This window comes from Bradyrhizobium sp. BR13661 (assembly GCF_029892425.1).
GTDB lineage: Bacteria > Pseudomonadota > Alphaproteobacteria > Rhizobiales > Xanthobacteraceae > Bradyrhizobium.
The window spans coordinates 1-226,923 of sequence record NZ_JARXWB010000004.1 but is presented as its reverse complement, the minus strand read 5'-3'; the positions used below and the strand labels follow the sequence as shown (position 1 = coordinate 226,923).

210 protein-coding genes and 2 pseudogenes (1 of these 212 only partly in view) are annotated in these 226,923 nt (G+C 63.9%); 145 read left to right on the top strand and 67 right to left on the bottom strand.

The features are described from left to right. Positions 1–896: the 5' portion of an aromatic ring-hydroxylating dioxygenase subunit alpha gene (locus M2427_RS08715; protein ID WP_280705836.1), read on the bottom strand. It extends 295 nt beyond the left edge of the window; the window shows 896 of its 1,191 coding nt (coding positions 1–896); its start codon is at positions 894–896; its stop codon lies off the left edge, out of view. 193 nt (positions 897–1,089) lie between these two features. Between M2427_RS08715 and M2427_RS08710 the strand changes: the two genes are divergently transcribed. The 25 genes from M2427_RS08710 to mtnK all read left to right on the top strand — a co-directional run bounded on the left by M2427_RS08710 (position 1,090) and on the right by mtnK (position 26,214). Then, entirely contained in the window at positions 1,090–1,605 is a 516-nt protein-coding gene (locus M2427_RS08710) for a MarR family transcriptional regulator (RefSeq protein ID WP_280705835.1), read from the top strand. A 184-nt stretch (positions 1,606–1,789) separates the two neighbouring features. After that, positions 1,790–4,039 carry a TonB-dependent siderophore receptor gene (locus M2427_RS08705; protein ID WP_280705834.1) on the top strand — a complete coding sequence of 750 codons (2,250 nt, stop codon included), beginning with the start codon at positions 1,790–1,792 and terminating at the stop codon, positions 4,037–4,039. Between the two features lie 22 nt (positions 4,040–4,061). Continuing rightward, positions 4,062–5,198 (top strand): PepSY-associated TM helix domain-containing protein, encoded by a 1,137-nt coding sequence (locus M2427_RS08700; RefSeq protein ID WP_280705833.1) that lies wholly within the window; start codon positions 4,062–4,064, stop codon positions 5,196–5,198. Positions 5,199–5,677: 479 nt separating this feature from the next. Next, on the top strand, positions 5,678–6,043 hold the full coding sequence (locus tag M2427_RS08695; RefSeq protein ID WP_092290902.1) for an NADH-quinone oxidoreductase subunit A: 366 nt from the start codon (positions 5,678–5,680) through the stop codon (positions 6,041–6,043). Next, positions 6,040–6,621: an NADH-quinone oxidoreductase subunit B family protein gene (locus M2427_RS08690; protein WP_280706036.1), complete on the top strand. Its 582-nt coding sequence runs from the start codon at positions 6,040–6,042 to the stop codon at positions 6,619–6,621. Before M2427_RS08695 ends, M2427_RS08690 begins: the two co-directional genes overlap by 4 nt. An 11-nt stretch (positions 6,622–6,632) precedes the next feature. Next, on the top strand, positions 6,633–7,247 hold the full coding sequence (locus tag M2427_RS08685) for an NADH-quinone oxidoreductase subunit C (protein ID WP_280705832.1): 615 nt from the start codon (positions 6,633–6,635) through the stop codon (positions 7,245–7,247). Between the two features lie 2 nt (positions 7,248–7,249). Continuing rightward, positions 7,250–8,446, top strand: coding sequence for an NADH-quinone oxidoreductase subunit D (locus M2427_RS08680; protein WP_280705831.1), 1,197 nt, complete (start codon positions 7,250–7,252; stop codon positions 8,444–8,446). After that, positions 8,446–9,408 carry an FkbM family methyltransferase gene (locus M2427_RS08675; protein ID WP_280705830.1) on the top strand — a complete coding sequence of 321 codons (963 nt, stop codon included), beginning with the start codon at positions 8,446–8,448 and terminating at the stop codon, positions 9,406–9,408. The genes M2427_RS08680 and M2427_RS08675 overlap by 1 nt, the downstream gene beginning before the upstream one ends. Before the next feature lie 10 nt (positions 9,409–9,418). Further along, on the top strand, positions 9,419–10,030 hold the full coding sequence (nuoE, locus tag M2427_RS08670; RefSeq protein ID WP_280705829.1) for an NADH-quinone oxidoreductase subunit NuoE: 612 nt from the start codon (positions 9,419–9,421) through the stop codon (positions 10,028–10,030). Then, a complete protein-coding gene (locus M2427_RS08665; protein ID WP_280706035.1) occupies positions 10,030–10,230 on the top strand; it encodes a hypothetical protein in 201 nt (66 codons plus the stop codon). The genes nuoE and M2427_RS08665 overlap by 1 nt, the downstream gene beginning before the upstream one ends. A 15-nt stretch (positions 10,231–10,245) precedes the next feature. Then, a complete protein-coding gene (gene nuoF / locus M2427_RS08660; protein ID WP_280705828.1) occupies positions 10,246–11,571 on the top strand; it encodes an NADH-quinone oxidoreductase subunit NuoF in 1,326 nt (441 codons plus the stop codon). 5 nt (positions 11,572–11,576) lie between these two features. Then, positions 11,577–13,652: an NADH-quinone oxidoreductase subunit NuoG gene (gene nuoG / locus M2427_RS08655; protein WP_280705827.1), complete on the top strand. Its 2,076-nt coding sequence runs from the start codon at positions 11,577–11,579 to the stop codon at positions 13,650–13,652. Between the two features lie 5 nt (positions 13,653–13,657). Then, positions 13,658–14,725, top strand: a complete 1,068-nt coding sequence (gene nuoH, locus M2427_RS08650) for an NADH-quinone oxidoreductase subunit NuoH (protein WP_128961317.1) — start codon at positions 13,658–13,660, stop codon at positions 14,723–14,725. A gap of 14 nt (positions 14,726–14,739) precedes the next feature. Next, the gene (gene nuoI / locus M2427_RS08645) at positions 14,740–15,228 is read left to right on the top strand and encodes an NADH-quinone oxidoreductase subunit NuoI (protein ID WP_026232873.1); all 489 of its coding nucleotides are present in this window, start codon (positions 14,740–14,742) and stop codon (positions 15,226–15,228) included. Positions 15,229–15,237: 9 nt separating this feature from the next. Further along, positions 15,238–15,876 (top strand): NADH-quinone oxidoreductase subunit J, encoded by a 639-nt coding sequence (locus M2427_RS08640; RefSeq protein ID WP_280705826.1) that lies wholly within the window; start codon positions 15,238–15,240, stop codon positions 15,874–15,876. Next, the gene (gene nuoK, locus M2427_RS08635) at positions 15,873–16,181 is read left to right on the top strand and encodes an NADH-quinone oxidoreductase subunit NuoK (protein ID WP_008547737.1); all 309 of its coding nucleotides are present in this window, start codon (positions 15,873–15,875) and stop codon (positions 16,179–16,181) included. The genes M2427_RS08640 and nuoK overlap by 4 nt, the downstream gene beginning before the upstream one ends. 7 nt (positions 16,182–16,188) lie before the next feature. Then, positions 16,189–18,264, top strand: a complete 2,076-nt coding sequence (gene nuoL / locus M2427_RS08630; protein ID WP_280705824.1) for an NADH-quinone oxidoreductase subunit L — start codon at positions 16,189–16,191, stop codon at positions 18,262–18,264. Then, on the top strand, positions 18,265–19,773 hold the full coding sequence (locus M2427_RS08625) for an NADH-quinone oxidoreductase subunit M (protein WP_280705823.1): 1,509 nt from the start codon (positions 18,265–18,267) through the stop codon (positions 19,771–19,773). A 22-nt stretch (positions 19,774–19,795) separates the two neighbouring features. Beyond that, on the top strand, positions 19,796–21,232 hold the full coding sequence (nuoN, locus tag M2427_RS08620) for an NADH-quinone oxidoreductase subunit NuoN (protein WP_280705821.1): 1,437 nt from the start codon (positions 19,796–19,798) through the stop codon (positions 21,230–21,232). A gap of 1 nt (position 21,233) precedes the next feature. Continuing rightward, on the top strand, positions 21,234–22,040 hold the full coding sequence (locus tag M2427_RS08615; RefSeq protein ID WP_280705820.1) for a biotin--[acetyl-CoA-carboxylase] ligase: 807 nt from the start codon (positions 21,234–21,236) through the stop codon (positions 22,038–22,040). Next, entirely contained in the window at positions 22,040–23,710 is a 1,671-nt protein-coding gene (locus M2427_RS08610) for a ribonuclease J (protein WP_280705819.1), read from the top strand. Before M2427_RS08615 ends, M2427_RS08610 begins: the two co-directional genes overlap by 1 nt. Positions 23,711–23,779: 69 nt before the next feature. Beyond that, on the top strand, positions 23,780–24,184 hold the full coding sequence (gene mce, locus M2427_RS08605; protein WP_280705818.1) for a methylmalonyl-CoA epimerase: 405 nt from the start codon (positions 23,780–23,782) through the stop codon (positions 24,182–24,184). Positions 24,185–24,192: 8 nt separating this feature from the next. Beyond that, positions 24,193–24,468: a DUF1467 family protein gene (locus M2427_RS08600; RefSeq protein ID WP_280705816.1), complete on the top strand. Its 276-nt coding sequence runs from the start codon at positions 24,193–24,195 to the stop codon at positions 24,466–24,468. Positions 24,469–24,500: 32 nt separating this feature from the next. Next, the gene (locus tag M2427_RS08595) at positions 24,501–24,848 is read left to right on the top strand and encodes a hypothetical protein (protein ID WP_280705815.1); all 348 of its coding nucleotides are present in this window, start codon (positions 24,501–24,503) and stop codon (positions 24,846–24,848) included. 85 nt (positions 24,849–24,933) lie between these two features. Further along, positions 24,934–26,214 (top strand): S-methyl-5-thioribose kinase, encoded by a 1,281-nt coding sequence (gene mtnK / locus M2427_RS08590; protein WP_280705814.1) that lies wholly within the window; start codon positions 24,934–24,936, stop codon positions 26,212–26,214. A 36-nt stretch (positions 26,215–26,250) separates the two neighbouring features. On the opposite strand, the gene M2427_RS08585 is transcribed toward mtnK, so the two are convergent. Continuing rightward, positions 26,251–27,135, bottom strand: a complete 885-nt coding sequence (locus M2427_RS08585) for a hypothetical protein (protein ID WP_280705813.1) — start codon at positions 27,133–27,135, stop codon at positions 26,251–26,253. A 281-nt stretch (positions 27,136–27,416) separates the two neighbouring features. Between M2427_RS08585 and M2427_RS08580 the strand changes: the two genes are divergently transcribed. The 6 genes from M2427_RS08580 to M2427_RS08555 all read left to right on the top strand — a co-directional run bounded on the left by M2427_RS08580 (position 27,417) and on the right by M2427_RS08555 (position 33,790). Next, a complete protein-coding gene (locus M2427_RS08580; protein WP_280705812.1) occupies positions 27,417–29,006 on the top strand; it encodes an ABC transporter substrate-binding protein in 1,590 nt (529 codons plus the stop codon). Between the two features lie 73 nt (positions 29,007–29,079). Beyond that, positions 29,080–30,003, top strand: coding sequence for an ABC transporter permease (locus M2427_RS08575; RefSeq protein ID WP_280706033.1), 924 nt, complete (start codon positions 29,080–29,082; stop codon positions 30,001–30,003). Beyond that, positions 30,000–30,821 (top strand): ABC transporter permease, encoded by an 822-nt coding sequence (locus M2427_RS08570; RefSeq protein WP_280705811.1) that lies wholly within the window; start codon positions 30,000–30,002, stop codon positions 30,819–30,821. Before M2427_RS08575 ends, M2427_RS08570 begins: the two co-directional genes overlap by 4 nt. Further along, positions 30,818–31,798, top strand: coding sequence for an ABC transporter ATP-binding protein (locus M2427_RS08565; protein WP_280705810.1), 981 nt, complete (start codon positions 30,818–30,820; stop codon positions 31,796–31,798). Before M2427_RS08570 ends, M2427_RS08565 begins: the two co-directional genes overlap by 4 nt. Continuing rightward, positions 31,791–32,822 (top strand): oligopeptide/dipeptide ABC transporter ATP-binding protein, encoded by a 1,032-nt coding sequence (locus tag M2427_RS08560; RefSeq protein WP_280705809.1) that lies wholly within the window; start codon positions 31,791–31,793, stop codon positions 32,820–32,822. The genes M2427_RS08565 and M2427_RS08560 overlap by 8 nt, the downstream gene beginning before the upstream one ends. Beyond that, positions 32,819–33,790 (top strand): ABC transporter substrate-binding protein, encoded by a 972-nt coding sequence (locus tag M2427_RS08555; RefSeq protein WP_280705808.1) that lies wholly within the window; start codon positions 32,819–32,821, stop codon positions 33,788–33,790. Before M2427_RS08560 ends, M2427_RS08555 begins: the two co-directional genes overlap by 4 nt. A 75-nt stretch (positions 33,791–33,865) precedes the next feature. On the opposite strand, the gene chrA is transcribed toward M2427_RS08555, so the two are convergent. From chrA to M2427_RS08540, 3 genes are all read right to left on the bottom strand, one after another. After that, positions 33,866–35,086: a chromate efflux transporter gene (gene chrA, locus M2427_RS08550; protein ID WP_280705807.1), complete on the bottom strand. Its 1,221-nt coding sequence runs from the start codon at positions 35,084–35,086 to the stop codon at positions 33,866–33,868. Next, positions 35,086–36,540, bottom strand: a complete 1,455-nt coding sequence (locus M2427_RS08545) for a multicopper oxidase domain-containing protein (RefSeq protein WP_280705806.1) — start codon at positions 36,538–36,540, stop codon at positions 35,086–35,088. The genes chrA and M2427_RS08545 overlap by 1 nt, the downstream gene beginning before the upstream one ends. A 113-nt stretch (positions 36,541–36,653) precedes the next feature. After that, on the bottom strand, positions 36,654–36,956 hold the full coding sequence (locus M2427_RS08540) for a PadR family transcriptional regulator (RefSeq protein ID WP_280705805.1): 303 nt from the start codon (positions 36,954–36,956) through the stop codon (positions 36,654–36,656). A gap of 328 nt (positions 36,957–37,284) precedes the next feature. Here M2427_RS08540 and M2427_RS08535 point away from each other — a divergent pair, with 328 nt between their 5' ends. Then, a complete protein-coding gene (locus M2427_RS08535) occupies positions 37,285–38,751 on the top strand; it encodes a multicopper oxidase domain-containing protein (protein ID WP_280705804.1) in 1,467 nt (488 codons plus the stop codon). A 185-nt stretch (positions 38,752–38,936) separates the two neighbouring features. Here the strand turns inward: M2427_RS08535 and M2427_RS08530 are convergent, their stop codons facing one another. The 6 genes from M2427_RS08530 to M2427_RS08505 form a co-directional block, all read right to left on the bottom strand. After that, entirely contained in the window at positions 38,937–39,944 is a 1,008-nt protein-coding gene (locus M2427_RS08530; protein WP_280705803.1) for a serine hydrolase, read from the bottom strand. Between the two features lie 114 nt (positions 39,945–40,058). Next, positions 40,059–40,412 carry a cupin domain-containing protein gene (locus M2427_RS08525; protein WP_280705802.1) on the bottom strand — a complete coding sequence of 118 codons (354 nt, stop codon included), beginning with the start codon at positions 40,410–40,412 and terminating at the stop codon, positions 40,059–40,061. Positions 40,413–40,689: 277 nt separating this feature from the next. Continuing rightward, positions 40,690–41,718, bottom strand: a complete 1,029-nt coding sequence (locus M2427_RS08520) for an ABC transporter permease (RefSeq protein ID WP_280705801.1) — start codon at positions 41,716–41,718, stop codon at positions 40,690–40,692. 12 nt (positions 41,719–41,730) lie between these two features. Beyond that, positions 41,731–43,233 (bottom strand): sugar ABC transporter ATP-binding protein, encoded by a 1,503-nt coding sequence (locus tag M2427_RS08515; protein WP_280705800.1) that lies wholly within the window; start codon positions 43,231–43,233, stop codon positions 41,731–41,733. A 23-nt stretch (positions 43,234–43,256) separates the two neighbouring features. Continuing rightward, positions 43,257–44,279, bottom strand: coding sequence for a sugar ABC transporter substrate-binding protein (locus tag M2427_RS08510; protein WP_280705799.1), 1,023 nt, complete (start codon positions 44,277–44,279; stop codon positions 43,257–43,259). A 128-nt stretch (positions 44,280–44,407) separates the two neighbouring features. Next, on the bottom strand, positions 44,408–44,812 hold the full coding sequence (locus M2427_RS08505) for a globin (RefSeq protein ID WP_280705797.1): 405 nt from the start codon (positions 44,810–44,812) through the stop codon (positions 44,408–44,410). 480 nt (positions 44,813–45,292) lie between these two features. Between M2427_RS08505 and M2427_RS08500 the strand changes: the two genes are divergently transcribed. The 8 genes from M2427_RS08500 to M2427_RS08465 all read left to right on the top strand — a co-directional run bounded on the left by M2427_RS08500 (position 45,293) and on the right by M2427_RS08465 (position 54,417). Beyond that, positions 45,293–45,667, top strand: coding sequence for a DUF2946 domain-containing protein (locus M2427_RS08500; RefSeq protein ID WP_280705796.1), 375 nt, complete (start codon positions 45,293–45,295; stop codon positions 45,665–45,667). Positions 45,668–45,752: 85 nt separating this feature from the next. Further along, the gene (locus M2427_RS08495) at positions 45,753–48,209 is read left to right on the top strand and encodes a TonB-dependent receptor (RefSeq protein WP_280705795.1); all 2,457 of its coding nucleotides are present in this window, start codon (positions 45,753–45,755) and stop codon (positions 48,207–48,209) included. 42 nt (positions 48,210–48,251) lie between these two features. Continuing rightward, positions 48,252–48,776 carry a copper chaperone PCu(A)C gene (locus M2427_RS08490; RefSeq protein ID WP_280705794.1) on the top strand — a complete coding sequence of 175 codons (525 nt, stop codon included), beginning with the start codon at positions 48,252–48,254 and terminating at the stop codon, positions 48,774–48,776. 31 nt (positions 48,777–48,807) lie between these two features. Beyond that, positions 48,808–49,326, top strand: coding sequence for a YcnI family protein (locus tag M2427_RS08485; RefSeq protein WP_280705793.1), 519 nt, complete (start codon positions 48,808–48,810; stop codon positions 49,324–49,326). Then, positions 49,326–50,888, top strand: coding sequence for a CopD family protein (locus tag M2427_RS08480; protein ID WP_280705792.1), 1,563 nt, complete (start codon positions 49,326–49,328; stop codon positions 50,886–50,888). Before M2427_RS08485 ends, M2427_RS08480 begins: the two co-directional genes overlap by 1 nt. A 147-nt stretch (positions 50,889–51,035) precedes the next feature. Continuing rightward, positions 51,036–52,355 carry a proline--tRNA ligase gene (gene proS, locus M2427_RS08475; protein ID WP_280705791.1) on the top strand — a complete coding sequence of 440 codons (1,320 nt, stop codon included), beginning with the start codon at positions 51,036–51,038 and terminating at the stop codon, positions 52,353–52,355. 72 nt (positions 52,356–52,427) lie between these two features. Continuing rightward, positions 52,428–53,708, top strand: coding sequence for a lipoprotein-releasing ABC transporter permease subunit (locus M2427_RS08470; RefSeq protein WP_212232535.1), 1,281 nt, complete (start codon positions 52,428–52,430; stop codon positions 53,706–53,708). A 7-nt stretch (positions 53,709–53,715) separates the two neighbouring features. Next, on the top strand, positions 53,716–54,417 hold the full coding sequence (locus M2427_RS08465) for an ABC transporter ATP-binding protein (RefSeq protein WP_280705790.1): 702 nt from the start codon (positions 53,716–53,718) through the stop codon (positions 54,415–54,417). 130 nt (positions 54,418–54,547) lie between these two features. On the opposite strand, the gene M2427_RS08460 is transcribed toward M2427_RS08465, so the two are convergent. Next, positions 54,548–55,627, bottom strand: a complete 1,080-nt coding sequence (locus M2427_RS08460) for a zinc-binding alcohol dehydrogenase family protein (RefSeq protein ID WP_280705789.1) — start codon at positions 55,625–55,627, stop codon at positions 54,548–54,550. Positions 55,628–55,868: 241 nt separating this feature from the next. Here M2427_RS08460 and M2427_RS08455 point away from each other — a divergent pair, with 241 nt between their 5' ends. From M2427_RS08455 to M2427_RS08440, 4 genes are all read left to right on the top strand, one after another. Beyond that, positions 55,869–56,963 carry an acyltransferase gene (locus M2427_RS08455; protein WP_280705788.1) on the top strand — a complete coding sequence of 365 codons (1,095 nt, stop codon included), beginning with the start codon at positions 55,869–55,871 and terminating at the stop codon, positions 56,961–56,963. 177 nt (positions 56,964–57,140) lie between these two features. Next, positions 57,141–57,914 carry a helix-turn-helix transcriptional regulator gene (locus tag M2427_RS08450; RefSeq protein ID WP_280705787.1) on the top strand — a complete coding sequence of 258 codons (774 nt, stop codon included), beginning with the start codon at positions 57,141–57,143 and terminating at the stop codon, positions 57,912–57,914. 59 nt (positions 57,915–57,973) lie between these two features. Then, positions 57,974–58,690, top strand: a complete 717-nt coding sequence (locus M2427_RS08445; protein WP_280705786.1) for a hypothetical protein — start codon at positions 57,974–57,976, stop codon at positions 58,688–58,690. A gap of 71 nt (positions 58,691–58,761) precedes the next feature. Further along, positions 58,762–60,099 carry a hypothetical protein gene (locus M2427_RS08440; protein WP_280705785.1) on the top strand — a complete coding sequence of 446 codons (1,338 nt, stop codon included), beginning with the start codon at positions 58,762–58,764 and terminating at the stop codon, positions 60,097–60,099. Between the two features lie 123 nt (positions 60,100–60,222). Here the strand turns inward: M2427_RS08440 and M2427_RS08435 are convergent, their stop codons facing one another. Both M2427_RS08435 and M2427_RS08430 read right to left on the bottom strand, forming a co-directional pair. After that, positions 60,223–60,966, bottom strand: a complete 744-nt coding sequence (locus tag M2427_RS08435; RefSeq protein WP_280705784.1) for a 3-oxoacyl-ACP reductase family protein — start codon at positions 60,964–60,966, stop codon at positions 60,223–60,225. A 47-nt stretch (positions 60,967–61,013) separates the two neighbouring features. Then, entirely contained in the window at positions 61,014–61,763 is a 750-nt protein-coding gene (locus M2427_RS08430; protein ID WP_280705783.1) for a glucose 1-dehydrogenase, read from the bottom strand. Positions 61,764–61,966: 203 nt separating this feature from the next. Here M2427_RS08430 and M2427_RS08425 point away from each other — a divergent pair, with 203 nt between their 5' ends. The 24 genes and pseudogenes from M2427_RS08425 to lpxB all read left to right on the top strand — a co-directional run bounded on the left by M2427_RS08425 (position 61,967) and on the right by lpxB (position 91,941). Beyond that, the gene (locus M2427_RS08425) at positions 61,967–63,631 is read left to right on the top strand and encodes a winged helix-turn-helix domain-containing protein (RefSeq protein ID WP_280705782.1); all 1,665 of its coding nucleotides are present in this window, start codon (positions 61,967–61,969) and stop codon (positions 63,629–63,631) included. A gap of 90 nt (positions 63,632–63,721) precedes the next feature. Beyond that, positions 63,722–64,888, top strand: coding sequence for a serine hydrolase domain-containing protein (locus tag M2427_RS08420; protein ID WP_280705781.1), 1,167 nt, complete (start codon positions 63,722–63,724; stop codon positions 64,886–64,888). Positions 64,889–65,091: 203 nt separating this feature from the next. After that, the gene (locus M2427_RS08415; RefSeq protein WP_280705780.1) at positions 65,092–65,628 is read left to right on the top strand and encodes a TetR/AcrR family transcriptional regulator; all 537 of its coding nucleotides are present in this window, start codon (positions 65,092–65,094) and stop codon (positions 65,626–65,628) included. Positions 65,629–65,700: 72 nt separating this feature from the next. Continuing rightward, positions 65,701–66,556 (top strand): annotated as a pseudogene (locus M2427_RS08410) (EamA family transporter). Positions 66,557–66,659: 103 nt separating this feature from the next. Beyond that, on the top strand, positions 66,660–67,592 hold the full coding sequence (locus tag M2427_RS08405; RefSeq protein WP_280705779.1) for a dihydrodipicolinate synthase family protein: 933 nt from the start codon (positions 66,660–66,662) through the stop codon (positions 67,590–67,592). A 398-nt stretch (positions 67,593–67,990) separates the two neighbouring features. After that, on the top strand, positions 67,991–68,716 hold the full coding sequence (locus tag M2427_RS08400; protein ID WP_280705778.1) for an outer membrane beta-barrel protein: 726 nt from the start codon (positions 67,991–67,993) through the stop codon (positions 68,714–68,716). Between the two features lie 471 nt (positions 68,717–69,187). Continuing rightward, complete coding sequence (gene dnaE / locus M2427_RS08395; protein WP_280705777.1) at positions 69,188–72,685, top strand: DNA polymerase III subunit alpha; 3,498 nt, start codon at positions 69,188–69,190, stop codon at positions 72,683–72,685. A 206-nt stretch (positions 72,686–72,891) separates the two neighbouring features. Continuing rightward, on the top strand, positions 72,892–73,332 hold the full coding sequence (locus tag M2427_RS08390) for a DUF2846 domain-containing protein (RefSeq protein WP_280705776.1): 441 nt from the start codon (positions 72,892–72,894) through the stop codon (positions 73,330–73,332). A gap of 59 nt (positions 73,333–73,391) precedes the next feature. Beyond that, on the top strand, positions 73,392–74,147 hold the full coding sequence (locus M2427_RS08385; RefSeq protein ID WP_280705775.1) for a carbonic anhydrase: 756 nt from the start codon (positions 73,392–73,394) through the stop codon (positions 74,145–74,147). 160 nt (positions 74,148–74,307) lie between these two features. Then, positions 74,308–76,716: a caspase domain-containing protein gene (locus M2427_RS08380; RefSeq protein WP_280705774.1), complete on the top strand. Its 2,409-nt coding sequence runs from the start codon at positions 74,308–74,310 to the stop codon at positions 76,714–76,716. 209 nt (positions 76,717–76,925) lie between these two features. Continuing rightward, a complete protein-coding gene (locus M2427_RS08375) occupies positions 76,926–77,915 on the top strand; it encodes a 30S ribosomal protein S2 (RefSeq protein ID WP_280705773.1) in 990 nt (329 codons plus the stop codon). A 135-nt stretch (positions 77,916–78,050) separates the two neighbouring features. Next, a complete protein-coding gene (gene tsf, locus M2427_RS08370) occupies positions 78,051–78,974 on the top strand; it encodes a translation elongation factor Ts (protein WP_280705772.1) in 924 nt (307 codons plus the stop codon). 61 nt (positions 78,975–79,035) lie between these two features. Then, positions 79,036–79,752, top strand: coding sequence for a UMP kinase (gene pyrH, locus M2427_RS08365; RefSeq protein ID WP_280705770.1), 717 nt, complete (start codon positions 79,036–79,038; stop codon positions 79,750–79,752). 76 nt (positions 79,753–79,828) lie between these two features. Continuing rightward, a complete protein-coding gene (gene frr / locus M2427_RS08360) occupies positions 79,829–80,392 on the top strand; it encodes a ribosome recycling factor (protein WP_092229539.1) in 564 nt (187 codons plus the stop codon). Positions 80,393–80,490: 98 nt separating this feature from the next. Further along, positions 80,491–81,249: an isoprenyl transferase gene (locus tag M2427_RS08355; RefSeq protein WP_280705768.1), complete on the top strand. Its 759-nt coding sequence runs from the start codon at positions 80,491–80,493 to the stop codon at positions 81,247–81,249. Beyond that, a complete protein-coding gene (locus tag M2427_RS08350) occupies positions 81,246–82,082 on the top strand; it encodes a phosphatidate cytidylyltransferase (protein WP_280705767.1) in 837 nt (278 codons plus the stop codon). Before M2427_RS08355 ends, M2427_RS08350 begins: the two co-directional genes overlap by 4 nt. 4 nt (positions 82,083–82,086) lie before the next feature. Further along, positions 82,087–83,310, top strand: coding sequence for a 1-deoxy-D-xylulose-5-phosphate reductoisomerase (dxr, locus tag M2427_RS08345; RefSeq protein ID WP_280705766.1), 1,224 nt, complete (start codon positions 82,087–82,089; stop codon positions 83,308–83,310). A 44-nt stretch (positions 83,311–83,354) separates the two neighbouring features. Further along, positions 83,355–84,506 (top strand): RIP metalloprotease RseP, encoded by a 1,152-nt coding sequence (rseP, locus tag M2427_RS08340; protein ID WP_280705764.1) that lies wholly within the window; start codon positions 83,355–83,357, stop codon positions 84,504–84,506. A 175-nt stretch (positions 84,507–84,681) separates the two neighbouring features. Then, a complete protein-coding gene (bamA, locus tag M2427_RS08335; RefSeq protein WP_280705763.1) occupies positions 84,682–87,237 on the top strand; it encodes an outer membrane protein assembly factor BamA in 2,556 nt (851 codons plus the stop codon). A 148-nt stretch (positions 87,238–87,385) separates the two neighbouring features. Further along, positions 87,386–88,453, top strand: a complete 1,068-nt coding sequence (lpxD, locus tag M2427_RS08330) for a UDP-3-O-(3-hydroxymyristoyl)glucosamine N-acyltransferase (RefSeq protein ID WP_280705762.1) — start codon at positions 87,386–87,388, stop codon at positions 88,451–88,453. After that, complete coding sequence (fabZ, locus tag M2427_RS08325) at positions 88,450–88,911, top strand: 3-hydroxyacyl-ACP dehydratase FabZ (RefSeq protein WP_280705761.1); 462 nt, start codon at positions 88,450–88,452, stop codon at positions 88,909–88,911. Before lpxD ends, fabZ begins: the two co-directional genes overlap by 4 nt. A 186-nt stretch (positions 88,912–89,097) precedes the next feature. Then, positions 89,098–89,889, top strand: a complete 792-nt coding sequence (gene lpxA, locus M2427_RS08320) for an acyl-ACP--UDP-N-acetylglucosamine O-acyltransferase (protein WP_280705760.1) — start codon at positions 89,098–89,100, stop codon at positions 89,887–89,889. Between the two features lie 19 nt (positions 89,890–89,908). Beyond that, positions 89,909–90,766 carry a UDP-2,3-diacylglucosamine diphosphatase LpxI gene (gene lpxI, locus M2427_RS08315; protein ID WP_280706032.1) on the top strand — a complete coding sequence of 286 codons (858 nt, stop codon included), beginning with the start codon at positions 89,909–89,911 and terminating at the stop codon, positions 90,764–90,766. Next, positions 90,763–91,941 carry a lipid-A-disaccharide synthase gene (gene lpxB / locus M2427_RS08310; RefSeq protein WP_280705759.1) on the top strand — a complete coding sequence of 393 codons (1,179 nt, stop codon included), beginning with the start codon at positions 90,763–90,765 and terminating at the stop codon, positions 91,939–91,941. Before lpxI ends, lpxB begins: the two co-directional genes overlap by 4 nt. Before the next feature lie 20 nt (positions 91,942–91,961). Here lpxB and M2427_RS08305 read toward each other — a convergent pair whose 3' ends face one another. The 5 genes from M2427_RS08305 to M2427_RS08285 form a co-directional block, all read right to left on the bottom strand. Beyond that, positions 91,962–92,735, bottom strand: coding sequence for a GntR family transcriptional regulator (locus M2427_RS08305; protein ID WP_280705758.1), 774 nt, complete (start codon positions 92,733–92,735; stop codon positions 91,962–91,964). A 169-nt stretch (positions 92,736–92,904) separates the two neighbouring features. Then, entirely contained in the window at positions 92,905–93,288 is a 384-nt protein-coding gene (locus M2427_RS08300) for a 2Fe-2S iron-sulfur cluster binding domain-containing protein (RefSeq protein WP_280705757.1), read from the bottom strand. Beyond that, positions 93,288–93,584, bottom strand: a complete 297-nt coding sequence (locus M2427_RS08295; RefSeq protein ID WP_280705756.1) for a ferredoxin — start codon at positions 93,582–93,584, stop codon at positions 93,288–93,290. The genes M2427_RS08300 and M2427_RS08295 overlap by 1 nt, the downstream gene beginning before the upstream one ends. Before the next feature lie 66 nt (positions 93,585–93,650). Further along, positions 93,651–93,983, bottom strand: a complete 333-nt coding sequence (locus tag M2427_RS08290; protein WP_234683957.1) for a 2Fe-2S iron-sulfur cluster-binding protein — start codon at positions 93,981–93,983, stop codon at positions 93,651–93,653. 10 nt (positions 93,984–93,993) lie between these two features. Continuing rightward, positions 93,994–94,764 carry an iron-containing redox enzyme family protein gene (locus M2427_RS08285; protein WP_280705755.1) on the bottom strand — a complete coding sequence of 257 codons (771 nt, stop codon included), beginning with the start codon at positions 94,762–94,764 and terminating at the stop codon, positions 93,994–93,996. 284 nt (positions 94,765–95,048) lie between these two features. On the opposite strand from M2427_RS08285, the gene M2427_RS08280 reads away from it, so the two are divergent. The 3 genes from M2427_RS08280 to M2427_RS08270 are packed head-to-tail and all read left to right on the top strand — an operon-like array spanning position 95,049 to position 98,633. Beyond that, positions 95,049–96,596 (top strand): hypothetical protein, encoded by a 1,548-nt coding sequence (locus tag M2427_RS08280; RefSeq protein WP_280705754.1) that lies wholly within the window; start codon positions 95,049–95,051, stop codon positions 96,594–96,596. Between the two features lie 13 nt (positions 96,597–96,609). Then, on the top strand, positions 96,610–98,106 hold the full coding sequence (locus M2427_RS08275) for an aldehyde dehydrogenase family protein (RefSeq protein ID WP_280705753.1): 1,497 nt from the start codon (positions 96,610–96,612) through the stop codon (positions 98,104–98,106). A gap of 53 nt (positions 98,107–98,159) precedes the next feature. Further along, positions 98,160–98,633, top strand: coding sequence for a heme-binding protein (locus M2427_RS08270; RefSeq protein WP_280705752.1), 474 nt, complete (start codon positions 98,160–98,162; stop codon positions 98,631–98,633). Positions 98,634–98,678: 45 nt separating this feature from the next. Here the strand turns inward: M2427_RS08270 and M2427_RS08265 are convergent, their stop codons facing one another. The 8 genes from M2427_RS08265 to gltX form a co-directional block, all read right to left on the bottom strand. Next, on the bottom strand, positions 98,679–99,446 hold the full coding sequence (locus M2427_RS08265; RefSeq protein ID WP_280705751.1) for an SDR family oxidoreductase: 768 nt from the start codon (positions 99,444–99,446) through the stop codon (positions 98,679–98,681). Then, complete coding sequence (gene ugpC, locus M2427_RS08260) at positions 99,443–100,558, bottom strand: sn-glycerol-3-phosphate ABC transporter ATP-binding protein UgpC (protein ID WP_280705750.1); 1,116 nt, start codon at positions 100,556–100,558, stop codon at positions 99,443–99,445. Before ugpC ends, M2427_RS08265 begins: the two co-directional genes overlap by 4 nt. A gap of 10 nt (positions 100,559–100,568) precedes the next feature. Further along, entirely contained in the window at positions 100,569–101,426 is an 858-nt protein-coding gene (locus tag M2427_RS08255; RefSeq protein ID WP_280705749.1) for a carbohydrate ABC transporter permease, read from the bottom strand. Continuing rightward, positions 101,419–102,348 (bottom strand): sugar ABC transporter permease, encoded by a 930-nt coding sequence (locus M2427_RS08250; RefSeq protein WP_280705748.1) that lies wholly within the window; start codon positions 102,346–102,348, stop codon positions 101,419–101,421. Before M2427_RS08250 ends, M2427_RS08255 begins: the two co-directional genes overlap by 8 nt. Next, positions 102,345–103,631 (bottom strand): ABC transporter substrate-binding protein, encoded by a 1,287-nt coding sequence (locus M2427_RS08245; protein ID WP_280705747.1) that lies wholly within the window; start codon positions 103,629–103,631, stop codon positions 102,345–102,347. The genes M2427_RS08250 and M2427_RS08245 overlap by 4 nt, the downstream gene beginning before the upstream one ends. An 85-nt stretch (positions 103,632–103,716) precedes the next feature. Further along, positions 103,717–104,895 carry an ROK family transcriptional regulator gene (locus M2427_RS08240; RefSeq protein WP_280705746.1) on the bottom strand — a complete coding sequence of 393 codons (1,179 nt, stop codon included), beginning with the start codon at positions 104,893–104,895 and terminating at the stop codon, positions 103,717–103,719. A gap of 196 nt (positions 104,896–105,091) precedes the next feature. After that, entirely contained in the window at positions 105,092–106,396 is a 1,305-nt protein-coding gene (gene gltA, locus M2427_RS08235) for a citrate synthase (protein WP_280705745.1), read from the bottom strand. Positions 106,397–106,574: 178 nt separating this feature from the next. Then, positions 106,575–108,002 (bottom strand): glutamate--tRNA ligase, encoded by a 1,428-nt coding sequence (gene gltX / locus M2427_RS08230; RefSeq protein ID WP_280705744.1) that lies wholly within the window; start codon positions 108,000–108,002, stop codon positions 106,575–106,577. A gap of 143 nt (positions 108,003–108,145) precedes the next feature. Between gltX and M2427_RS08225 the strand changes: the two genes are divergently transcribed. The 4 genes from M2427_RS08225 to M2427_RS08210 all read left to right on the top strand — a co-directional run bounded on the left by M2427_RS08225 (position 108,146) and on the right by M2427_RS08210 (position 116,087). Further along, on the top strand, positions 108,146–109,822 hold the full coding sequence (locus M2427_RS08225; protein WP_280705743.1) for a glutamine--tRNA ligase/YqeY domain fusion protein: 1,677 nt from the start codon (positions 108,146–108,148) through the stop codon (positions 109,820–109,822). A gap of 14 nt (positions 109,823–109,836) precedes the next feature. Continuing rightward, the gene (locus tag M2427_RS08220) at positions 109,837–110,223 is read left to right on the top strand and encodes a nuclear transport factor 2 family protein (RefSeq protein ID WP_280705742.1); all 387 of its coding nucleotides are present in this window, start codon (positions 109,837–109,839) and stop codon (positions 110,221–110,223) included. Between the two features lie 219 nt (positions 110,224–110,442). Next, positions 110,443–113,652 carry an autotransporter outer membrane beta-barrel domain-containing protein gene (locus M2427_RS08215; RefSeq protein ID WP_280705741.1) on the top strand — a complete coding sequence of 1,070 codons (3,210 nt, stop codon included), beginning with the start codon at positions 110,443–110,445 and terminating at the stop codon, positions 113,650–113,652. Between the two features lie 161 nt (positions 113,653–113,813). Beyond that, complete coding sequence (locus M2427_RS08210) at positions 113,814–116,087, top strand: ComEC/Rec2 family competence protein (RefSeq protein ID WP_280705740.1); 2,274 nt, start codon at positions 113,814–113,816, stop codon at positions 116,085–116,087. Between the two features lie 8 nt (positions 116,088–116,095). On the opposite strand, the gene M2427_RS08205 is transcribed toward M2427_RS08210, so the two are convergent. The 6 genes from M2427_RS08205 to M2427_RS08180 all read right to left on the bottom strand — a co-directional run bounded on the left by M2427_RS08205 (position 116,096) and on the right by M2427_RS08180 (position 121,536). Further along, complete coding sequence (locus M2427_RS08205) at positions 116,096–116,530, bottom strand: hypothetical protein (protein WP_280705739.1); 435 nt, start codon at positions 116,528–116,530, stop codon at positions 116,096–116,098. Between the two features lie 190 nt (positions 116,531–116,720). Beyond that, positions 116,721–116,924, bottom strand: a complete 204-nt coding sequence (locus M2427_RS08200) for a hypothetical protein (RefSeq protein WP_280705738.1) — start codon at positions 116,922–116,924, stop codon at positions 116,721–116,723. A gap of 181 nt (positions 116,925–117,105) precedes the next feature. After that, on the bottom strand, positions 117,106–117,807 hold the full coding sequence (gene lexA, locus M2427_RS08195) for a transcriptional repressor LexA (protein ID WP_280706030.1): 702 nt from the start codon (positions 117,805–117,807) through the stop codon (positions 117,106–117,108). Between the two features lie 176 nt (positions 117,808–117,983). After that, entirely contained in the window at positions 117,984–119,195 is a 1,212-nt protein-coding gene (gene glp / locus M2427_RS08190) for a gephyrin-like molybdotransferase Glp (protein WP_280705737.1), read from the bottom strand. Between the two features lie 576 nt (positions 119,196–119,771). Further along, complete coding sequence (locus tag M2427_RS08185) at positions 119,772–120,395, bottom strand: HAD family phosphatase (protein ID WP_280705736.1); 624 nt, start codon at positions 120,393–120,395, stop codon at positions 119,772–119,774. A 13-nt stretch (positions 120,396–120,408) separates the two neighbouring features. After that, complete coding sequence (locus tag M2427_RS08180; RefSeq protein ID WP_280705735.1) at positions 120,409–121,536, bottom strand: alpha-hydroxy acid oxidase; 1,128 nt, start codon at positions 121,534–121,536, stop codon at positions 120,409–120,411. Positions 121,537–121,826: 290 nt separating this feature from the next. Between M2427_RS08180 and M2427_RS08175 the strand changes: the two genes are divergently transcribed. Continuing rightward, entirely contained in the window at positions 121,827–123,164 is a 1,338-nt protein-coding gene (locus tag M2427_RS08175; protein ID WP_280705734.1) for a S41 family peptidase, read from the top strand. 117 nt (positions 123,165–123,281) lie between these two features. On the opposite strand, the gene M2427_RS08170 is transcribed toward M2427_RS08175, so the two are convergent. After that, on the bottom strand, positions 123,282–126,002 hold the full coding sequence (locus M2427_RS08170) for an EAL domain-containing protein (protein ID WP_280705733.1): 2,721 nt from the start codon (positions 126,000–126,002) through the stop codon (positions 123,282–123,284). A 312-nt stretch (positions 126,003–126,314) separates the two neighbouring features. Here M2427_RS08170 and M2427_RS08165 point away from each other — a divergent pair, with 312 nt between their 5' ends. Beyond that, complete coding sequence (locus M2427_RS08165) at positions 126,315–126,479, top strand: Flp family type IVb pilin (protein ID WP_280705732.1); 165 nt, start codon at positions 126,315–126,317, stop codon at positions 126,477–126,479. An 8-nt stretch (positions 126,480–126,487) separates the two neighbouring features. Here the strand turns inward: M2427_RS08165 and moaC are convergent, their stop codons facing one another. Genes moaC through M2427_RS08145 form a run of 4 tightly spaced genes read right to left on the bottom strand, consistent with a single transcriptional unit; the run spans position 126,488 to position 130,760 of the window. Next, positions 126,488–127,003, bottom strand: coding sequence for a cyclic pyranopterin monophosphate synthase MoaC (gene moaC, locus M2427_RS08160; protein ID WP_280705731.1), 516 nt, complete (start codon positions 127,001–127,003; stop codon positions 126,488–126,490). Between the two features lies 1 nt (position 127,004). Further along, entirely contained in the window at positions 127,005–127,826 is an 822-nt protein-coding gene (trpC, locus tag M2427_RS08155) for an indole-3-glycerol phosphate synthase TrpC (RefSeq protein ID WP_280705730.1), read from the bottom strand. 7 nt (positions 127,827–127,833) lie between these two features. Next, the gene (trpD, locus tag M2427_RS08150) at positions 127,834–128,847 is read right to left on the bottom strand and encodes an anthranilate phosphoribosyltransferase (RefSeq protein ID WP_280705729.1); all 1,014 of its coding nucleotides are present in this window, start codon (positions 128,845–128,847) and stop codon (positions 127,834–127,836) included. 14 nt (positions 128,848–128,861) lie between these two features. Then, positions 128,862–130,760, bottom strand: coding sequence for a SurA N-terminal domain-containing protein (locus M2427_RS08145; RefSeq protein WP_280705728.1), 1,899 nt, complete (start codon positions 130,758–130,760; stop codon positions 128,862–128,864). 221 nt (positions 130,761–130,981) lie between these two features. On the opposite strand from M2427_RS08145, the gene tpiA reads away from it, so the two are divergent. The 3 genes from tpiA to M2427_RS08130 all read left to right on the top strand — a co-directional run bounded on the left by tpiA (position 130,982) and on the right by M2427_RS08130 (position 134,064). Next, positions 130,982–131,731 (top strand): triose-phosphate isomerase, encoded by a 750-nt coding sequence (gene tpiA, locus M2427_RS08140; RefSeq protein WP_280705727.1) that lies wholly within the window; start codon positions 130,982–130,984, stop codon positions 131,729–131,731. 139 nt (positions 131,732–131,870) lie between these two features. After that, positions 131,871–132,266, top strand: a complete 396-nt coding sequence (gene secG, locus M2427_RS08135) for a preprotein translocase subunit SecG (protein ID WP_280705726.1) — start codon at positions 131,871–131,873, stop codon at positions 132,264–132,266. A 166-nt stretch (positions 132,267–132,432) separates the two neighbouring features. Next, positions 132,433–134,064, top strand: a complete 1,632-nt coding sequence (locus M2427_RS08130) for a CTP synthase (protein WP_280705724.1) — start codon at positions 132,433–132,435, stop codon at positions 134,062–134,064. Here M2427_RS08130 and M2427_RS08125 read toward each other — a convergent pair. From M2427_RS08125 to M2427_RS08110, 4 genes are all read right to left on the bottom strand, one after another. Beyond that, entirely contained in the window at positions 134,027–134,239 is a 213-nt protein-coding gene (locus tag M2427_RS08125) for a hypothetical protein (protein WP_280705723.1), read from the bottom strand. The genes M2427_RS08130 and M2427_RS08125 overlap by 38 nt on opposite strands. 105 nt (positions 134,240–134,344) lie before the next feature. Continuing rightward, complete coding sequence (locus M2427_RS08120; RefSeq protein ID WP_280705722.1) at positions 134,345–135,007, bottom strand: rRNA adenine N-6-methyltransferase family protein; 663 nt, start codon at positions 135,005–135,007, stop codon at positions 134,345–134,347. Between the two features lie 111 nt (positions 135,008–135,118). Next, the gene (locus M2427_RS08115) at positions 135,119–136,495 is read right to left on the bottom strand and encodes a HAMP domain-containing sensor histidine kinase (protein ID WP_280705720.1); all 1,377 of its coding nucleotides are present in this window, start codon (positions 136,493–136,495) and stop codon (positions 135,119–135,121) included. After that, on the bottom strand, positions 136,492–137,166 hold the full coding sequence (locus M2427_RS08110; RefSeq protein ID WP_280705719.1) for a response regulator transcription factor: 675 nt from the start codon (positions 137,164–137,166) through the stop codon (positions 136,492–136,494). Before M2427_RS08110 ends, M2427_RS08115 begins: the two co-directional genes overlap by 4 nt. Before the next feature lie 196 nt (positions 137,167–137,362). Between M2427_RS08110 and M2427_RS08105 the strand changes: the two genes are divergently transcribed. From M2427_RS08105 to M2427_RS08085, 5 genes are all read left to right on the top strand, one after another. Continuing rightward, positions 137,363–137,689 carry an NIPSNAP family protein gene (locus M2427_RS08105; protein WP_280705717.1) on the top strand — a complete coding sequence of 109 codons (327 nt, stop codon included), beginning with the start codon at positions 137,363–137,365 and terminating at the stop codon, positions 137,687–137,689. A gap of 133 nt (positions 137,690–137,822) precedes the next feature. Continuing rightward, positions 137,823–138,674 (top strand): 3-deoxy-8-phosphooctulonate synthase, encoded by an 852-nt coding sequence (gene kdsA, locus M2427_RS08100; RefSeq protein WP_280705716.1) that lies wholly within the window; start codon positions 137,823–137,825, stop codon positions 138,672–138,674. Then, positions 138,674–139,885 carry an MFS transporter gene (locus M2427_RS08095; protein ID WP_280705715.1) on the top strand — a complete coding sequence of 404 codons (1,212 nt, stop codon included), beginning with the start codon at positions 138,674–138,676 and terminating at the stop codon, positions 139,883–139,885. Before kdsA ends, M2427_RS08095 begins: the two co-directional genes overlap by 1 nt. A 144-nt stretch (positions 139,886–140,029) precedes the next feature. Continuing rightward, positions 140,030–142,123: a HAMP domain-containing methyl-accepting chemotaxis protein gene (locus tag M2427_RS08090; RefSeq protein ID WP_280705714.1), complete on the top strand. Its 2,094-nt coding sequence runs from the start codon at positions 140,030–140,032 to the stop codon at positions 142,121–142,123. A gap of 264 nt (positions 142,124–142,387) precedes the next feature. Next, the gene (locus tag M2427_RS08085) at positions 142,388–142,780 is read left to right on the top strand and encodes an H-NS histone family protein (RefSeq protein WP_280705713.1); all 393 of its coding nucleotides are present in this window, start codon (positions 142,388–142,390) and stop codon (positions 142,778–142,780) included. A 432-nt stretch (positions 142,781–143,212) separates the two neighbouring features. On the opposite strand, the gene queF is transcribed toward M2427_RS08085, so the two are convergent. After that, the gene (gene queF / locus M2427_RS08080; protein WP_258766772.1) at positions 143,213–143,689 is read right to left on the bottom strand and encodes a preQ(1) synthase; all 477 of its coding nucleotides are present in this window, start codon (positions 143,687–143,689) and stop codon (positions 143,213–143,215) included. Positions 143,690–143,801: 112 nt separating this feature from the next. Between queF and eno the strand changes: the two genes are divergently transcribed. The 17 genes from eno (at position 143,802) to M2427_RS07995 (ending at position 162,002) form a co-directional block, all read left to right on the top strand. Next, entirely contained in the window at positions 143,802–145,085 is a 1,284-nt protein-coding gene (eno, locus tag M2427_RS08075) for a phosphopyruvate hydratase (RefSeq protein WP_212232588.1), read from the top strand. A gap of 33 nt (positions 145,086–145,118) precedes the next feature. Continuing rightward, positions 145,119–146,252 carry a zinc-binding dehydrogenase gene (locus M2427_RS08070; protein ID WP_280705711.1) on the top strand — a complete coding sequence of 378 codons (1,134 nt, stop codon included), beginning with the start codon at positions 145,119–145,121 and terminating at the stop codon, positions 146,250–146,252. 119 nt (positions 146,253–146,371) lie between these two features. Then, on the top strand, positions 146,372–147,367 hold the full coding sequence (locus tag M2427_RS08065; RefSeq protein ID WP_280705710.1) for an MBL fold metallo-hydrolase: 996 nt from the start codon (positions 146,372–146,374) through the stop codon (positions 147,365–147,367). 193 nt (positions 147,368–147,560) lie between these two features. Continuing rightward, positions 147,561–148,112, top strand: coding sequence for an NAD(P)H-dependent oxidoreductase (locus M2427_RS08060; RefSeq protein ID WP_280705709.1), 552 nt, complete (start codon positions 147,561–147,563; stop codon positions 148,110–148,112). Positions 148,113–148,286: 174 nt separating this feature from the next. Next, entirely contained in the window at positions 148,287–148,604 is a 318-nt protein-coding gene (locus M2427_RS08055; RefSeq protein ID WP_027529774.1) for a septum formation initiator family protein, read from the top strand. 198 nt (positions 148,605–148,802) lie between these two features. Next, on the top strand, positions 148,803–149,762 hold the full coding sequence (locus M2427_RS08050; RefSeq protein WP_280705708.1) for a GAF domain-containing protein: 960 nt from the start codon (positions 148,803–148,805) through the stop codon (positions 149,760–149,762). Between the two features lie 133 nt (positions 149,763–149,895). After that, positions 149,896–151,413: an aldehyde dehydrogenase gene (gene adh / locus M2427_RS08045; protein WP_280705707.1), complete on the top strand. Its 1,518-nt coding sequence runs from the start codon at positions 149,896–149,898 to the stop codon at positions 151,411–151,413. Between the two features lie 162 nt (positions 151,414–151,575). Beyond that, on the top strand, positions 151,576–152,958 hold the full coding sequence (locus M2427_RS08040) for a glycerophosphodiester phosphodiesterase family protein (protein ID WP_280705705.1): 1,383 nt from the start codon (positions 151,576–151,578) through the stop codon (positions 152,956–152,958). A gap of 254 nt (positions 152,959–153,212) precedes the next feature. Then, positions 153,213–154,235, top strand: a complete 1,023-nt coding sequence (gene pdhA, locus M2427_RS08035) for a pyruvate dehydrogenase (acetyl-transferring) E1 component subunit alpha (protein ID WP_280705703.1) — start codon at positions 153,213–153,215, stop codon at positions 154,233–154,235. Positions 154,236–154,263: 28 nt separating this feature from the next. Further along, positions 154,264–155,652 carry a pyruvate dehydrogenase complex E1 component subunit beta gene (locus tag M2427_RS08030; protein ID WP_280705702.1) on the top strand — a complete coding sequence of 463 codons (1,389 nt, stop codon included), beginning with the start codon at positions 154,264–154,266 and terminating at the stop codon, positions 155,650–155,652. Positions 155,653–155,655: 3 nt separating this feature from the next. Then, positions 155,656–155,958 carry a DUF5076 domain-containing protein gene (locus tag M2427_RS08025; RefSeq protein ID WP_018320291.1) on the top strand — a complete coding sequence of 101 codons (303 nt, stop codon included), beginning with the start codon at positions 155,656–155,658 and terminating at the stop codon, positions 155,956–155,958. 2 nt (positions 155,959–155,960) lie between these two features. Continuing rightward, positions 155,961–156,413, top strand: coding sequence for a nucleoside deaminase (locus tag M2427_RS08020; protein WP_194393784.1), 453 nt, complete (start codon positions 155,961–155,963; stop codon positions 156,411–156,413). 63 nt (positions 156,414–156,476) lie between these two features. Then, entirely contained in the window at positions 156,477–157,817 is a 1,341-nt protein-coding gene (locus M2427_RS08015; RefSeq protein WP_280705701.1) for a pyruvate dehydrogenase complex dihydrolipoamide acetyltransferase, read from the top strand. A 128-nt stretch (positions 157,818–157,945) separates the two neighbouring features. Continuing rightward, positions 157,946–159,367 (top strand): dihydrolipoyl dehydrogenase, encoded by a 1,422-nt coding sequence (gene lpdA, locus M2427_RS08010; protein ID WP_280705700.1) that lies wholly within the window; start codon positions 157,946–157,948, stop codon positions 159,365–159,367. 12 nt (positions 159,368–159,379) lie between these two features. Continuing rightward, entirely contained in the window at positions 159,380–159,691 is a 312-nt protein-coding gene (locus M2427_RS08005) for a hypothetical protein (protein ID WP_280705699.1), read from the top strand. Between the two features lie 34 nt (positions 159,692–159,725). Beyond that, positions 159,726–160,967, top strand: a complete 1,242-nt coding sequence (locus M2427_RS08000) for a threonine synthase (protein WP_280705698.1) — start codon at positions 159,726–159,728, stop codon at positions 160,965–160,967. Between the two features lie 63 nt (positions 160,968–161,030). Next, a complete protein-coding gene (locus M2427_RS07995; RefSeq protein WP_280705697.1) occupies positions 161,031–162,002 on the top strand; it encodes a tripartite tricarboxylate transporter substrate binding protein BugD in 972 nt (323 codons plus the stop codon). 13 nt (positions 162,003–162,015) lie between these two features. Here the strand turns inward: M2427_RS07995 and M2427_RS07990 are convergent, their stop codons facing one another. Further along, on the bottom strand, positions 162,016–164,211 hold the full coding sequence (locus M2427_RS07990; protein WP_280705696.1) for a lytic transglycosylase domain-containing protein: 2,196 nt from the start codon (positions 164,209–164,211) through the stop codon (positions 162,016–162,018). Positions 164,212–164,545: 334 nt separating this feature from the next. On the opposite strand from M2427_RS07990, the gene M2427_RS07985 reads away from it, so the two are divergent. The 3 genes from M2427_RS07985 to M2427_RS07975 all read left to right on the top strand — a co-directional run bounded on the left by M2427_RS07985 (position 164,546) and on the right by M2427_RS07975 (position 167,008). Beyond that, a complete protein-coding gene (locus M2427_RS07985) occupies positions 164,546–166,282 on the top strand; it encodes an adenylate/guanylate cyclase domain-containing protein (protein ID WP_280705695.1) in 1,737 nt (578 codons plus the stop codon). Between the two features lie 105 nt (positions 166,283–166,387). Further along, positions 166,388–166,564, top strand: a complete 177-nt coding sequence (locus M2427_RS07980; RefSeq protein ID WP_280705694.1) for a hypothetical protein — start codon at positions 166,388–166,390, stop codon at positions 166,562–166,564. A 231-nt stretch (positions 166,565–166,795) separates the two neighbouring features. Then, on the top strand, positions 166,796–167,008 hold the full coding sequence (locus M2427_RS07975) for a hypothetical protein (protein WP_348521920.1): 213 nt from the start codon (positions 166,796–166,798) through the stop codon (positions 167,006–167,008). Between the two features lie 44 nt (positions 167,009–167,052). Here the strand turns inward: M2427_RS07975 and M2427_RS07970 are convergent, their stop codons facing one another. Further along, a complete protein-coding gene (locus M2427_RS07970) occupies positions 167,053–167,772 on the bottom strand; it encodes a GntR family transcriptional regulator (RefSeq protein WP_280705692.1) in 720 nt (239 codons plus the stop codon). A gap of 196 nt (positions 167,773–167,968) precedes the next feature. Between M2427_RS07970 and M2427_RS07965 the strand changes: the two genes are divergently transcribed. From M2427_RS07965 to M2427_RS07930, 8 genes are read left to right on the top strand one after another with little or no spacing between them, the layout of a single operon-like run. Next, positions 167,969–168,865, top strand: coding sequence for a VOC family protein (locus M2427_RS07965; RefSeq protein WP_280705690.1), 897 nt, complete (start codon positions 167,969–167,971; stop codon positions 168,863–168,865). Positions 168,866–168,907: 42 nt separating this feature from the next. After that, entirely contained in the window at positions 168,908–170,479 is a 1,572-nt protein-coding gene (locus M2427_RS07960) for a bifunctional 3-(3-hydroxy-phenyl)propionate/3-hydroxycinnamic acid hydroxylase (RefSeq protein ID WP_280705689.1), read from the top strand. Positions 170,480–170,528: 49 nt separating this feature from the next. Continuing rightward, positions 170,529–171,857 (top strand): MFS transporter, encoded by a 1,329-nt coding sequence (locus M2427_RS07955; RefSeq protein WP_280705688.1) that lies wholly within the window; start codon positions 170,529–170,531, stop codon positions 171,855–171,857. Between the two features lie 23 nt (positions 171,858–171,880). Beyond that, positions 171,881–172,717 carry a fumarylacetoacetate hydrolase family protein gene (locus tag M2427_RS07950; protein WP_280705686.1) on the top strand — a complete coding sequence of 279 codons (837 nt, stop codon included), beginning with the start codon at positions 171,881–171,883 and terminating at the stop codon, positions 172,715–172,717. Continuing rightward, positions 172,717–173,277 carry a cytochrome b gene (locus tag M2427_RS07945; protein ID WP_280705685.1) on the top strand — a complete coding sequence of 187 codons (561 nt, stop codon included), beginning with the start codon at positions 172,717–172,719 and terminating at the stop codon, positions 173,275–173,277. The genes M2427_RS07950 and M2427_RS07945 overlap by 1 nt, the downstream gene beginning before the upstream one ends. Further along, positions 173,247–173,564 (top strand): hypothetical protein, encoded by a 318-nt coding sequence (locus M2427_RS07940; protein ID WP_280705684.1) that lies wholly within the window; start codon positions 173,247–173,249, stop codon positions 173,562–173,564. The genes M2427_RS07945 and M2427_RS07940 overlap by 31 nt, the downstream gene beginning before the upstream one ends. 3 nt (positions 173,565–173,567) lie before the next feature. After that, positions 173,568–173,768 (top strand): CbtB-domain containing protein, encoded by a 201-nt coding sequence (locus tag M2427_RS07935; protein WP_280705683.1) that lies wholly within the window; start codon positions 173,568–173,570, stop codon positions 173,766–173,768. Positions 173,769–173,778: 10 nt separating this feature from the next. After that, positions 173,779–174,567 carry a CbtA family protein gene (locus M2427_RS07930; protein ID WP_280705681.1) on the top strand — a complete coding sequence of 263 codons (789 nt, stop codon included), beginning with the start codon at positions 173,779–173,781 and terminating at the stop codon, positions 174,565–174,567. Here M2427_RS07930 and M2427_RS07925 read toward each other — a convergent pair. The 3 genes from M2427_RS07925 to M2427_RS07915 all read right to left on the bottom strand — a co-directional run bounded on the left by M2427_RS07925 (position 174,564) and on the right by M2427_RS07915 (position 177,085). After that, complete coding sequence (locus tag M2427_RS07925) at positions 174,564–175,622, bottom strand: Cj0069 family protein (RefSeq protein ID WP_280705680.1); 1,059 nt, start codon at positions 175,620–175,622, stop codon at positions 174,564–174,566. The two genes, M2427_RS07930 and M2427_RS07925, sit on opposite strands and share 4 nt — an antisense overlap. Positions 175,623–175,736: 114 nt before the next feature. Further along, positions 175,737–176,801: a sulfite exporter TauE/SafE family protein gene (locus tag M2427_RS07920; protein ID WP_280705679.1), complete on the bottom strand. Its 1,065-nt coding sequence runs from the start codon at positions 176,799–176,801 to the stop codon at positions 175,737–175,739. 5 nt (positions 176,802–176,806) lie between these two features. Then, positions 176,807–177,085 carry a metal/formaldehyde-sensitive transcriptional repressor gene (locus M2427_RS07915; RefSeq protein ID WP_063706516.1) on the bottom strand — a complete coding sequence of 93 codons (279 nt, stop codon included), beginning with the start codon at positions 177,083–177,085 and terminating at the stop codon, positions 176,807–176,809. A gap of 438 nt (positions 177,086–177,523) precedes the next feature. On the opposite strand from M2427_RS07915, the gene ilvD reads away from it, so the two are divergent. Next, positions 177,524–179,248 (top strand): dihydroxy-acid dehydratase, encoded by a 1,725-nt coding sequence (gene ilvD, locus M2427_RS07910; RefSeq protein ID WP_280705678.1) that lies wholly within the window; start codon positions 177,524–177,526, stop codon positions 179,246–179,248. Beyond that, a complete protein-coding gene (locus tag M2427_RS07905; RefSeq protein ID WP_280705677.1) occupies positions 179,235–180,062 on the top strand; it encodes a tetratricopeptide repeat protein in 828 nt (275 codons plus the stop codon). The genes ilvD and M2427_RS07905 overlap by 14 nt, the downstream gene beginning before the upstream one ends. A gap of 52 nt (positions 180,063–180,114) precedes the next feature. On the opposite strand, the gene xth is transcribed toward M2427_RS07905, so the two are convergent. Next, the gene (gene xth / locus M2427_RS07900; RefSeq protein ID WP_280705676.1) at positions 180,115–180,912 is read right to left on the bottom strand and encodes an exodeoxyribonuclease III; all 798 of its coding nucleotides are present in this window, start codon (positions 180,910–180,912) and stop codon (positions 180,115–180,117) included. Positions 180,913–181,047: 135 nt separating this feature from the next. Here xth and M2427_RS07895 point away from each other — a divergent pair, with 135 nt between their 5' ends. Next, positions 181,048–183,378 (top strand): ATP-binding protein, encoded by a 2,331-nt coding sequence (locus M2427_RS07895; protein ID WP_280705675.1) that lies wholly within the window; start codon positions 181,048–181,050, stop codon positions 183,376–183,378. Positions 183,379–183,543: 165 nt separating this feature from the next. Further along, positions 183,544–184,212 (top strand): tetratricopeptide repeat protein, encoded by a 669-nt coding sequence (locus M2427_RS07890; RefSeq protein ID WP_280705674.1) that lies wholly within the window; start codon positions 183,544–183,546, stop codon positions 184,210–184,212. A 55-nt stretch (positions 184,213–184,267) separates the two neighbouring features. Here M2427_RS07890 and M2427_RS07885 read toward each other — a convergent pair whose 3' ends face one another. The 3 genes from M2427_RS07885 to erpA all read right to left on the bottom strand — a co-directional run bounded on the left by M2427_RS07885 (position 184,268) and on the right by erpA (position 186,559). Continuing rightward, complete coding sequence (locus M2427_RS07885) at positions 184,268–185,170, bottom strand: hypothetical protein (protein ID WP_348521916.1); 903 nt, start codon at positions 185,168–185,170, stop codon at positions 184,268–184,270. Between the two features lie 153 nt (positions 185,171–185,323). Then, positions 185,324–185,572 carry a type II toxin-antitoxin system Phd/YefM family antitoxin gene (locus M2427_RS07880; RefSeq protein ID WP_280705672.1) on the bottom strand — a complete coding sequence of 83 codons (249 nt, stop codon included), beginning with the start codon at positions 185,570–185,572 and terminating at the stop codon, positions 185,324–185,326. A gap of 657 nt (positions 185,573–186,229) precedes the next feature. Next, on the bottom strand, positions 186,230–186,559 hold the full coding sequence (gene erpA, locus M2427_RS07875; RefSeq protein ID WP_188108126.1) for an iron-sulfur cluster insertion protein ErpA: 330 nt from the start codon (positions 186,557–186,559) through the stop codon (positions 186,230–186,232). Positions 186,560–186,667: 108 nt separating this feature from the next. On the opposite strand from erpA, the gene M2427_RS07870 reads away from it, so the two are divergent. From M2427_RS07870 to M2427_RS07820, 11 genes are all read left to right on the top strand, one after another. Next, positions 186,668–187,876, top strand: coding sequence for a deoxyguanosinetriphosphate triphosphohydrolase (locus M2427_RS07870; protein WP_280705671.1), 1,209 nt, complete (start codon positions 186,668–186,670; stop codon positions 187,874–187,876). A gap of 9 nt (positions 187,877–187,885) precedes the next feature. Further along, positions 187,886–189,676 carry an arginine--tRNA ligase gene (gene argS / locus M2427_RS07865; RefSeq protein WP_280705670.1) on the top strand — a complete coding sequence of 597 codons (1,791 nt, stop codon included), beginning with the start codon at positions 187,886–187,888 and terminating at the stop codon, positions 189,674–189,676. Between the two features lie 140 nt (positions 189,677–189,816). Beyond that, positions 189,817–191,358, top strand: a complete 1,542-nt coding sequence (locus tag M2427_RS07860) for an SPOR domain-containing protein (RefSeq protein WP_280706029.1) — start codon at positions 189,817–189,819, stop codon at positions 191,356–191,358. 45 nt (positions 191,359–191,403) lie between these two features. Next, positions 191,404–191,856 (top strand): hypothetical protein, encoded by a 453-nt coding sequence (locus M2427_RS07855; protein WP_280705669.1) that lies wholly within the window; start codon positions 191,404–191,406, stop codon positions 191,854–191,856. Continuing rightward, on the top strand, positions 191,853–192,692 hold the full coding sequence (locus M2427_RS07850; RefSeq protein ID WP_280705668.1) for a ScpA family protein: 840 nt from the start codon (positions 191,853–191,855) through the stop codon (positions 192,690–192,692). The genes M2427_RS07855 and M2427_RS07850 overlap by 4 nt, the downstream gene beginning before the upstream one ends. A 21-nt stretch (positions 192,693–192,713) precedes the next feature. Then, positions 192,714–193,469 (top strand): SMC-Scp complex subunit ScpB, encoded by a 756-nt coding sequence (scpB, locus tag M2427_RS07845; protein WP_280705667.1) that lies wholly within the window; start codon positions 192,714–192,716, stop codon positions 193,467–193,469. A 166-nt stretch (positions 193,470–193,635) separates the two neighbouring features. Next, positions 193,636–193,869 (top strand): twin-arginine translocase TatA/TatE family subunit, encoded by a 234-nt coding sequence (locus M2427_RS07840; protein ID WP_027529733.1) that lies wholly within the window; start codon positions 193,636–193,638, stop codon positions 193,867–193,869. Positions 193,870–193,957: 88 nt separating this feature from the next. Next, on the top strand, positions 193,958–194,476 hold the full coding sequence (tatB, locus tag M2427_RS07835; RefSeq protein ID WP_280705666.1) for a Sec-independent protein translocase protein TatB: 519 nt from the start codon (positions 193,958–193,960) through the stop codon (positions 194,474–194,476). Continuing rightward, positions 194,473–195,285, top strand: coding sequence for a twin-arginine translocase subunit TatC (gene tatC, locus M2427_RS07830; RefSeq protein ID WP_280705665.1), 813 nt, complete (start codon positions 194,473–194,475; stop codon positions 195,283–195,285). Before tatB ends, tatC begins: the two co-directional genes overlap by 4 nt. A 137-nt stretch (positions 195,286–195,422) precedes the next feature. Beyond that, positions 195,423–196,754: a serine--tRNA ligase gene (gene serS / locus M2427_RS07825; RefSeq protein ID WP_280705664.1), complete on the top strand. Its 1,332-nt coding sequence runs from the start codon at positions 195,423–195,425 to the stop codon at positions 196,752–196,754. Between the two features lie 108 nt (positions 196,755–196,862). Further along, positions 196,863–197,228, top strand: a complete 366-nt coding sequence (locus M2427_RS07820; protein WP_280705663.1) for a hypothetical protein — start codon at positions 196,863–196,865, stop codon at positions 197,226–197,228. Between the two features lie 15 nt (positions 197,229–197,243). Here M2427_RS07820 and M2427_RS07815 read toward each other — a convergent pair whose 3' ends face one another. Beyond that, positions 197,244–197,783 (bottom strand): hypothetical protein, encoded by a 540-nt coding sequence (locus M2427_RS07815; RefSeq protein WP_280705662.1) that lies wholly within the window; start codon positions 197,781–197,783, stop codon positions 197,244–197,246. A gap of 352 nt (positions 197,784–198,135) precedes the next feature. Between M2427_RS07815 and surE the strand changes: the two genes are divergently transcribed. Continuing rightward, complete coding sequence (gene surE / locus M2427_RS07810) at positions 198,136–198,903, top strand: 5'/3'-nucleotidase SurE (protein ID WP_280705661.1); 768 nt, start codon at positions 198,136–198,138, stop codon at positions 198,901–198,903. Positions 198,904–198,923: 20 nt separating this feature from the next. Here the strand turns inward: surE and M2427_RS07805 are convergent, their stop codons facing one another. Further along, positions 198,924–199,295 (bottom strand): response regulator, encoded by a 372-nt coding sequence (locus M2427_RS07805; RefSeq protein WP_008547195.1) that lies wholly within the window; start codon positions 199,293–199,295, stop codon positions 198,924–198,926. A 239-nt stretch (positions 199,296–199,534) separates the two neighbouring features. Between M2427_RS07805 and M2427_RS07800 the strand changes: the two genes are divergently transcribed. After that, a complete protein-coding gene (locus M2427_RS07800; protein WP_280705660.1) occupies positions 199,535–200,185 on the top strand; it encodes a protein-L-isoaspartate(D-aspartate) O-methyltransferase in 651 nt (216 codons plus the stop codon). A gap of 109 nt (positions 200,186–200,294) precedes the next feature. After that, a complete protein-coding gene (locus tag M2427_RS07795) occupies positions 200,295–201,689 on the top strand; it encodes a LysM peptidoglycan-binding domain-containing M23 family metallopeptidase (protein WP_280705659.1) in 1,395 nt (464 codons plus the stop codon). Positions 201,690–201,770: 81 nt separating this feature from the next. Here M2427_RS07795 and M2427_RS07790 read toward each other — a convergent pair whose 3' ends face one another. Further along, on the bottom strand, positions 201,771–202,775 hold the full coding sequence (locus M2427_RS07790; protein ID WP_280705658.1) for an ATP-binding protein: 1,005 nt from the start codon (positions 202,773–202,775) through the stop codon (positions 201,771–201,773). 179 nt (positions 202,776–202,954) lie between these two features. Between M2427_RS07790 and yajC the strand changes: the two genes are divergently transcribed. From yajC to M2427_RS07760, 6 genes are read left to right on the top strand one after another with little or no spacing between them, the layout of a single operon-like run. After that, on the top strand, positions 202,955–203,323 hold the full coding sequence (gene yajC / locus M2427_RS07785) for a preprotein translocase subunit YajC (protein WP_092229337.1): 369 nt from the start codon (positions 202,955–202,957) through the stop codon (positions 203,321–203,323). A gap of 49 nt (positions 203,324–203,372) precedes the next feature. Further along, positions 203,373–204,971 carry a protein translocase subunit SecD gene (secD, locus tag M2427_RS07780; RefSeq protein WP_280705653.1) on the top strand — a complete coding sequence of 533 codons (1,599 nt, stop codon included), beginning with the start codon at positions 203,373–203,375 and terminating at the stop codon, positions 204,969–204,971. Positions 204,972–204,987: 16 nt separating this feature from the next. After that, on the top strand, positions 204,988–206,013 hold the full coding sequence (gene secF / locus M2427_RS07775) for a protein translocase subunit SecF (protein ID WP_280705652.1): 1,026 nt from the start codon (positions 204,988–204,990) through the stop codon (positions 206,011–206,013). Positions 206,014–206,073: 60 nt separating this feature from the next. Then, positions 206,074–206,457 carry an MTH938/NDUFAF3 family protein gene (locus M2427_RS07770; protein ID WP_280705651.1) on the top strand — a complete coding sequence of 128 codons (384 nt, stop codon included), beginning with the start codon at positions 206,074–206,076 and terminating at the stop codon, positions 206,455–206,457. Further along, positions 206,454–207,317 (top strand): phytoene/squalene synthase family protein, encoded by an 864-nt coding sequence (locus M2427_RS07765; protein WP_280705650.1) that lies wholly within the window; start codon positions 206,454–206,456, stop codon positions 207,315–207,317. The genes M2427_RS07770 and M2427_RS07765 overlap by 4 nt, the downstream gene beginning before the upstream one ends. A 46-nt stretch (positions 207,318–207,363) precedes the next feature. Continuing rightward, the gene (locus M2427_RS07760) at positions 207,364–208,608 is read left to right on the top strand and encodes a threonine ammonia-lyase (RefSeq protein ID WP_280705649.1); all 1,245 of its coding nucleotides are present in this window, start codon (positions 207,364–207,366) and stop codon (positions 208,606–208,608) included. Between the two features lie 7 nt (positions 208,609–208,615). Here M2427_RS07760 and M2427_RS07755 read toward each other — a convergent pair whose 3' ends face one another. From M2427_RS07755 to M2427_RS07735, 5 genes are all read right to left on the bottom strand, one after another. Next, on the bottom strand, positions 208,616–209,794 hold the full coding sequence (locus tag M2427_RS07755) for an aminotransferase class V-fold PLP-dependent enzyme (RefSeq protein ID WP_280705648.1): 1,179 nt from the start codon (positions 209,792–209,794) through the stop codon (positions 208,616–208,618). A 70-nt stretch (positions 209,795–209,864) separates the two neighbouring features. Next, entirely contained in the window at positions 209,865–210,431 is a 567-nt protein-coding gene (locus tag M2427_RS07750; protein WP_280705646.1) for a CAP domain-containing protein, read from the bottom strand. Positions 210,432–210,529: 98 nt separating this feature from the next. Beyond that, complete coding sequence (locus M2427_RS07745) at positions 210,530–211,624, bottom strand: serine/threonine protein kinase (protein WP_280705645.1); 1,095 nt, start codon at positions 211,622–211,624, stop codon at positions 210,530–210,532. 7 nt (positions 211,625–211,631) lie between these two features. Beyond that, positions 211,632–213,059 carry a methylenetetrahydrofolate--tRNA-(uracil(54)-C(5))-methyltransferase (FADH(2)-oxidizing) TrmFO gene (trmFO, locus tag M2427_RS07740; protein ID WP_280705644.1) on the bottom strand — a complete coding sequence of 476 codons (1,428 nt, stop codon included), beginning with the start codon at positions 213,057–213,059 and terminating at the stop codon, positions 211,632–211,634. Between the two features lie 126 nt (positions 213,060–213,185). Beyond that, positions 213,186–213,338 (bottom strand): DUF1127 domain-containing protein, encoded by a 153-nt coding sequence (locus M2427_RS07735; RefSeq protein ID WP_007590701.1) that lies wholly within the window; start codon positions 213,336–213,338, stop codon positions 213,186–213,188. A 648-nt stretch (positions 213,339–213,986) separates the two neighbouring features. Between M2427_RS07735 and M2427_RS07730 the strand changes: the two genes are divergently transcribed. Beyond that, positions 213,987–214,313: a hypothetical protein gene (locus M2427_RS07730; RefSeq protein ID WP_280705643.1), complete on the top strand. Its 327-nt coding sequence runs from the start codon at positions 213,987–213,989 to the stop codon at positions 214,311–214,313. A gap of 77 nt (positions 214,314–214,390) precedes the next feature. On the opposite strand, the gene M2427_RS07725 is transcribed toward M2427_RS07730, so the two are convergent. Continuing rightward, the gene (locus M2427_RS07725) at positions 214,391–215,215 is read right to left on the bottom strand and encodes a lytic murein transglycosylase (protein WP_280705642.1); all 825 of its coding nucleotides are present in this window, start codon (positions 215,213–215,215) and stop codon (positions 214,391–214,393) included. 154 nt (positions 215,216–215,369) lie between these two features. Then, entirely contained in the window at positions 215,370–216,272 is a 903-nt protein-coding gene (locus M2427_RS07720) for a DUF2189 domain-containing protein (RefSeq protein ID WP_280705641.1), read from the bottom strand. Between the two features lie 335 nt (positions 216,273–216,607). On the opposite strand from M2427_RS07720, the gene M2427_RS07715 reads away from it, so the two are divergent. After that, complete coding sequence (locus tag M2427_RS07715) at positions 216,608–217,021, top strand: DUF3597 domain-containing protein (protein WP_280705639.1); 414 nt, start codon at positions 216,608–216,610, stop codon at positions 217,019–217,021. 66 nt (positions 217,022–217,087) lie between these two features. Here the strand turns inward: M2427_RS07715 and M2427_RS07710 are convergent, their stop codons facing one another. The 3 genes from M2427_RS07710 to M2427_RS07700 all read right to left on the bottom strand — a co-directional run bounded on the left by M2427_RS07710 (position 217,088) and on the right by M2427_RS07700 (position 218,160). Then, positions 217,088–217,375 carry a GNAT family N-acetyltransferase gene (locus M2427_RS07710; protein WP_280705637.1) on the bottom strand — a complete coding sequence of 96 codons (288 nt, stop codon included), beginning with the start codon at positions 217,373–217,375 and terminating at the stop codon, positions 217,088–217,090. Positions 217,376–217,477: 102 nt separating this feature from the next. Then, positions 217,478–217,753 (bottom strand): GNAT family N-acetyltransferase, encoded by a 276-nt coding sequence (locus tag M2427_RS07705; protein ID WP_280705636.1) that lies wholly within the window; start codon positions 217,751–217,753, stop codon positions 217,478–217,480. A gap of 101 nt (positions 217,754–217,854) precedes the next feature. Next, on the bottom strand, positions 217,855–218,160 hold the full coding sequence (locus M2427_RS07700; protein WP_280705635.1) for a hypothetical protein: 306 nt from the start codon (positions 218,158–218,160) through the stop codon (positions 217,855–217,857). A 178-nt stretch (positions 218,161–218,338) separates the two neighbouring features. On the opposite strand from M2427_RS07700, the gene M2427_RS07695 reads away from it, so the two are divergent. The 5 genes from M2427_RS07695 (at position 218,339) to M2427_RS07675 (ending at position 222,301) form a co-directional block, all read left to right on the top strand. Further along, positions 218,339–219,946, top strand: a complete 1,608-nt coding sequence (locus M2427_RS07695) for an acyl-CoA synthetase (RefSeq protein WP_280705634.1) — start codon at positions 218,339–218,341, stop codon at positions 219,944–219,946. Positions 219,947–219,955: 9 nt separating this feature from the next. Further along, on the top strand, positions 219,956–220,816 hold the full coding sequence (locus M2427_RS07690) for a DUF296 domain-containing protein (protein WP_280705633.1): 861 nt from the start codon (positions 219,956–219,958) through the stop codon (positions 220,814–220,816). A 90-nt stretch (positions 220,817–220,906) separates the two neighbouring features. Continuing rightward, complete coding sequence (locus M2427_RS07685; protein WP_280705632.1) at positions 220,907–221,674, top strand: AAA family ATPase; 768 nt, start codon at positions 220,907–220,909, stop codon at positions 221,672–221,674. Between the two features lie 46 nt (positions 221,675–221,720). Then, positions 221,721–222,008, top strand: coding sequence for a type II toxin-antitoxin system RelE/ParE family toxin (locus M2427_RS07680; protein ID WP_280705631.1), 288 nt, complete (start codon positions 221,721–221,723; stop codon positions 222,006–222,008). Between the two features lie 5 nt (positions 222,009–222,013). Further along, on the top strand, positions 222,014–222,301 hold the full coding sequence (locus tag M2427_RS07675) for a HigA family addiction module antitoxin (protein WP_280705630.1): 288 nt from the start codon (positions 222,014–222,016) through the stop codon (positions 222,299–222,301). A gap of 55 nt (positions 222,302–222,356) precedes the next feature. Here M2427_RS07675 and M2427_RS07670 read toward each other — a convergent pair whose 3' ends face one another. Together M2427_RS07670 and M2427_RS07665 are read right to left on the bottom strand one after the other, a co-directional pair. After that, positions 222,357–224,426, bottom strand: a complete 2,070-nt coding sequence (locus tag M2427_RS07670; RefSeq protein WP_280705629.1) for a DUF1217 domain-containing protein — start codon at positions 224,424–224,426, stop codon at positions 222,357–222,359. A 944-nt stretch (positions 224,427–225,370) separates the two neighbouring features. Beyond that, positions 225,371–226,027: pseudogene (locus M2427_RS07665) on the bottom strand (HAD-IA family hydrolase). A gap of 72 nt (positions 226,028–226,099) precedes the next feature. Here M2427_RS07665 and M2427_RS07660 point away from each other — a divergent pair. Then, on the top strand, positions 226,100–226,612 hold the full coding sequence (locus M2427_RS07660) for a HEAT repeat domain-containing protein (protein ID WP_280705627.1): 513 nt from the start codon (positions 226,100–226,102) through the stop codon (positions 226,610–226,612). Positions 226,613–226,923 lie beyond the last annotated feature (311 nt).

Sequence of the window (226,923 nt, the reverse complement as noted above, 5' to 3'; positions counted from 1 at the left end):
GTATTCTTCACGCGGCCGGCGACATAGATGCGGAACGACGTGTCGTCGATCGGCAGCGTCCAGCCGATCGACTCGACGCGGGCGAACTGCGCGACGCGCGGGTTCGGCACGACGCGCAGCGTGGGGAGGGCAGCTTCGGTGACGCGGTAAAACACACGGCCATCGTCCTGCTTGCGGATCGAGCGCACGGCGATGCCGCGCGGCGTCTGGTCGAATTTCACCTCCGGCATCGAGGCCATCATGTCAGTGAATTGCGGCCCTGAGAACGAGCCGTGCAGAACCGGCACGTGATAGGGGTCGACCACGTTCTCGAAATGCTGGAGCCAGTTGCAGGGGATGACCGCGGGCCCGCCGCCGCCGATCGAGGAATCATCCGCCTCGACGAACTCGCCGTCGTCCATGTTTTCCAGGCACTCGTAGCGCGGCAGCACCGGGCGTTTCTCGGCCGGGCCCATATAGGCGAAGATCAGCCCGTAGCGCTCCTCGACCGGATACCAGGGCTGGCGCACCTTGTCCTTGAACTGGCCGCCGTCTGGCTCGCAGGGCTGTTCCAGGCAATGGCCTTCGGTGTCGAATTTCCAGCCGTGATAGCAGCAGCGGATGCCGTCTTCCTCGACCTTGCCATAGTAGAGCGTGGTGCCGCGATGGCAGCAGCGGGCGTGGAGGAGGCCGACGCGACCGTTCCTGTCGCGGAACAGGATCAAATCCTCAGCCAGCGCGCGCACTTTCTTCGGCGTGTCGGTGGCGTCGCTCGCAAGCCCGACCGGGTGCCAGTAGCGGCGCAGCAGTTCGCCCATCGGTGTGCCGCGCATGACCGAGGTGAGCTCGGTGCGCGTATGCGCCGGCTTCATCGCATAGGCCGTGCCGAGATCGCGATCCCGCTGGGTCCTCGTCATGCTTGTTCCTCCCGCCGCAGGCCTTCGTGGCCGGGTCGATCTTGATCCGTCGACCCAGTGAAAAATAATTCGATGACAATGTCAACGATCTTCCTGGATGCCTTTGGTCCCATTCGGAACAGGTTGGGGAGGTTACGCTACCAAGACGCGAGTGAGACTTGGCACGTGTTGGCTTTCTTGGCAGAGGTGGGCCATGAGCCAGACATCGAGCAGGGACGGGCGCGAGTCGTCCGATACGGACGGCAATCACTCACCGGCGCCGATCACCGTGATGCTGTCATCGCGGCTGATGGTGCTGGCCAATCTGCTCAAGCGTGGCGCCATCCTGCGCTACAAGCGTCTCGCGGGATTGTCCTCGGTCGAATTCGGCCTCGTCGCATCGCTCGGCCGCCGGCCGCCGATGAGCGTCGCGCGGCTGGCCGAGGCCGTCGGCCAGGACAAGGGCCAGATCAGCCGTGCGCTGGCGGAGCTGGTCTCGCGCAAACTGATCGCGAAGTCGGCAAATCCGAAGGACAGCCGCGAGGTGCTGGTGGCGCTGACGCCGGCCGGGCTCGCCGCTCATGACGTGATCGTCGAAGGCGCGCAGGAGCGCAATCGGATGCTGCTCGAGCAATTGAGCAAGGACGAGCTCGAGACGTTGCTCGCGCAGGTCGATCGTCTCACCGCGACTGCGGAGGCGTTGCTCGAGGCCGAGAAGGTCTCGCGCTGACCGCGCAGAAATCTTCGGAAATATTCGAGCGCTTCTAAGAGACTTTCCAAGACTCTTTCTAAGAGCCTTTCAATTAGGGATATCGCGCGCGCTCCCCTAAGCGTCACCCAATCGCAGGCCGTCCTGGGACAGGCGGCATGACGCATCGTGTGCAGATTAGGGTGGCGCGTTGAACAGTCTTGGAATGCTGCGGTCGGCCGTGTTGGCGACCGCATCCGCTTGGGTTTTGATGCCGCAGGCATCGCTCGCACAATCGTCGGCACAGAACGGCGCGCAGAGCTTGCCGCCCGTGAACGTGGCCGCGCCGGAACAGCGCCGCCGCGCAACCGCATCCACGCCGCGCCGAGTGCAACGCCAGGTCCAGACGGCCAGCACTCGGAACCCGCAGTCGCAGCGCAATGTCGGCGTCGTCGAGAATCCGCGCGGCCCGGTGCAGGGCTACGTCGCCCGCCGCAGCTCGTCCGGCACCAAGACCAACACGCCGATCATGGAGACGCCGCAGGCGGTGTCGGTGATTGGCGCCGATCAGATCCGCGACCAGAAGCCGAACAAGCTCGACGAAGCCTTGCGTTACACCGCCGGCGTGCGCGCCGGTACGTTCGGCGCCGACACCCGCAACGATTGGTGGCTGATCCGCGGCTTCAAGTCCGACGATATCGGCCTGTTTCTCGACGGCATGCAGCTGTTCTACACGTCCTATGCCAGCTGGAAGCTGCAGCCCTCCAACATGGAGCGCGTAGAAGTGCTGCGCGGTCCGTCGGCCGTGCTGTACGGTGGATCGAGCCCGAGCGGCATCGTCAACGTCATCAGCAAGATGCCGCCGACCGAGCCGGTCCGCACCATCGAGACCGGGGTCAACAATTTCGGCAACGCCTATGTCGGCTTCGATGTCGGCGGTCCCGTCGCAACGCAGCCCGGCAACGGCCAGTTGCTCTACCGTGTGGTCGGCCAGGTCCAGAACGGGGGCACGCAGGTCAACTTCACGCCCGACAACAATTACTTCATCGCGCCGTCCGTCACCTGGAAGCCGGATGCCGACACGACGCTTACGGTTCTCGCCTCGGCCTCGAAGCAGGACACCCGCGGCATCAATTTCCTGCCCTATCAGGGCACGGTGAGCAGCGCGCCGTTCGGCAAGATCCCGACCAGCTTCTTCGCCGGCGATCCCGGCGTCGACAAGTTCACGCGCGAACAGGAGATGCTCGGCTATCAGTTCGAGCGCAATCTCACCGACGACCTGACGTTCCGGCAGAATGCCCGCTTCGCGCATGTCGATCTGACTTACCGCGGTTACGTCGGCAGCGGCTGGAGCAATGTCGATACGGCCACGCTCGGTCGCTACAATTGGTATGCGAAGAACACCGCCAACCAGGCCGATCTCGACAACCAACTGGAGTATCGCTTCGACACCGGTCCGGTGAAGCACACCGTGCTGTTCGGCGTCGATCTAAAGGGTTACCAGATCGACGACTATCAGGCCTTCGGGTTCGGCGTGTCCTCGATCAACGTGCTCAATCCTTCCTATGGGGCCGCCGAGGTTCCGGTGCCGACCGCGCCGTTCCGCAACTTCCTGATTACGCAGAAGCAGGCCGGCACCTACGTCCAGGACCAGATGAAGCTCGCTAATTTCACGCTGGTGCTGAGCGGCCGCAACGACTGGGTCGAGACGACGCAGGCCGCGCGCGACACCGGTGTGACGGTCGGCCAGCGCGACGACAGCAAGTTCAGCGGCCGCGCAGGCGTGATCTACAATTTCGACAACGGCATCGCGCCCTATGTCTCCTATGCCACGAGCTACAATCCGATCATCGGCCTCAACGCGCAGAACCAGCTGTTCCTGCCGGAGACCGGCAAGCAGGCTGAAATCGGCGTAAAGGTCGCGCCCAAGGGATTTGACGGCTATTTCACCGCTTCGGTGTTCGACCTGAAGCGCCAGAACGTGGCGACCACCGATCCGTCGAACGTCCTGTTGCAGAACCAGACCGGCGAGGTGACATCGCGCGGCATCGAGCTCGAAGCGGTGGCCAACGCCACCAGGGAGCTGAAGCTGATCGGCGCCTTCACCGCCTACCATCTTTTCACCAGCAAGGACCTCGATCCGTCCCTCGTCGGCAAGACGCCGACCAACACGCCCGAGATGCTGATCTCGGGCTGGGCGGACTACACTTTCAAGGACGGACCATTGGAGGGATTTGGGTTCGGCGGCGGCGTGCGTTACGTCGGCTCGTCCTGGGCCGACACCGCCAACACACTCGAAGTTCCCGCGGTCGTGCTTGGCGATCTCGCGCTCCATTACGAACGGCAGAACTGGCGCACGGCCCTCAACGTCATCAACCTGACCGACAAGATCTATGTCGCGAGCTGCGCGTCGACCTCGTCCTGCTTCTACGGCGACCGCCGGCGCGTCACCGCCAGCGTCTCCTACAAATGGTAGGGACGGACGAGGGGAGGGTCTTGTGAAGGCGCGCACGGTCAGGCTCTGGTCAATGGTCCACACCTGGACCAGCCTGATCTCGACCCTGTTCCTGCTCTTGCTCTGCCTGACCGGCCTGCCGCTGATCTTCCATCACGAGATCGATGAGCTCCTGGGCTACGCCCCCCAGCCCGAAGCTCATGCGAGCGCGGCGCGCGCGATGCCCCAAGTCGTCGCCGACGCCGCGCTCGCCGCCGATCCGGGACGCGTCCTGCAATATGTGTCCTGGGACAAGGACGAGCCCGGACTGGTGATGGCCTTCACCAACAGCGCTCCTGATGGCGCGCCTGATAACGCGACCGTGCGCGCCTTCGACGCGGTCTCGGCAAAACTGCTCGGGCCGGTCGGCGTCGGGCCGATGCTGATCGTGCTGAAGCTGCACACCGACATGTTTGCGGGACAAGTTGGAAAGTTGTTCCTCGGCGCGATGGGGGTGTTGTTTGCGGTCGCGATCGTCTCCGGCGTGGTGCTGTACTGGCCGTTCACCCGACGCCTGCGCTTTGCCACCATCCGCGATCATGCCTCGCGCCGAGTCCGCTGGCTCGACTGGCACAATCTGATCGGTGTGGTGACGGTGGCCTGGGCGCTGGTGGTGGGTCTCACCGGCGTCGTCAACACCTGGGCCGAGCTGATGCTGAGCCAGTGGAAGGCGACCGAGCTTGCCAGCATGGTCGCACGGTATTCCGGCAAGCCGGCGCCGGGGCATCTCGCCTCACTCGACGAAGTCGTGGCACGCGCGAAGCAGGCCGCACCCGGCATGGAGGTCGCTTTCATCGCGTTTCCAGGCACGCCGTTCGCGTCCTCACACCATTTTGCAGCGTTTATGCGCGGGGATACGGCCTTGACCGCGCGGCTGCTCAAGCCGGTGCTGCTCGACGGCGAAACCGGGGAGGTCGCCGATACCAGGGGGCTGCCGCTCTATCTCCAGGCGCTGCTGGTCTCGCAGCCGCTGCATTTCGGTGATTATGGCGGCATGCCGCTGAAAACGATCTGGGCCGGGCTCGATGGGCTCACCATCGTTGTCATCGGCAGTGGCCTCTATCTTTGGCTGGCACGGCGACGGAGGCGGTCGTCTGGCCGCACCGACGCATTCGCCAGGCGAGCCCCGGTCCCGTCGTGACGCATGGCTCCTCTGAACGCGCGCGGCTGTGGATACGTGTCTTTGCTGCACCTGTCCTGCTCGCGGCCGCGACCATCACGGGTCTGCTGGCTGCGCTGCTCTTGGGAAAGGTCGGCCGGTATGTCGCCTGGGTGACAGTCGGGGCCCCGGTGATGGTCGTTGTCTGGGTTTGGGTGCGCCGCCGCACCAAAAAAAGCGGGCAATTCGGGTAGACGTCGCGCGAGAACGAGCTGCCGGCCCCGGCGCGCCGCAATCCCGGAAACCGCTGCCCTGCAAAACGGTGGCCGCCCTTGTCGCGTCAGGCGATCTGCTCCATACCAGCCGCGGGGTGATTCCGGGATTTCCACCGGTCTGGGAGCAGCAAAGGGCCTAAAAAGAGCGTGTCTTGCGCCCATTGGTGCACTGCGCTAAGGCTCAGAATAATTCCAAATCGGACGAATCCGTGGCTGTCCCGAGGCTGCGGGAAAAAGGGCTCGTCAATGAGCGGCATTCTACAGAACTATCTTCCACTCGTCGTCTTCATAGGGGTAGCTGCCATCATCGGCCTGGTGCTGCTGATCGCACCCTTCATCGTCGCGTTCCAGCAGCCTGACCCGGAAAAGCTCTCGGCGTATGAGTGCGGTTTCAACGCCTTCGACGACGCCCGCATGAAGTTCGACGTCCGCTTCTATCTGGTCGCCATCCTCTTCATCATCTTCGACCTCGAGGTGGCGTTTCTGTTTCCCTGGGCGGTGGCATTCGGAAAGCTCGGCGCGACCGGCTTCTGGTCCATGCTGGTGTTCCTCGCCGTGCTGACGGTGGGCTTCGCCTATGAATGGAAGAAAGGCGCACTCGAATGGGATTGAACCCTGCACCGTCCTCCGGTCCGGCGATCGCGCCGGCCCCCAAGGGCATCCTGGATCCGTCGACCGGCCGTCCGGTCGGGGCTAATGATCCGTTCTTCCTCGAGGTCAATCACGAGCTGTCCGACAAGGGCTTCTTCGTGGCGGCGACCGACGACCTCATCACCTGGGCCCGTACCGGCTCGCTGATGTGGATGACCTTTGGTCTGGCCTGCTGCGCGGTCGAGATGATGCAGGTGTCGATGCCGCGCTACGACGTCGAGCGCTTCGGCTTCGCCCCGCGTGCCTCGCCGCGCCAGTCCGACGTGATGATCGTCGCCGGCACGCTCACCAACAAGATGGCGCCGGCGTTGCGCAAGGTCTACGACCAGATGCCCGAGCCGCGCTACGTTATCTCGATGGGCTCCTGCGCCAATGGCGGCGGCTACTATCACTATTCCTACTCGGTCGTGCGCGGCTGCGACCGCATCGTGCCGATCGACATCTACGTGCCGGGCTGCCCGCCCACGGCGGAAGCGCTGCTCTATGGCGTGCTGCTGCTGCAGAAGAAGATCCGCCGCACCGGCACCATCGAACGCTAAGGTTTTACGTCATGGACGACGCCAAGCTCGACGCCCTGGGGCAGACGATCGTGAGCGCGCTTCCGGGCGCGGCGACAGGTTATCAGGTGGCCTTCAACCAGCTCACGGTTGATGTCGAGGCCAGCAAGATCGTCGAGGTGGTCAAGTACCTCCGCGACGATCCGAATTGCCGTTTCGTCAACTTCACCGATATCACCGCCGCAGACTATCCGTCGCGCGAAAAACGCTTCGACGTGATCTATCACTTCCTGTCACCGACGCTGAACACGCGCATCCGCCTCAAGGCCCAGGCCGACGAGACCACGCAGGTGCCGTCGCTGATCGAGGTGTTCCCCGGTGCCGACTGGTTCGAGCGCGAGGCCTACGACCTCTACGGCGTGTTCTTCGTCGGTCATCCCGACATGCGCCGCATCCTCACCGATTACGGTTTCGAGGGGCACCCGCTGCGCAAGGATTTTCCGCTGACCGGCTTCCTGGAGGTCCGTTACGACGACCAGGAGAAGCGGGTGGTGTACGAGCCTGTCAGGCTCAACCAGGAATTCCGCAAGTTCGACTTTTTGTCTCCGTGGGAAGGCGCCGACTATCCGGTCCTTCCGGGCGATGAAAAAGCAGGGCCGAAGGCTTGATCATGAACGAGCAACCCGAACAGCTTCGCAACTTTACGATCAACTTCGGACCGCAGCATCCGGCGGCACATGGCGTTCTTCGTCTCGTGCTTGAATTGGATGGTGAGGTCGTTGCGCGCGTCGACCCGCACATTGGTCTCTTGCACCGCGGCACCGAGAAGCTGATCGAGCAGAAGACCTATCTGCAGGCGATCCCTTATTTCGATCGGCTCGACTACGTCGCGCCGATGAACCAGGAGCACGCCTTCTGCCTCGCCGCCGAAAGGCTGCTGGGCATCGAGGTGCCGCGCCGCGGCCAGCTGATCCGCGTGCTCTATTGCGAGATCGGCCGCATCCTCTCACACCTTCTCAACGTCACCACGCAGGCGATGGACGTCGGCGCCCTGACCCCGCCGCTGTGGGGATTTGAAGAGCGCGAGAAGCTGATGGTGTTCTACGAGCGCGCCTCGGGGAGCCGTATGCACGCGGCCTTCTTCCGCGTCGGCGGCGTGCATCAGGACCTGCCGCAGAAGCTGGTCGACGACATCGAGGCCTGGTGCGATCCGTTCCTGAAGGTCGTGGACGACCTCGACCGGTTGCTCACCGCCAATCGCATCTTCAAGCAGCGCAACGTCGACATCGGCGTGGTGCCGCTGAAGGAAGCCTGGGAGTGGGGTTTTTCGGGCGTGATGGTGCGCGGTTCGGGCGCGGCTTGGGACCTGCGCAAGTCGCAGCCTTATGAATGCTACGCCGAGATGGATTTCGACATTCCGATCGGCAAGAACGGCGACTGCTACGACCGCTATCTGATCCGCATGGAAGAGATGCGCCAGTCCGTGCGCATCATGAAGCAGTGCATTCAGAAGCTGAACGCAGCCGATGGCAAGGGCCCCGTCGTCGTCGCCGACAACAAGGTCGCGCCGCCGCGCCGCGGCGAGATGAAGCGGTCGATGGAAGCGCTGATCCACCACTTCAAGCTTTACACCGAAGGCGTTCACGTGCCGGAAGGCGAGATCTACGCCGCGGTCGAGGCGCCCAAGGGTGAGTTCGGCGTCTATCTGATCTCCGACGGCACCAACAAGCCCTACAAGTGCAAGATCCGCGCGCCGGGTTTTGCGCATCTGCAGGCGATGGACCACATCTGCCGCGGCCATCTGCTCGCCGACGTCTCGGCGATTCTCGGCTCGCTCGACATCGTGTTCGGAGAGGTCGATCGGTGATGGCGCAGGCGCCAATCCAGTTTGACCGTGCCTCGGGGGCCCTTGAAGGGGCCAACCTGTGGGAGCGGACGGCTGCCTTGGCGCTGGTGACGGGATCGAAGATCTCGTCGCATTTCTCGCATATGGGCTACATCGCCTGCGCGAATTTGCTGCGGAAGACGCTGCCCGAGCGCAACATCGCGATCAAGCTCAACCCGGACGCCGTGTTCGAATTCCCCTACGGCGACGGCTATTGGAGCAAGCTGCTCAACCGCTCTTATTGCTACGAGGACGAGCTGGAGCTGCTGTTCTCGGACTCCATCGACGTTGACTACACCTTGCTCGATTGCGGCGCCAATTACGGCTATTGGTCGGTGCTGGTGTCGAGCAAGCCGTTCGGTTCCCACAAATCGATCGCGATCGAGCCGTCAGGCCAGAACTATCCGAAGCTTGCCAACAACGCCCGCGTCAACGGCAACCGCTTCGAGACCATGAAATGCGCGATCGGCGCCGCCCGAGGCACCGCGCGCCTGTCAGGCACCAAGCACGAGGCCTTCAGCATCGCCGGCGCTCCGGCGGATGGTGGCGAGGAAGTGCCCGTTCTCGCGCTGGATAACCTCATCGACGACGGCAAGGTCCCCGCATCAGGCAAGTACCTGATCAAGCTCGACGTCGAGGGCGTCGAGATCGAGGCGATCAAGGGCGGCGCCCGGCTGCTCGAGACCGACAGCGTGATCATATGCGAGGAGCACGGCAGCGACCGCTCTCATGCGGTGTCGCGCTACATCCTCGAACAGACCCCGATGAAGCTGATCGTGCTCGACCCGCGCACCAACCGGCTGGAGACCGTGACCGAGCTGTCGATCCTCGACCGCATCAAGGTCTCGACCCACGTCGGCTACAACGTTTTCGGCACCGCAAGCGCGTTCTGGCAGGACAGGATCAATGCCCTGAACGCCAAAACCGCGCGCCGTATGCAGTGAGAGATAAGACATGTCCGTTCGCCGATTAGCACCGAAGGAAGTCCAGCCCGCGAGCTTTACGTTCACGGAGGAGAACCTCGCATTCGCCAAGCAGCAGATCGCGAAATATCCGGCCGGGCGCCAGGCCTCGGCGGTCATCGCCATTCTCTGGCGGGTCCAGGAACAGCACGAGGGCTGGGTGTCGGAAGCCGCGATCCGCGCGGTCGCCGACCTGCTCGAGATGCCCTATATCCGCGTGCTCGAGGTCGCGACCTTCTACACGATGTTCCAGCTCGCACCGGTCGGCAAGAAGGCCCACGTCCAGGTCTGCGGCACCACGCCGTGCCGCCTGCGCGGTGCCGAAGAGCTGATCCATGTCTGCGAGAGCCGGATCCATCACGATCCGTTCCATCTCTCCAAGGACGGCAATTTCAGCTGGGAAGAGGTGGAGTGCCTGGGCGCCTGCGTGAACGCACCGATGGTGCTGATCGGCAAGGACACTTATGAGGACCTGACCACGGAAAGCTTCGGCAAGGTGCTCGACGGTTTTGCCTCGGGCAATCCGCCCAAGCCCGGTCCGCAGAACGGTCGCCAGTTCTCCGCGCCGATGGGCGGGCCGACCACGCTGAAGGAGACCTCATGATGGGCGATCTCCCCACAATTGGAGGGAACGAGGCCGTGAACAAATGGGGCTTCGTCGCCATGCATGCCGCGCTCGCGGCCGGCTTCATGTTCCTGCTGCAGCGCTTCGTGATGAACGCGACGCAGGAAACCAGTCTGCTCTGGGCGCTGACCTTCGCCGTCTGCGCCGCCGGGCTTGCTTACAAGCAAGCCAACCGTTGATCGGAAAGCACTGACATGCTCGAGGACAAGGACCGCATCTTCAAGAACCTCTACGGCCTCCATGATTGGGGTCTGGAGGGCGCGCGGCGCCGCGGCGCCTGGGATGGTACCAAGACTATCATCGACAAGGGCCGCGACTGGATCATCAACGAGATGAAGGCGTCAGGCCTGCGCGGCCGTGGCGGCGCCGGCTTCCCGACCGGTCTGAAGTGGTCCTTCATGCCCAAGGAGTCCACCGACGGTCGTCCCAGCTATCTCGTCGTCAACGCCGACGAGTCCGAGCCCGGCACCTGCAAGGATCGCGAGATCATGCGGCACGATCCGCACCTCCTGATCGAGGGCTGCCTGATCGCGAGCTGCGCGATGGGCGCGCACACCTGCTACATCTATGTCCGCGGCGAGTTCATCAGGGAGCGCGAGCACCTTCAGGCTGCGATCGACCAGGCCTATGACGCCAAGCTCGTCGGCAAGGACAACGTCAACGGCTGGCCGTTCGACATCTACGTCGCGCACGGCGCCGGCGCCTATATCTGCGGCGAAGAGACCGCGCTGCTCGAAAGCCTCGAAGGGAAGAAAGGCCAGCCGCGCCTGAAGCCGCCGTTCCCGGCCAATGTCGGCCTGTTCGGCTGCCCGACCACCGTGAACAACGTCGAGTCCATCGCGGTTGCTCCGGACATTCTGCGCCGTGGCGCCGCCTGGTTCGCCGGCATCGGCCGTCCGAACAATGTCGGCACGAAACTCTTCTGCATTTCTGGCCATGTCGAACGTCCCTGCAACGTCGAAGAGGCCATGGGCATTCCGTTCCGTGAGCTGATCGAGAAGCATTGCGGCGGCATCCGCGGCGGCTGGGACAACCTCAAGGCCGTGATCCCCGGCGGCTCGTCGGTGCGCATGGTGCCGGCCGAGCAGATCATCGACACGCCAATGGATTTCGACTCTTTGAGCAAGCTGCGCTCGGGCCTCGGCACGGCGGCCGTCATCGTGATGGACAAGTCGACCGATTTGATCCGCTCGATCGCCCGCATCTCCTATTTCTACAAGCATGAGAGCTGCGGCCAGTGCACGCCGTGCCGCGAGGGCACCGGCTGGATGTGGCGCGTCTTGACCCGTATGGCGGAAGGTCGAGCGCATAAGCGCGAAATCGACATGCTGCTCGAGGTGACAAAACAGGTCGAAGGCCACACCATCTGCGCGCTCGGCGACGCAGCTGCCTGGCCGATCCAGGGCCTGATCGCACACTTCCGTCATGAGATCGAAGCGCGCATCGACCAGTATTCGCACAAGGCCGACATTGACGACATCGGCGTCCGCGATCCCGTGAACATGGTCGCGGCGGAGTAAGAGACATGACCAAGCTCATCATCGACGGCAAAGAGATCGATGTTCCGGCCGAGTACACGCTGCTGCAGGCGTGCGAGGCGGCCGGCGCCGAGATTCCGCGCTTCTGCTATCACGAGCGCCTGTCGATCGCCGGCAATTGCCGCATGTGCCTCGTTGAGGTTAAGGGCGGCCCGAAGCCGGTCGCGAGCTGCGCCTGGGGCGTGCGCGACTGCCGTCCGGGCCCGAAGGGCGAGCCGCCGGAGATTTCCACACGTTCGCCGATGGTGAAGAAGGCACGCGAAGGCGTGATGGAATTCCTTCTGATCAACCATCCGCTGGACTGCCCGATCTGCGACCAGGGCGGCGAGTGCGATCTTCAGGATCAGGCGATGGGCTATGGTGTCGACACCAGCCGCTTCGCCGAGAACAAGCGCGCGGTCGAGGACAAGTACCTCGGCGCGCTGGTCAAGACCTCGATGAACCGCTGCATCCAGTGCACACGCTGCGTCCGCTTCTCTGCGGAAGTCGCTGGCGCCCCTGAAATGGGTGCGACCGGTCGCGGCGAGGACATGGAGATCACGACCTATCTCGAGCACGCGCTGACCTCGGAACTGCAGGGCAACCTCGTCGACATCTGCCCCGTCGGCGCGCTGACCTCGAAGCCCTATGCGTTCGCGGCGCGTCCGTGGGAGCTCGGCAAGACCCAGTCGATCGACGTCATGGACGGCGTCGGATCTGCGATCCGCGTCGACACCCGCGGCCGCGAGGTCATGCGCGTGCTGCCGCGCATCAACGAGGCCGTGAACGAGGAGTGGATCTCCGACAAGACCCGCCACATCGTCGACGGCCTGCGCACCCAGCGTCTCGACCGGCCCTATATCCGCGAAGCCGGCAAGCTGCGCGCGGCGAGCTGGCCGGAAGCCTTTGCGGCGATCGCCTCCAAGGCGGCGCGCACCGACGGCAAGCGCATCGGCGCGATCGCGGGCGATCTTTCCGGCGTGGAAGAGATGTTCGCCGTGAAGGATCTGCTGGCAAAATTCGGCTCGGCCAATCTGGCGGTGCAGGGCGGCGACGCCTTCGATCCCGCGCTCGGCCGTGGCTCCTACATCTTCAATCCGACGCTGGCAGGCGTGGAGCAGGCGGATGCGCTGCTCATCGTCGGTGCCAATCCGCGGAAAGAGGCGGCCGTGTTCAACGCCCGTATCCGCAAGCGCTGGCGCGCCGGCGGCTTCAAGGTCGGCGTGATCGGTGCCAACGTTGATCTGACCTACGATTATGACCATCTCGGCGCTGGCACCGAGACGCTCAGTGAGCTCGCGTCCGGCAAGCATTCCTTCATGGACGTGCTGAAGGGCGCCAAGAATCCGATCATCCTGGTTGGCGCGGGCGCGACGTCGCGTCACGATGGCGCTGCCATTCTGGCCGCTAGCGCCAAGCTCGCGCTCGACGTCGGTGCGGTGAAGGACGGTTGGAACGGCTTTGGCGTGCTGCACGAGACCGCCTCGCGCGTCGGTGCGCTCGACATCGGGTTTGTGGCCGGCGCGGGTGGCCTGAACGCCGCCCAGATGACGACGTTTGGCACGCTCGACCTCTTGTTCCTGCTCGGCGCCGACGAGATCAAGGCGCCGGACGGCACCTTCGTCGTCTATATCGGCACCCATGGTGATCGCGGCGCGCACCGCGCCGACGTCATCCTGCCGGCGGCCGCCTATACCGAGAAGTCCGCGATCTTCGTCAACACAGAAGGCCGCGTGCAAATGACCGGTCGTGCCGCGTTCCCGCCGGGCGAGGCCCGCGAGGACTGGGCGATCATCCGCGCGCTCTCGGAAGCGCTCGGCAAGAAGCTCGGTTACGACTCGCTTGCCGCGCTGCGCCAGGCGCTCTTCAAGGCCGTGCCGCACCTGATCCGTCTCGACCAGGTCGAGGCCGGCTCCGCCGACCAGATCAAGAAGCTGGCGGGGAAGGGCGGTTCGCCCGAGAAGGCGCCGTTCAAGGCTGCCGTCGAGGACTTCTATTTGACCAACCCAATCGCGCGGGCGTCCGCCGTGATGGCGGAATGCTCGCGGCTTGCCTCCGGGCAGATGCTGACCGCAGCGGAGTGAGCTAGATGGAATTCTTCGAAAGCGCATTCTGGACCGGCTTCCTCTGGCCGCTGATCATCATGATCGCGGAAAGTGTGCTGGTGCTCGTCGTCCTCTTGGTCGCGATCGCCTACATCCTGCTCGCCGACCGCAAGATCTGGGCGGCGGTGCAGATCCGCCGTGGCCCGAACGTGGTTGGGCCCTGGGGCTTGTTCCAGTCCTTCGCCGACCTGCTCAAGTTCGTGCTGAAGGAGCCGATCATTCCGGCCGGCGCCAACAAGGGCGTTTTCCTTCTTGCTCCCTTGGTATCTTGCGTGCTCGCGCTCGCGGCCTGGGCGGTGATCCCGACCAATCTCGGCTGGGTGATCTCCGACATCAATGTCGGCATCCTCTTCATCTTCGCGATCTCGTCGCTGTCGATCTACGGCATCATCATGGCCGGCTGGTCGTCGAACTCAAAATATCCGTTTCTGGCCGCGCTGCGCTCGGCGGCGCAGATGGTGTCCTATGAAGTCTCGATCGGCTTCGTCATCATCACGGTGCTGCTCTGCGCCGGCACGCTGAACCTCTCGGCCGTGGTCGAGGCCCAGCATGTCCGCGGTCTCGCCAGCCTGATCGGCCTGCCGCAGCTCACGATCCTGAACTGGTACGTCTGGCCGCTGTTCCCGATGTTCGTGGTGTTCTACGTCTCGGCGCTGGCGGAGACCAACCGTCCGCCCTTCGACCTCGTCGAAGCGGAATCAGAGCTCGTCGCCGGCTTCATGGTCGAGTACGGCTCGACGCCGTATCTGCTTTTCATGCTCGGCGAATATGTCGCGATCGTCACGATGTGCGCGATGGCGACCATCCTGTTCCTTGGAGGCTGGCTGCCGCCGGTAGACCTGCCGCCCTTCAACTGGGTGCCGGGGATCATCTGGTTCTCGCTGAAACTGTTCTTCATGTTCTTCCTGTTCGCGATGGCAAAGGCGATCGTGCCGCGCTACCGCTACGACCAACTGATGCGCCTCGGCTGGAAGGTGTTCCTGCCGCTGTCGCTGGCGATGGTGGTCGTGGTGGCCGGCGTGCTCCAGTTCGCCGGCATCGCGCCGAAGTGAGGGCCGTCATGGGTATCAACATCAACGCCACTGCACGCTCGCTCCTGCTGTCGGAATTCGTCTCGGCGTTCTTCCTCGCCATGCGCTATTTCTTCCAGCCGAAGCCGACGCTGAACTACCCGTTCGAGAAGGGCCCGATCTCGCCGCGCTTTCGCGGTGAGCATGCGCTGCGCCGCTATCCCAACGGCGAAGAGCGCTGCATCGCCTGCAAGCTGTGCGAAGCGGTGTGCCCGGCCCAGGCCATCACCATCGAGGCCGGCCCGCGCCGCAACGACGGCACCCGCCGCACCGTGCGCTACGACATCGACATGGTGAAGTGCATCTATTGCGGCCTATGCCAGGAAGCCTGTCCGGTCGATGCCATCGTCGAAGGTCCGAACTTCGAGTTCGCGACCGAGACCCGCGAGGAACTGTTCTATGACAAGGCCAAGCTGCTCGCCAACGGCGACCGCTGGGAACGCGAGATCGCCAAAGCGATCGAGCTCGACGCGCCTTACCGGTGAGATGAGAACATGATCCTTCCCGCGCTGTTCTTCTATCTCTTCGCCGGCGTCTGCGTCGCCTCGGCGGTGATGGTGATTGTCTCGCGCAATCCCGTTCACTCCGTGCTGTACCTGATCCTGGCCTTCGTCAACGCCTCCGGCCTGTTCGTGCTGATGGGCGCCGAATTCCTCGGCATGATGCTGATCGTCGTCTATGTCGGCGCGGTCGCGGTGCTGTTCCTGTTCGTCATCATGATGCTCGATGTCGACTTCGTCGAGCTGCGGGAAGGCTTTATCCAGTACCTGCCGGTGGGTGTCGTGATCGGCGGCATCTTCCTGTTCGAGCTGCTTTTGACGGTCGGCGCCTGGGTCATCAACCCCGGCGTCAGCAAGACCATCACGGCGCCGATCCCGGCCAACGTGTCGAACACCGAGGCGTTGGGTCTGGTGCTCTATACGAAGTACATCCACTACTTCCAGCTCTCGGGCATGGTGCTGCTGGTTGCCATGATCGGCGCCATCGTGCTGACGCTGCGCCACAAGGCGAGCGTGAAGCGGCAGGACATCAACGTTCAGAACGCGCGTACGCCCGACATGGCGATGGCGATGCGCAAGGTGGCGCCGGGGCAGGGGCTTTCGGATGCGGATGCTGCGGAGTGGGTGAAATGACGATCGGGCTCGGACATTACCTGGCGGTCGGCGCGATCCTGTTCACGCTCGGGATCCTCGGCATCTTCCTGAACCGCAAGAACATCATCGTCATCCTGATGTCGATCGAGCTGATCCTGCTCTCGGTCAACATCAACCTGGTGGCATTCTCGACCTTCCTCGGCGACATCGTCGGTCAGGTCTTCGCGCTGCTGGTGTTGACCGTTGCGGCCGCTGAAGCCGCGATCGGTCTCGCTATCCTGGTGGTCTATTTCCGCAACCGCGGCTCGATCGCGGTTGAGGACGTCAATCTGATGAAGGGTTAACCCGGCTATGGTCCAGGCAATTGTCTTTCTGCCGCTGCTGGGCGCCATTCTGGCCGGCCTGATCGCGCTCGTCGGCGCGCATGGCCGCAACCCCTCGGGCGACGAGGTCGAGCATCACGGCGATCACGGTCACGGCGATGCGCATGCCTCGGACGCCCATGGTCACGACGATCACGCCCATGACGATCACGGCCACGGCCCGGTCGAGCCGGCGGCCGCGGGCTCGCGCGGCGCCGAGCTGATCACCACCGCGCTGCTGTTCGTGGCGGCGGCGCTGTCCTGGATGACGCTTGTCGATGTCGGCTTCATGCATCATGAAGCAGCCCAAATTCAGCTGCTGCCCTGGATCTTCTCCGGCGACCTCCAGGTCTGGTGGGCCCTGCGCGTTGATACGCTCACCGCCGTGATGCTTGTTGTGGTGACCACCGTGTCCTCGCTCGTGCACCTCTATTCCATCGGCTACATGGACGAGGATCCGTACCGGCCGCGCTTCTTCGGCTATCTCTCGCTGTTCACCTTCGCCATGCTGATGCTGGTGACGGCGGATAACCTCGTGCAGATGTTCTTCGGCTGGGAAGGCGTCGGTCTGGCGAGCTACCTCTTGATCGGCTTCTGGTACCAGAAACCCACGGCGAACGCGGCCGCCATCAAGGCCTTCGTGGTCAACCGCGTCGGCGATTTCGGCTTTGCGCTCGGCATTTTCTCGATCTTCATGCTGACGAACTCGACCGATTTCGAGACCATCTTCCACGCAGCGCCGGGCCTGACCGGCAAGACCATCGACTTCCTTGGCTGGCATGCCGACGCGCTGACCTTGACCTGTCTGCTGCTGTTCATGGGCGCGATGGGCAAGTCGGCGCAGTTCCTGCTGCACACCTGGTTGCCGGACGCGATGGAAGGTCCGACCCCTGTGTCGGCGCTGATCCACGCCGCGACCATGGTCACCGCCGGCGTGTTCATGGTGGCGCGTCTGTCGCCGCTGTTCGAACTCGCCCCGAACGCGCAGGCCGTCGTGATGTTCTTCGGCGCCACCACCGCGTTCTTTGCGGCGACCATCGGCCTCGTCCAGAACGACATCAAGCGCATCGTCGCCTACTCGACCTGTTCGCAGCTCGGCTACATGTTCGTGGCGATGGGAGCGGGGGCCTATTCGGTCGGCATGTTCCACCTGTTCACGCACGCCTTCTTCAAGGCGTTGCTGTTCCTAGGCTCCGGCTCGGTGATCTACGCGATGCACCACGAGCAGGACATCCGCAACATGGGCGGCCTGTGGCGCAAGATCCCGTACACGTTCGCGGTGATGACCGTCGGTACGCTGGCGCTGACCGGCTTCCCGCTGTTTGCCGGATACTTCTCCAAGGACGCGATCATCGAAGCCGCCTATGCCTCGCATAATCCGTTCTCGACCTATGCCTATCTGCTCACGATCGTGGCGGCCGGCCTGACCTCGTTCTATTCTTGGCGTCTGGTGTTCAAGACCTTCTTCGGCGAGCCGCATGACCAGGAGCACTATGAGGCCGCGCACGAGAGCCCGATCTGGATGCTGATCCCGATCGGTGTTCTGGCAATTGGCTCGTTGGCGGCTGGCCTGCCGTTCAAGGAGTACTTCGCCAGTCCTCATGGCGTGGAAGAATTCTTCCGCGAGTCCGTGAAGATGAATCCGCATATCCTCGAGGATATGGAGCACATGCCGCCTTTGTTGGGCTGGCTGCCCTTCGTGATGATGGTTGGCGGCTTCCTGGTGTCCTACACCTTCTACATCCGCAAGCCGTACCTTCCGGTCGAGCTCGCGGACACGCAGCCGATGCTCTACAAGTTCCTGCTCAACAAATGGTACTTCGACGAGCTCTACGACCTCATCTTCGTCCGTCCGGCGAAGTGGATCGGCTACCAGCTCTGGAAGAAGGGCGACGGCTTCATCATCGACGGCTTCGGCCCCGACGGCGTCTCGGCGCGCGTGCTAGATGTCACTCGCAACGTCGTGAAGATCCAGACCGGCTATCTCTATCACTACGCATTCGCCATGCTGATCGGCGCCGCCGGCCTGATCACCTGGTTCATGTTCGGCTTTGGAGGCCAGTAAATGACAACCTGGCCCATCCTTTCGGTCACGACGTTCCTGCCGCTGGTCGGCGCCCTGATCGTTTACCTGAGCCGTGGCGATGACGAGGCGGCCAGGCGCAATTCGCGCTGGATCGCGCTGTGGACCACGCTGATCACCTTCGCGGTGTCGGTGCTGCTGGTCATGCGCTTCGACCCTGCGAACGCCGACTTCCAGTTCGTCGAGAAGTCGGCCTGGCTCGCCACCGGCATCACCTATCACATGGGCGTCGACGGCATCTCGCTGCCGCTGGTGATCCTGACCACCGCGATCATGCCGTTCTGCATTATCGCGAGCTGGAAGGCGATTACGAACCGCGTCCGCGAATACATGATGGCGTTCCTGATCCTGGAAACGCTGATGATCGGCACCTTCTCGGCGCTCGATCTCGTGCTGTTCTATCTGTTCTTCGAGGGCGGCCTGATCCCGATGTTCCTGATCATCGGCGTCTGGGGCGGCCCGCGCCGGGTCTACGCGTCGTTCAAGTTCTTCCTCTACACGCTGCTCGGTTCGGTCCTGATGCTGCTCGCCATCATGGCGCTGTACTGGAACGGCGGCACCACCGACATCCCGGCCCTGATGCACACCGCCGTGCCGCGGTCGTTGCAGACCTGGGCGTGGCTGGCCTTCTTCGCCTCCTTCGCGGTGAAGATGCCGATGTGGCCGGTGCACACCTGGTTGCCCGACGCGCACGTCGAGGCGCCGACCGCGGGCTCCGTGGTCCTTGCCGCGATTCTGCTGAAGATGGGCGGCTACGGCTTCCTGCGCTTCTCGCTGCCGATGTTCCCGCTGGCCTCGCATGACTTCGCGCCGCTGATCTTCACCCTGTCCGCGATTGCCATCATCTACACCTCGCTGGTGGCCTTGATGCAGGAGGACATGAAGAAGCTGATCGCGTACTCGTCGGTCGCGCATATGGGCTTCGTCACCATGGGCATCTTCGCCGGCACCATGCAGGGCGTCGCAGGCGGCGTGTTCCAGATGATCTCGCACGGCATCGTCTCCGGCGCGCTGTTCCTTTGCGTCGGCGTCGTCTACGACCGCCTGCACACCCGCGAGATCGCGGCCTATGGCGGCCTCGTCAACCGGATGCCGCTTTACGCGCTCACCTTCATGGTCTTCACCATGGCCAATGTCGGTCTGCCCGGCACATCAGGCTTCGTCGGCGAGTTCATGACGCTGCTCGGCACCTTCAAGGTCTCGATCCCGACCGCGTTCTTCGCCACGACGGGCGTGATCCTCTCGGCGGCTTACGCTCTGTGGCTCTACCGCAAGGTCGTGTTCGGGGCGCTGGTCAAGCCGACGCTGATGAGCATGAAGGATCTCACCTTGCGCGAATGCGTGACGCTGTTCCCGCTGATCGCGCTGACGATCCTGTTCGGCGTCTATCCGAAGCCGGTGCTCGACATGTCGGCCGCCTCGGTCCAGCAACTCGTCAATAACTACAACACCGCTGTGACGGCCGTGAAGGCCGCCGCACTGCTCCAGTGATCGGGCAGGTCAGGATATCGCCATGAGCATTACGACTGCAGGTTATCAACTGGCGCCGGTGCTGCCCGAGCTCGTGCTCGCGATCGGCGCCATGGCGCTTCTGATGCTCGGCGCATATCGCGGGCAGGGCACCACGAGCACGGTCACGACGCTCGCGGTGCTGCTGCTGATCGCTGTCGGCGTGCTCGAATACGCGCTGCCGGCAGGCAAGCAGGTGACCTTCGGCGGCAGCTTCATCGTCGACGATTTCGCCCGCTTCATGAAGATCCTGGCGCTGGTCGGCTCGGCCGTGACGCTCGTCCTGTCGACCGAGTTCCTGTCCGATCCGTCGCGCCGCATCTTCGAATACCCGATCCTGGTGCTGCTCTCGACGCTCGGCATGATGGTGCTGATCTCGGCCGGCGATCTGATCTCGCTCTATCTCGGGCTCGAATTGATGTCGCTCGCGCTCTATGTCGTGGCGGCCTCGAACCGCGACAACGCCAAGTCGACCGAAGCCGGCCTGAAGTACTTTGTGCTCGGTGCGCTGTCCTCGGGCATGCTGCTGTACGGCTCCTCGCTGGTCTATGGCTTCACCGGCACCGTGAGCTTCACCGGCATCGCCGCGGCTGCGACGGTTTCCAATGTCGGCCTGGTGTTCGGCCTGGTGTTCCTGCTCGCGGGCCTCTGCTTCAAGGTCTCGGCCGTGCCGTTCCACATGTGGACGCCTGACGTCTATGAAGGCGCGCCGACCCCGGTCACCGCTTTCTTCGCCTCCGCGCCGAAGGTCGCCGCGCTCGCCGTCTTCACCCGCGTCACGCTCACCGCGTTCCCGGGCATCGTCTCGCAGTGGCAGCAGATCCTGGTGTTCGTGGCGATCGCCTCGATGGTGCTGGGTTCATTCGCCGCGATCGGCCAGAGCAACATCAAGCGCCTGATGGCGTATTCCTCGATCGGCCATATGGGCTTTGCCCTGGTCGGCCTTGCCTCCGGCACCGTCGAGGGCGCGCAGGGCGTGCTGATGTACATCGTGATCTATGTCGCGATGACGCTGGGCTCGTTCTCGATCATCCTCGCCATGAAGCGCAACGGCCAGGCCGTCGAGCAGATCAGCGATTTCGCCGGCCTCTCGCGCACCAACCCGCTGCTCGCCTTCATGTTCGCGATGCTGCTGTTCTCGCTCGCCGGCATTCCGCCGCTCGCCGGCTTCTTCGCCAAATGGTACGTCTTCGTCGCCGCCATCAAGGCGAATTTGTTCACGCTCGCCGTGATCGGCGTGCTCTCCAGCGTCGTGGGCGCCTACTACTATCTCACCATCGTCAAGACGATGTATTTCGATGAACCGGCCGGCCAGGTCGATCCTGTCAGGGTCGAGGTCAAGACCGTGATGGCGGTCTTTGGCCTGTTCAACCTGCTGTTCGCGCTGTTCGCGGGGCCGGTGGTGAGCGTCGCCTCCGCCGCCGCCAAGTCGTTGTTCTAGGATGGGCTTCGCGCTCGGTCCTCGCGCGATCGCGGCCGGCTACAAGCTCGCTGCCCTTGAGCGGACCGGCTCGACCAATGCCGATGCGATCGAAGCGGCGCGCGCGGGGGAGCGCGGGCCGATCTGGTTCGTCACGTCAGATCAGACCGCCGGCCGCGGCCGCCGCCAGCGCCCCTGGATCGCACCAAAGGGCAATCTCGCGGCCAGCGTCCTCGAAGTCCTCGATGTCGCGCCTGTCGTCGCCGCCACCATCGGTTTCGCCGCAGGCCTCGCCGAGGAGGCTGCGCTGGAGAAGGTCAGCCTCGAGGCCGCACTGCGGCTCGGTGAGGGCAGGCCGCGCTACACCCTGAAATGGCCGAACGACGTCCTCGCCAACGGCAAGAAGCTGGTCGGCATCGGCCTCGAGGCTGAAGCCGTCGGCGATCGTCTCGCCATCGTCGTCGGCATCGGCACCAACATCGTGGCCGCGCCCGAGGGCACGCCGACGCCGGCCATCTCGCTTGCAGCCCTCGGCGTCCAGATCAGCGCGGAAGAGCTGTTCTCCGCTCTGTCAGATGCCTGGGTCGAATTCCGCGGCATCTGGGACAATGGCCGCGGCTTTGCCGAAATCCGCAAGCTGTGGCTGGAGCGCGCCGCCCGCCTGGGTGAGCCGATCGCGATCCACACGGGAGCCACGGTGCTGGAAGGCATTTTTGACACGATCGACGACACCGGCTGCCTGATCGTCCGCACCGCGGAGGGGCGGCTTGTGCCGATCGCGGCAGGCGAGGTGTTCTTCGGCCCGGTCCGTTCGGTGGGAGCTGCGTGATGGCGAGGCCCGACGAGCTGGTGTTTGCGCCGCTGGGCGGTGTCGGCGAGATCGGCATGAACCTGTCGATCTACGGCCTCGGCGGCCGCCAGCAGCGTGCCTGGCTCGCGGTCGATCTCGGCGTCTCCTTCGGCGACGAGGAGCATCTGCCTGGCATCGATTTGATCATGCCTGATATCTCCTTCCTGGAGAAAGAGCGCAAGAACCTGATGGGCCTGGTGCTGACCCACGCCCATGAGGATCATTTCGGCGCCATCATCGACCTCTGGCCGAAGCTGAAATGCCCGATCTACGCGACGCCGTTCAGCGCGGCGCTGTTCGAGGCCAAATGCGCCGCCGAGCGCAACGCGCCGAAGATCCCGGTCACGGTTGTCCCGTCCGGCGGGCGGATCGATGTCGGCCCGTTCAATGTCGAGTTCATCCCGGTCGCGCATTCGATTCCTGAAGCGCATGCGCTCGCGATCCATACCGACGCCGGTATCGTGCTGCACACTGGCGACTGGAAGATCGATCCGACCCCGACGCTCGGGCGCCCCACCGACGAGAAGCGGTTGCGCGAGCTCGGCGAGGAAGGCGTGCTCGCTTTGATCGGCGATTCCACCAACGCCGTGCGCGATGGCCGCTCACCGTCGGAAGCCGAGGTCGCGCGAACCATCATTGATCTGGTGAAGGCGGCAAAAGGCCGCGTCGCGGTCACGACCTTTGCCTCCAACGTCGCGCGCATCAAGGCCGTGGCCGATGCGGCCAAAGCCGCCGATCGCGAGGTCGTCGTGGTCGGCCGCGCCATGGAGCGCGTGGTGCAGGTCGCGCGCGAGACCGGTTATCTCGACGGCGTGCAGAATTTCCGCTCGCCCGAGGTCTATGGCCATCTGCCGCAGGACAAGGTGCTGGCGCTCTGCACCGGCAGCCAGGGCGAGTCCCGCGCCGCACTGGCCCGCATTGCCAATGACGACCACCCTGAGATCACGCTCAATCGCGGCGACAGCGTGATCTTCTCCTCGCGCACCATTCCGGGCAACGAGAAGGCCGTCGGCTCGATCATCAACAATCTGGTGCTGCAGGGCGTCGAGGTTCTGACTGATCGCGACCATCTGGTCCACGTGTCAGGCCATCCCCGCCGCGACGAGCTGCGCGACATGATCTCGTGGGTGAAGCCGCAGCTGCTGATCCCCGTGCATGGCGAGGCCCTGCACCTGAACGAGCACGCCAAGCTCGCGCGCGCCGCCGGCGTGCCGCGGGTGCTGGTCATTCGCAACGGCGACCTCGTCAAGCTCGGCCCCGGCGATCCCGGCATCATCGGCGAAGTGCCGTCGGGCCGGCTCTACAAGGACGGCAACATCCTGGAGGATTCGAAATCCCGTGCAGTGGTCGAGCGCCGCCGCATGGCGTTCTCCGGCTGCGCCTTCGTCGCAATCGCCATGACGGCGCAAGGCGAGCTTGTCGACGAGCCCGAGGTCGATCTGGTCGGCATTCCCGAGAAGAACCGGGCGGGCGAGCCGCTCGACGACATCGTCTTCGATGCCGTGATGTCCACGATCGAGAGCCTGCCGAAGGCGAGGCGCCGCGATCCGGATGCGCTGGCGGAATCGGTGCGGCGCGCCGTCCGGGCCGTCATCAACGAACATTGGGGCAAAAAGCCCCCCTGTCTGGTCCACGTCCTGACAGTATAATCGTGTCGGCATGGTCCCGCGGGCGTGTCGCTCCGCGGTTTTGCAGATCATGCGCTGAGGGAGAAGAACATGCTGGGTCGCCTCAACCATGTCGCGATCGCGACCAAGGATGCCGTCAAGTCCGCGCGGATCTACGGCGCGGCGTTCGGCGCGCAGATCTCGGAAGCCGTGCCGCTGCCCGAGCACGGCGTCATCACCGTGTTTGCCACGCTGCCCAACACCAAGATCGAGTTCATCGAGCCGCTCGGGGAAGCCTCGCCGATCGCCAAATTCGTCGAGCGCAATCCCGACGGCGGCATCCACCATGTCTGCTACGAGGTCGTCGATATCATCGCCTCGCGCGACACGCTGGTGAAGGAGGGCGCGCGCGTGCTCGGCGACGGCGTGCCGAAGATCGGCGCCCACGGCAAGCCGGTGCTGTTTCTGCATCCGAAGGACTTTTCCGGCGCGCTGGTCGAAATCGAGCAGGCGTAGTCGGGATTATGGCCGTCCAGCTCTCAACCGCGCTCGCGATCTACTTCGTCATCTGGTGGATCGCGCTGTTTTTGACGCTGCCGTTCGGCGTACGCAGCCAGCACGAGGATGGCGTCGGCGCGCCCGGCACCGACCCCGGCGCACCCGTTCTGACCGGCATGAAGCGCAAGCTGATCTGGACCACGATCATCTCGGCGATCATCTATGGCCTTGGTGTTGCAGCCTATCACGCCGGCTATCTCTCGCTTGAGCGGCTGTCGCGATTGATGGGAATGCCGTTTTAGTTCTTTGCGTTGCGTTGTTGTCGGGGGAGCAAATGACTTTTCAGAGGATCGTTGTCGCGCTGCTGGTGTTGATCGTCGCCGGCCTTGGGGCGATCGGCTATGTCGAATGGAAGATGGCCGTGCAGGTGCGAACGCTGAAAGCGTTCGTCGAGGGCTATGTCTTCAACGAAGCCGTGCTGGCCTGCGAGCAGGCCAAGAGCTCGACCCCGTTCAAATGGAACGGCGGCAAGAGCACCTCGGTGATCGGCCTGAACTCGGTCAAGCTTGACAAATACACCGTCAGCGCCAGCTACACGCTGGTGGCGGACAGCGTTTATTGTGATTACGATCCCATCAAAAGAAAGGCCGAGATCGGCTCGAGCTTCCTGGAGCGGGAGTAACGATCCGGCCCGAACAGCATGATCCGGAAAAGTGTGAAGCGGTTTTCCGGCAAGATCATGCTCAAATACATGGGAGGGGATCGTCATGGGGCAGGGGGATTACCGGATTCTGCAGGAAGCGGCCTTGCGGGATTATCTCGCAGGCCTGACGGACCTCAAGGCGCTGCTCGGCGGTGAACCCGCCACGTGGGCCATCACCGAGGTCGGTGACGGCAATCTCAATCTCGTCTTCATCGTCAAGGGTGCAAGCGGCGGCATCGCCGTAAAACAGGCGCTGCCTTACGTCCGCCTCGTCGGCGAGAGCTGGCCGCTGCCGCTGTCGCGGGCGCATTACGAATATCTCGCGCTGTCCCGGCAGGCCAAGCTCGCGCCCGGCCTTGTGCCGGCGCTGCTGCATCACAACGAGACGCTAGCGCTCACGGTGATGGAACTGCTCGAGCCCCACATCATCATGCGCAAGGGCCTGGTCGCGGGCGCGCAATATCCTGATTTCGTCGACGACATCACGACGTTCATGGCGCGGACGCTGTTCTTCACTTCCGACCTTGCGCTCGCGGCCGCCGAGAAGAAGGAGGACATTGCCGCCTTTGCCGGCAACCATGCGCTCTGCAAGATCACCGAGGACCTGATCTTCACCGATCCCTACCGCATCGCCGAGCAGAACCGCTGGACCGCGCCTTATCTCGATGGTCTCGCCTCGTCCTTGCGCGAGGACATGGAGCTGCATGTCGCAATCTCCCGCCTGAAGCTGAAGTTCATGGCGAGTCCCGAGGCGCTGCTCCACGGCGACCTCCACACCGGCTCGATCATGGTGACGGCGTCGGAGACGCGGGTGATCGATCCGGAATTCGCCTTCTACGGCCCGATGGGGTTTGATGTCGGCGCAGTGCTGGCCAATCTGTTGATGGCCTATTTCGCCTCCGCCGGCCACGAGCGCGCGCCGGGCGAACGGCAGGTTTTCGAGAGCTGGGTGCTGCAGACAGTCGAGCAAGTCTGGAACGAGTTTTCGCGAAAATTCCTCGACCTCTGGCGGTCGGAGGCCAGCGGCGATGCCTATCCGGTCTCGCTCTTTACGGGCGAGAAGGGCGCCATGCGCCTCGAGGCCGAACGGCAGACCTACATGCAGCGCCTGTTCACCGACGCGGTCGGCTTCGCCGCAGCGAAGACAATTCGCCGCATCTTCGGTCTCGCCCACAACATCGATTTCGAGCTGATCGAGGACCCGCGCAGGCGTGCGATCAGCGAAGCGCGTGCGGTGCGGTTGGCGCGCGGGATGATGGTGGAAGCCGTGGCATTTCGGACGATCGCCGACGTCACGGGTGCGGCGCGGAAGCTGCGGGAGTGGACGCCGGAATTGTCAGGTTGAAGACGCCGCAATGACGGGCGAGACGGTCGCAGAATCCTAATAGAGATGCACCGGCAGCAAGACGCCATGCGTCTCAACCAGCAGACCCCAGGTCTCGTTGGCCGCGACCTCGAACTCCCGGCTGCGCGCGGTGCTGCCGTCCACTGTCAGCGTGACCTTATACTTGCCCGGCGACAGATCGAGCGTTTGGCTCTCCGGCAATTCGCCGGCCGCGTCGTCTGAATTCGCCAGGTTCGCTCCGGCATGCGCCGCCAGCTTGATGGTCCGCTCGTTGACGGTGACGACTGCCGCGTCGTCCGTCTTGTTGCCGAGCATCAGCCGCGCTTGCTCCGGTTTTGGCAGGAACCCTGCCGTCGCGACAGGGCGCTTGCGCAGCGACAGGTCGGCGATTGTCTTGCCGTCCTGACGGGCGAGCCGAAGCAACGCCGGTCCGTCGGCCGTGGTGTAGCCGATCACGGCGCGATCGGGCGCGACTACTGCGCCATTGTTCTCGGTCCAGCCACGGTCGTCGAGTGCGGCGCGAAAGAAGTCGAGGACCGCCTCGAGATCGCGCGGCGTCTCGACGTGAGCCGACCGGATGAAGGGCGAGTTGTTCGCGGTCATTAGGCCCCAGCCGCCGGGGAGTGGCAGGCCTACGTCTGCGGACATTTTGCTCTCAAAGGTCTGGCTGCCGGCTCGCACCAGCACCCTGAGGGCGTCGCAGAGCAGGCGCTCACCGAGAGTGTCGGGGGCGCAAGGGCCCGTGACCGTCCACCAGATATCGGCAACTTCCCCGTTTGACCGCGAGGTGTGGGACCAGCCGGCCTGGATGGCGCCGGTCAAACTGCCCCGGGTCGGGTCCGGCTTGACGGGGATCGCCATCGCAGCCGTTGCGACGACCAGACTGCCGGCGAGCACAATACCTAGCGTTCGGCGATTCATTTTTTCCGCGATCCCATTTTTTCGCGATTCTCGGGGTTCAGATAACGATCCTGAGCTTGGTCGCGTCGATCACGGAAAATGTTCACTGCTCGGGGCGCCTGATGACGCACCGCGTCATCAGGCGCCTTGCATCACCGGGAGACGCAACCTGCCCCCCAAGGTCTCCGTCGAGGGGCAGCTTCAGGAACCGGCATCGATTGCCATCAAAACGAAGCTTGCTTTCGACTAGCGACGAATGATCAAATCTCTGACCGGAAGATACCTGCGTTGTTGGGGGACAGATGATGTTAAGGAAGATTGCGATCGTCGCGGCATTGGGTCTGGCGCTCGCCGCCCCGGCAGAGGCCCAGACGCCGCGCAAGGGCGGAACCATCCGTATGACGGCGCCCTACGGCTCGAGCTTCACCAGCCTCGACATCCACACCACCCAGCGTGCCCAGGACGAGATCTACGCCAAGGGCCTGCATCGCTCGCTCTACATCTGGGACTCTGCGGAAGGAAAGCCGGTTCCGGAGCTCGCGAAGGAAGTCGTCGTCTCGGGCGGCGGCCTGGTTCAGACCTTCAAGCTCCGCGACGACGCCTATTTCCACAACGGCCGCAAGATGACGGCCGACGATGTCATCTGGTCCTTCAACCGCATCATGGACGGCACCAAGGCCTATCCGGGCGCGCGCTTTGTCCGCATCATCGAGGGCGCGGCGGCGGTCGAGAAGGGGCAGGCCAAGGAGATCTCCGGCCTGAAGAAGATCGACGATTTCACCCTCGAGATGAAGCTGACCGAGAAGGTCGATCCCGGCTTCTATTTTTTCACCGCGCTGACCTCGATCTATCCGGCGGATGAGGCTGCCAAGGACAGCTTCATCCAGCATCCGATCGGCCTCGGGCCGTTCAAGTTCGTCGAGCACGTGCCGGGCTCACGCATCGTTCTGGAACGATGGGAAAAGTTCTACAAGCCCGGCAAGCCCTATGCCGACAAGATGATCGTGTCGGTCATGGGCGAGGCCGCTGCGCGCGATGTCGCCTTCCGCAACAAGGAGATCGACACCTCCGTGCTCGGACCCGCACAATATGTCGCCTATCTGGCTGATCCCAACCTCAAGGACACCATCGTCGACGTCGCCGAGGTCTTCACGCGCTATATGGGGATGAACCCCAATTTCAAGCCGTTCGCCGACAAGCGCGTGCGGCAGGCCATCAACTACGCGATCGATACCGATTTGATCATCAGCAAGCTGGTCAAGGGCAAGGCCTATCGCGCCACCAGCTGGCTGCCGTTGACCTCGCCGGCCTACGACAAGACCTTGAAGCCGTATCCGTATGATCTCGCCAAGGCCAAGCAGCTGCTTGTCGATGCCGGCTATCCCTCAGGCTTCGAATTCGAATGGACCACCAGCCAGAACGAGAGTTGGGGCCTGCCGATCGTCTCGGCCGTGATCCCGATGCTGGACAAGGTCGGCATCAAGGTGAAAGTCAAGCAGGTCGAGGCCGCCGTGCTGTCGGAGGTGGTTCGCACCGGCGACTATCAGGCCTTCATCTACTCGCAGCAGACCGGCCCGGATCCTCAGGCTGCGCTGAAGTGCTTCCACTCCTCGACGCCGCAATCGGCCTGCAACTACATGATCTACAAGAACGCCGAGTTCGACAAGATCCTGGATGAGGCCGGGCAGGCCGATGACGCTGCCAAGCGCACCCAGCTGCTGCAGAAGGCCAATGCGCTGCTCTATGAGGAGGCGCCGGTCTGGTTCTTCAACTACAACAAGGCCGTCATGGCCGTGCAGCCCTGGCTCCACGGGATTCAGAAGAACCCGACGGAGCTGACCCATCAGAACGCCGAGGAGCTCTGGGTCGACGAGACCTCGCCCGCAAAGTGACACGCGTTCTCGTGCTCCTTCCATCGCCATCCTTTCATCGCTATGAGCGATGGAAGGAGGGAAGAAAGTGCCGATGCTCTCCTTCCTGATCCGCCGTCTCCTGCAAACCATTCCGACCGTGCTCGCCGTCGTGCTGCTGGTCTTCGTGCTGTTCAGCGTCGTTCCCGGCAGCATCGCCTCGAGCATCAGCGACGACGTCGATCCCCAGGTCGAGCTGCGCCTGAAGCAGCAGCTCGGCCTCAACGATCCCGTCCCTGTGCGCTTTGGCAAGTACATCGCCAAGCTCGCGACCGGCGATTTCGGGACGTCGTTTCGGACCCGCGAGCCCGTCACCAGCATGATCGCCAAGCGGGCCTGGCCGACGCTGCAATTGATCTTTACGGCCATGGCGTTTTCCGTCGTGGTCGGCGTGCCGCTCGGCTTCATCGCCGCGTTGCGGCCGGGCGGTCTCGTCGACACAGCGGCGATGGTGGTTGCGGTGACGGGCCTCTCCATCGCCAAATTCTGGCTCGGATTGGTGATCATGTACGTCTTTGCCCTGAAGCTCGGCTGGCTGCCGAGTTTCGGCTATGGCGACGGCAGCCTGAAATATCTGCTGCTGCCGGCCTTGACGCTCGGGGTCTCGCCGATGGCGCTGTTTGCCCGGACGACACGCGCCGCCGTCCTCGAGATCATGACCGCCGATTTCGTCCGCACTGCGCGCTCCAAGGGCATGAGCGAGACGCGTGTGGTAAAATGGCACGTGATGCGCAACGCGCTCGTCATCATCCTCACCACCGTCGGCCTGCAGTTCGGTGGGCTGATGGGGCAGGCGGTTGTCGTCGAAAAACTTTTCTCCTGGCCGGGCATCGGCTCGCTGCTGGTGGACAGCGTCCTGCAGCGTGACATTCCGGCCGTGCAGGGCTCCATTCTCGTGGTGGTGCTGGCCTTTCTCGCGATCAATTTGCTGATCGATGTGCTCTACGGCGTGATCGATCCCAGGATCCGATACGCATGAAGCTTCGCGCCAATCTCATCATCGGCGGCGCGCTGTTCGCGCTCGCGATCCTGGTCGGCGTGCTCGCACCCTGGCTCGCGCACACCGATCCCGTCATGGACGCCAATTTGATGAATGCGGAAGAGCCGCCTGGCTGGACCTGGTGGTTCGGCACCGACGATCAGGGCCGCGACATCTATTCCCGCGTCCTCTATGGCGCGCGTGTCTCGTTGACCGTCGGCATCATCTCGCAGCTCATCAACAGCGTCATCGGCGTGGCATTGGGCCTCAGCGCCGGCTACTGGGGCGGCTGGTGGGACGATGTCGTCAACGCCCTGACCAACGTCATGCTCGCGATCCCCTCGCTGATCTTCGCGCTCGCCATCATGGCGGTGCTTGGGCCGGGCCTGACCAGCCTCCTGATCGCGCTCGGGCTGACGAACTGGTCCTATACCTGCCGGATTGCGCGGGCCTCGGCGCTGTCGCTGCGGAGCCAGGGCTATGTGCAGGCGGCCACCGTGCTCGGCTATGGCGATCTGCGCATCATGATCACGCAACTGCTGCCGAACATGTTGGGGCCGATCGTGGTCATCGCCACGCTCGGCATGGGAAGTGCGGTGCTGTCCGAGGCTGCTCTGTCGTTCCTCGGCCTCGGCGTTCGTCCGCCATTCCCGAGCTGGGGCAGCATGCTGTCGGACGCCCGCGATCAGATCACGACGGCGCCATGGCTCTCGGTCTTTCCCGGCCTCGCCATCTTCCTGACGGTGCTCGGGCTCAATTTGCTCGGCGATGGCCTGCGCGACATTCTCGATCCCCAATCGCGGAGCCGGCGGGCATGACGGGCGCGCCGCTGGTTGAAGTCGAGGATTTGCGCATCGATCTGGACGACGGCTCGCGGCGCGTGGCCGCGGCCGAGAGCATTTCGTTCCGGATCGATCGTGGCGAGACGTTTGGTCTCGTCGGCGAATCCGGCTGCGGCAAAAGCATCACGGCGCTCGCCTTGATCGGCCTTTTGCGGCCGCCGCTGTCGATCGGCGCCGGCATCATCAGGTTCGACGGGCGCGAGATCCAGCATTTGTCCGCGGCCGCCCAGCGCGACCTGCGCGGCAACAGGATCGCCATGATCTTCCAGGAGCCGATGACGGCGCTCAATCCGGTCTCGCCCGTGGGCCGGCAGATCGCCGAGATGTTCGTGCTGCACAAGGGCAAGAGCTGGCGGGAAGCCAACCAGCTCGCGGTCGAGGCGCTGGCTAATGTCCGCGTGCCCGCGCCGGAGCGGCGCGTCCACGACTATCCGCACCAGCTCTCCGGCGGCATGCGCCAGCGGGTGATGATCGCGATTGCGCTGGCCTGCGGTCCGGATCTGCTGATTGCGGACGAGCCGACCACCGCGCTCGACGTCACCGTGCAGGCCGAGATCATCGAGTTGATGCGCAATCTCTGTGCCGAGCGCGGAACGGCGATCCTGATGATCAGCCACGATCTTGGCCTCGTCGCCAATGTCTGCCGCCGTGTCGCCGTGATGTATGCCGGCCGTATCGTCGAGGAGCGAGGCTCGGCCGATATTTTCCGCGCGCCCGCGCATCCCTACACCCAAGGCCTGGTCGACTCGCTGCCGCGGCTGGGCAGCCGCGCAGCGCTTGGCAGGACGCGGCTGAAGGAGATCGCGGGCGTCGTCCCGGCGATTTCGAATTTCCCTGATGGCTGCAGGTTCAATCCGCGCTGTGCAAATGCGACCGACATTTGCAGAAGCGTGGTGCCGACGGCGGATTTTCTGGAGGACGGCGGCCTGGTGAGGTGTCATCACCATGCTTAATCCGCAGGGGAGCGCGAACGACGATCTCATTCTCAGCGTCGAGGACCTCGCGGTGCATTTTCCGCTCGGCGGCGGCCTGTTCGGACGCGGCCAACGGCTGCTCCGTGCCGTCGACGGCGTCGATCTCGAGCTGAAGCGCGGGGAGTGCCTTGGCCTCGTCGGCGAGTCCGGCTCCGGAAAATCGACGGTGGCCTTGTCGATCCTCGGCCTGTTGGCGCCGACGCGCGGCCGCATCGTGCTGGACGGGCAGGTGATCACGGGCAGGCCTTCCGGCGATCGCAAGGCGCTGGCCCGCATCGTGCAGATGGTGTTTCAGGATCCCTACGCCTCGCTCAATCCGCGCCAGACGGTGCGCCGTACGCTCGAAGATCCCTTGCGCGTCCACGGCGTGACCGCAAGAAGCGAGATCGAGGACCGCGTCGCCACCATGCTGCGTCACGTGGGCCTGCGCCCCGAACAGGCCGATCGCTACCCCCACGAATTCTCCGGCGGCCAGCGCCAGCGCATCGGCATTGCCCGTGCGCTGATCCTCAATCCAAAAATCGTCATCTGCGACGAACCGGTGTCGGCGCTCGACGTTTCGATCCGCGCCCAGATCATCAACCTGCTGCTGGAACTGAAGGACACGCTCGGTCTGTCCTACATTATGATCAGCCACGACCTCGGCGTCGTTGAGCACATGAGCGACCGGGTCGCCGTGATGTATCTCGGCCGCATCGTCGAGAACGGCGACTGGCGCGAAATTTTCGAGCGGCCGGCGCATCCCTATACGCAGGCGCTGATTGCGGCGATTCCCGATCCCTTGCATCATGCCCCCCTGGCAACGACAGGCGGCGATCTGCCCAACCCGCTCAATCCGCCGAACGGCTGCGCATTCAGCCCGCGATGCCGGTATGCGGACGATTTGTGCCGGCGAGAGCCGGGGCCGGTGCTGGAGACGCGTCCCGACGGGCATGCGGTGAGGTGCTGGCGAAGCGAGGAGATTGCAGCCTTGCTCGCCCGCACCGACGAGGAGATTCAATGAAACGGCGCGACTTCATCGCGACCATTGGCATTGTACCGGTGTTCGTGGCGTTCAACGCGCACGCGCGGCCGCGGAGCGTCGGTTTTATCAAGTTCGGGTCGGCCGATGCCTATGTGCCATTTGTCGCTGCGTTCAAGAATGGCCTCCGCGAAACGGGCTATGTCGAAGGCCCCGATGTGATCATCGATTACAAGTGGGTCAAGAATGACGGCGACGCCGGCCGGGCCGCCCTGTCTGAATTCGTGCGCGGCGGGGTGCAGGTTATTTTCGCGGCAGGTAGCGGCGAAGCCTTGGCTGCACGGGCCGCAACGCCGACCATTCCGATCGTGTTCTATAGCGCCGGTGATCCGGTCGCCATGGGCCTTGTCCAGAGTCTTAATCGGCCCGGAGCAAATGTAACGGGCATCAGTCGCTTGAGCCACGCATTGGGGGCCAAGCGGCTCGAGCTCGTGCAACAACTGGTGCCCGGGGCAAAAGCCATCGCGCTCCTGGTCCGACCGGATAATCCCAGCGCAGCGATCGAAATCGAAGATCACGTCGCCGCGGCAAAGGCACGCGGCCTGCACGCACCGATTTTTGAGGCCCGCGATGCCGCCGAAATCGGCCGAGCGTTCGACGCTGCAACCGAGGGGCGCGTCGATGCGCTCGTGGTTGCCGGCAGTCCGCTCTTTACCGCGCAGCGCGGAGACATCACAAAGCTCGCGGCGCAACACGCGATCCCGACCATCTATCCCGAGCGGGACTATGTGGAAGCCGGCGGCTTGATGAGCTATGGAGCCAGCTTCGCAGACTCCTGGCGTCAAGCCGGTACTTATGTCGGCCGCATTCTCAAGGGCGAAAAACCTGGAAACCTGCCGGTGCTGCAGCCGACCGCGTTCGAACTCGTGATCAGGAGCAGAACCGCGACGATCCTGGGGCTTCAAATTCCACAGAACCTTCTCGCCACCGCCGATCTGGTGATCGAATGAGGCAACGATGACGCCTGTTCCTGATGTTCGCTGATATCGTCGGTTCGACGGGACTGTCAGCGAAGCTTGCCGACCTCAAAGCAGCGCCATGGCCGTTCCAGCGGCCGCGCTGAAGGCGACGACGACCAGCGGCGGGGCGCGCCAGGCCACCAGCAGGACGAAGCCGGTAAGCGCGATGCCGAAATCCCGCGGCGAATGCACGGTGGTGGTCCAGACCGGATTGTAGAGCGCTGCGCCCAGCACGCCGACCACCGCCGCGTTGACGCCGCGCATCATGGCCTGGGCGCCGGCGCGCTTCCGGAACGAGTCCCAGAACGGGAGCGCGCCAAGCAGGACCAGGATCCCCGGCAGGAAGATGCCGACGAGGCCAAGCGCCGCACCGGCCACTCCATGCGGCTCCGGAGAGACCACCGTGCCGAGGTAGGCCGCGAAGGTGAAGAGCGGGCCCGGCACGGCCTGGGCAGCGCCATAGCCGGCGAGGAAGGCGTCGTCGGTCAACCAGCCCGGGGTGACGAAAGCCTCACGCAGGAGCGGGAGCACGACATGGCCGCCGCCGAACACGAGCGCGCCGGAGCGGTAGAAGGCGTCGAACAGGGCGACACCAGCGGACCCGGTCAGGCTGCGCAGCGCGGGGAGGCCAGCCAGCAGGATGACGAACATCCCGAGCGTGATCAGCCCGACAGTGCGTGACACGGGGATCTCGACATGCCCGGACGGCGCCGCCGCATCGCTGCGGCAAAGCCACAGGCCGGCAAGCCCGCCGAGAACGATCGCGCCGATCTGGGCGATCGACGCCGTGCTGAAGAGGATGATCAACGCCGCCACGACCGCGATCGAGGCGCGCGCGCGATCGGGGCAGAGGCTGCGCGCCATGCCCCAGACCGCTTGCGCCACGATGGCAACCGCCGTGAGCTTCAATCCGTGCAGCAGGCCGGCGCCGAGAGGGCCACCCAGTGCGCCGGCGCCATAGGCGAACAGCACGAGGATCACGGCCGACGGCAAGGTAAATCCGGCCCAGGCGGCGAGCGCGCCGAGATAGCCGGCGCGCATCAGCCCGATCGAGAAGCCGACCTGGCTGCTGGCGGGACCGGGCAGGAACTGGCACAGCCCAACCAGATCGGCGTAGGCGTGCTCGTCGATCCATTTCCGGCGCACGACGAACTCGTCGCGAAAATAGCCGATATGGGCGATCGGACCGCCGAAGCAGGTCAGACCGAGCTTGAGGAAGATGCGCAGGACCTCCAGCGGCGTGCCGCGGTGGGCAGGGAGGGGCGTCGTTTCGGGGGGAGTGTCCATTATGCGTACTCGAACAGGGCCATGAATCCGAAATCCATGTGCAGTTGCTGATGACAGTGGAAGAGCGTCATGCCTGGATTGTCGGCGACGAAGTCGAACTCAATCTCCTGGAAGCCACCCAGCATGACAACGTCCTTGACCACGCCGGCGGTCGGCTTGCCGCCGACCCGCACCAGTTCGAAGCTGTGACGATGGAGGTGCAGCGGATGGATGTCGTCGCTGGCATTGCGGAATTTCAAGCGGTAACGGCTACCCTGCTGAACTTTGTACATCGGCTTCATCGTGTCCATCGAGAACGCTTCGCCATTGAGGGTCCACTGATTGAAGCCGTTCAGCGCCCCGTTGCGCTTGAGGATCATGATTTCCATGGTCTCGTCCGGTTTTGCCGGCGAGGCGCCTGGCTTGCCGAACAGCGTGTAGTCCCACTTGTAGGGCTTCGGCTTCGCCCACTGCGGCTTGCCCTTGGCACCGGCGTACTCGACGACAATCCCCATTCCCCGCTTGCGATCGTCGTCGGCGAGGTCGCCCATGACCCAGACGCCGGGGTGGTTCATCTCGACGATGGCCGAGATGCGCTCGGCCGTCCCGAGCCAGAGCACCGGCACATCCTTCGGCGCAGGCACGGGGTTGCCGTCCAGCGCGACGACCCTGAACGAGTGCCCAGGCAGCGCGAGACTTCGGATCTCGCCGGCGCTGCCGTTCAGGACGTGGAAGAGCACGCGTTCGCCCTGCTTGACGCGGACGGGCTCGCCGTGGCCCAGCATCTTGCCGTTGATCGAGAAGAGGTCGTAGCCGACCTCGAAGCCCTTCGCCTTCTCCTGGGCCTCGTCGTCGGACTTCTTGCCGAGGTCTTTCAGCTCCTTGATTTCCTCGCCGGCAAGAAAGTCCATCGCCATATCGCCGCCACGGCTGAAGGACGGTTCGCACTCTTTCAGAACCAAAAACACCTCGCGATCGTAGGCGCCAGGCTCGTTCTTCGGCTCGATGTAGACCGGCCCGACCTGGCCCGTGTAGGTGCCGCGGTTGAGGTCGCCGCCGGCAATGGTGTGCGTATGGTAGAAGCGGAATCCGGCGGGTTTCGGCACGAAAGAGATGCGCCGCATCCCATGCGGCGGGACGAAAGGCGTGCCTTCCTCGGCCGCCCCGTCGACGTCGCTCGGGATCGTCTGGCCGTGCCAGTGAACGAGCTCCGGCACGTCGGTGTCGTTGTGGACGTCGACGATGGCGCGCTGCCCTTCCTTGAAGCGCAGCAGCGGGCCCGGAAACTGGCCGTTGTAGAGCGTCGTTGACACGATGTGGTCCGGAGCGAGTTCGGCGAGGCCGGTCGCGATCCGCAGGATGTAATCGGCCTTCTCCTGGTCGCCTTGCGCGAAGGCGGGCGTTGTGCGGGTCTGCAGCCCGACCAGCGGGATGAGAGCCCCGCCCGCGAGCAGGGAGCGGCGACCAATCGGCATGTCGGGAATCCTCCACCAGGCTGCGCCCCAGCCCGCGGCGGCTTTATCGGGTTCCGATATCGATAACCGATATTCCAACGAAGGCAAGTAACTTCCCGGGTGGATGGCCGTTCCTATCCCTTCATGGCTTCGCCGGTGAATTCCTTGACGCGGACCTTGGCCAGCGCGAGCCCTTTTTTGCCCAAAGGCGTGGCCCGATACAGCTTTCGGGCGGTGCGGCCCTCGCGCTGCTTGCGGGACTTGAGGTAGCCCCGCTGTTCCATCGCGCTCAACAGCGGATAGAGCGTACCAGGACTGAGCTTGTAGCCGTGCCGCGCAAGCTCTTCGATGATCCACTGGCCGTAGATTTCGTGCTCGGCGGCATGATGCAGGATGTGCAGGCGGATGAAACCGTTCAGCAGATCCTTGAATTTCATTTCGGTGCACCTTCAGCGGATTGGCAGAACGCAAGAACCCGGTGCCCCCTGCGGGGCTGCCTGACAATACATCAAAATCGGTCATCAGCCACGGGCGTGACCGCTGCCCACCGTAATCTGACGATACCGTGAGCCAAGCATGGCTTCCCCAAGCATTCGCGATAGAGCGGATTGCCGTCGATGCCGATCCTGAAGGTGGAGGCCGTTGGATGAAGGTCATGTTGTTGTTGCGTCGCTCGCGGTGCCGCAGCATGGTCACCATCACTAGCAACGCGAGACTTTCCTCACGTCGCGGGCACATTGACGCTGGTTTTTGTCGGAGGTCGTCATGATCACACGTCGATCGCTCATCGTCGGCACGGGCGCCGTCGCGTCGGCGACCATATTAGACGCGCGGTTCGGCCGAGGCGAAATAACGCGCGGCGGCGGCCATCTTCCGATTCCGCAACTCATCGACGCCGCCAATCACCACAACGCGATCAGGCTTACGGTGTCAGCCGGTCACCACGAGTTCTACAAGGGAAAGCCTGCCCGGACTTACGGCTATTCCGGGCCGATCCTCGGTCCCGTGCTTCGGTTCCGGCGGGGAGACCATGTCGAGATGAGCGTCCGCAACGAGCTCGGCGTTGCGACCACGGTCCACTGGCATGGCCTGCTGGTCCCGGGTGATGCCGATGGAGGGCCTCAGCGAAAGATCGCACCAGGGGCAACCTGGCGGCCCACGCTTTCGATCGACCAGCCCGCCGCGACGCTCTGGTATCACCCTCATCCGCATCACGACACGGGCCGGCAAGTCTACCTCGGTCTTGCCGGGCTGATCATTGTCGAGGACGGAATTGACCTGGGCCTGCCCGATCGCTTCGGCGTGGATGACCTGCCCCTCATCATCCAGGATCGGGTCATCGACGAGACTGACGGGTCGATCGGTTACGATCTCGGTCAACTTGACGTCGTGTATGGCGTCCGCGGCGATACGGTCATCGTCAATGGCGCGATTACGCCGACGGCCAACGTGCCGGCAGGGTGGGTTCGGTTACGGCTTTTGAACGGATCCAACGCCCGGAACTTCGAACTGCGCTTTCAGGACGGCCGCACCTTCCATGTCATCGCTTCCGACGGCGGCTTTCTCTCACGGCCGGTGCCGATGTCGGTGCTGCGCATTTCGCCGGCCGAGCGTTTCGAAATTCTGGTCGATTTCGCGGATGGGCAGCCCGTGGTTCTCCAGACGGGACCGGATCGGGCGATGGGTCTGTTTGGCGCGATCTCCGACGCGGGCACCGACGAATATGCTCCGGTCATGCGTTTCGAGGTGGATCCGGCACCCGCAGCAGCAAGGCAGCTGCCATTTCAACTCGTCGAGCCGGAGGCGGTTGACCCCAGCGCGGCGGTGCAGAGGCGTCAATTCGTTCTCAACAACGGTCTATGCGGTCAGCGGACGCGCATGAGCAATCACGGGAATTTACCGGCGATCATCGGAATCAATGGCCAAGTCCACGATCCCAGGAGGATCGACGTCGAGACCAGGCTTGGAACGAGCGAGGTATGGGAGATCGTTTCAGTCGGAATGCCACACCCCTTCCACGTCCATGGCGCCATGTTCCGCGTCCTTACCCTCGACGGCAAACCTCCACCCGAACATCTCACAGGCTGGAAGGATGTCGTTCTCGTCGAGGACAAGGCCGAGCTACTGGTCAAGTTCACCAAGCGAGCCACGCGAGAGTATCCGTTCATGTATCACTGCCACATCCTCGAACACGAAGACGCCGGCATGATGGGGCAGTATGCCTGCACGTGAGCGCAGCACCTGCGAAGTCTTGCACAGCGCTCGTCGTGGGGAGCAGCAGCGATCCTCCCACATGCGGTCTCCGCTCCTGTACGATGAAACCCGCGACGGATTTCTCCGCGCGGGTTGAGGAATTTTCGATGCTGCCATTCTGCCAGTGTTTTGCCCGACGTGTGTCAAACGCCATTCTGCGCGCATCAATCAGCGGGAGCCATCATTTGTCGAACCAGGTCGAGAAAAATCGTCGAGTGAATTCCCTTCTGGCTTTGATCCAGTTCAACGACCTGAACGGCGACCAGATGTTTCTCCGGCACGATCACGATCAACTGTCCTCCGTAGCCGGAGGCAAAGATTGCGTTTCGTCCCCATACATCGGCATTGAGAGTCCACCATAAATAGCCGTACCCCCGGTCTTTTCGACCGGTCTCCGAATAGGCCTTCGTCGAGTCTGCTGTCCATTGGGAAGGAATGACTGAAACGTCGTTCCATCGCCCCATATTGAGAAACAGCAATCCGAACCGTGCAAGATCGCGCGCACTCATGTTGAACACGTAGGCGCGGTAAAGAGAGGAGCCGTCGCCAACAAAAGTCCCGTCATGGGCCGTGAAATCCTGCATCCCGATGCGACGCGCAATCGCCTTGTCGAAGCTGTCGAAGATGTTCGAGCCCGTTGCGTTTTCGTAGATTGCACCCAGCGCGTTGAAGTCCCAGTTATTGTAGTACCAGAACGTGCCGGGCGGATGAGAGCCGCGCGGCGGGCGCGTCGATTTCTGGTCGCTCGTTTCATATGCGGCGGGGTGATAGATGCCGGAACGCGCCATGAGCAGTTGGCGAACCGTCGCCTGCTTCTCTTCGGGCGTCAGCGATGGCGCGGTATCGTCGATCCCCAGTCCAGCGAGTGTGCTTTCAAGTTTGATCTGGCCGCGTTCGATGGCGACGCCGTAGAGGGCGCTCAAGAAGCTCTTTCGAACAGAGCGAACATTGACCTTGCGACTGACATCTCCTGAGGTCGCGACCACGAGGCCGTCCTGCACGACCATGATCGCGGTTGGCTTGTATTTTCGGGCGTAGCTCTGCACGGCGCCTTGGACTGGCGAGGGCTGCGCCGATCCCTTGGACTCCACGGCCTTCCATTCCGTACCGGGCTCTGCACCTGCCGACCCCGACCAGAACAGCAAGGTCGCGAGCAGCACAAGATACCGCATGACAGGGCCTCGTTCTGAGGTTCGGCAGACAGTCGAGGAGTGGGAGACGAACCGCGGGCTGCATCGCGAACCCGGGCCGCCGGCAGGATCCGGCTGCGGATCAGGAGTTTCCGGTCAGGCGAGGATACGAGGCGCAGCGGTCGCTTTGTCACCCGAGTTCGGCGTGCCCGTGGGTTCGATCAGCAGGATGTGCACTTCGCCATGCGCCACGGGCCGGTGCTCTATTCCCTTGGGTACGACAAAAACCTCGCCGGGGTTGAGCCTGACCGTCCGATCCCGCAGCTCGATGTCGAGCGTACCCCTGAGCACGAGAAAAAAGTCGTCCGTATCGTCATGCTTGTGCCAGTGATATGGCCCCTCGAGCTTGGCCACCATGATGTCGTTGTCGTTGTAGACAGCGACGGTACGAGGCGAGAAACGCTCGGTGAAAGTGGCTAGCTTCTCGGCGAGATTTGCAGGTACGTTCATTGCATGACCTTGGACTGAAAGACCTGGCCCGCCCTCGCCATAGGCTGGCTGCGGCCGGTTGCGTGGCTTGCGATGCTGGTGTTGCGCGCCGAACGGATGATCGGGGAATCCCGCGGACGGCACTTCGCGATGATGACATCCTACGCCTGTTTTGCCCGACGAGTCAAATGCACTTCGTAAAATCCGCAATTTCGCAACCTTGTCGGCAAGTCATTGATTTCGTTGGCCCCAGCTACTGTGCATGGGGTTGTTTTCGCGGTCTTGTTTCGAGCTTCGGCTACTCCGCAGTTTTTTCCCTCAGCCGCTGCGCATAGACGTTGATGACCAGCGCCGCCAGCAGGATCAGGCCGCGGATCAGGATCTTCAGGAAGCTGTCGATGTTGACGTGGTCGAGACCGTTGTTGAGGACGCCGAGCACGAAAAGCCCGACGATGGTGTTGCCGATGCCGCCGCGGCCCCCAAACAGGCTGGTGCCGCCGACCACGACGGCGGCGATGGAGTCGAGCAAATAGGTGTCGAACTCGTTCTGCTGCGCGCTGCCGAAATGGGCGACTCCCAGCATGCCGCCGATGCCGGAGCACACCGCGGAGATCACCATGACAGCGCCGAGGATCAGCTTGACGTTGAGGCCGGCATATTCGGCCGCCTCGCGGTTGCCGCCGACCATGTAGACGTAGCGGCCGAAGCGCGTGTAGGTCAGCACCAGATGCCCGGCGAGCAGCATGATGGCGGCGACGATCACGATCCACGGAATGCCGCCGACCGAGCCCGAGCCGAGCGTCGTGATCAGGCCCGGCACCTTGTAGGCGATTTGCCCGCGCACCAGCATCGCAGAGATGCCGGCCGCGATCTGCATCATCGCCAACGTCATGATGAAGGAGGGGATGCCGATCACGGTCAGCCCGAGTGTATTGACGACGCCGAGCAGCGCGCAGAGCGCGATGGCGAGCAGGATCGCGGCTGCGCCGGGCAGTGGCAGATTGGCGATGTTGACGTAGGATTCCTGGACCGTGAAGAAGGCGACCGCGATGCCGGTGACGTTGGCGATGCTGGCGATCGAGAGGTCGATCTCGGCGCAGAGGATCACGAAGGTGAGGCCGACCGCGATGATACCCGTCACCGACACCTGCGTCAGGATGTTGCCGAGATTGTCGATGGTCGCAAAGGAGGGGCTCGCAAAGGCGAAGAAGCCGGACAGGAAGATCAGCGTCAGGAACGGCGCGATATTGCGCATCTGCGAGCGCAGGAAAGGCGCAAGGCCCCGTGGCCGCTGGCCCGCCGCTGATGCCGTCTCACTGCTCGCCATGGTGCTTCTCCGTCACGCCGCTTCCAGCAGGCGGTCCTTGCTGACCGGCTCGTTCTTGAATTCCCGCACCACAGCGCCGCGCTTGAGCACGAGGATACGGTCGGCCAGCGACAGCACCGTTTCCGGCTCGGTCGACAGCACGATGATCGCGAGCCCCTTGGCGCGGAGGTCGCGGACGATGTTGATGACGTCGTTCTTGGCGCCGACATCCATGCCGCGCGTGGGCTCGCACAGCACCAGCAGCTTGGGCGGGTAGGTCAGCCATTTCGCCAGCGCCACCTTCTGCTGGTTGCCGCCGGAGAGCATGCCGAGGTCGAGGCCGACGACCGGCGGCCTGATCTGCAACTGCGCGACCTGGCGCTGGGCGATGTCGCGCTCCTGCGCCGGCTTGAGCAGCAGCGAGGAGATGCGGTCCAGAATGCTGATCGAGATGTTCTTGTAGACCGGCTCCTGGTGAAACAGCATGGCGCGCCGGCTCTCCGGCACCAGCGCCACGCCCGCACGCCGCGCCGCCGCCGTGCTGGCGAAGGTCTTTGGCGTACCCTCGACCATCAGCGTGCCGGCGTCCGGCTTCAGCTTGCCGAACAGGATACGCGACAGCTCCTGCTGGCCGCAGCCCATGAAACCGTAGATGCCCAGCACCTCGCCGGCGCGGGCCTCGAAGGAGACATCCTTGAGGCTGCGTGCCAGCGATAGCTGGTCGACCTTCAGCACCACCGAGCTGTCGCTCGGCCGCGGCAGCATCAGGTCGTCGCTATAGCTGTGCTCCAGCGCCTCGCCGCCGCGGCCGATCATGGCCTCGATCAGCGCGCCCTTGGTGGTGGCGGTGCTCGCGGTCTCGGCGACCTTCCGCCCGTTGCGGAAGACGGTGACGGTGTCGGACACGCGAAGAATGTCCTCGATGAAATGCGAGATGAAGACGATCGCGGTGCCTTGCTCGCGCAGTCGCCGCAGCGTCGTGAACAGCCGCTCCACCTCGGGCGGGGAGAGGGCGGAGGTCGGCTCGTCCAGGATGACGATCCGCGCGCCCGAGAACAGCACGCGGGCGATCTCGATCAGCTGCTGCAGCCCGATCGGCAGATCGCCGAGCCTCGACATCGGATCGACGTCGATGCCGAAGCGCGCAAGCTGCTCGCCCGCCTCGCGCGCCATGCGCCGCCATTGCACGAGGCCGAGGGCGTTGGTCGGCTGGTTGCCGAGGAAGACGTTCTCCGCAACCGTCAAGTCCGGCGCGACGCTGAGCTCCTGATGCACCATGGCGATCCCGGCGGCATGCGCATCGCGCGCCGAGCGGAAGTGAGTCTCCTGACCGTCGATCAGGAAGCGGCCGGAGAACTCGGTGTGCACGCCGGCGATGATCTTCATCAGCGTGCTTTTTCCGGCGCCGTTCTCGCCGACGAGACCGTGGATCTCGCCGGGGAGGAGCGCGAAGTCGACACCACGAAGCGCTTCGACGCCGCCGAAGCTCTTCGTGATGCCCTGGAGTTCCAGGATGGGCAGACGACCCTCAGGCATGCAAGTTCAGGTCTTGGAGGATTTCAGATCAGGAAGTGATCCTGCATCCACTGCATGCCCGCCGCATTGGCCTTGGTCACAACCGGACCGTCGGTGACGACGTTCTTGGGAATGCCCTGGCCGCTCTTCTCGCCACCGGCGACAGCCGCAACGCCCGCGATGATCGCGCCGCCATGGATGCGGCAGGACGGATTGCGGACGGTCGCGTACATGCGGCCCTCGCTCACCGCCTGGATCGCCGGCGGCATCGCATCCACACCGCCGATCAGGATGTTGGTGCGGTTATGCGCCTTCATGATGTTAGCGGCCGCAAGCGCCATATCGTCATTGTGGAAGAACGCCGCGTCGATCTGCGGATATTTGGTCAGATAGGTTTCCCAGAGCCGCGCGGTCTTGGAGACGTCCCAGTCAGCCGGCTGGGTATCGAGCACCTCGATGCCAGGGAATTGCTTCACGACGTTGTTGAAGCCTTTGGCGCGGCCCTGTGCGCCGGTGTGGCCGAGCGCGCCTTGCGTCATGATGATCTTGCCCTTGCCGCCCATCGCGTTGCACAGCGCCTGCGTCACCGATGCGCCCATGAACTCGTTGTCGGGGGCGAGGAAGGAGTGGACGTTAATTTGATCAAGAGGAGCAATAAGCGTGTCCATATCGATGACGGGCGTGCCGGCGTCGATCATCTTCTGCACGGGCTGGGTGAGGGTGCCGATGCCGAAGGCCTGGATGGCAACGAAGTCCCATTTCTGCGAGGCCATGTTGTCGATCGCCGCGCGCTGCTTCACGGCATCGAGCTGGCCGTCGAACCAGGTCACTTCGACATTGAACAGCTTGCCCCAGAACTCAGCGGCCTGCTTGCCCTGCGCGCACCAGGTGGCCTGAAGGCCCGCGTTGGAGAATGCCGCCTTCAGCGGCTTCTCGCTGCGTCCCATTTCGGCCGCCAGCACTGGGTTTATGCCCATGCTGCCGAGGATGGCAGTCGCGGCGCCGGCGGTCGCAGCCGCCTGAAGAAGATCGCGCCTCGTCGTCGAGAAATCTTTCGTCCCGGACATCGCTCGCTCCCATATATTTTGTCGTCGGCGCGTCATTGGTTGCGCTACCGATCTCGCAAAGTGTCTCACAATCGAAGACTTCACGCTACCCAATCTGCAACGCGAGCGTTGGTGCAGCGCAAAGCGCGCTACGCTGCGATGCCAGCGAAGGCGTCGATCTCGACGAGCAGCGCGTCCCACGCCTGCATCATCTCGTCCGACCATTCATCGCCGAGCTGATCGCGCAGCGTATCCCTGATCACGGCGAAGAAGCCGATGAACAGCTCGCGTGGCGTCCCGTAGGCGTCGTGTGAGACCACTTCGCAGGCGATCAGCCGGAAATGTCCGCTACGCTCGCCGGCGAAGTCGAGAATCGCCTCGATCGTCAGCGCGAGCATCGATCCCATCACGAACTCGCTGCCTTGTGTGCGGAACATCGCTCGCGCTTCAGGATGCTCATCGAACAGCCGTTGATAGACGAGGGGCGTCAAATCTGCGCAGCGCGAGGCCGCGAGCTCAAAACTTTGTTCGATCGGATTGGGAGGAAAATTCATCGGCGTATCAGCCGTGCAGACAAAAAAAGAGCGGGGCCGTAGCCCCGCTCAAAAATTGTGTCGACCCTATTATCCCCGATTCTAAGATTTGATCTTGATTGGCGGGGCGACGCTGCGTTTTGCGCGCCAGGGGCTCCTCCCGAGACTTGGACCACCAGACTTCGACCTCGCGGCCAGCCTGAGCAAGAGGGATGCTAGATCAACTTTTCTCACTTGTCATCATTTTCGGCAACGATTGTTCAAAATTCGAGCAGTTAACGAAATGATCGGGCTCATAACCCTATAAGCATATGACAAATATAAGAAATCTGTGGATGGGTGAGGGGCCGGACTGCCTCAAATGCTGGAGGTCAGCCTTCGACGAGGGGCCGCCGATCACATTATTCGAGAAATTTGCGCGCCCCCAACAAGGCGGCCGATGTGATCTCGACTCGCGGCGGGCGTGGTGTTTAGTTAGCAGGCGAACGAATGGTTCGGCGGATGCGCGCACGGCTGCAAAAATTCTTACCCGTAGTCCTGCTCGCGCTGGTGATGCAGGTGCTGGCGCCGATTGCCGCCTGTTGGGCGGCTGGCCAGGCCGTTTCCTATCCGCTTGGTGCCGGCGTCATCTGCCATGGTGTCAGTGAGCAGGGTACTCCGAGCGACCAAACTGGCTCGCCGACCGCGCATTCCGGGGCCTGCGCGCTGTGTTGTCTCGCGCAGGCGAGCGCCTCCCCCGAATCGCCGCCGCACGCGGCGCTCGCCGTGCCCTTCCGTCATGCCGCGCGCGTGGTGTGGCATGAGACAGAAGCATTCCTTCTCGCCGCCCATGGGGGCTCAAGCGCTCAAGCGCGGGGACCTCCCCACTTTTCCTGACAACCCTTCGTGACCACTGCGGTTCATCCGTTGGCGGTCGATGTTGTCGATTGGCCGGAGCGAAAGCCGGCGTCAGGAATTCCCAATGTTACCTCGTCATGCCCGCTGCGGCGTGAGCATCGTTGCCGTTCAGGCCGCGCTGCTTGCCTCGTCGAGCGGTGTGTTCGCCCAGAGCACCTCAAGAGAGCTGCCAGCGGTGACCGTCGATGCGCCTGCGACGGTGAAACCCAAGCCGCGCAAGCCGGCGGTTCAAACCGCGGGTGCCAGTAGAAATTCGGCTAAACCGATCCAAAGGTCGGTCTCGGTCGCCGCAACCAATGAGCAGGGACAGGGCGGCGCTCGCGCGTCGCTGGATCAGCCGGCCGCTGTGGCGCGCTATCAGCTTCCGCAGCGATCCTTCAGCATCACGGCCAAGGAGGTCGACGAGACCATCAACCTCAAGGACCCCGAAGACGCCGTCAAATACATGCCGAGCCTGTTCGTGCGGAAGCGCAATGACGGCGACAACCAGGCGGTACTCGCGACGCGAAGCTGGGGCCTGAACTCGAGTGCGCGCACGCTGATCTATTACGACGACTTGCTGATCTCGGCCTTGATCGGCAACAACAATTCCGGCGCCTCGCCAAAATGGAACCTGATCTCTCCCGAGGCGATCGGGCGGATCGATTTCCTCAACGGTCCGTTTGCGGCCGCCTATCCCGGCAATTCCATTGGCGGCGTTCTGCTGATCACGTCCAAGATGCCGGACAAGCCGTTTGCGGTGGCCAAGGAAACCGTCTCGGTGATGCCATGGAATCAATACGGCACCAAGGACACTTATGTGACCAGTCAGACCAGCGCTGCCGCGGGCAATCGCGATGGTCAGCTGTCCTGGCTCGTCAGCGCCAACTATCTCGACAGCTATCAGCAGCCGCTGGCCTACACGACTAATGCGACGTTCCCGACTGGCACGACAGGAGGTTTTGCCGCGCTCAACAAGACGGGCGGCGTTGCCAACGTCGTTGGTACCGGCGCGCTGGCGCACTCACAGCAGACATCGGGCAATCTGCGGCTCGCCTACGACGTCACGCCGCTGGTGCAGGCAACGTACTCGCTCGGCATCTGGAATAATCACCAGACCTCCGATCCGCAAACCTATCTCAGATCGGCAGCAACGGGCTTGCCGACCTTCGGTGGTATCAGCAGCTTTGCCAGCAGCAAGTACACCTGGGACCAGCTCCACATGAGCAACGCGGTTTCGCTGAAGAGCGATACCAAGGGCGTGTTCGACTTCGACCTCGCGGCCTCAACCTACAACTATCTCCAGGACACCCTGGTTAATCCCTTTACGGTCGTGCCATCGCCGGGCCTTGGCTATTCGCTGAACGGCAAGGTGACGCGAATGGACGGCACCAATTGGCAGAACGCTGACGCCAAAGGCATCTGGCGTCCGTTCGGCATCGATGGTCCGCACGAGATTAGTTTTGGCGTGCACGGCGACCGCTACCGGCTCGAGAACCCCGTTTATGCCTCGACGGTCTGGTTCAACGCTCCTTCAACCGGCAATGGCCAGCTCTATTCGACTGGCGTCGGTGAGACGCGCACCGAAGCTCTTTGGGTACAGGACGCCTGGAAGATTACGCCCATCGTGAAGCTGACGCTCGGCGGGCGGCTGGAAAGCTGGCAGGCGGTCGAAGGCTTCAACCTCAACACTACGACGACCAGCGCCGGTGTCATCACGTCGGCGGTGCCGACGTGGCAGCCGGGGCTGTCCTCGACCAATTTCTCGCCGAAAGCGTCGCTATCTTTCGATCCGAATAAGGACTGGAACGTCACCGCGAATTTCGGGGAGGCCTACCGCTATCCGACGGTGACCGAGCTCTACCAGAACATCAGCGTTGGCGGCATCACGTATCTCGCCAATCCGCTGCTGTCACCGGAACAGGATTTCACCGGCGAGCTCAACCTCGAACGGCGCTGGGCCGATGGGCGTTTGCGGCTCACAGTGTTCGGCGAGCGCACCAACAATGCGCTGATCTCACAATCGACCACCGTGACGAACGCAAGCGGGGCGCAATCGGTGCAGACTGCCGTCAGCAACGTCGCGGCGATCCGCATGCAGGGCGTCGAATTGTCGGCCGACAAGGACAATGTGGTCATCAGCGGACTGCAGGTCTTCGGCAGCGTGACCTACGTCGACTCCAGGATCATTTCCGATCCGAACTGGAAGGGTCCGACCAGCGTCGTCGGCAAACGCGTGCCTTTCGTCCCCGACTGGCGCGCCAAGGTCGGCGTTACCTATCGGCCGAACGACAGCTGGGCCTATACCGTTGCGGCTCGCTACAGCGGCAAACAGTATTCGACGCTGGACAACTCGGATATCATCCCGCACGTCTACGGCGCGTTCGATAACTTTTTCGTTGTGGACTTGAAGATCCATTACAACGCGACGAAGAATTTCGCGTTCGACTTCGGCATCGATAATCTCTTCAACGAACAGTATTTCCTGTTCCATCCGTTCCCGGGACGAACTTTCGTTCTCGCCGGCAAGTACACGTTCTGACTGATGGGACAGATATCAAGGGCGACAAGAAAGGCAATCGACATGAACAAGCTCTCATCTCTCTTCGCGCTCGCGGCACTCTCAGCCGTCGTCGTCGCGGCTCCCGTCCGCGCTGACGACGTCAAGGCGGGCGATCTCGTCATCTCGCAGGCCTGGAGCCGGGCAACGCCTGGTGGGGCCAAAGTCGCCGGCGCCTTCCTGACCATCGAGAACAAGGGCACTGCGCCCGACAAGCTCGTCGCCGTGTCCGCCGAGATCGCGGGCAAGGCTGAGCTCCACGAAATGACGATGGACAATGGCGTGATGAAGATGCGTCCGCTGGAGAAGGGGCTCGTCATCGAGCCGGGCAAGACCGTGAAGCTCGCTCCCGGGGGCTATCATCTGATGCTTCAGGATCTGAAGGGCGCGTTCAAGGAAGGCGAGAAGGTGCCTGTGACCCTCGAGTTCGAGAAGGCCGGCAAGGTCGCCGTCTCGCTCGACGTCCAGGGCGTTGGCGCGCAGGCGCCCGGCGGTGGCGGAGGCATGATGATGAAGAAGATGCCCGACCATTCGGGAATGAAAATGTGACTGACGTAATCTAACCCCCGGGAGATCGAGCATGTTGAAGGCACCCTGGCTGATCCTGATGGCTGCGCTGGCCGCGTCGCCTGCGGCGGCGCATGTTTATCTGGAAGGCAAGCAGGCCACGGTTGGTGCGTCCTACAAGGCCGTCTTTGCCGTACCGCATGGCTGTTCCGGTTCGCCTACGGTGAAGATTCGCGTGCAGATCCCCGAAGGCGTCATCGCAGTGAAACCGATGCCGAAGGCGGGCTGGAACGTCGATGTCGTCGAGGGGCAATATGCCAACCCGTACGACTATCACGGCAACAAACTGACTTCGGGTGTGAAGGAAGTGGTCTGGTCCGGCGGCAAGCTGTCGGACCACAATTACGACGAGTTCGTCGTCAGCAGCTTCCTCACTGACAGCCTGAAGCCGAACACCACGCTGTACTTTCCGGTGGTGCAGGAATGCGAAAAGGGTGTTAGCCGCTGGATCGAAATCCCGGCGGAGGGCGCAGGGCATTCGCATGAGGACAAGTCGCCGGCGCCTGGCGTGAAACTGCTGCCCAAGCCCTAATGCGTCTTCCGGCTGCGCTCGCATCGCTGCTGATCGTCGTCGGCTATTCGACCGGCGCGTCGGCGCATGCGGCGCTGATTTCGGTCGAGCCGGCGAGCGGCAGCATCTTGGCGACTGCGCCGAAGGCGGTGGAGCTGCGCTTCAATGAAGCGGTGACCCCTGGCGCGATCCGCTTGATCGACGGCGCGGGCAGGGCGCGCGATGATGCGCGCGTTACGGCATCGGACGAGAGCATTTCGGTTGCGATGCCGCAGGACCTGCCGCAAGGCACGGCGGTCGTGAGCTATCGCGTGATGTCGCAGGATGGCCATCCCGTCGCGGGATCGGTGATCTTTTCCGTCGGCGCGCCGACGGCCACGCAACCTCCGGCCAACGCCGATGGCTGGTTGAACGCGCTGATCTGGCTGTCGCGGATCGGTCTCTATCTCGGATTGTTTGTCGGTGTCGGCGGCGTGTTTTTTGGCCGCTGGATTGCGTGGTCGATGACCGGCATGGCTGTGCCTCGTGTAGCGCTCTTCATCGGCATCCCGAGCGCGGTCGTATCTGTTGGCGTGCTGGGTCTCGATCTCCTCGGTCTGCCGCCGGCAGCGCTGATGACGACAGCGCCCTGGACCGTCGCGTTCGCGACCAACGCCGGCCCTGCCTTGCTCGTCGCCATGGCGGCGATGCTGCTCGCGCTGATGGCGCTGGGCCGAGCGCGGTATGCGCGCGTGTTTGCCGCCATCGCGTTCGCCGGTGTCGGGCTGTCGCTGGCCATGACCGGGCACGCCGCAACGGCATCGCCCGAGATGCTGACGCGCCCGGCGATCTTCCTCCATGGCCTTGCCGTGGCGTTCTGGATCGGTGCGCTGGCGCCGCTGGTTGCACTGCTGTCCAAGCCGACGCCGGTGGTGCTGCCGCTCCTGAACCGCTTCTCACGAATTGCCATGCCGGTGGTCGCTGCGCTGGCGCTGACGGGCCTTGCGCTTGCGATTATCCAGCTCGAAAGGCCGTCAGCGCTGGTTGAGACCAGCTATGGTCTCATTCTCTCGGTCAAGCTGGTGCTGGTCCTGTTGCTGCTGGCGCTCGCTGCGCTCAATCGATACAGGCTGACGCCGCCATTGGCGAAAGATCGCGGAGCCGCGCCGGCGCTCAAACGTTCGATCCTGCTGGAGTGCGGGGCTGTGCTCGGCATCTTCGCCGTCGTCGCCGGCTGGCGTTTCACGCCACCGCCGCGGACCATCGTGCCGGAGACGCCGCTGGCGATCCATATCCACACCGATAAGGCGATGTTCCAGGTGCTGGTGTCGCCGGGCAAGCCTGGCATGGACGATTTCGTGCTTCAGCTCATGACTGGCGAGGCGACGCCATTGAAGGCCAAGGAGGCGACGCTGACGCTGAGCCTGCCGGAGCGCGGCATTGAGCCAATCGAGCGCGACGCTGAGCTTGGGTCCGACGGCTATTGGCATGTGCGCAAGGTCGAACTGCCCTTCGCCGGCCGCTGGCATGTGCGGATCGACGCGCTGGTGACAGATTTCGAGAAAATCACCCTTGAGGACGAGCTCGACGTCTTGCCGCCCTAGTTCCGGCACGGTTCAAGTCGAACCTGAAGTCGACGGAAAAATGACAGGAATTCCGTCGCGTTAGCGGCTTTTCCTCATTCCCGGTCTTGTGTTTTCGCTCCCAATCCGGTTTCACTGCAGCCCCTCACTGATTCCCAGAGTATTGCCATGCGGTTGTCGCGGTTCTTTCTGCCCATTCTGAAGGAAAATCCGAAAGAGGCGGAGATTGTCTCGCATCGGCTGATGCTGCGGGCTGGCATGATCCGACAGGAGGCGGCCGGTATCTACGCGTGGCTGCCGCTGGGCTTCCGGGTCCTGAAGAAGATCGAGCAGATCGTGCGCGAGGAGCAGGACCGCTCCGGTGCCCTGGAACTGTTGATGCCGACACTGCAACTCGCCGACCTCTGGCGCGAGAGCGGCCGCTATGACGCGTACGGGCCGGAGATGCTGCGCATCGCCGACCGTCACAAGCGCGAGCTGCTGTACGGACCGACCAACGAGGAAATGATCACCGAGATCTTCCGCGCCTATGTGAAGTCCTACAAGAACCTGCCGCTCAATCTCTATCATATCCAATGGAAATTCCGCGACGAGCAGCGTCCGCGCTTCGGCGTGATGCGCGGCCGCGAGTTCCTGATGAAGGATGCCTATTCCTTCGATCTCAACGAAGCCGCCGCGCGCGTCGCCTACAACAAGATGTTCGTCGCCTATTTGCGCACCTTCGCGCGGATGGGGCTGAAGGCGATCCCGATGCGCGCCGAGACCGGCCCGATCGGCGGCGATCTCAGCCACGAGTTCATCGTGCTGGCTGAGACCGGCGAATCCGGTGTTTTCATCAATCGCGACGTGCTTGACCTGCCGGTGCCGGGCGAGGACGTCGACTACAACAGCGATCTGACGCCGATCATCAAGCAGTGGACTTCGGTCTATGCGGCGACGGAGGACGTTCACGATGCCGCCCGGTTCGAGCAGGAGGTGCCTGAAGACAAGCGGGTGAACACCCGCGGTATCGAGGTCGGCCAGATCTTCTATTTCGGCACCAAGTACTCCGAGCCGATGAAGGCGACGGTGGCGGGGCCCGACGGCGTCGATGTGCCGATCCATGGCGGCTCCTACGGCGTCGGCGTCTCGCGCCTGCTCGGCGCCATCATCGAGGCCTGCCATGACGATGCCGGCATCAAATGGCCGGAGGCGGTGGCGCCGTTCCGCGTCGCGATTCTGAACCTCAAGCAGGGCGACGCTGCAGTCGATGGCGCTTGCGAGAAGCTCTATGCCGAGCTGACCGCCAAGGGTGTCGACGTGCTCTACGACGACACCGACCAGCGCGCCGGCGCCAAATTCGCGGCTGCCGACCTGATCGGCATCCCCTGGCAGATCATGATCGGGCCGAAGGGGCTGGCCGACGGCAAGATCGAGCTCAAGCGACGCGCCGATGGCTCACGGGAGAGCCTGTCGCCGGCGGACGCGGTTGCGCGCCTGGTCGGCTGAATAGTGTTCATCGCGCGATAATGGGCCGGCAATCCGGCCACAATTGACCCCGAATCATGGGATTATCAAGCGATGGATGAAACCATGACCGAAACCGTGCAGACCGCGCCTTTTGCGCCCTTCGAGTGGATGCTGTCGGCGCGCTATTTGCGGGCGCGGCGCAAGGAGGGATTCATCTCGGTCATCGCCGGGTTCTCCTTTCTCGGCATCATGCTCGGCGTGGCCACGCTGATCATCGTGATGGCCGTGATGAACGGCTTTCGGAAAGAGCTGCTCGACAAGATCCTGGGGCTGAACGGCCACATTCTGGTGCAGCCGCTGGAATCGCCGCTCACCGACTGGAAGGACGTCGCCGAGCGCATCAGCCAGGTCCAGGGCATCCGGCTGGCGGCCCCCGTCGTCGACGGCCAGGCGCTGGCGTCCTCGCCCTGGAACGCCTCGGGCGTGCTGGTGCGCGGCATCCGCTCCGACGACCTCAACAACCTCACCTCCATCGCCAAGAACATCAAGCAGGGCTCGCTCGAGGGTTTTGACGACGGGCAGGGCGTCGCGATCGGCCGCAGGCTCGCCGACCAACTGTCGCTGCACGCTGGCGACAGCGTGACGCTGGTGGCACCGAAGGGGGCGGTGACGCCGATGGGCACGACACCGCGGATCAAGCCTTACAAGATCGTCGCCGTGTTCGAGATCGGCATGTCCGAATACGATCTCGGCTTCGTCTTCATGCCGCTCGCCGAAGCGCAGGCCTATTTCAACCGCAGCAGCGACGTCACCTCGATCGAGGTGTTCACGACCAACCCCGACAGGATCGACGCCTTCCGCAAATCGGTGACGGAAGCCGCGGGCCGGCCGGTGTTCCTGGTCGACTGGCGCCAGCGCAACTCGACCTTCTTCAACGCGCTCCAGGTCGAGCGCAACGTGATGTTCCTGATCCTGACCATGATCGTGCTGGTCGCCGCGCTCAACATCGTCTCCGGCCTGATCATGCTGGTGAAGGACAAGGGCAGTGACATCGCGATCCTCCGGACGATGGGCGCCTCGCAGGGCTCGATCATGCGGATCTTCCTGATCACGGGTGCGTCGATCGGCGTGGTCGGTACGCTGGTCGGCTTCTTCGTCGGCCTCGTGATCTGCCTCAACATCGAATCCATCCGGCAATTCCTGTCCTGGCTGACCAGCACCGAGCTGTTCTCGCCGGAGCTCTACTTCCTGTCGAAACTGCCCGCCGAGATCGACGTCGGCGAGACCACGGCCGTCGTCATCATGGCGCTGACGCTGTCGTTCCTTGCGACGCTGTACCCGTCGTGGCGCGCCGCGCGCCTCGATCCTGTCGAAGCGCTGCGGTACGAGTGAGGGGCTGATGGAGCAGCAGGGGGCTGAGGATGTACCGGTCATTTATCTCCACGAGATAAAGCGGCAGTACCTCCAGGGTGAAGCGGCGCTGACGATCCTCGACAACGCCAAGCTGGCGCTGTGGGCGGGTCAGTCGGTCGCACTGGTCGCGCCGTCGGGCTCGGGCAAGTCGACGCTGCTGCACATTGCGGGGCTGTTAGAGGCGCCTGACTCGGGCGAGGTCTATGTCAACGGCGCGCCGACCTCGCAACTGCCCGACATCGAGCGCACCCAGCTGCGCCGCAGCGACATCGGCTTCGTCTACCAGTCGCATCGGCTGCTGCCGGAATTCTCGGCGCTGGAGAACGTCATGATGCCGCAGATGATCCGCGGCCTGAAGAAGTCCGAGAGCGTCAAGCGCGCAAAAGAGATTCTGGGCTATCTCGGCCTCGGCGACCGCATCACGCACCGCCCGGCGGAGCTGTCGGGCGGCGAGCAGCAGCGCGTCGCGATCGCGCGCGCGGTCGCCAACGCGCCCCGCGTGCTGCTGGCGGACGAGCCGACCGGCAATCTCGATCCGCACACTGCCGACCATGTGTTCCAGGCGCTGATGCAGCTGGTCAAGGCGACCCGGGTCTCGATGCTGATCGCGACCCACAACATGGAGCTCGCCGGCCGCATGGACCGGCGCGTGTCGCTGTCGAACGGCCAGGTCGTCGAGCTCGAATAACAAAACCGCGAAAACAACCCCATGCACAGTAGACGGAAGCAGCCGTCTCCCGTCGGGGCCACATCGTCCAGCCCTCTGATCAATCAGACGTATCCGCTGCGACGGCGCATCGCCGCAGCGGGCTGGTCAATTACGGCCTGATCACCGTCAATTTGAACGGCCCGCTGACGGCGGCGGCGTGCGCGACGGCCTCGTTGACGTGGTCGAGGTCGAAGTCGGTCGTCTGGTATTCGTCGAGCCGCAACAATCCGGCGCGCACCATCGAGATCAGGCGCGTTGCCGCATCCGGCGGATACATCCAGACACCTTGGATGGAGATGCAGTTGCGCATCAGCCAGGGGTAGGGGAGCTCAAGGCCGGCGCCGCCGGCCATGCCGACACCGCCCATCAGCGCGACGCGGCCGTAAGCGCGCACCGTCATGACCGCCGCGCGCACCACACTCGTGCTCACCAAGGGCGGCATGATGTCGAGCACGCAGTCGATCGGGCCTCCTGCGGCGCGCTTCATCGCCTCGCGGTCGTCGTCCTCATTGCCTGATAGCCTGACCGGCTTCACCCGCGCGCCGAAGCGTCGGACGAGGTCGGCCTGAACCGCCTCGTTGCGGCCCGGCGTCACCACGCAGGCCGCGCCCATCGCCAGCGCCACCGCCACCGCGGCGCTGCCGAAATTGCCGGTGGCCCCGCTCACCAGCACGGTCTCGCCCGGCTGAAGCTTTGCGGCGAGAAAGCCGCCATAGGGCACCAGCGCGGTTCCGAGCGCGCACCATTGCGAGGCTTCCCCGGACGTGATCTGGCCGAGCTTCTTCACGTTCTCGCTCGGCACGCGCATCTGCTCAGCGTAGGAGCCGTGGCGAAAATGCCGTTGCAGCTTCATGCCGCCGGGGCCGGCGGCCGTGAGCCCCTGCAGGGCGATATCGGGCGCCACGACATCGTCGCGCGAGCGCACGGTCGGGTCGCAGAACACCCAGTCGCCGACGTTGAGCTTGGTCGCATCAGGGCCGATCGCGCGCACCCGGCCGATGCCGCCGGGGCCCGGAATGATCGGCAGCTCGAGCGCGTAGTTGCGCTCGCCGCTGAAGACCTCGTTCATGTAGGACAACACGCGTGTGGCGACGACGTCCACGATGACCTCGCCGGTGCCGAGCACCGGGTCGGGCACGGTTTCGATCGCGAGCGGGGATCCGAAGGATTTGAGCACGGCAGCTTTCATGATGTTCACCTCAGAGACGGGTGATACGAATATGCGGCGCCCTTGAAGGGACAGGAAGGCCTGGTATTATCCTAGTATTCGGTCGACCCAGTGTGACGGGTGCGCAGGCCATGCAGCCGAGGGAGAACGTTGCCACAGCCGGAGTGGACGCTCGGTTACGTTAATGCCAACGCCATGTTGCGGCGCGCCCCACCGCCTTGTATCACCGTTCAATCATATACGGAGGGGCGTTTTTCGGGTTATGCGAATTGAATCGCTTGATGCCGTCCGGGGCATCGCAGCCTTGACAGTTCTATTCCACCACATGCGGTTGTTGGCGATCGAAACGCCTCCCGTGTGGATCAAGTACACGCCCCTCAGAGTACTGTTTTCAGGTCAATCAGCGGTCCTGCTGTTCTTTGTGCTGAGCGGCTTCGTCCTCCACCTCGCCTTCGTTTCAAGGCGGGAAGGCTATTGGCCGTTCATGATCAAGCGCTTTTGGCGAATTTACCCACCGTTCTGCGTCGCGATTCTGGCCTCCGCGGCTCTCTACCATCTTATAGGGGCGGCCCCTATGGACGGCCTCACCGATTGGGCCAATCATTCCAGCTGGCAACTTCGCCCGACTTTCTCGGTGGTGGCCGCTCACCTGGCGATGACCGATATCGAGGACCTGCACTCGTTGGACAATCCGATGTGGAGTCTCGTCGTCGAGATGCGTATTTCCATTCTCTTCCCTCTCATCGCACTTGCGACTCAATGGAATTGGCGAGCGACGTGCTTTGGCGCCTTGGTGATCTCGTTGGCCTGCAGCTACTTGGAGCAGCGCTATGTGCCGGACTGGCTCTTCGATCCGCTATCGACCGGACGCTTCCTCTATTTGTTCGCAGTGGGAGCAGCCGTTGCCGAAAATTCAAAGTCGATTAGGATGGTAGTTCAGATTCAGCACTGGCCGGTGCGCCTTGCGCTCTGGGGCACCGCGCTCGCACTGCTCTCAATATCTCCGATCCTCGCTGGCATACCGACGGCTATCGGCTCGACGCTGATCGTGGTATTGAGTTTTGCCGACACCAAAACGGATGCGGCGCTCGCCACTCCAGCCCCTATGTGGCTTGGCAAAATTTCCTACAGCCTCTATCTGATACACGTTCCAGTCTTGATCGCCGCGGCGCATTTGATGACTGGCCGCATGCCCATAATTTGGATCTTCGCGGCAACCGTTCTCTTGTCGCTGCTCATCGCCGAATTGATGTATCGAGTAGTGGAGAGGCCAGCGATCGTTATCGGACGGCGCATGGCGGATTGGTCCAAATCTCTGAATCTCAACCATGAGCAACAGCGAACGAAGCGGGCTTAGGCTCGAAGCCAGCCCACTGCACCGTAGACTTGTACGGATGGCCGCCAGGCAGATTTACGTCGTTAAGGTCACCTGCGCGACGCCGTACCAATGGGAGCGACCGCCTATCTTGCGGGCAGGCGAGGGCCTGGTATTATCCTAGTATTATCAAAGCCCCTCCATCCACAAGAACACGCCATGGCCGACCCCCGCCGCATCGAATTCGGCGACTTCCTCCGCTCCCGCCGCGAAAAGCTCACGCCGAAAGCCGTCGGCCTGCCGCCGGGGGCGAGGCGCCGCACGGCGGGGCTGCGCCGCGAGGAGGTTGCTCAGCTCGCCGGCATTGGGGTCGACTGGTACATCCGGCTCGAGCAGGGCCGCACCGTCAGCCCGTCGGTGACGACAGTCGATGCGCTAGCGCGGGCGCTGCGGCTCAGCAAGACCGAGCATGCGCATCTTAGGGGTCTCGCGCGCGACGGCGCGAGGGGCCCCTTCATCCGCGAGGTGGTGCCGCCGCCGATCCTGCGGCTGGTCGAGAGCCTCCCGCATCCGGCCTACATCACCGGGCGGCGCTGGGACGTGCTGGGCTGGAACGCGGCGGCCGAGGAGATCTTCGCGTTCGGACGGCTGCCGGAGGAGGATCGCAACACGCTGCTTCTGATGATGACCAACAAGAAGACCCGGAAATCGTATGGCGCAGGCTGGGCTGACGTCGCCAAGCGCATGGTCGCGATGTTTCGCGCCACCCACGACGTCTGGGCCGGCGATCCCGCCTTTGCGGAATTGCTGTCGCGCTTGCGCGAAGGCAGCCCCGAATTCGTCAAATGGTGGGGCGCGCACGAGGTGCACGGCACCTTGTCGGGCCGCAAGACCATGACCCATCCGACCAAGGGCGTGCTGCATCTCGAGCACACCAGCTTTCAGGCCAATGACGATCCTGCGCTGAAGCTCGTGATCTATACGCCGGTGTGAGGGCGGTACTCCGTTCGTGGCCCAGGGCGCACACATGACTAGTGGAAATCTCTGGTCGGATGGCGCAACAAGGCGTATTAAAAAGTTTTGCTACCTCAAATTGGCGTTCTGACGATCCAATCGGCGGGTTTTCGGCAATGAACGCGCAATCCTTTCACCGTTCGCGTCGTTATCGGCTGTTGTTGTTGCTCCTGATGATCATTCCGCTTCTGCCGGAATTGGTCATCATCGCAACAGGAACCAGCGCCGTAATCATGGGCTGGGATCAGAAGGGCTTGTGCACTTTTGCGTCAGAGCGTTTGTCGAACATCGTCGATCTTACACTAGGGGGCGCCGTAAGCTGGATTGTGGTCGCCGTTGGCAAGCGGTTCACATGGTTGGTTTTGTTCTACGTCGTTGTGTCCGCGTGGCTTTCTCTGTGTTTGATCCTGATTTGCCTCGGCTGGACGGCCAGATTGACGCGTCTCGTTCTAGGCTTCGCTGTCACCTGTGTCCTGGCAATCCTACCTTACTTCGGGCCCTGGCTGGCCTTGACGAGTTTTGCGGACAAGAATTGCCGGACAAATGAAGCGGGCGTCGGGACTTGCGTGATCTTTGGCGGCTATGTCGAGAACGCGCATGATACCGTCCGCATAGGGTGGCTTGCCTGGTACGGTATCCCGCTCGTATTCGGAATTTTCGGCATCTACGCGATTGTCGTCGGACTTTCGATGATCCCTCAGAAGCGAATGGCTTCCTCCGGTGCGCGATACTTCGATGGCAAAAATACCACCTAAGGTCGCAAAATAACTTGCCAACCGAGACGGGTTATGGCGCAATGCCGCAATATCTAACCTGGAGGCCGGCGATGTTTCCAGATTTTGCAAATTTCTTTTTTCGTATTTTTCTCGTTGCGGGCATATGCACACTGACTTTGCCAGAGCTTGCGGCTGCGCAATCGGTGCGTGATGCGCCTTGCGGTTTTGGGATCTCGGAAGACCAGGGCCGCCTAATCAGCGCAGAATACTCGGCGCCTTGCGCCCGCTATTACGCGCCTTACGCGATCATGGCTGCCGGCGCCTATGCTCCGGTTAGTGATTTTGAAAAAGAGCGTGCCCAGCGTCGATCCGGCGTTGAACTGGCGGTGAGTGGCCTGGGAACGCATGATGAGATTACGGACTATGCCAAGACGCTTATGCGCGGGTGGAGCTATCGATTTGGCAGCGAGGGCTACATCCAGTGCCTCCACGACAAGGACGCAAACTATCCGGTGGACGAGTCCTGCAAGGCTGCGCTACCAGGCAGATTGAGGCGCTTCATCGGCTCATATACGGGGCCTGCGTTCAACGTCTGGGCGCGCGAGAGGCGATCCACCAGATGCAGTGAAGTGAGCATTGTGTTTCGCGGCACCGAGAAGGCGGGTGATTTCCTCTCCAATTTTCGTCGTGCTACCGATTGGGCGGCTGATGAAGGTTATCATCAGCTACAGCGAAACGTCGACGCCATTATCGGTAGAATAACGAGCCTGCCCTGCTACAGGGGCGCAACAACACAAATCGTTTCCGTAGGGCATTCGCTAGGGGCCGGTTTGGCCGAATTTTCTGCGTTCGCCTCGCGGCGCGGTCCGCGCATTTCGAAGGTATTTGCCTTCAATCCGTCGCCGGAGTCGGGCTCCGCGCTCGTCGACAAAGCCACCTTGGACAGGAACCTTGGAAGGGGTGAAGGCGGCGCGCTGGAAGTCGATATTGTCTATCACCCCGGCGAGATTCTTGAACCGGTGCGCGAGTACGTCCAGCAGTTTCCGCTTCAGGAACGCTGCTTCCCGCTCGTGCGAACCGTCAGGTTCGACGTCAACAAAGGGCGCCAGCCTGGTGCTGAGCACCGCATCTGGGGGACAGGTTCCTTTGCCTATGGAATTGTCCGAACATCGAAGGAATGGGGGCAGCCGTTGTCGCTGCCGCCGGAAGTCGCCGACTGTCCAACGCGATATCGTCGCGGGCTAAATCCCCTGGTCGCCGCGGTTCCTGGGCAGATGATTGCCAGCGCCTCTTCCGCAAGGGTTGCCAGAAATGGGTCGTATGGGCTTCGGACTGTGAGTGCAGCGAATATTGATACGAACAACAGAGCAAGGATGCGCCAGGGGCGCGAAATCGGTGTCACGGCAATGTTGGATCGCAACTTCACAGCGCATGAGCCTGCGCGATGAATAGTGTATCCCTCTAGTTATCTTTCGCCGCTTCAGGCCAGGGACGGTCCCGCGCTGAATGGTGGTGCGCGCGGCTACTGGGTGGCCAGGACCTGAGTTGTCCCAGCCACCTCGAGCAATCAGTCAGGCGTTCGTGCCGCCATCCACCGTGAGGTTCGCGCCGGTGATGTAGGACGCCTCGGGGCTGGCGACGAAGACAGCCAGCGCCGCCACTTCCTCCACCTTGCCGTAACGGTTGAGCGCTGTGGCCGCCTTCTGCGGGGTCGCCCAGTCACCGGCAGCCGGATTGAGATCGGTATCGATCGGTCCGGGCTGGATGTTGTTGACGGTGATGCCGCGATCGCCGACCTCGCGCGAGAGCCCTTGCGTGAACATCCGGATCGCGGCTTTCGTCGCCGAGTACGGCACCAGTCCCGGCGTCATCATGCGCTCGCCAACACACGAGCCGATCGAGATGATGCGACCGCCATCGTTCATCTGCTTGAGCGCGGCCTGCGTGGCGATGAAGACGCCGCGGACGTTGAGGTTGATCACCTGGTCCAGCTCTTCCAGCGTAGTGTCCTCGAACTTCTTGGGGATCGCAGTGCCCGCATTGTTCACGAGAATGTCGAGCTTGCCGAGCGCGCTCACCGTTTTATCGACCGCCGCCTGAACGGCCTTGGGGTCGGTGGCATCCGCCTGGATTGCGATCGCCTTGCCGCCGGCGCCCTCGATCGCTTTGACGACAGAAGCCGCGGCATCCGAACCCTTGGCGTAGGTGATCGCTACCTTGGCGCCGCCAGCAGCGAGCCGCTTGGCGATCGCAGCGCCTATACCGCGGGATCCACCGGTGACGAGTGCGATCTTGCCTTCGAGTTTTGTCGACATGTTGATTTTTCCTTCGTGGGTTTGAGAAACGATAGCCGTCGCGTCGATCAGCTGGCGGTTTTGCCGCCGTTGGCGCTGATGATCTGGCCGGTGATGAACGAGGCCTTGTCGGACGCAAGGAAGACGATCGAGTCCGCGATCTCTTCGGGGCGGCCTGCTCGCCGAAGCGGAACGCCTGCGATCAATCCCGCTTTGCGGTCATCGGAGCCGGTGAAGCGATCGAGCATCGCCGTATCGACGGGGCCGGGCGCAACGGCGTTGACGCGCACGCCGAAAGCAGCAGCCTCGAGCGTGGCGGACTTGGTCAGCCCCTCGACCGCATGCTTGCTCGCCACGTAAAGTGACGCGTTCGGCGCGCCCCGGCTGCCCATGGTCGACGAGATGTTGACGATGCTGCCAAACGCCTGCGATCGCATCACGCGCAACTCATGTTTCATGCAAAGGAGCACGCCAAGCACGTTCGTGTCGAAGGTCGCTGCGTAGCTCTCCGGGGTCTGCTCGGTGATCGGACCAGGAGTACCCTCCGTGCCTGCATTGTTGACCGCGACGTCAAGACGACCGAACCGCGCGACCGTCTTGTCGACCATCGCCTGGACGTCATCTTCGTTGCGAATGTCTGCCTTGATGAACTCGGCTTCCGGACCGAACGTGCGAAGCTGCCGGACCAATTCCGAACCGGCTTCCTCGCGTCGCCCAGCCACGACCACGATCGCGCCTTCCTTTGCGAAGGCGACTGCGGCGGCGCGTCCGATGCCCGTCAGTCCCCCTGTGATCAACACGACCCAGCCAACCATCATCATGAACTCCTTGACGCGTTCGTGATCTGCCCGTCCTCGCTTCGAGGATTTTTTCGGGCGTTTCCGCAATCAGCGAGGATGAATTCATAGACGGTCGATAGCCAGACGTCCTGAAATCACGGCGAATTACTCCGAAACTGTTCTGAAATTCGAGCGATGCCCGCGGAGGCTGTCGTGCTTGCAAGCGTAACCGGCCGGGTGCAATGTCGTTGCAAGCCAAGCAATTCGTCCGTTTACCGGAGCAAGACGTGAATATTCGTCCTCAAGACGTCAAATCAGGCGGCCTGAGCGCTCCAGATCTGGTTCAGATTGCCGACTTTACCCTCGATCTTCGGCAGGAGGAGTTGCGCGACAGGACCGGCGCCCGTGTCGATTTGCGGCAGCGATCATTCGATGTGCTCCGGCATCTCGTGAAAAGCGCGGGAAGGGTCGTTTCCAAGGACGAGTTGCTGGCCGCCAATTGGCCGGGCCTCACCGTCACAGACGATTCTCTGACACAGTGCGTCTCCGATATTCGCCGCGTGCTCGGCGAGTCCGGCCGCGACCTCGTTCGTACCGTCGCCCGGCGCGGCTACATGATCGTGTTGCCGGAGCAGACCGTCCGGATTGCGCGGGACCTCTCGGCGGGGCCGACTGTCGCCGTCTGGCCCGTCGAGGCGAACGCCAGCGACGACACCAGTCATACGCTTGCCGATGGCTTGACGCAGCAGATCGTCGCGGCGCTCAGCCGCTTCGGCGAGTTGCGGGTCCTCACCCGAAACGTGGCCAAATCCTATAAGGACCGTTTTGAAAGCTCGGCTGACATCGGCCCGGCACTCGGCGTGGACTATCTGGTCGAGGGCAATCTGCGAAAAGACGGCGAGTTGACGCGCGTCGATATTCATCTGTCCGACACGCGGACCGGCGCGCAGGTTTGGAGCAAAACCTTCAGGGTCGACGTGAACCCGTCCAACCTGCTGGCCATTCAAGATGAGCTGTCAGGCCAGGCGAGCGCCATGATCGGCAGCTATTGGGGGGCCATTGGCGCTGCGGAATACAAACGCATCCAGAGCAAACCGAGCTCGGAACTGACACCATACGAGTGCATCGTCCAGGGCGTGATCGGGATTCCGACGGACGCAACGGTCCTCGAGCCCGTAGCAAAAGCGCGCGAGTGCCTGGAACGGCTCACCCGCGATCAGCCGCGAAACGCTGCTGCGTGGGCTGCTCTCGTTCTCGTATTCAACAGCCAGAGGACCTGGGGATTCCCCTCGTCGACGGGAGAGATCGGCAGCGTCGAGCAACGGCTTTATCTGGCCGACCTTGCGGTTGAAGCCGCAAACCGCGCCGTCGAAATTGCACCGCATGATGCGTTCGTGCGCGGACTCGTTGCCCGAGCCGCCTGGATGGCTTGCCAACCCGATTTGCTTCGCATCGAGACGGCGCGAGCGATCGAGCTCAACCCCAATGATCCGCAGAATCTCGGGCCGCTCGGCAATCTCATGGCTTATGCGGGTTTCTGGGACGAGGGTGTGGCGCTCGCTGAAAGGGGCATCGCTCTGACGGGGCCTAGCACCCCCCGGTGGTGGTGGTGGGCGCTCGCGAAACGGGCGTTTGCGTATGGAGACTATGCAAAGGCGTTCGACGCGTTCCGTCAATCCTATGTCGAGCAACTCTGGATCAGCCATCTGCACATGGCCTACACCTTGCCGTTTCTCGACCGGACGGACGAGGCTGCGGCTCACGTCGCGACGTTGCTGAGACTGAAGCCTGGCTTCACGTTACGCGAGGCGGACGCTTACTATAAAATGTGGTGCTTCGCACCATCGTATCGCGAGAAGATGTGCGACGCACTGCGCCGCGCCGGGCTGTCAAACGGGGAGGCGTGACCCCGGAGGTCAACTTCCGCTGCTGGCCCAACGAGCACACAGGCCAAGCACGAAGGCACGGCAATAGAAAACCAGTCAAGAGAGAGCCGGATGAGACGTCGGCAATTCATGTCGCTGCTTGGCGGGGCGGCTCTGACGCCGATCGCGGCGACGCCGGTCTCTGCTGGCCCTCAGGCCAATTGTGCTGGCCCAGTGAAGCGTGAGGACGGCTGGTCCGTTGCGTCTGCCAGCGGAGACAACGATATCAACCACGCCGCGCTGTGCGGGATGGCAGATCGGCTCGAAAGCTCGGGCGCCAACATTCATGCCGTACTGGTCGCCCGTCACGGTCGACTGGCGTTTGAGCGGTACTTCAAAGGATCTGATGAGGTCCCCAGTCGCTTCTTCGGCGTCCGGGTCAGGGACGTCAGCTTCGACGCCGATACACTGCACAATCTGAAATCGTGCTCGAAGAGCGTCGCGTCGCTGGTCATCGGGATCGCGATCGACCAGGGCCTCATCCGAAGCATCGACGAGCCGGTCTTCAACTTCTTTCCCGAATTGTCCGACCTGCGGTCCCCGGACAGGGATCGCATCCTGCTCTCACATGTGCTCACGATGTCGATGGGCCTGAAGTGGGTGGAGGCGACGCCAGCGACAGGCGATGACAACGACGAGGTACGCATGCACATGGCGCAGGATGCCTGTCGCTATGTCCTCGGCCTTCCCGTGACTGCACCGGCCGGGCAGGAGTTCTTCTACAACACCGGCGCCCTTGCGCTGCTCTCGGCGATCGTGCGCAAGGCCACCGGCCGCCCGCTCGATGAATTCGCGCGAAAGGTGCTGTTCGATCCGTTAGGCATCACCGACTTCGAGTGGAGCAGGTTCAAAGGCGACAGCGATGCCGGCGGTGGATTGCGGCTGCGGCCGCGCGACATGACGAAAATCGGCCAGCTCGTCCTCGCAGGTGGTCGCGGGAACGATCGGCAAATCGTATCCAAGGCATGGATCGAGGCGTCGACCACCATGAAGCTCAAGGCGACCGACGGTCAGTCCTATGGATATTTGTGGTGGCTGCGGAGCACCCGGCTCAATGGGCGTGTCGTCCAATCGATCGCCGCGCAGGGTCGAGGCGGCCAGTCGATCCGGATCGTCCCGGAGCTCGATCTCGTCGTCGCGGTGACCGCGGGATATTATCAGGACTATAGCCCTGAGGCTTTCAAATTGCAGTTCGGCGTGTTCAGGGACGTGTTGCAGGCGATCGCGCCTCCGGTCTGAATGCGAAGCATGTAGCACACAGCTGCCTGATCCGCTCGCGACGGCAGAGTTTGCTCGAGTCCTGAATTCCTGCGAGGCGAGGGGGCTCTTGCCATTTTAAGACCGTTTGGTCTATATATCTGCCTATGCGCCACCCAACCCCCGTGCCATCGTCCCGTGGCCGCCCCCGGACGTTCGACACCGAAGCTGTTGTCGAACGCGCGATGAATGTGTTCTGGACGCGCGGCTATCACGCTACGGCGCTCCCGGACCTTCTCCGTGCCACCAAGCTCTCGCGCGGCAGCCTTTATGCCGCCTTTGGCGACAAGCACTCGCTCTTCCTGCGTGCGCTTGATCGCTACATTGCCGATGCCCTCGCCCGGATGGACGTCGAATTCGCTCCCGATAGAGAGCCCATCGACGGCTTGCGGGCCTACTTCGCCGGCTATGTCGAGCGCAACAGCGGCGCCAATGGTCGGCGCGGATGCCTGCTGGTCGCCACGGCCATGGAGCTGGCTGGCCGCGATGCCGACGTCGATCGTCGCATCGGGAGCTTTTTCAAAGCCATGGAGGGGAGGGTGACCGGTGCCCTGTCCCGTGCGAAGGCGGCGGGCAAGTTGGCCGATGGCGTCGAGCCTTCGAGTGCCGCCCGGATTATCATCTGTTTCGTCGAGGGCATGCGTGTGGTCGGGAAGACGGCGCCGACACGGATCATCTCGCAAGCCACCGTCGACGCTCTGCTCGACCGCTTCATCAGGTAGACAAAAACCATGGACGTTCCCACTATTCGCGCGCCTATATCTGGACCGAATGGTCTTGAAAAGAACGACGTCATGTCTGCGGTCCAGATCGTCTGCGCCGTGACCGTTCCCTTGCTTTGGGGTTATCAGTTCGTGGTCATCAAGGTCGGCGTGACCGAGTTTCCGCCGCTCTTCTTCCTCGCGCTGCGCTTCCTCGTCATCGCGCTGCTGCTCGTTCCGTTCGTCAAAAGGCCGACACGGCAACAGATCGGTCCTGTCGCAGCCATTTCGCTGTTCCTCGGCGGGCTGAATTTCGGGCTGTTCTACGTTGGCCTTGGTCTCGGCTCGGGAAGCCTGTCGGCCGTCGCATATCAGCTCGCCCCGCCGTTCACCGTCCTGTTGGCGTGGCCGCTGCTCGCAGAGCGGCCCTCTCTCGTCACGTCTGCCGGAGTGGTGCTGGCATTCGCCGGCGTGATCGTGCTGGCCGCGGGGCCCGGTCTGTCGGCAAACGCGCTACCGCTGCTGCTCGTGGTCGGAGCCGCGTTCGCATTCGCGGTGTCCAACGTCCTGACCAAGCGCCATGGCCCTTTTGATCCCCTGATGCTGATGGGGTGGTCGTCGCTGCTCACGGTGCCGCAGGTTCTCCTGATGTCGCTGCTCATTGAACATGGGCAGCTCGCGAGCCTGGTCGCCGCGGATGAACGTGGTTGGCTGGCGCTCGCCTACACGATCTTCATCGGAGGGATTGTCGGGTTCGGCCTCTGGTTCTGGCTGATCGGGCGTTGCTCGATGGGCCGCGTCGCGCCATACGGCCTGCTGCTGCCGGTGTTCGCGTTGATGTCGAGCGTGCTGTTCCTCGGCGAACATATGACGCCGAAGCTGCTCGTCGGCGGGCTGCTCGCGATATCAGGTGTTGCTAACGCAGCTGCGACCGGCGGCTCGTTCGTGAGCATGGACAGGGGGCCGGACGGTGTCCGCCGAACCGCTTTGCGAAACGACGAAGTTTCGGGGTAGGTTCGGTGGCCACATCAGCCATTGTCTGGAGCCTGCCTGTGACCATCGCTCTCAAGGGCATCATTCCGGTGATGCTGACGCCGTTCACCGAAGCGAACACGATCGACTATGCCGGCCTCGAAAGGCTGATTGAATGGTACATTGCTAACGGTGCCGACGCGTTGTTCGCGGTCGCTCAGTCGAGCGAGATGCAGTTCCTGACGCTGGACGAGCGTGTCGCGTTGGCACGGTTCGTTGCCAGAACCGCGGCCGGCCGGCTTCCTGTCATTGCATCCGGCCATATCAGCGCCTCCAGGGAGGACCAGCTGATCGAGCTGTCCACGATTGCGAGGACAGGCGTCGACGGATTGGTGCTGGTGACCAATCGGCTTGCGCCGGTCGATCAGACCGGGACTGATTTCACCGACAATCTGACCTGGCTGCTCGACAGATTGCCGAAGGAGATGACGCTCGGTCTGTACGAGTGTCCGGCGCCGTTCCGCCGGCTTCTCACTGACGATGAATTGAAGTTCTGTGCCGACAGCGGCCGCTTTGCTGTCCTCAAGGACGTGTCATGCGACCTCGCGACGGTGCAGCGCCGGGTCAAGCTGACCAGCGGCTCGCCGCTGACCATCGTCAATGCCAATGCCGCGATCGCTTTCGACGCGATGAAGTCGGGCGCGCCCGGCTTCACCGGCGTGTTCACGAACTTTCACCCCGATCTCTACAAATGGCTGCTGACGCAGCACGCGAAGCACCCGGCGCTGGCCAACGAGCTTTCGGTCTATCTGGCGCTCGCCGCGATGGCCGAGCCCATGGGCTATCCGAAGCTGGCCAAGCTCTATCACCAGCGGCTCGGCACCTTTTCCTTCATCGGGAGCCGGGCGGTCGATTTCGATATCAGAGAGCGGTTCTGGGCGCTCGATGCGCTGATCGACAAGATCGTCGAGGGACAGCAATCATTCCGCGCGAAGATCGCGGCGGCGCGCTGAGCGGAACATCGACCGTTCTGTTTTTGCGGCAAATACGGGTTCACGACGGAGCTCGCGCTGCGTGCGCGGCGAACGTCAAAGCAAATGTGGCGAACGCGAGCGACAATGTGGCGACAATGCGGAAGCGAAACGTTTTGCGCGTTCTTCGATTCTTTGATCACACAATTGTGCATGTGACGACTTTGCGCACGTTTGCAATGCAATTGGTACCAACGACGTTGGAACTGCGGAAAAGTCTTGTTTCAAAGGGTTTCGGCGCACGCGCTGCTAAACTTTCATTAATGCAGTGCGGGCCTTTGGAGCGAACTGTTGCGTCGAGGTTACAGCAATTCCGTCGATCGCTGTTATGACGTCGCCACGGCCCGGGGGCCTAATGACGAAACTGGAACGGGATTCAAATGAACAAGAATTTGTTGCTCGCTGCTGTGAGCCTCGTCGCGATCAGCGCGACTGCGCCGGCGCTGGCTGCTGACCTCGCTGCGCGTCCTTACACCAAGGCGCCTGCGATGATCGCCACGGTCTATGACTGGAGCGGCTTCTACATCGGTATCAACGGCGGCGGCGCTTCGGCTCATACGAGCTGGGATCAGACCGCTCCGCTGGTTGGCGGCGAAGGTTCCCACAACGCCACGGGCGGCACGGTCGGTGGCCAGGTCGGCTATCGCGTGCAGTCCGGCCAGTGGGTGTTCGGCCTCGAAGGCCAGGGCAACTGGGCTGACTTCACCGGCGACAACACCAGCGCGCTGCTCGCTCAGCGCAACCGCACCAAGATCGACTCGTTCGGTCTGATCACCGGTCAGGTTGGTTACGCCTGGAACAACGTGCTCGTCTACGCCAAGGGCGGTGCGGCCGTCGTCGGCGTCAAGAACGAAGTGTTCAGCACGGCGACCGGCGCTTCGCTCGGCTCGAACAGCGACACCCGCTGGGGCGGCACGGTTGGCGCCGGCCTCGAGTACGGTTTTGCGCCGAACTGGTCGGTGGGTGTGGAGTACAACCACATCTTCCTGGCCGACAAGGACGTCACCTTCACTGGCCTGAAGACCGATCGCATCAAGCAGGACGTCGACATGGGTCTCGTCCGCCTGAACTACAAGTTCGGCGGCCCGATCATCGCCAAGTACTGAGAATAGTCGCTCTGCAAAGGGCTGATGTCGAAAGCCCCGGCCTTGCGCCGGGGCTTTTTTCTTGCGTGAATTCAGCGAGTTAACCATTTCATTTTGAAGCGGCTGAGTTCGCTTGACTCTCGGGAACGAAATGAGAACAATGTTCTGCATACGTTCTGGTAATGGAGCAAGCCATGTTCAGGATTTTCGTGGAAGAAGCCGCTGCACTGACGTCGATCGCGCTGTTCGTCGGGATGATCGCGATCTGGGCCCAGGTCATACCGCAGCTCTGATTGGCCCCGCGCCCTTGCTAGCCCACTTCTTGCGAGCCCAGTTGGGGAAAAGCGGGATGAGGCGGCGGATCGGCAGCTCCAGCGTGGACTCTGGCGCTCCGAGCCCCCACCATTGTCAGGCGAGTCGCCCAAGCGAGTGCATGACGCTCCCTGTGCCGGCGACCGCGCCAACTCACCTGCAAGAGGCCGTCACGCGACCATGCCGAGCGCCGGATTTGTCCACCTTCACGTTCACTCGGCCTATTCGCTGCTCAAGGGCTCGATCAAGATCGCCAAGCTCGGCGAGCTTGCGAAGAAGGACCACCAGCCCGCGCTGGCGCTGACCGACACCGACAATCTGTTCGGTGCGCTGGAATTTTCCGACAAGATGGCGGGGTACGGCATCCAGCCGATCGTCGGCCTGGAACTCGCGATCGATTTCGGTGACCAGGATCCCAACGCGCGCAACGCGCTGCCGCCCTCGCGCGTGGTGCTGCTGGCCGCGCAGGAGCGCGGCTATCGCAGCCTGATGCGGTTGAATTCGCGCGCGTTCCTCGAATCGCCCGATAGCCACGCGCCATTCATCAAGTTCGACTGGTTCGACGGTGAGACCGAAGGCCTGATCGCACTGACGGGCGGTCCTGACGGCCCGATCGCGCTCGCGCTTGCGAGCGGCCAGACCGAGATTGCGGCCGCGCGCTGCGAGCGTCTCGCCGGCCTGTTCGGCGACCGCCTCTATGTCGAGATACAGCGCCACAACATCGACAAGGAACGGCGCATCGAGAGCTCCCTGATCGACATCGCCTACGCAAAAGGCCTGCCGCTGGTTGCGACCAACGAGCCGTATTTCGCGTCGACGGATGACTACGAGGCACATGATGCGCTGCTCTGCATCGCCGGCGGCCGGCTGATCGCCGAGACCGAGCGCGAGCAGCTCACGCCCGATCACCGCTTCAAGACCCGCGCCGAGATGGCGGTGCTGTTCGCCGACATTCCGGAAGCGCTGGCCTCGACGGTGGAGATCGCCGAGCGCTGTTCGTTCCGCCCGATGACGCGCAAGCCGATCCTGCCGTTCTTCACGGTCGGCGCTGCCGGTAGCTCCGATGCGGCCGCCGTCGAGGCGGCCGAATTGAAGCGTCAGGCGGAGGAGGGGCTCGCCAATCGCCTGCGCGTCCACGGTCTGTCGCAAGGCACGACGGAGGAAGACTACAACAAGCGCCTGGCGTTCGAGCTCGACGTCATCATGCGCATGAAATACGCCGGCTACTTTCTGATCGTGTCCGACTTCATCAAATGGGCGAAGGGCCAGGGCATTCCGGTCGGGCCGGGCCGTGGCTCCGGCGCAGGCTCGCTGGTGGCGTGGGCGCTGACCATCACCGACCTCGATCCGATCAAGTTTGGCCTGCTGTTCGAGCGCTTCCTCAATCCCGAGCGCGTCTCGATGCCGGACTTCGACATCGACTTCTGCCAGGACCGCCGCGGCGAGGTGATCCAGTACGTCCAGCAGCGCTATGGCCGCGACCAGGTCGCGCAGATCATCACCTTCGGTACGCTGCAGGCACGCGGCGTGCTGCGCGACGTCGGCCGCGTCTTGCAGATGCCTTACGGCCAGGTCGACAAGCTGACGAAACTCGTGCCGCAGAATCCGGCCGCGCCGGTGACGCTGGCGGCCGCGATCGAGAGCGAGCCGAAGCTGCAGGCGTTCCGCGATGAAGACCCTGTCGTGGCGCGCGCCTTCGACATCGCCCAGCGCCTCGAAGGCCTGACGCGGCACGCCTCGACCCACGCGGCCGGCATCGTGATCGGCGATCGCCCGCTGAGCGAGCTCGTGCCGCTCTACCGCGATCCGAAATCCGACATGCCGGTGACCCAGTTCAACATGAAATGGGTCGAGCCGGCCGGCCTCGTGAAGTTCGACTTCCTCGGCCTGAAGACGCTGACCGTGCTCGATGTCGCGTGCAAGCTGCTCAAGCCGCGCGATATCCATGTCGATCTCGCGACGCTGCCGATCGACGATGCCGATAGCTACCAGATGCTGGCGCGCGGCGAGGTGGTCGGCGTGTTCCAGGTTGAAAGCCAGGGCATGCGGCGCGCGCTGGTCGACATGCGGCCGGACCGTTTCGAGGACATCATCGCGCTGGTCGCGCTGTATCGCCCGGGTCCGATGGCGAACATCCCGACCTATTGCGCGCGCAAGCATGGCGACGAGGAGCCGGAATATCTGCATCCCGTGCTCGAGCCGATCCTGAAGGAGACGTTCGGCGTCATTATCTACCAGGAACAGGTGATGCAGATCGCGCAGGTGATGTCGGGCTATTCGCTCGGCGACGCCGACCTGTTGCGCCGCGCCATGGGCAAGAAGATCCGCGCCGAGATGGACAAGCAGCGCGACATCTTTGTCGCGGGCGCGGTGAGGAACGGCGTGCCGAAGGGGCAGGCCGAGACCATCTTCGAGCTCTTGGCGAAATTCGCCGACTACGGCTTCAACAAGAGCCACGCGGCCGCTTATGCGCTGGTGTCCTACCACACCGCCTACATGAAGGCGCATTATCCGGTGGAGTTCATCGCGGCGTCGATGACGCTCGATCTCAACAACACGGACAAGCTTTCGGAATTCCGCTCCGAGGCGCAGCGCCTCGGCATCAAGGTCGAGCCGCCGAACATCAATCGCTCCGGCGCGACCTTCGAGGTCGGCGACAAGGTCATCTACTACGCACTCGCCGCGCTGAAGGGCGTCGGCATCCAGGCGATCGACCAGATCATCGAGGAACGGACCAAGCGGGGATTGTTCACCTCGCTCGCCGACTTCGCCGCGCGCGTCAATCCGCGTGCGATCAACAAGCGCATCATCGAAAGTCTCGCCGCTGCCGGCGCCTTCGACACGCTGGAGCCCAATCGCGCGCGCGTCTTCGCGGGTGCAGATTCGATTCTGGCCGCCTGCCAGCGCGCCCATCAGGCCGAGACCATCGGCCAGAACGACATGTTCGGCATGTCGGCGGACGCGCCGACGATCATGCTGCCGCAGATCGAGCCGTGGCTGCCGGCCGAAAAGCTCCGCCGCGAATACGACGCTGTCGGATTCTTCCTCTCGGGCCATCCGCTCGACGACTACGCGACCGTCTTGAAGCGACTGCGGGTGCAGTCATGGGCCGAGTTCTCGCGCGCGGTGAAGACGGGTGCGACTGCCGGCAAGGTCGCGGCGACGGTGGTGTCGCGCATGGAGCGGCGCACCAAGACAGGCAACAAGATGGGCATCATGGGCCTGTCCGATCCCACCGGTCATTTTGAAGCCGTGCTGTTCTCCGAAGGCCTTGCGCAATATCGCGACGTGCTGGAGCCGGGCGCGGCGGTGCTGCTTCAACTCGGTGCGGAACTGCAGGGCGAAGACGTCCGTGCTCGCGTGCTGCACGCCGAGCCGCTCGATGATGCCGCCGCCAAGACGCAGAAGGGCCTGCGCATCTTCGTGCGCGATACCAAGCCGCTCGACTCGATCGCCAGACGTCTGGCCGGGCCGGAAGCCGCCGGCAGCACCGCGCCGAAGATCGGCAGCCCCGGTATCGCGCCGCGCTCCAACGGCGACGGCGAGGTCTCGCTGGTGATGATGCTCGACCTCGAGACCGAGGTCGAGATGAAGCTGCCCGGCCGCTTCAAGGTCTCTCCGCAGATCGCCGGCGCGATCAAGGCGGTGGCCGGGGTGGTGGACGTACAGCAGATCTAGCTGCGTTTACCTGATGTCACGGCCGGCCGCGTGATTTGCAAAGTTGTCAAATAGGCCCGGTTGCAACCTTTCGCTGTTTCTGGCTAGCATGCCCTCGGGGAATTGGCTGGGGTTGGGCGATGCTGCGATCGGGCGTGTTGTTGTTGGCCGTTGGTGCCATGTTGACGGGTTGTGTCAGTGATCAGGTCGGAACCGACTTTGCGTCCGTGTCGCGGAAGGTCGGGCCTCCACGCGCCGGGCAGGCGCGCGTCGTTTTCTTGCAGGACAAGCGCGAGGGCCTCAGCATGGCAGTCTGCGGCTGCGAGGTGAAGCTCGATGGCGCATCGCTCGGGACGGTCGTCGCCGGAAAATACGCCTATGCCGATCGTCCCGCCGGTCGCCATGACGTGCTGGTGACCGAAGCGCTTTTCCCAGGTGACACCAAACGCGAGATCGTGATGGAGGCGGGCCGGACATATTTCTACCTCATCAAGAGCAGCGCCAGGCATGACGCTGCGACGGGCGGAGCGATCCTCGGCGGGCTGGCCGGGCTGGCAGTCGTTTCCGTCGCGACGGCGGGAGAGGCGAATCCCGGGCCGGGCGAGCTGGTCGCACTGGACGAAGCGACGGCGCGAACGAAGCTCGCCGAGCTGCAAGCCGTCAACTAGGGTGGATGCTGCGGCACGGTTGCCGTGGACCCGCGGCAACGGTTGGCGGGAGGGAAAGCATGTGCGAAAAATGCACTCGCGACACCAAGACCGGGAGCGGCCCTTCGCGGAGATCGTTCATCCACTTCACCGGCGTCGCCCTTGGTCTTGCTGCGAGTGGGGCGGCCTTCGCGAAGGAGCACAAGGCCCCACCAAAACCACAAAACGTGCTCTCGCCTGATGCTTCGCTGAAGCGTCTGATGGCTGGCAATGAGCGCTACGTCGAAGGCGTTACGCGGCGCCACGATTTCAGGCACGAGCGCGAGGCACTGGCGGGCGGGCAGAACCCGTTCGCAGCGGTGCTGAGCTGCGCCGACTCGCGCATCGCCCCGGAATACGCCTTCGACACCGGGCGCGGTGATCTGTTCGTCTGCCGCGTTGCCGGCAATTTTGCCGGCACCGAGGCCGTCGCCAGCATGGAATATGCGGTCGCCGTGCTCAACACGCCGCTGATCCTCGTGCTCGGCCATGATGCCTGCGGCGCGGTCGATGCAACGCTGAAGGCGCTCAAGGACGACAAGCCGCCGCCGGGACACATCCCCTCGCTGGTCGATGCGATCGCGCCGGCCGCCAAGGCTGCGATGAAAGGGGCTGCGATGCAGCAGGGCGGGGAGGTGCTCGACAAGGCGATCCGGCAGAACGTGATCGACAATGTCGCCAAGCTGAGATCGGCCGCGCCGATCCTCAATGCAGCGGTGGAGCAGGGCAAGCTCAGGGTGGTCGGCGGCATCTATCGGCTCACCACAGGAACCGTGGAACTGATCGCCCAAGGCTAGGGCTTTCGGACCAAAGCTTACGTCAAGCTGACGCTTGGAGCGGGGCGGGGCCGGGCGCCTTGCCTCCGCCTCAATCCGCGCCTTTCGTTCAACTGCCATTCAGCCAGCGGCGCGCCTTATGTGCGGCGGCACCTCAACAACAATAACGGGCAAGCAAGCCATGCGCGGGACACACAAGGCCTTCATCTGCTTCCTTCTACCGATCCTTTTCGTTGCAGGCGTGCTTGCTCCCGCGCGCGCCCAGCAGCAGGAGAAACGCATCGCGCTTGTGGTCGGCAACGGCGCCTATGCGAGGACGCCGCTGGCAACCACGGCCAATGATGCCGGCCTGATCGCGCAGACGCTGCAGGCGGCGGGCTTCGACGTGGTCGGCGCTCGCGATCTCGATGGCGACACGCTACGCAAGAGCTTCCGCGACTTCATCCAGAAGGCGCAGGCCTCGGGACCCGGCACCGTCGCGATGATCTATCTGTCCGGCTATGGCGTGCAGCTTGCCGGCGAGAACTATTTCATCCCCGTCGATTCCAATATCTCGCGCGACACCGACATTCCGACCGAGGCGTTGCGCATCAGCGACTATGCCCGCCAGCTCGCCTCCATCCCGCTCAAGGCCAACATCATTGTGCTCGACGCCGCGCGCGCGCAGCCCTTCATCGAGGGCGGCCAGCAGCCGATCGCGAGCGGGCTGGCGCTGGTCGAGCCGGATCCGAACATGCTGATCGCCTTCAACGCAGCACCCGGCACGGTGGCGCCCGAAGAGCCGGGGCCTTACGGCATCTATGCGCAATCGCTCGCCGAAATGATCCGCACCGGCGGGCTGACGTTGCCGGAGGTGTTCGACCGCGTCCGCTTGCGCGTCAACGAGGCCTCCAAGGGTGCGCAGGTGCCGTGGGACGAGCAGAAGGTCAGCGCGCCGTTCTCCTTCTTCGACCGCGCGCCCGACGCACCGCCGCCGGCGGCCGCACCCGACCAGGTCGCGGCGATCCGCAGCAAGCCGATCCGCGATCTCGGCGTGCAGGACGCCTATGCCGCCGCGCTCGAGCGCGACACGCTGCCGGCCTATGAGGAGTTTCTCGCGGCTTACCCCGGCGATCCCCTGGCCAAGCGCGTGATGGCGATCGTGGCCGCGCGCCGCGAGGCGATCACCTGGCGGCGCAGCTATCGCGCCGACACGCCGGATGCCTATTGGTCGTATCTGCGCCGCTATCCGCGCGGACCGCATGCGGGCGATGCTAGGCGAAGGCTTGCGATCCTGACCGCGCCGCTCGAGCCGCCGCCGACCTTCGCAATGATGGACTATGACGTGCCGCCGCCGCCACCGGCCGAGGTGGTCTATGTCGATCGTCCCGTCCTGTATTTCAGCGACCCGGATTTCGGCTTCGTGCCGCCACCGCCGCCGCCGGTCTATTTCTGCCCACCGCCGCCGCCGGATTTCATCGTGCTGGCGCCGCCGCTGCCGGTGGTTGGTCTGTTCGTGCTGCCTCAGCCGATGTTCGTGCCGATCCCGGTGTTCGTCCGGCCGCCGATCTATGTCGCGCCGCCGCCGAACAACATCATCTATCAGAACATCCACAACACCACGATCATCAACACCGTGATCAACCAGGCGCCGGCTCCGCCGCCCGCCGGGAATACCGCGGCCGCGGCGCTCGTCGCAGCGAATGGAGCCGGCCGCGCCGGCGCGCTGACACCGGTGCCCGGCGCCGTCAGGCAACAGGCGATGGCGATCCAGACCAATCCTGGCCAACAGCTGAAGCCGAGCCAGGCAGCGTTCGTCAGCAACCCGACCGCAAAGCCGGCCGCGATGATGGTGAAGCCGGTCAACGCCACGCCGAACGCCATCACGCCCACCACAGCGCCCGCGGCGGGCCACGCGCTTCCGGTTCCGGGCACGCAGAACACGCCGCCCGCACCGGCTGGTGCGGCAGGACCGCAGACCGCACCGAACCGGCTGGCGCCGACTGCAAATGCACCCGTCAACGGCCAGCCGCAGGTTCATCCCAATACAGCGGTTGCGCCTGCCAATACGACGACGGCTCCAGCCAACGCCGCACCGGCGGGCAAACCGCCCGTGGCGCAAACGCCGCCGGTGGGAGGTGCGGATCCGCGGGCGAAATCGCTGGCGCATGAGCCAGCAGTAACCCCGCCGACGACGACCCCGGCGGGCAAGCCGGCCGTGACCTCGACGAAGCCGACGACGACGCCTTCGACGCCGCCGGTCGCTGCGCGAGAGCCGATCAAGCCGCAGAATCTGCGGGCCACGCCACCGCCGGCGCAGGCTGCGAAGCCAGCGCCAACGCCGCCGCGTCCGCAGGCCGTCGCAAGGCCGGCACCTCCGCCCCCACCACGGGCGGCTGCCCCGCCACCACCGCGGGCGGCTGCACCGCCGCCACCGCGCCCGCCAGTTGCAGCCGCGCGGCCCGCACCGCCGCCACCGGTGGCCCGTCCAGCACCGCCACCGCCGCCCAGAGTGGCTGCAGCCCCACCGCCGCGTCCGCCCGCGCCGCCGCCACCGCGCCCGGCCCCTCCGGCCCCGAAGAAATGCCCGCCTAACCAGCCCAAGTGCTAGCGAGCAGGGCGGAAATCCCGGAAAGGGCCTTATCGAGGCGGTAAAAGCCCCGAAAGGCCCTTATTTCCTTGCTTCTGGCCGAAATGGCGCTATATAGCGCGCCATCTCACACGGAAGCATGGCTCACAAGGCCGTCCGGTGGCACCCGGGGCGACATCGCTCCGTTTTGCTCACACGCTTCCGGAGGAACCAACCGGAGAATTCAAACGATGGCACTACCCGATTTCACTATGCGTCAGTTGCTCGAAGCTGGCGTGCACTTTGGTCACCAGTCGCACCGCTGGAATCCGAAAATGGCTCCGTTCATTTTCGGCGCGCGCAACAACATCCACATCGTCGACCTCGCCCAGACCGTGCCGTTGCTGCACAACGCATTGCAGGCGGTCAGCGACACCGTCGCCAAGGGCGGCCGCATCCTGTTCGTCGGCACCAAGCGCCAGGCGCAGGACGGCGTCGCGGACGCAGCCAAGCGCTGCGCGCAGTATTTCGTCAATTCGCGCTGGCTCGGCGGCACGCTGACCAACTGGAAGACGATCTCGGCCTCGATCAAGCGCCTGCGTCACCTCGACGAAGTGCTGGCCGGCGGCGAAGCCAATTCCTACACCAAGAAGGAGCGCCTGACGCTCCAGCGCGAGCGCGACAAGCTCGACCGCTCGCTCGGTGGCATCAAGGACATGGGCGGTCTGCCCGACCTGATCTTCGTGATCGACACCAACAAGGAAGACATCGCGATCCAGGAAGCCCAGCGGCTCAACATCCCGGTCGCCGCGATCGTCGACACCAATTCCGACCCGAAGGGCATCACCTATGTGGTGCCGGGCAATGACGACGCCGGTCGCGCGATCTCGCTGTATTGCGACCTGATCGCGCGCGCTGCGATCGACGGCATCTCGCGTGCCCAGGGCGATTCGGGCATCGACATCGGCGCCTCGACCCGTCCGGTCGCCGAAGAGCTGCCCTCGACCGCCAGCTTCCAGGGCCTTGCCGGTCCGCGCGGCACCGCCGACGACCTCAAGAAGCTCCCGGGCGTGTCGGGCGCGATCGAGAAGAAATTCAACGACCTCGGCATCTTCCACTATTGGCAGCTCGCCGAGCTCGATCACGACACCGCGCACAAGATCGGCGAAGAAGTCGGTCTGCCGAGCCGCGCGGATGCCTGGGTGGCCAAGGCCAAGGCGCTGACCGCGGAAGCGGAATAGTCAAAACGGCGATGGGTTGGCCGGATAGACTCCGGCCACCATTTCATTCAGTTGACGCGAATTCCTGAGATGGACCGCGGCGGGGCAATTGGAGCCGCGCCGCGGCGAACCGGCAGGCAAGAAGGATTTTCCAAGATGGCAACGATCACAGCTGCGATGGTCAAGGATCTGCGCGAGTCCACCGGCGCAGGCATGATGGACTGCAAGGCCGCGCTGACCGAAAACGACGGCAACATGGAAGCGGCCCAGGACTGGCTGCGCAAGAAGGGCCTGTCGAAGGCCGCCAAGAAGTCGGGCCGCGTCGCGGCTGAGGGTCTGATCGGCGCGCTCACCAAGGGCAACAAGGGCGTCGTGGTCGAGGTCAACTCCGAGACCGACTTCGTCGCACGCAACGGTCAGTTCCAGGGGCTGGTCAAGATGATCGCCCAGGTCGCCTTCAACGCCGGCGCCGATGTCGAGAAGATCAAGGCCGCCAAGGTCGGCGACGTCACGATCGAGACTGCGATCAATGACGCGATCGCCACCATCGGCGAGAACATGACGCTGCGCCGCGCGGCCGCGCTGGAGGTGACGCAGGGCGTCGTGTCGCATTATGTCCACGGTGCAGTCGTCGACGGTGCCGGCAAGATGGGCGTTCTCGTCGCGCTCGAATCGCCCGGCAAGGCCGACGAGCTCGCGGCTCTCGGCCGCCAGATCGCGATGCATGTCGCTGCCACCAACCCGCTCGCGCTCGACCCGACCGGCCTCGATCCGGCCGTCGTGAAGCGCGAGAAGGACGTACTCGCCGACAAATATCGCCAGCAGGGCAAGCCGGAGAACGTGATCGAGAAGATCGTCGAGTCCGGCCTGAAGACCTACTACAAGGAAGTCTGCCTGCTCGAGCAGGCCTTCATCCACGACACCGGCAAGTCGGTGGCGCAGGCGGTGAAGGAAGCCGAAGGCAAGGTCGGCGGGGCCGTGAAGATCGCCGGCTTCGTGCGCTATGCTCTCGGTGAGGGCATCGAGAAGCAGGAATCGGACTTCGCGGCCGAAGTCGCTGCGGCCAGCGGCAAGAAGTAAGCGCCGGGACACCTCCTTCCGGCGTGCCGCCGGAAGCGGCGCCCGGACAAGGAAAGTGCGCATGACTGATCCGGTCTATCGTCGCGTCGTGATCAAGCTGTCCGGCGAATATCTCGCGGGACAGCAGGGCTTTGGCATCGATCAGCCGACCATCGACCGGGTTGCCGACGATCTGATCGCCGCCCGCAAGCTTGGGTGCGAGGTGGCGGTGGTGATCGGCGGCGGCAACATCTTCCGCGGCGTCGAAGTGTCCTCCCGCGGCGTGTCGCGCACAACAGGCGACACCATGGGAATGCTCGCCACCATGATGAACTGCCTCGCGCTCGAAGCCACGATCGAGCGCAAGGGCACGCCGGCGCGCACGCTGTCGGCGTTCGTCATGCCGGAGATTTCCGAGCTCTTCACCCGCACTGCGGCGCACAAATACCTCGCCGAGGGGCGAATCATCGTGCTCGGTGGTGGAACCGGCAATCCGTACTTCACTACGGACACGACGGCGGTGCTGCGCGCTGCCGAGATCGGCGCCGAGGCGGTCTTGAAGGCGACGAATGTCGACGGCGTCTACTCGGCCGATCCGAAGAAGGATCCGTCCGCGACCCGGTTCGACCGGTTGACGCATTCGCAGGCCATCGAGGGCGGCTACAAGGTGATGGATGCGACCGCCTTCGCACTTGCCCGCGAGACGTCGCTGCCTATCATCGTATTTTCGATCGCGGAGCCCGGTTCGATCGGCGCGATTCTACGCGGTGTCGGCCACGGGACTGTTGTCGCCGGCTGACGGCTCACCCGGCACGCCCCAAAGGAGGGGTGCGAGGGGGGCGGCGAAGTCGCCGGGATATTGAAGGAGAAACGTGATGGCCACGGGTAATTTCGACCTCAACGAAGTGAAGCGCCGCATGCAGGGCGCGGTCGCATCGCTCAAGCACGAGCTCGGCGGCTTGCGCACGGGCCGCGCGTCGGCCTCGATGCTCGATCCTGTCCAGGTCGAAGCTTACGGCAGCCACATGCCGCTGAACCAGCTCGCGACCGTCAGCGTGCCAGAACCGCGCCTGATCTCGGTGCAGGTTTGGGACAAGACCATGGTCAAGCCGGTCGAGAAGGCGATCGTCGATTCCAACCTCGGCCTGTCGCCGGCGACCGAAGGCCAGGTGCTGCGCCTGCGCATTCCCGAGCTCAACGAGGAGCGCCGCAAGGAACTGGTCAAGGTCGCGCATAAATACGCCGAAGCGGCCAAGGTCGCCGCGCGCCACGTCCGCCGCGACGGTCTCGACGTCTTGAAGAAGCTCGAGAAGAATCACGAGATGTCGGAGGACGATCAGAAGCGTCACGCCGACGAGGTGCAGAAGGCGACCGACGGCACCATCACCGAGATCGACCAGCTGCTGGCCGCCAAGGAAAAAGAAATCCTCACCGTCTAAAGCGCTGTTATCGTCGCGCTTTAGGTTATTGTTCGCGCATGATCTTTCCGGAAAACCGCTTCGCACTTTTCCGGATCATGCTTTGAGGCCGCTTTTCCATGTCCAACGCCGCCGCGCCAGCACCTGAAAGACCCGATCGGTCCGATGTGCCTGCGCATGTCGCCATCATCATGGATGGCAACGGGCGCTGGGCGGCCGCGCGCGGCCTGCCGCGTGCGGAGGGGCATCGCCGCGGCGTCGAGGCGTTGCGCCGCGTCGTGCGTGCCTCGCACGAGCTCGGCATCCGTTACCTCACCATCTTCTCCTTCTCGTCGGAAAACTGGTCGCGCCCGGCGAGCGAGATCGGCGATCTCTTCGGGCTCTTGCGCCGTTTCATCCGCAACGATCTCGCAAGCCTGCATCGCGACGGCGTTAAGGTCCGCATCATCGGCGAACGCGACGGACTGGAGGGCGACATCTGCGCGCTCCTCAACGAGGCCGAGGAATTGACGCGCGACAACACGCGCCTGACGCTCGTCGTCGCCTTCAACTACGGCTCGCGGCAGGAGATCGCCAAGGCGGCGCAAAAGCTCGCGCGCGAAGTCGCGGACGGCAAGCGCGATCCTGAGACGATCGACGCCGATGCGCTCGGCGCCCATCTCGATGCGCCCGACATTCCCGATCCCGATCTCATCATCCGCACCAGCGGTGAGCAGCGGCTGTCCAATTTCCTGATGTGGCAGGCTGCCTACAGCGAACTGGTGTTCGTGCCGCTGCACTGGCCCGATTTCGACAAGGCGGCGCTCGAAAGTGCGATCGCTGAATTCGCCAGGCGCGAGCGCCGTTTCGGCGGCCTGGTTGCGAAATCAGCCTCGTGAGCGAACCCGAAGCAGCGGGCGCAAAGCCTGCCCCGAGCAATTTCGTGATGCGCCTCCTCGCGGCGCTGGTGCTGGCGCCGCTCGCGATCGCGGTGGCCTATGCCGGCGGCTGGCTGTGGGCGCTGCTCGTCACCCTGGCGTCGATCGGTCTGTTCGCGGAATGGCTGATGGTGGTGGGCGCAGGCACGACCGCTCTGACCGGGGCAGGGACGCTCGTCATTGCCATGATGGGCTTGTGCGTTGCCGCCGGCGCGCTGAAGACCGCCATCATCGTCGGCTGTGTCGGCGGTGCTGGCGTGACGCTGATCGCACGCGGCAAGTTCATCTGGGCGGCGACGGGATTCGCCTACGCCTCCGCGGCGCTGCTCGCCTCGATCCTGGTGCGGAAGGATCTCGTGCACGGATTCGCGGCGCTGATGTTCGTGCTGCTCGTGGTGTGGGCGACCGATATCGGCGGCTATTTCGCCGGCCGCAGCATCGGCGGACCGAAGCTGTGGCCGCGCGTCAGCCCGAAAAAGACCTGGGCCGGTGCGGTCGGCGGGTTTGTCGCGAGCCTTGCGGTGGCGAGCGGGTTTGCGGCCTTCGGTATTGGGAAAGCCGTCCCGCTGCTCGCCGTCAGCGCCGTCCTGTCGGTGGTGTCGCAGGCGGGCGATCTGTTCGAATCCGCGGTGAAACGGCGCTTCGGCGTCAAGGATTCCAGTCACTTAATTCCCGGCCATGGCGGGCTGCTGGACCGCCTGGACGGCTTTGTTGCCGCCATCCTGGTGGCATGGATTATCGGCTTTCTCCGCCATGGTGTGCATAGCGCCGGAAGCGGTCTTATGGTTTGGTGAGGATATGAGCCCAGTCCCTTTGCGTAACAACAAGGCTGCGGCGTCTGCCGTCCGCAGCGTCACGGTCCTCGGCGCCACCGGCTCGATCGGCGACAGCACGATGGATCTGCTGCGTGCCTCACCCGATCGCTATCGCGTCGAGGCCCTCACGGCGAACAGCAATGTTCAAGCGCTGGCGAAACTCGCGAAGGAATTCTCCGCGCGCTTCGTCGCGATCGCGGACGCCTCTAGGCTCGCCGATCTGAAGGCCGCACTTGCGGGCACGAGCACGGAATGCGGTGCCGGCGAGAGCGCGGTGATCGAGGCGGGCGCGCGTCCGGCTGATTGGGTGATGGCGGCCGTGAGCGGTGCGGCCGGATTGAAGCCGGCTCTGGCCGCGGTCGATCGCGGCGCGCATGTCGCGCTCGCCAACAAGGAATGCCTCGTCTGTGCCGGTGATTTCTTCATGCAGCGCGCGGCGAAAGCGGGCGCCTGTATCCTGCCGGCCGATTCCGAACACAACGCGCTGTTTCAGGCGCTGGCCTCGGGCAATCGCGACGAGCTGGTGCGCGTCATCATCACGGCATCGGGCGGTCCGTTCCGGACCTGGAAGCCTGCCGACATCGAACAGGCGACGCTCGAGCAGGCCCTGAAACATCCGAACTGGAGCATGGGCCAGAAGATCACGATCGATTCCGCCTCGATGATGAACAAGGGTCTCGAGGTGATCGAGGCGTCCTATCTGTTCGCCCTGGCGCCCGATGAGATCGACGTGCTGGTGCATCCGCAGTCGATCATCCACGGCATGGTCGAGTTCTCCGACCGCTCGGTGATGGCCCAGCTCGGTTCGCCCGACATGCGCACGCCGATCGCCCATTGCCTCGGCTGGCCCGACCGGATCAAGGGGCCGGCGGCGAAGCTCGATCTGGCCAAGATCGGTCAGCTGACCTTTGAGGCCCCCGATTTCGAGCGGTTCCCCGGGCTTCGCCTGGCCTTCGATTCGCTCCGGACCGGGAAGGGAGCGACCACCGTCTACAACGCCGCCAACGAGGTCGCGGTCGCAGCCTTCATCGCCGGCAAGATCCGGTTTGGCGCCATTGCCCGGCTGGTCGAGGCGACCCTGGACGACTGGATCCGGGGCGGCAACCAGGGTCCCATGACGTCAGCGGATGATGCAATAAATGTTGACCATGTTGCGCGAAATAAAGCTGCCGCCCTATTGCCTCAAATTGCCTTAAAGGCATCCTAGGTAGTTCGGGGCCAGGGCCTTGCGGCGCTGGATGAGGGAATTCGATGATCGACTTTTTTACCCATAGTTTCAACACGTTGAGCCATGGGCTCCTCGGTTATGCGGTTCCTTTCCTGTTCGTCCTGACGATCGTCGTGTTCTTCCACGAGCTCGGCCATTTCCTGGTCGCGCGCTGGGCCGGCGTTCGTGTGTTAACGTTCTCGCTCGGTTTCGGGCCCGAACTGGTCGGCTTCAACGACCGCCACGGCACCCGCTGGAAGATCTCGGCGATCCCGCTCGGCGGCTACGTCAAGTTCTTCGGCGACGAGAGCGAGGCATCGACCCCCTCGGCCGCTACGCTCGAGGCCATGACGGCCGAGGAGCGCGCCGGCAGCTTCCACCACAAGAAGGTCGGTCCGCGCGCGGCCATCGTCGCGGCCGGACCGATTGCCAATTTCATCCTCGGCGCCCTGATTTTCGCAGGCATGGCCCTGTACTACGGCAAGCCGAGCACGATCGCCCGCGTGGACGGCGTCGTCGCCGACGGCGCCGCGGCCGCTGCCGGCTTCAAGATCGGCGACGTCGTCGTGCAAATCGACGGCAAGCCGATCGAGAGCTTTGCCGACATGCAGCGGATTGTGGCGACGAGTGCAGGTTCGGCGCTGGTGTTCCAGGTGAAGCGGGATGGGGGGCTGGTGTCCTTGACGGCAACGCCTGCGCTGCTCGAGCGCAAGGATCCGTTCGGCAACAGCCACAAGGTCGGTGTGCTCGGCGTCGAGCATAAGTCCCAGGCTGGTGAGGCCTCGACCTCGCCGGTCGGTGTCGGCGAGGCACTCAAGATCGGGGTTGAACAGGTCTGGTTCATCATCACCAGCACCTTCAAGTTCCTGGGTTCGCTGTTCATCGGGCAGGGCAATCCGAACGAGGTCAGCGGCGTGCTCGGCATCGCCAAGATGTCAGGGCAGGCGGCCAGCGCCGGGTTCCAGTTCGTGATCAATCTGTGCGCCGTGCTGTCGGTCTCGATCGGGCTGCTGAACCTGTTCCCGATCCCGCTGCTCGATGGTGGTCACCTTCTGTTCTACACGGCGGAGGTTGTGCGGGGCCGTCCGCTCTCGGAGCGGACTCAGGAGATGGGATTCCGAATCGGCCTCGGTCTGGTGCTGATGCTGATGGTGTTTGCCACCTATAACGACATCCTGCGGATGGCAGCTTCCTGATCCCGGCTTTTTTGTGGCGTTGCTGTTCAGCAACGTCTTGGAATGAAATTGAAATTACCGCGTCAGCTGCCGTTTGCGATGTCGGGGAAATTGGCTACAAGCGGCTAGAACTTGGGGAATCTCCCAGACCAGCTTTGGGGTTGGGTCTGGTAAGTTGATAAGGGCGCGTTGCGCAATGAAGTTTGGACTGCGACTCCGGGGGGGCTTGCTCGCAACCCTGATCATGTTCGGCGCGCCGGTGGTTGCCCCGGTTGGGGCTGTTTTCGTGCCTTCGTCTGCGTTCGCTCAGACGGTGCAGTCGATTTCCGTTGAAGGAAATCGCCGCGTCGAGGTGGAGACGATCCGCTCCTATTTCAAGCCTGGCCCCGGCGGTCGCCTCGATCAGGGTGCCATTGATGACGGCCTCAAGGCGCTGATCGAGACCGGCCTGTTCCAGGACGTGAAGATCAACCGCGGCGCCGGCGGCCAGCTGATCGTCTCGGTTGTGGAAAACCCGGTGATCGGGCGCGTCGCGTTCGAGGGCAACAAGAAGGTCAAGGACGAGCAGCTCACTGCTGAAGTGCAGTCCAAGTCCCGCGGCACCTTCTCCCGCGCCATGGTGCAGTCGGACACGCTGCGAATCGCCGAAATCTATCGCCGCTCCGGTCGCTATGATGTGACCGTCGTGCCTGAGATCATCGAGCAGCCGAACAACCGCGTCGATCTGATCTTCACGGTCAACGAAGGTGCCAAGACCGGCGTTCAGTCGATCGATTTCGTCGGCAACAATGCGTTCTCGGGCTATCGCCTGCGTGACGTCATCAAGACGCGCGAAACCAATCTGCTGAGCTTCCTCGGCAGCGCCAACGTTTACGACCCCGACCGCGTCGAGGCCGACCGCGATCTGATTCGCCGCTTCTACCTGAAGAACGGTTTCGCCGACGTGCAGGTCGTGGCTGCGCTCACCGAGTATGATCCTGGCAAGAAGGGCTTCAACGTCACCTTCAAGATCGAGGAAGGCCAGCAGTACCGCGTCGGCGCCGTCGAGTTCCGCACCAGCATCCCGAACTTCGATGCGACGTCCTTGCGCTCCTATTCGCGCGTCAATGTCGGTTCGCTCTACAATGTCGAATCGGTCGAGAAGTCGGTCGAGGACATGCAGATCGAGGCCTCGCGCCGCGGCTATGCGTTCGCGGTGGTGCGTCCGGGCGGCGACCGCAATTTCGATGCGCACACCGTCTCGGTCGTGTTCAACGTCGACGAAGGTCCGCGCACCTATATCGAGCGCATCAATATCCGCGGCAACACCCGCACCCGTGACTACGTGATCCGTCGCGAGTTCGATATCTCCGAGGGCGATGCCTACAACCGCGCGCTGGTCGATCGCGCCGAGCGCCGCCTGAAGAACCTCGACTACTTCAAGACCGTGAAGATCACGACGGAGCCGGGTTCGTCCAGCGACCGCGTGGTCCTGATCGTCGAACTCGAAGAGAAGTCGACCGGCGACTTCTCGGTCTCGGGCGGTTACTCCACGACCGACGGTGCGCTCGCCGAAGTCTCGGTGTCGGAACGTAACCTGCTCGGCCGCGGCCTGTTCGCCAAGGCGTCGGTCACCTATGGCCAGTATGCGCGCGGCTATTCGCTCTCGTTCGTCGAGCCGTATCTGCTCGACTATCGCGTCGCGCTGGGCCTCGACTTCTATCAGCGCACCCAGCTGTCCAACAACTACATCTCCTATGGCACCAAGACGCTGGGCTTCGCGCCGCGCCTCGGCTTCCAGCTGCGTGAGGATCTGTCGCTGCAGCTGCGCTACTCGGTCTACCGGCAGGAAATCACGCTGCCGTCCTATCTGGCGAACTGTAACAACTTCCTCGGTCCGAACTTCAATCCGAGCCCTGCTTATGCCAACACGCCGAAAGGCACAGCGGATATTATCGCGAGTGGATATAATTTCGCAGGCACCAACTACCTCGGCTGCTACAGCGACGGCGAAGCCTCGCTGCCGGTCCGCAAGGAGCTGGCGAACGGCAAAACGGTGACCTCGGCGCTCGGCTACACGCTGACCTACAACACGCTCGACAACAACAAGAACCCGACCGACGGTCTGCTCATCGACTTCCGGCAGGACTTCGCCGGCGTCGGCGGCGACGTCTCCTACCTGAAGACCGTCGCGGACGCGAAGTACTACCAGTCGCTGGTGTCCGACCTCGTTGGGCTCGTCCATCTCCAGGGCGGTGTCCTGAACAAGGTCGACAAGGATCTTCGCATGCTGGATCACTTCCAGATGGGTCCGAACCTGGTTCGCGGCTTCGCTCCGAACGGCATTGGTCCGCGCGACCTCAATCCTTACGGCTCGCAGGATGCGCTTGGCGGCACCAAGTACTGGGGCGCTTCGCTGGAGTTGCAGATGCCGTTCTGGTTCCTTCCGAAGGAAGTTGGCCTGAAGGGCGCTGTTTACGCCGACGCCGGCGGTCTCTTCGACTATCAGGGCCCGACGACGTGGTCGCTGACCAACGAAATGACCACGACCAAGAACTCGAACTGTACGCCGTCGACCGTCAACCCGTCCTCGACTGGAACTTGTACCGGCCTGGTGTATGACAATGCCAATGTGGTCCGCTCGTCGGTCGGTGTCGGACTGATTTGGGCCTCGCCGTTCGGTCCGCTGCGCTTTGACTACGCAGTGCCGCTCACCAAGGGCAAGAGTGACCGCGTGCAGGAATTCCGGTTCGGCGGCGGCACGTCGTTCTAATTCGATCAGCTGGGCATGACCCGGCCCCCTGGGAATTCCTTGAGAGTTTCCTTGGGGCCGGTCGCCAAAAAGATCGTGTACAATCCATGAGATAGGGCATGATGCGGCATGACCGCTTCATGACGAAGCCGGACCGCGACGGGGTGGAATGGCGCAGCCGACCTTCTTCACGAAACCGCCGGCCTCAACGCTGGCCGACATTGCCGCGCTCACCAAGGCGCAACTGGTCGACCCCAACAGGGGCGGCCATGTGATCACGGGCCTTGCTTCGCTCGACGAAGCCGGCCCGATGCATCTGGCATTCTTCGACAACCTCAAATATGCCGGCGAGCTCAAGGCCACCAGGGCGGGCGCATGCCTGGTGAGCCCGCGCTTCGAGGGCCAGGTGCCGGCGCATGTGGCGGTGCTGCGGGCGACGCAGCCCTTCCGCGCCTTCGTCAGGATTGCCCGGGAATGGCATGGCGACGCGCTGCGGCCGCAATCCTCGGTCGGCAATGATGGCATCGCGCCGTCGGCCATCATCGACCCCTCGGCCCGGCTCGAGGACGGCGTCATCGTCGATCCGCTCGCGGTGATTGGGCCGAATGCCGAGATCGGCAGCGGCACGGTCGTCGGCGTCGGTGCGGTGATCGGCCCGAGCGTCAAGATCGGCCGGGACTGCAATGTCGGCGCCCGTACGGTGATCCAGTGTGCGCTGATCGGGAACAATGTCCTGATCCATCCGGGCTGCTCGATCGGCCAGGACGGCTACGGCTTCATCTTTTTCGGCCCCGAAGGCCATCTGAAGGTGCCACAGACGGGCCGGGTGCTGATCCAGAACGACGTCGAGGTCGGCGCCGGAACCACGATCGATCGTGGATCTCTGCGTGACACCGTGATCGGGGAGGGCACCAAAATCGACAATCAGGTCCAGATCGGTCACAATGTGACGATTGGACGACACTGTTTGCTGGCGGCCCAGATCGGGCTCGCGGGCAGCCTGACCATCGGCGACAACGTGGCGTTGGGAGCGAAGGTTGGCATCAACAATCACCTCAAGATCGGCGATGGAGCCCAGGTAACCGCCATGAGCGCGGTCAAGGACGACATCCCGCCGGGGGGACGTTGGGGCGGGCATTTCGCCAAGCCGACCAAACAATGGTTCAAGGAGATCATCGCGGTGGAGCGTCTGGTACGCGACAGCAAGACCGATCCGAAGGATGAGGGACGGGAATGACGGAGGAAGCACAGATCAAGTTTGCGCTGGTGGATATCAACGGGATCCTTCAGCTGCTGCCGCATCGTTTTCCGATGCTGCTGATCGACCGGGTGATCAACATCCGCACCGACTACAGTGGTGTCGGCATCAAGAACGTCACCTTCAACGAGCCGGCCTTCCAGGGGCATTTCCCCGAACGTCCGGTCTATCCGGGCGTCATGATGATCGAGGCGATGGCGCAGACGGCGGGCGTGATCGGCATCAAGTCGGTCGAGGGGACCGAGAAGCCGCGGGCGGTGTATTTTCTGACCATCGACAAGTGCAAATTCCGCAAGCCCGTGCTGCCCGGCGACACCATCGAGTATCACATGCGCTCGCTGGGGCGCCGCAAGACGATGTGGTGGTTTCACGGTGACGCCAAGGTCGACGGCCAAGTCGTCGCCGAAGCCGATGTCGGCGCCATGCTGGTCGACTGAGGCGGCGGGGCCGTCCGTTCACGTGTTGGGTGAGGTCGTTGATGCCCAGAGCGGCTCGTTCGGCCGGCTTCTGAAACACGCCGAGATCATACGTCACTGGACAGATCGGGCGCAGACGCGCTAACCACCGGAAAGCCGAGCAAGTTCAACACATAGCCAGACCTTGTTGATAAGTAAGATCGCTTGATGAGTAAGATCGACCCCACCGCCCGGGTGGAAGACGGCGCCGTAATCGGCGAGGGCACCGAGATCGGGCCTTTTTGTATCATCGGTCGCAACGCCCGGATCGGGGCCAATTGCAAGCTGATCGGACAGGTCACGGTCATCGGCCACACCTCGGTCGGCGACGCCTGCGTGATCTCGCCGTTCGCAGTGCTCGGCGGCGCGCCGCAGGATCTCAGCTACAAGGGCGAGCCGACCACGCTCGAGATCGGTTCGGGAAACATCATCCGCGAGGGCGCGACGATGAACGTCGGCACCGTCAAGGGCGGCGGGAAGACGCGCGTCGGCAACGACGGCTACTTCATGAACAACAGCCATGTCGGCCATGATTGCATCGTCGGCAACAACGCGATCTTCGCGACTTCGGCGACGCTGGGCGGCCATTGCGAGATCGGGGACGCCGTCTATATCGGCGGGCTGTCCGCGGTGCACCAGTTCACCCGCATCGGCTCCTATGTGATGGTTGGCGGCCTCTCGGGCGTGCGCGACGACATCATTCCATATGGGCTCGCCAACGGGCAATACGCGGTGCTGGAGAGCCTCAATTTGATCGGCATGAAGCGGCGCAAGTTCACGAAGCAGCGGCTTGCGACCGTGCGTGCGTTCTACCAGAAGCTGTTCCACGGCTCCGGCACCTTCGCCGAGCGGCTGGAGGCGGTGCGGTCGCTCGCAAGCGAAGATCCCGCGATCGCCGAAATTCTGGGCTTTATCGGCAAGGGCAAGCGCCCGCTCTGTCTTCCGACCATCGAGAAGTGATGCCGGGATGGCCGCGGACCTGACATCGGCGGCATCAGGAATTTCATCGCCGGTCGGCGTGGTCGCCGGCGGTGGTGCCATGCCGTTCGCGGTCGCCGAGTCGCTCGCCGCGCGCGGCATCACGCCGGTACTGTTTCCGCTGCGGGGAGCGTGCGATCCGGAGCAGGTCGAGCAATTCCGTCACCGCTGGATCTCGGTCGGACAGCTCGGCCGCGCCATGCGGCTGTTCCGCGAAGAAGGCTGTCGCGACCTGATCTTCATCGGCACGCTGGTGCGGCCGTCGCTCACGGAGATCCGGTTCGATTTCACAACGTTGCGGCTGCTGGGTAACGTCATCCGCGCCTTCCGCGGCGGCGACGATCATCTGTTGTCGGGTGTCGGGCGCATTCTCGAGGAAGGCGGCTTTCGCATGGTCGGCATCAAGGACGTCGCGCCCGACCTGCTGATGCCCGAGGGCTGCATCACCCGTGCCTGGCCGGCTGATAACGCCAAAGGCGATATCGAGCGCGGGCGTGCGGTGCTGACCGCGCTCGGGCCGTTCGACATCGGCCAGGCCGCCGTGGTGATCGACGGCCATGTGGTGGCGGTCGAGGACATCGAGGGCACCGATGCGCTGCTGGCGCGCGTGGCGCGGTTGCGCGAGGAGGGCCGCATCCGCGCGGCCACGGGGCGCGGCGTGCTGGTGAAGGCGCCGAAGAGCGGCCAGGATCTGCGCTTCGACCTGCCGACGATCGGTGCGCGCACAATCGAGGGTGTCGCCAAGGCGGGTCTTGCCGGTGTCGCCGTCATCGCCGGCAACACCATCGCTGCGGAGCCGCAGGCGATGATTACGCTTGCCGACGCCAAATATCTCTTTGTTGTCGGCTTGCCCGCGTGATGCAGTCGCGCGATCCCATCAGGAAGATTTTTCTGATCGCGACGGAGGAATCCGGCGACCGGCTCGGCTCGGCACTGATGAAAGTGTTGCGCCAGCGCCTCGGCGACGGCGTGCAGTTCGAGGGCGTCGGGGGCCGCACGATGGCGCGCGAAGGGCTCGAGACACTGTTTCCGATCGAGGAACTGTCGATCGTCGGCCTTGCCGCGGTGGTGCAGCAGCTGCCGAAAATCCTGCGCCTGATCCGCAAGACCGCGGATACTGCGACGGAGGCTGCGCCCGATGTGCTCGTCATCATCGACAGTCCCGATTTCACCCATCGCGTTGCGCGCCGTGTTCGCGCGAAGACTCCGGCGATCCCTATCATCGACTACGTCTCGCCCTCGGTCTGGGCCTGGCGGCCGGGCCGGGCGCGCGCGATGCTCGGCTATGTCGACCACGTGCTCGGTCTGCTGCCGTTCGAGCCGGAGGAATATCGCAAGCTCGGCGGGCCGCCTTGCAGCTATGTCGGCCATCCCCTGATCGAGCAATTGCCGTCGCTGCGGCCCGATGCGGACGAGCAAAAGCGCCGCTCTGGCGAGCCGCCGGTGCTGCTGGTACTGCCGGGCAGCCGTCGCAGCGAGATCCGGCATCATCTCGACGTGTTCGGTGCGGCGCTCGGCCGTTTGCAGGGGCAGGGCGTCGCATTCGAATTGATGCTGCCGACCATGCCGCATCTCGAAGCCACCGTTCGTGCCGGCATCGCAAGCTGGCCGGTCAAGCCGCAGATCGTGGTCGGCGAAACCGAGAAGCGCGCCGCATTCAGGATCGCGCGCGCGGCGCTGGCAAAATCAGGCACGGTGACGCTGGAGCTGGCACTGTCGGGCATTCCGATGGTGACGGCCTATCGCGTCGGCGCGATAGAGGCCTTCATCCTGCGCCGCGCGATCCAGGTGCCTTCGGTCATCCTCGCCAATCTCGTGATTGGCAGGGAGGTGATTCCCGAATTCTTGCAGGAAGACTGCACGCCGGAGAAGCTCGCGAGCGCCCTGTCCGAGGTGCTGACGGATTCACCGATGCGCACGCGACAGGTCGAAGCCTTTGCGCAGCTCGACACCATCATGTCGACCGGCAATAAATCGCCGAGCGTGCTCGCCGCCGACATCGTGCTTGCGACGATGCGGAAGGGGCGACGCTAGACTAGGCCTCTCGCTCTTGGCTACTTCTTCGTGCGTCCGCCGGCGGCGCGGCGGGGCTTCGACTTTGCCGTCGCATCAATCGGTCGCGCGGGCATCGTGTCCAGCGACGGACTTTCTTCGGGAATATGAAGGGTCGCCAGAAAATCGGCGCCGGCGCGCATGACATGCTCTGCGGCAAGCGTGGCCGCGGCGCGCTCGTCGCCGGCGATGATGGCGCGCAAGATGCCGGCATGCTCGTCCCAGGTTCGCGCCTGGCGCTCCGGATCGGTTGGCGCGAACAACATCGCGGTTCTCTCGCGGAGCCGTTTGAGCAGATCGGAGAGCACGCGATTGCGGCCGGCCGCGGCAAGCTCGTTGTGGAATTGCTGATTGAGATCCGACAAGAGCTCAAAGCGCTTGGCCGCAACCGCTTCCGTGCCCTTGTTCAGAACGGCTGCAATGCGCGCCAGAATATCCTGATCGCGGCGACGCGCGGCCAGCCGTGCGTTCTGTCCTTCCAAGAGCGCGCGAACCTCGATCGTCTCCCGCGCTTCCTCGTCGGTCATGGCAAGCACCGAGGCGCCGCGCCGCGCGGTGACTTCGACCAGGCCCTCGGTCGTCAGCACCCGGATTGCTTCCCGCACCGGATTCCGGGAGACGCCGAGCTCCTCCGCAAGACGCCCTTCGACCAGCCGCTCACCGGGCTTGAGGCGCCGGCTCAAGATGGCCTGGCGCAGCTCCTCGATGACCTTGTCGTGGAGGGAGAGGTAGTCGTCGCCGAGGCGTCGTTTCGAATTTCCCAGCCTGCCAGCCATGAGATGACCTTCTCAACCGCACCGGTTTGATATTTCGAACCGCGCGGAGAGATTCGATCCGCCACCGACCGAGCGCGGACTGACCGGCGGGACGGCACAAACGTACTTAGACTGCCCATTGTACAGCGGCAAGCCGTCGTCGCCGGGAAGACCGGCACCACCCACCAGATCAATCGGGCGAATCGGGCGCAGGGTTCGTCGCCATTGGGCGAGCCCCTGCGCTGGCGGGCTTGGGCGTCCAGGACACACTGACATCGCCCTTGAGAAAGGTCTGGCATGCCATCCGGTAGCCGGCGGCAAATTGCTCCTCCGTGAGGTGCTTGCGCTCCTTCGGCTTGATCGCGTCGGTGTTCTGCAACCCCTTCTCGATGAGGCATTTGCACGTCCCGCAAAGCCCTCCGCCGCATTTGAAGGGGATGCCGCCCTGTTCGCGCAAGGAGATCCGCAGCAGGTTGCTGTCGACGGGGGCCGTGACGGACTTCCCGTTGTTGGTCACGAAGGTGACCTCGATCGTGCCGGTCTTCGCTGCGGGCAGATTTGTGCTATCGGACATCACGACTTGCGCAGCTTCGTGTCCATGTGGCCGAAGGTGGTGAGGTGCTCGAGCTCGCGATAGGCCAGTTCCGGCGTTGCGAATTTCTCGAGGAACTTGGACGGCACCTGATTCACGATCGGCGGCGACCACGCTTCGTCGATCACGTTGATCTTGGTGTCCTTGAGCAGCTCCGCGATCACGAAGGTTGCCTTCTTGGTGCCATAGAACAGATAGTCGTAAGAGGCGAGGGGCCGCAGCCCATCGACGATCTCGGTCCGGAACAGGCCGTCCTTGCTGGTCAGGATCACATACATCGCTCACGTCTCCCGTATTTGCCGAGAATTGCCGCAAGGCCGATACGGCCCCCGGCATTCACTGAATCAACCGACCTTGCCGGCTGCGACGACGTCGGCGAGCGGCGTTGCCTCCTGCGACAGCTCGACGTCGTGAGTGAGCCAGAGCTGGCAGGCCAGCCGATAGCCGGCCTCAATTCGTGCGCCGAGCCGCTTCTTTTCCTTCCAGTTCGGTTCGGGCAGATGCTCGGCGCCCTTGATGATCAGGGCCGCGCACTTCCCGCATTTGCCCATGCCGCAGCCGTAGAGGAAGTTCGGATGGGGAAATTGCCGGATGCCCGCCCTCACGACGAGATTAGTGTTTTCCTTGATCTCGCCGTGAAAGGTCTGGCCGTTCCTGTGAAAGACGACGTTGGGCATGCCGCCTCGCTCAGGCTTGCAGCAACGCGCGCTCGTCGGCGGGGACCTTGGCCTCGCTCATGTCGAGCTCGGCCAGCGGAATGTCCTTGGCGACATAGTCGTGATACAGCGCGGTGGTGTAGAGCAGCCGCATCTGCGCGCCGATTTCACAGATCTTCAGGCAGCGCTGCTGCAGCTCGACCGTGTTGGCGTGCTCGAGCACGATCTGGTAGCCGCGCTCGCCGTGAATTTCATCCGACACGATGTGAAGGTCGAAGAACTCGACTTCCTCGTCGGTGAATTTGTATTTCTCGCGCAAGGTCGGCGTCTGCTTGCGGTAGATCGACGGCACTTGCGATTCCAGGCCGACCACGAGACCTGCCACGGCCACAATCGGGTCCTCGCGCATGGCGACCGAATAGCACCAGCTCTGCAAGCCCCGGGTCGTCGCGGTCATGTTGTCGGGATTCTTGACGCGTTCCGCCGTCGTGCCACAGGCCTCGGCGAAGCGGATCAGCAGATCAGTATGGCGGTCGCCACCGATCTCCTCCTCGTACATGTTGGCAAGCAGGAAGTCCTTGGCTTCCTGATACTGCTCCGGCATGCGCGCGTAGATGTAGCCGAGATAGTCCGCGAACGGGCCGACATAGTGGTAGTGGTTCTCCGCCCAGGACGCGAGATGCGCGCGGCTCAGCTTGCCGCTCGCCCATGCGATGCTGAAGGGAGCCTTGTTGGCGCTCTTGCCCTTGATCGCATTCTCGAGGGCCGTGCGGAATTCCACATGGTTCATCAGCTTTGACATCGTCGCGCTCCTCTGTCGCAGAAAGGGGGCCGGATTGATCGCGGCGATCGGGCCCATGCAATAAAAGTATACAGTATACAATTTTTGTCGAGCGTCAACGCACCACGCTGTGGAAAAGCTTCGTCAAAGCTACGTCATTCTACATTTTATTATACGATATCAGATAGATATGACTTCGTAAGTTTCGATCCCCAGGCGCCTTCGGCAAAATAATTCGCAGTTAGCTGTTGCATTTCTAGAATACAGTATACAAAATTGCTCTACTTCCTGGGGGAGCGCATCGCATGACAATGCCGCAAGTTCCGATCGTCGCCGCGCACTGGGTCTACCTGTTTGGTGTGGCCCTCATCGTCCTGACCATGATCTGGCGTGCCAACGTGGTGGTGCCGTCGGTCCTTGCCACGTTCCTGGTTGCGCTCGCCTGGACGCACAGTCCGATCGCTGCGCTCGGAAGCATCTTCAATGCCAGCTTCACGGCGGCAAAGGAGCTGTTCAACATCTTCCTGGTGATCGCGCTGATGACCGCGCTGCTCAATGCGCTCAAGGTGCTGCGGTCCGACATCAGGATGGTGGAGCCCTTCCGCGCGGTGATGAAGGACGGACACACGGCCTATTTTGTTCTCGCCGGCATCACCTACGTGATCTCGCTGTTCTTCTGGCCGACACCGGCGGTGCCGCTGGTGTCGGCGGTGCTGCTGCCCGCGGCGATCGCGGCGGGACTGCCGCCGCTCGGTGGTGCGCTGGCGATCGCGATCGCAGGCCAGGGCATGGCGCTGTCGTCGGATTACGTCATTGGCGTCGCTCCGGGCATCAGTGCCAAGGCGGCGGGTGCAGCGGTCAGCGCTGCCGCGGTCGCGGACCGGGCGCTGGTGCTGTCGCTGATCACCGGCGGCGTCGCGCTTGTGCTGGGCTACTTTGCCATTCGCAAGCTCATCGCCAAGCCGGATGACAGGCTGCTCGAGCGCTGGCAGGCGCAGTCGAGCAATGGCGAATTGGCGCGCATCGCAGAGGAGGGCACTTTCGACAAGGTCGAGATCGCCCGGGGTACTGCCGGCGACCAGACGCCGCTTGCGAGCCAGGCGCAGATCGACAAGGCGCTTTCCTCGATTCCCGGTTCCCGCGAAAAATGGTCGAAGATTTTTGCGGTGGTGACGCCGCTCGCCTTCCTCGGCGTCATTGTCGTGATGGTGCTCGCCAAGCTCGGGATCGGCCATGATCTCAAAGGCGGTGACGCCGCGGCGCTGGTTGGCGGCGTTGCCGCCGTGCTGATGATCTGCGCCTCGTTCGTCACCGACGACTTGCGCAAATTCCTCGATGTCAGCGCCGACCATGTCACCGAGGGCTTCATCTTCGCGTTCAAGGCCATGGGGTCCGTGCTGCCGATCGCCGGTTTCTTCTTCCTCGGCGCCGAACCGGGATTGTCCGCCCCGATTCTCGGTGTCCCTGCGGCCCAGGCCCCCAATCTCCTGTTCGAACTGGTTCAGGCTGCGCAGCATTGGATTCCGGCAAACCAGGTCTTTGTGTCGTTCGGCGTTCTGATTGCGGGCATGATTACCGGGATCGATGGATCGGGTTTTGCCGGCCTGCCGCTGACCGGATCGCTCTCGGGCGCGTTGGCGCCAACTGTCGGGCTCGATCCCGCGACGCTCGCGGCCATCGGCCAGATGGGCGCGGTGTGGACGGGTGGCGGCACGCTGGTGGCCTGGTCGTCTCTGATCGCGGTGGCCGGGTTCGCGCGCGTGCCGGTCTTCCAGATCGTCCAGACGGTGATGGTGCCGGTGCTGGCGGGGCTGGTGACCTCGACGATCTCAGCGGTCCTGATCTGGCATTGAAGAAGGTACAACGATGATGAGTGACACTGCGACAGCGAGCCTCCGTGGTCCCGAGGCAAGACTGCGGGTCGAGGAGTTCCCGAACCTCATCAATGGCGAGCAGTTGCGGGGCGTTGCGAAGCCGTTCGACAACACCAATCCCGCTGATACGTCCGACATTGTCGGTCGCTTCCAGGCCTCGACGGCTGCCGAGGCGAAGCTCGCGGTCAATGCGGCCGTGGCCGCAAGCGAGCGCTGGAGGAAAACGCCGGTCTCGGCGCGCGCAGCGATTCTCAATTGCGCGGCCGATCGTCTCGAGGCGCAGGCCGACCAGATTGCGCGGGAGATGACGCGCGAGATGGGTAAGGCGCTCAACCTCGCCAGGGACGAGGTCCTGCGCTCGGCACAGACGCTGCGATTCTATGCCGTCGAGGGCCAGTCGCTCGCCGGCGAGGTCTTTCCCAATGATGATCCTGACATGACGGTCTACACGCTGCGCGAGCCGCTCGGCGCTGTGTCGGTCATCACCCCGTGGAATTTTCCCATCTCGATCCCGGCCCGCAAGATCGCGCCTGCGTTGATGACCGGCAATACGGTGGTGTTCAAGCCGTCGTCGGATGCGCCGCTAAGCGGCTATCGTCTTGCCGAGGCGCTGGTGGCGGCCGGGCTGCCCAAGGGCGCCCTGAACTTCGTCACCGGCTCGGCCGGCGAGGTCGGCCCCGCCATCACCGCAGCGCCGGAGATCCGCGCTATTTCCTTTACCGGATCGACAACGGCTGGCGAACAGATCTGCCGGTCGGTCAGCTTCACGACGCGCACGCAGATGGAGCTCGGCGGCAAGAATCCGCTGATCGTGATGGACGATGCCGATCTCGACAAGGCGGTCGACCTGACCGTGAAGGGCGGGCTGTCGCTGGCTGGCCAGGCCTGCACCGGCACCAGCCGCGTGCTGGTCATGAAGCAGGTGCGTGCGGAGTTCACGGAGCGGCTGGTGGCCCGGGTCAAGGCCTTGAAGATCGGCAGCGGGCTGACGGCCGGCATGGACCTCGGGCCGCTCGCGACCGCGAGGCAACTCGACACCGTGTTGCGTTACATCGAAATTGGAAAGCGGGAGGCGACGCTCCTCTGTGGCGGCGAGCGGCTCTCGGGCGCTGGCTATGACGGCGGTTACTACGTCGCGCCGGCGATCTTCACCGATGTCACGCAGCAGATGACGATCGCGCGTGAGGAAATCTTCGGGCCCGTCATCGCGATCATCGAGGTCGAGTCCTATGCAGATGCCATCGCCAAGGCCAACGACACCGAATACGGATTGTCGGCTGCGATCGCGACGCGAAACCCGCGCATCATGCACGATTTCGCCAATGACATTCAGTCGGGGACCGTCAAGATCAACCGGACCACGACCGGCAATCTGATCAATGCGCCGTTCGGAGGCCTGAAGCGGTCGAGCACTTCGACCTTCCGCGAGTCCGGCCGCGCCGGGCTCGAATTCTATACGCAGATCAAGACCGTGTATCGCGGTTGCTGAAAATCCACGCGACGCCGCACGCGCGGTATCGCTGCAGACGAAAAAGGGATGAGATGAGGAAATCGCTCAAGCTTGAACTGGCGGAAGCCAGGCACATGGCGGCCGCAGCGTTGCAGAAGGCCGCGGACATCGGCGTGCTCGAGACGGTTTGCATCGTGGACGATGGCGGTTACCCGATCGTCCTCGAACGGATGGACGGCGCGCGCGTCACCGGGCCGCAAATCGCCTGGAACAAGGCCTTCACGGCAGCCGGCCACAAGCGCTCGACACACTTGTTCAACCAGACGCCGAACGGACCAGCGCTTCCCGGCAATGAGGCGTTCGGTATCCAGTGGAGCTTCGAAGGCAAATTCGCCGTGTTCGTCGGCGGTTTTCCGATCGTGGTCGACGACGAGGTGGTCGGCGGCGTCGGACTCAGCGGCGGCAATGGTGAGCAGGACACGCATTGCGGCGTCGCCGCCTTGCAAGCGCTGCATGATCTTCTGACCGGCCACCGCGTGCTGGTCGCAGCCGACATCAAGAAATGAGCGTGGATGCGGGCGGGATTCCGTGTCCCGCCTGATAGGTATTGGCTAGGCCAGCCCGCCGTCGACCCGGAAACACTGGCAGGTGATGCGCTGGCTCGCGTCGGAGGCGAGGTATACGGCCATGCTGGCGATATCCTCGGGTGTCACCGCATCGGGAATGGCCTGGCGCGTGCGCATCTCGGTGATGACCTGTTCATCCGGATACCACAGACGGCGCTGCCGTTCGGTGATCACCATCCCCGGTGCAATCGCGTTGACGCGGATCCGGTCCGGACCGAACTTGCGGCCGAGCGAATTGGTGAAGCCGACGATGGCTGCCTTGGCGCCGGCATAGACCGGAAGCCCTGGTGCGCCGCGCATCCAGGCGATCGAGGACATGTTGATGATCGAACCGCTGCCGCGCGCCTGCATCTGCGGCACGACGGCTTGTGCGGCAAAGAAGACGTGCTTGAAATTGACACCGATCATCCAGTCGAACTCTCCCGGAGTGACATCAGAGAGCACCTGGCGCTGGTCATTGGCGGCGTTGTTGACGAGAACCGCGGCATTGCCGAGCGATGCGTGCACCTTTGAAAGCGCGGCGCGCAGGGCGTCGATATCCATGAGGTCGCAGGGCACGAACAGCGGTGCCGTGCCGGAGGTCTTCGCCACCTCCTGCGCGAGCGCTTCGCCCGCCTGCGTGTCGAGGTCGAGGAAGGCGACGTGAGAGCCCTGAGCTGCAAACGCGCGGACAAAGGCGGCGCCGATGCCGCTGGCGCCTCCGGTAATCACCACCACGCGATCGGCGAGGTCGGCGTAGGTCGTCTGGGTCATGCGATCAGTCGCTCCGTCTCAGGGTCGAACAGGCAAATGCGGCGGGTATCCAGGGCAAAGGAGGCGGTCGCGCCCGGCGCGGGGCGGATGTCCGGCGAGATGCGGGCCTGCGCGGGCTCGCCACCGAGCCGCAGCAGGACGATGGTCTCCGCACCGGTGGGCTCGACGAGCTCGACGGGTGCGGTGACGATGACGGGCGGGCCTACCGCAGCGGAGAACACGCGGTCGCCCTCGGCGATGCATTCGGGCCTGATCCCGAGCACCACCTCACGGCCGACATAGGACGTCGCCGCCTCGTAGCCTTGCAGGCGGAGGCGGACCTCGTCCGGCCGGCCTGCGCCGATCACCACCACGGGTCCGCCCGCGTCAGCTTCGAGCCGGGCCGGCATCGTGTTCATCGGCGGCGAACCCATGAAGCGGGCGACGAACAGGTTGGCGGGATAGCGGTAGACGGTGTCGGGGTCGGCGAATTGCTGCACCACGCCGCGATGCATCACCGCGATGCGGGTGGCCATCGTCATCGCCTCAATCTGGTCGTGGGTGACATAGATGATGGTGGCACCGATGCGCTGGTGCAGCCGCTTGATCTCCATGCGCATCTCGACGCGCAGCTTGGCATCGAGGTTCGACAACGGCTCGTCGAACAGGAAGAGCAGGGGATCGCGCACCAGCGCACGCCCCATCGCCACGCGCTGGCGTTGGCCGCCTGACAGTTGCGACGGCTTGCGGCCGAGCAGCGGCTCGATCTGGAGCAGCCTGGCGACGTTGGCCACGGCCTTTTCCTGCTCCGCCTTGGCGACGCCCCGGCATTCCATGCCGAAGGTGATGTTCTGGCGCACCGTCATTGACGGATAGAGCGCGTAGGACTGGAACACCATGGCGATGTCGCGGTCCTTGGGCGGCACGTCATTGACCACACGCCCGCCGATCTCGATCGTGCCGTCGCTGGCGCGATCGAGCCCGGCGACGATGTTGAGCAGCGTGGACTTGCCGCAGCCGGACGGCCCGACCAGCACGGTGAATTCGCCGCTCTCGATGTCGAGGTCGATGCCCTTGAGCACCTCGAGATTGGCGTAGCGCTTCGACAGGGCGCGAATGCTCAGTGCTGCCATGACATATCCATCATTTCACGGCCCCGGCAGTGAGGCCGCGTACAAAATACCTGCCGCCGAAGAGATAGATCAGCAAGGTGGGCAGGGCTGCGATGATCACCGCCGCGCTCTGCACACCATGCTTGGGGATATCTGCGACCGGGGCGGACAGCGCGATGAGCGCGGCCGTGACGGGCTGCTGCTGGCCGGTGGTGAAGGTCACACCAAACAGGAACTCGTTCCATATATGGGTGAACTGCCAGATCACGGTGACGATCAGGATCGGGGAGGAGAGGGGCAGAATGATGCGCCAGAAGATCCGAAAGAACCCGGCACCATCGATGCGCGCTGCCCGGATCAGTTCATGCGGAATGGCGATATAGTAATTCCGGCAGAACAGCACGGTGAAGGAGAGCCCCTGAATCGTGTGAATCAGCACGAGCCCCCACAGCGTGTTGATGAGCCCGATGTCCCGCAGCACGATGGTCCAGGGCAACAGGCGCATCTGTTGGGGCAGGAAGAGGCCGAGGGTGACGATGCCGTAGATCCAAACGTCGCCACGAAAGCGCCAGAGCGACACGGCGTAACCGGCGACTGCACCGAGCAGGGTCGAGAAGATCGTCGCCGGGATCGTGATAAGCGCTGAGTTGAACATGTACGGCCGGATGCCGTTGCAGGTCTCGGCGACGCAGAAGCCGCTCCAGGCCAGGGCGTAGTTGCCCCAGGCCCAATGTTGTGGCCAGCCGATCATCGAACCCTGCGCGATCTCCTCGTTGGTCCGGAGCGAGTTCAGCACGACGACGACCAGCGGCGCGAGATAGGCGGCCGCGAACAAGGTCACGATCAGATAAATCAGAGCGCGGCTCGGCGCGAAGCTTCGGTCACGCATGGGTGGCCTGCCGTCGCTGGACATAACGCCACGCTGCATAGGGCAGCAGCACCGCGAGAAGGATGAGCAACATCAGCACCGCAGCCGCCGCACCGCGGCCGAGCTGGCTGCGCTGGAACATCAGATCATAGACGACAAGCGCCGGCAGCTGGGTGGCGATCCCGGGGCCGCCATTGGTGAGCGCGCGGACGAGATCGAAGGCCGAAATCGCAAATTGCAGCTGGACCACGACGACGGTGATGGTGATTGGCCAAAGCGTCGGCAAAATGACGCGCCGATAGGTTCGGAACGGTCCTGCGCCATCGATCTGCGCGGCCCTGATAATGTCGGCGTCGACGGAGCGAAGGCCGGCCAGGAACAGGGCCATGGCGAAGCCCGAGGATTGCCAGATCGCTGCAATCACAATCGTCCAGATCGCCATGTCGCGGTTGACCAGCCAGTCGAACTTGAACGTCATCCAGCCGAGATCATGGACGAGCTTCTCGATCCCGATGCCGGGATTGAGCAGCCAGCTCCAGACCGTTCCGGTGACCACGAACGACACCGCCAGCGGATAGAGAAAGATGGTCCGCAGCACGTTCTCGCCGCGAATGCGCTGATCGAGCAGGATCGCGAGCAAGAGGCCGGTGACCAGGCTGAGCAGCACGAAAGCGGTGCCGAACAACAACAGGTTGTCGAAGGCGATCTGCCAGTTCCGTGACGCCAGGACCGCGGTGTAGTTGCGCAAGCCGACCGTGCCCGTAACAGGGACAAGGGTTGAGGGCGTGAACGAAATCCAGATCGTCCAGATCGAAAACGAAATGAGGTGCGCTGCCGATAACAGCAGCGGCACCCAGATCATCAGAAATTCGGGCAGCCGGCGCACCGCCTCGGAGGTCGCCGACCGGCCGGGTCGCACTGCTGTCGAGGCGACGTCGGTCAACGTGCGCCCTCGACGGCGTCGGCGAGGCGGCTGACGGCCTCCTCCGGCTTGATCGTCTTGTTCTTCACATATTCGGTGATGACGTCGATCATCGCAGCGGTGAGACCGTTTTCCTGCGCCATGTTGTGCGCGAGGCTGAGGACGGCCTGATTGTTGCCAACGGCATTCTTCAGTGCGGCCGCAGTTGTCCGTTGACCATCCGACCAGCCTTCGCCGGACAGATCCACGTCGGTGCGGACGGGGATCGATCCCGTGATCTGCGAATACATGGTCTGGATCGCCGGATCCATCACGAGTTGCGCCATCAACATCTGGCCGGCCTGCAGATCAGCCTCCTTGCGCTGCCAGAAGATGAAGGCATCGGCATTCAACAGGAAGACGGGCTTGCTGTTGTCGCTGGGACCGGGGGTGATGACGTAGTCGTCAAACTTGAAGCCGGCGTTCTTCAACACGCCCTGCGCCCAGCCGCCCATGATCAACATGCCCATGTCGCCGTCGACGAAGCGCTTCAAATTGTTGGCATAGGGTTGGGCGCCGACATTGGGGTCACACCAGTCGGAGATCTTGCGCGTCTGCGCGAAGGCTGCCTTCATCTCAGGGCCCTCCAGCGCCTTCTTGTCGAGATTCATGCAGGCGGCGCGGTATGCCGTCGGACTGATGCCGGCCAGGGACGCCTCGAATTTCTGCCCATCGTCGGCGCGGGTGCCGCCGTTGGCGAGGGGGTAGGCCATTCCGGCCGACTTCATTTTCTCGGCAAGGTCATTGAAGTCAGCCCAGGTGACGGGGACCTTGTCGGCCTTGGCCTTGTCCATTCCGCGCTTGGAGAGGAAGAGCATGTTTGTGCTGTAGATCTGCAACGGCAGCGCAATCCACTTGCCTCCTGGCTTGTGCAATTTTGCAAGGTCCGGCGCGACGACCTTCTCATAGCCGGCAGCCGCGACTACGGCGTCGAGATCGACGGTCGGAGCAATCTTCGACCAGGCGGCAATCTCGGGACCCTTGAGCTGCGAACAGGCCGGCGGATCGCCGGCGATGATCTGGGCGCGCAGCTTGTTCATCATGTCGGTGGTGAAGCCGGGGACGGGCGAGTGCTGCCAGACGCCGCCCTTTTCCTCGAATTTCTTGCCAAGCGCCGTGATCGCGGCACCGTCGCTACCGGCAGACCATTGCGAGATGGCGGTGAGGCGCGGCTTGACGGCGCCTTGCGCACGGGCAAAGGCCGGCAGCGCGAGCGCGGCAGCGGTTCCAGCGAGCAGACGACGCCTTGTTGTTGCGATTGTCATGGCAGTTCCTCCCGGGTGTGAAGTTTGTTTGCGCTGTTTTGGCGCTGTTGTTGGCGTGCGCGAGCCGCACGCGACTTAGGTCATGTCAGGCGGCCTCCGTCGATGCGGCCGGCATGCCGCCGGATCTCGCGAGGCAGAAGGCGGCGAAGGCGAGTGCCGCTTGCGGATCGTTGCCGGTCGACGGCGGCACGAAGGCGAGCGATACCTGCGCCAGTTTCCGGCCGCCGAGCAGACAGGCATCGATCCCATCGACCACGGCCTTGCGACCGTTCTCGTCGAGCAACGACGGCCAGCCGCTGACGACAACGCCACGGCATGGCTTGACGTTCAATGTGTTGCCGATGGCGAGGCCAAGTCTGAAGAGGCGTTGGCGCAGTTCCTGGCGTACCCGCGCGGTGAGGGGGATCGTCGTCACCCAATCACTGCCGAGCTGGACCAGTTCTGCCTCGGTGGTGCGCAGCAGCTCGGCCAACGCCGGCAGCGACGTGTAGGCTTCGACGCAGCCGTGATGACCGCAGCGGCAGCGAGGGCCGTCGGTCCCGAACACCATGTGGCCGAGCTCGACCGGGTCGAGCGCGTCGTCCTCGCTCGGATCGTCGACCCAGGCACCGGCAACGCCTTGGCCGACGAACACGAACAGGTGTGGGTCGCTGCAGGGATAGTTTTCCGTGCGGCAACGATGAAACGAGGCATGCGCCACCACCGAATTGGTGAAGGTGACAGGCACGCCCGCGAACATCTCGCCGACCATGTCGCCGATCTGTCCGACGTCGCAGGGGATGATGGGGTTGCCAAACTCACTCAGGCGACCGAGGCCGGGAACAGTGACACCAACCTGCGCGAGCCTGATGCGCCGCCGCCGCGTCCAGTCGCGCAGCAAATTCAACGCTTCGCCGAACACCCGGCCGACGGTTTCGACGGTCGGCTTTCTCGGCAGCGGCACTCGCCCGGTGTAATGCAACTCGCCCGACAGACTACCAACGCCGACGCTGAGCCATTGTCCGGTGAGCTCGAGCGCCGCAAGCGCCACCGCGGGATCGAGCGATACCAGGCCAGTGGGGCCGCCGACGTAAGGGGCAGGGCGTCTGACTTCCTCGATCAGGCCTTCGGCCTTCAGGTCAAACAGGATGCGCGACAGGCTTGCTTCGGACAGGCGTACAGCTTTCGCCAGCGGCGGCCGGAATGAGCCGCCGGACTGAAGCAAATGAGTCAAAATGGCGGCACGCGTCTGCCGCCGACTTCTCGGCTGCTCCGGCATTTCCATCCCTATCGTCATTCTTACTTAGAGTAAGAATTTGCCTACGGAGCGTTTCAACTGTCAAGCGCTCGTCGGTGTGATGGGCCGACTTGTTGTTGTGCGCGGCACAAGACCAGCTGCATCCTTATCAGTTCGTAGGGTGCGCAAACAAAAACGGCGCCATCTTGCGATGGCGCCGTTTCGTAAGACCTAAAGTCTAGACTTACTTGCGATCCTTGATCGCGACGTAGTCGCGGCGGGTGACGCCGGTGTAGAGCTGGCGCGGACGGCCGATCTTCTGCTGCGGGTCCTCGATCATCTCGCTCCACTGGCTGATCCAGCCGACGGTGCGGGCGACCGCGAACAGCACGGTGAACATCGAGACCGGGAAGCCCATCGCCTTCAGCGTGATGCCCGAATAGAAGTCGACGTTCGGGTACAGCTTGCGGTCGATGAAGTACTGGTCGCTGAGCGCGATCTTCTCGAGCTCGAGCGCCACCTTCAGCATCGGATCGTCGCCATGGCCGGTCTCCTTGAGCACGGCGTGACACATCTTCTGCATGATCTTGGCGCGCGGATCATAGTTCTTGTAAACGCGATGACCGAAGCCCATCAGGCGGACCTCGGAGTTCTTGTCCTTCACCTTGGCGATGAACTCGGGGATCTTGTCCACGGTGCCGATCTCGGCAAGCATCGCAAGCGCGGCTTCGTTGGCGCCGCCATGCGCCGGGCCCCAGAGGCAGGCGATGCCGGCGGCGATGCAGGCGAACGGGTTGGCGCCGGAGGAGCCGGCGATACGCACCGTCGAGGTCGAGGCATTCTGCTCGTGATCGGCGTGCAGGATGAAGATCTTGTCCAGCGCGTCAGCGAGCACCGGGTTGATCTTGTACTCCTCGCACGGCACCGCGAAGCACATGTTCAGGAAGTTTTCGGCGAACTTCAGCGAGTTCTTCGGGTACACGAAGGGCTGGCCGATGGTGTATTTGTAGGCCATCGCCGCCAGCGTCGGGATCTTCGCGATCATGCGCATGGAAGCGATCATGCGCTGCTTCGGATCGTTGATGTCGGTCGAGTCGTGATAGAACGCGGCGAGAGCGCCGACCGAAGCCACCATGACAGCCATCGGGTGGGCGTCGCGGCGGAAGCCCTGGAAGAAACGGGCCATCTGCTCGTGCACCATCGTGTGATGGATCACGCGGTCGTCGAAATCCTTCTTCTGCGCGGCGGTCGGGAGATCCCCGTAGAGCAGCAGATAGCAGGTCTCGAGGAAGTCGCCATTCTCGGCCAGTTGCTCGATCGGGTAGCCGCGGTATTCCAGAACGCCCGCGTCACCGTCGATATAGGTGATCTTGGACTGGCAGCTCGCGGTCGAGGTGAAGCCGGGATCGTAGGTGAACAGGCCGGACTGGCCGTACAGCTTGCCTATATCGACGACGTCAGGCCCGACGCTGCCGCTGTGGATCGGGAGATCGTAGTTCTTGTTTCCAACCGTCAGCGTGGCGGTCTTTGGGCTTTCTTTTGCGTCCATCAGAGGTCCCCGATGTAAGGTGAAACGGGCCGGACCCGGAAGGCCCCGAGACATGGTGGGACAGGCCGGATGTTCCAGAAGGTACGGCCAAGATGGGTATATTATTGCTGTGTGCGCTGCAAGATCATGGCAGCCATGGCCGACTTAGGTCGTAGCATCGTCCTTGCCTAGTTCTTGCTTAGTCCTTGGCCTGATCCTTGAGCCGGGCGAGGCTCTCCTGGCGTCCCAGCACGTCCAAGACCTCAAAAATACCAGGCGAGGTGGTGCGGCCGGTGAGCGCCGCCCGCAACGGCTGAGCAACCGCGCCGAGCTTGAGACTATTTTCCTCGGCAAAAGCGCGCAGCGCGGCCTCCGTCGTGGCGCCGCTCCAGGTTTCGACATTCTCCAGCGCGGAATGAAGCTGGCCGATCAGCTTGCGATTATCAGGCGTTAGCAGAGCTGCTGCCTTCGGATCGAGCTGCAACGGGCGGTCGGCGAAGATGAAATAGGCGCCGTCGATCAGCTCGAGCAACGTCTTGGCCCGCTCCTTCAGGGCCGGCATCGCCTTGAGCAGCTGGCCGCGCGTGGTGTCGTTTAACTTGGCCTTAATCTCGTCGCGGGCGGGCACGACGTGGTCGAGCACGTCCTCGAACATCCTCACGAGCGATTGATCGTCGGCGTGACGGATGTAATGGCCGTTGAGGTTTTCCAGCTTGGCGAAGTCGAAGCGAGCGGCGGCGCGGCCGACATTGGCGAGGTCGAAGGCTGCGACCATCTCCTCGGTCGAGAAGATCTCCTGGTCGCCATGACTCCAGCCGAGCCGGACAAGGTAGTTGCGGAGCGCGGCCGGGAGGTAACCCATGGCGCGGTAGGCATCGACGCCGAGCGCGCCGTGCCGCTTCGACAGTTTCGAGCCGTCCGGACCGTGGATCAGCGGGATGTGGGACATGTTCGGCAACGCCCAGCCCATCGCATCGTAGATCTGCTTCTGGCGCGCGGCGTTGATCAGGTGGTCGTCGCCGCGGATGACGTGGGTGACGCCCATGTCGTGGTCGTCCACGACCACCGCGAGCATGTAGGTGGGGTTGCCATCGCCGCGCAGCAGGACGAGGTCGTCGAGGTTCTCGTTCTGCCAGACCACGCGGCCCTGGACCTGGTCCTCGATCACGGTCTCGCCGGTCTGCGGCGCGCGCAGGCGGATGGTCGGCTTGACGTCGGATGGTGCGGTGGCCGGATCGCGGTCGCGCCACATGCCGTCATAGAGGCGGGTGCGCCCCTCGGCGCGTGCCTTCTCGCGCATGGCGGCGAGCTCCTCGGCGGTGGCGTAGCAGCGATAGGCCTTGCCGTCGGCGAGCAACTGCTCGGCAACCTCGCGGTGCCGGGCGGCGCGGCTGAACTGGTAGATGACGTCGCCATCCCAGCCGAGCTCCAGCCATTTCAGCCCGTCCAGAATCGCGCCGATCGCGGCCTCGGTCGAGCGCTCCCGGTCGGTGTCCTCGATCCGGAGCAGCATCTTGCCGCCGTGCTTCTTCGCATAGAGCCAGTTGAACAGCGCCGTGCGGGCGCCTCCGATGTGGAGGAAGCCGGTCGGCGAGGGAGCGAAGCGGGTAACGACGGAATCGGTCATTCTTGGCAGGGCCTATGCATTGGAGGCGGTGGTATATAACAGGACCGGAGCATAACTAAAGCCCGGCAGCGGTGCCTTAAGGCCTTGGCGCAGCCAAGCGAATTTGGCAGAAGGACCGCTGATTTCCCTACAGGATTTTCGTAATGACAGAACCGGTGGCGACTGAGGTTGGGCGCGATTTCATTCGTGACATCATCCAGGCCGACCTCGATCAGGCCAAGTACAAGGAGATCGTGACCCGGTTCCCGCCGGAGCCGAACGGCTACCTGCATATCGGCCACGCCAAGTCGATCGCGCTCAATTTCGGCATCGCCCAGGAGTTTCCGGGGCGCTGCCATCTGCGCTTCGACGACACCAATCCGGTCAAGGAAGAGCAGGAATATATCGATTCCATCCAGGCCGATGTGCACTGGCTCGGCTACGACTGGGGCAAGAACCTGTTCTACGCCTCCGATTATTTCGACCGCCTGTACGAATGGGCCGAGAAGCTGATCCGCGACGGGCTCGCTTATGTCGACGACCAGACCCAGGAGGAGATCCGGCTCTCGCGCGGCACGCTGACGGAGCCCGGCAAGAACTCGCCGTTCCGCGACCGCGGCGTGGACGAGAATCTCGACCTGTTCCGCCGCATGAAGGCGGGCGAATTCCCGAACGGCGCGCGGGTGCTGCGCGCCAAGATCGACATGTCCGCGGGCAACATCAATCTGCGCGACCCCGTGCTCTATCGCATCCTGCACGCGCACCATCCGCGCACCGGGACCAAGTGGAGCATCTATCCGAGCTACGACTATGCGCACGGTCAGTCGGACGCGATCGAAGGCATCACCCATTCGATCTGCACGCTGGAGTTCGAGGATCACCGGCCGCTCTATGACTGGTTCATCGAAAAGCTGCCGGTGCCGTCCAAGCCGCACCAGTACGAGTTCGCGCGCCTGAACCTGACCTACACGCTGCTGTCCAAGCGCGTCTTGACCCAGCTTGTCCGCGACGGTCACGTCGCAGGCTGGGACGATCCGCGCATGCCGACCATGGCGGGCATGCGCCGCCGCGGCGTGCCGCCGGCCGCGCTCCGCGAATTCGTCAAGCGCATCGGTGTCGCCAAGGCCAACAGCGTGGTCGATGTCGGCATGCTCGAGTTCTGCATCCGCGAGGAATTGAACCGCACGTCGCAGCGCCGTATGGGCGTGCTGCGACCGCTGAAGGTCGTGATCGAGAACTATCCGGAAGGGCAGAGCGAGGAGCTCGAGGCGATCAACCACCCGGACGATCCGAGCGCCGGCACGCGCAAGATCACGTTCGGCCGCGAGCTCTATATCGAGCAGGACGACTTCATGGAGAATCCCCCGAAGAAGTTCTTCCGTCTGTCGCCCGGCAACGAGGTGCGGCTGCGCTACGCCTATTTCGTCAAGTGCACCGGCGTGATCAAGAACGACAAGGGCGAGGTGGTGGAGCTGCGCTGCACCTACGATCCCGCGACCAAGGGCGGCAACGCGCCCGACGGCCGCAAGGTCAAGGCGACCATGCACTGGCTGCCGGCGGCGAATTCGGTGCCCGCGGAGATCCGCATCTACAACCAGCTGTTTGCGAACCCCAGCCCGGATGCCTCGAACTTCGCAGCCGATCTCAATCCGAACTCGCTGGAGATTCTCTCAGACGCTCGGATCGAGGCGTCGGTTGCGCAGAGCAATTCGACCGAGCCGATGCAGTTCGAACGCCAGGGCTATTTCGTGCGCGACAAGGATTCGACGCCGGGCAAGCCGGTGTTCTCCCGCACCATCGGCCTGCGTGACACGTTCGCGAAGGAAGTCGCCAAAGGCTGACGGGGGCAAGGCTCATGAGCAACGATGCCGACGCCATCGTTTCAGCCATCATCGCGAAATGGTGCGCCGGCTTCGCGACGCTCGATGCAGCCGCGCTGTCGTCGCTCTATTCACGGAACGCGTTCTTCTTCGGCTCCAACCCAAAACTCTATCGGGGCAGGGACGGCGTCGCCGACTATGTCAACGGCCTGCCGCGCTGGCGCAATCCGAGCGCCACCTTTTTCGACGTGCAGGCGGCGCATGCAGGGCCTGACCTGATCAACATGGGCGCGACCATCAATTTCGATCTCGCCGGCGAGCGGCCCGATCTCGTCGTCAAGATGAGCTGGGTCATCATGCGCGAGGACGGCGACTGGAAGATTGTCAATCACCATGCCTCGGCGAAGGCGCCGCTGATTTGACGGGGCTAGGCTCCGCCAGCCGGGCCACGTGTCTCCAGGGCAACAGGGTCCCTTTTTGATCGGGACCCACATGGCTGACATTTACAGCGCTGCGAGCACCGTGCGACAACCTCACGTGGAAGTTGGGGACACGTGGTGAATGGGAATTGGGGTGGGGCGCGCCGCCTCCTGACCGGGGCACGCGCAGTGTTGTTGGCAGCTTCGGGTTGCATTGGCGGGATGGCGATCGCGGCGTCAGCCGCGCCAGCCTACGCCGATTGCGCGCCGGCTGCCGGCAATGACGTCACGGCCACCTGCACGGGCACGACGACCAACCAGGGCAGCGGCTCGCCTGGTACCAGCGCTGGAGTCAACGGTTTTGGTTCTGGCATCGAGACCAACCTAAACACGACCGTGCTCCTGGGCGCGACTGTGACCGGAAATTCGGCCGGCATCGCCTACGGGTCGGGCGCAGTGATCAATTCCGGCACGATCTCCGGGGCCGGCGCCAACGGCTTTGCCGTAGTTGCGACCGGGGACATCGCGATCACCAATTCCGGCACGATCGCGGCCAACAGTTCGTTGAGCCTTGCCATCTTCACTCAGGGCAGCGCGACGGTGGCCAATTCGGGCAGCATTTCCGGAAGCTTTGGAGGCATCGATAGCTACGGCGCCGCTACGGTGACCAATTCCGGCATGATTGCAGGCGGCCTGTTCTATGGGATCGTGTCGGGCGCCGACGCCAATGTAGGCAATTCCGCCACCATCATGGGATGGGACGGCATCCGCGCCGGTGTCGTCACGTTGACGAACTCCGGCACCCTCACGGGGACCCATGGCTACGGCGTCTATGCGTTGTCGACCGCGGTCGTGACGAATTCCGGTACCATAACCGGCGCCGGTTCCGCCGGCATCAATGTGGTCAGCGGCGCCCTGACCTTGACGAACTCCGGCACGATCTCGGGGGGCTCCAACGGCATTGCGGCAAATACTTCCGCGGTAGTCACGAACTCGGGCACCATCACCGGCACGAGCGGCAACGGCATCTACGCCTTCAACGGCTCCGCTCAGGTGACCAACTCCGGCTTAATTACATCGGGCAACACCGGCGTTTCGGCTGCCTCCAGCGTCAGCCTGACGAACTCCGGAACGGTCGCGGGCGCGAGCGGTTACGGCGTCTACGCCGCCGGCGATGCTGCGACCGTGATCAATTCCGGCGCCATCACGGGCGGCCAGCAGGGCGTCTACGCCTTCAAGAGTGCGAGTGTGACAAACTCCGGCACCATCACCGGGATCACCGGCGGCATCATAGCCAATGCCTCCGCCAACGTGACCAATTCCGGCACGATTTCGACGTCCGGGGCCAACAGCACCGCGATTTATGCCAACACCAACGCGGCGGTGAGCAATTCGGGAATCATCGCGGCGACGGGCTTGGGCGGCTCTGCGGTTTCTGCGGGCGGTGACATCGCGATCACCAACTCCGGCACGATCGCGGCCAGCGGCTCTTTCGGCACGGCCGTGTTCACGACGGGCAGCGCGACGGTGGTCAATTCCGGCACCATCGCTGGAACTTTCGGAGGCTTGGACTCCTACGGAGTCACGACGGTGAACAATACCGGCACGATTGCCGGCGGTTTGTTCTACGGCATCGTTTCCGGCAGCAGCGCCAACGTGACCAACTCCGGCGCTATCACGGGATGGGATGGCATCCGCGGCGCTATCGTGAACCTGACGAATTCCGGCACGATCACGGGGACCCACAGTAACGGCATTTTTGCTTTGTCGTCGGCGTTCGTGACCAATTCCGGCACGATCAAGGGCACGGGTTTCGCTGGCATTAGGGCGGTTGGCGGTGCCGCGACCGTGAGCAATTCTGGCGTTGTCACGGGGACCAACAGCGGTATCGTTGCAGGCACGAGTGTCAGCCTGACCAATTCCGGAACGGTCATGGGTACGAACGGCTACGGCGTCTACGCCTTCACCAGCGCGACCGTTACAAACTCCGGGAGCATCATCGGCGGCAGCGCCGGGATCTACGCTCAGACGTCCGCCAGCGTGACTAATTCCGGAATGATCTCGGGCGCGTCGGGCATTGTCGCGCTTGCGAGTGGCGACGTCAGTAATTCCGGTACGATCATCGGCACCAGTGGCATCGCCATCCAGCTTAACGCCAGCGGCGTCGCGGCATCCGATACGCTGACTGTGCTTCCAGGAGCACGGTTCGGTGGCAAGGTCGATTTCGGCGGTGGCGCCGACAAGGTCACCTTCGGGCCTGGAAGCTGGATCCTGAACACCGCCAATTTCGACGCCACGCTCTCGACTGTTGCGACGGCCGGCAATCCGTATGTCGTGACGCCGAACCAGATCATCGTCGGCGAGCTCTCGGGATTCGGTGCTCAGAACCGCGCCATAATGGACATCACCGGCTGGATTTCGTCGGTGCTGCCAGATGTGCCGGTGTTTGTGCCTGGTGCGGGGGCGGGTGGTCGGAACTCATTCGCCGCCCTCGACAGTGAAGCATCCCCGTTCGATGCATTTACGAATTTTCCGCCGGATGCATTGGGCTATGCCGAGGCGCCGGCGTTCAAGGCCAGTAGCGCAACTTACGCCGACGGCAGCACGGTCTGGGCCAAGGGCTTTGGCGGCCAGCGACAGCAGGCGACCAATGGTGCGTTCATCGGCGCCGCAACGACCGGGTATGGCGGAGCGGTCGGCTACGAGCGCTTGGTTGGTCCCGACCTGAAGATTGCTGTTCTGATCGGCGGCAGCACCAACCGGACCAATCTCTATCAAAGCGCCGGCAATTCCGGCACCGACACCATGTTCGGTGGCGCCTATGGCCGAAAAACCTGGGGGGCCAACTTCCTCGATCTGGCTGTGATCGGCGGCTCTCTCGACAACACCACTGTCCGCAACATCGGCGGCGGTCTTGCGCTCCTGAGTGCAAGTGCAACCTATGGCGGCTGGTTCATCAGCCCATCTTTGGTGGCCGGGCGACGTATCGATATCGATGGACGTGGTTTCACCGTCACCCCTGCCTTGAAAGTCCGCTACGTCGATGTGCATTTTGACGGCTATGCCGAGACTGGGGCAGGAGCTGCCGATCTCACCGTCGCGGACCGGGACTTGCGGGCGCTCGAGGAGCGCGCAGAGGTGACCTTTGCCAACTCGTCGACCACGGCCAATGGCAATCTCGCGACCGTGCGCGTCACCGGCGGCGTGCTCGGCCAGCAGCGCACAGCGGGTGGCCAGGTCAATGTCGCTCTGCTCGGACTGAACTTCCTTGCCGCCACCCCGGACCCCGCCAAGGTGACCGGCGCTTACGGAGCAGTCGGTCTCGATTGGCGGATGGGCAGGGTGACCTTGTTCGCGGCGGGCGAATACTCCTACACAAACGACACCGCGCGCAGCTATGCCGGAAAGGGCGGCGTGCACGTCGGCTGGTAGCCGGCCGGCCACTGCCGTGTTCATCCTCCCGTGTGGCCTCCACGTCTTCGCCGGCACCTTCTCCCTTCTCCCCCCGGGTTTCTGCATCTGTTCCGCTATCCCGCGCCGGGCAGCTTCAAGTAGCTTCGATGTTCGTCGTGTACCTTAAGGTGTAGCGCTCAATGGCGGAGCCAGGCCGGCCTCAACGTTCAGGGATTGCCGGAACCTGGCCCATAGGCCGGGCGGGGACGAGCGGCCTCGTGCCAGCCGGTGTTGGCGTATGGTCGTCGTTTGCTGGGGCGCTACGCGAATGGGCGAAGGCCGAAGCCGGTGCCGGGCGGCTGTTCCCCTGGGTGCCTATCGCCTTCGGCTGCGGCATCGCGCTCTACTTCGCCGCCGATCATGAACCCGTGCTGTGGGTTGCTGTCGCGACGGCGGCGTCGCTCGCGCTCGGCGCCGTTCTTCTGCGACGAAGCCGGCTGTTCGCGCCCGCCATCATGATCGCGGCGGTCGCGGCCGGATTTGCTGCGGCGACGTGGAAGACGGCGCGCATCGCGCACACGGTGCTCGCAAAGCCTCTTTATTCAGTGTCGCTGTCGGGCTTCGTCGAAACCCGCGACATCCGCGAACGCACCGACCGTTTCGTGCTGCACGTCACCACGATGGATGCGCAGCGCAGTGACGTGAAGCTCGAGCGCGTTCGTCTCTCCGTGCGCAAGGGCACCGCGCCCGATGTCGGCAGCTTCGCACAATTGAAGGCACGGCTGATGCCGCCGCTGTCGCCGCTGCGGCCGGGCAGCTACGATTTCTCGCGGGACATGTTCTTTCAGGGCATCGGTGCCTCCGGCTTTGCGATGGGGGCGATCACAACTGTGACCCCCCCAGCCTCAGGCGGATTGCAGCTACGATACGCTGCGATCATGCAGGGCCTGCGCGATGCGATCGATGCCCGCATCCGCGCCGTGCTCGACGGCGACAACCGCGCGATCGCGACCGCGCTCTTGACCGGCCGGCGCGACGCAATCACCACGCCCGTCAACGATGCGATGTTTATCTCCGGGCTTGGCCACGTCCTCTCGATTTCCGGCTACCACATGGCGGTCGTCGCCGGCGTTGTGTTCTTCACGGTCCGCGCGCTGCTCGCGCTGATCCCGGGACTGGCGGCGGGCTTTGCCATCAAGAAATGGTCGGCCGCCGCGGCACTGGTCGCTTCTGCATTCTATTTGCTGCTCTCGGGCGCTGAGGTCGCAACCCAACGATCGTTCTTCATGACGGCCGTCGTGCTGATCGCCGTCATCGTCGATCGTCGGGCGATCACGTTCCGCACGCTCGCGGTGGCGGCGTTGATCGTGCTCGCGGTCGCGCCGGAAGCGCTGGTGCATCCGAGTTTTCAAATGTCGTTTGCGGCAACGCTTGGGCTGGTGGCAATGGTGCAGATCGGCATGCCGAAGCTGTTCGCTTCGCCCGATCATTCGACCACCGCGCGGATTGCTCTATGGGGCGGCCGCGAGATCGCGATGCTGTTCATGGCATCCATGATCGCGGGGCTTGCGACCACGCCTTATGCCGCCTTCCATTTCCACCGCATCACGCCCTACGGCGTGCTCGCCAATCTCGGCGCGATGCCGGTGGTCTCGGCACTGGTGATGCCCGCCGGGCTGCTCGGATTGCTCGCAGCGCCATTCGGGCTCGACGGCGTGTTCTGGTGGCTGATGGGGATCGGCATCGACTGGATGATTTTGGTCACGCGCTGGGTGGCGGCATTGCCGGGTGCGATCGGTCACGTCGGCGCCTTCGGCACCGCGCCGCTGATTGCCGCGAGCCTGGGGCTCGTCCTGATGGGCCTGTTGCGCACGCCGCTGCGCTGGTCGGGTGCGTGCGTGCTCGTGGCTGCGACCGTCTGGGGTTTGTCCGTTCGGCAACCCGATATCCTGATTGCCGCTGACGGCCAGACCATCGCGGCGCGAGGCAGGGACGGGCAACTGCATCTGATCGGGACGAAGAAGGACAATTTCCTGCTGAAGGAGTGGCTTGCCGCGGACGCTGACCCGCGCGATGCGGCCAGCGCCTCGCTTGGTGATGGTGTGTCATGCGACGATGCCGGCTGCGTGACGCCGCTTGCCGATGGCCGCATGGTCGCCTTGGCGCTACGCATCGACGCGCTGGCCGATGATTGCAGCCGCGCTGCGCTTGTTGTGACGACAAGGCCGGCGCCCGCCGATTGCACTGCGATGGTGGTCGATCGGCCGCGCCTGATGAGCCAGGGCGCCCTGGCGCTGACCCGGCGCGGCGACGGCTTTGCGATCCAGTCGGTGAAGGCGAGGGGCGCAAACCGACCCTGGTCGCCGGCCGCGGCCGGCGATGGAGATTTCGAGACGACCCTCATGCCTCGGTCGGCGGCACAGCGTGCCAAGGACGCAACACCGGCGGAAGCCGACCAGCAGGCCGAGGACTGATATCCGCTTCAGCCGATCGGCAGGCGCGGGGGCGTCGGGCGACTGTCGGCGATGATCTGCGGCTTGCGCTCGCGCTCGCCGAACGTCTGGGTCACCGGCAGCTGCAGCACCGTTGCGCGCTGGCCTTCGACGAGTTGGGTCACCAGCACGTATTTGCCATCGGGGAACTCGATCGCGTCGTGATGCCGATCGGGAATGTGCGGATCGACCTTGCCGAACTTGCCGACGCGCGAATTGATGGTGCGCGTCCAGATCCACCTGTTGTCGTAGCGGACGTTGTCGGCGAAGGCGAGCTCCGTTCCCGGCAACAGGCAGACCGCGACAGACATGTCGGCTTCGGAGGCGAAGCCGCGCGTCGAAGTGCCACGGAAGGTTGTCGTGACGATCGTCTCGCCGATTTCTGCGGGACGCGTCGCGACGGCATGCAGGCTGTAGTCACACATCGGGTGCTCCTCATCAGCGATAGAGCACCGGCGCCTCTTCTGAGGCGCAGGCCTCTATCAGAGTGGAAGCCTGCAATCATATGCGATGTTGGGGGCAAATCTGCGGCTCCGATCTGCGGCCCGCAATCACATTATCTTTCCCGAGCGCCTTGGGAACAAAGCCTGCTCCCGTGCATTCGGCGAACCTCCGTCAGCGGCCGGCAGGAGCCGACCAGCCCGAATACGGCCAAGCCGGCTGCGTCTGTTGCTCGACGGCATTGCGGGCATCGCGGAATTGCGCGCTCGTCGCCTGCGCTGCCTTGCGGGCGTGATGCTGCGGCTGCGTGGCGAAGGCTTGCGACACTGACGTTGCGATCAGCGCCATTGTGACGGTGGCCAATATGATCGTGCGCATGTCATCTCCTCGGTCTCTCAAAGGCCTATCGAAGCGATGCTTGCTTCGTTGCGGCATGCCGGGGATGTAGCGCTGGAGAGGTGGCCGGATAATCTGTGCAAAACCAGAAAGACTATCCAGCCGGAGCGGACAATCGTCCGCTCCATCAGGATGGCGCGCCAAAAAGGCGGCGCGAGATAACTCAGTACTTCCGGTAGAGCCCGATCAGCTTGCCCTGGATCTTGACCCGGTTGGGCGGCAGGATCCGGACCTCATAGGCGGAGTTTGCGGGCTCGAGCGCGATCGAGGCGCCGCGACGGCGGAAGCGCTTCAACGTCGCTTCCTCGTCATCGATCAGGGCCACCACGATATCGCCGGTATCGGCGCTCTCGTTGCGCTGGATCAGCGCCATGTCGCCGTCGAGAATGCCGGCGTCGACCATGGAATCGCCGCGCACTTCGAGCGCGTAGTGCTCGCCGGCGCCAAGCATGTCGGGCGGGACGCTGATGGTGTGGCTGCGGGTCTGCAAGGCCTCGATCGGCGTACCGGCCGCGATCCGACCCATGACAGGCACCGCGACGGGACGCTCGCCCTCATCGGCGGGCGGGCTCGACGTGGTACGCACCTTGCCAAGATTGCCTTCGATAACGCTCGGCGTGAAGCCGCGGCGGCTGCCGGCGGCGGCCTGCAGCTCGGGCAGCTTGATCACTTCGATCGCGCGGGCGCGGTTCGGCAGGCGGCGGATGAATCCGCGCTCCTCGAGCGCGGTGATCAGACGGTGGATGCCCGACTTCGAGCGCAGATCGAGCGCGTCCTTCATCTCGTCGAAGGAGGGCGGCACACCGCTTTCCTTCAGGCGCTCGCTGATGAACCGCAGGAGCTCGTATTGTTTGCGCGTTAACATCTCGACCAAAATCCCCCTGATGATGTCGTTCGATTCCGAGACGCTGAATTCGGCCATAAGCCGCTACATGCTCGAAACAAATCATGAACGGACACTATATGTTCGATACATGTTCCGCAACTGCTTAATTTACCGTGAACGCGGCAAAGTTCGCGGAACGGTTGCGAACGGTACGCTCACACGGGCAGTCGCAACACCTCGCAGGGCGTGCCGGCTTCGGCCTTCGGCGCGAACGGCGTGCGCACGAGAAGTGCCTGTGCCGCAGCGAGATTCGCAAGCAGCGAGGAGTCCTGATGATTGACGGGCAGGGCAAGGAGCGTGCCGTCGTCACGCGTCTCCAGGCGCGCGCGCAGATAATCCTCGCGCTGGTCGTTGGCGCCGACGTCGCGGCCAAGGATGGCACGTTCGCGGCGATGATGAATCACCGAACGACCCGATAGCGCGCGAATCAGCGGCACCAGAAACAGGAACCCGCAAACGTAGGATGACACGGGATTGCCGGGCAGGCCGATCACGCGCATCTCGCCGAGCTGCCCGTTCATCATCGGCTTGCCCGGACGCATCGCGATTTTCCAGAACGCCATCGAGATACCTTCGTCCCGGAGCGCCTGCTGCACCAGATCGTGGTCGCCGACCGAGGCGCCGCCGGTGGTGATCAGGATGTCGGCACCGCTCTGTCGTGCGCGGCGGATGCCAGCGGTGGTGGCGGCAAGCGTGTCGGCGGCAATTCCGAGGTCGACGGTGTCGGCGCCTTCGCTGCGGGCGAGCGCATGGAGGGCGTAGCCGTTGGAATAGACGATCTGGCCGTGGCCGAGCGTCGCGCCCGGCATCACCAATTCGTCGCCGGTGGCGAGAATTGCGACCTTCGGGCGGCGGTGAACGCTCAGCTGCGGATGGTTCATGCCGGCGGCGAGTGCGAGGTCGCGCTCGGTCAATCGCGCGCCCTTGCGCAGGAGCACGTCACCTTCCGAGAAGTCGATCCCGGCGGGGCGGATGTGTCGTCCGGTGATGGCGGCTTCCTTGATCGTGATGCGCTTGCCATCCGCGACGATGTCCTCCTGGATCACGACTGCATCTGCGCCGGCGGGAACAACGCCGCCAGTGAAGATCCGCACGGCTTCGCCAGCACCGACAACGCCCGTGAACGGTCGGCCAGCGGCAACCTCGCCGATGACCGTGAGCTGCGTATCAACCTTGGTCGCATCCGCCGCGCGAACGGCATAGCCATCCATCGCCGACATGGCCTCGGGCGGCTGCGTCCGCAGCGCGGCGACGTCGCGCGCGAGCACGCGGTGGTAGGCCTGATCGAGGGCGATCGTTTCCTCAGCCAGCGGCTTAGCACCCGCGAGCACGGCGGCTAGCGCATCGGATACCGGCATAAGGGCCACGGCAGAACTCCAGCTTGGGCAACGCAATCGGATTGCGGCAAGCGTTCTAGCCGAGTGTGCGCGATGAGGCAAAATAGTTGAGCGTGTATTGAAGCCAGCCACTTCTGCAACAACAGCCGCACCAGCTCCGCCTGGCGGGAGGCAAGCGGCACCGCATTCTCGGTCCACTTGCTGCCGACCGGGGTCACCTGCAGCCGCTGCGCATCATGATGGTGTTACGGGAACCCCACGAGCGGAATTTTCGTCGTCCGCAACGTCAGGTGCTTTGGGGCCCTGATCCCGGTCGGGCATCGGATCGGCCTGAGACTTCAGATCCGCAGCCTTGCTCATCAGCTTGGCGGAGAGCTCAGAGTCCGAGGTGGTCCTGGCGAATTTGACCAGCAGGGAGGCCTGCTTGGTGAGGTAGGTTTTGCCCAACACAATGATACGTCCGTTCGTAGAATTCCCAACGGACTGTAGAGTCCGGACGCAGGCATTCCGTTCCCGGAACTTCGTATAAAAATGCACACAGTGTTTTGGTTCCTCGCTTCCGGGTGAAATTGTTCCGGAAGCGCGCGGTTCGGAACGAGGAGGCCGTCAGATCCCGAGTGCCCGCAGCGCGTTCCCGACATCCTTTGGCGAGGTGACATGCACCGCGGTCAGGCCGCGGGCACGCGCGCCTTCGATGTTCTCGGCGAGATCATCGAAGAACACGATCCGGTTCGCCGGTATGCCCATCGCTGCGACGACATGGTCGAAGGCTTCCGCATCCGGTTTGCGCAGGCCGATGCTCGAGGACAGGTACAGCTCGCGGAAATGGCCGAGCAGATCGGCATATTCCTTCGAGAAATGGTCCACATGCGGGCGGTTGGTGTTGGAGAACGCATAGACCGGCAGCTGCTGCGCCGCGCGCGGCAACAGCTCCGCAATGTCGGGCATCTCGCCGGCGAAGATCGCATTCCATCCTTCCAGGAATTGCGCATCCGAAATGCCGATGCCCAATGATGTGCGCAGCGACTGAAAATAGTCCGCGTCGCTGATCCTGCCGACCTCGTGCAGCCGATAGGCCTCGTCACGGACGTAGCGCGAGACGATGGCTTCGGGCCTGCAGCCGGCATGTGCCGCCCAGCAGGCGATCGCCTTGGAGAAATCGATGTCGAGCACGACGCGCCCGAGATCGAACAGAAGCGCATCCGCACTGCCGGGAGAGAGGGAGGTCATTGCATGCTTTCGCTCAGTATCGATAGGGCTCGTGGTCGAACAGCGGGAACGCGCTGAACACACTCGGCGCATTGGTTGCGGTGGCCGGGTGCAAGCAGGATTTGTTGACCTCGGCGAACGAGGTGGCACCGAGGAGACCAAGGCAGCGCAGCACCTCGTCCTCGAGCAGCTCCAGCATGCGCGCCACGCCGGCTTCGCCGGCCGCCGCCAGCGCCCAGCATTGCAGCCGGCCGATGCCGACGAGGTCCGCGCCCGCCGCGATCGCCTTGACGATATCGGTGCCGCGGCAGATGCCGCCATCGACCATGATCCTGGCGCGGCCTTTCACGGCGTCGACGATTTCAGGAAGCACATGCATCGCGCCGCGGCCGTGATCGAGCTGGCGGCCGCCATGGTTGGAGACATAGATCCACTCGACGCCGTGATCGATTGCGATCTGCGCGTCCTCGGCGGTGGCGATGCCCTTGAGGATCAGTGGGATCCTGAACTTGTCCTTGATCATCTTCACGGTCCGCCACTCCAGGCCCTTCTGGTAGTCGCCGCCGGTGGCCCGCAGGCGGCTCTCGCGAACGTAGCGCTTGGCGATGTCGCGCTCACGACGGCTGTAATGGGCGGTGTCGACGGTCAGGCAGAAGGCGGCATAGCTCGCCTTCTCGGCGCGGCTGACGACGTCGGCGACGAAGGCGTCATCACCGCGGACATAGAGCTGGTACATGCGCAGCGCATCGGGGGCGGCCTCGGCGGTCTTTTCCAGGCCGGGCTCGGAGACCGAACTGAGCATGTGCGATGCCCCGAACGTGCCGGCCGCGCGCGCAACGCTGGCGGCGCCAAAGGGATCGAAAATCTCCAGCGCACCGACGGGCGCGAGCACCACAGGCAGGCGCATCTTGCGGCCGAATTGCTCGACCGAGCCGGTGACCTTGCGCACGTCACGCAGCACACGCGGGCGAAAAGCGATCTCGTCCAGCGCCATGCGGTTGCGGCGCATCGTGGTCTCGGTCTCGGCGGCGCCGACGATGTAGTCCCAGGCGTTCTGGTTGAGGTTGGAACGCGCCTTCCGGATGAATTCGTGCAGGTTCTGGAACGGCTCGTCGCTGGCACCGAGTTCGACGTTCCGTTCCGGCCGGAGTGCTTCGTTCATTGTTATCCTCCCGAGAATTTGAAGCCTTATGTCATCGCCTATCTCGTCCGGCTCTCCAAAACCATCCTAAAATCGCATAGCTGCGAGGCGTGGCTCGGCCGATTGATTCCCGTCTGGCGGGCGATTGTTTCGGAACGTTGCCAAAAGTTTAGGCCAGGGCGAAGGGATTTTTGCGGTATACCCGCGGGCGTGGCAGCCCGGCCTTGAAGAAACCTGAATGGTATTGTGAGAACCGGGCAGGATCTCCATTTGCGTGGCGTCCCGTCCCAAGCGAAAAGGCCAACCATTCCATGCGGAAAACCCTGCTGTTCCCCCTGGGCGCGCTCACCGGAGCCTGCCTGACCCTCCTCATATCCGGTCCGCAGGGCGGACTATGGGCGGCACGGGCGGCGGCGGGTGCGGATGATGCGTATTCCCAGCTCAATCTGTTCGGGGAAGTGTTCGAGCGGGTGAAGGCCAGCTACGTCGAGAAGCCGGACAATGCCAAGCTGATCGAAGGCGCGATCACCGGTATGGTGACCTCGCTCGATCCGCATTCGCGATATATGAACGACAAGGCCTGGACCGAGATGCAGGAGACCACCTCCGGCGAGTTCGGCGGCCTCGGCATCGAGGTCACGATGGAGGAGGGCCTGGTCAAGGTCGTCTCGCCGATCGATGACACGCCGGCGACCAAGGCCGGCATCATGTCCGGCGACCTCATCAGCAAGATCGACGGCGAGAACGTGCAGGGCATGACGCTCGAGCAGGCCGTCAACAAGATGAAGGGCCCGGTCGATACCAAGACCAAGCTCACCATCGTGCGCAAGGGAGCCGATGCGCCGCTCGATGTCGCGATCACGCGCGAGATCATTCATGTCCGCCCGGTGCGCTTCCACGTCGAGAACGGCGATATCGGCTACATCCGCGTCACCTCGTTCAACGAGCAGACCACCGACGGACTGAAGAAGGCGATCGCTTCGATTTCCAAGGACGTCCCGCAGGAGAAGCTCGTCGGCTATGTGATGGATCTGCGCAACAACCCCGGCGGCCTGCTCGACCAGGCGGTCTCGGTGTCTAGCGCATTCCTGCAGCGCGGCGAGGTCGTCTCGACCCGCGGCCGCAATCCGGAAGAGACCCAGCGCTTCACCGCGCATGGCGGCGACCTCACCAAGGGCAAGCCGCTCGTCGTGCTGATCAACGGCGGCTCGGCTTCCGCTTCGGAAATCGTGTCCGGTGCGCTGCATGACCACAAGCGCGCGACGCTGATCGGCACCCGCTCGTTCGGTAAGGGGTCGGTCCAGACCATCATTCCGCTCGGTACCGGCAACGGCGCGCTGGCACTGACCACCGCGCGCTACTACACCCCGTCGGGCCGCTCGATCCAGGCCCAGGGCATCGCGCCCGACATCGAGATCCTCCAGGACGTGCCGGCCGAGCTGAAGGGCCGCGTCGACACCATGGCGGAGTCGCAGATGCGCGGCCATTTGCAGAATGCCGAGGGCGCCGAGCAGACCGGCTCGCAGTCCTATGTCCCGCCGGAAGAGAAGGACGACAAGGCGCTGCACGCGGCCTACGACTTCCTGCACGGCGTCACCGTGAATGCGGCGGCCGCCAAGCCCGCGCCGAAGACGGCGGTGCCGAACTAGGCCCTCAAACTTCGAGACATCGATCGCCCGGGAGTGGGTTGCCGCTCTCGGGCGAATTCGTTTCCGGACATCGTCTCAGCTTGAACTCTTCGCCTCAAACGTAGCCCAGCAGTGGCTTTAGCTTGCCTCGCGGCGGCGAGCTTCGCTGCCTTCGCGCTGGGCGAGGCGGCTGCGATGGAGCGCGAATAGCTCGACGACCTTGTCGGCCGGCTTCGCGGCGCTGAACAGATAGCCCTGCATTTCCGTGCAGCCGAGCGTGCGCAGCAGCCGCTGCTGTTCCTCGGTCTCGACGCCCTCGGCCGTCGTCGCCATGCGCCGGGCGCTGGCGAGGTTGACCACGGCCTGCACGATGCTGGCGGAGCCGTCGGGGCCGGCGATGTCGTTGACGAAGCAGCGGTCGATCTTGATCTTGTCGAACGGGAAGCGGTGCAGATAGCTCAGCGAGGAGTAGCCGGTGCCGAAATCGTCGAGCGCGATGCGCACGCCGATGGCGCGGAGCTGGTGCAGGATCGCAAGCGCGGTCTCGTCGTCGCGGATCAGCACGGCCTCGGTGATCTCGAGCTCGAGCCGGCTCGCCGGCAGGTTGGAGGAGGCCAGCGCCGCCATGATCTTCAGCGCCAGCGTGCCGCTCTTGAACTGTACCGGCGAGACGTTGACGGCCAGGCGGATGTCGTCGGGCCAGGCGGCGGCGTCGCGGCAGGCGGTCGCCAGCACCCATTCCCCGATTTCGTTGATCAGCCCGGTATCCTCCGCGATCGGGATGAACTCGGCCGGCGAGACCATACCGCGCTCGGGGTGGCGCCAGCGCACCAGCGCCTCGCAGCCGGTGATGCGGTCGTCCTTTAAGCTGAGGCAGGGCTGGTAATAAACCTCGAGGCCGCCATAAGCGATGGCGTGGCGCAAATCGATTTCGAGCTGGCGCCGTTCGCGCACCTTGGCGTCCATGTCAGGCTCGAAGAAGCGATAGGTGCGGCGCCCGGCGGATTTGGCGGCGTACATGGCCATGTCCGCGTTCTTCAGGATCTGGTCGAGGGCGTCGCCGTGTTCCGGCGCCAGCGCGATGCCGATGCTGGCGTCGGTGGTGAGGTGATGGCCCATGCAATCGAACGGCGTGCGGATCGCGGCGAAAACGCGTGCGACGAGGTCGCTGACCTGGTCCTGCGAGGTCACGGCGCTCTGCACGATCGCGAACTCGTCACCACCGAGCCGTGCGACGAAATCGGTCGGGGCGGCGCAGCAGCGCAGGCTCTCCGCCACCGACTTCAGCAGCTCGTCGCCGACGAGATGGCCGAGTGCGTCGTTGACGCCCTTGAACTCGTCGATGTCGATGTAGTGCACCGCAAGCTGTTCGCCATCGACGATGGCGAGCAGCTGCTGACGCAGATGTTCATGGAACATGGCGCGGTTGGGCAGGTCTGTCAGCGCGTCGTAATGGGCGAGATGGGTGATGCGCTCCTCGGTGCGACGGCGCTCGGTGATGTCCTCGTGGGTCGCGACCCAGCCGCCATCGTCGAGAGGCTCGTTGACCACCTGAATCGAACGGCCATCGCCGGTGTCGACGACCATGGAGTTACGCACATGGATGTCGCGCAGCACACGCGCGGCATACTGGTCGACATCGCCCGTGAAAGAGCCGGTGGTCTTGCGGTGCGCGATAATGTCGCGAAAGCTGCAGCCTGGCTTCACGACCTCAGGCGACAACCCGTACATTTCGATATAGCGCTGGTTGCAAACGATGAGCCGCTGCGAGGCGTCGAACAGCAACAGGCCCTGGGTCATATTATTGACGGCGCGGTCGAGACGCTGCTTCTCCAGCATCAACCGCTCCCGTGACAGGCGGTGTTGCTCCAGCAGCTTGCGCACGATTGCGATCAGCACGCCCGCGATGGCCAGGGCAGACGCGGCGGCAACCGAAATCAGGATGCCGATCTGCTCGCGCCAGTCGGCGAGCGCCGCCGCGCGCGTGGTCGTCGCCATCATCAGGATCGGGAAGTGGGGTAGGGCGCGCGCGGAAACCAGCCGGTCCTCACCGTCGACGGGACTGATGAAGCGTCCGGCGAAGTGGTCGAGCGCGAAAATCTGTTGCTGCTCGGAAGAGCCGTTCCTGAAATTTCGGCCCATCAATTCGGCGGAATGCGGGAAGCGCGCCAGCAATGTGCCGTCCCGATGCAGCATCGAGATCGTGGCACCTTCCCCGAGCACGACGCTTTCGAAGAACTTCTCGAAATTGGCCGGCTCGATGCCACGCCCGATCAGGCCCATGAACTCGCCATGCGGTCCCATGATCTTGCGCACGATCAGGATGGTCCAGGCGCCCGAGATGCGGCTGTGCACCGGTTCGATCAGCACATCGGGCGCCTGCGGATCGTATCGGAAGGTGCGGTAATAGGCGCGGTCAGAAACATTGACCTGCGGGACTGGCCAGACGATCGAGGAATTGATCAGATTGCCGTCGGCGTCGATGACGTTGACACCGCCCATGTAGGGAAGCGCATCGATCTTCGAACGCAGCATTTGGTGCACGTCCTGGCCAGCGAGGCGCTTGCGGTACTCTGCCGCTGTCGTGATTCCGGTCAAACGCACGTGGTCGACGAAATCCTTCTGGATGACCGCGAAATCCTGCAATTGCTGATCGAAATGATGGGCGAGCAGCAGCGCGGTGTTTTCCAGCTCGCGGCCGGAATTGCGCAACGCGCGCTCGCGGAAATTCTGCGCCATCAGCACGGCGCCGACGGCGATCGCCGCGATCAGCAGTGCGCCGCCCACGACGAGCCAGCGGATCGGTCCGCTGCGTACAAAGGCCTGGTCGAGGAGTCGGCTGCCGTATCTTGTCATCATTGTCGTTCGTCGCCGCACACACGTCAGGGTCAGCTCTCGATCCCCATGACATCCGTCGGTTTACGGGATCGATGTGGAGGCGACGTTAGGAAGCGCGGTTAACGCCACACAAACCGAAACGCGCAAATGCAATCGATAGGTAGCGCGAGAGGTGTGCAGGTTTTTCCTGGGACGATCGCGATGCCGGTCAGTTCTTGCCGGTCGCAGCGATGGCAATCAACGCTTAACCATCTAACCTGTTGACCATCCTCGGCGTTGCAATGGCCCGCGTCTTGCAAACCCGATTTGCAACGACGCAGAGAGGACGCGATCTTGAAAAAGACTTTGAAGAATTTTTGGACCGATGAATCCGGTGCAACCGCGATCGAATACGGCCTGATCGCCGCCGGCATCGCGGTCGCCGTCATTACCGTGGTGAATGGCCTCGGCAGCAAGCTCAACACCAAGTTCGGATCGATCAGCGCGTCGCTGAAGTGATCGCGGCATCAAGCGCGGTAGTGGCCCGACTTGCCGCCCAGCTTTTCGATCAGATGGATGCCCTCGATGCGCACGCCACGCTCCACCGCCTTGATCATGTCGTAGATGGTGAGGCAGGCGACCGAGACGGCGGTCAGCGCCTCCATCTCGACCCCGGTCGGCCCGGTGACCTTCACGCTGGCGCGGACCACGCAGCCCGGCAGCTTCGCGTCGGGCTCGATGTCGACTGTGACCTTCGAGAGCGCGAGCGGATGACAGAGCGGGATCAGCTCGGATGTGCGCTTCGCCGCCATGATTCCGGCGATGCGCGCCGTGCCGAGCACATCGCCTTTCTTGGCGTTGCCGGAGACGATCAGGTCGAGCGTCGCCTTCTCCATGATGACGCGCCCTTCGGCCACGGCGAGCCGCTCGGTTGCGGCCTTGTCCGAGACGTCGACCATCCGCGCCTCGCCGGAGGCGCCGATATGGGTGAGGGCAGGGCTCGGCTTCTTTGAAGGCTTCGTCCTGGACGGCGTGCGCACCATGTCAGCGCGTGCCCGTGGCGCGGGCCTTCGTCTCGCGCGCGAGCAGCGTGCGCGTGGCAGCCGTGACGTCAGCCTGCCGCATCAGGCTCTCGCCGACCAGGAACGTCGACATGCCGACGCGCTCGAGCCGGGCGAGATCGGCAGGCGTGAAGATGCCGCTCTCTCCAACCATCAGGCGTTCGCTCGGGATGAGCGGCGCCAACGTCTCGCTGGTCGCAAGGGTGGTTTCGAAGGTGCGCAGGTTGCGGTTGTTGACGCCAATCATCAGCGACCGCAGCTTCAGCGCGCGGTCGAGCTCGGCCCGATCGTGGATCTCGATCAGCACGTCCATGCCGTAGGCGATCGCGGCGTCTTCGAGGTCCCTGGCGGTGGCGTCATCGAGCGCGGCCATGATGATGAGGATGCAATCGGCGCCGTGCGCGCGGGCCTCGACGACCTGATAGGTGTCGAACAGAAAATCCTTGCGCAGAACGGGCAGCGAGGTCGCCGCGCGCGCTGCCTCCATGAAATCGAGATGGCCCTGGAACGAGGGCGTGTCGGTCAGCACGGACAGGCAGGCTGCACCACCCGCCTCATAGGCCCTGGCAAGCTCAGGCGGATCGAAATCCGCGCGGATCAACCCCTTCGACGGCGAGGCCTTCTTCACCTCGGCGATCAGCGCGTAGTCGCCATTGGCGTGCTTGGCCTTGATGGCACGCAAAAATCCACGCGGATCGACTTGTGCGTTGGCCTGTGCCTCGACCGCGGAGAGCGGCCGCGCACGCTTGGCCGCCGCGATCTCCTCGCGCTTGTAGGCCTCGATCTTGGTCAGGATGTCGGACATGACAGGCTCAGCTGTTGGAGACCGCGATCAGATGCTTCAGCCGTGCGCTGGCAGCGCCGCTGTCGAGCGACTTTGCGCCGATCGCGACGCCTTCTTTGAGGTCCTTGGCGCGCCCGGCGACAACCAGCGCCGCAGCGGCGTTCATCAGCGCGACGTCGCGATAGGGGCTGGGCTTGCCGTCGAGCACGCTTTGCAGTGCGATCGCATTGGCATCGGCATCACCGCCCTTGAGCGCGCCGGGCTCGCAGCGCGGCAGGCCGGCGTCCTCGGGCGTGACCTCGAAATTCCGGATCTCGCCATTGTGGAGCGCGGACACGAAGGTCGGGCCGGTGAGGGTGATCTCGTCGAGGCCATCGGAGCCGTGCACCACCCAGGCGGATTCGGAGCCGAGATTCTTCAGCACCTGCGCGAGCGGCTGCACCCATTGCCGAGAGAACACGCCGACCATCTGCCGCGTCACGCCGGCCGGGTTGGACAAGGGGCCGAGCAGATTGAAGATCGTGCGTGTCGCGAGCTCGACCCGGGTCGGGCCGACGTTCTTCATGGCCGGATGATGCGCGGGCGCGAACATGAACCCGATGCCGCATTCGCGCACGCAGCGGCCGACCTGCTCGGGCTTGAGATCAATCTTGACGCCAAGCGAGGCCAAGACGTCGGCGGCGCCCGAGCGCGAGGACAGCGCGCGGTTGCCGTGCTTGGCGACGGGCAGGCCGGTGCCCGAGACGATGAACGCGGCACAGGTCGAGACGTTGACCGAGCCGGAGCCGTCGCCGCCGGTGCCGACGATGTCGACGGCCTCCGCAGGCGCTTCGACCGTCAGCATCTTCGAGCGCATCGCCGTGACCGCGCCGGTAATCTCGTCCACGGTCTCGCCACGGACCCTGAGCGCCATCAACAGGCCACCCATCTGCGAGGGTGTGGCCTCGCCGGACATCACCGCGTCGAACGCGGCTGCGGCTTCCTCACGCGACAGGCTGGCGCCGGTCGCCACTTTTCCAATGATCGATTTCAGGTCGTCCATCGCGTGCTTTCAACTCACTGGTTCGCGCCGGTCACTTGCGCGAAGGCGGCCTGATTAATGGTGGTCCCGATGTCGGCTTCAAGCTTGTTGACGTAGGAGGCGACCTGCTCGTCGGTCAGCGATCGGCTGGCGGTCTCCTTCAGCTTCTTGGCGGCGTCGGAGGCGGCATCGACCGGGGGATCGACGATGTCGGTGACGCGGTAGACGATGACTTCGGCACCGCCGGTCACGGGCGCCTGTCCGACGCCGTCCTTGGCGGTGCGGAAGGCGGCCGCGACGATGTTCGCCGGCACGCCGGCCGGAGAGTCGTCGCGCTTGAAACCGCTGGCGGTCTCGACCTTGGCACTGACGGCAGCGGCTTCGTCGGCGAGCTTGCCGCCCTGTTCGAGCTTCTGCACCATCTCGGTCGCCTTTGCCTTCAGCTTGGTCGCGATCTGATCCTGGCGCCAGCGCGCTTCGACCTGGTCACGGACCTCGTCGAGATTGCGGTCACGCGACGGGGTGATGGCGAGTACGTCGTACCAGACATAGCCACCCTTGAACGAAATCGGGTCGTTGTCGACGCCGACATCGCTGTTGAAGGCTTGCGAGACCACGTCGAGGCCCTGGGGGATGTCGGCGACAGTCTGCCCGTTCGGGGCGCGGCCGGAGCGATCGACCGCATCGATCGTCACCGCGGTGAGCCCGAGCTTCTGGGCGGCATCGGCGACGCTGGTGCCGGCGCCGCGCTCGTCCTCCATCTTGTCGCGCAGCTCGCCGACCTTGGTGCGCGCGCGCTCGGTCGCGATCTGGCGCTTCACGTCGCCGGCGAATTTTGCGTAGTCGGCCTCGGCGCCGGGCTCGATCTTGTCGACCTTGACGATCGAGACGCCAATGGGGCCCTCGATCGGCTGGCTGATTTCGCCAACGGGGAGCGCGAAGGCGGCATCACCGAGCGCAGGATCGAGCGAGGACTTGGTTTTCAGTCCGAGATCGACGTCGGTGGCGCTCAGCCCGCGCTCCTTGCCGAGGTCCTCGAAGGAGAGCCCGCCGGCCAGGCGTTCGCGCGCTGCCTGCGCCTCGGCGACGTTCGGGAACACGATCTGGTGGATCTGGCGCTTCTCCGGTGTGGAGAGCTGGTCCTTGCGCTGATCGAACAGTTTCTTGGCGTCGGCGTCGGAGACGTCGCTCCACTTGGCGATGTCCTCGGGCGAGATCACGGTGAAGACGATCTTGCGGTATTCGGGCGCGCGGAACTGGACCTTGTGATCCTCGAAATAGGCGGCGAGCGCCTCGGGCGAGGGCGCCTCGATGGTGCCGGCCTGCGCCGTGTCGAGCCTGACGAACTCGATCGCGCGCTGCTCGCTCTGAAAGCGCGTTGCGACGTCGAGCATGGTTTTCGGCGGCTCGAGGCCGGCGCCGATCGTGCCGGTGATCTGGCGGCGCAGCGCCACCTTGCGCTGTTCGGCGACGTAGCGCTGCTCGGTGAAGCCGAAATTGCGGATCAGGCCCTGGAAGCGGTTCGCGTCGAACTTGCCGTCGACGCCCTTGAAGTTTGGATCGCTCATGATGAACTGGCGGATCTGCTCGTCGGACTGGCCGAGTCCGAGCTGGCGCGCATTCTCGTCGAGGGCAGCTTCCGCAATCGTCTGCTGCAGCACCTGGCGATCAAGGCCGAACGCCCGTGCCTGGTCGGAGCTCAGCGGGCGGCCGAACTGACGGCCGATCTGCTGGAGGCGGTCGGTGTAGATCTGGCGGAACTCGTTCAGCGAAATCTCGGTATGGCCGACCTTGGCCACCGTGGACTGCCCGAAGCCCCGGAAAATGTCGGCGATGCCCCAAATACCGAAGCTGATGATCAACACGCCCATCACGACGGCCATGATGGTCTTGCCGACCCAGTTTGATGAGGCCTTGCGCATTCCTCGAAGCATTTGGTCCAACTTGTCTGAAGGAAGGGAACGGGAGCGCGTCTTAATGCAGATTCCGCAAAAGCGCGTCACCAAATTGATATGGCATCATAAAGTGGCACCTTTTCCGCCGCAACCTCAGGTCAGGCCGCCACTCGAAGCTGCGGTTAAAGGCCTCTGGTCTCTGGAACTGCCGCGATAGCTCTGCTAGCGCATGCACGACCCCATTTCTGCTGGAAAATGACATGACCATCCGCCCCCTGATCGCCGGCAACTGGAAAATGAATGGCCTGAAAGCCCAGGCCGCTGAATTCGACGCCATGCTCAATGGCGCGGCAGAGGTGTCAGGCAAGGCCGATCTGCTGGTCTGCCCGCCGGCGACCCTGATCGCGGCCTTCGCGGACAAGGCGCGCGGCAAGAAGGTCGCCGTGGGGGCCCAGGATTGCCATCCCAAGGCCTCCGGCGCCCATACCGGCGATATCGCGGCCGAAATGCTCGCTGATGCGGGCGCGAGCGCCATCATTGTCGGCCATTCCGAGCGCCGCGCCGACCATGGTGAGGGCGATGCGGTGATCCGGCAGAAGGCGGAAGCCGCCTGGCGGGCTGGGGCGGTCGCCATCGTCTGCATCGGCGAGACGCAGGCCCAACGCGATGCCGGCCAGACCCTGGACATCGTGCGCGGCCAGCTCGACGGCTCACTCCCGGACGGCTCCACGGCCGCAAATCTGGTCGTCGCCTATGAGCCGGTCTGGGCGATCGGCACGGGCCTTACCCCCACGGCCAAGGATGTCGAGCAAATTCATGGCTTTATCCGGGAACTCCTGACCATCAGGTTCAAGGCCGACGGCGCCAAGATGCGAATCCTCTATGGCGGTTCGGTCAAGCCATCGAACGCGGCCGAGCTGATGGCGGTGAACAACGTCAATGGCGCGCTGGTCGGTGGCGCCAGCCTGAAAGCGGCCGATTTCCTTGCGATTGCGCAAGGCTGCCCCTAGCTAACCCAAAGCCTTAATCCGGGGGCGATCGGGGGTGGCAATGCCCCTTCCGATCGTGTAACACCGCGCAACTTCAGGAAAACCCGCGAAGCGCGATCGGCCGCCGTCAGGCGCCGCCCGCTTGTGACGGAAGGATCGCATGCAGACCGTTGTCATCGTCATCCACCTCATGATCGTTGCCGTCATGATCGGCGCCGTGCTGCTCCAGAAGTCGGAAGGCGGCGGCCTCGGCATGGGCGGAGGCGCGGGCTTCATGTCGAGCCGCGGCACCGCGAATCTCCTGTCGCGGACCACTGCGATCCTCGCGGCGGGCTTCTTCCTCACCAGCCTGTTCCTGTCCTGGTACGCTGGCTACAACCGCGCGCCGTCCTCGATCATCGGCACACCTGCGTCGCAGACCCAGCCAGCTGGCGGCGCCAACCCGATCACCGCGCCGACGTCGGGCGGTATTCTGGACACGCTGAAGAAGGCGGACGAGCAGCAGCAGCAGGCTCCGGCAGCGCCGAGCGGCCCGCAGGTGCCTCGCTCGCAATAAAGCAGGGGGGCCATGCAGGACGATGGCTAGCGTCCTGCATCAACAATCCCCATCAAGTCTCTGTCACCACTTTTAGTTTTGGTTCACCCACAGGCCCACAGATTCTTTGGGGCTGAATACGAATCGCTTTGGCGAATCGAGTTCGAGGGATTAGAGGTTAGGTCCCATGGCGCGGTACATATTCATCACCGGCGGCGTGGTTTCCTCGCTCGGCAAGGGTTTGGCTTCAGCGGCACTCGGTGCCCTGCTGCAGGCCCGGGGCTACAAGGTCCGCCTCCGCAAGCTCGATCCCTATCTCAACCTCGATCCCGGAACGATGTCGCCGTATCAGCACGGTGAAGTGTTCGTGACCGATGACGGCGCGGAGACCGATCTCGATCTCGGTCACTACGAGCGCTTCACCGGACGTCCCGCGACCAAGCAGGACAACATCACGACAGGGCGCATTTACCAGGACATCATCACCAAGGAACGCCGCGGCGATTATCTCGGCGCGACCATCCAGGTCGTCCCGCACGTCACGAACGCCATCAAGGAGTTCGTGCTGTCAGGCAATGACGACTACGACTTCGTGCTGGTCGAGATCGGCGGCACGGTCGGCGACATCGAGGGCCTGCCGTTCTTCGAGGCGATCCGCCAGCTCAAGAACGAGCTGCCGCGCGATCACGCCATCTACATTCACCTCACGCTCTTGCCTTACATCCCGAGCGCAGGCGAACTGAAGACCAAGCCGACGCAGCACTCGGTGAAGGAGCTGCGCTCGATCGGCATTCAGCCGGACATCCTGCTCTGCCGCACCGACCGCGAGATCCCGAAGGAAGAGCGTCGCAAGCTCGGCCTGTTCTGCAACGTGCGCGAAAGTGCCGTGATCGAAGCCCGCGACGCCGACAGCATCTACGCGGTCCCTGAAGCCTACCACAGGGCGGGCCTCGATGACGAAGTGCTTGCCGCCTTCGGCATCGGCTCGCGGATTCCGCCGGTGCTCAAGAGCTGGCAGCAGATCAACGAGCGCATCCGCAACCCCGAAGGCAACGTCACCATCGCCATCGTCGGCAAGTACACCGGCATGAAGGATGCGTATAAGTCGCTGATCGAGGCGCTCTCGCATGGCGGCATCGCCAACAAGGTGAAGGTCAATCTCGACTGGATCGAGAGCGAGATCTTCGAGAAGGAGGATCCGGCGCCGTTCCTCGAACACGTCAACGGCATCCTGGTGCCCGGCGGCTTCGGCCAGCGCGGTGCCGAAGGCAAGATCCGCGCGGCGCAGTTCGCGCGCGAGCGCGACGTGCCGTATTTCGGCATCTGCTTCGGCATGCAGATGGCGGTCATCGAGGCGGCGCGAAATCTCGTCGGCATCGAGGACGCCAACTCCACCGAATTCGGTCCGACCAAGGAGCCGCTGGTCGGCCTGATGACGGAATGGCTGCGCGGCAACGAGCTCGAGAAGCGCTCGCAGGCCGGCGATCTCGGTGGCACGATGCGCCTCGGCGCATACCCCGCCGCGCTCAATCGCGGCAGCCGCGTCTCGCAGGTCTATGGCGGCGCGACCGAGATTTCCGAGCGCCACCGCCATCGCTACGAGGTCAACACCGCCTACAAGGACCGCCTCGAGCAGCACGGCCTGAAATTCTCCGGCCTCTCGCCCGATGGCGTGCTGCCTGAGATCGTCGAGTACGAGGATCACCCCTGGTTCATCGGCGTCCAGTTCCATCCCGAGCTGAAGTCCCGGCCATTCGAGCCGCACCCGCTGTTTGCTTCGTTCATCGAGGCGGCGGCGAAGCAGAGCCGGCTGGTGTAGGCGGTCGTCGCGGTGTCGCCTGGCGCGGCGCCGACGTGGCCGTCGCGGCAGACTCTTCGCCCTTCAGTCTTGCCAGTTCGAGTTTGGCGGCGATGTGCTCGGTGTAAATGATGACAGCAAGCTCGCGCGTCGTGTCGAAATAGGTCTGCGCGGCGCTTTTGTCGCCGACCGACATGCTTCACCTCTGCTACTCAGAGGTTGTAGAGATGATGCGCCGCCGCCGTTCAATGCGAACGTTCAAGCGGCGCCTCAAGCTGCATCGGCATTGCGCTTCGATCGGTCATGCGACGGTAACGTCGCGGCTGGGCCGCGTAGCAGATCCCGGCACGACCGGTGCTGAAGCCTTCGCCGCCAGCGATCCCGCAATCAGCGTCATCTGCGGCCGCCGCGTCAGCTTGTAGACGGCGGCTGGCGGCACGTTCAGGAAGGCCCGGTCCACCAACGTTGCGCGCAGGCCGAGGCGGTCGAGCACCGGCCGCGGGATCGGGCAGCTCATGCCGTAGGTGAACTGGTAGAACGCGCCGCCGGGGCGGACATAGCTGAAGGCGCCACTGACGATCGAGACCACCTTGCGCGTCGACATGTTGAGCAGCGGCAGCCCGCTCACGACCGCGCCGACGGGCGCGCCGACATAGAGCGGCTCTGTCGCAAGGCGCGCCGCATCCATCCACAGCACACGCGCGCCGGGAAAGCGCATCTGCAGCACCTTCATGAAGTCGGAGCCGTATTCGATCAGCGTGAGATCCTGCGGCCGGACACCGCGCTTCAGGAGCTTGTAGGTGAATGCGCCGGTGCCGGGGCCGAGCTCGAGGATCGGACCGGTCTTTTCGCTGATCTCGCGCGTGATGAGATCGGCGAGCGCCGTGCCCGAAGGCGCAATGGCGCCGACCCGGCGCGGCGAAGACATCCATGACAGAAAGAAGGAGAGAAAATCATTGGGCATGTGCACTCCGGCATCTCGATGGCACCTCCTGGGATCAGAGGTGAGGCGGGTGCAATGTCGCGGTGCTGGATTGCGACAGCATTGCGCGGTGCGCTGCGCGTGCGGATTGAATCAACTTTGCCGGTTTGGCGGCAGCGTCATTCTGAAGCAAGTGCCGCCGTCGGCTCCGTCGGTGACCGATACCTGGCCGCCATGCAGGAGCACGATCTCGCGGACCATGTTGAGTCCGAGGCCGGCGCCACGATCGAGTGGCGAGAGCCGATAGAACGGCTCGAAGATCTGCTCGCGTTGATCGGCGGGAATGCCGGCGCCTTCGTCGGTGACCTCGATGCAGGCAGGCTTGCTCACGCGAATGCCGATCGTGCCGCGGCGCGGACCGTGCTGGATCGCGTTCTGCACCAGATTTGTCAGCGCCCGCTCCAGCGCCGCTGCGTCACCGATCGTCTCGACCGGCGTCGCAGGCGCATCCAGCGCAAGCTCGTAGCCGGCGGCAATGGCGAGTGGCGCGAGGTCGGCGGCGGTGTTCTGCGCGATTGCGACGAGGTCGACGCGACTGAAGGGATGGCCGCAGCGGTCGAGCCGCTGGATGTCGAGCAGTTGCTCTGCGAGCGTCGCCAGCCGCGCGGCGTCTTCCAGCAGCCGGGTCTTGTCCGGACCGGAGCGAAGTGATTCCAGCCGCGTGTTCAGGATCGCGATCGGCGTGCGCAGCTCGTGTGCGGCATCCGCGACGAAACGCTTGTGCCTGATATAACCCTGATCGAGCCGCGCCAGCGCATCGTTGACGGCGGTGACCAGCGGCACGACCTCGAGTGGAATTCGCTCCAGCGACAGCCGCGCGCCGCGCTGATGGATATCGATGCGGCGCGCCTGGTCCGCGGTTGCATCCAACCCCCGGAAGGCGCGCTGCACGATCATCGGTGTCGCGATGATGGTCGCGGTACCCATGATCAGCAGGCCGGGCAGGGCGATGCCGAGAAACGCCAGCGAGGTCATGAGCAGCGCCTTGGCGCCGGTCAGCCGTCCTTGCGTCGCGGTGATGATCTGCACATTGCCGGCATCGGTGTCGACGCGCTTCATCCGTGCCGCGGCCTTGCGCGGATCGTCCTCGAACATCTGCCAGCCAAGCCGTGCCTGGCTGATCTGGTCGAGGCCGCCGCCGATCGCTGCGAATTCGGTCGGCACGGTGCCTTCGGTGAGCGAGTGTCCTTGCCGGTCGCGGACCAGGAACCAGAGGTCCGGTGTCTCGGTGCGCAGCTGTTTCAGATCCGGCGTCGACTGCAGGATCAGGCCGCCGCCTGCGTCGCGTGCCAGCGCGCGCTGCACGACATCGATCACGCGGTCCTCGTCGCGCTCCGCCTGCACGAAGCCCGAGACGCAGAGCGCACCGACGACCACGCCAACCAGCGCCAGCAGCAGTGCGGCTTGAAGCGCAAGCAGGCGCCAGCTCAATCGCGAGCGCAGGCAATAGGCATCGTCGTGCCTGCTCATGGCAGTTTCTTCAGGAGATAGCCGACGCCGCGAATGCCGTGGATCTCCACGCCGGAATCCGCTTCGGCGAGCTTGCGGCGCAGCCGCGAGACATGCGTGTCCAGCGCGTTCGACTGGATCTCGTCGTCGAAATTGTAGACGGCCTCTTCCAGCGCCGAACGCAACACGGTGCGGCCCATCCGGCGGATCAGGGCTTCGAGCACCAGCAACTCGCGGCGCGGCAGCTCGAACGGCTCGCCGTCGATGCTGGCCTCGCGATGACCGAGGTCGAAGGCGATGCGGCCGGCGCGGATGACGTCCGGAGACAGGCCCGCGGGCCGCCGCAACACCGCACGCAGCCGCGCCAGCAGCTCCTCGACCGCGAACGGCTTGGACAGATAATCGTCCGCGCCGCTGTCGAGCCCGGCGATACGGTCGGCGAGCTCGCCGCGCGCGGTCAGGACAATGATCGGCACGCCGTCGGCCCGCGCTCGCAGCTTCGGGATCAGCGAGAGGCCGTCGCCGTCGGGAAGCTGGCGGTCGAGCAGCACGGCGGCATGGACGTCGGCGGAAATCGCTTCTTCCGCATCCGCAAGTGTCGGGGCGTGATCCACCACCATGTCGTAGCGCTTGAGCGCCGATGCCAGCGCACTGGCCATCTCGACTTCATCCTCGACAAGCAAGATCCGCATGAGCCGGCACCCTAACTGCAACCAAGCCATTCTAGCGGCCCGATCATTGCGGCAGCATTGCGGGAACCGGACGCGGTGATTTGGCCGAGGGTGGCCCAGCCATGCGCGAAACGCCGCTGGGGCAGCCGGGCAGGGCTCAAGACAGCGTCATGGCCAATGGTTATAACCGCCGGACCTGTCCAGCGAGGAAACGAGAATGATCTACGAAATGCGCCAGTATCGCTGCGTGCCCGGGCGCCTGCCGGCGCTGCTGAAGCGCTTTGAAACGATCACGCTGAAAATCTGGGAGAAGCATGGCATCCGCCAGGCCGGGTTCTTCACCACATTGATTGGCGAATCGAACCAGGAGCTGACCTATTTCCTGGCTTGGGAGTCGCTTGCCGAGCGCGAGACGAAGTGGGGCGCCTTCGCGGCCGACCCGGACTGGCTCGAGGCGCGTGCCAAGACGGAGGCCGATGGCCAGATCGTCGCCAACATCGTCAGCCAGATTCTGGCTCCGACGGCTTTCTCTTCGGTCAAGTAGCGGTCGTTCCGGACAGAGGGCTGCGGCGCAACCCCCTGATATTCGAAGGCCAGATATTCGACGGCCGGGGCCGAATGAGGTTGATCCGACCCAATCGGCCGCTATGGTCGCGCCGAAACAGGGATTTTGCGCCGTGAGCACCACTCAATCTGCAGCGCCGGTCGTCACCGTCGGCTCGGTCAAATTCGGCAATGATCTGCCGATCTCGATCATCGCCGGGCCATGCCAGCTCGAAAGCCGCCAGCATGCGCTGGAAGTGGCCTCCGCGCTGAAGGAGATCGCCACGCGGCTGAAGATCGGCCTCGTCTACAAGACCTCCTTCGACAAGGCCAATCGCACCAGCGCGTCGGCGGCGCGCGGACTCGGCCTGGCGCAGTCGCTGCCGATCTTCGCCGAGATCCGCTCCTCGCTCGGACTGCCTGTGCTGACCGACGTGCACGATGCCGCGCAATGCGCCGAGGTCGCGCAAGCCGTCGACGTCCTGCAGATCCCGGCTTTCCTGTGCCGGCAGACCGATCTGCTGCTGGCCGCGGCTGCAACCGGCAAGGTCGTCAACGTCAAGAAGGGCCAATTCCTCGCGCCCTGGGACATGACGAATGTCGTGAGCAAGATCACCAGTGCCGGCAATCCCAACGTGCTCGTCACCGAACGCGGCGCGTCCTTCGGCTACAACACGTTGGTGTCGGACATGCGTTCGCTTCCCATCATGGCGCGCACGACCGGCGCGCCCGTGATCTTCGATGCCACCCATTCGGTGCAGCAGCCGGGCGGGAAGGGCGCGTCCTCCGGGGGCGAGCGCGAGTTCGTGCCGGTGCTGGCGCGCGCGGCTGTGGCCGTCGGTGTTGCCGGTGTCTTCATCGAGACCCACCCCGATCCGGATCGCGCGCCGTCCGACGGCCCCAACATGGTGCCGCTACGCGAGTTCGAAGGGCTGATCCGCAGACTGATGGCGTTCGACGCGCTGGCCAAGGGCACTACGCGCTGATGCACCAGCCTGTAACCAGGCCGCCGTCCGACCAGAAGTTTCCGCCCGCGATCAACATCATCGCGCTCGCCGGCTTCTCGGCGGCGTTGTCGACGCGCGCGCTTGATCCTGTTCTGCCGCATATCGCAGAGGATTTTTCGATCAGCATCGCGACGGCTGCAAGCATCGCGGCTGGCTTTGCCCTGATCTATGCGCTGGTGCAGCCTGCGATTGGCGCCGCCGCCGATCTGTTCGGTAAAGCGCGATTGATGACGCTGTGCCTGGCGCTGCTCGGTGCCGCCTGCATTCTCGGCGCGCTCACGACCACGTTCTCCGGCCTGTTCGCGAGCCGCATTCTGGCCGGCATCGCCTCGGGCGGTGTGTTTCCAGTGGCGCTGGGCCTGACGGCCGATCTCGTTGCGCCCGCCAAGCGACAAGTCGCGATCGGGCGCACGATGGCGGGGTCGATGACCGGCAATCTGCTCGGCGCGTCCGCCTCCGGCATCATCGGCGATTTCATCGGCTGGCGCGGCGTGCTCGTGATCCTCGGTGCGCTTGGCCTGATTGCGGCCGTCGCGGTTGCGGCAGGCTTCCGCGGTGCCGCGCTGACAGCGCCGCCGAAAACCGATTTGAAAACCCTGCGGCAGGGCTACCGCACCATCTTCGCCAATCCCAACACGCGATACTGCTACTCCGCCGTGTTCGTCGAAGGCTGCTGCGTGTTCGGCCTGTTTCCCTTCATCGCTGCGTTCCTGTTCGATCTCGGCGAAAAATCATTGTCGATCGCGGGCATCGTGATCGCGGGGTTTGCGGTCGGCGGCTTGCTCTACACGTTTACGGTCTCGCGCATGCTGCCGCTGCTCGGCGTCAAGGGTTTGATGATCGCTGGCGGCTGCCTTGTGGCGTTGCAACTCGGCGCGCTCGCTTTCGGTCCGGGCTGGAAGGTGCAATTCGCCAGCATGCTGGCGATGGGCTGGGGCTTCTACATGATCCATGGCTGCTTGCAGGTGTTCGCCAGCGAGCTGTCGATCGGGGCGCGGGCGACCGCGATGTCGCTGCATTCGTTTTTCTTCTTCATGGGGCAGACGGTCGGCCCGATCGCCTATGGCCTCGGACTGCAGCATGGCGGCAAGGTGCCGACGTTGTTTGCGAGCGCCGCAATCATGGTGATGCTCGGCCTCGTCTGCGCCCGGATGCTCAAGCAGCGTGCGCCGTCCGACGCACGCGCTTGATGGACGTATCACAATACCGTTGTTCCGTATTTTCCCGGAAACGAAGGCTTGCTCGATCCTTGCAATCTTAAACCAAATCTCACCGTTCGCTCCGTAGAGTGCCGCCCGAACCGCTAGCCGGCGGCAACATCTATGGATCAGTCGATGCAAAAGCAGCGTTCGGTCGCCCGCATTCTCGGAGCGGTGGTTGGATCTCTCGGCCTCATCCTTGTCGTCATCTGCGCCTACGCGCTGAAGCTCGCAGTGACGCGGTACTTGGACAGCAACCGCATCGTCTCGCTGACGATTGCGAGCCGCGACCTGACCAACACGCTGGTGATCTTCCGCCTGGAGCGCGGCGACACGCTGAGCTATCTCGCCGCGGCTGCGCCCGCGCCCGACAGCGTCATGAGCAGCCTCGCCGAGCAGCGGGCTACCGTGCAGAAGAATTACGCGCAGGCGTTGCAGAGCCTCGCCTCCGTCGATGCGCCCGGTCTTGCCGAGAAGCTCGACAAGCTGCGCGGCATCTGGACCCAGCTCGAGGAGTTGCGGCCGCGCGCGATCATCGCTCTAAAGCAGGACAAGGCCGCACGTGAAGCCAGTCTGACGCCTGGCTGGGCCAAGGTCAGCGATGCCTTCATGGATGCGATCGGCGACGTCACCGCCCATGTCGACAATGCAATGACGCTGATCGATCCGGTGGTCGATCGCCTCCTGATTGCCAAGCAGGCTTCCTGGCAGGCCCGCGCCAACGCCGGCCAGACCATCCTCGCCCAGTTTTCCTCGATCCTGGCCAACAAGACCTGGACTGCAGCCGACGGCGTCGCGTTCGCCGACCTGCGCGGCCGCATCCAGCAGGCCTGGCTGGTGGTGCGCGATCTCAGCCCGAACGTGGCTTCACCCGAGCTGTTGCAGGCGATCCGGACCGCCGAGCCAGAAATCTCCGGCGCGCTCAGCGACGAGCGCAATGCCATTGCGACCAAGCTGCTCGCGGGCGAGCCCGCCGGCGTCGTCGGCATCGACTACCGGGATCGCCAGCTCGTTGGCGCCAACAACGTCGTCATCGTCACGCAGACCGCGCTCGCCAACATGATCGCGCGGGCGGAGGAGGGCGCCTCGCGCGCCCGCTTCAGCCTGATTCTGTTCGGCCTGTTGATGCCGGCCTCGCTGGCGCTGATGATCGGCGGCCTGCTGCTGATGCGCAACCGCGTGACCCGGCCGCTGACCGCGATCACCGGTGTGATGACGCGCTTTGCCGATCATGATTTCGCCAGCGACGTCCCGGGCCTCGACCGTAACGACGAAATCGGCCGCATCGCGTTGGCGCTACAGGTGTTCAAGGACGCCATGATCAAGGCCGAGCGTCTCTCCGGCGATCAGGCCGCCGAGCGCGCCGAGAAAGAGAAGCGCGCTGGCGAACTCTCGGGTCTCGTGCGGCAGTTCGAGAGCCGGATCGGCCAAATGGTGCAGGCACTGTCGAGCGCCTCGGGCGAATTGGAGACCACGGCGCGCTCGATGTCGAGCACGGCGGCGGAAGCCCAGGCCCAGGCTGGTTCGGCTTCGACGCTGGCCGATCAGGTCGGCGGCGGCGTGCAGACCGTTGCAGCCGCGGCCGAGGAGCTCAATGCCTCGATCCGCGAGATCAATCGTCAGGTCGAGCAGGCGAGCCGTGCCACCGAGCATGCCGTCGTCACCGTCAAGGAGACCGACAGCACCATGCGCGCACTCGCCGACGGAGCCGACCGCATCGGCGAGGTCATCGGCCTCATCACCTCGATCGCGGGCCAGACCAATCTGCTGGCGCTGAACGCGACCATCGAGGCCGCGCGCGCCGGCGAATCCGGACGCGGCTTTGCGGTCGTGGCGAGCGAGGTGAAGAACCTGGCGTCGCAGACGGCGAAGGCGACCGAGGAGATCAGTGCCCAGATCACCGAGATCCAGGGCGCGACGCAGAAGGCGGTCTCCGCCATCGACGGTATCGTCAAGACCATCGAGGAAGTCTCGAGCATCAACCGGGTCATCGCCGCCGCGATCGAGGAGCAGAACAAGGCCACCGCCGAAATCGCCAACACCGTGCAGCACACGGCGGAAGCGACGTCGACCGTGACCCGCAACATCGCAACCGTCTCGTCGGCTGCCAACGAGACCGGCCGCGCCGCCACCGGCGTGCTGAAGGCCGCCGCCGACCTGTCGAGCCAGTCGAGCTCGCTGACGGGCGAGGTGGACAGCTTCATCACCAGGGTGAGGGAAGTGGCGTAAGTGACGGCCCGGCCGACGGCCGCCGTTCTCTGCAACGAGAATTGCGCGCGCCCCCTGAGGGAGGCGAAGATCGGACTTCGATTGCCGATATTCGATAGCTGATGTCAGTCCTGTGTCAGGGAAACGATCGATGATCGTCAATTGAATGACACAAATGAGTCGGCATGCACGGACCTCAATGCGCTAACGGCAGTCTTTGTTGTCGAATTCGCAATGAGATCGTGAATTTGTATGTTCCTAAATCCGGTAGGGTGCGAACCTCCCATGTTGAAGCAGCAGATTTTGGGGTTGTCGGCAGACGAGCTTTGGCATCTCTACCAGGAGGTCCAGGTTGCGCTGATCGCTAAAATGCGAGCGCAGATGCTCGAAATCGACAGGAGGCTGAACGTAATTTCGCAGGGTCGCCACGCTCGTGGCCTGCCTCTTCGCTCGCCTGCGAAGACTGCAAAGCGCAAGGGCGCAAGGCTGGCACCAAAATTCAGAAATCCCGATGATCCCACTCAAACCTGGGCCGGCCGCGGATTGCAACCCAAGTGGCTTAAACAAGCGATGAGAAACGGCAAGGGACTTGACGAGTTTGCCATCCGCCAAGACTCAACGACCGAAACAAAGAACAAAAGGGGACGGCCGAGACCTCAAATCCGCGCTGTTACCTAACAATCTTTGACCGTGCCCTTGATTGGGCCCTTGATCGCTTTCGCAATATTTGGTCGCGGCGCGGGTTGCGGCATCGGGGAGATGGTTTCGAGGCAGACTACAGTCTTTGAGGCGTCCACTCGCATCAGGTTGGCGAGTGGAAGCGACGTGGCAGCGTTTCGGGAGTGCGCATCAGGAATTACAGATAACGTTAAGTCCAACCGGACTTCGCTGGTATTTCTACTAATCTTGCGGAGGCATCCCAGTTCGACCTACGGTTCGTGCTGAGGGATACGATGGCTGGATTGTTGATACTGCTTGCAACGTTCGCCTTTGGCTTCGGCGCCGGCTACGGAATGAGAGAATCGATCTCACGTCGGAGACGTCAACGGTTCGCGCGGACGACAGAGCGCGGTTGATCGAGTCCGTCGAACCGTCGGCGCTGGTCCCCAACTACCCCCGCCCGCGATATGGCGCGACGCCTTGCTCGGGCACCCACAGGCCCTTCGGCACGCGGCCGGTCTGCCAGAACACGTCGATCGGGATGCCGCCGCGGGGGTACCAGTAGCCTCCGATGCGCAGCCATTTCGGCTTGATCTCGCTCGCGATGCGCTTGCCGATCATCACCGTGCAGTCCTCGTGGAAGGCACCATGGTTGCGGAAGCTCGCGATGTAGAGCTTCAGGGATTTTGACTCCAGCAGCCACTGGCCTGGCGCGTAGTCGATCATGAGATGGGCGAAATCGGGCTGGCCCGTCACCGGGCAGAGCGAGGTGAATTCCGGCACGGTGAAACGGACCAGATAATCGGTCCCGGCTTGCGGATTGGGCACGCGGTCAAGCTTCGCCTTCTCGGGCGCATCAGGCCATTCCACGGCACGGCCGAGCTGCAGGCTGGGTGAGGTCTTCGATTTGCTTGGTTTTTTCGACATGCGGTCCTCATAGCCAATCGTGGCGCGGCCGTCACCCGGCCTTTTCCGCTTCGATGCATTGCGGTAGAAGCACCGCCAACTGCCCCCGTTTGTTCCCCGAAAAGAGGCCCTCATGACCGCCATCATCGACATCATCGGACGCGAAATCCTCGATAGCCGCGGCAACCCCACCGTCGAGGTCGACGTCGTGCTGGAAGATGGCGCGCTTGGCCGTGCCGCGGTGCCGTCAGGCGCCTCCACCGGCGCTCATGAGGCTGTCGAGCTGCGCGACGGCGACAAGGCCCGCTATCTCGGCAAGGGCGTCACCAAGGCGGTCGGCGCCGTCAACGGCGAGATCTTCGAGGCGCTGAGCGGTCTCGATGTCGAGCAGCAGGCCCAGATCGATCAGATCATGATCGATCTCGACGGCACGCCGAACAAGAGTCGGCTTGGTGCCAACGCGATCCTCGGCGTTTCGCTGGCCTGCGCCAAGGCGGCCGCGAACTCGCTCGACATGCCGCTCTATCGTTACGTCGGTGGCACCTCGGCACGCCTCCTGCCGGTGCCGATGATGAACATCATCAATGGCGGCGTTCACGCCGACAACCCGATCGACTTCCAGGAATTCATGATCCTGCCCGTCGGTGCGTCCTCCTTCGCCGAGGGCCTGCGCTACGGCGCGGAAGTGTTCCACACGCTGAAGTCGGAGCTGAAGAAGGCCGGCCACAACACCAATGTCGGCGACGAGGGCGGCTTCGCTCCGAACCTGCCTTCGGCGGACGCTGCGCTCGAATTCGTCATGAACGCCATCGGCAAGGCCGGCTACAAGGCAGGCTCCGACATCGTGATCGGCCTCGACTGCGCCTCGACCGAGTTCTTCAAGGACGGCAAGTATGTCTATGAAGGCGAGGGCAAGACCCGCTCGATCTCCGAGCAGGCCAAGTACCTTGCAGATCTCGTCGGCCGCTATCCGATCGTCACCATCGAGGACGGCATGTCGGAAGACGACATGGATGGCTGGAAGGAGCTCACCGACCTGATCGGCAACAAGTGCCAGCTGGTCGGCGACGATCTCTTCGTCACCAACGTCAAGCGCCTCGCCGAAGGCATCAAGGCCGGTCGCGCCAATTCGATCCTGATCAAGGTCAACCAGATCGGCACGCTGACCGAAACGCTCGCCGCCGTCGAGATGGCGCACAAGGCCGGCTATACCTCCGTCATGTCACACCGCTCCGGCGAGACCGAAGATTCCACCATCGCCGACCTCGCGGTCGCCACGAACTGCGGTCAAATCAAGACCGGCTCCCTTGCACGTTCCGATCGCACCGCCAAATACAACCAGCTCCTCCGTATCGAGCAGCAGCTCGGCAAGCAGGCGCTGTACGGCGGCAAGGCGGCACTGAAGGCGCTGGCATAAGCCGGCGCCTCAACAGGACACGGGAGGATCGACATGAGCGACGGCAAGACCGGACTGCAACTGCGTTCGCTGATCAAGACGAGCGGTGAGCTCGAGATCTCGCTTCTGGACGTGCCGACCCCCGAGCCCGCGGACGACGAGGTCGTCGTCCGCATCGAGGCTGCGCCGATCAACCCGTCCGACCTAGGCCTGCTGGTCGGCGCGGCCGACATGAGCACGGCCAAGGCATCAGGTACGAAGGAGGCGCCCGTTATCACAGCCAAGGTGCCTGACGGTGCGATGCGCGCCATGGGCGCGCGGCTCGACCAGTCCTTGCCTGTCGGCAATGAGGGCGCCGGAATCGTCATCAAGACCGGCTCGTCGGACGCTGCGAAGGCGCTGATGGGCAAGACCGTCGCGATGATCGGCGGCGCGATGTACGCGCAGTACCGCACGTTGAAGGCGCGGGACTGCCAGCCGCTGCCCGAGGGCACGAGCGCGGCCGAGGGCGCGTCCTGGTTCGTCAATCCGCTCACCGCTCTCGGCATGACCGAGACGATGCGGCGTGAAGGCCACAAGGCGCTAGTGCACACCGCGGCCGCCTCCAATCTCGGCCAGATGCTGAACAAGATCTGCATCAAGGACGGCATTCCGCTCGTCAACATCGTGCGCAGCCAGGAGCAGGCGGACATCCTGAAGAAGATCGGCGCCAAGCACGTCGTCGATTCCAGCAAGCCGGGCTTTCTCGACGATCTCACCAATGCGCTGGTCGAGACCGGTGCCACCATCGCCTTCGATGCGATCGGCGGCGGCAAGCTCGCCGGCGACATCCTCAACTGCATGGAAATCGCGATCAACAAGACCGCGAAGGAATACAGCCGTTACGGCTCCAGCGTGCACAAGCAGGTCTATGTCTACGGCGGGCTCGATATCCGTCCGATCGAGCTGCCGCGCGGATTCGGCATGGCCTGGGGCGTCGGCGGCTGGCTCTTGACCCCGTTCCTGCAGAAGATCGGACCTGCCGACATCGGACGGTTGCGCCAGCGTGTCGTGAGCGAACTGAAGACGACGTTTGCCAGCCACTACACCAAGGTGGTGTCGCTGCAGGAGGCGCTCGATCCCGCCAACATCGCAGCATATGCCAAACGCGCCACCGGCGAAAAATTCCTCATCAACCCAAATAAATAATCGTGATCTGCGAGCGCAGGTCACCCAAAAGACGTCTTGCCTTCTGAGCGAAGCGGGAGATTATTCCGCCGCGTTGAAAGCGGGAAAACCGCAACGCGCGCTCAGAAGGGGACAACTTCATGACCGATCTCTCTCGCCGTCATCTGCTCGTGGGCACGGCTGCCATCGGCGCAGCCGCCTTGACCGGATTCCGGCCCTCCACCGCCAATGCCGCAGTGCCGCAAGCCGGTGCGCAGGCGCCGGGCTTCTACCGCTACAAGGTCGGCAGCTTCGAGTGCACCTCGATCAATGACGGTGCCCGCAGCTTCCCGATGCCGGACAAGTTCGTCGTCAACGTTCCGAAGGAAGAGGCGCTCGCGGCCGCCGACGCCGTCTACATGCCCAAGGGCATGGTCACGGTGCCGTTCAACCCGCAGCTGATCAACACCGGCTCCAAGCTGGTGCTGATCGATACCGGCAACGGCGTTGCCAATCTGGAGCCGAGCAAGGGCGCGGTCGGCCGCACCCTGCAAAATCTGCAGGCCGCAGGCGTCGACCCCAAGAGCATCGACATCGTGCTGCTGTCGCATCTGCATCCCGACCACACCAATGGCATCCGTCTGGCCGACGGAGGACTTGCCTTCCCGAATGCCGAGATCATGGTGCCGGTGAAGGACTGGGAGTTTTGGGAGAGCGACGAGAACGCGGCCAAGGCTCCGAACGAGATGACGAAGAACTACTTCGCGAACGTGAAGAAGACCTTCGCGGGCCTGGAGTCCAAGGTGACGAAGTACGAGTGGGGCAAGGAGGTCGCGCCGGGTATCACCTCGATCGCAACCCCGGGCCATACGCCCGGTCACACTTCGTTTGCGGTTGCCTCGGGCGACAAGAAGGTGCTGATCCAGTCCGACGTCACCAACATTCCGGAGTTCTTCCTGCGCAATCCGGACTGGCATGTGGCGTTCGACAATGATCCCGCGATGGCCCAGGAAACGCGTCACAAGTTCCTGGACATGGCGGCTGCGGAGAAGGCGACGGTGGTCGGCTTCCACTTCACTTTCCCCTCGGTCGGTCATGTCGAGAAGGACGGCGCGAAATATCGCCTGATCCCCTCGGCCTGGAATCCGACGATCTGATCCATTTGCAGATTTGCACGAGAGATCGGGCCGCCGCTTGGCGGCCCGATTGTTTTGGGCGAGCATCTGCTTCTAGGAAACGCAGCGTTTCCAAATCGGACCGGTCCATGCACTTGCATCCATTGGCCCGGATCGCTTAAGTGCCGCGGGCACTTCCCCCTCAAGGCTTCGAGAACAAACCAAGGATAATCTGATGGCCTACAACATCGTCGTGATCGCCGGCAGCCTGCGCAAGGACAGCTTCTCGCTGAAGATCGCCCATGCGCTCGCAAAGCTCGCACCTGGCTCACTCAAGCTCGAGGTCATCACCCCCGCCGGCATCTCGTTCTTCAACCAGGACCTCGAGGGCGCGCCGCCCGCCGACTGGCTGGCCTTCCGCGAGAAGCTGCAGAAGTCCGACGGCGTCATCTTCGTCACTCCCGAATACAATCGCGCGATCCCGGGCGTGCTCAAGAACGCCATCGACGTCGCCTCGCGCCCGTATGGCAAGAGCTCGTTCAACGGCAAGCCGGTCGGCATCATCTCGAACTCGCCGGGCCCGCTCGGTGGTGTCAGCGCTGCGAAGGCGCTGCAGCACATCCTGCCGGGCATCTCCGGCCCGATCCTGCAGCAGCCCGAGGCCTATCTGAACGCGGTCGGCGATGCTTTTGACGCCGAGGGCAATCTGACCAAGGACTCGCTGAAGGGCGTGCTCCAGGCCTATATCGATGCGTTCGCCGCGCACGTGGCGAAGCATCACGGGTAAGGCTGACACCAAAATCTCCGTCATGGCCGGGCTTGACCCGGCCATCCTCGTCTTGGCCCGCGGCGAGGAAGAACGTGGATGCCCGGCACAAGGCCGGGCATGACGATCGTGGTTGGCGGTGTGGATAGAAGCGCGGTTAGCACTCCCTTAACCAAGCTGGCCCATCTTGCCATCATGGTCTCCCGCGCCCGCCTCAAATCGATCCTGACCGGTCTCGCCCTCTATGCGATGGCGGCCGCGATCGTCGGCTATTTCGGGGTCAACGCCTACACCGGCAAGTACGGCCTCAACGCCCGCCAGGAACTCGACCAGGAGATCATCGCGCTGACCAGCGAGCTCGCCCAGCTCAAGCGCGAGCGTGCTCGCAGCGAGCAGCGCGTGTCGCTGTTGCGCACCGAGAAGATCGACCCTGACATGCTGGACGAGCGGGCCCGGTTCCAGCTCGACTATGTCAATCCGCATGATCTCGTTCGGATGATCCCGCAGAACTAGCGCCTTCCGCAGCATTCGAAACGGCGCGCGAAAGCAGCCCCCGACTATTCCGAAGGTCGTAGATCCGCGACCAGTCCGCCACCTTGACGGCGGCGTGACGAGGGCAGATTGCTTGTCCGGGCGATGCCGCCGAAGGTTGACGGAGATCAATCTGGATTTGCGAGGCGCTGCCTAGACTGCTGTCCGGAGGAAACGGTGATGGATGGGTCAATGCCCCGGCATCACGCGGCTCGTGTCGAAGCCGCCATTGCATCAGGCCAGGCGGCTCGGTCCGCGCTCGTGGCCTCGTGGTGCCGTTCATCCCGATTGCATCATCTCGATCCCTCCGGCCGCAGCGCGCCGCTGCGGCTGAGCGACGCCGAGCTGCGACAGGCGCGTGAGCGCATCGCGCCACTGCTGGCGGCCGCGCAAGGCGCCATGGACCGGCTCTATCAGGCGGTTGGTGCGGCCGGCTGTTGCGTGCTGCTCGCAGACGGTAAGGGCGTTCCGGTCGACCGCCGCGGCACGCCGGCCGACGATGCGACGTTTGAATCCTGGGGCCTGTGGACTGGCGCGCTCTGGAGCGAGGAACACGAGGGCACCAACGGCATCGGCACCTGCGTCGTCGAGCAGCGCCCGCTGACGATCGACCGCGATCAGCATTTCTTCACCCGCAACACGCTTTTGAGCTGCACGGCGGTGCCGATCTATGACCACGAGGCGGCCTTTGCCGGCGTGCTCGACGTCTCCTCCTGCCGCGCCGATCGCACCGATGCGTTCTCCAACCTGATCGCGCTGGCGGCGGGTGAGGCGGCGAGGCGCATCGAGGCCGATTTGTTTCGCCGCGCCTTCGCGCATGCCCGCATCGTGCTGACGCAAGGACCGGACGGCCAGTCCATTGGACTCGTCGCGGTCGATGCGGACGATCTCGTGATCGGTGCGACCCGGACCGCTCGCGCAGCGCTCGGGATCGCGCCGGGCAGGGCGTTGCAGCCGGTCCCTGCGGGCGATCTGCTTGGCGGCGATGTCGCGCATGATCACCTCGCCGGCGGCCAGCGTGCGGTGTTGCAGCGGGCTCTGCTCCGCGCCGGCGGCAATGTCTCGGCGGCGGCCAAGGCCCTCGGCGTCAGTCGCGCGACGCTACACCGGAAGCTGAAGCGCTTCGACCTGAAACACTGACTGTCGCAGAACTGCGACAGGTCCGCTCTTCCATCGTTCCCGCCCGGGCTGACAGAATCCACCTCCCGCGAGATCGTTGGCGCAAGTCGTGAACACACGACGATTTGCGCAAACATCAACATGGGAGTGATCAATGAACAAGGTGGAATTCCTCGGCGTCACCCAGAGTCCGTTCGCCGAACGCTACGACAATTTCATCGGCGGCAAATTCGTCGCGCCGATCGCGGGCAAGTATTTCGACAACGCTTCGCCCGTCAACGGCAAGATCGTCTGCAAGATCGCGCGCTCCGACGCGCAGGACGTCGAAGCGGCCCTCGATGCCGCGCATGCAGCGAAGGGCGCGTGGGGACGCACCAGCGTTGCCGAACGCGCAGCGATCCTCAATCGCATCGCCGACCGCATGGAAGAAAATCTCGAGCGCCTCGCGGTCGCCGAGACCTGGGACAATGGCAAGCCGATCCGCGAGACCCGCGCTGCCGACCTGCCGCTCGCCATCGACCACTTCCGCTATTTCGCAGGCGTCGTGCGTGCCCAGGAAGGCTCGATCGGCGAGATCGACCACGACACCATCGCCTATCATTTTCACGAGCCGCTCGGGGTCGTCGGCCAGATCATTCCCTGGAACTTCCCGCTGCTGATGGCCTGCTGGAAGCTCGCGCCGGCGCTTGCCGCCGGCAATTGCGTCGTGCTGAAGCCTGCCGAGCAGACGCCGGCCTCGATCATGGTGTGGGCCGAGATCATCGGCGATCTCTTGCCATCAGGCGTGCTCAACATCGTCAACGGTTTCGGCCTGGAGGCCGGCAAGCCGCTCGCCTCGAGCCCGCGCATTGCCAAGATCGCCTTCACCGGCGAGACCACGACCGGCCGGCTGATCATGCAATATGCCAGCCAGAACCTCATCCCCGTCACACTGGAGCTTGGCGGCAAGTCGCCGAACATCTTCTTCAAGGACGTCACCGCTGAAGACGACGACTTCTTCGACAAGGCGATCGAAGGCTTTGTCATGTTCGCGCTGAACCAGGGCGAGGTCTGCACCTGTCCGAGCCGCGCACTGGTGCACGCCGACATCTACGACCGCTTCATGGAGCGGGCGCTGAAGCGCGTCGCGGCCATCAAGCAGGGCGATCCGCGCGCGGCCGACACCATGATCGGTGCGCAGGCCTCTGGCGAGCAACTCGCCAAGATCCTGTCCTATATCGACATCGGCAAGCAGGAAGGTGCCAAGGTGCTCGCTGGCGGCGGACGGGCCGAGCTCGGCGGCGATCTCTCTGGTGGTTTTTACGTCCAGCCGACCGTGTTCGAAGGCCACAACAAGATGCGGATTTTTCAGGAGGAGATCTTCGGCCCAGTCGTCTCCGTCACGACCTTCAAGACTGATGACGATGCGCTCGCGATCGCCAACGATACGCTCTATGGCTTGGGGGCTGGTGTCTGGAGCCGCGATGCCAATCGCTGCTACCGCTTCGGCCGGGAAATCCAGGCTGGCCGGGTCTGGACCAATTGCTACCATGCCTATCCCGCCCATGCGGCGTTCGGCGGCTACAAGCAGTCGGGCGTCGGTCGCGAGACCCACAAGATGATGCTCGATCACTACCAGCAGACCAAGAACCTGCTGGTCAGCTACAGCCCGAAGAAGCTCGGCTTCTTCTGATCGGCAGGTCCCGAATGGGGAGACACAGGCGGCGGCGTCGCGGCGCCGCCTGTGCAGATCCGTGACCGCCCGACCCGCCGTCATCCGTCTGTCAGACAATTGAGACAAGACGGCAGTCCGATCGCGCTCGACGCGATGCCAGGTACAGACGGAGGCGCGGCCATGACGACCAATCCTTTGCAGCGGAAGATACATGTCGGAGCGATGCTGCTCGGTGTGGCGGCCCTGGTGTCTCTTGCGCCGTCGATGTCTCTGGCGCAGACCACCCCGGCCCGCGCAAAACCCTTCCTGACCGTTGACGGCAAGGCGCCGCTGATCCTCGGACATCGCGGCGTGCCGGGCCTGGTGCCCGAAGAGACCGAGGCATCCTATGAGCTCGCCGCGGCGCTCGGAACCGACGCGCTGGAAGAGGATCTGCACCTCACCAAGGATTGCGTTCTGGTTGCGCGCCACAACCCCTGGCTGGCCGACAACACCAACGTCGCCGAAGTCGCGAAGACCAATCCGGCGGTCGCGGCGCGTAAACGCACCGTATCAGGTGTGCGCGTCAAGGCACCGGCTGCCGCAGGCACGCCCGCCGACTACCTCGTCGACCTCACTGATCCCGCCGATCCCAAATCGGTGCTGAAATCATTGATCGTCGACGGTGAGGATCACACCAACGACTGGTCGATCACCGATTTCACCATGGCCGAGCTGAAGCAGTGGATCGGCGGCACCACCTACGATGCGGCCAACGAGCGGCCCAGGATCTTCAACGGCAAATTCCCTGTCATCAGCTTCCAGGACATAATCGACATCGCCAAGGCGAAGAGCAAGGAGACGGGGCGTCCCATCCTGGTCTATCCGGAAACCAAGAACCCGACCTGGAACAATGCCCAAGCCATCGCAAACGGCTGCGGCGCGCCGGGAAGCCGTCCGCTCGAAGATGCCCTGATCAAGATCATCAAGGACAACGACCTCAACTCCAAGGACGCGCCTATCTTCGTTCAGAGCTTCGAGCCGGGCAGCCTGAAATATATGCGCAGCCATGGCCTTCAGACGCGGCAGGTCCAGCTCATCGACGGCAACGGCATCGACTTCAAGACCGGCAAGGTGCTGCTCAACAACATCACCAATTCCCGTCCGTTCGACTGGACGGTTGCGGGCGATGCGCGCCTCTATGACGCGATGCTGACCCCTGAGGGCCTGGCTGAGATCAAGACATATGCCGACGGCATCGGCCCGTGGAAGGCCTATATCGTGCCACTCAAGGTCGTGCTGTGGAGGAGCGCCAACGCCGACGGCACGCCCTACAAGGGATCGGCGCCGGACGCCTCGACGCAGGAGGCGACCAGCCTGATCGCCGACGCGCACAAGCTCGGCCTGTTCGTGCACGTCTTCACGTTCCGGAACGAGAAGAAATATCTCGCAGCCGACTATCACGCCGATCCCGCCCAGGAATATCTCAAATTCTTCCGTCTCGGCGTCGATGGGGTCTTCACCGACTTCACGCACACCGGCGTTGCCGCCCGAGCGGCGTATCTGCGCGAGCTCGGTTGGTAAGCCCAGTGCTTCGAATCGGACACGCATCGGAATTCAGCACCCGAGATATGCGTGTCCGATTGTCGTTGCCTCGTCTGCGTGCAGGGCTCTCGATGGCGCGGAGCTAATGTTGCCTGATCCGCGCCAAAGGTTTTGCAAAATTTCGGCCACGTTGCAGTGCGGCATAATGAAAGTCGTGGCATGCCGCTGCAGTGCTTTCACACGCGATTGAGTTAGGTTAGAGAGGACTTAGATTTCTCTGACCCGGAATTCCCATGGCCGCACCGAAGAAAGCCGCCGCAAGCGCTGAGCAGGACAAGACCAACGGCGGTTCGCCCCCGGAGTTCACGAGGGAGCAAGAGCTGAAGGCGCTCCGCGACATGCTCCTGATCCGGCGGTTCGAGGAAAAGGCCGGCCAGCTCTACGGTATGGGTGCGATCGGCGGCTTCTGCCACCTCTATATCGGCCAGGAGGCCGTGGTGGTCGGCATGCAGATGGCCCTGAAGGAGGGCGATCAGGTCATCACCGGCTATCGCGACCACGGTCACATGCTTGCGACCGGCATGGAAGCCAACGGCGTGATGGCCGAGCTCACGGGACGCCGCGGTGGCTATTCCAAGGGCAAGGGCGGCTCCATGCACATGTTCAGCAAGGAGAAGCACTTCTACGGCGGCCACGGCATCGTCGGCGCGCAGGTCTCGCTCGGCACCGGGCTTGCTTTCGCCAACAATTATCGCAGCAACGGCAATGTCAGCGTCACCTATTTCGGCGACGGCGCGGCCAACCAGGGCCAGGTCTACGAGAGCTTCAACATGGCGGAGCTCTGGAAGCTGCCGGTGATCTACGTCATCGAGAACAACCGCTACGCCATGGGCACCGCGGTCTCGCGCGCCTCGGCGCAGCAGGATTTCTCCAAGCGCGGCGTGTCCTTCAACATTCCCGGCAAGCAGGTCGACGGCATGGACGTCCGCGCCGTCAAGGCTGCGGGTGACGAGGCGGCGGCCTGGTGCCGCGCCGGCAAGGGCCCCTTCATCCTGGAAATGCAGACCTACCGCTATCGCGGCCATTCGATGTCCGACCCGGCAAAATACCGCACGCGTGAGGAGGTCGAGAAAGTCCGGCACGACCAGGACCCGATCGAGCAGGTGCGCAACCGCCTGCTTGCGGCGAAGGTGAGCGAGGCCGACCTCAAGGCGATCGATGCCGAGGTGCGTGACATCGTCAACGCCTCCGCCGACTTTGCCCAGCATGATCCCGAGCCGGAAGCCGCCGAGCTCTGGACCGACATCTACCGCTAAACGCGCGCAAGCTTTCTTTGGAGTCGATATGCCAATTCAAGTGCTGATGCCCGCGTTGTCGCCCACGATGGAAAAAGGCAACCTCGCCAAATGGCTGAAAAAAGAGGGCGAGACGATCAAGTCCGGCGACGTGATCGCCGAGATCGAGACCGACAAGGCCACCATGGAGGTCGAGGCGACCGATGAGGGCACGCTCGGCAAAATCCTGATCGCCGAGGGTACCGCCGACGTTCCCGTCAACACGCCGATCGCGACGATCCTCGCTGATGGCGAAAGCGCCGCCGATCTTGCCAAGGCGCCCGCGCCGGCTGCGGAGTCCGCGCCGCCTGCCGCCGCCAAGGCGGAAGCGCCTGCGCCCAAGGCTTCGGACTCAAAGGCTACACCGGCGCCGCAGTCTGTCGCCGCGCCCGATCCGGAAGTGCCCGCCGGCACCGAGATGATCACCCAGACCATCCGCGAAGCGCTGCGCGACGCGATGGCCGAAGAGATGCGCCGCGATGCGGATGTCTTCGTGATGGGCGAAGAAGTCGCCGAATATCAGGGCGCCTACAAGGTCACCCAAGGCCTGCTGCAGGAGTTCGGGCCCAGGCGCGTGATCGACACCCCGATCACCGAGCACGGCTTTGCCGGCGTCGGCGTCGGCGCCGCGATGACCGGTTTGAAGCCGGTCGTCGAGTTCATGACCTTCAACTTCGCCATGCAGGCGATCGACCAGATCATCAACTCCGCGGCCAAGACGCTCTACATGTCCGGCGGCCAGATGGGCTGCTCGATCGTGTTTCGCGGTCCGAACGGCGCGGCCGCGCGCGTGGCCGCCCAGCACAGCCAGGATTACTCGGCCTGGTATTCGAACGTGCCGGGCCTCAAGGTCGTCGCGCCGTTCTCGGCCGCCGATTACAAGGGCCTGCTCAAGGCCGCGATCCGCGATCCCAACCCGGTGATCTTCCTCGAGAACGAGGTGCTCTACGGTCACACTGGCGAGGTGCCGAAGCTCGACGATTTCGTGATTCCGATCGGCAAGGCGCGCATCGTGCGCGCAGGGACCCACGTCAGCATCATCTCGTGGTCGAACGGCATGACCTACGCGTTGAAGGCCGCCGACGAGCTCGCCAAGGAGGGCATCGAGGCCGAGGTGATCGATCTGCGCACGCTGCGCCCGATGGATACCGAGACCATCATCAACTCGGTCAAGAAGACCGGGCGTGCCGTCACGGTGGAAGAGGGCTGGGCGCAGAGCGGCGTCGGCGCCGAGATCGCCGCGCGCATCATGGAGCACGCCTTCGACTATCTGGATGCGCCGGTTGCGCGCGTGTCCGGCAAGGACGTGCCGATGCCTTATGCGGCGAACCTGGAGAAGCTCGCGCTGCCGTCGGCTGCGGAAGTCGTCGAGGCCGCCAAAGCCGTCTGCTACAGGTAGGTCATGGCGGGCCCGAAGGAGCAGCCACTGCCGCCCGACGTCATGACCCGCGATGATGCGGTCGAGATCCTGCGCGTGTTCGTGCTGGATGGCGGGCTGTCGATGGCGTTCCAGCGGGCCTTCGAGGAGCCCGACATGTGGGGCCTGCTGCTGGTCGATCTCGCCCGCCACGCCGCGCGCGCCTATGCGCGCGAGAGCGAATACACCGAGGAGGACGCGCTGAACCGGATCCTCGAGATGTTCCAGGCCGAGATCGAGCGTCCGACCGACACCGGGACCACGACGCCGCGCGGAAAGGGACACTGACTGTGGCGATCGAATCCTATCATTTCGATTTCATGCTGGAGGCGATCCGCGAAGCGGAGGCCTCGATCGCGCAAGGCGGCCTGCCGATCGGCGCCGTGCTGACGCGCGACAACAAGATCATCGCTCGCGGCCACAACAACCGCGTGCAGGAGAACAATCCGATCCTTCATGGCGAGATGAGCTGCCTGCGCGAAGCCGGCGCGATCTCGTTCCACGACACGGTCATGTACACCACGCTGTCGCCATGCTCGATGTGTGCCGGCGCGCTCGGTCTGTTCAAAGTCAAGCTGGTGGTGATCGGCGAGTCCGTCACCTTCGAGGGCTCCAAGGACATTCTCGACAAGTTCGGGATTCCCTGGATCGACCTTGCCGACGACCGCTCCATCACCATGATGAAGAATTGGCGTTCCATTCCTGCCAATGAGCGCCTGTGGCAAGGCGACATCGGCAACTAAAACCTGGTCTGTTCGTCCTCGCTCCCGGGGACGACGTTTTGAGAAGATCTTCGTGAGGTCAGCATGCCCATCAACATCCTGATGCCCGCTCTTTCGCCGACGATGGAGAAGGGCAACCTCGCCAAGTGGCTGAAGAAGGAAGGCGACAAGGTCAAGTCAGGCGATGTCATCGCCGAGATCGAGACCGACAAGGCCACCATGGAGGTCGAGGCCATCGACGAGGGCACGATCGCCAGGATCCTCGTGCCCGAGGGCACGCAGGACGTCCCCGTCAACGACGTGATCGCGGTGCTTGCCGGTGAAGGCGAGGACGTGAAGGCTGCAGGTGCCGCCAAGCCCAGCGCTTCGGCCGCACCGCCGAAGGCCGCTGAGGCTCCCGCTGCTGCGCCGGCCGCACCCAAGGCTGCGCCGGCGCCTGCTGCTGCTCCGGCGGCACAAGCTGCCGCACCCGCCGCGCAGAGCAACGGCCACGCGGCGCGTGTGTTCTCATCACCGCTGGCACGCCGTCTTGCCAAGGAAGCCGGCATCGATGTCTCGATGGTCACAGGCACCGGCCCGCACGGCCGCGTGGTTGCACGCGACGTCGAGCAGGCCAAATCGGGCAAGGGCCTCAAGGCGCCTGCCGCAGCCCCGTCCGCCGGTGCGCCCTCAATCGCACCGACGATGTCGGACAAGCAGATCCTGTCGCTGTTCGAGCCCGGCTCCTACGAGGTCGTCCCGCACGATGGCATGCGCCGCACGATCGCGCAGCGCCTGACCGCGTCGATCCAGAACGTCCCGCACTTCTACCTCACCATCGACTGCGACATCGGCAAGCTGCTCGCCGCGCGCGAGGAGATCAATGCGGCAGCTCCCAAGGACAAGGAGAAGAAGCCGCTCTACAAGATCTCGGTCAACGACTTCGTCATCAAGGCGATGGCGGTGGCGCTGCAGAAGATCCCGAACTGCAACGTCAGCTGGACCGAAAGCGGCATGGTCAAGCACCACCATTCCGATGTCGGCGTCGCCGTGGCGATGCCGGGCGGGCTGATCACGCCGATCATCCGCAAGGCCGAGACCAAGACGCTCTCGACCATCTCCAACGAGATGAAGGATTTTGCCGCGCGCGCCCGTTCGCGCAAGCTGAAGCCGGAGGAATACCAGGGCGGCACCACGGCGGTCTCCAATCTCGGCATGTTCGGCATCAGCCACTTCACCGCCGTGATCAACCCGCCGCATGCCACGATCCTCGCGGTCGGCACCAGCGAGGAGCGCCCGGTCGTGCGCGGCGGCAAGATCGAGATCGCAAACATGATGAGCGTGACGCTGTCCTGCGATCACCGCGCCATCGACGGCGCGCTCGGCGCCGAGCTGATCGGCGCGTTCAAGCAGCTGATCGAAAATCCCGTCATGATGATGGTCTGAGCCGCGAGGCGTGAATCCGTAGGGTGGGCAAAGGCGCAACGCGCCGTGCCCACCTTTTCTTGGTGTTGGAAGGCGGTGGGCACGCTTCGCTTGCCCACCCTACGAAGTTCAGTTGAATGGGAGCCAGCATGGCCGACACATCCTTCGACGTCATCATCATCGGCTCCGGCCCCGGCGGCTATGTCACCGCGATCCGCGCTGCCCAGCTCGGCTTCAAGGCCGCGATCGTCGAGAAATCCTATCTCGGCGGCATCTGCCTGAACTGGGGCTGCATCCCGACCAAGGCGCTGCTGCGTTCTGCCGAGATCTACCACTACATGCAGCACGCCGGGGATTACGGCCTGTCGGCCGAAAAGGTCTCGTTCGACCCGAAGGCCGTGGTGCAGCGCTCGCGCGGCGTCTCCAAGCGGCTGAACGACGGCGTCGGCTTCCTGATGAAGAAGAACAAGGTCAGCGTGATCTGGGGCGCCGCCTCGATCGATGCGCCCGGGAAGATCACCGTGAAGAAGTCCGACGTCGAGGGCCCGAAGGGCTCGCTGGGCGAGGGGGCTTATCAGGCCAAGCACATCATCGTCGCCACCGGCGCGCGGCCGCGCGTGCTGCCGGGCCTCGAGCCCGACAAGAAACTGATCTGGACCTATTTCGAAGCGATGGTGCCTGAGCGGATGCCGAAGTCGCTGCTGGTGGTCGGCTCCGGCGCGATCGGCATCGAGTTCGCTTCGTTCTTCCACACCATGGGCTCCGACGTCACCGTCGTCGAGGTGCTGCCGCAGATTCTCCCCGTCGAGGACGCCGAGATCGCGGGCCTTGCGCGCAAGCGCCTGGAGAAGCAGGGCATCAAGATCATGTCCTCGACCAAGGTGACGAAGCTCGAGAAGAAGGCCGACAGCGTCGTCGCCACCATCGACGACGGCAAGGGCAAGCCCGTCACATCTGAGTTCGAGCGAGTGATCTCGGCCGTCGGCGTCGTCGGCAATATCGAGAATCTCGGCCTTGAAAAGCTTGGCGTCAAAACCGACCGCGGCTGCATCGTGATCGACGGCTACGGCAAGACCAACGTTCCCGGCATCTACGCCATCGGCGACGTCGCGGGCCCCCCGATGCTCGCCCACAAGGCCGAGCATGAGGGCGTGATCTGCATCGAGGCGATCAAGGGCCTGCATCCGCATCCCATGGACAAGCTGATGATCCCGGGCTGCACCTATTGCCATCCGCAGGTTGCCTCCGTCGGTCTGACCGAAGCCAAGGCGAAAGAGAGCGGCCGCGAGATCCGCGTCGGCCGATTCCCCTTCGTCGGCAACGGCAAGGCGATCGCGCTCGGCGAGGACCAGGGCCTCGTCAAGGTGATCTTCGACAAGAAGACCGGCCAGCTCCTTGGTGCGCACATGGTCGGCGCCGAGGTCACCGAGCTGATCCAGGGCTACGTCGTCGCCATGAACCTGGAGACGACGGAAGAAGAGCTGATGCACACGGTATTCCCGCATCCGACCCTGTCGGAGATGATGAAGGAAGCCGTGCTGGATGCGTACGGCCGGGTGTTGAATATTTAGAGCGGGCTTGCAATGGCGGCTCGTGACGATTGGTCTGAAGTAGGTGCCAATATCCTTGCGCCGGAACTACTGGCCAAGGTTCGGGATATTCTCGAACGTGAGCCGATTATTCTGGAGCACCGTTTGTACGCGGGAAGCTCTGCTCCGTTGATGCTCATTTTCGACGATTACGAAGAGTTTGTGCTCCACCTCGAATCGCGTGCCCGTCCCGGAGATCGTCTACTTATTTGGGGGTACTCCGGCCTTTGCAGGGACGATAATATCGCGGTGGATGCCAAGTACCCCGATGCTGAAGGCCGGACCCCGCGGGGTGGTTCCTATTGAAGCTCTCACTGCTAACTCAAACGAAAGAACAGTTGTGAAAGACAACGACAATCTCACCATCGAACGCCCGACCTTCGTCACGCATCTCGAATGCGCCATGGAGGGCGATCATTACGCCGCCGACCAGGTCCACAACCTCTCCAAGGCCGGCAAGCCGCTGCTGGTGCGCTACGACCTCGCGGGCGTGAAGAAGGCGTTGACCAAGGATGCGTTGAGCCAGCGGCCCGCCGACATGTGGCGCTACCGCGAGCTGCTGCCGGTGCGCAAATGCCGGGATATCGTCTCGCTCGGCGAAGTGACGACGCCGCTGATCCGCCTGCCCAAGCTCGGCAAGAAGCTCGGCGGCGGCGAGATCATCGTCAAGGACGAGGGCCGCCTGCCGACCGGCTCATTCAAGGCGCGCGGTCTCGTCATGGCGGTGTCGATGGGCAAGGCGCTCGGGGTCACACACATGGCGATGCCGACCAACGGCAATGCCGGCGCGGCGCTGGCGGCCTACGCGACCTCTTGCGGCATCAAGACCACGATCTTCTGCCCGGCCGATACGCCTGAAGTGAATGTCAGCGAGATCGAGCTGCAGGGCGCGACCGTCTACCGCGTCAACGGCTATATCGACGATTGCGGCAAGATCGTCGGCGAAGGAAAAGCAAAAGTCGGCTGGTTCGACACCTCGACCTTGAAAGAGCCGTACCGCATCGAGGGCAAGAAGACGATGGGCCTCGAGCTTGCCGAGCAGCTGAACTGGGACGTACCCGACGTGATCTTCTATCCGACCGGCGGCGGCACCGGCCTGATCGGCATGTGGAAGGCGTTCGACGAACTGGAGAAGATCGGCTTCATCGGTTCGAAGCGCCCGCGCATGGTCGCGGTACAGGCCTCCGGCTGCGCGCCGATGGTGCGCGCCTATGAGGCCGGCACCGAGCATGCGACGCGCTGGGAGGACGCCCACACCATCGCATCAGGCATCCGTGTGCCGCAAGCGATCGGCGATTTCCTCATCCTGCGCGCCGTGCGCGAGAGCAAGGGCTTTGCCATCGCGGTCGACGACGACAAGATCTCGTCGGCGCTGAACGAAGTCGCGCGCGAGGAGGGGCTCTTGCTGTGCCCCGAGGGCGCTGCGACCTACGCGGCTTACAAGGAAAGCCTCGCCGACGGCCGCGTCTCGAAGACTGACTGCGTCATGCTGTTCAACTGCGCCACCGGCCTGAAATACCCACTGCCGAAGGTCGACCGTACGCTCGATCGCCACAAGCCGATCGACTACACGCAGTTCTGACTTGCTTCTCCCTCGCCCCGCTTGCGGGGCGAGGTGAAGAAAAAGAATCGCCGGGAGACCACTATGAACAAGGCCGTCTGGGCCGGGCTGATCGCTGTCCTCGCTTTCACCGGCGTCGCGCGCGCTGACGATTATCCGTCGCACCCCATCACCATCATCGTGCCCTTCGCCGCCGGCGGCCCGTCCGATGCGATGGCGCGCGTGCTCGCCGAGCGGATGCGCCAGTCGCTTGGTCAGGCCCTGGTGATCGAGAACGTCACCGGCGCCGGCGGCTCAATCGGGGTGGGGCGCGCCGTCCACTCGCCGCCTGACGGATACACCATCTCCTTCGGCCATCTCGGCACCCATGTTGCGAACGGCGCCGTCTACAAGCTCAATTACGACCTCGTCGCCGATCTCGAGCCGGTGGTGCTGCTGCCGAGCAACCCGATGATCGTGGTCAGCAAGAACGCGGTGCCTGCGACCTCGCTGAAGGAGCTGCTGGAGTGGCTGAAGTCACGGCCGTCGCCGCCAACGGCCGGCACCGCGGGTGCAGGCTCCGGCAGCCACATCGCCGGCGTCTATTTCGAGAGCGTGTCCGGCATCAAGCTGCAATACGTGCCGTATCGCGGCACTGCGCCGGCGCTGAACGATCTCATCGCCGGGCAGATCGACATCATCGTCGACCAGACCTCAAACTCCATCAACCAGGTCCGCGCCGGCACCATCCGCGCCTACGCCATCACCGACGACAAGCGCCTCGCCTCGGCGCCCGACATCCCGACCGCGGAAGAAGCGGGCCTGAAAGGTTTCAACATGACGCTCTGGTCGGGCTTGTGGGTGCCAAAGGGCACGCCGAAGGAGATCGTCGCCAAGCTCAACGCGGCCGTCGTGGACGCGCTGAACGATCCCGCCGTGAAGAAGCAGCTCGAAAGCCAGGGCCTGGAGATGACGCCCAAGGATCAGCTCACGCCGGAAGCGCTCGGCATCAGGCAGAAGGCCGAGATCGCGAAGTGGTGGCCCATCATCAAGGCGGCGAACATCACGGTGGAGTGAGGCCGGTCGGCTCCTACTCCGCCGCTCCCCTGAATCCCACCGGCGTCGCCTTGGCGGTCGCGTCCTGCGTCACCACGCGCTGGTCGGTCTTGCCGGCGATCGCGCCGCTGCCTTCGAAGCGTGCGCGGTAGACCAGCACGTTCTCCATCACGCGCTGGACGTAATTGCGCGTCTCCGACAGCGGGATGCGCTCGACCCAGTCGACCGGGTCGATCTTGGCATCTCTGGGGTCGCCGTGCGTCTGCACCCATTCACGCACGCGGCCGCGGCCGGCATTGTAGCCGGCGAAGGTCATGATCTGGTTGCCGCGATATTCCGACAGCAGCGCGCTGAGCTCGGCTGCGCCCATCTGCGTATTGTAGACGGGGTCGGAGCACATCTTGTCCCAGTCATAGGTCACGCCGAAGCGCTTTGCGGTGTCGCGGCCGGCTTCCGGCGTCACCTGCATCAGCCCGACGGCGTTGGCAGCCGATTTGTCGCGCTGGTTGAACGAACTCTCGGTGCGGGCCACCGAATAGATCACACTGGTCTCGATCGCGGGCGCCACCTGCTTGTGCTCGGGAATGCCGATGGTCGGGAAGGCGTAATGGTCGAGCGCCAGCCCACGCGCCAGCGCCGACTTGCCGACTTCCAGCATGACGCGCGCATCGTTGCGCTGCTTTGCGAGCTCGCCGAGGCCCTCGAGCGCGACGACGTCGGTGCTCTCCTTGGCGAAATCTTCGGCGTAGTAATAGACCGTGTCGCGCTCGCCGATGGCATAGAGCATGTCGGCGGCGCGCACGCGCTCGTCCACGGCCGGCGTATCGGCAGTGGCCAGCACGGGCGAGGGCGCGCGCAGCTCTATTCCGTCGAGACCGAGACGTGCACGCGCGAGCTGGCCGTAATAGGCGGTCGGATAACGGGCGGCCGCCTTGTAGCTCTGCTGCGCGTCGGCGACTGCGCCCATCGCTTCAGCCGCGCGGCCGCGCCAGTAATGCCCCCGCGACAGCGCGATCGGATTGGCCGACCCCTCGTCGATCGCCGCAAAATGCATTATTGCGGTTTTGGGATCGTCGAGATAGCGCAGCGCGATCCAGCCGCACATGAAGTGGTAGTCGACGCGGTAGACCTCCATCTCCGGGATCGCGGCTGCGCGCACCACGTCGTAGGCGGTCTTGAACTTGCCCTGGTCGAGCAGTTTGCGCGCCAGCAGGCGGCGCTCGCGCCACCAAGCATCGGTATCTTGCGCCGCCATGGTGTCGGGCGCGGCCGCAAGGATCACCTCGGCCGCGTCATCGATGCGGTCCTTCTGTAGGTGCCATTGCGCGCGGCAGAGGACATAGCCGAGGTCGCGGCGCGCATCTTGAGACACGTCGTCGAGATAGTCCTTGGCCTTGTTCTCCTTGCCGTTCACCGCGGCGCAGGCCTTGACGATCGCGAGCGCATCCTCTCCGAGACGTTTTGCAGCGCGCCTTGCGCCGGCATAGTCCTTGGCGCCGAGGCGCTTGTCCATGCGGGCGCGATGATCGTCTGCGGTCAGGAGGTCGCGGAAGGCTTCGTAGGAATCCTCCTCGCTGCGCTCGGACAATTCGTCCGTGCGCCAGGCTTCACGCACGAGGCGTGTCGCTCTGTCAGTGTCGCCTTCGGCGATCAGCACGCGCGCGAGCGCGAAACGGCCCTTGGCGCTGATCGGCCGATCCATCGTGAAGGCGTGCACGGTGGCCGCGTCGCTCTTCTCCTGCCACAACCGCGCCTCGGCGCGTTTGCGCAGCAGGACGGCGCTCGGCCAATCCGGATTGGCGGCGAGGAAGGCGGCATAGCGCTTGAAGGGGGCGGTGCTCTCGGAATGGCGCAGCAGGAACCAGTCGGCGAGCTTCTGGCCGGCGGGATCGGCAATGCGGTCGCGGGCCGCGGTCGCATCGTCGGTCTTGCCTTTGCGCGCAAGATCGATCGCGTCCTTCAGCGTGGCGAGGTCGCCCGTCAGCGGTGGCGGCGCCGGCTTGTCCGCGGGCTCGTCGTCCTGCTTCTTCGACTTGCGTTTGGCCTCGGCGTGTTTGCCGTGCTTGCCGGCCGAAGCATGCCGCTGCTTGCCGGCGGACTTGCTGCCGGATTTGGCTTCATGCGTCTTCTTCGGCGTTGATGACTTGCTCTTCGCTGCCAGCTCCGTCGGAAGGAGCGCCAATGCGGCCATGGCAACGACACACGCGAGCGAGCGTAGGCACTGGTTCATTCCATGGTCCCCCTGCGAAACCACTACAAACCAAGGTCCGCGATCTCAGCGGCTTGAGACTCAATCGATGCGAGAATCGACGCCAGAGATGATGGCACGGCATCGTTTCGCATTTGTCACGCTGTCGCAACATTGCGGCAAAAAACGGATGGAAGGAGGGAACTCGTGCAGCGAAGGATAGAGGTACAATTTTAACCTTTGTTAACGGGCGAGGCTTGCGCGACGGTTGTGGCGGTTCCTGGCGCCATGAACGGCCCGATTGCGCGTGTTCCCGGGCCAAAATCCGGTGTAATGAGTTCCATAGACCCTTCTTTTCAGCCCTTGCCCGCACCTCATGCCGCTTTTCAACCAGTCGATCCGGCGCAAGATCGTCGGCATCGCCCTCGGATTGATCGTCCTGATGCTGATCACCTCGATCCTGTCGATGGTGATGTCGAGCCAGGTCGGCATTCTCCTGGACGAGCTGACCAACCGCTATATTCCGGCTTACGGCCATCTGGCGCGGGTCAACATTCGTTCGCTCGAACGGGCGCTGGCGTTGCGACGCATGGTGATCGCCAAGACGCAGATCCCGCCGGACGAGGAGGGGTTTGCCGCACGCCTGCGCATCTTTCGTGACACCGATCCGCTTGTAGAGCAGGAGGCGGACGCCGCGCGAAAGCTGATCAACGAAATCATTAACGACACCAGCACTCCGTCGGACAACGCCGCGCTCGCCCGCATCGAGACACGCATCGAGAATGCCGTCACCGAGCTAAGCCACGATCTCGCCGAGGAAGACGCCAAGCTGCTGAAGGAGCTTGATGCCAAGAATTTTGCCGGCGCGCGCGATACGCTCGCCCACGCGGACGCGCTTCGCGACCTCTTCACGCAGCGGGTCGACGCGATCCGCGGCGACATGCTCAAACAGGTCTACGCGAGCACGTCGACGGTGATCAGCCATCAGCGGCAGGCGATCATCATCTCGGGCATCGTGACGCTGCTCGCGGCCGTGGTCGGATTTGCCTTTGCTCTGCTGGTCTCCGGCGGCATCACGCGCCCGGTGCGCCTGTTGCTCGCCGGGGCCCGCGAGGTCGAGGCCGGCCGCTTCGACAAGAGCATCGCGGTGTCGACCCAGGACGAGATCGGCGAGCTCGCCGCCGCCTTCAACCGCATGATCGAGCAGTTGCGCCACAACGAGCGCATTCGCGAGACCTTTGGCCGCTATATCGATCCCAAGATTGTACAGGGTCTGATCGACCGGCCCGAGGTCACGATCGACGGCCAGCGGCGGGTGATGACCATCATGTTCTGCGACATGAGCGGTTTTACCGCGATGAGCGAGGGCATGACGCCGCGCGGCCTCGTCAAGGTGATGAACCACTACTTCACCGTGATGTCGGCCCCGATCCGCAACAACCGCGGCGTGATCGACAAATATATCGGCGACGCCATCATGTCCTATTGGGGCCCGCCCTTCGTCGAGGCGGACGAGCAGGCGCTGCTCGCCGGCCAGTCCGCCATCGACATGGCCGAGCAGGTGCCCGCGCTGCAGAAGCAGCTGCCTGATCTGCTCGGTATCCGCACCATGCCGGTGCTGTGCGATCTGCGGATCGGCATCGCCACCGGCGAGGTGCTGACCGGCAGTATCGGCTCCGAGCTGATGATGAGCTTTACCGTGATGGGCGACGCCGTGAACCTCGCCTCGCGCCTGGAGGCCGTGAACAAGGTCTACGGTACCCGAATCCTGATTTCGCAGGCGACCGCCGAGGCAATCGGATCGCGGCTCGAACTGCGCGAGATCGATCGTCTCGCGGTGGTCGGCCAGAGCGTGCCGCAGCCGGTATTCGAGGTGATGGGGCGGGGAGGCGCACTCGCCGCGCCGCAGGAGAGCCTGCGTGCGCACTATGCTGACGGCCTTTCCGCCTATCGTTCGCGCCGTTTCGACGACGCCCGCACCGCGTTCAACGCGGCGCTGGAGAGCGTCCCCGGCGATGGCCCGTCACAGGCCATGCTCGCGCGCATCGCGCAGTTCGAGGTCACGCCGCCGGCGGCAGATTGGGACGGCGCCTGGCGGATGGAGAGCAAATAGCCGTTCGTGCGGGAATAATTGATTCTATCCCATAACGATGTTCGCCGTGACTCATTTTGCGGGCTTAGGTTTGTTGTCCTTGAGGCGTTTGATGGGGACACGCCGATGACAGAACTTGAGGACAGGCTGGAACGGTTCGAGACGCTCACCGCCGAATGCGAACTGATTGCCAAGCTCGCCACCGACGGCAACAAGCGCGAATTCTATCTAAAACTGTCGGAGCAATATCGTCAGCTTGCGGTAGACATGCGCCAGGCGATCGCGACCAGGGCTGCTGCCTGACGAGGGCCGGAGACGCCGCTGAAAATAAGGCACGATGTTCTGCATCCGTGTCTTTACGAGGCGTCGCGTGGTCGCAATCCGTTCTTAATATTTGAGACGCATCCTCGATGGAGAACGGCGAATCGCGCGTTGCGGTTCCCGGCGATGGGAATGCCCGGGGCAAGGTTGCTGTGCAAGATTGCCCGCGAACGTCACTCGTCCGATGGTTGTCGTCCCATGCGACTGTTTGCCATGCGTCTGTTTGCGGTGATCTTGTTGGCGCTTCTGACGGCCGCCTGCAACCAGGAGCAGGACGTCACCGGCTCGACGCCTCTGTGCCCGATGCGCAGCTACTCGTCCTACAACCCCCGCGACATGAACCAGTGCGTTGCCGCCTGCAAGTCGTGCGATCACGGCAATACCGTCACCTGCACCACGTCCTGCACGCTCCACGGAGCGCACTGAAGAGGATGGGCGCTCGAGCATGATCCGGAAAAGTGCATCGCGCTTTAGGCCCGGTGAGCCTCGCCCCGCAATTCCGGGAAAATAGCCTCGTCCTGAAGGATGACGTCGGCCGTTCGCTGATAGTGCGCCGCGAGAAGCTTTACGGCCAGATCGGAATCGCCGCTCAGGACCGCCTCCGTGATTGCGGCATGCTCGTCACCGACATGGCGGGAGGGAAAGGCCTTGCTGATCGACAGCCGCCGGTAGCGGTAGAGCTGGTCGGCAAGCTGGCCGCAGAACGCGATCAGGGATTGCGAGCCACATTGGCCGATCAGGGCGCGGTGGTAGACGCGGTGCAGCTTCTCCCATTCCGGATTGTCCTCGAACGCGGTGGCGCTCAGCGACCGCGGCACGCGGCTCAAGCGGTGCTGTGCCAGGACAAGCTGCTCCTCCCATTGCGGTGTCGACGCCGCCATGGACTCGCGTAGCGCCAGCGCCTCGACCCAGCAGCGGGTCTTGGTCAGCTCGGCAAGCTCCGCGCGGCTGACGTCCTTGACGTAGAAGCCGCGCTGCTCGCGGACCTCGACCAGCCCGTCGGCGGTCAGGCGGTTGAGCGCCTCGCGCAGGGGCGTTTGGCCCGTTTGATAGGTCTCCGTGAGAAATCGCATCTGCAGCTTGCGCGACGGGGCGAGGCGTCCGGACAGCAGGTCCTCGCGCAGCCGGTCATAGACGTGGCTTGCCTGCGTCGATGGCGCGGGCAAGGGGGGCGCTGCAGTCAACTCCACCGCTCAAGTCTCCGTTGTCCGCTCAGCTGGCGGTTGGTCATCATATACATCTGATCACGATTCCAAAAAATCTATAAATTTATATTGCGATATCGATTTTGTGTAATAAAAGGGGGTGTCGGCCGAGAAGTAGCGGCTGCGATCAAGAAAGCCACGTCTGGTCTGCCCGGACAGTGCGTGACGGAGGAGTGCGTTCATGGCCCGGTTTCCGGTGACAGCGCTGCGCAGCGTCGATCTCGGCACGCCGGACCTCGACCGCTCCGTAAAATTCTATTGCGACGTCTGGGGCCTGACGCTCGTCACGCGGGCGGCCGGAATGGTCTACCTGCGCGCCACCGGCAGCAACCATCACGTCGTCGCGCTCTATCCGAGTGAGCGGCCGGAACTCGGCGCAGTCACGTTTCGCGTGGCAACGGCCCGCGATATGGAGTCCATCGCCGCCAAGGCCGTTGCCGAGGGCGCACGTCTGGTTCGCGGTCCAGCTCCCAACGACGCGCCCGATGGCGGCATGATGATGGCCCTTCGCGCGCCGGAAGGCGGCCTCCTGCGCTTCGTTCACGGCGATGTCAGTCATGCGCCCGAGCCATCCCAAGGCGACCGGCCCGAACGGCTTGCCCATGTCAATCTCAACAGCACCGATGTCGATCGCTCCGCCGCCTTCTACGAGCGGGCACTCGGCTTTCGGCTGACGGACCGTTCGAAGGCGATGGCGTTCGTCCGCTGCAACAGCGATCACCATGCGGTCGTGATCGCCGACGCCAAGGTCAACGGCCTCAATCACGTCGCCTTTCTGATGCCGAGCCTGGAAGCGGTGATGCGCGGCTCCGGACGCATGATCGATGCGGGCTTCCCGATTGCCTGGGGCGTCGGCCGCCACGGTCCCGGCGACAACGTGTTCTCCTACTTCATCGATCCCTCGGGGACGGTGATCGAATACACGGCGGAAGTGCTGCAGGTCGACGACAGCTACGTCGTGCGGGGGCCGGATCAATGGGTCTGGCCGCCCGGCCGCACCGATCAATGGGGCATCGCGCCGCCCAAGGCCGACCACGTCAAATCAGCGCAATTGTCCGTTCGCTACGCCGCGCCGTAGAGCGCGACGATCTGTCAAAACGTCAACGAGGTCTTGAGATCAGTGTCAGGTTCGATCAGCGCGAACGAGTACCAGGTTGCCATTGTCGGCTTCGGCCCGTCAGGCGCTGTCGCAGCCAACCTGCTTGGCGCGGAGGGGATCCGGACGCTGGCTGTCGATCGCGACCGCGCGGTCTACGACAAGCCGCGCGCGATCGCGCTCGATCACGAGATCCTGCGCCTGTTCGACAATCTCGGTGTTGCCGAACGACTGCGTCCGCACATCGCGCCGTTTCCGGCTTCGGAACATTTCGGCGCGCGCGGCCAATTGATCCGCCGCATCGACATGGTGAGCGAGCCTTATCCGCTCGGCTACACCCCGACCATGGTCTTCACCCAGCCGCCGGTCGAGGAGATCCTGCGCGCGCATGCGCGATCCCAGTCGTCGGTGGTCGTGGAGCTCGGCACCGAGCTCCGCCAGCTCGATCAGACGCCTGATGGCGTAACGCTCGAGCTGAGCGGCGACCGGGGCATACGGAACGTCACCGCGGACTATGTCATTGCCTGCGACGGCGCATCGAGCACGGTCCGACGCCAGCTCGAGATCGGCTTTGACGATCTGGTCTTCGACGAACCCTGGCTCGTGGTCGACCTCAGGGTCAACGCTACAGGAGTAGCAAAACTGCCGCGCACGGCAGCGCAGTTCTGCGATCCGTCGCGGCCGACCACCTATATTGTCGGGCCCGGCTCGCATCGGCGTTTCGAGATCATGCTGCTGCCCGGTGAAGATCCGCGCGCCATGGAGCAGCCCGATCAGGTCTGGCGTCTCCTGGCGCGCTGGCTCTCGCCTGATGATGCGACGCTGTGGCGTGCCGCGAGCTATCGCTTTCACGCCCTCGTCGCCAGCAAATGGCGCGAAAGGCGAGTGTTTCTTGCCGGAGATGCCGCCCATCAGCAGCCGCCGTTCATCGGCCAGGGCATGTGCCAGGGCGTTCGCGACGTCGCAAACCTAGTCTGGAAACTTGCGCGCGTCTTGCGCGGAAACTCCGGCGATGCACTGCTCGACACCTACCAGGACGAGCGCAGTGCTCACGTTCGAGAGCTGACGACGCGGATCAAGGCGATCGGTCACGTCATCTGCGAGCGCGATCCGGAAGCCGCTGCTGCGCGCGATGTTCGTATTCTCGCCGAGGGCGGCGGCGTGCCGCGCACCATCACCCGCCAGGAGATCGTGCCGCCGCTCAGCTGCGGCCTGCGCGCCGACGTTCCGCATGCCGCCAACGGCACGCTGTTTCCCCAACCGTGGATCATCACGGCCGGCAGCCGGCAATTGCTCGACACGATGTGCGGCGCCGGGTGGCGGCTCGTGCTCAAGGGCGACAGCGCCCTGGCACGCTCGCGCGCGATCGCGACACGCGCGGCGGAGACGGGCTTGCGCCTGATCGCCATCGCGAAGGCGGATCACGATCAGGGGCCGGACGTTCTGCGGGAAGAGAGCGGCGTGGTGACGGATTGGTTCACACGGCACGCCTGTGCGGCCGCGATCGTGCGCCCCGATCATTACGTCTTCGGCGTCGGGGCGGACGAGGCCGGACTGGCGGCGATGCTGTCGGGTCTTGCAGCACGGCTTCAATGAACAGCGGCTTCAATGAAAAAAACAACGACAAATTCAACAGGGGGAAAAGATGCCATCATCGGAGAGCTTGACGACGGGACCTGCGGTGCCTGCGCGCGCCTATGCGGTTCTCGTCATGTTGTTTCTGTTTCAGACCATCAACTTCTTCGACAAGCTGGTCTTCGGCCTCTCGGCGGTGCCGATGATGAAGGAGCTGTCGCTCAGCCCGAAAGAATTTGGCCTCATCGGCAGCAGCTTCTTCCTGCTGTTCTCGCTCTCGGGCATGGCGGTCGGGCTGTTCGCCGTCGGCCGCTTTCCCGTGAAGTGGATCCTGATGCTGCTCGCCGCCATCTGGTCTGCGACGCAGTTGCCGGTGTTCTTCTCGAGCTCCGTGATGGTGCTGGTCGTGTGCCGCATTCTTCTCGGCGCGGGTGAGGGGCCGGGGCTGCCGACGGCGCTACACGCCTGCTACAACTGGTTTCCCGCCGACAAGCGCAGCGTCCCGAGCGCCGTGGTCCTGCAGGGCATCAGCGTCGGACTTCTGGCCGGCGGACCGCTGCTGACCTACGTGATCATCAATCACGGCTGGCGCACGGGCTTTCTGGTCTGCGGCCTGCTCGGCATCGCCTGGATGATCGCCTGGAGCGTCATCGGCGGGGAGGGACCTTACGCCGCGGCGAACGTCAGTCACGATGCGCCCGCGGCGTCGCCGAACGTGCCGGCACGGCTGTTGTGGCTGGATCCGACGGTCATCGGCGTCATCATCATGTCGACCATGTCGTACTGGATCGTCGGCATCTCCGCGACATGGCTGCCGCCGTTCCTGCAGCTCGGTCTCGGCTACAAGCCGACCGATGTCGGCTGGATCATTTCGGCCATCTACATGTTCCAGTCGCCGCTGCTGCTCAGCGGCTCCTGGATCACGCAGGTCCTGCAGCGTCGGGGCTGGAGCCTGCGTGCGTGCCTCGGCAACGCCTCGGGTTTTGCGTTGCTGATCGCGGGCTGCGCGCTGCTGCTCAGCATCGTGACCTCGGGCGCACTCCAGCTCGCCTGCGTCGCGATAGCCTTCGCGGCGCCGAGCCTGACCACGATCTTCGGTCCGGTGGCGCTTGGTGCCGTTGCGCCGGCGGCCCAGCGCGGCCGGCTGATCGTCGTGATCTATTCCGGCAATGCAGCCTCCGCGCTGTTCTCGAACGCGCTGACCGGCTGGATTGTGGGGGAGGCGGGCAGCAACACCGCGCTCGGCTATGCCCACGCGATGACGTTCACCGCCGGCATTCTCATTATCGGTGCGGTTGCCGCGTTCGCACTCATCTTCCCGGAGAGGACCATCGCGCGTTTTGCAAAGACCTCCTCGCCGTCATCTTCAGCTACCATTCTCCCCGCCACGTCGACCTGATCGGCCTATCTCAAGGACACCACATGAAATTCGCAAGCTTCGTTTTCAACAATTCCGCCTCCTGGGGCCTGGTGGACGGCGACAGCGTGGCCGATCTCGGGGATCGCTACCCCGACCTGAAATCGGCGATCGCGGCGGGCGGCCTGGCCGAGGCGGCCAGGTCCGCCGCTGGCGCCAAGCGTCAGCCGCTGGCGAAGATCAAATTCCTGCCTGTCATCCCGAACCCCGACAAGATCCTCTGCATCGGCTTGAACTACGAGAACCATCGCAAGGAGACCGGCCGCACCGAGGTCGAGAATCCCACCGTGTTCGGCCGCTTCGCCAACAGCCAGACCGGGCATCTCACCGATATCATCCGCCCGAAGGTCTCGACCCATCTCGATTTCGAAGGCGAGCTCGCGATCGTGATCGGCAAGCCCGGCCGCTACATTGCGCGCAGCGAAGCCTGGGGCCATATCGCCGGCTATGCCTGCTACAACGAGGGCAGCGTGCGCGACTATCAGCGTCACACCCACCAGTTCACGCCCGGCAAGAATTTTCCGGCGACCGGCGGCTTCGGCCCGTATCTGGTGACGCCGGACGAGGTGGGCGATGTCGGTCCGCTGCGGCTGCAGACCCGGCTCAACGGCGAGGTGGTGCAGGACACCACCATCGACCAGATGATCTTCGATATCCCGCGGCAGATCGAATATTGCTCGCAGTTCACCCGGATCGAGCCCGGCGACGTCATCGCAACAGGTACGCCTGGGGGCGTCGGCTCCAGGCGGACCCCGCCGCTGTGGATGAAGGCGGGCGATGTCGTCGAGGTCGAGATCGAGAAGGTCGGCCTGCTTCGCAACGGGATTGCCGACGAAGCCTGATGTCCTTGGAAGTGTCGACGGCCTATGCACCGCTGCTGCGCAGGATTCACTGGGCGACAGCGGTGCTCTTCATCATCGCCATGCTGATCGGTTTCTATTGCGGACTTCAGCCGCCGGGCACGTCGCCGCGCCGCGAGCTGCTGGAGGTGCACAAATCGCTCGGCATGACGCTGCTGTTCCTGTCGGTGCTGCGGCTGATGGTGCGCGCCGCGACGAAGGCGCCGCCGGAGCCGTCGTCGTTCGGGGCGCTGGTACGCTTCGCGGCACGGCTCAATCATGTCGCGCTCTATCTCATCCTGTTCGCGATGCCGCTCACCGGCTACGCGTTCTCGGCAGCCGGCGGCTACTCGCTGAAATATTTCTGGACGTTCAGCTGGCCGCGCCTGGTGATCGACAATCCGGAGATCGCGCATGCCGGCGAGATTGCGCACGACACGCTGGCGTGGTTCGTCTATGCCGTCGTGGCGCTCCACATCGCGGCGACGTTCTGGCACGCCGTTGTCGTGCGCGATGGAACATTGGCGCGGATGTGGCCGCGATCGGGGAACGACGCAGGTTGAGCAGCGAAGCCGAATGGCGCGACGACATCTCGTCGCTGGTGTTTCCCCTGATCGGCCACGGCGCGATCTGTGCCGTGCACAGGGGCGCATTCCGGACGCTGCTTGGCGCCGAGCCCACGCCGGAGGCCTGCCTCGGCCATTTCCGGCGCTTTGAAGCCGCCTTTCGAGCGGCCGCCGCCGCCAAGATCGCCCGCAAGGACATTTTGCCGGGGACAAGCCTGCATCTTACCAGTCGCGATATCGCCCGGAAGCTGCTAGAAGACGCGCAAATCGCCAATGGAGAATAGACCATGAGCCAGTCCCAGCTCGCCAGCGCCCAGACCCAGGTCACGCTTCCGGTCGCCGCCGGGCAGGTGGGACGGCTGTCGCAGGCCGTGATGGCCATGGTGCTCGGCCTGTTCGTCGTCGGCATGGTCGGCTTCTCCCATATCGACGTCGTCCACAATGCCGCCCACGACGTGCGCCACTCGAACGCGTTCCCCTGCCACTAACCTCGAAGGCATGAGCACGTTTCGCGCGATCGTCTTCGCCTCGGTCATATCGGGCTTCATCGTCGGTCTCGTCGTCACCGTCGTTCAGCAGTTCGGTACCGTCCCTTTGATTCTGAAGGCGGAAGTGTTCGAGAAGGCGGCCGAGTCGCACCAGCATGACGCGCCGGTCGCGGCGCAGCCGGCGGCTGGCGGGCATGATCACGCAGACCACGACCATGCCGCTCACGATCATACTGCTCGCGATCATGGCGCCGGCGACCACGATCATGGCGCCTGGGAGCCGCGCGACGGGTTTGAGCGCAACGCCTACACGGCCGCCGCCAACATCCTGACCGCGATCGGCTTCGCGCTTCTGCTGGCCGGCTTCTTCGCGGTGCGCAGCGGCGCCACCGGGGCGAGCGTGTCCTGGCACGAGGGCCTGCTGTGGGGCCTGGCGGGCTTTGCCGTCTTCACCCTTGCGCCGGGCCTCGGCCTGCCGCCCGAGCTGCCGGGCGTGCCGGCCGCGCCGCTTGTGTCGCGCCAGATCTGGTGGCTGGCCGCCGTGCTGGCGACATCAGGCGGGCTTGCCATGATCGTCTTCCGCCGCACGGTGCCGGCGGCGATCGCAGGCGTGATTTTGCTGACCCTGCCGCATTTGATCGGTGCGCCCGATCTCGCCACTATCGAGACCAACGTGCCGTCATCGCTGACGCACCAGTTCGTCACCGCGGTGACGGTGACGAGCCTGGTGTTCTGGACTTTGCTCGGCGGCCTCACGAGCGCAGTGTTCGCACGCTTTGATCGTGGCGCGACCGTCTAGCGGCTCGCCCCCACGAATCGCTCGCTGACCGTCCGTGCGATCGCCGCCGGCGCTTCATCGGGAATCGCAAAGCACGAGCTCGCGTTGATCTCGCAGAGAACGTAGGTATCAGCGCCGGCAGGGTTGCGCGGCCCGAACAGGAAATCCGCGTCCCAGATCACCGGCAGCGACGCCTCGTTGATAGCCAGCAGCTCCATCATCTGCGGCGTCCATTCGTCCTCCATCTGCCGCCGCAGCGCCTGGAATTGCGGCGCGTCGGGGCCGTGCATGATCCGCGGCCCCGGCTGCGCCTTGGGCGCATCCGGCCCGCCCGGTGGCGGTGGGATCAGGGCCTTGATCAATTGGTGCCCGAAGCCCGCGACTTTGGCGCCGCTCATGTAGCAGCGGATCATGCCGTCGGGCAGGCGCGGTTGAAACGGCTGATCGATGATGCAGCCGCCCCAGCCGAAATACGGCTCGCACCGTGCGATGAAGGCATCGAGCGGCATCTCTTCGGGAAGGCTGCCGCGCAACGCATGGAGCACGCGAACCGTCGGGATCGTGTCCGTCAGCGTCTCGACCTTCCAGACGCCCTGGCCGCCATTGCCGCGATTCTGCTTGAGCACGCGCGGGCCGCCCGCGCGCAGCCTCTGTGGGAATTCCGCCGCAAAGGCGGCGGCGGTGTCATAGCGATGGGTATCTGCCCCCCAACCGAGATGCCGCGTTCGGTAGAGCACCTCCTTGACGCCCATCTTCAGGATGACGTCAGGATGCGCGCTCACCCACGGGCCGCGCGCGGCGACGTCGCGTAACAGAGCATCGAGCCCGGCTCGCGTCTTGCCCTGGTGGATCGGATCGACCCACACCAGCACGCCGTCGACAGCAAGCAATTGCTCGCGGACCACATTGGCGAAGCTTTCGTCATAGATGGCCGGCTGCGCTTTGATGCCGGCAGCGGCAAGCGCTTCGAAGACGCGAACGAAACGGCTGTTCTGGGGGGTGGCATCGCGGCGCGCGTCGGCGTCGCCCCGCGAAACAATGGCTACGGAATATCGATGAGGGGATTTTGTGTCCATGCGCAAGCTCCACGAATTGCGTGCTGCGCAGACTTGGACCGAAGTCTCACGGGGAGTCTGCTTTGTCCCCACCGCTGCATTCTATGCGGGATCGTCCGGAAATCGCAAGCTGACTCACGTCATCAGTGCATGCAGCCCGGTCCAGCCGGTGTAGAGGCCGACGAAGACTATCAAGGCCGCCGATACATAAGGCGCGCGGTGGGCGTAGCGGCTGAAGCCGCTCCAGTGGCGCTCGACATGCCGCAGGCTGAGTGCGGCGAGAACGCCGGCCGAGACCATCGTGATCGCGAGCCCGATGCCGAAAGACAGCACCAGGACGAAACCGAGGCTGAACTGCTTCAGCTGGATGCAGAGCAGCAGCACGGTAATCGCGGCGGGGCAGGGGATCAGCCCGCCCGTGAGACCGAACAGCACGATCTGCGTCGTTGTGACGGTGCGCCCTGCAAAGCGCTTGCGGATGTCGGCGGCGTGGGCGCGCGCATGCGCGTCGTCCTCGTCGCCGAGATCGATGTGGTCGTGTTCGTGCTCTTCGAACAGCAGTTCGGTGGAGTCGCCGGCAAGTGCGACGCGCGCCTTGAATGCGTGCGGCTCGGGGATCTCCTCGATGCTCTCGAGGTATCCGTCGCGCGCGGCGAACGCGAATTTCTGTTCCGAGCCGCCCTCACGGATCGTGGTCACCTCGATGTCGCCGGCAGCGGGAAGCGCATTGGTCTCGCTCCGGATCCGCCAGCGCGGCGGCACGCCGTCTTCGAACACGTCCAGCAAGAGTTGCGAGCCGGCCAGCGAGATCGATTGCGGCTCGTCATGGTGGTGGTGATGATCGTCGTCGTGGTTCTGATCGCGCCAGGTGCGCCAGACCATCCAGCCGGCGATACCGACGATGATGACGGCAGACGTCAGTTGCAGCCAGGCCTCGCTGCGTTCGCCTGACAATTCCTGGCCGAAATGGAGCCCCGCGAGCGCGACCGCCCAGACGATGGCGGTGTGGGAGATGGTCGCCGACAGGCCGAGCAGCACGGCCTGGAGCACGGTGCCCCTGACGGCAATGATGAACGCGGCCATCATCGTCTTGGAATGGCCGGGCTCGAGCCCATGCAGCGCCCCCAGAAGGATGGCGCTGGGCACGAACAGCCATGCGTGTGCGCTGCTCTGCTGGAGCAGGTGAGACAGGTCGGTCATCGCGTTCACTTCAAATAGGTTCGGACGACGTCGATGAGGTCGGCGGCGCCCTTGGCCTTCTCCGGATCCTTTTCGTGCGCGGGATCCACGACATGATGGCGGATGTGGTCTTCCAGCAGCTCGGTGGTGAGGCCGCTGATCGCGCCTTTCACCGAGGCCACCAGCATCAGCACATCGGCGCAACCGATCTCCGACTCGAGCGCACGCTCGACGGCCTCGAGCTGACCCTTGATGCGGCGGACGCGGCCGATGAGCTTCGACTTGTGCTTGATCGTGTGCGACATGATCATAAGATAGGGGGGTACCCTATATCAGTCAAGACACGCTTGGTCGCCCTCGCGATGACGATCGCGGTGCAGCTTCCTGCGCACGCGACGAACGCCGACTCGCAGATCTGCGCCATGCCGCGACAGCGGGCGCGCGCCGCAATGTGAAATCAAAGGTTGTGAACTGTCACATTCGCGAGGGTATCGCAGTAAGCAGATCCGTGTCTTCCCGGTAACGATCGTGCTTTCCGGGCAACATTCCCGTGCGATCTCACAGATATCGCGGTCCGTTCGCATCGGCGCCGCTTTTTAGCCACAGCTGAACATGAATAAAATCATTCAAATGTTTGAGGGCTGGCTGGCCCGGTCGCAGGCTTCAGGAAGTGCCAAGGTCGATTCAAATCTTGGGTCTGATGTTCCTGAACTGAAAAGGGTTAGCCAAGGAAACTGGTCGCGATGGACGCCAAGACCAACATCAAGCAGAGGCTGCCGAGCCGTCACGTGACGGAAGGCCCTGCGCGTGCGCCCCATCGCTCCTACTTCTACGCCATGGGTCTGACCACCGAGCAGATCCATCAACCCTTCGTCGGCGTTGCCTCGTGCTGGAACGAGGCCGCGCCCTGCAACATCGCCTTGATGCGCCAGGCGCAGGCGGTGAAGAAGGGCGTCGCCTCCGGCGGCGGCACGCCGCGCGAGTTCTGCACCATCACCGTCACCGACGGCATCGCCATGGGCCATGACGGCATGCGCTCGTCGCTGCCGTCGCGCGAATGTATCGCCGATTCCGTCGAGCTGACCGTGCGCGGCCACGCCTACGATGCGCTCGTTGGGCTCGCCGGCTGCGACAAGTCGCTGCCGGGCATGATGATGGCGATGGTCCGTCTCAACGTGCCCTCGATCTTCATCTATGGCGGCTCGATCCTCCCCGGCAATTTCCGTGGGCAGCAGGTCACCGTGCAGGACATGTTCGAGGCCGTCGGCAAGCACTCGGTCGGCGCGATGTCGGACGAGGACCTCGATGAAATCGAGCGCGTGGCGTGCCCTTCGGCGGGCGCCTGCGGTGCGCAGTTCACCGCCAACACCATGGCGACCGTCTCGGAAGCTATTGGTCTTGCGCTGCCTTACTCGGCCGGTGCTCCGGCACCGTATGAAATCCGCGACGCCTTCTGCATGACCGCGGGCGAGAAGGTGATGGAGCTGATCGCCCAAAACATCCGGCCGCGCGACATCGTCACGCGCAAGGCATTGGAGAATGCCGCCGCTGTGGTCGCTGCGTCAGGCGGTTCGACCAATGCTGCGCTGCACCTGCCGGCGATCGCGCATGAGTGCGGCATCAAGTTCGACCTGTTCGATGTTGCCGAAATCTTCAAAAAGACACCTTATGTCGCGGATTTGAAGCCGGGTGGCCGTTATGTCGCCAAAGACATGTTTGAAGTAGGTGGCATACCGCTTCTGATGAAGACGCTGCTCGACAACGGATTTCTCCACGGCGACTGCATTACGGTCACCGGTCGAACGATCGCCGAAAACCTCAAAAGCGTGAAATGGAATCCGCACCAGGACGTGGTGCACCCGGCTGACAAGCCCATCACCGTGACCGGTGGTGTGGTCGGTCTGAAGGGCAATTTGGCGCCAGAAGGTGCGATCGTGAAAGTCGCGGGAATGTCCAATCTGAGGTTCACCGGTCCGGCGCGCTGCTTCGACCGGGAAGAGGACGCCTTCGAGGCCGTCCAGAACCGCACCTACCGCGAAGGCGAGGTCATCGTGATCCGCTATGAGGGCCCCAAGGGCGGCCCCGGCATGCGGGAAATGCTTCAGACCACCGCGGCGCTGACCGGCCAGGGCATGGGCGGCAAGATTGCGCTCATCACCGACGGCCGCTTCTCCGGCGCCACCCGCGGCTTCTGCATCGGCCATGTCGGCCCCGAGGCGGCCATCGGCGGTCCGATCGCACTGTTGCAGGATGGCGACATCATCGAGATCGACGCGGTCGCCGGTACCCTTAACGTAAAATTGAGCGACCAGGAGCTTGCCCAGCGCAAGACCAAATGGAGCGCTCGCGCGACCAACCACACGACGGGCGCGCTCTGGAAATATGCTCAGCAGGTTGGACCAGCGGTCGGGGGGGCAGTGACCCATCCGGGCGGCGCGCACGAGAAACAGTGCTATGCGGACATCTAGGCGTGCCATCGTTGCGTTTGTGTTGGGGGCTACTGCGCTGGCCACGCCCGCGCTCGCCTTCGACGGTGCGCCGGTCAACACCAAGGATGCGGCCATCCCGGTGGTGACCACCTTGCCCGGGGCCGCGGGCGCTGCGCGCAAATCGGCGCCGCCGGTCGCGACCCAGGAGGCCTCGCTCAGCGCGCTGCAATATGCCGCCGAGGGCGGTCATCCCATCGCGCAGTGGAAGCTCGGCCGCATGTACGCCAGCGGCGAGGGCGTCGCCCAGGACGATGTCCGCGCCTTCGACTATTTCACCCGGATCGCCAACGCGCATGCCGAGGACAGCCCGTCGGCGCCGCAGGCGCAGGTCGTGGCCAACGCCTTCGTCGCGCTCGGCCGCTATTATCTCGCCGGCATCCCGAACTCGAAGATCAAGGCCGACCCTGACAGGGCGCGGGAGATGTTCTCCTATGCCGCCTCCTATTTCGGCAACGCGGACGCCCAGTACGATCTCGCCCGGCTCTATCTGAAGACGCCGGACGCCTCGCGCGAGGATTTCCGCTACGGCGCGCGCTGGCTCGGCCTTGCCGCGCAGAAGGGCCAGCACGAGGCCCAGGCGCTACTCGGACAGATGCTGTTCAATGGCGACCGGCTGCCGCGGCAGGCCGCGCGCGGCCTGATGTGGCTGACGCTGGCGCGTGACAGCGCCGGTACCGACGAGACCTGGATCAAGGAAAACTACAACCGCGCCTTCGCCAAGGCGTCGGACGACGACCGCGCCATGTGCCTGCAGATGCTGGAACAGTGGGTGCAAGGGCGCCGCGAGCAGTAGAGGCCGCCGCGAGCAGTAAGCCCGCCGCGAGCAACAACCCCTTGAGGCGGCCTTACGCCGCCTCCAGGTCCAGATCCGCCCACACCGGGACGTGGTCCGACGGCTTCTCCCAGGCCCGCACATAGCTGTCGATGCCGACATTGGCGAGCCTGTCGCTCGCCTGCGGCGACAGCAGCAGATGGTCGATGCGCAGGCCGTGGTTCTTCTGCCAGGCCCCGGCCTGATAGTCCCAGAAGGTGTAGAGCCCACCCTCATCGGTGACGGCGCGCAAAGCATCGGTCAGGCCGAGGCCGAGCAGGGACTGAAAACTCTCCCGCGTCTCGGTCTTGAACAGGGCGTCCTCGGTCCAGGCGGCGGGATTGTGGACGTCGCGAGCGTGCGGGATGACGTTGAAGTCGCCTGCGAGGATCAGCGGCTCCTCGGTCTTAAGGCGCTCCTTCGAATACTCAAGAAGTCGCGACATCCATTTGAGCTTGTAGGGATATTTCTCGGTCCCGACCGGATTGCCGTTGGGCAGATAGAGACAGGCGATGCGCAGCACGCCGTTCTTGAGCGTCACCACGCCCTCGAGGAAACGGGCATGCGCATCCTCGTCGTCACCTGATAGCCCCGACTTGGTCTCGTCGAATTTCAGCTTGGAGAGCAGGGCGACGCCGTTGAACGTCTTCTGCCCGTGGGTGACCACGTTGTAGCCGAGCGCCTCGATCTCCAGCCGCGGGAACGCATCATCGACGCATTTGATCTCCTGCAGGCAGACGATGTCCGGTTGGCACTCCTTCAGCCAGGTCATCAGGAGATCGATCCGCTGCCGGACCGAATTGACGTTCCAGGTGGCAACTCTGATGGGCATGGGCTGAGGGCTCCGGGCAGGGGCCATGGTTAGAACAAACCGCTAACGCTTCCGTCAAGGACGCCGCAAAATCTCCCACAAAATTAACCCGGCTTAAGCCGGCTCTGGGCCATTGATGCGGAAAAGGTTTTTCGCATGGGATGGCGGCACACATCATCACATCTAACGGAGCCGCGCGACGGCCTGATCGGCGCGTTCCTGTACTGGCTCGGCGGCTTCGAGATCGAGGACGGTCTCACCGTCGGTCTCAGCGAGCGCGAGCTGGGCCGCATCCGCGCCAGGCAGATCGACGCGGTGGTGCGGGCCACCCCCGTGACGATGGCTGTCACCTTGCTCAACGTCGCCATCGTGCTGATCCTGTTCTGGGGCCGCGGCTGGAACGACTTCCTCGCGATCTGGGGCATGACTCTCGCCGTCACCGCCTGGCTCGCGGTGCGCGCCTGGCAGCGCTCGCATCGGAATCCGCCGCAGGAAGCGTCCCCGCGCGCGGCGCGGCAGATGCTGCGGCAGGCATTCTTCCTCGCCGCGATCTGGGGCACGCTGCCGCTGGCGCTGTTCAGCCGGGTCGGGCCGACCAGCCAGCTCATCCTGGCCTGTCTGATGGTCGGGATGATGTCCGGCGGCGCCTTCACGCTGTCGACCTTTCCGCGCGCCGGCCTCGTCTACCTCGCCACCATGACGATCGCCTGCGCCGGTTCGCTGCTGCTGTGCGGCACCGGGCCGTATCTGGTGACGGCGGTGTTCCTGCTGATGTTTGCGTTCTTCATGGCGCGCAACATCGTCTCGCAAGGCAATCTGTTCCTCGGCAATCTCAAGGCCCGGCTCGATCTCGAGCGGCAGACCGAGATCATCTCGCTGCTGCTGAAGGATTTTCAGGAGAACGCCAGCGACTGGCTGTGGCAGACCGATGCCGAAGGGCGTCTGACTGACGTGCCAGAGCGCTTTGCCGACGTCGCGCAATTGCCGCTTCCGCTGTTGAAGGGATCGCACTTCGCCGACGTGCTCGACATGCTCTGCCCCGAGGACAAGGCGGCCGCCTACAACATCGTTGGCCTGATGGAGCACGCCGAGCCGCTGCACGAGATGAACCTCAAGGTCGTCGCCGGCGGCGAAGCGCGGCTGTGGTCGCTGACGGCGAAGCCGTCCTACGACCGCGACGGTCAGTTCCTGGGCTATCGCGGCTTCGGCCGCGACGTCACCGAGCGCTGGCGCGCCGAGAAGGCCGAGGCCGAGAGCCGCGCCAAGTCGGATTTCCTGGCCGTGATGAGCCACGAGATCCGCACGCCCATGAACGGCGTGCTCGGGCTCGCGAGCATGCTGCTCGAAACAAATCTCGATCCGGAGCAGCGTGAGGCCGTCAGCACGATCCGCGAGTCCGGCGACAATCTCCAGCGCATCCTCAACGACATCCTCGATCTCTCCAAGCTCGAGGCCGGACGCTTCCAGTTCGAGGCGATCGACTTTGCCCCGCAGGCGCTGGCCGAGACGGTTGCGACCGTCGTGCGCGCGAGCGCCAGGAGCAAGGGGCTGGCCGTCAAGGTCGAGCTCGATCCGACCCTGCCGCCGACGCTGCGCGGCGACGCCGCGCGTATCCGCCAGGTGCTGCTCAATCTCGCCTCCAACGCGGTGAAGTTCACCGATCGGGGCGAGGTGACGATCAGGGCCGTCTGCCAGGCGCGCCGCGATCTGCTCGCGACCGTCGAATGGACCGTGACCGACAGCGGCATCGGCATTGCGCCGGACAAGCTCGGGCAGTTGTTCTCGGATTTCGCCCAGGCCGACGCCTCGATCAGCCGCCGCTTCGGTGGCACGGGCCTTGGCCTTGCGATCTCGAGGCGCATCATCGAGCAGATGGGCGGCACCATCGGCGTCACCTCGACGCCGGGCGAGGGCTCGACCTTCCGTTTCACGCTGGTACTGCCGTGGAGCCAGGCGCTGACCTCCGATCAGGACGAAGGCCGTGACGAAATCGACGATCTCAAGGCCCGCATTGCAAGTCTCGACCGGCCGCTGAAGGTGCTGGTCGCCGAAGACGATGCTGTCAACCGCATGGTCGTCAGCAAGATGCTCGGTGCCTTCGATGTCGAATTGCGGGTCGTCACCGACGGCGTCGAGGCTGTCGCGGCCGTGTCCGAGGGCGACTACGACATCGTGCTGATGGACGTGCGCATGCCCGAGATGGACGGCCTTGCCGCGACCCGCGCAATCCGCGCAGGAGGCGGGCGCTTCGACGCCTTGCCGATCATTGCGCTGACCGCGAATGCCTTCCCCGAAGACGTCAAGACCTGCCGCGAGGCCGGCATGTCGGATTTCGTGGCCAAGCCGCTACGCAAGCCGGCGCTGGCCGCGGCCTTGCTGCGCGCGCTGGACGGACACGTGATGACGGAAGACGCGCCGCTTCAGCCGGAGCTGATGCCTGATGAGGTGGAGTGGACGGACGAGGAAAGGCAGATCACGGGCGCTTAAAGCCTAACGCGCACGACTTTGGCCGGCTGTGAACTGCGTTCGCGCTGGACGCGACCAAGTGTCGGATCGACCATCCATCGATTGGGGGATCAGTTCTCCTTGATCTACCCAGATTGATTGGAGACAAAAAACGACCAAGCAGGCTTTGATTGGGGAGTTCAGCTTGTGAATCTCAGCGCTGAAGTGGCGTTCGCATTGGTGCTGCTCATGATCCCGGTACGCGGCGAGGCCCCTCCAGCCGGCGATTTCGACCGCGCCACGGCCGGCTTCGATCGGGGAATCCGGCTCGATCCGAAAGCAGGCGACGGCTTCGATCGCCGTGGCTTCGTGCACACTGCCGGACCCGACTTCGATCCCGACCCGGCCGTCTATGATAGGGCAATCAGCCGCGATCCCACGAACCCAATGCTATACCGCGCCAGAGGCTACATGTATCAATGCACGGGCCATTTGGACCGTGCGCTCGCCGACTATACGACGGCAATCTCGCTCGACCCCAAACATGCCAAGGGCTATGAGAGCCGCGGAGAGGTTTACCAAGCCAAGGGTGATCTGGATCATGCGCTCGCCGACTATACAACGGCAATCTCGCTCGATCCCGGCCTTACCGATGATGTCTATCTGCACCGCGGAGAGATTTACGAAGCCAAGGGTGATTTGGACCACGCCATTTCGGACTACGACCAGGTGATCCGATTGCAGCCGACCTTCGCCGAAGTGCTGTACCGACGCGGTTTGGCCAAGCGTCTCAACGGAGACGTTGCCGCGGGCGAGGCAGATATTGCTGCCGCAAGGAAAATACGTCCAGGAATTGGCCGACAGGCCCCGAGATAAGATGAGCGATGCAAAACGCTCACCGAGCGAACCGCCATTGCCCTGTCCGCCGTCGTTACAGTTTTCCATACACCCGCGCGGCGATCGTCTTCAGGTGCTCGACCGAGCCGGACTCCGGATGCGGCTTGACCGGTGCAAACAGGATTGAAGCCTGCTTGCCGTTCTTCCAGACGAAGATGTTGACGGCATTGCCGTTGCCCTTGGTGCAGGAATGCTCGCCGAATGCTTCACGGCCGAGCTCGGGGATCGCCACGTGCTGGCAGGGACCGGGCCGGTTCATCATGCTGATTGCGGTGTCGCGCGTGGTCGAGATCACTGCCACCACCATGGTGTTGGCCTCGCGGTCGAACATCATGCAGCTGCCTGCGCCGGTCCGCTGGACCTGCAGCGTGCTTGTGTCGAGGAAGCCGTCGGCATCCGCGGCTGTCAGCCACTCGCAATCGCCGAACCGCTCGCTTGTCTTGCTCATATTTCCGATGGCAACGCGGGCGACTTGGGTGAGGGGGCCGAGAAGCGCGTCGTCGGCGCGCCGGCCGGTCGGATAGACGCTGACTTGCAAAATGTAGTCGCCTGACAAGGCGACGATCGAAGCCTCCTGGCGCTGCGCGGAGGCCTCGGTCGTCCCGCGTTGGCCCTCGTCGCCGATGTCAGCCACCGCACTCAGCGGCATGCGCTCACTGAGCGTCTTGACGAAGGTCGCGTACAGCTCCTTGGCGCGGTCCTTGTCGGGATTGCGGAACACGGTCAGCATCATCGTGTCGCCGCGCCCGGCCGAGTAGATGCAGCCGCGCCCGTCCTGATTTGAAATCAGCGACCATTTGAGCGCCGGCATCGCGCCGGCGAGCTCCTTGGCGCTGATGAACGGGCAGGTTTGGGCTGCGTGCGCGGAAGGGACCGGGACGGCAGTAATTGCAAGGAATAGAACGAGGCAACAGAGCAGGCGATCGATCATGCGCATCTGAAAATTGACTACCGCTATTGGCGCCACGGCCGATGAGTTGGGCACTATTGCTTCGCCGTCGCGCGATGACAGGGAACGCCGAAGCACGATAGCCTTGTCGGTCACTCGACCACGCTGCCGTGAGTGCTTCGATCTGACGGCGACGCGCACCTACTCCCTATCGACGTCCTCCAGTCTCATGCCGCGTCCAGCGCGCAGGCTGTTCCGCGCCTGTTCAACGCGCCGCAGGAAACGGGGGTCATGTTCCAGACGGTAGTCAAACCAGTCGTCCTCCGACTCGAACCCAATCAACACGCCGGCCGGTTTGCCATGCCGTGTGATCACGATTTCCTGCGTCTCCGCCTCGCGAAGGTAGCGCGACAGATCGTCCTTGATCTCGGAGAGGGGAACTTCCTTCACTCCGGACTTCCGAATTGTGCGAGCCATGGTTCGGCCTCCGATTTGGACACGATCGCCAAAACTTCGACGGTCGTGCCGGAAACATCATAGAACACCCTGATATCGTCGACTCTCAGCCTGTATTGTGGGCGGCTCAGTCCTCGCAATCGCTTGATCCGGCTACGACTCGTTTTCTCGGGTCCGTGCCTGAGATGGGTTTCGAGCGCAGATCGCACGGCGGCCCGAACGTGCGCTCCCAGGCGACATCAGGCTTGCGGCGATCGGCATCGTCCACCCGGTCGAGCAGTACTACAAGCAAGGTATCACCATCAGCTCTCCGGAAGAGTTGGAGAGCGCCTTGGTTCAGCTCGTCATCAGGCTATTACGCCAGTCGCCTTGATGCGTGTGTTTGTGCGGGAACGAAAGCGGCAACCAAGGTCTGGGAATTGGACCGGCGGCAGGGGCCGCTTGGGCGTTGGGCCTATATCGAATCCGCTGCGTGCCCGGCCGAGCCCCCGTCTTGGGGATCTCGCGATGATCCTACATTACCGCTGTTTTGCCCGACGGGTCAACGGAATTTCGTAAAATCCGCATCGGCGCCACAGGCGCCAGCAAGCCTTTGATTCCGCTGCTACCGGCTACTGTGCATGGGGTTGTTTTTTGGGCTTTCGAGTCGGATCAGATCGAGAAGCTGGTGCCGCAGCCGCAGGACGCCGTTGCGTTGGGGTTGTTGACGCGGAACGAGGCGCCGATCAGATCGTCGACGAAATCGACCTGCGAGCCCGCCAGGAACGGCTGCGAGGCGGAATCGACCAGCACCACCGCGTTCTCCTGCTCGATGACGAGATCGTCGTCGCCGCGCGCGCGGTCGATGTCGAACTTGTACTGGAAGCCGGAGCAGCCGCCACCCTCGACCGAGATGCGCAGCATCGCGCCGGTGCCTTCGCCCTTGAGGATCTCCCCGATGCGGCGTGCGGCGCGGTCACTGATGGTCACGGCAGTCGTCATGGTCGTCTCCGATAGGCCCGCGTCATATCCAATTCATTTGGTATCCCGCGTCCGGCATAGTTAAGTGCAAGGATACGCAGAATCAAATGGATAGGGACTAAATTCGTCGTGTCCGTCGGAATGGCAGCCCCTCGCGCGCCCTATGCCTGCGACCCCGATCGCAGCCGCGGCCGGCTGGTCGCCGAGCCGCCGAGCCGGACCCGGAGCCCGTTCCGCAGGGATTGCGACCGGGTGATCCATTCGACCGCGTTCCGCCGCCTGAAGTACAAGACCCAGGTGTTCGTGTTCCACGAGGGCGATCACTACCGGACCCGGCTGACCCATTCGCTGGAGGTGGCCCAGATCGCCCGCGCGCTGGCCCGGCAGCTTGGGCTGGACGAGGACCTCACCGAGACCCTGGCGCTGGCCCATGATCTCGGCCATCCCCCGTTCGGCCATGCCGGTGAGCGGGCGCTGGATGCCTGCCTGAAGGATTTTGGCGGCTTCGACCACAACGCCCAGACGCTGCGCGTCGTCGGCTCGCTCGAGCACCGCTACCCTGAATTCGACGGGCTGAACCTGACCTGGGAGTCGCTGGAGGGCATCGTCAAGCACAACGGGCCGCTGACCGATCGCAGCGGCGCGCCTGTCGGCCGCTATCGCGAGCACGGCATTCCCGTCGGGATCGCCGACTACATCAAGACCTACGACCTCGAGCTCTGGAGCTTCGCCTCGCTGGAGGCCCAGGTCGCGGCGATCGCCGACGATATCGCCTACGACGCCCACGACATCGACGACGGCCTCCGCGCCGGCCTGTTCCATCTCGACGATCTCAAGGTGATGCCGCTCACGGCCGAGATCATCGCCGAAACGACCGCGCATTACCCTGACCTCGAAGATGTCAGGCGCGGCGCTGAGCTGGTGCGCGAGCTGATCTCGCATCTGATCGGCGCGGTGTTCGCGGAGGCGCAAAAGAACCTTGCTGCGATCAAGCCGCAATCGGCGCAGGACGTGCGCCAGCAGAGCCGGGCACTGATCGCCTTTCCGGCCGAGGTCGCCGAGGAGGAAGCCGCGATCAAGCGCTTCCTCTATGGGCACATGTACCGCCACAAGCGGGTGATGCGGGTGATGGGGGAGGCGGAACAGATCCTGTTCGACCTGTTCGCAAAGTACCTGAAATCGCCTGATGATCTGCCCCCGGAATGGCTGGTGGGGGCGCAAGCCGACGACGAGGGCGACCGGGCCCGCCGGATCGGCAATTTCATTGCCGGAATGACCGACCGTTTCGCCCTGACCGAGCACCAGCGGCTCTTTGACTCGACCCCGGATTTGCGTTAGGCGGCGGCCATGCCCGACACATCCTCAAGCCCGCATCTGTTCGCCGACGTGCTCGCACGCGTGCACGCCGCCTGCCGCGCGCTCGCGGCGGAAGCCAACTGGCCCGAGGGCATCGATTTTGCGCGCGTGGTGGTCGAACCGCCGCGCGACGCCTCCCATGGCGACATGGCGACCAACGCCGCCATGGTGCTTGCGAAAGAGGCAAAGGCGAAGCCGCGCGACCTCGCCGAGAAGATCGCTGAAAAGCTCCGCGCTGATGCGCTGATCGCCAAGGTCGATGTCGCCGGTCCGGGCTTCATCAATCTGACGCTGCAGCCCGCCGCCTGGGCCGAAGCGCTGCGGACGGTGCTGCGCGAGGGGGCCGACTACGGCCGCGTCCGTGGCGGGTCGAGGGTCAATGTCGAATACGTCTCGGCCAATCCGACCGGACCTATGCATGTCGGCCATTGCCGCGGCGCCGTGTTCGGCGACGCGCTGGCGAGCCTGCTCCAGTTCGGCGGCCATGACGTCACCCGCGAATATTACATCAACGATGCCGGTGCGCAGGTCGACGTGCTCGCGCGCTCCGCGTTCCTGCGGTATCGCGAGGCGCTCGGCGAGGACATCGGCGCAATCCCGGAAGGGCTCTATCCCGGCGACTATCTGAAGCCGGTCGGGCAGGCGCTGGCGAAAGAGCACGGCGACAAGCTGCTTGCGATGAGCGAAACGCAATGGCTGCCGACGGTGCGCGCCAAGGCGATCGCGATGATGATGGACGAGATCAAGGACGATCTCGCCGCCCTCAACATCCGCCACGACGTGTTCTTCTCGGAGCGCTCGCTGATCGAGACCGGCAACAACCGGGTTGCCGGGACCATCGATTTCCTGAAGGCCAAGGGCGACATCTATGAAGGTCGTCTGCCGCCGCCGAAGGGCGCGCCGGTCGAGGACTGGGAAGACCGCGAGCAGCTGCTGTTCAAGGCGACCGCTTATGGCGACGACGTCGATCGTCCGCTGATCAAGTCGGACAATTCCTACACCTATTTCGCTTCCGACATCGCCTACCACAAGAACAAGTTCGACCGTGGTTTTGCGGAGATGATCGACGTCTGGGGCGCCGATCATGGCGGCTACATCAAGCGCATGCAGGCGGCGGTGAAGGCGACGACGTCAGGCAAGGGTGCGCTCGACGTCAAGATCGTTCAGCTCGTGAAGTTGCTGCGCAACGGCGAGCCGGTGAAAATGTCGAAGCGGAGCGGGGACTTCGTCACCTTGCGTGAGGTGGTGGATGAAGTCGGCCAGGACGCCGTCCGCTTCATGATGCTCTACCGCAAGAACGACGCGGTGCTCGACTTCGACCTCGCCAAGGTCATGGAACAGTCGCGCGACAATCCGGTGTTCTACGTCCAGTACGGCCACGCCCGCGGCCACTCGATCTTCCGCAACGCCCGGGCGGAGGTGTTCCCGGACCTGCCAGAGGATACCGACAAGCGCATTGCATGGCTCGGTGAGTCGGCCGTGGAGCGGCTGTCCGACCCGGTCGAGCTCGACCTTCTCAAGCGCCTCGCAATTTATCCGCGCATGCTGGAAGCGGCAGCCAGCGCCCATGAGCCGCACCGTATTGCCTTTTATCTCTATGACTTAGCGAGCGAATTTCACGCACTTTGGACGAAGGGGCGCGATTTGCCCTATTTACGCTTCATTATCAATAATGATGCAGATCTTACAAAGGCGCGACTGGCCATGGTCCAGGGCGTCGTCTCTGTCCTGGCATCGGGCCTCGCCATCCTCGGCGTCCATGCTCCGGACGAGATGCGGTAGTTTGGGGCGAACTACTTAAGGGGAATATCGGGGGTACCGGCAGAAGCCGGATCGCTTAGATTTGGTTGAATGCCTTGTGGGTCGAAAGCCGCGCCTTGGTCGAGGGGCGCGCGGTTTTCCCGAAGGGACGCATCATCACGATGGCCGATCGATATCACGACAGACCGTTTCCTTCCGATGACTATGGTCGCGGCGCGGACCAGCATGGGAGGGCGGACGGCGATCCGTTGGCCGAACTCGCCCGCCTGATTGGACAGACCGATCCGTTCGCAGCCCAGGGCCGACAGGGTGCGCGGCCGGCCGCGGCGCCCGCGCCCACGCAGACCTATCAGGACGACGATTACGCGCAGGCCGACTATCAGCAGGATTATGCCGAGCAGGAGGCCCCTCCGCCTCAGCCGGGGCCGCCGTCATGGATGCGCCGCGCCAATGTGCAGCCGCAGCCGGCGCCTGAGCCCGACTATCCCGCCGCCATCAGTCCGGTTCACCCGCTGCATCGCTATTCGGCGCAGCCGGCAGCGCCCGAGCCTCAGTATCAGCAGCCGCAGGCGTATCAGGATCAAGCTTATCAGGATCAAGCCTACCAGCAGGAGCAGGCTTACGAGGCACCGTACGAGCAACCTGATCCAGCGCGCTACGATGATGCGCTGTACGGGCGGCTTGAGTCAGGCGAGCAGGATTTTCAGCGCGATCCGTCCTATCCGGACGACCCTTACGCGTTCCAGAGCGACTATCCCGAAGCCGATCTCGACGAGCACGAGCCGAAGAAATCGCGCGGCGGCATGATGACAGTCGCTGCGATCCTCGCGCTGGCTGTTGTCGGAACGGGCGCGGCATTCGCCTACAAGACCTATTTCGGCTCGCCCCGCAGCGGCGAGCCGCCCATCATCAAGGCCGACAACACGCCGACCAAGATCGTGCCGGCGCCGTCCGACTCGTCGGCGAAGGTGCCGGACCGCATGGTAACTGGCGACGGCAGCGAGAAGATCGTGCCGCGCGAAGAGGCGCCCGTCGACGTGAATGCCAAAGCGGCCGGTCCGCGCGTGGTGTTTCCGGCGCTGAACCAGAATGCGAACCCGCCGCCGGTCGCGAGCGTATCACCGTCCAACGTTCCGCCGCCGAGCGCCGGTCCGATCCCCAGCAACGGGACAATGCCGAACAGCGCGCCGCGCTCGATCAAGACCGTGGCGGTAAAGGGCGACCAGACCGACAGTGCCGTGCCGCAAGGCGCCGCGCCCGCAGCCAAGCCGGCTGCGCCGCCGAAGCCGGTTGCCGCGCCAGCCGCGTCGCGCAATCCGCCGACCTCGGCCAATGCCAGCGCCAACCAGCCGCTCTCGCTGGCGCCGCAGGCTGCTCCGGCCGAGCCGCCGCAGCGCATGGCCGCGACCAATCCGACGCAGATCGCGCCCGCGCCCAGCGGCGGTGGCGGTTATGTCGTGCAGGTGTCCTCGCAGCAGAGCGAGGATAGTGCCGCCGCGTCCTACCGGGTGCTCCAGAGCAAATATGGCAGCGTGCTCGGCTCTCGCTCGCCCGTCATCAAGCGGGTCGACCTGACCGACAAGGGCAAGGGCATCGTCTATCGCGCCTTCGCCGGCCCCTACGGCTCGGCTGACGAGGCAGTGCAGGCCTGCAACAATCTGAAATCGGCTGGCCTGCCGTCCTGCTTCGTCCAGAGGAATTAGCGGCCGTTTCCTTGACCCCCTCGAGGGGCAGGGTTAATCGGCCCTATGAGCACGCGGGCCTTCATTACCGGCGTATCCGGAACGGAACTGACCGCCGCTGAGCGGGCGTTTGGCCGTGCAGAGCGCTCATGGGACCTCAATCCGTTCAGGTCGAGCTTCGAGATTTCGACCCAAGCTACGGTTTCGGCAAGAGAATTGGCAGCGTCGGACCTGATTGCGCCGAATCGCGCCGGTTTCAGCATTCCCGTGGATGGCGCCGCCGAGCCCGCCCATCCGGGGCCGACTTCTGCGAAAATGGTCACTCAGGTGATTCGTAGCGCAGTCCGGTTCCAGGATTTGTTAATGAGTGATGACGTGTCGACGAGGAGCGCGCTTTCGGGACGCATTGCCGAGCGACTTCGCGCCATGTTCGCAGGCGGCGGCGACACGATGCTTCACCGCAACGACATCGCGACATTGGGCCCGTCGATCGCACGGGCAAACACGGCATCCGCATGACCGCAGAAATCCTATCGTTTGAAACCGGCCGGCCCGCAGAGCTTGCCGAGGGTGAACCGGCGTTGGTGGTGGACGTCGAGGGCTATGAAGGCCCGCTCGACCTGCTGCTCGCATTGGCGCGGCAGCAGAAGGTCGACCTCGCCAAGATCTCGATCCTGGCGCTTGCCGACCAGTATCTCCACTTCATTGAGGCTGCGCGAAAGATCCGGCTCGAGCTCGCCGCCGACTACCTCGTGATGGCGGCCTGGCTCGCCTTCCTGAAATCGCGCCTGCTGCTGCCTGAGCCGCCGAGCGCGGAAGGTCCAAGCGCTGAGCAGATGGCAACTGCGCTCGCCAACCGTCTGCGTCGCCTCGAAGCCATTCGCGAAGCCGCCAACCGGCTGATGAACCGGCAGCAATTGCTGCGCGACATTTTCCCGCGTGGCGAGCCCGAGCAGATCGCCGAGATCAAGCATCCGAAATACACCGCGACACTCTACGATTTGCTCACCGCCTATGCTTCGCAGCGCCAGTCGCGCGTGCTGGCGAGCGTGCATCTGGCCAAGCGCACGGTGTGGTCGCTCGCGGAGGCGCGCGCCACGCTGGAGCGGCTCGTCGGCAGCATCAGCGAGCAGGACGATTGGGGCGTTCTCGACGACTTCCTGATCCGTCACGTTGCCGATCCGACGCAGCGTGCGACCGTGTTTGCCTCGAGCTTTGCCGCCGCGCTCGAGCTCGTGCGTGAAGGTCAGCTCGAGCTGAACCAGAAAGAAGCGTTTGCGCCCATCTATTTCCGCAAAGGGCGTCCGAAACCGGTCGTGGACGCAGCTCCTGCGCCCGATGCGCCGGTCGGTTAAGTGCAAGAAGGAGAAGCTGCCATGGCAAGCCTGGCTGAAGTGCGGGTAGAAGAGGCCGAGCCGATGGAAAACGAATCCCAGGCACGTCCCGAAGAATTGCGGCTGCTGGAAGCGCTGCTGTTTGCCTCGAGCGAGCCGCTCGACACGGCGACGCTGGCCAAGCGCATGCCCGAGGGCGTCGATGTCAAGGCTGCGCTCGAGCAGCTCCAGGCCGACTATGCCTTGCGCGGCGTGAACCTCGTGCGGGTCGCCAACAAATGGACGTTCCGCACCGCCGGCGATCTTGCCTGGCTGATGACGCGCGAGAGCACCGAGACCAAGCGCTTGTCGCGTGCGGCCATCGAGGTGCTGGCGATCATCGCCTATCACCAGCCGGTGACGCGCGCCGAGATCGAGGAGATCCGCGGCGTCGTCACCTCGAAGGGAACGCTCGACGTGCTCTTGGAGACCGGCTGGATCAAGCCGCGCGGCCGCCGCAAGACGCCCGGCCGTCCGCTGACGTTTGGAACCACCGAGGACTTCCTGTCGCAATTTACCCTGGAACAGCTCGGCGACCTGCCGGGCCTGGAGGAACTGAAGGGTACAGGCCTCCTGGATTCGCGCCTACCGACCGGATTCAGCGTGCCGACGCCGTCCGATGATCCAGCGCTGCGTGAGGACGAGGATCCGCTGGAACCGGGCGAGGAGCTCGATCTGGCGCTGGCGCCCGCGGTCGAGCCTGAGACCGAACCGGAGACGCCGCCGGAAGGCGGCAATGAGGGCGGCGAAGAAGGCTGATATTTCGGCCTCTTACCGGACCCTGCGACCGGTTAACACTAGCAAGATTACGTAGCGCCAACAGCGAATTGGCGCGGCCTTGGTCCTTGTTTTTGGGCCTTGCGAAGCCTACGTTCCGGTCAAGATCGGCCGGGTCCCGGCCATGCGCGTTTTGGAGGGTTGCAGGATGGGTTCACTTAGCATTTGGCACTGGATCCTGGTGATCGCGGTGGTCCTGCTGCTGTTCGGCCGCGGCAAGATTTCGGATCTGATGGGCGACGTGGCGCAGGGTATCAAGGCCTTCAAGAAGGGCATGCAGGACGACGACAAGCCCGCCGAGAAGCAGGAGCCCTCGAAGTCCATCGAGCACAATGCCGCGCCGACCGCGGCGCGATCCGACGTCGGCAGCAAGGCCGTCTGAGCCAGGAGCACGCGAGACGCGGGAAACCGACCCGATCCTGCGCGTGAGGGATTGGGCCGAGCGTGATTTCGCGTGAACGGAAGACGTCATGTTCGACATCGGCTGGAGTGAGCTGGTTCTGATCGGGGTCGTGGCCCTGATCGCCATTGGCCCGAAAGAGCTGCCGGGCGTGCTGCGCATGGTCGGCCAGTGGATGGGCAAGGCCCGCAAGATGGCCGCCGAATTCCAGGGCCAATTCCAGGAGGCCATGCGCGAGGCCGAGATGGCCGACCTCAAGAAGAGCTTTGACGAGGTCAAGGAAGCCGCCTCCGGCTTCACCGGCGGCGGGCTGATGACTTCGCTGCAGAAGGACGTTAGCGACGCGCTCCGCGTCGATGCGCTCGACAAGCCGGCCGAGACGTCCACGACGGCTGCTGTTGAGCCGCCAGCAACGCCGACGACACCGGAAGCCCCGACGGCTGAAACCTTCGTGGAAGCCGAGGCGCACTCCGCTGCGAACGAGCCGCTCGCCATCACGCGTGAAGTCGAGCAGACGCCGGTCGCGCAGGACACCGTTGCGCAAGATGCGGCGCCACCCGAAGCGATCAAGGACGCCAAAGCGTCATGAGCGACGCCGATATCGAGGCGAGCAAAGCTCCGCTGATGGACCATTTGATCGAGCTGCGCGCGCGGCTGATCAAGGCGCTGCTCGGCTTTGGCGTGGCCTTTATCTTCTGCTTCTTCTTCGCCAAGCAAATCTACAACGTGCTGGTCTGGCCGTTCGTGTGGGTCGCAGGCGCGGAGAACTCCAAGTTCATCTACACCGCGCTGCTGGAATATTTCATCACGCAGCTCAAGCTGGCACTGTTTGGTGCCGGCTTCATCTCGTTCCCGATCGTTGCGACGCAGATCTACAAGTTCGTCGCGCCCGGTCTTTACAAGCACGAGAAGCAGGCTTTCCTGCCGTACCTGGTCGCAACCCCGTTCTTCTTCGTGCTGGGCGCGGCGCTGGTCTATTTCGTCGTGCTGCCGATGCTGGTGCGCTTCTCGCTCGGCATGCAGCAGGCCGGAAGTGACGAGACCGCACAGATCCAACTCCTGCCCAAGGTCGGCGAATATTTGTCGCTGATGATGTCGCTGATCTTCGCTTTCGGCATCGCCTTCCAGCTGCCGGTGATCCTGACGCTGCTCGGGCGGATCGGCATCATCACCTCAAAGATGCTGCGCGAGAAGCGCCGCTACTTCATCGTTCTGGCTTTTATCATCGCGGCAGTCCTGACGCCGCCTGACATCCTGAGCCAGTGCTCGCTCGCGATTCCCCTGTTGGCGCTCTACGAGGGCTCGATCATCGCGGTGTCGATGGTGGAGAAGAAGGCGGCCGCCTCGCAGACGACCACCGGCACCGACGTGTCGACGCCGGCCAATCCGGCGGAGTAGGGCACTTTCGCTCTATCATGGTGCTGTACAGCCCATGATTCGTCATGCCCGGGCTTGACCCGGGTATCCACGACTTGATCTAAGGCGGCAGATACGTGGATGGCCGGGATGAATCCGGCCATGACGGGAAAACAGCCATGCACGACATCAAATCGATCCGCGACAATCCGCAAGCCTTCGACGCAGGCCTCGCCCGCCGGGGCCTGAAGCCAATGTCGGCATCGCTACTCGCGATCGACGAGAGACGGCGGGCGTCGATCCTGGCGTCCGAGCAGGCGCAGGCGCGCCGCAATGCTGCGTCCAAGGAAATCGGCGACGCCAAAAAGGCCAAGGACGAGGCGCGTGCGGCGAAGCTGATGGCCGAGGTCGCCGAGCTCAAGACCACGATGCCGGAGCTCGAAGCGGCCGCGAAGACTGCCGACGAGGAGCTCACCAAAGAGCTGTCCGCAATTCCGAACATTCCGTTCGACGAAGTCCCCGATGGCGTCGACGAGCACGGCAACGTCCAGCACCACGTGTTCGGCGCCAGGCGCAATTACGGCTTCGCGCCGAAGCTGCACGACGATCTCGGCACCGCGCTCGGCTACATGGATTTCGAGGCCGCGGCAAAACTCTCCGGTGCGCGCTTCGTCGTGCTGAAGAAGGGGCTCGCGCGTCTGGAACGCGCGATCGGCCAGTTCATGCTCGACCTGCACACCAATGAGCACGGTTACACCGAGATCAATCCGCCGCTGTTGGTTCGCAACGAGGTGATGTTCGGCACAGGCCAGCTGCCGAAATTCGAGGACGACCAGTTCTGGGCGATCAAGGGCGAGCTGCTGGCAGAGCCCGATCATGAGCGGTTGAAGACCGAGCGCCTCGGCCTGATCCCGACGGCGGAGGTGTCGCTCACCAACCTCGCGCGCGAGTCCATTCTCGATGAGAAGCAACTGCCGATGCGGCTCACCGCGCTGACGCCGTGCTTCCGCGCCGAGGCGGGCGCAGCCGGACGCGACACCCGCGGCATGATCCGCCAACACCAGTTCACCAAGGTCGAGCTGGTCTCGATCACGACCCCCGATGCGAGCCGCGACGAGCTGGAACGGATGCTGTCCTGTGCCGAGCAGGTGCTGCAGAAGCTCGACCTGCATTACCGCGTCATGACGCTTTGCGCAGGGGATATGGGTTTCTCGTCGCAAAAAACCTATGACATCGAAGTGTGGATGCCCGGGCAGGGCGAGGGCGGGATGTTCCGCGAGATCTCGAGCTGCTCGGTGTGCGGTGATTTCCAGGCGCGGCGTATGGATGCGCGCTCGCGCGGTCCGGACGGCAAGCCGCGCTTCGTGCACACGCTGAATGGCTCCGGTACCGCCGTCGGCCGCGCGCTGATCGCTGTGATGGAGACCTACCAGCAGGAGGACGGGTCGATTGCGGTCCCCAGCGTGCTCCAGCCCTATATGGGCGGGTTGAAAGTGGTGGCGCGCGAGTAACATACAAAAATCAAGCGCGTTGCCGGTCTGAAACGTGGAAACGTTTGGTTGCGAAGATCGGGCGGCCGGCTATCCTGACGGTGACGAGCGAACGCGAACCCACCGTCCATGGCCCTGCACCGAGATATCTTCTGGATCGGCCGACAATGGGCAGTGACAGGTGCCGGCATCCAGGCCGTCGATCAGCGCTTGCGGGGCGTGCTGGACATCGACACCGCGCGGCTGTGGGACGACGCTCTCCTTCAGGACCGCAGAGCGAAGGCCGGCGTCAATGTCGAGGATTTTGACAAGGCGGTGACAGTCGCGCGCGATCGCTTTCCGAAGCTGCCAGCGGCGGAGCCCTTGATTGCGCAACTGAAGGCGCTCGGCGCGATCGATGCGACGCCTGCGGTGAGCCCTGTCGTGCCGGCGATGCGATTGCGAGCCGAAGGCAAGCTCGCGCGCTTTCTGCCGCAATGGCGCGTCCGCCGCTAAAACGCGTTGCCCGCTTCAATAATGCATCCGGCCAAAATAGGTCGGCGTGATCCGGAAATAGGTGCTCGGATCAACCTGATGTGAGCGATGACGTGCTGGCGGTCGCTCCTCGGCCGGCAGTTTTGGCGCGGCACCGGCATCCGAATTCGCAGCCGCAGTGACGCAGGGGCCATCGCGCGGACAGCGTTTTGGCACGCACTTGCCGTGTGCGAATTCGAGATCGTAGACCTGTCCTGACATCGTCACCTGGCCGATGCAGAGGCATTGGCCAGCGACCGTCATCTGGCCGCCGAGGCAATTGTCCGCATGGGGTCGGACGCAGGTGCCAACCTGATCTGCGCCGGTCGGCATCAGCTGGAAGCCGGCCGGGCAAAGACATCGTCCATCGCTCGCTGGACGGTCGTTGCAAGCGATGGTGACGAGCGCGCGCGGTGGTGCCGGAGGCGGCGCTGCGTCGATGATGCAGACGCCGCCCTCGGCATGGAAGTTGAGAGGGCAGATAAGCGGCGGTGGTGCTGCGCTGGTCTCGGCCGGTGCGGGAGGTGGATTTGGCATCGGCTGCGCCGGAACTTGCGCCGGCGCGAGCGGGGCCGACTTGGAGACGCAGACGCCCTCGCGGAACCCTTGCCAGGGAAAGCAGTGGTCAGCAGGTTCCAAATCCTGGGCCCACCCCGCCCCGGACCCGCAGAGGCCAAGACACAGCCCGAACAGAACAGCGACGGAAAAGCGGGTCATTTCATGCCCATTCGGCTGAAAATGCCCGAGAAAAATAGGATGCCGCGCTGCGGTGCCGCAATGATCTAGATCACAGACTAGGCCTGCCGAATCCCCGCGTTCCGCCGGTTTGCCTGATCGGCCGTAGGCGGATAAGACGGCCTGACCCCAGCTTCAGGAATCGACCACCGGCATGCGCATTCTCTGCACCAATGACGACGGTATCCACGCTCCCGGCCTCAAGGTCGTGGAGGAGATCGCACGCGCACTGTCCGACGACGTCTGGGTGGTGGCGCCCGAGCTCGATCAGTCCGGCGTGTCGCATTCGCTGTCGCTGAACGATCCCCTGCGCCTGCGCGAAGTCGGGCCGCGGCACTTTGCGGTGCGGGGCACACCGACCGACTGCGTCATCATGGGGGCGCGCCACATCCTCGGCGCCAAGCTGCCCGATGTCGTGCTCTCGGGCGTCAACAAGGGCCGCAACGTGGCCGAGGACGTGGTCTATTCCGGCACCATCGCCGGCGCGCTCGAAGGCACCATTCTGGGCATCCCGTCATTCGCGCTGTCGCAGGAATTCAGCGTCGAGACGCGAGATCGGCCGCCCTGGGACACTGCGCGCAAGTACGGTCCGGACATTCTGCGTAAGGTGATCAGGGCAGGCATTCCCAAGGACACTGTCATCAACGTCAACTTCCCGTCCTGCACGCCTGAAGAAGTGCTCGGCATTCGCGTGACGCGGCAGGGCAAGCGCAATCTTGGATTCCTGCGGATCGACGAGCGCAGGGACGGGCGCAACAATCCCTATTTCTGGATCGGTTTCGAACGCACGGCGATGATGGACACGCCTGCGGAAGGCACCGACCTTGCGGCGCTGCGCGAGCGCTACGTCTCGGTCACACCGCTGCGGCTCGACCGTACCAATGAAGCGTTTTCGGAAGAGCTGAGCGCGACGTTGAAGTAGCGGCGATTTGGAAGGAGCGGCTAGCCGCCGCGAAGCGCGGCTTCGATGGTCTTGCCGAGCGCGTCGAGCTGAAACGGCTTTTGCAGTGCGGGCCGGTCGCGATATTGCTCGGGCAGACCCGAGGAGCCGTAGCCGGTGGCGAAGATGAAGGGGCAGCCCTTCGCCTTGATGACGTCGGCGACCGGCGAGATGACCTTGCCATTGACGTTGACGTCGAGGATGGCGATGTCGAACTCGGTGGCCTGGGCCAGCCGCATCGCCTCGGTAATGTCTCCCGCTTCAGCCGCGACCTTGTAGCCGAGTTCCTCCAGCATATCCGCGACCATCATTCGGATCATCACCTCGTCCTCGACGAGGAATACAGAGCGGCCGGAAAGCCCTGTCGCGGTCATTGTCGTTGCGTCCTTGCCCATTGCCGAAAACGTTCGCAGATAACACGAATCGAAGCAATGCGCGTTTCGGCCAACTGACATATCGAGAATGACCGTGGTGGCTCGGCCCCTGTAAGCCGATTTGTGGTCAAATGCCGAGCCGCAGGGCTATATGGGTTCCTGAGCAGGAACAAGATTCTAGCCCGGATCCCGGCGTCGAAGCCATTGATCCGGGCCCTGGCGAGACGACATAGGCCGCGATGACCCCCAATCAAGAACCGCCCGAAAAGATGATGTTTCAGCTCACGCTGAGGCGTCGCGGCATCAGCGACCAGGCCGTGCTGCGGACCATGGAGGAGGTGCCACGCGAGAAGTTCGTCGAGGCCTCCGATCGCGACGGCGCCTACCGTGACAGCGCGCTGCCGATCGCCTGCGGGCAGACCATCAGCCAGCCCTTCGTCGTCGCCTACATGACCGAGCAGCTGCAGCTTCAGAAGCAGCACCGCGTGCTCGAGATCGGCGCGGGCTCCGGCTATCAGGCTGCCGTGTTGTCGAAGCTGGCGCGCGAGGTGCTGACCGTCGAGCGCTACCGCAAGCTTGCCGATGCCGCCCGCGTCAGGCTCGAAATGCTGGACTGTCACAACGTCGAGGTGATGCTCGGCGACGGCCTCAATCTGCCACCCAATATCGGGCCGTTCGACCGCATCATCGTGACCGCCGCGGTGGAGCAGATTCCGGAGAACCTGATCGCGCGGCTCGAGGTCGGCGGCATCCTGATCGCGCCTGTCGGACCGCATCAGGGCGTGCAGACGCTGACGCGGCTCAGCCGCAGCGAGACCGGGATCGAGCGTCGGGAACTCGTGGAGGTGCGTTTCGTGCCGGCGCTGCCGGGCGTGGCGCGGGAGCTGTAGAACTCCGGATCGGCTGTTCTGCCAACGTCTTATTGGGAGGGTTAAGCCGTTATTTACTCGGCGCGTGTTTACTTAAAAGACCAGTTCTGTTGCGTACGAGTGAGTAACCATGTCTGTTGTCGCCGAGTTGCTTTACTCGCGCCGCGTACCGCAGGTCGCGGTGCTGGCGCTGATTTCCTTCGGTTTCGCAGGGTGCAGCGCCGACATGTCGTCGCGGCTGTCCCAGTCGAATTTCTCAAATCCCTTCTCCTCTGAGCAGACCGGTTCGGTCCAGCAGGCCCCGCCGCAGCGCGAACTGCCGCAATATGCGCGGCCGCAGACCCAGCCCGGCTCCTATCAGTCCCAGGCACTGCCGCCGCCGGCCGTTGCCGCGCCGCAGTCTTATCCAGTTGCAGCCGGTGGAGGCGTCTCCGGAGGCGGACGCGGGCTCGGCTCCTACACGCCGCCGCCTCAGCCGCGTCTCGAAACCACCGGCACTGTGCCGCCGCGTTCGGTCGCGGCCGCCCAGCCTGTCGGCGGGACCAAGATCATCGTCGGCACCAGCGACACGCTCGACGTGCTCGCCAAGCGCTATCACGTCACGCCGCAGGCGATCCTCGCCGCCAACGGCTACAAGGGACCGCGTGCGCTCTCGCCCGGCCAGCAGTTGATCATCCCGCATCCCGGCGCTGTAGCTGCTGCGCCCGCACCGGTGACGGCCCCGGTTGCCGTCGCTCCCGCGATGGCGCCGAAGCCGGTCGTCGCCGCTGCTGCGCCGCCGAGCTTCCACTTCGTCAATCATGGCGACACGCTCGTAAGCATCGCGCGCAAGAACCATATCTCTGCGGCTGAGCTTGCCCATGCTAACGGCCTCGAACCGTCGGCCAAGCTCAAGCTCGGGACCAAGCTGACGGTGCCGGGCGCCAAGACCGCGGCGGTCGCTGCGCCGCTGGCTCCGGCTCCCGTCGGCGCGGCTCCCGTGGCGGCCGCACTGCAGCCCGTCGCGGCTGCTCCGGCTCCTGCTACGAAGATGGCCGCGATTGCCCAGCCGGCACAGAGCGCCCGTCTGGCCCAGGCCACCACCAATATCGACGAGAAGCCTGCCGCCGAGGCGCCGGCGAAAGCGGCCGAGACCACCAGCTCGCTGCCGACCTTCCGCTGGCCGGTGCGCGGCAAGGTGATCACGAGCTACGGTGCCAAGACCAACGGCAAGTCCAATGACGGCATCAACGTCGCGGTGCCCGAGGGAACGCCGGTCAAGGCGGCTGAAGACGGCGTCGTTGCCTATTCCGGCAACGAGCTGAAGGGTTACGGCAATCTGGTCCTGGTTCGGCACTCCAACGGCTACGTCACCGCATATGCCCATGCGAGTGAGCTGTTGGTGAAGCGCGGCGATACCATCAAGCGCGGTCAGGTCATTGCCAAGTCGGGTCAATCCGGGGAGGTGGCGTCGCCGCAGCTCCACTTCGAGATCCGTAAGGGATCGAGCCCGGTTGACCCGCTTCAATTCCTGAACGGGGCGTGAGGCTCCGGCGCCTCGCACCCACATCACCACGAACGCCATGATCGCCCGCGAGAGCGGGCGATCATGTTTTTCGAGACAGTCCTAATGGGTCGCGAGCTTCACGCCGAGGCGTCCCGCCAGCTCCTGCACGAACTGCCAGGCGACACGGCCCGAGCGCGAGCCGCGTGTGGTCGACCATTCCAGGGCTTCGCGCTCGAGCGCCTCATCGTCGACCTTGATGCCGAAATGGCTGCAATAGCCCCGCACCATGGCGAGATATTCGTCCTGGCTGCAGCGGTGGAAGCCGAGCCAGAGGCCGAAGCGATCCGACAGCGACACTTTTTCCTCGACCGCTTCGCCCGGATTGATCGCGGTCGAGCGTTCGTTCTCGATCATGTCGCGCGCCAGCAGATGGCGCCGGTTGGAGGTTGCGTAAAGGATCACGTTCTCGGGCCGGCCCTCGATGCCGCCTTCGAGCACGGCCTTGAGCGATTTGTAGGACGCGTCATTGCCGTCGAATGAGAGGTCGTCGATGAACACGATGAAGTGGAAGCTGGCGTCGCGAAGCTTCTCCATCAGCATCGGCAGCGTTTCGATGTCCTCGCGGTGAATCTCGATCAGCTTCAGCTTGTCGGCCGGCTTGCGGTCGGCGTTGATGCTCGCGTGCGCCGCCTTCACCAGCGACGACTTGCCCATGCCGCGCGCGCCCCAGAGCAGAGCGTTGTTGGCGGGCAGGCCGTTGGCGAAGCGCTCGGTGTTCTCCATCAGGATGTCGCGCATCCGGTCGACGCCTTTGAGCAGGAACAGCTCGACGCGGCTGACCCGCGGCACGGCCGCCAGACGGCCGTCGGGGTGCCAGACATAGGCGTCCGCCCGGTCGAACGACTCGCGCTCGACGGCCGGCTTGCCCTGGGCTGCCAGGTGGGCCGCAATGGTCTCCAGCGCGCGGACGATGCGCTCCTGGGAGAGGTCCGAGGCGGCGTTGGATGCGACCTTCGGGGCCGCCTTTTGGACCGCTTTGGGGCGTTTTGTCGCGACCTGGGCGGGCTTGAAAGCAGGGGTACGGGGGCCTTTGCCGGCCGGGCTTTTGCGAAGGTTTTTGGGCATGTCCGAAGTTCCTGAGAATGCAGCCTTATCGGGCCTGACGGCGCGCCGCAAGGTGGCTAAAAGGGCGGTCTGGCAGCGTTGCAATTGGGGCGGTGGTCGCTATAGTCCGCGCGAATTTGACCGAACCGGTCGCCATCAAGGCCTGACCGGCTTCTCCCGTTTCCACGAGGATCGTCCGAATGCTGATTACCCCTGCGTATGCCCAGGCCGCGGGCGCCGGTGACACCAACAGCATGTTGATGTCGCTGCTGCCGTTCGCCCTGATCTTCGTGATCATGTACTTCCTGATTCTGCGCCCGCAGCAGAAGAAGGTGAAAGACCACGCCGAGCTCGTGAAGAACATCCGCCGCGGCGACACCGTCGTGACCTCGGGCGGTCTGGTCGGCAAGGTCACCAAGGTGGTCGATGACGACCAGATCGAGTTCGAGATTTCCGACGGCGTGCGCGTGCGCCAGATGCGATCGATGATCTCGGGCGTGCGCGCCAAGGGCGAGCCGGCCAAGGACAGCGCGAAGGAAAGCGCCAAGGACGACGCCGCGGCGAAGTGAGCGCTTTCCCGCGAGCATCTCAAATCTCCTGATCTGACAGGTCCAGTCGATGTTGTATTTCACGCGGTGGAAGGCGCTCGGGATTATCCTGACGGCGCTGATCGTGTGCCTCTGCGCGGTCCCGAACTTCTTCCCCGAGGCGCAGGTCAAGACCTGGCCCGCCTGGGCGCAGCGGCGGCTGGTGTTGGGTCTCGACTTGCAGGGCGGCTCCTCTCTGCAGCTCGAGGTCGATTCCAACTATGTGAAGAAGGAAAAGCTCGACCAGGTCCGCGACGATGTTCGTCGCGTGCTGCGCGAGGCCAAGATCGGTTACACGGGTCTTGTCACGAAGGGCGATGCGGTCGAGGTGCGCGTCAAGGACGTGGACGCCCAGACGGCGCTCGCCAAGTTGCGTGATCTTCCTCAGCCGATTGGCGGCCTCATGGGGTCTAGCGGTCAGCGCGACCTTGATGTGGCCGATGCCGGTGGCGGATTGATCCGACTCAGTGTTCCGGAAGCCGCGATCAACGAGCGTTTGCGCAAGACCATCGAACAGTCGATCCAGATCGTCGAAAAGCGCGTCAACGAGCTCGGCACCGTCGAGCCTATCATTCAACGTCAGGGTAACGACCGCATCCTGGTGCAGGTGCCGGGTTTGCAGGATCCGACACATCTGAAGGATATTCTCGGCAAGACCGCCAAGATGGAATTCCGGATGGTCGACACGACTGTGTCGCCGGACCAGGCGCAGCAGGGCAAGTTACCGCCGGAATCCGAGCTGCTGACGAGCGCGTCGCCGCCACCGACTCCTTATGTGGTCAAGAAGCAAGTCTTGGTTGCCGGCGGCGATTTGATCGACGCTCAGGCGACTTTCGACCAGCGGACGAGTGAGCCGGTCGTCAGCTTCAAGTTCAATACGTCGGGTGCGCGCAAGTTCGCGCAGGCTACGCAAGAGAACGTCGGACTGCCCTTCGCGATCGTGCTCGATAACAAGGTGATCTCTGCGCCCCGGATCAACGAGCCCATCACAGGCGGGCAGGGCCAGATCTCGGGCAGCTTCACGGTCCAGTCCGCCAACGATCTTGCCATCCTGATGCGCGCTGGCGCGCTGCCGGCGCCGCTCACGGTGGTCGAGGAGCGCACTGTTGGTCCGGGCCTTGGCCAGGACTCGATCGAGAAGGGCGAGCTTGCGGCCTATGTCGGCTCAATTCTGGTCGTCGTCTTCATGCTTCTGACCTATCGGCTGTTCGGCGTGTTCGCCAATATCGCCGTCTGTATCAACGTCGCGATGATCTTCGGCCTGTTGTCGCTGCTCAGCGCCACGCTGACGTTGCCCGGCATCGCCGGCATCGTGCTCACCGTCGGCATCGCGGTCGATAGCAACGTGCTGATCTATGAGCGCATCCGCGAGGAGCTGCGCGGAGGGAGAACCCCGATCTCGGCGATCGACGCAGGCTTCAAGCGGGCGCTTGCGACCATTCTCGATTCCAACATCACGACCTTCATTGCTGCTGCCGTGCTGTTCATGATCGGCACCGGACCGGTGCGCGGTTTCGCTGTCACGCTCGGCATCGGCATCATCACCACGGTGTTTACCGCCTTCACCATGACCCGCCTGATCGTGGCGTGGTGGGTGCAGTGGAAGCGGCCGAAGACCGTGCCGATTTGAGAATCCGAGGCCGACTGTGACCACTACTCAACTCGTTCTCATCTCTCTCGGCGTCCTGATTGCGGTTCTGACCGTGGTCAGCGTGCTCGGCGTCCTGCCGTCGCTGCGCATCGTGCCAGACGATACGCATTTCGATTTCACGCGCTTTCGCCGCATCAGCTTTCCGATCTCGGCGGCGCTGTCGATCCTCGCCATCACACTATTCTTCAGCCATGGCCTGAATTTCGGCATCGACTTCAAGGGCGGTACCTTGATGGAGGTGCGGGCCAAGTCGGGCTCCGCCGATCTTGCGCAGATGCGCACGACCCTTGGCAGCCTCGGCCTTGGCGAAGTCCAGCTGCAGCAATTCGGCGGCCCCGCTGATGTGCTGCTTCGCGTTGCCGAGCAGCCGGGCGGCGACAAGGCGCAGCAGGAGGCTGTGGACAAGGTTCGCGGCGCCCTCGGCGAGTCCGTCGAGTATCGCCGCGTCGAGGTGGTGGGCCCGCGTGTCTCCGGCGAGCTGCTCGGTTGGGGCATGGCCGGCCTGATGCTCGCGATCGGCGCGATCCTGATCTATCTCTGGTTCCGGTTCGAATGGCAGTTCGCGCTCGGCGCCATGATCGCCAACGTGCACGATATCGTGCTGACCATCGGCTTCATGTCGATCAGCCAGGTCGATTTCGACCTGACCAGCATCGCGGCGCTTCTGACCATTCTGGGCTATTCGCTCAACGACACCGTCGTCATCTATGACCGCATCCGTGAAATGCTGCGGCGCTACAAGAAGATGCCGATGCCGCAGTTGCTGAACGAGTCCATCAACTCGACGCTGTCGCGCTCGATCATCACGCACTTCACGGTGACGCTTGCGTTGCTGGCGCTGCTGCTGTTCGGCGGCCACGCGATCCACAGCTTCACGGCGGTCATGATGTTCGGCGTGGTGCTGGTCGGCACCTACACCTCGATCTTCATCGCAGCGCCGATCCTGATCTATCTTGGCGTCGGCGAGCATCGCGAAGATGCCAAAGAAGAGGCTCCGCCGGCGAAGAAAAACAAGGCATGATCCGAACCGCTTGCCCTCGCATGAGTTTGCGGGGGGTGTAGCCTCATTCGGACGAAGCTCATGGCCGGCGATCCCAACGCTCCCCATTTCCCGCGCTCGGCGCCGATCGAGGCCTATGGCAAGGGCGGCTTTGCCTTTGCCGGCATGTCGCACCGGGGCTCGCTGCTCTGCCTGCCCGATGCGATCTGGGCCTGGGACGTGACTGACCCCGCCAGGATCGACCGCTATTCGCTCGATCGGGTCTTCGCCGCTGCCAACGGTATCGACACCCTTCTGGTCGGCACCGGTACCGGCCTCTGGCTGCCGCCACCGGAGCTGCGCCAGGCTTTGAAGGCGGTGAGGGTGGTGCTGGACACGATGCAGACCGGCCCGGCCGTGCGCACCTACAACATCATGATCGGCGAACGGCGCCGCGTCGCCGCCGCGCTGATTGCGGTGCCATGAGCAGCACTGTGGCGCCGCCCGACACGGTGACCTTTTGCGCCGACCTCGTGCGCAGCCACGACTTTCCGCGCTATGCGGCGACCCTGTTCGCACCGGCTGCCGAGCGCCGCGCGCTGCTGGCGCTCTATGCGTTCAATGTCGAGATCGTCCGCGTTCGCGACCAGGTGAGCCAGCCCTTGCCCGGCGAGATCCGTTTCCAATGGTGGACCGATCTGTTCTCCGGCCTTGTCCACGGCAGCGCCGAGGGCAACCCGGTGGCGGCAGAACTCTTGCGTGCGATCCGCGATTTCGACCTGCCGGTCGAGCCGTTGTCGCTGCTCGTCGACGAGCATCAGTTCGATCTCTACAACGATCCCATGCCGACGATGACGGCGCTCGAAGGCTATCTCGACGCGACCTCTTCGGCCCTGTTCGCGCTCGCGGCGCGGATCATGGGCGAAGCTTCGGACACGGCCGAGCATCTCTCGCGGCACGCCGGGCTGGCGCAGGGCATCGCGCAGGTGATGGCGAACCTGCCGCGCGACGCGTCGCATCGGCAATTGTTTCTGCCGCAGCAATACCTCACCAGCCATGGCTGCGCCATGGAGGACGTGTTCGCGGGCAAGGCGACGCCCAATCTCCATGCCGTGCTGGACCAGCTGATCGGCGAAGCGCGGCAGCATCTGACGACGGCCTCGTCGCTGCTGGCGCAGGTGCCGCGGTCGGCTCGGGCTGCATTCCTGCCGCTGAGCCAGGCGCGGGCCGATCTCGATCGTCTGTCCCGGCCGGGGCGCAATCCCTTCGTAGCCCAGCCGGGCTCGCGGCTGCGTACGCTATGGACGCTGTGGCGGGCATCACGATCCCGGGAATTTACCAAATAGGAAGTTGGCTTATCGCGGCAGCCCGCCAAATGCTCTATGCTGTCCCATGGCCGAGATGTCCCAAACCGCATCCCCCGATCTGAGCGGCTTTCCGGTCGCACCCAGCGATATCAGCGCTGCTGCCGAGACCATCCGGGGCGCCGTCGTCGAGACGCCCTGCAGTTACAGCCGTACGCTGAGCAACATCTGCGGCTGCGACCTCTGGCTCAAATTCGAAAACCTCCAGTTCACGTCCTCGTTCAAGGAACGTGGCGCGCTGAACAGGCTCACGGCACTGACGCCGGCAGAGCGTGCACGCGGCGTCATCGCCATGTCCGCGGGCAATCACGCGCAGGGCGTCGCCTATCACGCCAAGCGGCTCGGCATTCCCGCCACGATCGTCATGCCCGTGGGCACGCCGATGGTGAAGGTTGAGAACACCCGGCATCATGGCGCCGAGGTGGTCGTGACAGGCGCGACGCTGGAGGAAGCGGCTGCGCTTGCCCGCAGTCATGGCGAAGCCCGCGGCATGATCTTCGTTCATCCCTACGACGATCCGCTCGTCATCGCGGGGCAAGGCACGGTCGGGCTGGAGATCCTCAAGGCAGTGCCGGAGCTCGACACGCTGGTCGTCCCGATCGGCGGCGGCGGCCTGATCAGCGGCATTGCCATTGCGGCCAAGTCGATCAAGCCGTCGCTGCGGATCCTCGGCGTCGAGGCCTGGCTCTATCCCTCGATGTACAACGCCATCCATGGCGGCAATCTGCCGGCCCGCGGCGATACGCTCGCCGAGGGCATTGCGGTGAAATCGCCGGGCAAGATCACGACCGAGATCGTCCGCGGTCTCGTCGACGACATCGCGCTCGTCAACGAAGCCGAGCTCGAGCGCGCGGTTGCGACCCTGATCTCGATCGAGAAGACGGTCGTCGAGGGCGCCGGGGCTGCCGGCCTTGCCGCGATCATGTCCGATCCGACGCGCTTTGCCGGCGAGAAAGTCTGTCTGGTCCTGAGCGGCGGCAACATCGACACCAGGCTGATCGCCTCGGTGCTGACGCGCGAGCTTGCCCGCGAGGGGCGGCTGACCCAGCTCTCGCTCGATATTCCTGACAGGCCCGGGCAGCTCGCTGCCGTCGCATCGTTGCTGGCTGAGGCTGGCGCCAACATCATCGAGGTCTCGCATCAGCGGACCTTCTCGGACCTGCCGGCGAAAGCGACGCTGCTCCAGCTCGTCATCGAGACCCGCGACAGCGCGCATCTCGACGAGGTCATGGCCAAGCTCGGTGCATCCGGTCTCAGCGCGCGCTGTACGTGATGCATCGCTATCGCGGTGCCAGACCCGCGAGATGGTCGATCAGCCGATCGATCTCGGTTTCCGTATTGTAGTAGTGCGGGGAGGCGCGCACGACCACGGGCAGGGAGCGGACTTCCGCGTCGATGAGGGTGCTCGACGGATGCGACGCGCCGATGGTGATGCCGGCCGCAGCGGCGCTGGTGACGATCATGTCCGCTTCGAGACCATCCATGGTGAAGCTGACGATGGCGCTCGGCGTGCGGCCGAGGTCACGAATTTTGATGTCGCGCACCGAAGCAAGACCGTTGCGAAGGCGATCCGCCAGCAGACGGCAGCGCTGTTCGATCGGGCCGAGGCCGATGTCGAGCGCATAGTCGACAGCTGCGCCCAGGCCGAGCCGGGCCGCGTAATTGTTCTCCCAGGTCTCGAACCGGCGCGCGTCGTCGCGGAGCTGATACTGATCCCGCGAGACCCAGGGGGCCGCGAAGTGATCGATCATCGGTGGCTCAAGCGTCTTCAGCAACTCACGGCGGACATAGAGAAAGCCGGTACCGCGCGGGCCCCGCAGGAATTTGCGGCCCGTGGCGGAGAGCATGTCGCAGCCGATCGTCTCAACGTCGACCTCCATCTGGCCGATCGCCTGGCAGGCGTCGAGCAGATAGGGAATGCCGTGGGCGCGCGCGATCTTGCCGACAGCTGCGGCGGGATTGGTGAGCCCGCCATTGGTTGGAACCCAGGTGATCGCGATCAGCTTGACCCGATCGTCGATCATGCGCTCGAGCGCGCTGGTGTCGAGCTCACCGCTGGCATCGCTGGGTACGACGTCAATGACCGCGCCTGTCCGCTTGGCGACCTGAAGGAACGCGACGTAGTTGGCGGCGTATTCCGCCTCGGCGGTTAGGATTCGGTCGCCGGCGCGAAACGGCAGTGCGTAGAACGCCATCTGCCAGGCGACGGTCGCGTTCTCCATGAGCGCAATCTCGTCCGGCGCCGCGTTGAGCAAGCGCGCCACCGAGCCGTAGACCGCGTCAAGCCGATCGGACTCGCGGTCGGCGGCAGCATAACCTCCGATCTCGCTCTCCAGATCGATATGCTGCTTCATGGCCGCGACGACGGGCGTGGGCATCAGGGCCGCGCCTGCGTTGTGGAGATAGGCAAGCCGGGCGACGGCGGGCGTGTCGGCGCGTATGCGGTCGATGTCGATCAAGTGCGCTTCTCCCTCGTGCGATCCTCCGGATGGATTAGACGCGCTGGAGAAGGCGAGCAAGCGATTCGCCTCAGATGCAGAGGCCGAGCAGCTTGACGTGGCAGTCGCTGAGTTTGGGCTTGCTGGCGGGCGCGGCCTCGCGCCTCACGGCCACCACCGGCTCGTTGTCCTTCTTGTCTTTCTTGCCCTTGCCGGGCTTCGGCTCGTAATCGCCGGCGATCACCATGGCCCAATAGGTCCGCTTGCCGCTGGCGTTCTTCGCGCTTGCGATCCCGACGCGGGAGGCGTTGTGCAGCAGCAGGTTCTTGCGGTGCCCGGAGGAGTCGATCCACTGTCCTAACGTCTTCTCGAAGACGTCGTAGCCGTAGGCAATGTTCTCGGCGGCGCGGCCGGCGCCTGATGGCGCGACGCGCTTGGTGAACGGGCCGAGCGCGTCGTGGCTGAGGTCGTCCTTGGCCGCCATCGCGCGGGCCTGGTCCATGGCAATGCGATCGAGGGTGGCATCGCGAACGACGCGGCCCTCACCATGCTTCAGGCGGAAGCCGGAGATCTGATCGGCCGGGGATTCCGCCGCCATCACAGGCGCGGCTGCGAGCAGCACCAGACCTGCGACCAGCACGGCCGCGCGGCGCCTCATGGTTCCCCGGTTCGTCATTGGTCCCCAAGCGGTCCCCAAGTCAGTGTAATCCCCGGCTTCTCCACCGGCATTGTGGACGCTTCAAGGCGTGGCGCTGTTTAACCGGCTGGCAGGTCTGCCTCGAAGTTGAAGCGATCGCGCAGGTTCTTGCGCTGCTCCAGGATGTCCTTCAGGAACGCGCGGTCCTGGTCGTTCTTCATCATCGGCTCGATCAGGTCGAGTTGGTTCATGGCGACCAGTTGCAGTATCTCGGTGCGCGGCTTGCCGCTGGCGTCGCGCGGCAGCGCGTGGACGACCTGGATGTGCTCCGGCGGCTTCGGTCCCTTCGCGGCGGTGAGCGCATTGCGAAGCTCGCCCTCCAGCGCGGCCTGATCGGCCTCGACGAAGGCATAAAGCCCGACGCCGGAACGGCGGTCGGCAAAGGCGACGATCGCGGTGTCGCGCACGGCGGGGTTTTGGCGGATCAGTTCGGCCAGCACCGGCGCATCATTGACGAGCCGGCGGCCGCCGCCCTCGCGATCGGTGAAATTGAACAGGCCGCGGGTAATGGCGCGATAGACCTTCTTGCCGGTGGCGAGCCAAAGGCTCGCTGCGAAGGATTTCTTCGCCAGGACTTTTCGCTCGCGCGGCGTCAGCGCTTCGGGCGCGTAGGTGCGCTTGTGCTTGAGCAGATGGCGGAGGTCTTCATAGGCGAGGATGCGATAGAGCTGGTTGCGTCGCTTGAAGCACACCGCAAGCTGGAAGTCGGTCACATAGGCACGTCCGTCGCGGCCGACCAGCCAGTTCTGTTCCTTGGCCAGATCGTTGTGGCAGATGCCGGCGCGGCGCAGCCGGCGCAGCGCCGCCTTGGCCGAGCGGAAATAAGCGAGATCGCCGTGGGGTTTTGCCAGATGCAGCGCGACGCCATCGACGAAGCCGCGCACCAGCGCGCGACGGCCGGCCCACAGCAACTCGGGGCCGACATTGAGGCCCTTTGCAAGGGCGAGGGCGTGCTTCTCGCGTGCGAACAGATGCCGCGCGAGCAGGAACGACCAGCTCGGAACTTCATCAAGGCGGCGCAGCACCGCGTCGACCTCGCCGCTGTCGCTACGGAAGCGGCCGCGCTCGACGGTGGAGAACACGTCGCGCTTGAGCAGCACGCCCTCGGTCCAGCGTGCCGGGAGCACCACTGCGTCGTCTTTCGGGAGACTCATCGACAACTCACGCGGCTGCAGCAATGCGCAAATGATCGGCGATCCAGCGATCCAGATCGGCAAGCGCCAATGCACTCATGGCCTGCTTCTTGGCCACCGTCTTCTCGTTGCCGCGCAGGCGCGTGCCGTCGGGCTTTTTCGTCGGCGCGCTGGCAAGCGGCGGGAACAGGCCGAAATTGATGTTCATCGGCTGGAACGTGCGCGTGCCCGGCTCGATGGTCTCGATATGGCCGCCGGTGATGTGGCCGAGCAGGGATCCCAGCGCTGTCGTGGCTGGCGGGCTCGCAAGCGTCTCGCCGCGCGCATCCGCTGCCGCGTAGAGGCCGGCGATCAGGCCGACGCTGGCGGATTCCACATAGCCCTCGCAGCCCGTCATCTGGCCGGCGAAACGCAAGCGTGGCTGCGCGCGCAGGCGCAGCTGGCCGTCGAGCAGTTTTGGCGAGTTGAGGAAGGTGTTGCGGTGCAGGCCGCCGAGGCGCGCGAATTCGGCCTTCTCCAGCCCCGGAATGGTGCGGAAGATGCGCTGCTGCTCGCCATATTTCAGCTTCGTCTGGAAGCCGACGATGTTGTAGAGCGTGCCGAGCTTGTTGTCTTGGCGCAGCTGCACGATCGCATAAGACTTCGTCGTGGGGTCGTGCGGATTGGTGAGGCCGACCGGCTTCATGGGGCCGTGGCGCAGCGTCTCGGGGCCACGCTCCGCCATCACCTCGATCGGCAGGCAGCCGTCGAAATAGGGCGTGTTGGTCTCCCATTCCCTGAACTCGGTCTTCTCGCCTGCAATCAGCGCGGCAACGAAGCCGTCATACTGCTCCTTGGTCATGGGGCAGTTGATGTAGTCGGCGCCGTTGCCACCGGGACCGACCTTGTCGTAGCGCGACTGGAACCAGGCCACCGACATGTCGATGGATTCGCGGTGCACGATCGGCGCGATCGCATCGAAGAAGGCGAGCGCGGTCTCGTCGGTCAACTCGCGGATGGCGTCCGCCAGTGGTGCGGAGGTGAGGGGACCGGTGGCAACGATGACGTTGCCCCAGTCGGCTGGCGGCAGGCCCTTGATCTCGCCGCGGGCGATTTCGATGAGGGGATGGTCATTCAGCGCCTTGGTGACAGCGGCCGAGAAGCCGTCACGGTCGACCGCGAGCGCGCCGCCGGCGGGCACCTGGTTGGCATCGGCCGCGCGCATGATCAGCGAGTCGAGCCGGCGCATCTCGGCGTGCAAGAGGCCGACGGCGTTGTTGGCGGCATCGTCCGAGCGGAATGAATTGGAGCAGACGAGCTCGGCCAGTCCGTCGGTGCGGTGCGCGTCGGTCATGCGGTCGGGCCGCATCTCGTGCAGCACCACGGGTACGCCTGATTTGGCCACCTGCCAGGCGGCTTCGGAACCGGCAAGGCCGGCACCAATGACGTGCACGGTGTTGGATAGGGGTCCTGTCATAGGGCGGACAGGTAGCGCTTTTCGGCGGTCAGTGGAATCGCCGAGATCGAGTTTTCTGCCATCGGAAACGACAGCGCCCGCACGAGGCGGGCGTTATCGGTTCGTCCGGTAAAGGGCTGAACGATCTCAGCCCTGATACTGACCGGCGGCAACGCGCGGGATGTCCGAGCGATCGAGGCCGATGTCGGCCAGTTCGCGATCGCTGAGTTGGGACAGCTCGGCAACATTGCGCTGATAGTCCCGGAAAGCCTGGATCATGCGGATGAGCGAGAGCAGCATTGTAGTCTCCTATAGTTCGATTCAGCCCTTGACCTGAGCGTCATCGTTGAAATGAATATAGGTGAGAGTGGTGCAGTGCGAAAGTTCCGATGTTGCGATGCAGCTAAGCGAAGAACGCATGGCATTAGTAAGAGACGATTAACCTGTCGGCAGTGCCGCCCAATCGCTGAGCGCACGGAGTTCAAATTCGCAATAAAATACCGTGAAATCACGGTCTTAGAGAAAATCTTGCGGTTCATGTCATTACGGAAATAGGTCACGGTCCCGTGACCTTCAAGGTCTCGCGCCAGCTTGTAGGCCCAAGTTCGGCATGCGCGAATCGCATGAACCCCGATTCTTAGATATGAATATAGATTCATATTATTTGGTCGCCAAATTCTTCGATTCGAATCGACGGGCAGCCGAGCTTTTTTGCTGGAGCGGAGGTTCCTCGATGGCTGGGGCGCCCGCGCGCGGGAGCGAAATAATTCCCCGCTTCGAGCTGCCGAATCCCGACGATGCAGCGCACACACGCTGAGCGTGCAAGGTTCGGATTACAAAGTTGTAATGAAAATCAGAAATTTCGCATGCGGCTCTGCGCCGCGCGCAACATCACGCAATTCTCGCGGGGAATTTATTGCGGCAAGTTGCCGCGACGGAAGCAAAGTCATGTTGCGGATTCCAGCAATGTTGCTGGGTCTGTCCCAAGAACAAGAGAAGGAAAGTAACATCATGACGAAGTTACTCGGGGTTATCGCAATTGCCGCTATCGCATTCGCCGTCGCGCCGGCCCAGGCCGCCAAGCACAGCATGGGCGGTTGCAGCGGGGCCAATCTGGAGAAGACGGAAACCGCGATCGAGGGCATGCCCGACGGCGACAGCAAGTTCGTCGCCGAAAAGGAGATCACGGCGGCTCAGGACGCGCTGCTCAACGGCAAAATGGGTGCGTGCGGCATGCACCTGAACAAGGCGATGCACGCCACCATGGCCAAGTAATCGGGCAGGTAAACGCAATCCAAGAGAGGGCCGGTCGCAGAGCGATCGGCCCTACGCGTTTTGTCCCTGTGCGTGTCTTAGGGAGCGTGCGCGAGCTGGGTCGCGAAATAGGCGACCGTCTTCGAATAGACCTCGCTCTTGTTCCACTGTTGCAGCACCGCGAAGTTCGGGCTGCCCGGCTGCCAGTCCTTGCCCTTCTGCCAGCCATAGCCGGCGAGATAGTTCGCCGTGGAGGCGAGCACGTCGGGTGCGTTGTGCAGCAGGTCGCGCTTGCCGTTGCCGTCGAAATCGACGGCGTATTTCATCCAGGACGACGGCATGAACTGGGTCTGGCCGAGCTCGCCGGCCCAGGCGCCCTTCATGTCGGCCGGCGCAAGATCGCCGCGCTGGACGATGCGCAGCGCGTCCATCAGTTCGCCGCGAAACTGCTCGGCGCGCCGGCAATCATAGGCCAGCGTCGCCAGCGAGCGGATGGTCGCGAACTTGCCGGTGTTGACGCCGAAATCCGTCTCCAGGCCCCAGATCGCGACCAGCACTTCACCGGGCACGCCATAGCTCTGTTCGATGCGCGATAGCACCGATCCGTATTGCTTCATCATGTTGGAGCCGCGCGTCATCCGCGGTGGCACCATGCGGCCGGAAAACTCCTCAAAGGTCTGGGTGAAGACCTTTTGCGACTTGTCGCGGTTGAGCACGCTCTGGTCCAGCGTGACGCCGGCGAGTCCGGCGGTAATGGCCTGTTGCGAAATGCCCTTGGCCGCGGCCTCGGCTTTGAAGTCGGCGAGCCAGGCGTCGAAATTGCCCGAGCCGCAGGGAACCGCTGCAAACGCGGGGTGGGCGGACAGGACTGACGCGGAGAGGGCGAGGGCTGCGAGAGCGCGACGAGAAATCGTCAGGGTCATCAGAGACAATTGATTCCGTGAAGTGACAAGACCGGCGGTTGCAATGTCTGATGTAACAGCGGCCAAAGCAAGGCGTGTGACAGCGGCGCTCCCGCCGGAGGTTCGGCGGGAGCGGCTTTGACGAGATCAGGTCCGGGATCGTCTGGCTTCCGTCTTATTCCCTGTTCCGCCACGGAAAGAGATTGGCGGGGAAGTCGGCCGCCGGCTTGCGCGGACGCTGCGGCGGAGGCGGCACAGGCCGGGCACCGGGTTCGGAGACGATCACCTTGCGGTAGAGATGCCAGGTGGCGTGGCCGAGCACGGGAATGACGACGGCGAGCCCGAGGAATGCGGGGATCGTGCCGAGCGCCAGCAGCACCGCCACGGTCAGGCCCCAGGCGGCCATCGGCACCGGGTTCTTGGCGACGACGCGAAGCGAGGTCACCATTGCCTCCAGGGCGCCGGCATGGCGGTCGAGCATCAGCGGGAATGAGACGGCGCTAATGCAGAGCGCGGCGAGCGCGAACAGGAAGCCAGTACCGCAGCCGATCACGATCAGCCACCAGCCCCGCGATGTCGTCAGCACGCGCGTCACGAAGTCCGAGATCCCGGTCACGCCTTCATAGCCGAACGCTGCCACATAGATCGCCTGCGCGGTCGCGACCCAGGTCACGAACAATGCCAGCAGCAGCGCGCCGAGGCCGAGCATGGCGCCAAACGAGGGTGAGCGCAGCACGTCCATGGCGTCCCAGGCGCTGGCTTCCTCAAAGCGTTCGCGACGGCTTGAGAGTTCGTAGAGACCGAGCGCTGCGAACGGGCCGATCAGGGCGAAGCCAGCGGCCAGTGGAAACAGCAGCGGTATCACCGAATAGCCCATGGCAACACGCGCGATCACAAGGCCCAGCACCGGATAGATCACGCACAGGATGATGGCGTGGCTTGGAACCGCCTTGAAATCTTCCCAGCCGCGCTTGAGCGCGTCGTGCAGATCGGACAGTTGGATGGTTCGGATCACCGGTCCAGCCGCGTCTGCGGTCTGGCCCATCGTGGGGACATTGCCCTGGTAGAGTGTGGCCATGGTCGGCTTGCTCCCTTGTCATGCAGCCGAATTCGGCGCCGACAACGGCGCAAGCGGCCGCTTCTCTTGAGGTTTCGCGAGTCCAACCAGACGCGAATTCCAGATGGCATCGCGAGCTGAACGACAAGCGTACGCCGATTTCCGAGTCCTGTCCCTCACGCTTGGGTGAAATTCGATGCCGCGGTGCAACCTCGATTGCGTCATCCGGTCGTCATTTCGCCGTAGATAAGCTGATGCTGTCTGCAGGTTCGCGGAACTTTGCGGGCGTCATGACGTAACTTCGGCTATAAGTGCCCACTCAGGGCCTTCCAACGGATCCTTTTCGGGGAGCAGACATGAGCATTTTCGGGAAAATCATGGGCGCAATTTTCGGCAGCCATGCGGCCTCCGCTGCGCCCGCCGGCAGCGCACCCGCGGGCACCGCGCCTGCCGGGGCGGCGCCGGGCGGATCGGCGCCATCGTCGGCACCCGCAGCCGCACCTGCGGCAACGGTGGACGTTGCCGCGATCGTCGACGCCGCCGCAGCAGCCCACAAGGGCGAAAAGCTGGAGTGGCGCACCTCGATCGTCGACCTGATGAAGGCCCTCGACGTCGATTCGAGCCTTGCCGCGCGCAAGGATCTCGCCAAGGAGCTCGGCTACACCGGCGACACGAACGACTCCGCCAGCATGAACGTCTGGCTGCACAAGCAGGTGATGTCCAAGCTCGCCGCCAATGGCGGCAAGCTGCCGCCGGAAATCAAGCACTGACCGAGCCGTGTCGGTTGACGCCAAACAATAGAAGAAGGGCCCGCGATTTCGCGGGCCCTTTTGCGATCAGGCGACCAGATCCGCATCCTCCGGATGCCTGTCGAGATAATCGACGACGAAGCCGCAGCCTGCGATCACCTTGTGGCCGTCGCGGCGGATCAACTCGAGCGCACCCTTGATCAGCTCGGACGCAATGCCGCGGCCACGCAAGGCGCGCGGCGTCTCGGTGTGGGTAATGATGACAGCCGAGGGCGTCAGCCGGTAGTTGGCAAAGGCAAGCTCGTGACCATTCTCCTGGCCGACATCGAGCTCGAAGCGGCTCCTGTCCTTGTTGTCGCGTACCGATGCCGCCATGCCTGATCTCTCTGAAGCGGATGCTTGCTCACTGATCTAGGCGCTTGAACCCGCGATTGCCAGGGCGCGACCAGCGGATGTACTTCGCTCGCAATGACGAGGTTAGGCCGTCACCAGATCCTGATAGTCCGGATGCTTCTCGATCCACGCTCTCACGAACGGGCATTGCGGGATCACCTTCCGGCCGCTGGCGCGGACCTGATCGAGCGCGCCTTGCACCAATATTGAACCGACGCCTCTGCCGCCGAGCTCTTTCGGAACGTCGGTGTGCTCAAAGGTGATGAGGTTGCCTTCGAGCTTGTAATGCTCGGTCGCGAGATGGCCTTCCAGTTCCAGCTCAAAGCGGTGATGGGCCTTGTTGTCGATGACTTCGCTCATAACGTCTCCGGTCAGTCTTCTCCGCGTCAACCTTGAACGCTTAGGCCGAAATGACCACGTCAGCACGATATCTCAGTCAACCGGTGGAGACGTAGTTCGGTTCAATCGGCCGCTCGCGCGAGCCGTGAATCGTCAGCCTGTGGTTTTGCAGGGAGGCAGCCCTGGCAGATGACCAGCGAACGGTTGACCCTGGCGTCCTGGTCGGCATCGGTGCCGTCGCTCGCGGGTCGGGCAGCAGTGCGCGTTGTTCGCGCCGCGGAACGCGGCTGGTTGGGGTTTTCACCCGCGCCATCCCAGGCATAGCGCGCGGGCTTGAACGCGGGGTCCGGGGCAAGGCTCGCTTGCGGGGCCATTGTGCAGCCGGCAAGCGCCAGTGACATGAGAACAACGGCGGGCGCTTTGACCATGATGCGACACTCTGTACGCGGATGCGGACCGAGGTTGCCCCGATCATGTTTAAGATTCCTTGAACGAGCGCATGGATGACACCCGGCAGGCGGCCTTGCGAGGCCGTTCTCGATCGCGATAAATGGGCTGCAATGAGCGGGCGGCCAGCGCGCCGTTCGCCGTCCAAGAGGAAGCCCCATGCAGCCGCTCCGCATGTCCCGCCGCGTCATGAATCTCGCTCACATGCTGACCCAGAACGCGCGGCGGCATGGATCGCGCCCCGGTTTCGTCTGGGGCGACAAATCCTGGACCTGGCGCGAGATCGACGCGCGGGTCTCGGCACTGGCGGCTGCGCTCGCCGCGCGCGGCATCGGCAAGGGCGATCGCATCCTCGTCCATTCCAAGAATGGCGATGAGATGTTTGTCTCGATGTTTGCCGCGTTCCGGCTCGGCGCGGTCTGGGTGCCCACCAATTTCCGCCTGATGCCGGACGAGGTTGCTTATCTCGCGCAGGCCTCGGGCGCAAAAGCGTTTCTGTGCCATGTCGATTTCCCCGAGCATGCGGCGGCTGTCACAGGCGGCGCGCTCGAATTCACATGGAGCGTCGACGGCAAGGCCTCGTTCGGCGAGCGCTCGGTGGCCGACGCTATTGCCTCGCAGGCCGGCAGCGCGGTCGAAAACGTCGCGGTCGAGCATGACGATCCCTGCTGGTTCTTCTTCACCTCGGGCACCACGGGCCGCTCCAAGGCCGCGGTGCTCACGCACGGTCAGATGGGCTTCGTCGTCACCAATCATCTCGCCGATCTCACGCCTGGCGTGACGGAGGCGGACGCATCGCTGGTGGTGGCGCCGCTGTCGCATGGCGCCGGCGTGCACCAGCTGGTGCAGACTGCGCGCGGTGTCTGCACCGTGCTGCTGCCGACCGAAAAATTCGACATCGACGAGGCGTTCCGCCTGATCGAAAAGCACCGCGTCGCCAACCTCTTCACCGTGCCCACGATTTTGAAGATGATGGTCGAGCATCCCGCGGCGGACAAATACGATCATTCCTCGCTGCGCCACGTGATCTACGCCGGCGCGCCGATGTATCGCGAGGACCAGAAGGCCGCGCTGAGGAAGCTCGGCAAGGTCATCGTGCAGTATTTCGGCCTCGGCGAGGTCACCGGCAACATCACCGTGCTGCCGGCGGCGCTGCACGATCCTGAGGACGGGCCGCACGCGAAGATCGGCACCTGCGGCTTCGAGCGGACCGGCATGCAGGTCTCGATCCAGGACGACGAGGGCCGCGAGCTCCAGGCGAACCAGAGCGGTGAGATCTGCGTGATCGGGCCGGCGGTTCTCGCTGGCTACTACGACAACCCCGAGGCCAATGCGAAGGCGTTCCGCAATGGCTGGTTCCGCACCGGGGATCTCGGCCACATGGACGAGGAGGGGTTCGTCTACATCACCGGACGAGCGTCGGACATGTACATCTCCGGTGGCTCCAACATCTATCCGCGCGAGATCGAGGAAAAAATTCTGACGCATCCCGCGGTTGGCGAAGTCGCCGTGCTCGGCGTGCCCGATGCGACCTGGGGCGAGGTCGGTGTTGCCGTCTGCGTTGCGCGCGAGGGTGCAAAGGCCGTGAGTGAGGCCGAGATGGCGGCATTCCTGTCGCCGAAGGTGCCGCGCTACAAGATGCCGAAGCGGTTCTTCTTCTGGGAGGCGCTGCCGAAATCCGGCTATGGCAAGGTGCCGAAACGCATGGTGCGCGACGAGCTCGAGGCGCGCGGGCTGCTCGATCTCGACAAGATAAAGACGGGCTGAGCGCAGCGCATGCGGAGCATCAAGCAGCCCGGCGCGCCGGTCACCGAGCGTATCCAGTGGGTCGAGGCGAGGGGGCGCGCCTTTTCGTTCAGGCTTGAGGCCGGCCTGCCGCTGCTCGAAGCCGCGCGCCGCGGTCTTGCCGCGGAAGGTTTTGCCGGCGGCGTGCTGAATTTCACGCTCGGCGCGCTCGGGCCGTTCGGCTATGTTATGCCGGCATTGTCGAAGACTGGCGAGAACGCAGCGTTTTACAGTGACACGTATCGCCCTGCCGGTGTGACGCGCACCAGGCTCGGCAGCATGACGCTCGGCACGCGCGACGGCGCGCCGTTCTTTCATTGCCACGGGCTGTGGACCGAGGCGGATGGCAAGGCGAGCGGCGGCCACATGCTGCCGGACGAGACTGTTGTTGCCGAGCCGTTCGAGGTCCAGGCCTTCGGCGTGGACGGTGCGATGTTCGCTGCCGATCCCGATCCCGAGACAAATTTCAAGCTGTTCGGACCGGTAGCCTCTGCGAGCAGCGGTGCACGCACGACGAGCCGCGCCTTCGCGCTGCGGCTGCGGCCCAATCAGGACTTTGCAGGCTGCCTCGAAGCCTTCTGCCGTGCAAAGGGCATTGCGCGTGCAAAGATCCACGGCGGTGTCGGTTCGACCATCGGTGCGCGCTTCGCCCATGGCGGCGTGATCGAGCCGTTCGCCACGGAGCTCGCGATATCGGCCGGGACGATTGCGCCGACTGCCTCCGGTGCGCTTGAGGCCGCGCTCGATGTCGCGCTGATCGACTACACCGGAGGCATTGCGGAGGGCCGCCTGATCCGCGGCGACAATCCCGTGCTGATGACGATGGAGCTGGTGCTCGATGTCTTGGAGTAGCTTCTGCGCACGGACGGGGTGCAAGATACCTCTTTGCAATCTCAATGTTCCTGTTATGTTCTCTTGGACATGAAGGGATGGAGGCTGCAAATGGCGCGGAGAGGCTATCGGACGATCAACCTGCCTGCGCCGTATCTGAAGCGAGTCTGGCTCAATCCGTCGCAAGTCCACGATCGCGAGACCTATCCGTTTTGTCTGCCCATCTTTCCCGATGATTTCGAGATCAACTTCGAGGCCGCGATCACAATCATCGTTGGCGAGAACGGCACCGGGAAGTCGACGATCCTCGAGGGCATTGCGGCGCTCGCCGGCTATGACGATGCCGGTGGAGGCAAGGGCTACATGCCGGTCGATCACTCGGAGGCACGCGAGAGGATGGGCGGCCAGCTTTCCAAGGCGCTGCGTGCGAGCTGGCTGCCGAAGATCACCAACGGCTGGTTCTTTCGCGCCGAGAGCTTCTTCTCGGTCGCGCGTTATCTGGACAAGGCCGCGCGTGACGCTGGTCAGGTCGGGCCCGATTTCCTGTCGCACTCGCACGGCGAAGGGTTCCTGCGCTTCTTCGAAGAACGCTGCCAGCGCCAGGGCATTTTCATCTTCGACGAGCCGGAATCCGCGCTGTCGCCTGCGCGTCAGATCGAATTCTTGAAGCTGCTGCGTCGCATGGAGGACTCGCGCATCTGCCAGGTGATCATGGCGACCCATGCGCCACTGCTGATGGCCTATCCTAATGCACAACTCCTGCGGCTCGGCAAATATGGCTTGGAGCCAACAACAGTGGAGCAGACGGACCACTATCGGGTCATGCGAGAGTTTTGCGCCGACCCGCGGGGCTTCGTCCAAGCGACGCTGGCGGAATAATGTACCAGTCATTGTCCTTCACCGGTTTCCGTAGTATGGTTTTGCCATGATCAGATCTTGGCGGAATTCGTCGAGCCGCAAGGTCTGGGATGGCGAGCATCCGAACCAGTTTCGCGGACTCGATTTCGAGGCGGCGGCTGAGTTATTGCTCGCACTGAATTTCGCGAAATCGCTCGGGGATCTAAGCCCGCTGAAGAGTGTTGGACTGCACAAACTGAAGGGCGATCGCAAAGGACAATGGGCAATGACGGTCAATGAGCGGTGGCGCATCTGTTTCGAATTCAGCAAGGGCGACGCCTACGAGGTAGAGATCATCGACTATCATAAAGGCTGACGTCCATGGCTCCACTCGTTCATCCCGGACGGTTACTCAAACGCGAATTGGTCGCGCGCGGCCTCAGCGCGAACAAGCTTTCGCTCGACATCGGCGTTCCGTCGGGGCGGATCACCGATATTCTGAATGCGCGCCGGGGTATTTCGGCAGACACCGCGGTGCGGCTTGGTCGCTATTTCGGCAATAGCCCGCAATTTTGGCTGGATCTTCAAGGGCAGTACGATATCGGCGTCGTGGAGCGGGAGAAGGGTGCGGAAATCGCGCGGCGAGTGAGGCCTGCCGACGCGGCGTGATCGGACTTTGGACAAGAGAGACTTCGGTTTTCATTCAAGCAGAATTGGTGGCCGCTCACCACGGACTGGCGCGCATTTTCGCCATCGCCAGATAGGTCGAGTCACTGATGCCTGACGTCCCCGAGCTTGATCCCTGAAAAAGATCGAGGACCGGCGAATAGGTCTGGCTGGCGTTCTTTGCGTCGTACATGGCCGAGAAGCGGCTGAGCAACTTGGCAACCTTTGAGGGATCGCCGAGGTCTTTGAGGTTGAGGTATTTTTCCACGATCTTGGCCTGCTGGTCGATCTGCATCGACGCCATCTGATCGGGCAAGTCGAAGGTTGTCCGAAACACCTCCGAAAGAGCCTTGTCGGCAAGAATGTCGAAGGCGGACGTGATGTGCCCCGCCATCCGCTGGAAATACAGCGCTAGACGCACACCGGGATTCGTGTCGCCCTGCTGCTGCTCCAGGCTTTGCTCGAGATAGTTCTTTTGCGTTGCGAGGTACTGGTCGCGCTTCTGCGGCCCCGTCATCGGCAGACGCGCGACGTTGCCGTTCTTGTCGAAATTGAATGACGCCGCGATCTCGGCGAAGCGCGGGTCGCTCTCCGTGTTCGCGAAGCTTTTGGGGTCGTTCAGATCAGAGGCGAAGATTTTCTTCAGATAGGCAGTGCTCACCTTCGAGGGGTCCAGACCCTTGGCGACAAGAACGAAGTCGACCAGCTTCCTGTTGGTGAGCAGATCGGAAACGTTCTTGATGCCACCGATCGACTGTTGATAGGCCGATGCGTCCTTCTGGGCTTGAGTCTTGATTTTTGCCTGGTCCTGCGCGCTGGCAAACTTCAACTTCGCAATGATGTAGTTCTTGGCGGTATCGAGGATTTCGGCGGAATCCTGCGCCGCCAGCGGCGTCGTCAGATTGCCCTTGGCGTCGAAATTGAACGCGCGTGCGAGCTTGACATATCGATCGTCCTTGAGCGTGTAGACGTAGCTCTTGGGGTCGCCGAGGTCGCTTTCGAGAACGGCCTTCACGGTCGACTGCGGGACTTGCGTGGGATCGAGGCCGACGGCTGAAAGTGCAAAATTATATGCGCCTGAAGTGGACAAGAGCGTTTGGATTGACGTCACATTGGGGATGAACTTTTTGAACTGCGTGGCCAGCAGGGCTTCCTGCAGCGGGCTTGCCGCCGCATAAACCGCCGACTTGCTGTCGTCGAAGCTCTTGTTCGTGGCTGCAATGTTTGCCGCGGTCTGCGCAGGTGTCCCCGCCGGCAGCGACCCGTCGGACGAAAACGCGAACGCGCCGGCGAGATCGATGAACCGCCCCGTCGTCGCGATCGCGTCGTTGCTGCTGGATATGCTGCTCACCGCCGACTGCAGGCGATATTTCTCGACCAGGATCTGGACGTTCAACTTGGCGACGTCGGCGCCGGGCTGCGAGAGCTGCGCCGTGTAGCCGGCAATCTTGGAGCTGGCGTCTGACGCATCCGACTTGGCTTGAGCCAGCTGGGCGTTCAGGCCGCCCAGCTGAGACTTGAAAGTGACATTGACGTAGCTGTTCGGATCGGAGGGATCGCTGGACAGGACCTGCTTGATCGTGTCACGCGGCCATTTGCTCTGGTCGATCCCGAATGCCGAGGCGACATAATTGCGAAGGCGATCGTCGTTGAGCAACTGGTCGACATTGGTCACGCTGCCAATTTTGGCATTGTAGTAAGCCGTGTCGGCGGCCACGGCATCGACATTGCTCTTCATCGCCGCCGTGTAGAGCCCGATCATCTCGTCGGTCTGGCTTCCCGTTTGCGCAACCTTGGTTTCGCCGCCGCCGAAGGAAAAAGCCGCGGCGAACTCCCGGTAGCGTTTGTCGATCAGCGTGTTGGCGAAGCTCTTTGGGTCCGACAGATCGCTCTGCAGCACTTTCCTCATGAACGCCTTGGCGTAGGCCATGTCTTCCAGGCCATAGGCTTTCGTGACGTAGTGATACAGGCGATAGTCCTTTATCAGATCGTCGACGCTATGCACCTTGCCGATATTGGCCTTGTAATAGGCCGCCTCCCGCGAGACGTCCGGTTGCTGCGCCACCCGCGTCAGGGACTGCGTGAGATTGCGCGCGATGGAGCTGTAGCTGATATTGGTGGACACCATGGGCACTTCCTGACGGCTCGGCGGGAGTTGACGGGGGTCTTGTCGGGAGGTCTTTTGAAGGGTCTTGGACGTCCGTCAGTCATTGCCGGGTCGCAAGGCAGTCGACTGGCCTCATGCCAGCACGCAGAAACATTGTTTCCAATCGTTATAGCGATTCTGCAACGGACGGAGAGGGCGATCGCGTCCAAGCGCCGCATCGAGCAGCCCCTCACGCAAGCCCCGCGCAAGCTTCGACCTGCGCTTGGCGCTTGAAACCGGACACGGCTTCGCATCCTCGCGGCAGCTTGCGCCCGAGCTTGACTGATGTCATTGCCCTCGAAGGTGCCGAGGGCGCAGGGAAGGCCGGGCGCCGGCTGGCACCCGCGGTCCACTGTGCGAAGTTGCGCTACGAGAGAGCTGCACAGCGGCATACAGGTGAAGCCCAACACACGGCCTTCCCTGCGCAGTGGGTTGACGGCTTATGTCGTGATCTCCCCGGGGAGCGATGCACTATTGCCCCCGTCGCCTAGCGGATAACTGATGCGCGGACCCGGTTGGGCCATGCGCATCACCACAAGACTTGGCGCGCAGACTCCGGGCGCCAGGACCACACGATTTTGCCGTACGCAGATCGCACCGGTCGTTTGCGCGAGGGTCTCGCTCACGGTTTCCCGCCCTGCAAAACCTGATTGCGCCGATGCGGCCCGCGTCCACCACATCCCACCCGCATGTCGTGACGATCGCGATACGCCCCTCGGACCGGGTTGGGATGGTCGCAAGATGATGTATTTCCGAATTCTAGTAAAGCGAATTATTTCGCTCTGAGGGCGTTGACCGCGATGTTGCGTGTTTTGCCCGTCGGGTAACGCAAGGGATTGTGCATGCGTAGGGCGGATTAGCGCAGCGTAATCCGCCGTTCTTCGATCTGCAGGGTAAGATGGCGGATTACGCCGAGCAGATGCATCTTATGCATCTGCTCGGCTAATCCACCCTACGGTCCCGCATAAGGCATCCGCGATCTCATCCATCTGCGCGAACATGTGATCCGGCGCAAGCGCTCGCAATGCGGCTGGCGCCGCATAACCCCAGCCGACCGCGCCGCAGGCAATACCCACCGCGCGCGCCGCTTCGATGTCGCGGACCTCGTCGCCTATGGAAATCACGTTATCAGGGACGACGCCGGCGCGCCGGATCACACGGCGAAATTTCGCAGCCTTGCCGAACAACGACGCCGCGCAGTCGAACTGCGAGAAGAGCGCGGCCGACGCGCCGAGCTTTTGCCGCGCATTGCCCTCGCTGTCGGACGTGACCAGCGCGAGCTGCACGCCGTTCACCGCCAGCGTCCGCAGCATCGCCTCGGCCCCCTCAAACAGGGGAATCTCCGCCGCTGCTTCACCCTTCAGCCGCCGCGCATAGCGTGCGATCGCCGGCAGCTTCTACACCGGCACCTCCAGCCGGCTGAGGATCTCGCGCGTCGAGGCATGCCGCAGCTCCTCGACATCCTCTTCAGTGACGCGCCGAAAGCCGAAGCGGTCGGCGACGTCGTTGATGGTGCGCAGGAACCAGGGGAAGCTGTCGACCAGGGTGCCGTCGAGGTCGAAGATGGCGAGGGAGTAGGGCATGAAAATACGGTACAGTCGGGACTTCAAATGCAGATGATGTAAACAGAGGAAATCGCGTAGGAAACCTAATTGATGACGGAAGAACAACGCAATCTTTGTCAGGACTTGATGATCCATCCCACGGGCTTGAGACGGATATCGAAGGAAGAGTTCTTGCGCCAATTCCCTTCTGCCGTCGAATGCGGCAAGCTGGCCTTAAATTGGCTCCAAGAAGCATACCAAGTTCAGAACGCGAGGGATTTAGATTGCGCACTGATCGTCGGGTTCACGTTTGGTTTCGCTCCGGAGCATGCGGATATTCTCTGCCAGTTGGTGGATGCGGAATGGCATCATAGCCACGAGAACGTAGTTGAGGCGCTAGATGAGATAAAAAGTCCGAATGTAGCTGAAGCCCTATTTCGAGCAGCTCAATGGATACCGAGATATCTAGAGTTTGATGAGAGCCGAGCTTTAGCCAGCAAAGCAATTTGGGCACTCGGAAAATTGGCAAGCAACGACGCCTGCGTGAGGCTCACGATGCTTGCCAACTCTGGAGATGCCTTTCTACGAAAGGCCGCAGCTCAACAACTGGAGCGGCGGCGCTAACGAGCAGGACCTGTTCATTGGCGGTCGAGGCGGTTGATGAGTAATGGCTACTCCGCCGCTTCGCTCGTGCTCCTTCGCTTCGGCTTGCGCGCCTTCTTCAGCACCGGCTCCAGGAATTTTCCGGTGTAGCTCCGCGGTGCCTTGGCGATGTCTTCGGGCGGGCCCCAGGCGACGATCTCGCCGCCGCCGTCGCCGCCTTCGGGGCCGAGGTCGGGTGCTAAAGCGGGATGGGGTTAGTCTGAATCGATTTGGGATTCCCAAATCAGCCTGTTTCTGATTCACCGTGCTGGCTGGATGGGAGGCCGGCATGG

What these genes read in the sequence shown, in the direction of transcription:
- M2427_RS08710 (WP_280705835.1), top strand. Translation starts at nt 1,090, where the DNA reads ATGAGCCAGACATCGAGCAGGGACGGGCGCGAGTCGTCCGATACGGAC.
- M2427_RS08705 (WP_280705834.1), top strand. Translation starts at nt 1,790, where the DNA reads ATGCTGCGGTCGGCCGTGTTGGCGACCGCATCCGCTTGGGTTTTGATG.
- M2427_RS08695 (WP_092290902.1), top strand. Translation starts at nt 5,678, where the DNA reads ATGAGCGGCATTCTACAGAACTATCTTCCACTCGTCGTCTTCATAGGG.
- M2427_RS08685 (WP_280705832.1), top strand. Translation starts at nt 6,633, where the DNA reads ATGGACGACGCCAAGCTCGACGCCCTGGGGCAGACGATCGTGAGCGCG.
- M2427_RS08680 (WP_280705831.1), top strand. Translation starts at nt 7,250, where the DNA reads ATGAACGAGCAACCCGAACAGCTTCGCAACTTTACGATCAACTTCGGA.
- M2427_RS08675 (WP_280705830.1), top strand. Translation starts at nt 8,446, where the DNA reads ATGGCGCAGGCGCCAATCCAGTTTGACCGTGCCTCGGGGGCCCTTGAA.
- nuoE (WP_280705829.1), top strand. Translation starts at nt 9,419, where the DNA reads ATGTCCGTTCGCCGATTAGCACCGAAGGAAGTCCAGCCCGCGAGCTTT.
- M2427_RS08665 (WP_280706035.1), top strand. Translation starts at nt 10,030, where the DNA reads ATGGGCGATCTCCCCACAATTGGAGGGAACGAGGCCGTGAACAAATGG.
- nuoF (WP_280705828.1), top strand. Translation starts at nt 10,246, where the DNA reads ATGCTCGAGGACAAGGACCGCATCTTCAAGAACCTCTACGGCCTCCAT.
- nuoG (WP_280705827.1), top strand. Translation starts at nt 11,577, where the DNA reads ATGACCAAGCTCATCATCGACGGCAAAGAGATCGATGTTCCGGCCGAG.
- nuoH (WP_128961317.1), top strand. Translation starts at nt 13,658, where the DNA reads ATGGAATTCTTCGAAAGCGCATTCTGGACCGGCTTCCTCTGGCCGCTG.
- M2427_RS08640 (WP_280705826.1), top strand. Translation starts at nt 15,238, where the DNA reads ATGATCCTTCCCGCGCTGTTCTTCTATCTCTTCGCCGGCGTCTGCGTC.
- nuoK (WP_008547737.1), top strand. Translation starts at nt 15,873, where the DNA reads ATGACGATCGGGCTCGGACATTACCTGGCGGTCGGCGCGATCCTGTTC.
- nuoL (WP_280705824.1), top strand. Translation starts at nt 16,189, where the DNA reads ATGGTCCAGGCAATTGTCTTTCTGCCGCTGCTGGGCGCCATTCTGGCC.
- M2427_RS08625 (WP_280705823.1), top strand. Translation starts at nt 18,265, where the DNA reads ATGACAACCTGGCCCATCCTTTCGGTCACGACGTTCCTGCCGCTGGTC.
- nuoN (WP_280705821.1), top strand. Translation starts at nt 19,796, where the DNA reads ATGAGCATTACGACTGCAGGTTATCAACTGGCGCCGGTGCTGCCCGAG.
- M2427_RS08615 (WP_280705820.1), top strand. Translation starts at nt 21,234, where the DNA reads ATGGGCTTCGCGCTCGGTCCTCGCGCGATCGCGGCCGGCTACAAGCTC.
- M2427_RS08610 (WP_280705819.1), top strand. Translation starts at nt 22,040, where the DNA reads ATGGCGAGGCCCGACGAGCTGGTGTTTGCGCCGCTGGGCGGTGTCGGC.
- mce (WP_280705818.1), top strand. Translation starts at nt 23,780, where the DNA reads ATGCTGGGTCGCCTCAACCATGTCGCGATCGCGACCAAGGATGCCGTC.
- M2427_RS08600 (WP_280705816.1), top strand. Translation starts at nt 24,193, where the DNA reads ATGGCCGTCCAGCTCTCAACCGCGCTCGCGATCTACTTCGTCATCTGG.
- M2427_RS08595 (WP_280705815.1), top strand. Translation starts at nt 24,501, where the DNA reads ATGACTTTTCAGAGGATCGTTGTCGCGCTGCTGGTGTTGATCGTCGCC.
- mtnK (WP_280705814.1), top strand. Translation starts at nt 24,934, where the DNA reads ATGGGGCAGGGGGATTACCGGATTCTGCAGGAAGCGGCCTTGCGGGAT.
- M2427_RS08585 (WP_280705813.1), bottom strand. Translation starts at nt 27,135, where the DNA reads ATGAATCGCCGAACGCTAGGTATTGTGCTCGCCGGCAGTCTGGTCGTC.
- M2427_RS08580 (WP_280705812.1), top strand. Translation starts at nt 27,417, where the DNA reads ATGATGTTAAGGAAGATTGCGATCGTCGCGGCATTGGGTCTGGCGCTC.
- M2427_RS08575 (WP_280706033.1), top strand. Translation starts at nt 29,080, where the DNA reads ATGCTCTCCTTCCTGATCCGCCGTCTCCTGCAAACCATTCCGACCGTG.
- M2427_RS08570 (WP_280705811.1), top strand. Translation starts at nt 30,000, where the DNA reads ATGAAGCTTCGCGCCAATCTCATCATCGGCGGCGCGCTGTTCGCGCTC.
- M2427_RS08565 (WP_280705810.1), top strand. Translation starts at nt 30,818, where the DNA reads ATGACGGGCGCGCCGCTGGTTGAAGTCGAGGATTTGCGCATCGATCTG.
- M2427_RS08560 (WP_280705809.1), top strand. Translation starts at nt 31,791, where the DNA reads ATGCTTAATCCGCAGGGGAGCGCGAACGACGATCTCATTCTCAGCGTC.
- M2427_RS08555 (WP_280705808.1), top strand. Translation starts at nt 32,819, where the DNA reads ATGAAACGGCGCGACTTCATCGCGACCATTGGCATTGTACCGGTGTTC.
- chrA (WP_280705807.1), bottom strand. Translation starts at nt 35,086, where the DNA reads ATGGACACTCCCCCCGAAACGACGCCCCTCCCTGCCCACCGCGGCACG.
- M2427_RS08545 (WP_280705806.1), bottom strand. Translation starts at nt 36,540, where the DNA reads ATGCCGATTGGTCGCCGCTCCCTGCTCGCGGGCGGGGCTCTCATCCCG.
- M2427_RS08540 (WP_280705805.1), bottom strand. Translation starts at nt 36,956, where the DNA reads ATGAAATTCAAGGATCTGCTGAACGGTTTCATCCGCCTGCACATCCTG.
- M2427_RS08535 (WP_280705804.1), top strand. Translation starts at nt 37,285, where the DNA reads ATGATCACACGTCGATCGCTCATCGTCGGCACGGGCGCCGTCGCGTCG.
- M2427_RS08530 (WP_280705803.1), bottom strand. Translation starts at nt 39,944, where the DNA reads ATGCGGTATCTTGTGCTGCTCGCGACCTTGCTGTTCTGGTCGGGGTCG.
- M2427_RS08525 (WP_280705802.1), bottom strand. Translation starts at nt 40,412, where the DNA reads ATGAACGTACCTGCAAATCTCGCCGAGAAGCTAGCCACTTTCACCGAG.
- M2427_RS08520 (WP_280705801.1), bottom strand. Translation starts at nt 41,718, where the DNA reads ATGGCGAGCAGTGAGACGGCATCAGCGGCGGGCCAGCGGCCACGGGGC.
- M2427_RS08515 (WP_280705800.1), bottom strand. Translation starts at nt 43,233, where the DNA reads ATGCCTGAGGGTCGTCTGCCCATCCTGGAACTCCAGGGCATCACGAAG.
- M2427_RS08510 (WP_280705799.1), bottom strand. Translation starts at nt 44,279, where the DNA reads ATGTCCGGGACGAAAGATTTCTCGACGACGAGGCGCGATCTTCTTCAG.
- M2427_RS08505 (WP_280705797.1), bottom strand. Translation starts at nt 44,812, where the DNA reads ATGAATTTTCCTCCCAATCCGATCGAACAAAGTTTTGAGCTCGCGGCC.
- M2427_RS08500 (WP_280705796.1), top strand. Translation starts at nt 45,293, where the DNA reads ATGCGCGCACGGCTGCAAAAATTCTTACCCGTAGTCCTGCTCGCGCTG.
- M2427_RS08495 (WP_280705795.1), top strand. Translation starts at nt 45,753, where the DNA reads ATGTTACCTCGTCATGCCCGCTGCGGCGTGAGCATCGTTGCCGTTCAG.
- M2427_RS08490 (WP_280705794.1), top strand. Translation starts at nt 48,252, where the DNA reads ATGAACAAGCTCTCATCTCTCTTCGCGCTCGCGGCACTCTCAGCCGTC.
- M2427_RS08485 (WP_280705793.1), top strand. Translation starts at nt 48,808, where the DNA reads ATGTTGAAGGCACCCTGGCTGATCCTGATGGCTGCGCTGGCCGCGTCG.
- M2427_RS08480 (WP_280705792.1), top strand. Translation starts at nt 49,326, where the DNA reads ATGCGTCTTCCGGCTGCGCTCGCATCGCTGCTGATCGTCGTCGGCTAT.
- proS (WP_280705791.1), top strand. Translation starts at nt 51,036, where the DNA reads ATGCGGTTGTCGCGGTTCTTTCTGCCCATTCTGAAGGAAAATCCGAAA.
- M2427_RS08470 (WP_212232535.1), top strand. Translation starts at nt 52,428, where the DNA reads ATGGATGAAACCATGACCGAAACCGTGCAGACCGCGCCTTTTGCGCCC.
- M2427_RS08465 (WP_280705790.1), top strand. Translation starts at nt 53,716, where the DNA reads ATGGAGCAGCAGGGGGCTGAGGATGTACCGGTCATTTATCTCCACGAG.
- M2427_RS08460 (WP_280705789.1), bottom strand. Translation starts at nt 55,627, where the DNA reads ATGAAAGCTGCCGTGCTCAAATCCTTCGGATCCCCGCTCGCGATCGAA.
- M2427_RS08455 (WP_280705788.1), top strand. Translation starts at nt 55,869, where the DNA reads ATGCGAATTGAATCGCTTGATGCCGTCCGGGGCATCGCAGCCTTGACA.
- M2427_RS08450 (WP_280705787.1), top strand. Translation starts at nt 57,141, where the DNA reads ATGGCCGACCCCCGCCGCATCGAATTCGGCGACTTCCTCCGCTCCCGC.
- M2427_RS08445 (WP_280705786.1), top strand. Translation starts at nt 57,974, where the DNA reads ATGGCGCAACAAGGCGTATTAAAAAGTTTTGCTACCTCAAATTGGCGT.
- M2427_RS08440 (WP_280705785.1), top strand. Translation starts at nt 58,762, where the DNA reads ATGTTTCCAGATTTTGCAAATTTCTTTTTTCGTATTTTTCTCGTTGCG.
- M2427_RS08435 (WP_280705784.1), bottom strand. Translation starts at nt 60,966, where the DNA reads ATGTCGACAAAACTCGAAGGCAAGATCGCACTCGTCACCGGTGGATCC.
- M2427_RS08430 (WP_280705783.1), bottom strand. Translation starts at nt 61,763, where the DNA reads ATGATGGTTGGCTGGGTCGTGTTGATCACAGGGGGACTGACGGGCATC.
- M2427_RS08425 (WP_280705782.1), top strand. Translation starts at nt 61,967, where the DNA reads ATGTCGTTGCAAGCCAAGCAATTCGTCCGTTTACCGGAGCAAGACGTG.
- M2427_RS08420 (WP_280705781.1), top strand. Translation starts at nt 63,722, where the DNA reads ATGAGACGTCGGCAATTCATGTCGCTGCTTGGCGGGGCGGCTCTGACG.
- M2427_RS08415 (WP_280705780.1), top strand. Translation starts at nt 65,092, where the DNA reads ATGAATGTGTTCTGGACGCGCGGCTATCACGCTACGGCGCTCCCGGAC.
- M2427_RS08400 (WP_280705778.1), top strand. Translation starts at nt 67,991, where the DNA reads ATGAACAAGAATTTGTTGCTCGCTGCTGTGAGCCTCGTCGCGATCAGC.
- dnaE (WP_280705777.1), top strand. Translation starts at nt 69,188, where the DNA reads ATGCCGAGCGCCGGATTTGTCCACCTTCACGTTCACTCGGCCTATTCG.
- M2427_RS08385 (WP_280705775.1), top strand. Translation starts at nt 73,392, where the DNA reads ATGTGCGAAAAATGCACTCGCGACACCAAGACCGGGAGCGGCCCTTCG.
- M2427_RS08380 (WP_280705774.1), top strand. Translation starts at nt 74,308, where the DNA reads ATGCGCGGGACACACAAGGCCTTCATCTGCTTCCTTCTACCGATCCTT.
- M2427_RS08375 (WP_280705773.1), top strand. Translation starts at nt 76,926, where the DNA reads ATGGCACTACCCGATTTCACTATGCGTCAGTTGCTCGAAGCTGGCGTG.
- tsf (WP_280705772.1), top strand. Translation starts at nt 78,051, where the DNA reads ATGGCAACGATCACAGCTGCGATGGTCAAGGATCTGCGCGAGTCCACC.
- pyrH (WP_280705770.1), top strand. Translation starts at nt 79,036, where the DNA reads ATGACTGATCCGGTCTATCGTCGCGTCGTGATCAAGCTGTCCGGCGAA.
- frr (WP_092229539.1), top strand. Translation starts at nt 79,829, where the DNA reads ATGGCCACGGGTAATTTCGACCTCAACGAAGTGAAGCGCCGCATGCAG.
- M2427_RS08355 (WP_280705768.1), top strand. Translation starts at nt 80,491, where the DNA reads ATGTCCAACGCCGCCGCGCCAGCACCTGAAAGACCCGATCGGTCCGAT.
- dxr (WP_280705766.1), top strand. Translation starts at nt 82,087, where the DNA reads ATGAGCCCAGTCCCTTTGCGTAACAACAAGGCTGCGGCGTCTGCCGTC.
- rseP (WP_280705764.1), top strand. Translation starts at nt 83,355, where the DNA reads ATGATCGACTTTTTTACCCATAGTTTCAACACGTTGAGCCATGGGCTC.
- bamA (WP_280705763.1), top strand. Translation starts at nt 84,682, where the DNA reads ATGAAGTTTGGACTGCGACTCCGGGGGGGCTTGCTCGCAACCCTGATC.
- lpxD (WP_280705762.1), top strand. Translation starts at nt 87,386, where the DNA reads ATGGCGCAGCCGACCTTCTTCACGAAACCGCCGGCCTCAACGCTGGCC.
- fabZ (WP_280705761.1), top strand. Translation starts at nt 88,450, where the DNA reads ATGACGGAGGAAGCACAGATCAAGTTTGCGCTGGTGGATATCAACGGG.
- lpxA (WP_280705760.1), top strand. Translation starts at nt 89,098, where the DNA reads ATGAGTAAGATCGACCCCACCGCCCGGGTGGAAGACGGCGCCGTAATC.
- M2427_RS08305 (WP_280705758.1), bottom strand. Translation starts at nt 92,735, where the DNA reads ATGGCTGGCAGGCTGGGAAATTCGAAACGACGCCTCGGCGACGACTAC.
- M2427_RS08300 (WP_280705757.1), bottom strand. Translation starts at nt 93,288, where the DNA reads ATGTCCGATAGCACAAATCTGCCCGCAGCGAAGACCGGCACGATCGAG.
- M2427_RS08295 (WP_280705756.1), bottom strand. Translation starts at nt 93,584, where the DNA reads ATGTATGTGATCCTGACCAGCAAGGACGGCCTGTTCCGGACCGAGATC.
- M2427_RS08290 (WP_234683957.1), bottom strand. Translation starts at nt 93,983, where the DNA reads ATGCCCAACGTCGTCTTTCACAGGAACGGCCAGACCTTTCACGGCGAG.
- M2427_RS08285 (WP_280705755.1), bottom strand. Translation starts at nt 94,764, where the DNA reads ATGTCAAAGCTGATGAACCATGTGGAATTCCGCACGGCCCTCGAGAAT.
- M2427_RS08280 (WP_280705754.1), top strand. Translation starts at nt 95,049, where the DNA reads ATGACAATGCCGCAAGTTCCGATCGTCGCCGCGCACTGGGTCTACCTG.
- M2427_RS08275 (WP_280705753.1), top strand. Translation starts at nt 96,610, where the DNA reads ATGATGAGTGACACTGCGACAGCGAGCCTCCGTGGTCCCGAGGCAAGA.
- M2427_RS08270 (WP_280705752.1), top strand. Translation starts at nt 98,160, where the DNA reads ATGAGGAAATCGCTCAAGCTTGAACTGGCGGAAGCCAGGCACATGGCG.
- M2427_RS08265 (WP_280705751.1), bottom strand. Translation starts at nt 99,446, where the DNA reads ATGACCCAGACGACCTACGCCGACCTCGCCGATCGCGTGGTGGTGATT.
- ugpC (WP_280705750.1), bottom strand. Translation starts at nt 100,558, where the DNA reads ATGGCAGCACTGAGCATTCGCGCCCTGTCGAAGCGCTACGCCAATCTC.
- M2427_RS08255 (WP_280705749.1), bottom strand. Translation starts at nt 101,426, where the DNA reads ATGCGTGACCGAAGCTTCGCGCCGAGCCGCGCTCTGATTTATCTGATC.
- M2427_RS08245 (WP_280705747.1), bottom strand. Translation starts at nt 103,631, where the DNA reads ATGACAATCGCAACAACAAGGCGTCGTCTGCTCGCTGGAACCGCTGCC.
- M2427_RS08240 (WP_280705746.1), bottom strand. Translation starts at nt 104,895, where the DNA reads ATGGAAATGCCGGAGCAGCCGAGAAGTCGGCGGCAGACGCGTGCCGCC.
- gltA (WP_280705745.1), bottom strand. Translation starts at nt 106,396, where the DNA reads ATGGACGCAAAAGAAAGCCCAAAGACCGCCACGCTGACGGTTGGAAAC.
- gltX (WP_280705744.1), bottom strand. Translation starts at nt 108,002, where the DNA reads ATGACCGATTCCGTCGTTACCCGCTTCGCTCCCTCGCCGACCGGCTTC.
- M2427_RS08225 (WP_280705743.1), top strand. Translation starts at nt 108,146, where the DNA reads ATGACAGAACCGGTGGCGACTGAGGTTGGGCGCGATTTCATTCGTGAC.
- M2427_RS08220 (WP_280705742.1), top strand. Translation starts at nt 109,837, where the DNA reads ATGAGCAACGATGCCGACGCCATCGTTTCAGCCATCATCGCGAAATGG.
- M2427_RS08215 (WP_280705741.1), top strand. Translation starts at nt 110,443, where the DNA reads ATGGCGATCGCGGCGTCAGCCGCGCCAGCCTACGCCGATTGCGCGCCG.
- M2427_RS08210 (WP_280705740.1), top strand. Translation starts at nt 113,814, where the DNA reads ATGGCGGAGCCAGGCCGGCCTCAACGTTCAGGGATTGCCGGAACCTGG.
- M2427_RS08205 (WP_280705739.1), bottom strand. Translation starts at nt 116,530, where the DNA reads ATGTGTGACTACAGCCTGCATGCCGTCGCGACGCGTCCCGCAGAAATC.
- M2427_RS08200 (WP_280705738.1), bottom strand. Translation starts at nt 116,924, where the DNA reads ATGCGCACGATCATATTGGCCACCGTCACAATGGCGCTGATCGCAACG.
- lexA (WP_280706030.1), bottom strand. Translation starts at nt 117,807, where the DNA reads ATGTTAACGCGCAAACAATACGAGCTCCTGCGGTTCATCAGCGAGCGC.
- M2427_RS08185 (WP_280705736.1), bottom strand. Translation starts at nt 120,395, where the DNA reads ATGACCTCCCTCTCTCCCGGCAGTGCGGATGCGCTTCTGTTCGATCTC.
- M2427_RS08180 (WP_280705735.1), bottom strand. Translation starts at nt 121,536, where the DNA reads ATGAACGAAGCACTCCGGCCGGAACGGAACGTCGAACTCGGTGCCAGC.
- M2427_RS08175 (WP_280705734.1), top strand. Translation starts at nt 121,827, where the DNA reads ATGCGGAAAACCCTGCTGTTCCCCCTGGGCGCGCTCACCGGAGCCTGC.
- M2427_RS08170 (WP_280705733.1), bottom strand. Translation starts at nt 126,002, where the DNA reads ATGATGACAAGATACGGCAGCCGACTCCTCGACCAGGCCTTTGTACGC.
- moaC (WP_280705731.1), bottom strand. Translation starts at nt 127,003, where the DNA reads ATGGTGCGCACGCCGTCCAGGACGAAGCCTTCAAAGAAGCCGAGCCCT.
- trpC (WP_280705730.1), bottom strand. Translation starts at nt 127,826, where the DNA reads ATGTCCGACATCCTGACCAAGATCGAGGCCTACAAGCGCGAGGAGATC.
- trpD (WP_280705729.1), bottom strand. Translation starts at nt 128,847, where the DNA reads ATGGACGACCTGAAATCGATCATTGGAAAAGTGGCGACCGGCGCCAGC.
- M2427_RS08145 (WP_280705728.1), bottom strand. Translation starts at nt 130,760, where the DNA reads ATGCTTCGAGGAATGCGCAAGGCCTCATCAAACTGGGTCGGCAAGACC.
- tpiA (WP_280705727.1), top strand. Translation starts at nt 130,982, where the DNA reads ATGACCATCCGCCCCCTGATCGCCGGCAACTGGAAAATGAATGGCCTG.
- secG (WP_280705726.1), top strand. Translation starts at nt 131,871, where the DNA reads ATGCAGACCGTTGTCATCGTCATCCACCTCATGATCGTTGCCGTCATG.
- M2427_RS08130 (WP_280705724.1), top strand. Translation starts at nt 132,433, where the DNA reads ATGGCGCGGTACATATTCATCACCGGCGGCGTGGTTTCCTCGCTCGGC.
- M2427_RS08125 (WP_280705723.1), bottom strand. Translation starts at nt 134,239, where the DNA reads ATGTCGGTCGGCGACAAAAGCGCCGCGCAGACCTATTTCGACACGACG.
- M2427_RS08120 (WP_280705722.1), bottom strand. Translation starts at nt 135,007, where the DNA reads ATGCCCAATGATTTTCTCTCCTTCTTTCTGTCATGGATGTCTTCGCCG.
- M2427_RS08115 (WP_280705720.1), bottom strand. Translation starts at nt 136,495, where the DNA reads ATGAGCAGGCACGACGATGCCTATTGCCTGCGCTCGCGATTGAGCTGG.
- M2427_RS08110 (WP_280705719.1), bottom strand. Translation starts at nt 137,166, where the DNA reads ATGCGGATCTTGCTTGTCGAGGATGAAGTCGAGATGGCCAGTGCGCTG.
- M2427_RS08105 (WP_280705717.1), top strand. Translation starts at nt 137,363, where the DNA reads ATGATCTACGAAATGCGCCAGTATCGCTGCGTGCCCGGGCGCCTGCCG.
- M2427_RS08095 (WP_280705715.1), top strand. Translation starts at nt 138,674, where the DNA reads ATGCACCAGCCTGTAACCAGGCCGCCGTCCGACCAGAAGTTTCCGCCC.
- M2427_RS08090 (WP_280705714.1), top strand. Translation starts at nt 140,030, where the DNA reads ATGCAAAAGCAGCGTTCGGTCGCCCGCATTCTCGGAGCGGTGGTTGGA.
- M2427_RS08085 (WP_280705713.1), top strand. Translation starts at nt 142,388, where the DNA reads ATGTTGAAGCAGCAGATTTTGGGGTTGTCGGCAGACGAGCTTTGGCAT.
- queF (WP_258766772.1), bottom strand. Translation starts at nt 143,689, where the DNA reads ATGTCGAAAAAACCAAGCAAATCGAAGACCTCACCCAGCCTGCAGCTC.
- eno (WP_212232588.1), top strand. Translation starts at nt 143,802, where the DNA reads ATGACCGCCATCATCGACATCATCGGACGCGAAATCCTCGATAGCCGC.
- M2427_RS08070 (WP_280705711.1), top strand. Translation starts at nt 145,119, where the DNA reads ATGAGCGACGGCAAGACCGGACTGCAACTGCGTTCGCTGATCAAGACG.
- M2427_RS08065 (WP_280705710.1), top strand. Translation starts at nt 146,372, where the DNA reads ATGACCGATCTCTCTCGCCGTCATCTGCTCGTGGGCACGGCTGCCATC.
- M2427_RS08060 (WP_280705709.1), top strand. Translation starts at nt 147,561, where the DNA reads ATGGCCTACAACATCGTCGTGATCGCCGGCAGCCTGCGCAAGGACAGC.
- M2427_RS08055 (WP_027529774.1), top strand. Translation starts at nt 148,287, where the DNA reads ATGGTCTCCCGCGCCCGCCTCAAATCGATCCTGACCGGTCTCGCCCTC.
- M2427_RS08050 (WP_280705708.1), top strand. Translation starts at nt 148,803, where the DNA reads ATGGATGGGTCAATGCCCCGGCATCACGCGGCTCGTGTCGAAGCCGCC.
- adh (WP_280705707.1), top strand. Translation starts at nt 149,896, where the DNA reads ATGAACAAGGTGGAATTCCTCGGCGTCACCCAGAGTCCGTTCGCCGAA.
- M2427_RS08040 (WP_280705705.1), top strand. Translation starts at nt 151,576, where the DNA reads ATGACGACCAATCCTTTGCAGCGGAAGATACATGTCGGAGCGATGCTG.
- pdhA (WP_280705703.1), top strand. Translation starts at nt 153,213, where the DNA reads ATGGCCGCACCGAAGAAAGCCGCCGCAAGCGCTGAGCAGGACAAGACC.
- M2427_RS08030 (WP_280705702.1), top strand. Translation starts at nt 154,264, where the DNA reads ATGCCAATTCAAGTGCTGATGCCCGCGTTGTCGCCCACGATGGAAAAA.
- M2427_RS08025 (WP_018320291.1), top strand. Translation starts at nt 155,656, where the DNA reads ATGGCGGGCCCGAAGGAGCAGCCACTGCCGCCCGACGTCATGACCCGC.
- M2427_RS08015 (WP_280705701.1), top strand. Translation starts at nt 156,477, where the DNA reads ATGCCCATCAACATCCTGATGCCCGCTCTTTCGCCGACGATGGAGAAG.
- lpdA (WP_280705700.1), top strand. Translation starts at nt 157,946, where the DNA reads ATGGCCGACACATCCTTCGACGTCATCATCATCGGCTCCGGCCCCGGC.
- M2427_RS08005 (WP_280705699.1), top strand. Translation starts at nt 159,380, where the DNA reads ATGGCGGCTCGTGACGATTGGTCTGAAGTAGGTGCCAATATCCTTGCG.
- M2427_RS07995 (WP_280705697.1), top strand. Translation starts at nt 161,031, where the DNA reads ATGAACAAGGCCGTCTGGGCCGGGCTGATCGCTGTCCTCGCTTTCACC.
- M2427_RS07990 (WP_280705696.1), bottom strand. Translation starts at nt 164,211, where the DNA reads ATGAACCAGTGCCTACGCTCGCTCGCGTGTGTCGTTGCCATGGCCGCA.
- M2427_RS07985 (WP_280705695.1), top strand. Translation starts at nt 164,546, where the DNA reads ATGCCGCTTTTCAACCAGTCGATCCGGCGCAAGATCGTCGGCATCGCC.
- M2427_RS07980 (WP_280705694.1), top strand. Translation starts at nt 166,388, where the DNA reads ATGACAGAACTTGAGGACAGGCTGGAACGGTTCGAGACGCTCACCGCC.
- M2427_RS07975 (WP_348521920.1), top strand. Translation starts at nt 166,796, where the DNA reads ATGCGTCTGTTTGCGGTGATCTTGTTGGCGCTTCTGACGGCCGCCTGC.
- M2427_RS07965 (WP_280705690.1), top strand. Translation starts at nt 167,969, where the DNA reads ATGGCCCGGTTTCCGGTGACAGCGCTGCGCAGCGTCGATCTCGGCACG.
- M2427_RS07955 (WP_280705688.1), top strand. Translation starts at nt 170,529, where the DNA reads ATGCCATCATCGGAGAGCTTGACGACGGGACCTGCGGTGCCTGCGCGC.
- M2427_RS07950 (WP_280705686.1), top strand. Translation starts at nt 171,881, where the DNA reads ATGAAATTCGCAAGCTTCGTTTTCAACAATTCCGCCTCCTGGGGCCTG.
- M2427_RS07945 (WP_280705685.1), top strand. Translation starts at nt 172,717, where the DNA reads ATGTCCTTGGAAGTGTCGACGGCCTATGCACCGCTGCTGCGCAGGATT.
- M2427_RS07935 (WP_280705683.1), top strand. Translation starts at nt 173,568, where the DNA reads ATGAGCCAGTCCCAGCTCGCCAGCGCCCAGACCCAGGTCACGCTTCCG.
- M2427_RS07930 (WP_280705681.1), top strand. Translation starts at nt 173,779, where the DNA reads ATGAGCACGTTTCGCGCGATCGTCTTCGCCTCGGTCATATCGGGCTTC.
- M2427_RS07925 (WP_280705680.1), bottom strand. Translation starts at nt 175,622, where the DNA reads ATGGACACAAAATCCCCTCATCGATATTCCGTAGCCATTGTTTCGCGG.
- M2427_RS07920 (WP_280705679.1), bottom strand. Translation starts at nt 176,801, where the DNA reads ATGACCGACCTGTCTCACCTGCTCCAGCAGAGCAGCGCACACGCATGG.
- M2427_RS07915 (WP_063706516.1), bottom strand. Translation starts at nt 177,085, where the DNA reads ATGTCGCACACGATCAAGCACAAGTCGAAGCTCATCGGCCGCGTCCGC.
- ilvD (WP_280705678.1), top strand. Translation starts at nt 177,524, where the DNA reads ATGGACGCCAAGACCAACATCAAGCAGAGGCTGCCGAGCCGTCACGTG.
- M2427_RS07905 (WP_280705677.1), top strand. Translation starts at nt 179,235, where the DNA reads ATGCGGACATCTAGGCGTGCCATCGTTGCGTTTGTGTTGGGGGCTACT.
- xth (WP_280705676.1), bottom strand. Translation starts at nt 180,912, where the DNA reads ATGCCCATCAGAGTTGCCACCTGGAACGTCAATTCGGTCCGGCAGCGG.
- M2427_RS07895 (WP_280705675.1), top strand. Translation starts at nt 181,048, where the DNA reads ATGGGATGGCGGCACACATCATCACATCTAACGGAGCCGCGCGACGGC.
- M2427_RS07885 (WP_348521916.1), bottom strand. Translation starts at nt 185,170, where the DNA reads ATGCGCATGATCGATCGCCTGCTCTGTTGCCTCGTTCTATTCCTTGCA.
- erpA (WP_188108126.1), bottom strand. Translation starts at nt 186,559, where the DNA reads ATGACGACTGCCGTGACCATCAGTGACCGCGCCGCACGCCGCATCGGG.
- argS (WP_280705670.1), top strand. Translation starts at nt 187,886, where the DNA reads ATGCCCGACACATCCTCAAGCCCGCATCTGTTCGCCGACGTGCTCGCA.
- M2427_RS07860 (WP_280706029.1), top strand. Translation starts at nt 189,817, where the DNA reads ATGGCCGATCGATATCACGACAGACCGTTTCCTTCCGATGACTATGGT.
- M2427_RS07855 (WP_280705669.1), top strand. Translation starts at nt 191,404, where the DNA reads ATGAGCACGCGGGCCTTCATTACCGGCGTATCCGGAACGGAACTGACC.
- M2427_RS07850 (WP_280705668.1), top strand. Translation starts at nt 191,853, where the DNA reads ATGACCGCAGAAATCCTATCGTTTGAAACCGGCCGGCCCGCAGAGCTT.
- scpB (WP_280705667.1), top strand. Translation starts at nt 192,714, where the DNA reads ATGGCAAGCCTGGCTGAAGTGCGGGTAGAAGAGGCCGAGCCGATGGAA.
- M2427_RS07840 (WP_027529733.1), top strand. Translation starts at nt 193,636, where the DNA reads ATGGGTTCACTTAGCATTTGGCACTGGATCCTGGTGATCGCGGTGGTC.
- tatB (WP_280705666.1), top strand. Translation starts at nt 193,958, where the DNA reads ATGTTCGACATCGGCTGGAGTGAGCTGGTTCTGATCGGGGTCGTGGCC.
- tatC (WP_280705665.1), top strand. Translation starts at nt 194,473, where the DNA reads ATGAGCGACGCCGATATCGAGGCGAGCAAAGCTCCGCTGATGGACCAT.
- serS (WP_280705664.1), top strand. Translation starts at nt 195,423, where the DNA reads ATGCACGACATCAAATCGATCCGCGACAATCCGCAAGCCTTCGACGCA.
- M2427_RS07820 (WP_280705663.1), top strand. Translation starts at nt 196,863, where the DNA reads ATGGCCCTGCACCGAGATATCTTCTGGATCGGCCGACAATGGGCAGTG.
- M2427_RS07815 (WP_280705662.1), bottom strand. Translation starts at nt 197,783, where the DNA reads ATGCCAAATCCACCTCCCGCACCGGCCGAGACCAGCGCAGCACCACCG.
- surE (WP_280705661.1), top strand. Translation starts at nt 198,136, where the DNA reads ATGCGCATTCTCTGCACCAATGACGACGGTATCCACGCTCCCGGCCTC.
- M2427_RS07805 (WP_008547195.1), bottom strand. Translation starts at nt 199,295, where the DNA reads ATGACCGCGACAGGGCTTTCCGGCCGCTCTGTATTCCTCGTCGAGGAC.
- M2427_RS07800 (WP_280705660.1), top strand. Translation starts at nt 199,535, where the DNA reads ATGACCCCCAATCAAGAACCGCCCGAAAAGATGATGTTTCAGCTCACG.
- M2427_RS07795 (WP_280705659.1), top strand. Translation starts at nt 200,295, where the DNA reads ATGTCTGTTGTCGCCGAGTTGCTTTACTCGCGCCGCGTACCGCAGGTC.
- M2427_RS07790 (WP_280705658.1), bottom strand. Translation starts at nt 202,775, where the DNA reads ATGCCCAAAAACCTTCGCAAAAGCCCGGCCGGCAAAGGCCCCCGTACC.
- yajC (WP_092229337.1), top strand. Translation starts at nt 202,955, where the DNA reads ATGCTGATTACCCCTGCGTATGCCCAGGCCGCGGGCGCCGGTGACACC.
- secD (WP_280705653.1), top strand. Translation starts at nt 203,373, where the DNA reads ATGTTGTATTTCACGCGGTGGAAGGCGCTCGGGATTATCCTGACGGCG.
- M2427_RS07770 (WP_280705651.1), top strand. Translation starts at nt 206,074, where the DNA reads ATGGCCGGCGATCCCAACGCTCCCCATTTCCCGCGCTCGGCGCCGATC.
- M2427_RS07765 (WP_280705650.1), top strand. Translation starts at nt 206,454, where the DNA reads ATGAGCAGCACTGTGGCGCCGCCCGACACGGTGACCTTTTGCGCCGAC.
- M2427_RS07760 (WP_280705649.1), top strand. Translation starts at nt 207,364, where the DNA reads ATGGCCGAGATGTCCCAAACCGCATCCCCCGATCTGAGCGGCTTTCCG.
- M2427_RS07750 (WP_280705646.1), bottom strand. Translation starts at nt 210,431, where the DNA reads ATGAGGCGCCGCGCGGCCGTGCTGGTCGCAGGTCTGGTGCTGCTCGCA.
- M2427_RS07745 (WP_280705645.1), bottom strand. Translation starts at nt 211,624, where the DNA reads ATGAGTCTCCCGAAAGACGACGCAGTGGTGCTCCCGGCACGCTGGACC.
- trmFO (WP_280705644.1), bottom strand. Translation starts at nt 213,059, where the DNA reads ATGACAGGACCCCTATCCAACACCGTGCACGTCATTGGTGCCGGCCTT.
- M2427_RS07735 (WP_007590701.1), bottom strand. Translation starts at nt 213,338, where the DNA reads ATGCTGCTCTCGCTCATCCGCATGATCCAGGCTTTCCGGGACTATCAG.
- M2427_RS07730 (WP_280705643.1), top strand. Translation starts at nt 213,987, where the DNA reads ATGTTGCGGATTCCAGCAATGTTGCTGGGTCTGTCCCAAGAACAAGAG.
- M2427_RS07725 (WP_280705642.1), bottom strand. Translation starts at nt 215,215, where the DNA reads ATGACCCTGACGATTTCTCGTCGCGCTCTCGCAGCCCTCGCCCTCTCC.
- M2427_RS07720 (WP_280705641.1), bottom strand. Translation starts at nt 216,272, where the DNA reads ATGGCCACACTCTACCAGGGCAATGTCCCCACGATGGGCCAGACCGCA.
- M2427_RS07715 (WP_280705639.1), top strand. Translation starts at nt 216,608, where the DNA reads ATGAGCATTTTCGGGAAAATCATGGGCGCAATTTTCGGCAGCCATGCG.
- M2427_RS07710 (WP_280705637.1), bottom strand. Translation starts at nt 217,375, where the DNA reads ATGGCGGCATCGGTACGCGACAACAAGGACAGGAGCCGCTTCGAGCTC.
- M2427_RS07705 (WP_280705636.1), bottom strand. Translation starts at nt 217,753, where the DNA reads ATGAGCGAAGTCATCGACAACAAGGCCCATCACCGCTTTGAGCTGGAA.
- M2427_RS07700 (WP_280705635.1), bottom strand. Translation starts at nt 218,160, where the DNA reads ATGGTCAAAGCGCCCGCCGTTGTTCTCATGTCACTGGCGCTTGCCGGC.
- M2427_RS07695 (WP_280705634.1), top strand. Translation starts at nt 218,339, where the DNA reads ATGCAGCCGCTCCGCATGTCCCGCCGCGTCATGAATCTCGCTCACATG.
- M2427_RS07690 (WP_280705633.1), top strand. Translation starts at nt 219,956, where the DNA reads ATGCGGAGCATCAAGCAGCCCGGCGCGCCGGTCACCGAGCGTATCCAG.
- M2427_RS07685 (WP_280705632.1), top strand. Translation starts at nt 220,907, where the DNA reads ATGGCGCGGAGAGGCTATCGGACGATCAACCTGCCTGCGCCGTATCTG.
- M2427_RS07680 (WP_280705631.1), top strand. Translation starts at nt 221,721, where the DNA reads ATGATCAGATCTTGGCGGAATTCGTCGAGCCGCAAGGTCTGGGATGGC.
- M2427_RS07675 (WP_280705630.1), top strand. Translation starts at nt 222,014, where the DNA reads ATGGCTCCACTCGTTCATCCCGGACGGTTACTCAAACGCGAATTGGTC.
- M2427_RS07670 (WP_280705629.1), bottom strand. Translation starts at nt 224,426, where the DNA reads ATGGTGTCCACCAATATCAGCTACAGCTCCATCGCGCGCAATCTCACG.
- M2427_RS07660 (WP_280705627.1), top strand. Translation starts at nt 226,100, where the DNA reads ATGACGGAAGAACAACGCAATCTTTGTCAGGACTTGATGATCCATCCC.